We start from the raw sequence: 223,444 nt of genomic DNA on the forward strand, positions 1-223,444 counted from the left end.
TTCGACCTCCGTCGCCATGACGGCGCGCACATCGGCGTCGGACACATCCTTGCCATAGCGGCTGGCAGCCAGTGCATCGGTGACGCGCAACGCCGTCTCGACGCCGAGATCGGCGCGGATCAGCACGTCTTCCAGATCCTGAAGCGTCTCCTCATCCAGCTTGCGCTTGGTGAAGACGCCGGAAATATTGCCCGAAAGTTCGCGCGAGGAGCGGGAAAGCCCCTCCTTCATGCGCTGGAACCATGTTTTCTTCGGTGCCTCTACAGGCGCCGGCACCACTTCGGCCTTTTCCTCGACCTTCTTCGCCACCGTCACCTTGCCGGCAGCAGGCTTCAGCGCAGGCGCGACCTCCGGCCCGATGGCGGGGGCAGCCGTTTCCGGCTCAACCGCCACCACAACCGGCTCTGGCTCTGGCTCTGGCTCTGGCTCTGGCTCTGGCTCTGGCTCTGGCTCTGGCTCTGGCTCTGGCTCTGGCTCTGGCTCTGGCTCTGGCTCTGGCTCTGGCTCTGGCTCTGGCTCTGGCTCTGGCTCTGGCTCTGGCTCTGGCTCCTTGAGCGAAGCCTGTCCCGGACCGGCAGGCAAGTCCTGATTTTCCGGTTCAGAGGCCGGTTCGGCCGAAACTTCCGGCGCGTCTGACGGCGGCGCTTCTTCAGCTTTTGCAGCTTCTACAGCTTCGGCGACCGCAACAGACTCGCCAACCTCTGCCGGTGCCAGTTCGGGCGCAGCCTCCGGTGCGGATACGACATCCGTCTCCGGTGCCGGCGCGGTCTCCGCAGCCTTTTCGGCGACTGCGTCCTTCTTGCCGAAGGAAAAGACTTTCTTGATGAAACCGAATGCCATGCTGTTTCCTGTCTCAGGCCGCGCGCGCGGCGAGCGGCACCGCCTGAAGCTGGGTGCCGTCATGGCCGGTCACCACCGCCTCGACGATCTCGCCGGGCTGGCCGGCATCGATGGCGGCCAGCGTAAAGCCTTCGGTGCGGCCAAGCCCGTCACGCTCAATCAGAATTGACTGAGACGTTCCGGCAAGCGTTTCCAGATGCCGGCGATAGGCGGCCTCGCCCACGGCGCGCAGCCGCGCGGCCCGTTCCTTGACCACTTCGCGGCGCACCTGCGGCATGCGCGCTGCCGGCGTGCCCTCGCGTGGGCTGAACGGAAAGACATGCAGATGCGTGAGGCCGCATTCCTCTACGATGTCGAGCGAGCGCCGGAACATCTCCTCGGTCTCCGTCGGGAAGCCGGCGATGATGTCGGCGCCGAACACGATGTCGGGGCGCAGGCGGCGCACCTCCGCACAGAACCGAATCGAATCGTCGCGCAGATGCCGCCGCTTCATGCGCTTCAGGGTCAGATCGTCGCCCGCCTGAAGGGAAAGATGCAGATGCGGCATCAGCCGCTTTTCCGATGCTACAACTTCGAGCAGCTCATCATCGGCCTCGATGGAATCGATGGAGGACAGACGCAGCCGCTTCACGTCGGGCACCTGCCGCAGGATCGCCTTCACCAACCGCCCGAGCCTGGGCGCGCCCGGCAGGTCCGCGCCGTAGCTGGTCATGTCGACGCCCGACAGCACCACCTCGGCATAGCCGTTGCCGGCCAGACGCTTCACCTGTTCCACCACAGCGCCCATCGGCACGGAGCGGGAATTGCCGCGTCCATAGGGGATGATGCAGAAAGTGCAGCGATGGTCGCAGCCGTTCTGCACCTGCACGAAGGCGCGTGCCCGCCCCTCGATGGCATCGACCATGTGCGAGGCCGTCTCGCGCACCGAGAAGATGTCGTTGACCCGCGCCTTCTCGAACAGGTTGACGCCGAAATCCGGCAGCGCCCGATAGGAATGGCTTTTCAGCTTTTCCTCATTGCCGAGAACGAGATCGACCTCGTCCATGGCCACGAAATCCTGCGGTCCGGTCTGCGCCGCGCAGCCGGTAACGATGATGCGCGCCTCCGGGTTCTCACGCCGGGCCTTGCGTATCGACTGCTTGGCCTGCCGCACCGCTTCCGCCGTCACCGCGCAGGTGTTGAAGATGATCGCACCGCCGGACAGCTCGCCCAGCCCCGCTGCGGAAGCCTCGCGGCGCATGACTTCGGACTCATAGGTGTTCAACCGACAGCCGAAGGTGACGACCTCGATGCCCTTGTCCTGCCGCATGGGTTCGTTGTCGCTCATCAGGCCGCGCTCTCGGCATCCCGCTGCCATGCGCCGGTGGCCGGATCGAAGGTGCCGGAAAACTCCCATTCGGCAGCACCCGTCAGGACGACATGGTCATCCTCGCGCCACTCGACGTGAAGCTGACCTCCGGGAGCGGTCAGCGAAACGCTGCGCCCGGTGCGCCGGGTGCGCGCGGCGGCAACCGCAGCGGCACATGCGGCAGAGCCGCAGGCTCTGGTCAACCCCGCCCCGCGCTCCCATGTGCGGATCGTGAGATGATCCGGCCCGGTCACCTGCGCGATGGTGATGTTGGCGCGCTCGGGAAACAGCGGATGATTCTCAAGCAATGGCCCGAAGCGGTCGAGCGCATAGGACCACACGTCCTCATCGACCCAGAAGATGGCATGCGGATTGCCCATGGAGACGGCGGACGGAGAATGCAGAACCGGCGCGTCGATCGGACCGACCTGCAATTCGATCATGCGCGTGTCGCGGAATTCCTCGGCCAGCGGAATGTCCTGCCAGTCGAAGCGCGGCTTTCCCATGTCGACAGAGATCAGCCCATCCTCATGCTGGCGCGCGTTGAGAATGCCGGCAACCGTCTCGAACGTGAAAGCGTCCTTGCCGGTGTCGGCCGCCAGCGCCTGCACCACGCAGCGCGTGCCGTTGCCGCAGGCCTGCGCGAACGAGCCATCCTGATTGAGGATCTCGATGAAATGGTCCGTACCCGGCGTACGCGCATCGTGAATGGCCATGATCTGGTCGAAATGCGTGGCCGGATCGGCGGCAAGCGCAAGGGCCGCCTGCGGCGATACGCGGTCAGTGCGCCCGCGCATGTCCGCAACGATGATCTCGTTGCCGATACCGTTCATCCTGGCGAAGGGAGCCGGGCCTGACATGTCCATTTCGTTTCCAGCTTGTTCCAGCGCGCTATATGGCGGAAACAGCCGGGAATTACCAGTGCAGTCCGGACTGGCCATCCGCCACGACGAGGCGGCTGCGCCTTCATTATGCGTTGCAAAAACATCACACACGCCAACGCAAACCTTATTTTAACCATATCAAGTTGAAATTCTGCCACCTTCACCGAATTGGTAGGGGGCGAATAGTGAGACGGCGCCGGTCAGGCCCCGCGGAGGTTGCGATGACATTTCTGAGAACGGGCGCGATCGTGGCAATTGGCGCCGCCCTGTTGGCAAGCGGCTGTTCCAGCACGCGGTTTTCCTCCATGGACAACACACGCCCCGAGCCGCTGCAGCCCGCACCGTCGGGTACGATCTCATCCAACCAGCTCCCCCCGCCCACCGGACCCGGCGTTCCGGGCGATCCGTCGCAGTTCCCGGCAGCACCCCAGCAAAACACGCAAGTCGCTTCCCTACCGCCGGATGGCAGCGCGCCTGCAACGGCCGCCGACCTGACGCCCGCCAGCGTCGCCGGTGTGTGGACCGTCAATGTCAGCGGCCAGAGCTGCAAGGTCGCCACGCCGCAAACCAAGTTCGGGCAGGGTTACCGCGCCGGCCCGCTCCGCTGCCCGGCCCCGGTCGACGGCGTGAAGTCCTGGAATGTCGCCGGCAAGCAGCTTACGCTCTACGATCAGGACGGCGGCACGCTGGCCCGCCTCTACTCGTCGGGCGGCGGACGCTTCGATGGCCAGACGTCCAACGGCCAGCCCATAGCGCTGACCCGCTAGATATTCGCAGGACGACATCGACATGCATCTGCGTGACGGCCTCCAGACGCGCGCGACCGTCAGGCAGGACTATCTTCACCGCGTCGAAACCGGCGCAGTGCGCCGCGACGATGCACAGCTCATCATTGCCGACCAGCTCGACAGGCTGATCGGCGAGATCGCCGACAAGCGGCTTTCCAGAAAATCCAGCGCGCTTGGCTGGCTGTTCGGCCGCAAGCGCGAAAAACATGCCGACGTGCGCGGCCTCTACATCTATGGCGGTGTCGGGCGCGGCAAGACCATGCTGATGGACATGTTCTTCGAGCATGTCCCGGCCCGCGCCAAGCGCCGCGCCCATTTCAACGACTTCATGGCCGACGTGCACGACCGCATCCAGAAGCAGCGGCAGGCACGCAAGGACGGCAGGACGAAGGAAGACGATCCCATCCCGCCGGTGGCGCGCGCGCTGGCGGAAGAAGCGTGGGTGCTGTGCTTCGACGAATTCGCCGTCACCGACATCGCCGACGCCATGATCCTGTCACGGCTGTTCTCGGTTCTGTTCGATCACGGCGTCGTGCTGGTGGCGACCTCAAACGTCGCCCCCCGCGACCTCTATCACAACGGCCTCAACCGCCAGCTTTTCCTGCCCTTCATCACCATTCTCGAACGTCATGCCGCAGTGCTCAACCTCGACATCGACACCGACTACAGGCTGGAAAAGCTGAACAGCCTGCCGGTCTACATCACGCCCGCCGATGCGGCCGCCGATGAAGCGCTGGACGAAGCATGGCAGGCAATGACCGAAGGCCACGAAACGCTGCCGGCCAGCATTTCGGTGAAGGGTCGCACCATTCCCGTGCCGCGCGCCGCCGGCGACGCCGCCCGCTTCAGCTTTGCCGATCTCTGCGAGAAGCCGCTCGGTGCCCGCGACTATCTCGCCATCGCCGCCCGCTACTCCACCCTGTTCATCGATCATGTTCCCGTGCTCGATGAAAGCCGCCGCAACGAAGCCAAGCGCTTCATCCTGCTGGTCGATGTCATCTACGATCAGCAGCTTCGCCTGCTCATCAGCGCCGATGCGCCGCCGACCGGGCTCTATGTCGGGCGCACCGGCACCGAAGCCTTCGAATTCGACCGGACCGCCTCGCGCCTCATCGAGATGCAGAGCCGCGACTGGCGCGACACCTGGAACGCCCGCAACCGCGAGGGCAGGCAGAACCCCGCACAGGAAAATGCCGCAGCTCCGCAAGAGAGCTGAGTTCGTCACTTTTTGGAGACAATCTTCTGCTTAGAATTCACGCGCGGTGGAAAAGCGACATTAATTTTGACGCTTACGTAAATTAAACAAGTTCTAAACGATTGAAATTTCAGGGCTTGAAATAATCGATTGAGTTTTTTGGATACCGGGGCTATGGGGTGCGGCGAAAATTCGCGGGCTCTCCATGGCCTGCCTGCCTCACCTCGACGCCATCGCGGCGCCGTCATAGCAAAGGGAAACCATCCTGACATGGCACGCAAGAAGATAGCACTGATTGGCTCCGGCATGATTGGTGGCACGCTCGCTCACCTCATCGGCCTCAAGGAACTGGGCGACGTCGTCCTGTTCGACATCGCCGAAGGCATTCCGCAGGGCAAAGGCCTCGACATCGCTGAATCCTCGCCGGTCGACGGCTTCGATGCGCGCTATGTCGGCGTCAACGACTATGCCGGCATCGAGGGTGCGGATGTGTGCATCGTCACCGCCGGCGTGCCGCGCAAGCCGGGCATGAGCCGCGACGACCTTCTGGGCATCAACCTCAAGGTGATGGAACAGGTTGGCGCCGGCATCGCCAAATATGCGCCGAACGCCTTCGTCATCTGCATCACCAACCCGCTCGACGCCATGGTCTGGGCGCTGCAGAAGTTCTCCGGCCTGCCGAAGAGCCATGTCGTCGGCATGGCCGGCGTGCTGGATTCCGCCCGCTTCCGCTACTTCCTCGCCGAGGAGTTCAAGGTGTCCGTCGAGGACGTGTCGGCCATGACGCTCGGCGGCCACGGTGACGACATGGTGCCGATGGTGCGCTACTCCACCGTTGCCGGCATCCCGCTGCCCGATCTGGTCAAGATGGGCTGGACCTCGAAGGAGAAGCTGGACGCCATCGTCGAGCGCACCCGCAAGGGCGGCGGCGAGATCGTCGGTCTGCTCAAGACCGGCTCCGCCTACTACGCGCCGGCTTCCTCGGCTGTCGCCATGGCCGAGAGCTACCTGAAGGACAAGAAGCGCGTGCTGCCCTGCGCCACGCATCTCAACGGCCAGTATGGCGTCAAGGACACCTATGTCGGCGTTCCGGTGGTGATCGGCGCCGGCGGCGTCGAGCGCATCATCGAGATCGAGTTCAACAAGGAAGAGCAGGCGATGTTCGACAAGTCGCTTGCCGCCGTCCAGAGCCTGACCGAGGCCTGCACGGGCATCGCGCCGCAGCTTGCCCAGAAGTAATCAAGGAAAGGCGTTCACATGAACATCCATGAATATCAGGGCAAGCAGCTCCTGAAAGCCTACGGCGCGCCCGTCGCGGACGGCGTGGCGATCCTGTCGGCCAACGAGGCGGAAGCTGCGGCAAAGACGCTGCCCGGCCCGCTCTATGTGGTGAAGAGCCAGATCCATGCCGGCGGCCGCGGCAAGGGCAAGTTCAAGGAACTGCCCGCCGATGCCAAGGGCGGCGTGCGCCTCGCCAAGTCGATCGAGGAAGTGGTTGCCAACGTCAACGAGATGCTGGGCAACACGCTGGTGACCAAGCAGACCGGCCCCGCCGGCAAGCAGGTCAACCGCCTCTACATCGAGGACGGCGCCGACATCGACCGCGAGCTTTACCTGTCGCTGCTGGTCGACCGCACCGTCGGCCGCGTCGCTTTCGTAGTTTCCACCGAGGGCGGCATGGACATCGAAGCCGTCGCCGAGGCGACGCCGGAGAAGATCATCACCGTCGCCATCGACCCCGAAACCGGCGTCACCGACGCCGATGTCGCGAAGATCAACGACGCGCTGAAGCTCACCGGCGAAGCTGCCGAGGACGGCAAGAAGCTGTTCCCGCTGCTTTACACGGCCTTCTCCGAGAAGGACATGAGCCTGCTTGAGATCAACCCGCTGATCGTCATGACCAATGGCCGCCTGCGCGTTCTCGACGCCAAGGTCTCCTTCGACGGCAACGCGCTCTTCCGCCACGAGGACGTGAAGGAACTGCGCGACATCACCGAGGAAGATTCCAAGGAAATCGAGGCCTCGAAGTGGGACCTCGCCTATGTCGCGCTCGACGGCAACATCGGCTGCATGGTCAACGGCGCGGGCCTTGCCATGGCGACGATGGACATCATCAAGCTCTATGGCGCCGAGCCTGCCAACTTCTGCGACGTCGGCGGCGGCGCCGGCAAGGAGAAGGTCGCTGCGGCATTCAAGATCATCACCGCCGACCCGCGCGTCGAGGGCATCCTCGTCAACATCTTCGGCGGCATCATGAAGTGCGACGTGATCGCCGAGGGCGTTGTCGCAGCCGTCAAGGAAGTGGGTCTCAAGGTGCCGCTGGTGGTGCGCCTCGAAGGCACCAATGTGGAACTGGGCAAGAAGATCATCAACGAGAGCGGCCTCAACGTCATCTCGGCCGATGATCTCGACGACGCCGCCCAGAAGATCGTCAAGGCCGTGAAAGGGAACTGACCTCAGATGTCCATTCTCATCAACAAAGACACCAAGGTCCTCGTTCAGGGTCTGACCGGCAAGACCGGCACGTTCCACACCGAGCAGGCGCTGGCCTATCACGGCACGAAGATGGTCGGCGGTATCCACCCGAAGAAGGGTGGCGAGAACTGGACCGGCTCGAAGGGCGAGACCCTGCCGATCTTCGCATCCGTCGCTGAAGGCAGGGACAAGACCGGCGCCACCGCCTCGGTCGTCTACGTTCCGCCGGCGGGCGCCGCGGCCGCCATCATCGAGGCCATCGAGGCCGAGATGGAGCTGATCGTTTGCATCACCGAGGGCATCCCGGTCATGGACATGGTCAAGGTAAAGGCAAAGCTCGACAAGTCGAAGTCGCGCCTGATCGGCCCGAACTGCCCCGGCATCGTCACCCCCGACGAGTGCAAGATCGGCATCATGCCCGGCAACATCTTCCGCAAGGGCTCGGTCGGCGTTGTTTCGCGCTCGGGAACGCTTACCTATGAGGCAGTGTTCCAGACCACTAACGAAGGCCTCGGCCAGACCACCGCTGTCGGCATCGGCGGCGATCCGGTCAAGGGCACGGAGTTCATCGACGTGCTTGAGATGTTCCTTGCCGATGACGAGACCCAGTCGATCATCATGATCGGCGAGATCGGCGGTTCCGCCGAGGAAGACGCCGCGCAGTTCCTGCGTGACGAAGCAAAGCGTGGACGCTCCAAGCCCATGGCCGGCTTCATCGCAGGCCGCACGGCCCCTCCCGGCCGCACCATGGGCCACGCCGGCGCCGTGATTTCGGGCGGCAAGGGTGGAGCCGAAGACAAAATCGCCGCCATGGAAGCGGCAGGCATCCGGGTGTCTCCATCCCCGGCGCGACTGGGCAAGACGCTCGTCGAAGCCATCAAGGGCTGATCTGACACGCCGGGCAGTTCATCTGCCCGGCGTACTCGGTCAGGAGGGGACACTTTCAACGGATGGCCGCATGGCCATCCCCATCGGCAGAACCGCCGCTAACCGTCAGGAGTTGAAGCAGAAGCTTCAAAAGCGACATGTCGAGACAAGACCAGAAGAACGACCAATTCTCACTCTCCTCCTTCCTCTACGGCGGTAACGCCGATTATATCGAGGCGCTTCACGCCGCATGGCAGGACGACCCCTCGGCGGTCGACACCGAGTGGCAGGAATTCTTCGCCGCGCTGCAGGACGACGCCGCCACGGTGAAGAAGAACGCCGAAGGCGCATCGTGGAAAAAGCCCAACTGGCCGCTGCAGGCTAATGGCGAGCTGATCTCCGCGCTCGACGGCAACTGGGGCCTGATCGAGAAGGTTGTCGGCAAGAAGGTGCAGGAAAAGGCCGCCACGGCCGGAACCCCGCTGTCCAACGCCGACGTGCATCAGGCGACGCGCGATTCCATCCATGCCATCATGATGATCCGCGCCTTCCGCATGCGCGGCCATCTGCATGCCAATCTCGATCCGCTCGGCATCGCCAAGCCGCTTGAGGATTATAACGAGCTATCGCCGCAGAACTACGGCTTCACCGAGGCCGACTACGACCGCCCGATCTTCCTCGACAACGTTCTGGGCCTGGAATTCGGCACCATCCGGCAGATGCTCGATATTCTCACCCGCACCTATTGCTCGACGCTGGGTGTGGAGTTCATGCACATTTCCGATCCTGAGGAAAAGGCATGGATTCAGGAGCGCATTGAAGGCGCCGACAAGGAGATCTCCTTCACCGCCGAAGGCAAGAAGGCCATCCTGTCGAAGCTGATCGAGGCGGAAGGCTTTGAGCAGTTCATCGACGTCAAGTACAAGGGCACCAAGCGCTTCGGCCTCGACGGCGGCGAGTCGCTGATCCCGGCCCTTGAGCAAATCATCAAGCGCGGCGGCGCGCTCGGCATGAAGGAAATCGTGCTCGGCATGGCCCACCGCGGCCGCCTCAACGTTCTTTCGCAGGTGATGGCAAAGCCGCACCGCGCCATTTTCCACGAGTTCAAGGGCGGCTCCTACGCGCCTGACGATGTGGAAGGCTCGGGCGACGTGAAATATCACCTCGGCGCCTCGTCCGACCGCGAATTCGACAACAACAAGGTTCACCTGTCGCTGACGGCAAACCCTTCGCATCTGGAGATCGTCAATCCGGTGGTGATGGGCAAGGCCCGCGCCAAGCAGGACCAGATCTACGGCCGCAGCCGCGAGGAGATCGTGCCGCTTGAAGAGCGCGCCAAGGTTCTTCCACTGCTGATCCATGGCGATGCCGCCTTCGCCGGTCAGGGTGTCATTTCGGAAATCCTCGGGCTTTCCGGCCTGCGCGGCCACCGCGTCGCCGGCACGCTGCACGTGATCATCAACAACCAGATCGGTTTCACCACCAATCCGCGCTTCTCGCGTTCGTCGCCCTATCCGTCCGACGTCGCCAAGATGATCGAGGCGCCGATCTTCCACGTCAACGGCGACGATCCGGAAGCCGTTGTCTACGCCGCCAAGGTCGCGACCGAATTCCGCATGAAGTTCCACAAGCCGGTGGTCGTGGACATGTTCTGCTACCGCCGCTTCGGTCACAACGAAGGCGATGAGCCGGCATTCACCCAGCCGCTGATGTACCGCGCCATCCGCGCCCACAAGACCGTCGTTCAGCTCTATGGCGACCGCCTGATCGCCGAAGGCCTGATCACCCAGGACGAACTCGACCGCATGCGCGCCGAATGGCGCGCCCGTCTGGAAGAGGAATTCGAGGCCGGCCAGACCTACAAGCCCAACAAGGCCGACTGGCTGGACGGCGTGTGGTCGGGCCTGCGCGCCGCTGACCATCAGGACGAGCTGCGCCGTGGCAAGACCGCCGTTCCGGTCAAGACGCTGAAGGAAATCGGCAAGAAGCTGACCGAGGTTCCCGCTGAATTCGAGGCGCACCGCACCATCCAGCGCTTCCTCGACAATCGCCGTCAGGCGATCGAGAGCGGCACCGGGATCGACTGGGCGACGGCCGAGGCTCTGGCCTTCGGCTCGATCCTGCTCGACGGCAATCCGATCCGCCTTTCGGGCCAGGATTCGGAGCGCGGCACCTTCTCGCAGCGCCATTCAGTGCTCTACGACCAGCGCGACGAGAACCGCTACATTCCGCTGAACAACCTGTCGGCGGCACAGGCCGGCTATGAGGTCATCAACTCGATGCTCTCCGAAGAGGCAGTGCTCGGCTTCGAATATGGCTACTCGCTGTCGGCGCCCAAGGCGCTGACCATGTGGGAAGCCCAGTTCGGCGACTTCGCCAACGGCGCTCAGGTGGTGTTCGACCAGTTCATCTCGTCGGGCGAGCGCAAGTGGCTGCGCATGTCGGGTCTGGTGTGCCTGCTGCCGCATGGCTATGAAGGACAGGGGCCGGAACACTCCTCCGCCCGTCTGGAGCGCTTCCTCCAGCTCTGCGCCGAGGACAACATGCAGGTCGCCTACTGCACGACGCCGGCCAACTACTTCCACATCCTGCGCCGGCAGCTGAAGCGCGACTTCCGCAAGCCGCTGATCCTGATGACGCCGAAGTCGCTGCTCCGCCACAAGCGCGCGGTGTCGACGATCGCCGAACTGTCGGGTGAAAGCTCCTTCCATCGCCTGCTGTGGGACGATGCGCAGTATCTGGGCGACCAGCCGATCAAGCTGGTCAAGGACTCGAAGATCCGCCGCGTCGTGCTGTGCACGGGCAAGGTCTATTACGACCTTTACGAGGAGCGCGAGAAGCGCGGCATCAACGACATCTACCTGCTGCGCGTCGAACAGCTCTACCCGTTCCCGGCAAAGGCCCTGATCACCGAACTGTCGCGTTTCCGCAATGCGGAGATGGTGTGGTGTCAGGAGGAGCCCAAGAACATGGGCGCCTGGTCGTTTATCGACCCCTATCTGGAATGGGTCCTGGCCCATATCGACGCCAAACATCAGCGCGTTCGCTACACAGGCCGCCCGGCCGCCGCCTCCCCGGCGACGGGCCTCATGTCGAAGCATCTGGCGCAGCTTGCCGCCTTCCTCGAAGACGCGCTCGGCGAATAACAATTCAAGAAGAAAGAACGGACAGGCATCATGGCTACCGAAATCCGCGTTCCCACTCTGGGTGAATCCGTCAGTGAAGCCACCATCGGCAAGTGGTTCAAGAAGGTTGGCGACGCCATCGCCGTCGACGAGCCGCTGGTCGAACTCGAAACCGACAAGGTGACGGTGGAAGTGCCGGCGCCCTCCGCCGGAACGCTGGTCGAGATCACCGCCAAGGAAGGCGAGACCGTCGGCATCGACGCGCTGCTGGGCACCATCGGCGAAGGCCAAGGTGGCGAAGGAAAGGGCGCAGCACCCTCGCCGAAGCAGGACGTTGCCGTGGCACAGGCTTCCGCCCCGACCGCCGCCTCCACCACAAAGGAAGCCGCGGCCCAGCAGGCCAAGATCGCCGGCGAAAGCCCGATCGAGCCCCGCACCATGCCGCCGGCCCCTTCCGCCGCAAAGCTGCTGGCCGAGAAGAACCTGTCGGCAGATCAGGTTTCAGGCTCGGGCAAGCGCGGTCAGGTGCTGAAGGGCGATGTGCTCGACGCCATCGCCAAAGGCGCGCCTTCGCAGCCGGCCGAGGCTCCGGCCGTGGCCCGCGCACCTTCCGCCGCTGAGGACGAAGTGCGTGAAGAACGCGTGCGCATGACGCGCCTGCGCCAGACCATCGCCCGCCGCCTCAAGGACGCCCAGTCCACCGCCGCCATGCTCACCACCTTCAACGAGGTGGACATGAAGCCGGTGATGGATCTGCGCGCCAAGTACAAGGACCTGTTCGAGAAGAAGCATGGCGTGAAGCTCGGCTTCATGGGCTTCTTCACCAAGGCCGTGACCCACGCGCTGAAGGAAATCCCGGCCGTCAACGCCGAGATCGACGGCACCGACATCATCTACAAGAACTACGCCCATATCGGCGTGGCGGTCGGCACCGACAAGGGTCTCGTGGTTCCGGTGGTGCGCGACGCCGATTCGATGTCGATCTCCGAGATCGAGAAGGAAATCGGACGCCTCGGCATTGCCGCGCGCGATGGCAAGCTGTCGGTTGCAGACATGCAGGGCGGCACCTTCACCATCTCCAACGGCGGTGTTTATGGCTCGCTGATGTCGACGCCGATCCTCAACGCGCCGCAGTCCGGCATCCTCGGCATGCACAAGATCCAGGAGCGCCCGGTCGTGGTCGGCGGCCAGATCGTCGTGCGCCCGATGATGTATCTGGCGCTGTCCTACGATCACCGCATCGTCGACGGCAAGGAAGCGGTGACCTTCCTCGTCCGCGTCAAGGAAACGCTGGAGGACCCGGAGCGTCTGGTTCTGGATCTCTGAGCAGGGAGCGGTCGTCCGTGGTGACGAACCATCTTATCCGGCAGGGTGGCTGGGCGATTTGCCTTGCCGCCCTGCTCATCGCGCAGACGGCGGGTGCGCGTGCCGCCTGCCCGATGCCTCTGGCCGTCTATGAAGATGCGGCCAAAGGCACCGGCATCGACTTCCGCCCGACGGGAGACTCGATGGTGGTCACCAACAGCTTCAGGATGAACCTCGCCACCGGCATCCAGCTCGAAGGCATCGTCATGTGGAGCGAGGAAACCCCGCGCCCCTATGCGTCCCTGTTGCACGATTGTCCCGAAGGGGACGTGACCGGGGATGAGATCGCCGAATGCACCCTGTGGGAAGGGCCGCTCTACGCCGTGGATGACAAGGGCGCCGTCGGTCTTCTCCCCAAAGAAGATGCCTCCGCCCCGCAGGCGTTGATATTCCCCGACCTCGGTCCGACATTGCGGCAGGCGGCCGTTTTCGAATCCGCTGCCGAAGACAAGCTTCCCGGCGACATATTCGCGCTGAGTGGCTGTCAGGAATAGATTTCTCACCCGCGCGCCGCTGGACGGCCGACGCGACCCGATTGAAATGGCCGGATCGGCCAGCAGGAAAGGAATGGACAAATGGCATATGATGTCGTCGTCATCGGCTCTGGTCCGGGCGGCTATGTGTGCGCCATCAAGGCAGCCCAGCTCGGCCTCAAGGTCGCGGTCGTTGAAAAGCGCGAGACCTTCGGCGGTACCTGCCTGAACATCGGCTGCATCCCCTCCAAGGCGCTGCTGCATGCCTCGGAAATGTTTGCCGAAGCAAGCCACTCCTTCGATGCGCTCGGCGTGGAAATTTCCGCTCCGAAGCTGAACCTCGAAAAGATGATGGCCCACAAGGACACGACCGTGTCCGCCAACGTGGCTGGCGTCGCCTTCCTGTTCAAGAAGAACAAGATCGACTCCTTCCGCGGCACCGGCAAGGTCGTCGCCGCTGGCAAGGTGGCCGTCGTCGCCGAGGACGGCAGCACGCAGGAAATCGAGACGAAGAACATCGTCATCGCCACCGGCTCCGACGTGGCCGGCATCCCGGGCGTCGAGGTCGACATCGACGAGAAGGTCATCGTGTCCTCCACCGGCGCGCTGTCGCTGGCAAAGGTGCCTGAGCATCTGGTCGTCGTTGGCGGCGGTGTCATCGGCCTGGAGCTTGGCTCGGTCTGGGCTCGTCTTGGCGCGAAGGTCACGGTGGTCGAGTTCCTCGACACCATCCTCGGCGGCATGGACGGCGAAGTCGCAAAGCAGTTCCAGCGTCTGCTGGGCAAGCAGGGCTTCACCTTCAGGCTGGGATCCAAGGTCACCGGCGTGGCGAAGTCCGGCAAGGGCGCTTCGGTGACGTTCGAGCCGGTGAAGGGCGGCGACGCGGAAACCGTCGAGGCCGATGCCGTGCTGATCGCAACCGGCCGCAAGCCTTACACGGAAGGTCTCGGCCTCAGCGAAGCCGGCGTCGAGCTGGACGAGCGCGGCCGCGTGAAGACCGACGGCCATCTGCGCACCAATGTGCCGGGCATCTATGCCATCGGCGACGTGGTCGCCGGCCCGATGCTCGCCCACAAGGCCGAAGACGAGGGCGTGGCCGTTGCCGAGATCATCGCCGGTCAGGCCGGCCATGTGAACTACGACGTCATTCCGGGCGTCGTCTACACCAGCCCTGAGGTCGCTTCGGTCGGCAAGACCGAGGAAGAGCTGAAGAAGGCCGGCGTCGCCTACAAGTCCGGCAAGTTCCCCTTCACCGCCAATGGCCGTGCGCGCGCCATGCAGCACACCGACGGCTTCGTGAAGGTGCTGGCCGACAAGGAGACCGACCGCGTGCTCGGCGTCCACATCGTCGGCTTCGGTGCCGGCGAGATGATCCACGAGGCGGCGGTCCTGATGGAGTTCGGCGGTTCGTCGGAAGACCTCGCGCGCACCTGCCACGCCCACCCCACCATGTCGGAGGCGGTCAAGGAAGCCGCGCTCGCCACATTCTTCAAGCCGATCCACATCTGATCGGCCCCATAGCTTATCGGCCTGAGCATTGGACCACGGTTTCGCGTGTTCCGCTGCTCTCCCGATAATCCAGATCCCGGAACCAAAAACGGCCCGCCAACCGGCGGGCCGTTTCTTTTTCGGGTCTTGTCCGGTCAGTTCGCCGGCTGCTGTGGCGCAGGCTCGGCCGGAGCCGGCGTGCTGTCGGTGGGAGCCGGTGCAGGCTCTGCCGGTGCAGGAGCCGGTTCGGCCGGCGGCGCAGGCTCTGCCGGAGCAGGTGCAGGTTCCGCAGGTGCGGGTGCAGGAGCAGGTTCGACGGGAGCAGGCACAGGCGCCGGCTCGGTGGCAGCAGGCGGCGGTGCCGCTTCAGGCTCGGTCGCCGGTCGGTTGCCACCGGCAAAAAGGTAATAGGCGCCGAGCGCCAGCACCAGAACGATCAGCGCGATCAGCCAAGTGGTGCCACCACCTCGCGGCGGGGGCGTTGGATCAAGATGCGGATCGGGGTCCGCATGTGGTGGAATGGGATTCAGGGGATCCAGCGGACGGGGATCGTCTGGACCCGGCTTGTGCGGATTGGCCATTCTGTCCTCCAGGAAACGGATCAGGCAACAAGAGGTCAACGCATAAAGCGCCGACAGGTTGCATACGCCCCTGCAAAGCAGTTGCAGTGCTAGTGCACGGCACTCACAGTATAGCCCGCCTTGCGGAACCCTTCCACGAGCCCTTCCGGCCCCGGCAGGTGCAGCGCACCCACCGCGATGAAGGCGTTGCCCTGCGAAAGGAACGCGTCCGCACTGGCAATCATGCCCTTGTTGCGCTTGTTGATCAGCGCTTCCTCGAATGCCGCATAACCGGCCATGTCGCCGCCCTGCTGCGGCATCACCGCGGTGAACATCGGCATGATCATGCCAACCTCGCCCTGCTGGTAGAGCCGGATCATGGTCTCGGTAAGATCGTTGATGCCATCGCCCAGTTGCAGCGTTTCCACCAGCCCCTGAATGTGGAACTCCATCGGCAGGGACGCCATGGCGCGAAGCTGGTCCGCCGCCGTTTCAAGACCGCCCAGCGCCTTGCCGGCGGCGTCGGCATCCTGCGCCAGCTTCACGTCGAGAATGGCTTCTCCCGCCGAGCGGCGGGCAAGCTCGCATTGCGGAACCGCCACGACACCGAGCAGCATCCACGGTTTCATTTTCGCCACGCTGGCCAGCGGGATGCCGCGCGCTTTGAGGCCTTTCTTCAAAGCCTCCGCATCCTCGGCAGAAAGCTGCGAGGTAAGCGTCTGCGATCCCGTGAACATCATCAGTTCAGGCTCTTCTGACATGGCCGCCATCATATGGGACTGATCGAGCACATCCGTGGTTTCGATCACCACTGTCGCAGCCGCGTCATACGCAATCTGCGCCGCTGGCGGCAGCGTGACGACGCGCGGGTCGCTCAGATGAAAGGTTCCGAACAGATAGGAGGGTGCTGTGCCCTGCTTCTCCAGCTTCCACAGAACGCCCTTGCCGTTGAGCACGGCATCGGCCTGTTTGCGCACGTCCGAGTAGGCGTCCGGATCGTCCTTGCGGAGCTTTTCCATGAGGTCGGCGCCCGAGCAGGCAGTTGCATCCGCATGCGCCCTGCCGGTCGCCATCGCCAGAACGGTCAGGAAGGTGATGAAAAACAACAGGTTCAGCCCGGCAAGCAGCTTCATGCAGAACAGGGCGGCGCGATCAGCGAGAGCGAATGTGCGTGTCATGGTTTTCCACTAGCCTTAAATCCCGGCCAAACCGTTAAGGCGGTGCCGTTTCATGCGCGCGGATGCGCCGAATCGTAGATTTCGAGCAGCCGCGCCGTATCGACGCCCGTATAGACCTGCGTGGTCGACAGGCTGGCATGGCCGAGCAGTTCCTGAATGGTGCGCAGGTCACCGCCCCGCCCCAGCAGATGCGTGGCAAAGGAATGGCGCAGCGCATGCGGCGTCGCCGTTTCCGGCAGGTTGAGCGCCGAGCGCAGTTTCGCCATTTCCCGCTGGATGATCGCGGCATTGAGCGGCCCGCCCCGTGCACCCCGAAACAGCGGTTCACCGGCATCGAGGTGATAGGGACACAGGCGGCGATACTCCATCACCGCCTTCACCGTGACCGGCAGCAGCGGCGCAAGCCGTGTCTTGCCGCCCTTGCCCGTCACCCGCAGCACGGTTTCGTCTCCGCTGGCCAGATCGCCGCCGGTCAGGCCAAGCGCTTCGGAAATGCGCAGGCCGCAGCCATAGAGCAGGGTCAGCACCGCAGCATTGCGGGCCGCGATCCAGGGCTCCTCCGCCAGTTGCTCATCCGTTGCCACCACGCGCTTTGCATCGGCTGCCGTCAGCGGCTTGGGCAGCGATTTCGGCTGGCGGGGCGCACGCATGGCTGCGGCTCCGGCCGCATTGACCATGCCCTGCCTTTCAAGATGGCGCAGCAGCGAGCGGATTCCGGCCAGTCCCCGTCCCAGCGTGCGGGCCCCTGCCCCGGCGCTACGCCGTGAAGCAAGATAGGCGCGCAGGTCAGCCGGCCTGAGTGCTTTGATGTCGGCTATTCCGGGTGCGCCGCCGCAATGGCCGGTCAGGAATTGCAGGAACTGGCGCGTGTCACGCTCGTAGGCATCGACGGTCAGTTGAGACAAGCGGCGCTCGCCGCCAAGCGATTGCAGCCACGCCATGCGCGCGGCCTGCAGGTCCGGCTTTGCCGAAAGGAGAAATTGTTCCTGCGTCGTCATACCGGCATGATGCGCGCATACGGTTAGGAAGCGGTGAAGCTTGCTTGAAAAGCAGGCGTCCTGAAACTAGGACAGGCAGATCATTGCAAGGATCAGTTCGATGACCAGGCTCGAAAACCCCGTCCAGATGGCCGTGATCGGCGCCCCGCACGGCATCAAGGGGGAGCTGCGTGTCAAGACCTACACCGGCGATCCCGAGGCGCTGGGCGATTATGGCCCGCTCTACACGCAGGATGGACGCAGCTTCGAGATCCTCAGCATCAGGCCGGCCGGCAATATGGCCGTGGTGCGGTTCGCCGAAGTGAAGGACCGCAACGCGGCCGAAGCGCTGACCGGCACCGAGCTGTTCATCGAACGTTCCATGCTGCCCGAGCCGGAGGAAGATGACGAGTTCTACCATGCGGACCTGATGGGGCTGGCCGTGCGCGACGAGACCGGCGCAACGCTGGGCAAGGTGCTGGCGGTGCAGAATTTCGGCGGCGGCGACATACTCGACCTGATGATCGGCGGCCGCAAAGGCGTGTTGATCCCGTTCACGCAGGCAGCCGTGCCGGAAGTGTCGGTCGCCGGCGGCTTCATCCGCATCGACCCGGTCGCGGCCGGACTGGCCGGCGACGATGATGAGGATGCGCCCAATGGTGAACCCTCCAGCACGGACCGGCCGCCCGGGCCGAAAAGCGCCGGGGGCAACCGGTGAGCTTTTCTGCCTCCGTCCTCACACTTTATCCCGAGATGTTTCCGGGCGCGCTCGGCCTGTCGCTTGCCGGACGGGCGCTTGAAGCCGGCACATGGTCTCTGGAAGCGGTGCAGATCCGCGATTTCGCCACCGACCGCCACCGCACGGTGGACGACACACCGGCAGGCGGCGGCGCCGGCATGGTGATGCGCGCCGACGTGCTGGCCCGAGCCATCGACCACGCGGCCCCGCCATCCGACCCGCGCCCGCGCCTGCTGATGAGCCCACGGGGGCGCCCGCTGACGCAGGCGCGTGTACGCGAACTTTCCGCCGGCCCCGGCGCCGTCATCCTGTGCGGGCGGTTCGAAGGCGTCGACCAGCGGCTGATCGAGAGCCGGCAACTGGAGGAGGTCTCGATCGGCGACTACATCCTCTCAGGCGGCGAACCGGCGGCGCTGGTGCTGCTCGACGCCGTCGTGCGCCTGCTGCCGGGCGTCATGGGCAATGAGCTGTCCGGCGAAGAGGAAAGTTTTGAAGGCGGCCTGCTGGAGCATCCGCACTATACGCGCCCGCAGGAATTCGAGGGCCGCACGATCCCCGAGGTGCTGACCTCGGGCAACCACGCGAAGATCGCCGCATGGCGTCGTGCCGAGGCCGAAAAGCTGACGCGCGAAAGACGGCCTGACCTGCTTTCCGGCAACTGACCGGCCGCTTGCTTTTGAAGGACGCCGCCCTTTCAGGTAGCCCTGTTCAGGCAGCCATGAACTCCGGATTGCGCGCCACCAGCGCCACCTTCAGCTTCTCCATGGCGCGGGCTTCGAGCTGGCGCACGCGCTCCTTGGAGATGCCCAGCACATCGCCAAGTTCGGCAAGCGTTGCGCCGTCATCCTTCAGCCGCCGCTCCTCGATGATGCGCAGCTCCCGCGGATTCAGTGCACCGAGCGCATCCTTGAGCCAGCCGTTACGCCGCTCCACGTCGATAGCCTCGGACGCCACTTCATCCGGCAGCGGAGCGTCGCTGACCAGAAAGTCCATGCGTTCCATGGAATCCGACTCTCCCGAAAGCGGGGCGTTGAGCGAGCTGTCGGGTGCTGACAGGCGTGAATCCATGGTGGCGACGTCGGCGGTCTGCACGCCGAGGGCCGTGGCTATTTCCTCGTAGATCGAGGCGCTGGAAAGCGTGTCGGAGCCAGCCGCAAGCCGCGCACGCAGCCGCCGCAGGTTGAAGAACAAGGCCTTTTGCGCCGAACTGGTGCCACCGCGCACGATCGACCAGTTGCGCAGGATATAATCCTGCATCGAAGCCCTGATCCACCATGTTGCATAGGTGGAAAATCGTACCTCACGTTCCGGCTCGAACCTTGCCGCCGCCTCAAGCAGCCCTACATGGCCTTCCTGAATGAGGTCCCCGATGGGGAGGCCGTAATTGCGGAACTTGCCGGCCATGGAGATGACGAGACGCATATGCGCCATCGTCATGCGGTTCAGCGCTTCCTGATCTCCGTGATCGCGCCAGTTCTGCGCCAGTTCCTGCTCTTCATCGCGCTCCAGATAGGGCGCGGTCATGGCCAGGCGAATGAATTTACGTTCAAGGCTGTTTTGAATCATCACGATATTCCGGCATTCGAACGACCTTTGCCGCATGCCGCATGAAGCTGCGGACATGTACGGAACCGCAGCCTTAACGTGATGTGGGCGGAAATTGTTCCCGCCCTGAAATCAATTGGACTTGACTATCCTATGCTGCGCTCCAGGCCAGCCACCCAGTTCTTCCAGGCGATCTTCTCGACCAGCTCGCGCCCATAGCCCTTTTCGAGCAATGCAGTGATGAGATGCGGAAGTCCCGAAACGTCACCGATGGCGGCGGGGATCGTGGCCCCGTCGAAGTCGGACCCGAAGCCGACGCGGTCCTCTCCCAGTGCCTCTATCAGGGCATCGATGTGGCGAACCATCACCTCAAGGCCGGTGTTGGGGTCCATCCGGCCATCTTCACGCAGGAAGCCGGTGGCGAAATTCAGTCCGACCATGCCGTTGCTGTCGCGAATGGCGCCAAGCTGCCATTCGGTCAGGTTGCGCGCATGGGGACAGAGTGCATGCACGTTGGAATGGGTGGCGACCAGCGGCGCGGTGCTAAGGGAGGCGACGTCGCGAAACCCTTTTTCGTTGAGATGCGACAGATCGATCATGATCCCCAGCTCGTTGCAGGCACGCACCAGCGCCTTGCCGGCATCGGTGAGACCGGGACCGGTGTCCGGCGTCGAGTTCAGGCGGAACGGCACGCCATGGCCAAATGCGTTGGGCCGGCTCCAGACGATGCCGAGCGAGCGCAAGCCTGCCGCATGAAGCACGTCGAGTTCGGCAAGACCGGTATCGATCGCCTCCGCGCCTTCGATATGGAAGACGGTGGCCAGAGAGCCAGCAGCCATCGCGCGCCTGATGTCGGCGGCGCTGCGGCACACGCTCAGCGCACCTGACCGTTCGAGACGCAGCAAAATCGAGGCCATGCCCGTGGTCGACACAATCGCATCGGCGCGGCTAAGTTCGGGCGCCATCGGCTCGTTGGTTGCGGGTGCGGTGGTACGCATCGGCGCGTCCTCCAGCGGCGGCGGAAAGATGGCGAACATGCCGCCTGCAAGCCCGCCCTTGCGGGCACGTGGCAGATCGATATGCCAGCTGGAGGGACTGCCTTTGACGAAAAGCTTCTCCTTGTCCGGCTCGGCGGACTGGTAGAGTTTCATCAGCGTATCATTGTGGCCATCGAAAACCGGGATAAGGTCTGTCACGTCTGTCGCATCCTTGGGAAGGTGATTGTCTGAGAAAAAGCCTATCTGATTCGCCTTTGCGGCCGCTCCGGCAACTGGACCGCCAGCCCCGCCTTGATCCTGTCCATGACCACGAGGGTACGGAAGCGCCTGACATTGTGGTTCTCGAAGAACAGCCGCCGCGTCAGCGCCTCATAGTCAGCCATGGAGGCGACTGTGACAATCAGCACGAAATCCGCTTCGCCGGTCACATAGTAGCACTGTTGCACAGACCGATCGGCGGCGAAGCTGCGCCGGGCCGCATCAAGCAGATCGAGCCGCTCGCTTTCGATCTCGACCTCCACCACGATGGTGATCGGCTGGCCGACGCGTCCCGGATCGACGACGGCGAAATTGCCGGTGATGACCCCGTTCTCATGCATGCGGCGCACCCTGCGATGCACGGCCGCCGCCGACAGGCCGATCCGTTCACCGATGATGCGGTGAGCGGTCGTGTTGTCCCGCTGCAGAATATGGAGGATCGCAAGATCGAAACTGTCGAGGCCATCCCGCTCGGATTCAGGCATCAAAGCCACCAAAATCGAGAGTTTTTTGCATTCTGGCGGTCAAATCGAGGAAAATCCAGTCTTCATCCGCGATAAAATCTCATCACGCAAAGAGAGATGAGACCATGATCACCCTGAACACACTTCCCGGCTATAATGCGGCGCTGGACCCTGCGGATTCCACCACTCTTGGAATGGAAGCCGCCCGGGAGGTGCAGCGCTTCCTGTCCTGTCGCCCCGACTACAGGCAAACGCCGCTGCACCGGCTCGACGGCCTCGCCGGAGAACTCGGGATCGCAGCCATTTTCCTCAAGGATGAAGGCTTCCGGCTCGGCCTCGGCAGCTTCAAGGCACTTGGCGGCTCCTATGCCGTCATCCGGCTGGTGCTGGAGGAGGCGGGCCGCAGGCGAGGCCATCCCCAAGACATCGCGGATCTCAATTCATCGCAGGTGCGCGAGATCGCGCGGCAGATGACCTTCGGTTGCGCGACCGACGGCAACCACGGCAAGTCCGTCGCCATGGGCGCGCGCATGGTGGGCGCCCGCGCCGCGATCTTCGTGCATGCCGGCGTCAGCGACGAGCGGGTGGCAGCAATCGCTGCCTGTGGCGCCGAGATAATACGCGTTGAAGGCACCTATGACGATTCCGTTGCAGAGGCCGCCCGTGTCTGTGAGCAAAACGGCTGGAGCGTTGTCTCCGACACCTCATGGCCGGGCTATGAGCGCATCCCCTCGCTGGTCATGCAGGGTTATACCGCCATGCTCGGCGAAGTGCTGGAAGCATTGCCGCAAAGGCCGACGCATGTTTTCGTACAGGCCGGCGTCGGCGGGCTGGCGGCAGCCCTCGCCGGACATTTCGCCATCGTTTTCGGAGCGGATCGTCCCAGACTCATCGTTGTCGAGCCAGCCCGCGCGGCCTGCATTCATGAAAGTGCGCGCACCGGGCGACTGGTCAAAACCCCGCATGGGGAGCCGACCATCATGGCGATGCTGGAGTGCTACGAGCCGTCGCTGGTGGCGTGGCGGATACTGTCGCGCAAGGCCGACGCCTTCATGACCGTGGACGAGGACAATGCGGCAGCGACCATGCTCCGCCTTGCCCGGCCGACGGCCCCGGATCCCGCCATCGTCGCCGGTGAAAGCGGCTGTGCCGGGCTCGCCGGGCTGATCCGCGCGGCATCGGACCCTGAAGGGAGAAAAATGCTGGGTCTGGACGAGAACGCGCGCGTTCTGGCGATCAACACGGAAACCGCCACCGACAAGGGCCGTTACGAGGCCATTGTCGGCATGGCGCCGGAGGATGTGGCCGAAATCGCCTGAAGATTTCGGGCCGGCATCCGGCAGCGCGGTCTGTCGCTCAGGACAGCGTGTCGAGCTTGCGCTGCATCGCGGCAATCTGCTCCTTCAGATCCTGAAGGTCGCCATCGCGCTCGCCCGTTTCCTTCTGCGGCTCGCCGTCGCCCTGCTTCGGCGCCGCGCCGGCGGGAAACGGCGTGAACATGCGCATCGCGTTCTGGAACATCTCCATGTTGCGTCGCGTCTGCTCTTCCAGCGCCTTCATCGGCAGTGGCATCTTCATCATGTCCATGGGCGATTTCGGCAGCGCATCCTTCATCTGCTCGCGAAACCGTTCCTGCTCCTTGGAGAAGGCCATCATCGACTGTTCGAGAAATGACGGCACGATCATCTGCATCTGATCGCCATAGAAGGCGATGAGCTGGCGCAGAAATGGGATCGGCAGCATGTTCTGCCCGTCCTTGTTTTCCAGCTCGAAGATGATCTGGGTGAGCACGGAATGGGTGATGTCGTCGCCGCTCTTGGCGTCCTGAACTGTAAAATCCTCGCCGCGCTTCACCATGGCGGCGAGATCTTCCAGCGTCACATAGGTGCTGGTTCCCGTATTGTAGAGCCGACGGTTGGCGTATTTCTTGATGATCACACTATCGTCTTTCGCAGCCACCAGCGTCCTCCCCGAACAGCTTTGTCGAATTGGTAAGCATGAACTTACCATTTGCATTGCTTTGCAACAGGATAGGCCCAAAACGGCACCGACTCCAACAGATTTTGTGCAGTGCGGAACGGCAGGCATGTTCCTGTCACCTGCAAAATGCTGCGCAGCATTGCTGAGCCGACTTACCGCAGGTCACTTCGCCGCGACTTTTTCGGATTTGACTCGTCTTTCGGAAAGGGCAACAAAAGTCATGACACCGCCGAGTGCAGTTCTGCAAAGTCCGGAGAAAACAATGTCGTCTTCCAATTCCATCGTCATCGTCAGCGCCGCCCGCACACCGGTCGGCTCCTTCAGCGGATCCTTCGCAAACATGCCGGCGCATGAGCTTGGCGCCATCGTCATCAGGGAATTGCTGGCGCGCGCAGGCGTCGACGCGGCGGAGGTGGACGAGGTCATCCTCGGTCAGGTGCTCACCGCGGCGCAGGGCCAGAACCCCGCCCGTCAGGCATCCATGCTGGCCGGCATTCCCAAAGAAACCTCGGCCTGGGGCATGAACCAGGTTTGCGGCTCGGGCCTGCGCTCGGTTGCGCTCGGCATGCAGCAGATCGCCACGGGCGACGCCCGCGTCGTGATCGCAGGCGGACAGGAATCCATGTCGCTCTCGCCCCACGCCCAGCATCTGCGCAACGGCGTGAAGATGGGCGACTACAAGATGATCGACACTATGATCAAGGACGGCCTGTGGGATGCCTTCAACGGCTACCACATGGGCATCACAGCCGAGAACGTGGCGCGCGAGTTCCAGATTTCCCGTGACGAGCAGGACCAGTTCGCGCTCGCATCGCAGAACAAGGCCGAAGCCGCGCAGAAGGCCGGCAAGTTCAAGGACGAGATCGTTTCGGTAACGGTGAAGGGCCGCAAGGGCGACACCATCGTCGAAGATGACGAATATATCCGCCACGGCGCCACCATCGAGGCCATGCAGAAGCTGAAGCCCGCCTTCGACAAGGAAGGCACCGTGACCGCCGCCAACGCTTCCGGAATCAATGACGGCGCCGCCGGCGTGCTGCTGATGAGCGAAGAAGAGGCTCAGCGCCGCGGCCTCACCCCGATCGCGCGCATCGCTTCCTGGGCAACGGCCGGCGTCGACCCGGCGGTGATGGGCACCGGACCGATCCCGGCTTCCCGGAAAGCGCTGGAAAAGGCCGGCTGGTCCGTCGGCGATCTCGACCTCGTCGAGGCCAACGAAGCCTTCGCCGCGCAGGCCTGTGCCGTCAACAAGTCGCTTGGCTGGAATCCGGAAATCGTCAACGTCAATGGTGGCGCCATCGCCATCGGTCACCCGATCGGCGCTTCGGGTGCCCGCATCCTCAACACCCTTGTTTACGAGATGAAGCGCCGCAATGCGAAGAAGGGTCTGGCCACGCTGTGCATCGGCGGCGGCATGGGCGTTGCCATGTGTCTCGAGGGGCTGAACTAGGCAACAATGGGAGGACAGGGCAGAACGACCGCAAGGGCAAGCTGTTAAGGCACCATAACGCCTCAATCTCCTGCTCGGCTGCGGCGGACTGCCCTGATAATGGAGAATCACCAGCATGAGCAGAACAGCTATTGTCACCGGTGGGACACGGGGCATCGGTGCCGCCATCGCCAGGGCGTTGAAGGATGCGGGCTACAATGTTGCGGCCAACTATGCCGGCAATGATGACGCCGCCCGCATCTTCAACGAGGAAACCGGCATCCCGGTCTACAAATGGTCCGTGGCCGATTACGATGCCTGCGCTGCAGGAATCGCTCAGGTGGAAGCGGATCTCGGCCCCGTCTCGGTTCTGGTCAACAATGCCGGCATCACCCGCGATGCCATGTTCCACAAGATGACGCGCGAGCAGTGGAACGAAGTGATCGGCACCAATCTCAGCGGCGTCTTCAACATGACGCATCCGCTGTGGACGGGAATGCGTGACCGCAAGTTTGGCCGCATCATCACCATCTCCTCGATCAACGGGCAGAAGGGCCAGATGGGGCAGGCCAACTATTCGGCGGCCAAGGCCGGCGATATCGGCTTCACCAAGGCGCTTGCGCAGGAAGGCGCCCGCGCCGGCATCACGGTCAACGCCATCTGCCCCGGCTACATCGCCACCGACATGGTGATGGCCGTGCCGGAGAAGGTGCGCGAGTCCATCATTGCCCAGATCCCGGTCGGACGGCTGGGCGAAGCCGAGGAGATCGCGCGCTGCGTGCTCTTCCTCGCTTCCGACGATGCCGGTTTCATCACCGGCTCGACGCTGACGGCCAATGGCGGGCAGTACCTCGCCTGAGACTGCCTGTCCCGATACGGCACGAAACAGTTAACGGCGCGGCCTTCATGGCCGCGCCGTTTCCGCATCCGGCTGCGACCCCGCTGTGGAAGGCCTGTGGATAAGCTGTGCGGGACACAACATGTAGCGGTGAACGAAACGGGAAAATTCACAGGTCGGCGATTCGTCGCCGTTTCGTTCCGCCTTTGATCGAATCGTTAAGAAAACGGCCATGTGCACGGTTGGAAATTCTTAAGGGAAGTTAATAATTTCCTTATTTTTCAATGAATTGCCTTCTGATACCAGCTACCGCGATGCAAGTGGCCGGCAAACCTTAACGACAGTGAAGAACAGCCGCTGTCTTGTTCCGAAGGCGATTCAGCATGTAGCTCCGGACCGCACCTGAAGGCCTATATGTAGCCGTGAACGAACCATGAATCGGCAAGAGTCAGCGATTCGTCGCCGATTCGTTCCAGACTCGTTCCACCCGTTAACGCGGGCCGCCAGCCGCCTCTGATGCGACGACTGAGGGACGTGCTGAAACTTCCGCCTTTCACCGCGGTGCATAAATGCCTATGTGTCAGACGGGTCGGAGGCGATCCAGCGCTTTCGGGCGTCCCTTGCTGCACTGTGGCCGGAGAGACTTTCCCGCCGATGAACATCCAACCCAAGCCCCAACAACCGCTTATCCTGTCCGGCCGCGACGTGACGGCCGTGCTCGGTCCCACCAACACCGGCAAGACCCATCTGGCCATCGAGCGCATGGTGGCGCACGAAAGCGGCGTCATCGGCCTGCCGCTGCGCCTGCTCGCCCGCGAGGTCTATGCACGGCTGTGCGAGAAGGTGGGGGCGGCGAAAGTGGCGCTGATCACCGGCGAGGAGAAGATCCAGCCTGCAGGCGCCCGCTACTCGGTCTGCACCGTGGAAGCCATGCCCCGCGAGACCGATGCGGCTTTCGTCGCCATCGACGAGGTGCAGCTGGCCGGCGATCTGGAACGCGGCCACATCTTCACCGACCGCATCCTCAATCTGCGCGGGCGGCAGGAAACGCTGCTTCTGGGTGCGGCCACCATGCAGGGCATTCTCCAGAAGCTGTTGCGGGGCATTTCGGTGGTGACGCGCCCGCGCCTGTCGCATCTGGCCTATGCCGGTTCCAAAAAGCTCACCCGCCTGCCCCGGCGCACGGCGATCGTCGCCTTCTCGGCCGATGAGGTCTACGCCATCGCCGAGCTGATCCGCCGCCAGCAGGGCGGCGCGGCCGTGGTGCTTGGCGCACTCTCGCCGCGCACCCGCAACGCGCAGGTGGCGCTCTACCAGAACGGCGATGTCGATTATCTGGTCGCCACCGACGCCATCGGCATGGGGCTCAACCTCGATGTAGACCATGTCGCCTTCGCCCAGAACCGCAAGTTCGACGGCTACCAGTTCCGCCAGCTCACCGCCGCCGAGCTTGGCCAGATCGCCGGCCGCGCCGGCCGCCACATGCGCGACGGCACCTTCGGCGTCACCGGCCGCGTCGATCCTTTCGACGACGATCTGGTCAAAAAGATCGAGAGCCACGATTTCGAGCCGGTTAAGGTGCTGCAATGGCGCACCGCCGCCTTCGACTTCGCCAGCCTCGATGCGCTGCGCCGGTCGATCGAAACCAATGCGCCGGTTGAAGGGCTGACGCGCGCGCTGCCGGCCGTCGATGCGCAGGCGCTGGAATATCTCGCGCGCGACGGCGACATCCGCGCCCTTGCCTCACGCCCGGAGCGGGTGGCGCAGCTGTGGGACGCCTGCGCCCTGCCCGACTACCGGCGCATCTCGCCGGCCCAGCACGCCGACCTGATCGCGTCCATCTACATGGACATCGCCCGGCGTGGGCATGTCGATGAGAATTATATGGCCGAACAGGTGCGCCGCGCCGACACCACCGAGGGCGACATCGACACCCTCTCGGCCCGCATTGCCCAGATCCGCACCTGGACTTTCGTGTCGAACCGGCCCGGATGGCTTGCCGATCCGGCACATTGGCAGGAAAAGACGCGCGAAATCGAGGATAGATTGTCGGATGCGCTGCATGACAGGTTGACGAAACGCTTCGTAGACCGCAGGACTTCCGTGCTTATGCGCCGCCTCAGAGAAAATACCATGTCCGAAGCAGAAATCAGCCCTTCCGGAACAGTCCTCGTCGAAGGGCACCATGTCGGAGAATTGCAGGGGTTCCGCTTTACCGCGGACCAGAGCGCCGGCGGCGAAGCCGCCAAGGCGGTTCGCGCCGCTGCGCAAAAGGCGCTGGCCGCCGAGTTCGAAACCCGCGCAGAGCGTTTCGCCGCCTCCGGCAACAACGACATTGCGCTGGGCGATGACGGTGTGCTGCGCTGGATCGGCGCGCCCATCGCCACGCTCGTCGCCGGCGAGGACGTTCTGCGCCCGCGTCTGGTGCTGCTGGCCGACGAACAGCTGACCGGCCCGGCACGCGACAAGGTTGTCAACCGCGCCGAGCGCTTCGTCACCTTCCACATCGAAACCCTGCTGAAGCCGCTGGTCGACCTGAAGGCCAATGATCAGCTCACCGGCATCGCGCGCGGCATTGCTTTCCAGCTCGTGGAGAATCTTGGGCTTCTCAACCGCCGTGACATTGCCGAGGACATGCGTTCGCTGGAGCAGGATGGCCGCGCGGCCCTGCGTCGTCTCGGCGTGCGCTTCGGCGCATATCATGTCTTCGTCCCGGCCCTGCTGAAGCCGGCCCCTGCCAGACTGGTGACGCTGCTGTGGGCACTTCAGAACGACGGCAAGGACAAGCCGGGCTACGGCGATGTCGTCCTCGCACTGGCCACTGGCCGCACGTCGGTCGTGGTGGACCAGACTTTCGACCGTAATTTCTACCGCCTTGCCGGCTATCGCAGCCTTGGCCGCCGCGCCGTGCGCGTGGACATTCTGGAACGGCTGGCCGACCTGATCCGCCCCGCTATCAACTGGAAGCCAGGCCTCGGGCCCCGCCCCGATGGCGCTTTCGATGGCGGCACCTTCACGGTCACGCCGCCGATGATGTCGATCCTCGGCGCGACCGCCGAGGACATGGAGGAAATCCTCAAGGGCCTCGGCTACCGTGCCGACCCGAAGCCGGCCGAAGAGGTGAAGGCAAAGGTCGAGGCCTTCGATACCGCCGCCCGCGAAGCCGTCGAAGCAAAGGCGGCAGCGGACGCAGCACAGGCAGAAGCCACTGCTGAGACGCAGACCGCAGCTGCGGATACGGAAGCCGTCCCGCAGGACCAGATTGCGGCGACCGATGTGGATGCTTCAGCAGCCGATCAGCCGGCATCCGATGAACAAGCGCCCACCGAGGCCGGTCAGGACCAGCCGGCGCGGGCCGAAGCGCCAGATTCTTCCGCCGAGGCTTCGCAAGAAGCCACAGCCCCCGTTGCCGAAGAAACCGCCGTCACGACGGAAGAAGCCGCTCCGGCACCATCCGAACCTGCATCGCCAGCGGCTCCGGAGCCGGCCGAAGAGCCGAAGCCGGTGCTTATCTGGCGTCAGGGCCGCTTCGATCGCCAGAACCAGCGGCCCGGCGGCCGGCAGGGTCAGCGCGGCCAGCAGGGGCGCGGCCAGCAAGGGAGTGGTGAGCGTCGCGAAGGCGGCGAAGGCAACAAAGGCGACAACCGCCGCTTCGACCGCAACCGCAAGGGCGGCAAGCCGGGAGCGGATCGCCCCGAACGGCAAGGCGAGAGGCCGGACAGCAAATCCGGCGGCAAGCCGAAGTTCGAGCCGCGCAAGCGCGAGGAACGCCCGGTGCGCATCGATCCGGATTCGCCCTTTGCCAAGCTCGCCGCCCTGCGCGAGCAGCTCAAGAAGTAGCTCCGGGACCCGGCGTCGGACGATGGCAGCAGCCGGCCGCCAGCGCCTCGACAAATGGCTGTTCTTTTCGCGCGTCGTGAAATCGCGTTCGCTTGCCGCCAAACTGGCGGTCAGCGGACGCGTTCGCATCAATCGCGACAAAGCATCGCAGGCCTCCGATCTGGTGAAGCCGGGCGACGTTCTCACCATCACGCTGGAGCGTCGCATACTGGTCTGGAAAGTGCTCGACACCGGCACGCGCCGCGGCCCGGCACCTGAAGCCCGAACCCTTTACGAGGACTTGTCTCCGGCCCCGTCACAGGCGGAAATTCCGGATGCGCAGGCTCCCCTGCGGGAGGCCGGAAGCGGTCGTCCCACCAAGAAGGAACGCCGTATCACGAACCGGCTGCTGGGACGGGAATAACATGCTGGCGCGAGAACCGCCGGCGCAAAACCATTCCGCCAGGGGCGCTATGGCGCATGCGCTTCGGCTTGAAAGCGCGGTGCAAAGGCGTTACCTCACCCCTCGATGATGCGACCCGAAATTGGCATGTACGGGACGCCCGGAGCCTCGTATGACTTATGTAGTCACCGACAATTGCATCAAGTGCAAATACACCGACTGTGTCGAAGTGTGTCCGGTCGACTGCTTCTATGAAGGCGAGAACATGCTCGTCATTCATCCCGACGAGTGCATCGACTGCGGCGTGTGCGAACCGGAATGTCCGGCCGATGCCATCCGCCCCGACACGGAACCGGGCCTCGATCAGTGGCTGCAGCTCAATGCCGAATATGCGGAGAAGTGGCCGAACCTGACCACCAAGAAGGATCAGCTTCCCGAAGCCGAGGAATTCGACGGCCAGACCGGCAAGCTGGAGAAGTATTTTTCTCCTGAAGCCGGCAGCGGCGACTAGCACTTTATTTTCTCATCGTGCCTTTGAGAATGGCAGCTATGCTTGCCCTTCATGGCGCTTGCCGTTAGCGTGTGCAGCAAAATCTTGATTCTTGCGACTTTTTGTGTTACACATCGGCCAACATGCCCGTGACACAACGTCGATTTATGGCGCACACGCCCTAATCACTGAAAGGTGAATCTCCCAGTCCGGACCAGAGCGATCTGGGCCATGTGGTCGTTTAGCGTCCCGGCCCTCAGCTTTTCTTCCGGACAATTCACTGTTGCGCGGTATCTGCCGGCTGGTCCGGCCCCACTGTGTACGGTCGGCGTGGCGCCGGCCACAACAAGGAGTCTATGGCGTAATGGCAACCAGCACCCCGCAGAAGAAGTCTGCTCCCACGCGTCACGGTTTCAAAAGCGGCGAGTTCATCGTCTATCCAGCCCATGGCGTCGGCCAGATCGTAACCATCGAGGAGCAGGAAGTCGCAGGGCACAAGCTGGAATTGTTCGTCATCGATTTCCAGAAGGACAAGATGCGGCTGAAGGTTCCGGTGGCCAAGGCCACCTCCATCGGCATGCGCAAGCTTTCGGAAACCGATTATGTCGATCGCGCCCTGAAGGTCGTTCAGGGTCGCGCCCGCGTCAAGCGCACCATGTGGTCGCGCCGCGCGCAGGAATACGATGCCAAGATCAATTCCGGCGACCTGATCTCGATCTCGGAAGTCGTGCGCGACCTCTACCGCGCCGAGAACCAGCCCGAGCAGTCCTACTCCGAGCGTCAGCTCTATGAGGCGGCCCTCGACCGCATGGCCCGCGAGATCGCGGCCGTCAACCGCATGTCGGAAACCGAAGCGGTGCGCCTGATCGAGGTGAACCTCAACAAGGGTCCCAAGCGCGGCACCAAGGCCGACAATGAGGAAGGCGAGCAGGAAGAAGCCGCCTGATCCTGTCCGGCCCCGATCATTTCCGGGCATTGCCGGCTGAAATCTGAAAACCGCGGGTCGCAAGATCCGCGGTTTTTCTTTTGAGTCGCCTTACCGCACCGGTGCGTGGCCGAAGATCGTCTCCAGGAACTCGCCGAGCCAGCGCCTGAGATGCATGTCCCAGATCAGCCGCCCGCCGAGATGGTCGCGGCCAGGCTGAGCGCCCGGAAGCGAGAAACGCTGCGCCCCATGCACCACCCAGCGATGCATCATCGCCTGCGTCAGCTCGCCGTGAAACTGGATGCCATAAGCCTTCTCGCCATAGCGGAAGGCCTGATTGGGATATGTCTCGGCCGTGGCCAGCAGCGTCGCATCGGACGGCAGCGTGAAGCCCTCGCGGTGGAACTGATAGACCATGTCGGGCCAGTGCAGCAGCTGCCGTCCACAGCCGGTCGCCTCGATCGGATACCAGCCGATCTCCACCAGCCCCCGTCCATGTCCCTCGACCTTGCCGCCGAGATGCTTTGCCAGCATCTGCGCGCCGAGGCAGATGCCGAGGAAGGGCTTGTCCTCCTTCAGCGGAACACGCATCCAGTCGGTCTCGCGCCTGACGAACTCATCGGGATCGTTGGCGCTCATCGGCCCGCCGAACACCACCGCTCCGGCATGGCCGTCGAGAGTGTCCGGCAAGGGATCGCCAAGCGGCGGACGTCTGATGTCGAGATCGAAGCCGCGCTCCATGAGCATGTGCCCGACGCGGCCGGGGCTCGATGTCTCCTGATGCAGGACTGTCAGTATTCTCGGTCGGGTTCTGGCAAGCATAGCGGGCAGAATCAGCAGATGATTTGCCGGATTATAGCGACTTCATCAAAAGGGCGAAGCGGAATTGCGTGAAAACAAAGGGTTAGATCGTCAGTGCGGCGCGCAGAGAAAACCAGACGCTTTGTGGCCGGATTCTACTCCTCATCAGGAATTTTAGCCGGATCCGGCAGGCTCGCCGCCACCTTGCGGCGTTCGCTGATACGGTCCTGCCGCTCCACGTCCAGCAGCTCTGCAACGCGCCACACCGTATTGTCCTCCAGCTCGTGCAACTCGCCATCGGCGAAGACGATCTCCCACATCAGCCCGATGAAGGCCTTGCGTCCGTCAGGATCGAGATGGCGCTTGAGCACGCTGGTGAAGGCATAGAAATCAACCGCCTCGCGGTCCGCCTGCTCGCCGGCCTTTGCCAGTTCGTCCAGCTCGGTTCCGGACACGCCGTAATTCTCACCGAGAACGGCCTTGAACCGCTCCCACTCCGCATCCTGCCGCACACCGTCGACATTCATGACGTGGTAGAGCAGTGCTGCGGCGGCCACGCGCGGATCGTCGTCACCCGTGCTGCGACCGGAGCCGCCCGGAATCTCCTTGAGGAAGCTTAGAAAACGCTCGAACATCAAAACAGCTTGAACCTCGTTGCCTGGGGCTCTGGCTCGTCGTCGGGATCGACGCCGGGATCATCGGGAAGGCGGGGCATGAAATCCTGCCGGGACGCGCTTTCGACATCGGGCGGAGGCGGAATCTTGCTCGCACCGGCCCGCCTTGCCGAATCGGATTGCACCGGGGCCTGCGCGGGCTCTTCACTGACCGCCACGGAAGGCTTCGGGGAAGGCGCTTCGGCCGGTTGAGCGGGCGGAGACGCAGCCGGGATCTGACTTGCGGGCGGCACGACGGCCGGAGCCTGCCCGTTGCGGGCGGCGGGTTCGGCCGCAACCACGACAGCCGGCCCAGCCTCGATGATCTCGGCCTCCGCCACCTCGCCCAGCCGTTCCGCGGCGACGGGAGCAGCAATGGCGGGAGCCGGTTTTTCAGCCTTGCCGGGCTCATCGCTCTCGATCATGTGACCGATATGCTCGACCGGCGCACGCCATTCGAAGGCATCCAGCCTGCCGGTGACAGGGGAGACAGGCGCCCAGGTTTCCGCAACCACGCCATCCGCCACCCATGCAGGATCGCGGGGCGCGCGCACGGCCTTTGCCAGCAGCTGACGCACCTTGCCTTCGTCGCCGGTTTCGGCTTCCTCGATGTCGGCAAGCAGCAGGTAGGCGCCCTCGCGGGGGTCGATGCGAATGGCAGCCTCCGCCTCGGCGCGCGCCGAGCGGTAGTCCTTTGCGTCCAGCGCCGCGCGCGCCACCGCCAGCGCCGATTCGGCGTTGTTCTTCTTCATGTCCTGAAGCTTGCGCGCCCGCTTCAGCCGGTCGAGCACGGCATCCCCCGGCCGGGCATGGATATAGAGATCGGCGACCTCTGGATGCGGTGCGGCCCGCCACACATGCTCAAGCATCTTCGAGGCCTTGCGCACATCGTCATTGCGCAGAAGCGCTCTGGCCGCGACCAGCGCGGCCGGCACGAAGTCGGGTTCGAGCTTGTTGGCTTCCAGCGCCGCCGTCTTTGCTGCCGCCGGATCGGTGTCCATCAGCTCCGTCGCCTTGGCCGTCAGCAGCACCGCACGCTGGCGGTTGGCCACGGCCGGCTCGATCCGCTTCGTCGACTTCTGTGCTGCCACCAGTTCCAGCGCGCCGTCCCACTGGCTGCGCGCGGCCAGTTCCTCGATGGTCGCTTCCGTCGCCCAGTTGAGCTGCGGAGCCACGGCCGCCGCACGGCCGGCATAATGGCGCGCCGCATTGCGGTCGCCGAGACGCCCGGCCTCCAGATAGAGCCCGCGCAGGCCAAGCAGCCGCGTCTCGGGATCGTCGAGCATCGCCTCGAATTTCCGCCGCGCCGCATCATGATCGCCTTCCAGCAGGGCCGTCTGGGCTTCCAGCAGATGGATCAGCGGTTCCTGATCGGAGCTGATCAGCTTGGCGGCTTCCTTTCCCTTCTTGCGGGCCAGCACGCCATCGCCCGCTCCCGCTGCGATCATGCCTGTGGACAGCGCCTGATAGCCGCGATCACGCCGCCGCACGCGAAAATGCCGGGCGATGGCGTAGGGACTGTTCCAGATCGACCTGATCAGCCACCAGGAAATCATCGTCGCCGCAACGACGGCGACGACGCCCACCGCGGCCACCATCAGGCTCACCTGATAGCGGTAGCCGCCGAAGGTGACGACCATGTCGCCCGGACGATCCGCCAGCCACGCAAAGCCGAGACCAAGCGCCAGAACGATGAGGAGATAGAACAGGATGCGGATCATGCCTTACCCTTCGCCTCCCGCCATGGTCTCCGCCACCAGCGCATCGACCTGCGCTTCGGCCTCCATGCGAGCCCTGAGCGCGGCGGCGAAATCCGCCCCCGCCGCCTGCACCGGCGCCGGCAGGGCCTCATATTCGGTGAGTGCCTTGCCGTAGTCGCCCTGGCTCACAGCCGCTTCCAGCCGCGCCACCGTCTCCGGCACGCCGGCACCTTCCACGGCACCGATCGGCCGCACCTTGACCAGCTTTTCCGCGCTCGACATCAGGCGCTGGACGAAACCGGCATTGTCATCGACCGGATCGTCGGCCGCCACCATGGCGTCGGCCGCCGCATCCACCTGCCCGGCGATCTCCGAGCGCGTCGCGACGCCCTGTTCGGCATAGCTGCGCAAACCTGCAAGCTGCGGCGCTTCCGGTGCGATCGCGGCAAATGTCTCCAGTTCGGCCTTGAACGGGGCGCCACGCTCCAGCGCCGATTTCAGCGCGGACGCCGCGATCGCCAGCGCGATCTTCGGCTGTCCTGCCTGCTCCTCGACCTTGCCGGTGACGTCCGCCAGCGACTGGTCCAGCACCGCCAGTCGGCTGGCCTGCTGCCGGGCGCCATCGCCGGCGGCGCGGACCTGCTCCTCCAGCGCGGCCAGCCGCTCATTGACAGGGCCGAGATCGACAGCTTCCGGCCTTGCCGCCTCGCCAAGCGCGGCAACCGAGGTTTCCAGTTCGCCGACCTTCTGCGACAGCGCTGCCAGCGCCTCGCCATTGTCGCCGCTGCCTGCGCTCGCCTCCACTGCGCCTTTCAGGGAGGCAAGCTCGCCCTTCAGCTGGTCGAGACCGGTTGAAAGGCTTTCGATACGCTGTGCGGATCCATCATCGCTCCGCGATGCGGCAAGATCGGCAACCTGCGCCTGCAATTCTGCGATCTGCCCGCGGCTGTCGGTCGAAGCATAGCCGCCCGGAGCCCCAAGCACCCCGGCGAACTGCAGGGCGCCAGCACCGGCCAGCGCCACCACGCCGCCAACGAGGCCGGCAGCCAGCAGACCGATGCCACCGCGCCGGGCCGGTTCCGCCAGGGGTGCCGGCTGCGCAGGGGCTGCCTTTTCGGCATCTCCTGTGGTCTCTGCGGCCGGTTTTTCGTCTGCCTTGGACGCAGGCTTTTCCGCGAAGCTGTAGTCGCGCGCATGGTCGCGCGCCGGCGGTTCCGCCGGCCTTGCCTCTGCTGCGGCTCCGACGGTTTCTTCCGCTTTCACCGAAGGTTCGGGCGTGGAAGGCACGGGCTCTGGCGTGGGCGCGGCTGTATCGGCCTTTTCCACCCGCGACACCTGATCGGACTCCAGATCGATCGTCACCGGTTCACGGCTGCTCTTCGAATGGCGCGTTCTTGGCGTCTTGACCATGCCGGCTCCCCACTTCTTCGTGCCGCCCGCGGACACAGGATTTCAACAGAGGTCTAGCACACCTCAAAGCGGTGAAAAGGGGCGGTGTGATGACGCGCCCCCCAACTTACATACCCCGGCGGCGGGACAGAAGCGCCAGCAATGCAGGCTCCGAGGGCTGCGGAGCGCTGTTCACCATGACCGCAGATTCTTCACCCAGACCAGCGGCTATGCGTGGCGAGAGAGCGAAAAAATCCGCTTTCGCAAACAGCGGGCGCAGAGCTTCTCGCCGCAGAAGAGCGCGCATGGCCTGCGCCGCTGTCACCGAATAAAGCAGCACCGCATCGACGCCCTGTCCGCCGAGCCGTTCACGGATATCCGCCTCGTCATAGTCGATCGCCACCGTATCGTAGACCTCCAGCGCCTCGACACGAACGCCCGATGCGGCCAATCGTTCCTCGAAGCCCGAAAACCGCATCCGCCCGCACAGATAGGCGATCTTCCCTGAAAAACCGGCGGCGATCTGCCGGGCGAGCCCGGCGGCATCGCCCGGACCTTCCTCGATATGGGTAAAGCCGGCCTTGCGCGCGGCCTCCGCGGTGTGCGCGCCGACGACATGGCAGACAAGGTGCGACAGCCTGCCGATAAGCTCCGGGGAGGCGTGGCGCAGCGCATTGGCGCTGGTTACGGCCACCGCCCCGGCATCGCCACAAACAGTGGAACGATCGATGGCGATCACTTCGGTGCGCGACAGGGGCAGCACCAACGGCTCGAAGCCCAACCCGGCCAGCCGGGCCGCCGTGCGGGTGGCGCCCGGTTCAGGTCGGGTGACGAGAACCCGCGTCAGAACCAGCCCTCGAAGAATTGCGTTCCGGCCTTCTCGCGCACGTCCGCGCCGGCCTTCGCGCCGATTTCTGCAGCATCTTCCACGCGGCCTTCGGCGCCGATCTCATGCCAGAGCGTGCCGTCCGGCGTGATGATCAGGCCCCGGAAGCGCAAGCTGCCGTTCTCGACCACCGCATGGCCGCCGATCGGCGTGCGGCAGGAGCCGTCCAGTGCCGCGAGGAAGGCGCGCTCGCAGGCCAGCGCCTGTCCCGTCGCCTCGTCATGGATCGGTGCCAGCATGCGCGCGACCTCCGCGTCGTTCCCGCGATGCTCGATGCTGATCGCGCCCTGCCCCGGAGCGGGCGGAAAGCTGTCCACCGGCATGATGTCAGTGGCGATGTGCTCCATCTTCAGCCGCCTCAGACCGGCGAGCGCCAGCATGGTGCCGGAAACGATGCCCTCTTCCAGCTTGCGCAGCCGGCTCTGCACGTTGCCGCGGAACATCACCACATCGATATCCGGGCGCATGCGGCGGATCAGCGCCTGCCGCCGCAGCGACGACGACCCGAACTTTACGCCTTGCGGCAGGTCCATGATCGACGGCGCGGAGAGGCTGATGAAGCTGTCGCGCACATCCTCGCGCGGCAGGAAGGTGGACAGCACCAGACCGGGCGGCAGCAGGGTCGGCATGTCCTTGGAGGAATGCACGGCGATGTCGATGCGCCCGTCGTAAAGCGCGTCTTCCAGTTCCTTGGTGAACAGGCCCTTGCCGCCGGCTTCCGAAAGGGGCCGGTCCTGAATCGCATCGCCGGTGGTGGTGATCGGCACGATCTCGAAGCTTTCCGCACCGAGCCCATGCGCCGCCATCAGCCGGTCGCGCGCCTCATGCGCCTGTGCCATGGCCAGCGGGCTGGCGCGTGTTCCGATCTTCAGCACGGATTGCCCCTTCCTGATAACGGTTTGCATCACACGCGGTCCATGATAACCCGGCGACGATTGTGATCGGCCCTTCTCCTATCGGGGAAAGCGATGAGGGGCAACTTTGAGGTTCGCGGCGACGTGATACGCGTGCTTGGCATCGAAACCAGTTGCGACGAGACGGCGGCAAGCGTCGTCGCGCTCGACGATGCGTCGGCCCCGCCCCGGATCCTGTCCAACGTGATCCTCAGCCAGGTCGAGGAACATGCGGCCTTCGGCGGCGTGGTGCCGGAAATCGCCGCCCGCGCCCATGTCGAGGCGCTGGACGGCATCATCGAGGCAGCGCTGGCGGATGCGGGCGTCACGCTTGCCGAAGTCGATGCGGTTGCCGCCACAGCCGGTCCCGGCCTTGTCGGCGGGCTGATCGTCGGCCTGATGACGGCCAAGGCCATTGCCGCCGCCGCGAACAAGCCCCTTATCGCCGTCAACCATCTGGAAGGTCATGCGCTCACCGCCCGCCTCACCGACGGGCTGGCGTTTCCCTATCTGCTGCTGCTGGTCTCGGGCGGGCACACCCAGATCGTGCGCGTGGCCGGCGTCGGCGACTATCGCCGCTGGGCGACGACCATCGACGATGCGCTGGGCGAAGCCTTCGACAAGGTCGCCAAGATGCTGGCCCTGCCCTATCCCGGCGGCCCCAATGTCGAGAAGGCGGCGGCGAACGGCAATCCGACCCGCTTCGCCTTCCCGCGCCCGATGAAAGGTTCGGCCCAGCCCGATTTTTCCTTCTCCGGCCTCAAGACCGCCGTGCGGCAGGCCGCGACGGCGATTGCGCCCCTGTCCGATCAGGACGTGGCCGACATCTGCGCCTCGTTTCAGACGGCGGTGGCCGATGCGCTGGCCGACCGCGTCGCGCGCGCCCTGCACCGTTTCCGGGCGGACTATCCCGGCAAGGCCGAGCCTGCGCTGGTGGTGGCCGGCGGCGTCGCCGCCAACCGCGCCATTCGCGAAACGCTTGAGCGCCTGTGCGCCGAGAACGGCTTTCGTTTCGTCGCCCCGCCGCACAGTCTGTGCACGGACAATGCCGCGATGATCGCATGGGCGGGCATCGAGCGGCTGAACGCCGGCAAGGCCGACATCGACGCCTTCGATTTCGCCCCGCGTTCGCGCTGGCCGCTGGATGAGGTCTCGGCGCCCGTGGTCGGGTCCGGCAGACGCGGAGCAAAAGCATGAGCCGAAATCCAGCCACGTCGCGAACCACCGTTCTGGGCGGCGGCGCCTGGGGCACGGCGCTGGCGCTTGCCGCCCTTCATGCCGGCCATGAAGTGCGCCTGTGGGCCCGCGATGCGGATATGGCGGCTGCGATCGCGAAAGGCGAAAACCCGCGCTACCTGCCAGGCATCTCCTTCGACACGGGCATCGAAACGACCACGGATCTGCAGGCCGCCCTTGCCGATGCCGATTGCGTGCTTTCGGTCACGCCCGCGCAATCGCTGCGCAGCGTGCTGGAACAGGTGAAACCGCATATGCCGGCCGGCATTCCGTTCGTCCTGTGCGCCAAGGGCATCGAGCGTGAGACCGGTGCGCTTCTGTCCTCGATCGTTGCCGAAATCCTGCCCGACAATCCGGTGGCGATCCTTTCCGGTCCGAGCTTCGCGGCGGATGTGGCGCGCGGCCTGCCGACGGCCGTGGTGGTCGCCGCGCGCGACAATGACCTCGCCATGCAGCTTGCCGCCCGTTTTTCCGCGCAGAACCTGCGCTGCTACGCCAGCGACGACATCACCGGCGTGGAACTGGGTGGCGCGCTGAAGAACGTGTTCGCCATCGCTGCCGGCGCGGTCGTCGGCGCCGAGCTTGGCGCCAGCGCGCAGGCGGCCATGGTCACGCGCGGTTTCGTGGAGCTGCGCCGGCTGGGTGCGGCCTTCGGCGCGCAGCCCGAAACGCTGATGGGCCTTTCCGGCCTCGGCGACCTGATGCTCACCTGCTCCTCCACCCAGTCCCGCAACTTCACCTACGGGCTGGCGCTGGGGCGGGGCGAATCGCTCGAAGGTCGGCCGCTGGCCGAGGGCGTGCCGACAGCCGCCATTGCCGCCCGCCTTGCCGCCGAACATGCCGTGGAGGCGCCGATCATCTCCGCCGTCGCCGCCATCCTGCAAGGCGCCATCACCGTCACCGAAGCCGTGGAAGCGCTGATGACCCGGCCGCTGAAACACGAAAACAAAATCTAGGAGCCAGAGACATGCTTTTCGCACTGATCTGCAAGGACAAGCCCGGCTCGCTGCAACTGCGGCTCGACACAAGGCCCACCCATGCCGCCTATCTGGAAGGGCTCAATGCAGCCGGAAAGCTCGCCTTCGCCGGCCCCTTCCTCGATGCCGACGGCAAGCCGGAGGGCAGCCTCGTCGTGGTCGAGGCCGCGGACAAGGCCGAGGCCGAAGCCATCGCTGCGGCCGACCCTTACGCACTCGCCAGCCTGTTCGACAGCGTCGAGGTGCGGGCCTGGAACTGGGTCTTCAACAAGCCGTCCGCCTGAGGGGAGCGCTTCCGCAATGAATTACTGGCTGTTCAAATCCGAGCCGTTCAAGTTTTCCTTCGACGACCTGAAGAAGAAAGGCGAGAAGGGCGAGGAATGGGATGGCGTGCGCAACTACGCCGCGCGCAACAACATGCGCGCCATGCAGATCGGCGATCTCGGCTTCTTCTACCACTCCAATGAGGGGCTGAATGTCGTCGGCATCGTGGAAGTCTGCGCGCTGGCCCATCCCGACAGCACCACGGACGATCCGCGCTGGGAATGCGTCGACATCCGCTATGTGCGCGACATGCCGCAGCCCGTCAGCCTTGCCGACGTGAAAGCCAATCCGCATCTGTCGGAAATGGCGCTGGTGCGCCTTGGCCGCCTTTCGGTGCAGCCGGTGACGTGCGCGGAATGGGAAGAGGTTTGCCGCATGGGCGGCCTCGTGCCCGCTCCCATGAGGCCCGCTCCATGAAACTGACGGCGCGGACGGCTGAAACCTTCATCCGCGCCAATACGAGCCTCATCAGGCCGCCGCATGTGCCGGAAATTGAGCTCCATCTGGCCGATGAGGCGCATGATCTGTGGCAGCGCACTGAGGAAGAACTGGCGGAGATCGGCCTCCCTCCGCCCTTCTGGGCCTTCGCATGGGCGGGCGGACAGGGCCTTGCCCGCCACATCCTCGATCATCCCGAAATCGTGCGCGGCAAAATCGTGCTGGATTTCGCCTCCGGCTCCGGCCTTGTCGCCATCGCAGCCGCAAAGGCCGGAGCGACCAGCGTGATGGCGTCTGACATCGATCCGTTCTGCGAAACCGCCATTACCCTCAATGCCGCAGCCAACAACGTTTCCATCGCCTTCGACGGTTCCGACCTCGTCGGCACCGATGGCGGCTGGGACGTGATTCTGGCCGGTGACGTGTTCTACGAAAAACCCTTTGCCGAGCGGCTGGTGCCATGGTTTTCAGCCCTGACGGCACGGGGAGCCGACATGCTGGTCGGCGATCCCGGTCGCTCCTACCTGCCGAAATCCGGGCTCGAAAAGCTGGCCGTCTACGAAGTGCCGGTCACACGCGCGCTGGAGGATGCCGAGGTCAAGCGCACCACCGTATGGCGGTTTGACGGCACCGCTATCTGACCACCTTCAGCACCGTGCGCCGGGACAGACGCGGCAGCAGCCGCTCCATGTCGCGGCGGCTGATGGCCACGCAGCCTTCGGTCGGCGCGTAGCCCGGTCTTGCCAGATGAAAGAAGATGGCGCTGCCACGCCCGCGCTTGCGCGGCGCGATGTTCCAGTCGAGCACGAGACAGGCGTCATAGAGATGATCCGCACGCTGCATGGTTTCGTGGCTCGCCTTGGCAGGCAGCCGCACCGGACGGTTGTAATTGCGGTCGCCCGGCGCGTCGCACCAGCCGAGCCCCGCATCCGTCGCCGCCATGGGCAAAAGCGTGCGGCGGGCGCCGGCAAAGCGCTCATTGCGGAAGTAACCGGAGAGGATGCGCATCGCGGCCAGCGGCGTTGCCCCATCGCCTTCACGCTTGTTGGCGGTTATCCCCCCCTTTCCCAGCGCACATGGAATGACCAGCGGTCCGGCCTGCAAAAGCCCCTGCGTGGGCTTGCCCGGACGCGCCCGGACCACCAGAACAGCAAGGCTGCCGGGGAAAGTTTCAGTCGCGGCATTGCGTCCGCGCATTTTCCTGTATGATCTGGCCACGGAACAAATCAGCGTGATCGGAAGTTTGCCGGTCACCTTCCGCAAAAAATCGCCCCGGTCAACCGGAAGCCGGAAGACCAGGCAGAAGAACGGACTGATCCACGATGACCTCACGGACCCTGTTGATTGTCGATGATGACGAGGACTTGCGCGAAACACTGGTGGAGCAATTGTCGCTCTACGAGGAATTCGACGTTTTGCAGGAAGCCAGCGCCGCGCGCGGTATGGCCACTGTGCGCAACGGACTGATCGATTTGCTCGTCATGGACATCGGCCTGCCCGACATGGACGGCCGCGAGGCGGTGAAGATGCTGCGCAAGGGCGGCTTCAAGGCCCCCATCATCATGCTGACCGGCCATGACACCGATTCCGACACCATTCTGGGGCTGGAAGCCGGCGCCAACGACTATGTGACCAAGCCGTTCCGCTTCGCGGTGCTGCTGGCCCGCATCCGTGCCCAGCTTCGCCAGCACGAGCAGAGCGAGGATGCCACCTTCACCGTCGGTCCCTACACCTTCAAGCCCAGCCAGAAGCTGCTGATCGACCAGCGCGGCGGCAAGATCAGGCTCACCGAAAAGGAAGCCGCGATCATCAAATATCTCTACCGGGCAGAGCAGAAAGTCGTCACCCGCGACGTGCTTCTGGAGGAGGTGTGGGGCTACAATTCAGGCGTCACCACCCATACGCTGGAGACCCATGTTTATCGCTTGCGCCAGAAAATCGAACGCGATCCCTCCAATGCGGAGATTCTCGTTACGGAAAGTGGAGGCTACAAGCTGGTTCCTTAAGCAATTTCAGGTGTATTAACCGATAATGATTCGGGGCGCGGGTCGTGGATGGAGGGAACGGCCTGTCGATACGGGGACATAGCTGATGGCGCTGGATGATGACATCCGCATCCTGTCTGGCGTGGAGCTTTTTGCCGACTTCACGAGCGAACAGTTGCGCCTGCTCGCCTTCGGCGCGGAAACGACAAGCCTGCAGGCAGAGCGCAAGCTGTTTCGGGAAGCCGATGAGGCCGACTGCGCCTACATCATCATCAGCGGCCGCATCGCGCTCTATTACGAGGATGACGCGGAAAGAACGCCGATCGCCGTGGCCGGCGCCGGCGAGATTCTGGGCGAGATGGCCCTTATCTCCGACACGCGGCGCATGACCAGCGCCTACGCCCAGACCGACACGCAGGTGCTGCGCCTCAACCGTTCAATGTTCCGGCGCATTCTGGAAGAATATCCGGAGGTCGCCGTGCACCTGCACGGCCGCATCCTGCAACGCTTTCAGGCGCTGGTGGAGCGCATCGAAGGCATGGCGCCCCGCTTCGAGGAATAAGCCGGGGTACGCTTCACAGATCGAAGCTGGCGATCACCGGCACATGGTCCGACGGACGTTCCCATCCGCGTGCCTCGCGCAGGATCTCATACCCGGCAAAATGCGGCACCAGATTGGGCGAGGACCACACATGGTCCAGACGCCGTCCGCGATTCGAAATGTCCCAGTCGCGCGCCCGGTAGCTCCACCACGTATAGATCTTCTGCTCATGGGGAATGTTATGGCGCATCAGGTCCACCCATTCGCCAGCCTCGCGCATCGCCTCGAAATTCGTCGTCTCGACCGGCGTGTGGCTGACCACCTTCAGCAGCTGCTTGTGTGACCACACATCATGTTCCAGCGGCGCGATGTTGAGATCGCCGACCAGAATCGAACCGGACACCTCGTCATGCTCGGCGCGGATCGCGCGCATTTCCTCGATGAAACTCAGCTTGTGGCGGAATTTCGGGTTGATCTCGGGATCCGGCTCGTCGCCGCCGGCCGGCACATAGAAATTATGCAGAAGGATTTTCCGCGATCCCGCATCCAGCGTCACCGACAGATGGCGACTGTCGTCGATCTCGCAGAAACGCCGTTTCTCGACGATCTCCAGCGGCCGGCGCGAGATGGTTGCGACGCCGTGGTAGCCCTTCTGGCCGTGGATGGCGATGTGCTCGTAACCCAGTTTGCGCAAGGGCTTGAACGGAAACAGGTCGTCCGGACACTTGGTCTCCTGCAAACACAGGACATCCGGCTGGTATTGCTGGAGGAAGTGCTCCACCAGCGGCATACGCAGACGAACGGAGTTGATGTTCCAGGTGGCGAGCTTGAAAGACATGGCGCGGAACATGTCAGCGACGGATGCGAAAAACAAGCCGGGGCACGCCTTCCGACGCGCCCCGGCGGGATTTCCACAGATGCCGTGAAGACCTTACGGCCCCTTGCTGTTGAGCACGCGATTGGCGCGATAATCGATGGTGAAGGTGTCGGCAGCGAAACGCACGCCTTCCTGCACGTTGAAGATCATCACCGTCGTGTCCTTGCCCTGTGCGTCGGTGATCGTCCACTGGCGCAGCTCGAAGGTTTTCGGGTCGAACATCATGGTGATCATGGCGTTGCCGAACACCGACTTGTCGGCGAGCTGGATGGTGGTGAGATCGTCTTCCTGCTTCACGCTGCGAACCTTGTCGCCCGACAGGTCGATGCGCTCATCGAGCAGCAGCTTCAAAGGCGTCTTCGACAGAGGATAAAGATCGGAGGTCTGGAGCTTCTGGTTGAGAATGACCACCGATTTTCCATCGGCAATCACGCGGAATTTGGAGGAGCCGTCATAGTTGAAACGAATTTTCCCGGGGCGTTCCAGAAAGAACTTGCCCCCGGTCTGCTCACCCTTGGGGCCGAACTGGACGAACTCGCCGGTCATCGATCTGACTGAGGAAAAATGATCGGCAATGCGCTGCGCGGCGGCAGGAACCGTCTGCGCTGCAGCCGCCGGCGTGAAGCCGGGAGTGATATTCAGCACCGCCGCGCCAACGCAGGCCAGTCCGAGGCCCAATCCGAGGCGAATCAGGCGGCGGCGGGAGAAACCGGTTTCGGCGGCCGTGGCAAAAGTCTGGTTCGTCATTCGTGTCGCTCTCGTCTCGTCTGCCCTTCAAAATGCTTTTGAGCTTTCAGTTGGGCTTAAGTTTGACCGCCCCAGGAAGTTCCATGAGGCCAGAGCAATTCCAGCAAAAGTGCGTAGCCGTTTTGCGTCCGGAATTGCTCTGGTCAGAACTTGTCCTCTTCCGTCGGCACGAGGATTTCGCGCTTGCCGGCGTGGTTGGCAGGCCCAACGATGCCTTCCTGCTCCATGCGCTCGATGATCGAGGCAGCACGGTTGTAGCCGATGCCAAGACGGCGCTGGATGTAGGAGGTCGAGGCCTTGCCGTCGCGCAGCACCACGGCAACCGCCTGATCGTAGGGATCGTCCGAATCCTCGAAATTGCCACCGGAACCGCCCTTTCCGGCAGGCTCATCGCCATCCTCATCATCATCCTCGGTGATGGCATCGAGATATTGCGGCACGCCCTGCAATTTGAGGTGCGCGACCACCTTCTCGACCTCGTCGTCGGAAACGAAGGGGCCGTGAACGCGCTGGATGCGACCGCCGCCGGCCATGTAGAGCATGTCGCCCATGCCCAGAAGCTGCTCGGCGCCCTGCTCGCCCAGAATGGTGCGGCTGTCGATCTTCGAGGTAACCTGGAAGGAGATGCGGGTCGGGAAGTTGGCCTTGATCGTGCCGGTGATGACGTCCACCGACGGCCGCTGCGTCGCCATGATGACATGGATGCCGGCCGCACGCGCCATCTGCGCCAGCCGCTGCACCGCACCTTCGATGTCCTTGCCGGCCACCATCATCAGATCGGCCATTTCGTCGATGATGACGACGATATAGGGCATCGGCTCAAGATCGAGATGTTCGGTTTCGTAGATCGCCTCGCCGGTCTGGCGGTCGAAGCCGGTCTGCACGGTGCGGGTGATCTGCTCACCCTTCTTGTCGGCCGCCGCCACTCGCGCATTGAAGCCGTCGATGTTGCGCACGCCCACCTTGGACATCTTGCGGTAGCGGTCTTCCATTTCCCGCACCGTCCACTTCAACGCCACAACAGCCTTCTTCGGATCGGTAACCACCGGCGTCAGCAGATGCGGAATGCCATCATAAACCGACAGTTCCAGCATCTTCGGATCGATCATGATCAGGCGGCACTGCTCCGGCGTCATCCGATAAAGCAGCGACAGGATCATGGTGTTGATGGCCACCGACTTGCCCGAGCCGGTGGTGCCGGCCACCAGAACGTGCGGCATCTTGGCGATATCGACGATCACCGCCTCGCCATTGATGGTCTTGCCGAGCGCCAGAGCGAGCTTGGCCTTGCTGGTCTCGAAATCCCGGCTGGCGAGAATCTCGCGCAGATAAACGGTTTCGCGCCTTGCATTGGGAAGCTCGATGCCGATGGCGTTGCGGCCGGGAACCACGGCGACGCGCGCGGCGATCGCGCTCATGGAGCGGGCGATGTCGTCGGCAAGGCCGATGACACGGCTCGACTTGATGCCGGGCGCGGGCTCCAGCTCATAGAGGGTGACCACCGGACCGGGGCGCACCTGAATGATCTCGCCCTTGACGCCGAAATCCTCCAGAACCCCTTCCAGCAGGCGGGCGTTCTGCTCCAGCGCATCCGCCGAGAGGCTGGAATCGCGCACCACATTGGGCGGGTTGGACAGGAAGTGCAGCGACGGCATCTCAAAGCTGTGCGCGCCGCTCATGCCCGGATGAATCAGCGAAGTCTGCGCCTCGCGCTGCACCCGGGCACCGGGCGCCGGGCGCGGCGCGGGCGATGCCACGCGCGCTCCGCCTTCGGGAGACCGGAACTTCTGGACATGACCTTGCGGCGCATGGCCGTGCTGATCGTCGAACCAGAGATCGCCTTCGTCCCCATCGTCGAAGACGTCGCGGTCATGCGGATCGAGCGGCGGTGAGGGCTGCCTGACCATTTCCGCAAATAGCTCGGGTTCGACGCGGGCGCTTCCGCCGCGATACATGCGGGCTTCTTCCATTTCCGCCGATTCGACGCGCTCAGCCGCCTGCCGCCAGGCGCTGCGGCGCGACTGGGCCTGCATTTCGGGATAACCATCATCAGCCGCCCGACGGGACGGCACATGCCGGTGCATCCAGCCCCGTGCCGACATCCACCAGTGGCCCAGCATACCCAGCAGCAGGCTGCCACGCCCCTCATCGTCGTCCTCGTCATCTTCATAGAGGACGGAATCCGCATCATCTGCGTCGTCATATTCATCTGCGTCTGTGATGGCGACGCTATTGCCGCGCCGGATCAGGCCCGAACCATAGGCAAACAGCCACAGGCACGGCGCCGCCAGCACGCCGGCAATGACCGCAGCCACCAGTCCGGTCGGATAATCGCCGATGAACATGCCGGGGATTCGCAGCACCATGTCGCCCGACACCCCCCCGAGCCCTGTCGGCAGCGGCCATGTAGGCGGCGGCGTGATGCAGGCGGCCATCGCGGCGGCCAGCAGCGAAAAGCCCAGCCAGCCAAGCGCGCGCCGCGGCAATCGCCCGATCCCGCGCGCTGAAAACAGAAGAAAGCCCCAGATCACCGCCGGCACGAGGCTGGCGACGGCAGCCAGACCGAAGAACTGCATGGCGAGATCCGAGAACACCGCGCCGGCGTAGCCCATGGCGTTGGTGACGATGTTATCGGTGGCATGGCTGAAACTTGGATCGGAGACGTTCCAGGTGGCCAGACTTGCCACGCCGAAGCCCACGAAAGCGAACAGCGCGAAGCCGGTTATCCGCCCGACCTGCCGTCGCGCGAATGCCTGCAGGCCTCCATAGGCCGGTTCTTCCAGCGCAAGCCGTGCTGTCGCCCCTGAACGCATGAATCTGGTCCTCGTCGGTCTTGGTGAGCCGGCGCGAACGCCGGACGGACTCTGAGGCTCAAACTAGCGAAGGGATGGTTAAAACCGCATTAACCATGCGGGAGATGAGCGCTTTTCAACCGCCGCCTGTCCGGAAGCTAAATTCCACGGAATCAGTGAAATGCTTTGAGCCGGACAGAACTTCAAAAGAAAAAAACCCGGCAGTTGCCTGCCGGGTTCTTCTGTTCAGACGGTAAAACCGATCTTAGAACGAACGCTGGAAGCGGAGGTAGCCGCCCCAGCCGTCCTTCTTGCCGCCAACCTTGGCGCCAGTGATGTCACGCTCGTAACCCGAGGCGTACACAACTTCCGGACGGATGTTGAAGCCGGGAACCAGCGCGTAGTCCACGCCAACGGCAGCACCGAAGTTCTCATGGTCGTCATAGGCCAGCTGAACGTCGAGAGAGGCCTTCTGGTTGAACTGGTACTTGCCGCCGCCCCAGACAGCCCAGTCGCCGCCCCAGACGCCGTAGTAGCTGGGCTTGCCGAGCGTGTTGGTAGCAATGTTGCGCAAATCATAGGCACGATCGAAATCGTAGTCCTGATAACCGGCCATCACCCACAGGCTCAGGGCTTCGTTGACGTTGAAGTCAACGCGCAGCTTACCAGCAACTTCACCATAGTTCGAATCGTAGGCGACGACACCGGCGATCTTGCCCCAGCCCTGCGTGAACGAGGCGCCAGCCACGACATGCGGAACGTAGGAGTCGATGGTGTAATCTGCACCCTTACCTTCTTCCACGCCAACCGTGGCGGAGAAGCCGTTGCCGGCATCGAAGGTGTACGCGATCAGGTGGGTCTTGCCCGGGGTGTAGTTGACGCCGATGTCGTCGTTGATGACCGAACCGGCCGAGTCGGTCAGCGTCTCGAACAGCGAGTCGGTGTAAGCGACGGTCAGGCCACCGAGCTGGATGATGGCGTGCTCAAGTTCCCAGTCCTGATTGACGTCGGAATAACCGGCGCCGTTCTCAAAGGAATCGCGCTGGAAATACACCGAGGTGAAAGAACGGAGCGTGCCGTACTCGGTCTCACCACGAGCGTCGAAGGTGAGCTGGGCGCGCATGCGCTTGAAGTACGTGTCGTTCTTGTCGAAGACGCCGTTAAGCGCCTTTTTCTTGTCCCAGCTTTCAATGCCCGTCACATCACCCACGCCGATGTCGTAACGCAGGTAGCCGCCGACCTTCAGGCAGGTCTCGGTGCCCGGGATATAGAAGTAGCCAGCGCCGTAGACGTCGCAGATGCGGACGTATTCAGCGGGTTCCGGCTCGGCCACGACGATAGCGTCGGCAGCACGGGCGCCGGAGACTGCGACGAGGGCCGCAGCGGAGCCGAGAAGAAGGCTCTTGATGTTCATGGTTATCTCCAGTCGAAATTGAAACAACTTGATATCGTGCATGCCGATATCGCTCACGGACGTTTTCAGGAACTGAGTGATTCCCGTTCGCCTCTGTGCACCGATTAGTCGCCAAAGGAGCATGCACTTACAAGCTTGTTTGCCATTTCGGAGCCGGCAAAAAGTGCTGCGGGAGTGTGGGTGTTGCAGTTCTGATACATTTTGGGCTCAACGGTAACGCATTGTTAACCCTGAGAATATTGCGTGCAATTCATACGCAGCCTGATCGCATCAGAAATGCAGACGAAGACACGAGGCTCGTCACCTTCTCCAAGGCAAAAGAAAAAACCCGGCAGTTGCCTGCCGGGTTCTTTTGTTCAGACGGTAAAACCGATCTTAGAACGAACGCTGGAAGCGGAGGTAGCCACCCCAGCCGTCCTGCTTGCCGCCGATCTTGGCGCCAGTGATGTCACGCTTGTAACCCGAGGCGTACACAACTTCCGGACGGATGTTGAAGCCGGGAACCAGCGCGTAGTTCACGCCAACGGCAGCACCGAAGTTCTCATGATCGTCATAGGCCAGCTGAACGTCCAGCGCAGCCTTCTGGTTGAACTTGTACTTGCCGCCACCCCAGACAGCCCAGTCGCCGCCCCAGACGCCGTAGTAGCTGGGCTTACCGAGCGTGTTGGTAGCAACGGTGCGCAAATCATAGGCACGATCGAAATCGTAGTCCTGATAACCGGCCATCACCCACAGGCTCAGGGCTTCGTTGACGTTGAAGTCAACGCGCAGCTTACCAGCAACTTCACCATAGTTCGAATCGTAAGCAACGACACCGGAGATCTTGCCCCAGCCCTGCGTGAACGAGGCGCCAGCCACGACATGCGGAACGTAGGAGTCGATGGTGTAATCTGCACCCTTACCTTCTTCCACGCCAACCGTGGCGGAGAAGCCGTTGCCGGCATCGAAGGTGTACGCGATCAGGTGGGTCTTGCCCGGCGTGTAGTTGACGCCGATGCTGTCGTTGATGACCGAACCGGCCGAGCCAGTCAGCGTCTCGAACAGCGAGTCGGTGTAGGCGACAGTCAGGCCACCGAGCTGGATGATAGCGTGCTCAAGTTCCCAAGCCTGATTGATGTCGGAATAACCGGCGCTGTTCTCAAAGGAATCGCGCTGGAAATACACCGAGGTGAAAGAACGGAGCGTGCCGTACTCGGTCTCACCACGAGCGTCGAAGGTGAGCTGGGCGCGCATGCGCTTGAAGTACGTGTCGTTCTTGTCGAAGACGCCGTTAAGCGCCTTTTTCTTATCCCAGCTTTCACGGCCCGTCACATCACCCACGCCGATGTCGTAACGCAGATAGCCGCCGACCTTGAGGCAGGTCTCGGTGCCCGGGATATAGAAGTAGCCAGCGCCGTAGACGTCGCAGATGCGGACGTATTCAGCGGGTTCCGGCTCGGCCACGACGATAGCGTCGGCAGCACGGGCGCCGGAGACTGCGACGAGTGCCGCAGCGGAGCCGAGAAGAAGGCTCTTGATGTTCATTTTCTGACCTCCAGTCAAAAGTTCAAAAACGGGTTTGGGCTTTGTCTTTACTGAAGGACATTGTTCCCTGCCCCCATCCCCACGATCGAAAAAGAGGCGCACCGCGCTTCTTCTTCGAAATCGACATTACCTATCGCGCTTTCGGGTTCAACAGGGAACACAACTCACTGCAACCCTCGCCGCCGCTATCCGAAAGGTGTGTTGCACAAACGCAACGGTTTTTGCGGCGATGGAAACCTCTTGTTAACCAACGGGTCCCGTAAGGGAAGATTATCCTTCACCAACAAGCACGAATCGCGCCGCAACCAAAAAAAGAAGGCCGGCAAAACCGGCCCCGAGTTGCGTTGAGAATCAGACCTCAACATGTCCACTCTGTTTGCTCCCTTTGCGGGGCGTTCCCCTTTGGTGGTTATTAAGTGATGGGGTGGTTATGAGTGATAGGCGACCTCGCCATGGGAGGTTATGTCCAGCCCCTGCGCTTCCTCTTCAGCCTTGGGCCGCAACCCGACAAGCGCATCGACAAGCTTGTAGAGAATGGCTGAAACGACGCCGCACCAGACGATGGTGATGACGACGGCGAGGAACTGCGTCCACAGCTGCGCGCCCATGGTCACGCCTTCGCCGTAGCCGACACCGCCCAGCGAGGTCGAAGCGAAGATGCCCGTGCCGATGGCGCCGACAATGCCGGCGACACCGTGGATGCCGAACACGTCGAGGGAGTCATCATAACCAAGCCGGATCTTGACGACCGCAACGAAGTAATAGGCCACCACGCTGGCGATGGCGCCGAGAACGATGGCGCCGACCGGGCCAACGAAGCCGGCCGCAGGCGTCACCGCGACGAGGCCAGCGATCACACCGGACGCGCCACCCAGCATCGAGGCCTTGCCCCGCGCCGCCTTTTCCACCAGCGACCACGCGATGACGGCGCCGGCGGTGGCCGTGAAGGTGTTGATCATGGCAAGAGCTGCGGATCCACCGGCCGAAAGCGCCGAACCCGCATTGAAGCCGAACCAGCCCACCCACAGGATGGCAGCGCCCACCAGCGTCAGCGGCAGATTGTGCGGCGCCATGTTTTCCTTGCCATAGCCCGCACGCTTGCCAATCACGATCGCACCGACCAGCGCCGCGATGCCGGCATTGATGTGAACCACCGTGCCGCCGGCGAAGTCCATGGTGCCCCAGCCGAAGAACAGGCCGTTCTCATCCCACGCCATGTGGGCGACGGGGAAGTAGACGAGGCTGACCCACAGAACGATGAACAGGATGACGGCGCCAAACTTCACGCGCTCGGCGAAACCACCCACGATCAGCGCCGGCGTGATGCAGGCGAAGGTCATCTGGAAACAGATGAAGACGAGTTCGGGAATGGTGCCCGAGACGGAGTCCGGCGTCACCCCGGCGAGGAAAAGCTTGCCGAAGCCGCCGAAGAAGGGGCTGTCGCTGCCACCGAAAGCGAAGGAATAGCCCCACAGCACCCACACCACGATGACGGCTGCGGTGATCATGGTACACTGCATCAGCACCGACAGCACATTCCGGGACCGCACGAGGCCGCCATAAAACAGGGCCAGACCCGGCAGGATCATGAACAGCACGAGAATGGTCGAAACCAGCATCCAGGCTGTATCGCCGGAATTGATCGCGGCTACCGCAACCGCTTCCGTCGCGGCTTCCGCCGCTTCCGGGGCAGCTTCCTGCGCCGAGGCGGCGAGCGGGCCGAACAGCGCCAGAGCCGCCGGGCCAAGCAGCCCCGCTCTTGTCAGGGTGGAAGAAAAATTCATTGATCTCTCCATGATAAATCGGGCGCGCCTGATCACAGGGCGTCGGTGTCGGTTTCGCCGGTACGGATGCGCACGGCCTGATCGATGCCGAAGACGAAGATCTTGCCGTCTCCGATCTGGCCTGTGCGGGCGGCGGTGCGGATGGCCTCGACGGCCTTGTCGGCAAGATCGCCGGCGACCGCGACGTCGATCCTTATTTTCGGCAGGAAGCTCACGGCGTATTCGGCGCCGCGGTAGATTTCAGTGTGCCCCTTCTGACGCCCGTAGCCCTTGACCTCGGTAACGGTCAGACCTTCGATGCCGAGCGCCATCAACGCCTCGCGCACCTCGTCGAGCTTGAACGGCTTGATGACAGCCATCACGATTTTCATCAGCTTTCACCCTCTGCTGGTGCGGCATCCCGCACGCTGTCTCACCGACCCGACGCGGACCGGCAGCACAAAGTGACAATCAAGCGCCGTGCCAGTTGCCGTGGCACGCGCTCAACACGCTGATTTCAAAGCGATAAAACTTTCCTGCCGAGACTGGCCATGCGCGCGCCGGCAATCGATGCGATTAATTTTTAGGCAGAAATATCAAGATGCGCAAAATTAAGGCTTCTTGCGCAGGCGGATAAGCCCCTCCTGTGCGACGGAGGCAATCAGCGTTCCGTCACGTGCAAACAGCGCGCCGCGGGTGAAACCCCGCGCCCCTTGGGTCGAAGGGCTGTCCTGCGTGTAGAGGATCCAGTCGTCCAGCGGGTTCTGGCGATGGAACCACATGGCATGATCGAGGCTTGCAGCCTGGATGTCGCGATCGAACACGGCCCGCCCATGCGCGAAGGTGGAGGTGTCGAGCAGGGTCATGTCGGAAAGATAGGCAAGCACCGCGCATTGCAGCGCACGATCGGCCGGAACCGGGCCGGTGGTGCGAATCCAGATGTTCTGCTTCGGCTCCAGCTTTTCGCGGCTCGTATAGTGCTTGAGCATGACCGGCTTCATGTCCACCGGACGCGGCCGCTCCCAGTAGCGGCTTATCCCCTCCGGCACGCTGTCGCCGAAATGGCCGATCAGCTCCTGTTGCGTCATCAGCGAATCGGGTTCGGGAACGTCGAGCGGCATCGCCACCTGATGCTCAAGCCCCTCCTCGTCCCGCTGGAAGGAGGCTTCCAGAGAAAAAATGGCATGACCATGCTGGATCGCCACCACACGGCGCGTGGTGAAGGAACTGCCATCGCGGATGCGGTCGACCTCATAGACGATGGGCAGCTTGGTATCGCCGGGGCGCATGAAATAGCCATGCAGGGAATGCACATGTCGATCCGCGCCCACGGTGCGTTGCGCCGCCACCAGCGCCTGCGCGACGGTCTGGCCGCCGAACACGCGCTGCCAGTCGGTTTCAGGGCTGCGACCACGGAACAGATTGTGCTCCAGCCTTTCGAGGTCGAGAATGGAAAGAAGCTCGTCCATCGCGGTGATCATGAGTGGTCCCCTGCCTTATCGTGTTCTGTGATGTCCGACAGGATGGGCATGGCGTCAAGGCTGCTATATATCCTCAGGCAGCCGGTGAAGAAGGTTGGACGATGACGGTCAAGAGCAAAGCGACGAAAACAGCGGAAAAGCCGGCCGGTGCCGACAAGCTCGACATTCTGATCGCAGGCGCCGGATATGTGGGGCTGGCCAGCGCCGTCGCCATGAAGCATGCCCGCCCGAATCTCAGGGTTGCCGTGGTCGATGCCGCCCCTGCCGACGCCTGGCAGAAGGACAACCGCGCCTCCGCGATCGCCGCCGCCGCTTGCCGGATGCTGGAGCAACTCGATGTCTGGCACCGCGTCGCGCCACAAGCGCAGGCGATCACCGAAATGATCATCACCGATTCGCGCACGGCCGATCCGGTGCGACCGGTGTTCCTCACCTTCGATGGCGAGGTGGGTGAGGGCGAACCCTTTGCCCACATGATCGCCAACCGCGACCTCAACGGCGCATTGCGCGCGCGGGCGGCCGAACTCGGCATCGACATCATTCAGGGCGTGGGCGTGCAGGGGTTCGAAACCGATGGCGGCGGCATCACCGTTCAACTGGCGGATGGCGCTTCGCTGCGCTCCCGGCTGCTGGTCGCCGCCGACGGCGTGCGCTCGAGGCTGCGCGACCTGGCCGGCATCAAGACGGTGCACTGGGATTACGGCCAGTCCGGCATCGTCTGCACGGTGGCCCATGAACGCCCGCATAATGGCCGCGCCGTGGAGCATTTCCTTCCTTCCGGCCCCTTCGCCATTCTGCCCCTGAAAGGCAACCGTTCCTCGCTGGTCTGGGCGGAGCGTACGGAAGAAGCCGAGCGGCTCGTCAATGGCGACGAAATGATCTTCGAGGCGGAACTGGAGCGCCGCTTCGGACTGGAACTCGGTGAAATCCGCGTCGAGAACAAGCCCCGCGCATGGCCGCTCGGGCTCACCCTCTCGCGCAGTTTCGTCGCCCCGCGCGTGGCGCTGGCCGGCGATGCCGCGCACGGCATCCACCCGATTGCCGGACAGGGCCTCAATCTCGGCTTCAGGGATGTGGCAGCACTTGCGGAAGTGATCGTCGAGGCTGACCGCCTGGGTCAGGACATCGGCGCACTCGACGTGCTGGAGCGCTATCAGCAGTGGCGCCGGTTCGACACGGTGCAGATGGGCGTGACCACGGACGTACTGACGCGGCTGTTCTCCAATGACAGCACCCCTCTGCGTTTCGCCCGCGACTTCGGTCTCGGGCTGGTCGAGCGCCTGCCCCGGCTGAAGGACTTCTTCATCCGTCAGGCGGCCGGCCTCTCTCCCAACACGCCAAAACTGCTCCGGGGCGAGTCTATCTGAAGTTTTTTCCTTCATCGCAGTCATTTGAGGAGGTGGCCCATGAGCCTCGAGTCCGTCCGTGCCTGGTTCAGCGAACATGCCCCCGACGTTGAAATCATCGTCACCGGGGAAAGCTCGGCAACGGTTGCGCTTGCCGCGGCGGCGCATGGCGTCGAACCTTCGCAGATTGCCAAGACCATCTGCCTCAGAGCCGCAGACCAGCCGCCCATGCTGATCGTCACCGGCGGCCTCGCCCGTATCGACAACCGAAAGTTCAAGGACAGGTTCAGCGGCAAGGCACGCATGGCAGGCGCCGAGGAAGTGGTTGAACTCACCAGCCACCCGGTCGGTGGCGTATGCCCGTTCGGCCTGCCGGCCCCGCTGCCGATCTACTGCGACGTCTCGCTGCGCGCATTCGCCGAGGTGGTGCCGGCCGCCGGCGCCACCAACGCCGCCGTGCGCATGGAAACCGAACGGCTGGCCGAACTGACCGGCGCCGAATGGGTGGATGTCTGCCAGTAAAAGCATCCCCCAAAGGCGGTTCGGATCCGGAAAACGAGGTAAGGCGAAGGCCTGAAGCAACGGCATCCGGCTGCATCCGGACGGACATGCTTCAGGCAGCCTTGCCTTACAAAGCCGGCCGCGCGCACTATCTCTCCTTCATCAGGCAGGCGCCGCCTGCCGATCTGGCAGAAGGAGAAGATCATGAACCGTCACGCCACCGCCGTCTGGAAAGGCACGCTCACCGACGGAGCCGGCACGCTCGACACCCAGAGCGGAGCTTTCTCAGGACAGCCCTATTCCTTCAAGGGCCGGTTTCAGGATGAAGAAGGCAAGTCAGGCACCAATCCCGAAGAACTGATCGCGGCCGCCCATGCCGGCTGCTTCGCCATGCAGCTTTCGCATTTTCTGGCCGAGAACGGCACCCCGGCCGAAGAACTGAAAGCGGAGGCCGTCGTCACTTACGGCCCGGCAGCAGGTGGCGGATTCGAGATCACCGAAAGCGCGCTCAAGCTGACCGGCAAGGTGCCCGGCATAGACGAAGCGAAGTTCCGGGAACTGGCCGAAAAGGCAAAGAGCGGCTGTCCCGTTTCAAAAGCACTCGGTGCGATCAAGGTATCGCTCGACGCGAAACTCGCCTGAACCACCGTTCCGGCAACACCCGGCACGAACAAAAAAGCCCCGGAAATCCGGGGCTTTTTTCATGAAACAGTCTCAGGCGCCCAACGCGTCCAGACGCTCGGTGAGCTGGCGCACCTGCTCCTCAAGCGCTGAAATGCGCGCTTCAAGCTCTGCATCCCCGGCTACCACCACCGGGCCCGATGCCGCGGAAAGGGCTGCGACATCGACCGGCCCGCAAAGAAGATGCACATAGCGATCCTCACGCTGACCGGGACCACGGCCGATTTCCTGCACCAGCGGCGGACGCTTGCCGATCAGCATGTCGAGTTCGGTGCGCAGATCGTCGGCGGTGGCGAAGCGTGCAAGGCGCTCGGCACGGGCCAGAAGCTCGTGCACCGTTTGCGGGCCGCGCAGCATGAGCAGGCCGAGCAGCGCCGTCTGCGGCACGGTCAGCGAGAATTTCTGCGCCATCAGATGTTCGTAGCGCTCCACCCGCGACGCGAAGATCTGGCGCACGAAACCCTTCTGCTCCAGCATCTTGAGGCCGCGCAGCACGTCCGGCTGGCTCAGCGCCATGACCGGATCGCGCGCAGTCTTCTGGTTCGCCGCCGCCAGAAGCGCATTCGATGTGAGCGGATAGACGTCCGGCGTCAGTTCCTTCTTCTCGATGAGACAGCCCAGAATGCGGGCCTCAAGGGCGCTCAGCTGCGGCAATCCTTCGCTATCCATCGCTTTGAACTCTCCGATCCAGACAAAAAGGCCGCCACCGGGGTTCCGGCAGCGGCCTTGCTATAACCCATCGAAACCGGGGCGCAAACTTTTCGCGCCGGCTTTGAGGAATGCTGCCGTCAGACGCGGCGCTCCACCATCATCTTCTTGATCTCGGCGATCGCCTTGGCCGGGTTGAGGCCCTTCGGGCAGGTCTGCGCGCAGTTCATGATGGTGTGGCAGCGATAAAGCCGGAACGGATCTTCCAGATTGTCGAGGCGCTCGCCCTTGGCTTCGTCTCGGGAATCGATCAGCCAGCGATAGGCCTGCAACAGCACGGCCGGGCCGAGATAGCGGTCGCCGTTCCACCAGTAGCTCGGGCAGGAGGTGGAGCAGCAGGCGCACAGGATGCACTCGTAGAGGCCGTCCAGCTTCTCGCGGTCCTCGTGGCTCTGCAGCCATTCCTTGGCCGGTTCGGGCGAAACGGTCTGCAGCCACGGCTCGATCGAGGCGTGCTGGGCATAGAAGTTGTTGAGGTCGGGAACCAGATCCTTCACCACCTGCATGTGCGGCAGCGGATAGACCTTGATTGGCCCCTTGATCTCCTCAGAGCCCTTGGTGCAGGCCAGCGTGTTGGCGCCGTCGATGTTCATGGCGCAGGAACCGCAGATGCCTTCGCGGCAGGAGCGGCGCAGCGTCAGCGTCGGATCGATCTTGTTCTTGATCCACAACAGGCCGTCGAGAACCATCGGCCCGCAATCGTCCATGTCGACGAAATAGGTGTCGATGCGCGGATTCTCGTCGTCGTCGGGCGACCAGCGATAGATCCGGTACTCGCGCAGATTGGTGGCGCCTTCCGGCTTCGGCCAGGTCTTGCCCTGCCGGATCTGCGAGTTCTTGGGGAGCGTGAGTTCGACCATTTTTCAGATCCTCAATACACGCGCGCCTTGGGCGCGATCTTGGCCGGGTCGATACCGCCATCCTCTGGCTTGATCTGCGGCTCGGTTTTCACCGGGCGGTAGGAGAGCGTGACCTTGCCATCGGGGCTGAGGTGCGAAAGCGTGTGCTTGCGCCAGTTCACGTCATCGCGTGCCGAGAAATCCTCACGCGCATGCGCGCCGCGGCTTTCCTTGCGCGCTTCTGCGCTGACGACCGTGGTGATGGCGTTGGCCATCAGGTTTTCCAGCTCCAGCGTTTCCACCAGATCGGAATTCCAGATCATCGAGTGATCGAAAACCTTGATGTCCTTCAACTCGCCCCAGATCTGGGCGATGCGCCTGCAGCCATTCTCAAGCGATTCCTGGGTGCGGAACACGGCAGCGTCTTCCTGCATGGCGCGCTGCATGCGCTCGCGGATGACGGCAGTCGGCGTCGAGCCGTTGGCGTGGCGCAGGCGGTCGAAGCGCTCCATGATCTTGTCGCAGGCGGCAATGTTCAGGTCCGGCACCGGCGCCTTGGCGTCGACGACCTCGGCGGCGCGGATAGCAGCCGCACGACCGAACACCACAAGATCGATCAGCGAGTTGGAGCCGAGACGGTTGGCGCCGTGCACCGAGGCGCAGCCGGCCTCGCCGACAGCCATCAGACCGGGCGTCACGCGATTGGGATCATCGGCGGTCGGATTGAGCGCCTCGCCCCAGTAGTTGGTCGGCACGCCGCCCATATTGTAGTGCACCGTCGGCAGCACCGGGATCGGCTCCTTGGTGAGGTCGACGCCGGCGAAGATTTTGGCCGACTCGGAGATGCCCGGCAGCCGCTCATGCAGCACGGCCGGATCCAGATGGTCGAGATGCAGGAAGATGTGGTCCTTGTTCTTGCCAACGCCGCGGCCTTCGCGGATTTCCAGCGTCATGCAGCGCGAAACGACGTCACGCGAGGCAAGGTCCTTGGCCGATGGCGCATAGCGCTCCATGAAGCGCTCGCCCTCGGAATTGACCAGATAGCCGCCCTCGCCGCGCGCGCCCTCGGTGATCAGGCAGCCCGCGCCATAGATGCCGGTCGGGTGGAACTGCACGAATTCCATGTCCTGAAGCGGCAGGCCGGCGCGCGCCACCATGCCGCCGCCGTCGCCGGTGCAGGTATGGGCCGAAGTGGCCGAGAAATAGGCGCGGCCATAGCCGCCGGTCGCCAGCACGACCATCTTGGCCGAGAAGCGGTGGATGGTGCCGTCATCGAGGTTCCAGGCCACCACGCCGGTGCAGGTGCCGTCCTGATCCATGATCAGGTCGAGCGCGAAATACTCGATGAAGAACTGCGCATGGTGCTTCAGCGACTGGCCGTAGAGGGTGTGCAGGATGGCGTGGCCGGTACGGTCCGCGGCAGCGCAGGTGCGCTGCACGGGCGGGCCGTCGCCGAAATTCTGCATATGGCCGCCGAACGGGCGCTGATAGATCTTGCCTTCCTCGGTACGCGAGAACGGCACGCCGTAATGCTCAAGCTCGTAGACGGCAGCCGGCGCCTCGCGCGCCAGATATTCCATGGCGTCGGTGTCGCCCAGCCAGTCGGAGCCCTTCACGGTGTCGTAGAGATGCCAGTGCCAGTGATCCGGCCCCATGTTGCGCAGCGAGGCGGCGATGCCGCCCTGTGCCGCGACCGTGTGCGAACGGGTCGGGAAAACCTTGGTGATGCAGGCCGTCTTCAGCCCCTGCTCGGCCATGCCGAGCGTAGCGCGCAGGCCGGCACCGCCGGCACCGACGACGACGACATCGAATTTATGATCGACATAAGTATAGGCGGCCACGGGTCAGCCTCCGAATGCAAGCTTGAGCAGGGCAAAGATCGAAGCAATGCCGACTGCTGCGGTAAAGAAGGTGTTGAGGAGGAGGCACACCAGCTTGATGCCTTCGGCGTGAACGTAGTCCTCGATGATGACCTGCATGCCGAGACGCATGTGATAGAGGCCGGAAACCAGCATGGCGACCATGACCAGCGCCACGGCAGGATGAGCGAGCGCTGCGCGCACCTCATCATAGCCGGCCCCGTTCATTACGATCAGGAAGCCGACGAAAAACAGGAACAGCGGAACGTTGGCCACGGCGGTCAGACGCTGGCGCCAGAAATGCATGGTGCCCTCGCGGGCGGAACCCAGGCCGCGCACCTTGGCCAGCGGCGTGCGCATGTCCTTTTTGGAAGCGCTCATGCCCAGCCTCCCCGAACCATCAGGCCGACAACCCAGACGGCGATCGTCAGCACCACCGAGCCCACCACGGTCGCCCATGCAAGCTTCGAGGCCGTGTGCTTCTCAAGCGCAGCACCCGTATCCCAGATGAAGTGACGGATGCCACCCAGCATATGCAGCATCAGCGCCCATGTGTAGCCGAACAGGATCAGCCTGCCGATGATGGTGCCGAAAAGCCAGTTGACGTAATCGAAGCTTTCTTTCGACCCGGCGGCGGCGATCAGCCAGAACGCGACCAGAACGGTGCCGACATAAAGCGCGCCGCCGGTAATGCGGTGCAGGATCGACGTGGTCATCGTGATCTTCGGCCGGTAGACCGTCAGATGCGGCGATAGCGGCCTTGGTCTCGGCTGCGCGTGGGTGGCTGGTGAACGGCTCATGGCTCCCCCAATTGAGCTCCACCGATACAGGCCGTCGGACGCATATGCGTCATGGCCGGCTCGGAAAGCGACTTTAAGGACAGCGGCGTTCTAGAACTCTTTTTGCACCGCGTCAAAGCCAGAAAACCGTTTCCTATTCATAATTTAGTCTGAACAATTCGATTCGGTGACATTCAACCGGTTAAGAAATTCAAGATCAGCAGCGCGAATACTTAAGTTGACAAAAATAGTCATCTTGTACAGGTGAGTGGAGGATGGCGTCCTTTGACCACCAGTGCCTCGCGCCCGTCCAGCACAACTGCATCTACGCCCTTGCCGTAGCGGCTGCGCTGATTTGCCGGTGCGGCCGGCAGTTCTTCCTCTTCATCCGGTCCCATGACCCGGATGGAGCTGCCGAGATTGCGGATCGTCATCATTGACCCGTCGGCACAATTATATGTGGAGGTAGAGGGTTGCGAGACCTCCTTCTCAGCCGTGATGGTCATCGATGTTTTCTCGCCGTCGAGACCGATCAGCGCCTTGTCTTCAGGCACTTTCGCGCCCTGACCGGACACGCAGGCCGCGCAGGCAACAGGAAGAAGAACGAAAGCCACCCTCGCCATCCGGCACAGTTTCATGCGGTGATACCTCCAAGGGGAACCGAACCGGACTGCCAGAGCAAACATGCCCCGAGGCGGCATCCGGACGCGGATCAATTCGATCGTCTGCATCTGCAAACCGAACCATGCGCCCACGAGCGGTGGCGCCACACGATGTAACCGCGCTCCCCTTTCAGGATCAAGGGCAACGCACGGCTTTCACGAGAAAGCGGTGGAGCACCTTGAAAACAGCCTTTGATATCAGCCACATAGGAAGTGTCTTCAGAAAAGCTGCCGCGCTCTTCTTCTGCCTCTTAACAAAGATTAAGAAATAGTTAATTCTGCATCCTGAATTCTTGCGGGGAAGCCCTCTCCGCAGTCCCGAAGGAGGCAGAAATGCCGCATATTCACCATCTGCTGCGTGCTGCGGGTTTCGGCCTTGCAGCACTGTGCGCCGGGGCTGCCGTTCCCGCCAGCGCCTTTCAGAACAACGACCATGTCTACGCTGATTCGTTCGGCAATCTCGTCGTAGACAGTGCAGCCGGCTACAAGCGCATCGTCGTCGGGCAGGGCCATATGGCACGGCACATGGCTGCGAACACGACGACGGGTGAACCGCGTGTCGTCTATCTGGACGGAGCGGAACAGGATGCGGCATGGTCCGACTGCTACCGGCCACCCGTCTTCGTCAAGGGCCGCAGCTACATGTACGGGCTCGCCGAGGGCGAGATGCCGGAACTGAGCCCCTGCCGCTAGAGCAGCCGGAGCAACCAGAAAGAAAAAGGCCCCGCGCGGATCGCAGGGGCCTTTTTACATATGTGGATGGAACGGCTTACTGCCAGTCGCGAATGTCGACGAAATGGCCGGCAATCGCCGCTGCTGCCGCCATCGCCGGCGACACCAGATGGGTGCGGCCCTTGAAGCCCTGACGGCCCTCGAAATTGCGGTTCGAGGTCGACGCGCAGCGTTCATGCGGCTTCAGCCGGTCGTCATTCATGGCAAGGCACATGGAGCAGCCCGGCTCACGCCAGTCGAACCCGGCCTCGATGAAGATCTTGTCCAGACCCTCGGCCTCGGCCTGCGCCTTCACAAGGCCCGAACCCGGCACGATCATGGCATTGACGCGCGGATTGACCTTTTTGCCCCTGGCGACTGCCGCAACGGCGCGCAGATCCTCAATGCGGCCATTGGTGCAGGAGCCGATGAAGACGCGGTCGATCTCGATGTCGGTGATCTTCGTGCCGGCCGTCAGCCCCATATATTCCAGCGCGCGCTTCTTGGAATTGCGCTTGTTCTCGTCCTCGATCAGCTCCGGATCGGGAACCGTGCCGGTGACGGACACCACGTCTTCCGGGGATGAGCCCCAGGTGACGATCGGCGGCAGCGAGGCAGCGTCCAGCACCACGACCTTGTCGTAATGCGCACCCTCGTCGGTCTTCAGCGTCTTCCAGTAATCGACCGCCATGTCCCACGCCTTGCCTGTCGGCGCGCGGGGCTTATCCTTCACATAGTCGAAGGTGATCTCGTCGGGCGCGATGAGGCCGGCGCGGGCCCCACCTTCGATCGACATGTTGCAGACCGTCATTCGGCCTTCCATGGACAGCGAGCGGATCGCCTCGCCGGCATATTCTATGACATAGCCGGTGCCGCCGGCCGTGCCGATCTCGCCGATGATGGCAAGGATGATGTCCTTGGCGGTGACGCCATCGGGCAATTGCCCGTCAACGCGCACCAGCATGTTCTTCGCCTTCTTCTGGATCAGCGTCTGGGTGGCGAGCACATGCTCAACTTCCGAGGTACCGATGCCATGCGCCAGCGCCCCGAAAGCGCCGTGCGTCGAGGTGTGGCTGTCGCCGCACACGATGGTCATGCCGGGAAGGGTAAAACCCTGCTCGGGACCGATGATGTGGACGATGCCCTGCCGGCGGTCCTTCTCGGAGTAATATTCCACGCCGAAGTCAGCGGCATTGCGGGCCAGAGCCTCGACCTGAATGCGGCTTTCCTCGTTCTTGATGCCGTTGACGCGGTCGGGCGAGGTCGGAACGTTATGATCGACCACGGCCAGCGTGCGCTCGGGATGGCGGACTTTGCGGCCGGCCATGCGCAGCCCTTCGAAGGCCTGCGGGCTGGTCACTTCATGCACGAGATGGCGGTCGATGTAGAGCAGGCAGGTGCCGTCGTCCTGGCGATCGACCACGTGATCGTCGAAAATCTTGTCATAGAGGGTGCGCGGTGCGCTCATTTGCGTAAATCCGTCGATAATGGAAAGGGAGGCCCTCAAGCCGGGCCGATGGCGATCAGGCGCGCTTTAGCGAAGTCGGCTTGTCGCCGAGCCTGAGACCCACGCAAAGAACCGTGCCGGCAGACGCTTCTTGTCCTGCAGCACGAACCCTTTGTAGCACGGGTCTCCAAACAGTTCTTCCATCACCCCTAGATACCAATCTTTTGTCGACACGGCAATTGCCCAAGCACGCGCACCCTGCGGCCAGTGCGCGCGTCGGTTGATGGGGTCCGCAATGACGGCGCTTGCCGCAGATGATCGGGGCGGGCCGCAGACTACACGCCGCGCCCCTTGCGCATGCGCCGCTCCAGCGCCCTCAGCGCCAGCGAAAGGCTCAGCGTCAGCACGAGATAGATATAGGCCACGATCGCATAGGTCTCGAAGAAGCGGAACGAGCCGGTGGCATAGACCTTGCCCATCTGGGTTATATCGGCCACGCCAAGCACCGAGACCAGCGAGGAGTCCTTCACCATGGCGACGAAATCATTGCCGAGCGGCGGCAGGATGGTGCGGATCGCCTGCGGCAGGACGATCAGGCGGAAACGCTGGAAACGGCTCAGCCCGAGCGCCTTTGCCGCCTCGATCTGCCCCGCCTCGACCGACTGGATGCCGGCGCGGAAGACTTCGGCGATGAAAGCCGAATAACCGATGGTCAGCGCCATGATGGCGCGCCACAGCAGCGAAACGTCGCGCACATGCAATGGCTTCAGCAGTCCGGCTTCCTGAAGGGAAGCCGTCAGCGCATTCCACCCTGCGACAAAGGCAGGTGCCCCGACAAACGCGATCCAGAACAAAAGGACGAGGATCGGCACCCCACGGATCACCTCGACATAGAAGCGCGAAATCTGGCGAAGCCAGATCGACCCCGAAAGCCCCATCAGGGCGATCACCAGCCCAAGGGACGAAGCAAGGCTGAAGCCGACCAGCGTCACGAAGACGGTGATGCCAAGGCCCTGTATGACGGTCGAAAAGACCTGCGCATAAAGGTCGTTGGTGGCAACGAAAACCGCAACAGCGACTGCAATCGCAGCAGCGACCGCCAGCCACCAGGGGAAGTCAGCTTTCGTGCGCGAAGCGGTCGGGGGAACCTGCATCTCGAAAATGCGGGAACCGGGCGTCCGGCATCAACCGGACAGCCGGCCCTGCCTGATCCGTTACTGGCCCATCCTGTAGTCGAGGAACCACTTCTTGTTCAGGGCATCGAGAGTGCCATCGGCCTTCATCGCGGCAATCACCGCATTGATGGGTGCAACGAGATCGGACCCTTTCTGGAAAATAAAACCGAATTCTTCATTGCCAAGCGGGCCGCCGATGATCTTCAGCTTGCCCTCCGAAGTATCGACATATCCCTGGGCGGCAACGCCATCGGTCAGCACCAGATCGACGTCGCCGGCCTTGAGGGCCTGCACGGTCGCGCCGAACGTTTCCAGCAGCTTGATGCGCGGATTCTGTTCGTTGCCGTCGAGAATATCATAGACCGATACGAAGAACGGCGTGGTGCCGGGTTGTGCTGCGATCAGCCCGTCCTCGAAGGCGGCGAAGGACTTCTCGTCGGTAAAGCGATCTTCATCGGCCCGCACCAGCATCCGCATTTCCGAATGCATGTAAGGATCGGAGAAGTCCACCTTCTGCTTGCGCTCTTCCTTGATGGTGATGCCGGTCATGCCGATATTGTATTCGCCATCGGACACCGCCTGCATCATCGCGTCCCACGACGTGTTCTGATATTCGACCTTGAAATTCAGGCGCTTCGCCATTTCCGCCATGGCGTCATATTCCCAGCCGATCTTCCCGCCCGTCTTGGGATCCACGAACTGCAGCGGCGGATAGGCATTTTCCGTCACCACCGTGATCGTTCTGCCGCCAAGATCGGGAAGCGACTGCGCCACGGCCGTCAGGGACGAGACAACACAGGCCAGCAAACCCGCCAGTGCGATGGTAAACCTGTTCATGGGGCGCTCCGGTGTGGGAAAATTTTCAGATGAAATGACTGGTATCAGCCAAGATTAGCCAACTGCCGGCCGCTTGCAAGACAAGTCGTTCGCCGAAACGGTCAGCGGGGGAAAAAGCTCCGAAAGCTTCTGCATGGCGGGTACGAAAAAGGCGGCCGAAGCCGCCTTTCCGATATTCTTTGCTGAAAACAGCTTACTCGGCCGAAGCAGCCTCGGCGGCAGCGGCTTCCGCAGCGGCCTTCTCAGCGGCTTCCTGAGCGGCCTTCTCGGCAGCCAGAGCCTGCGCGGCGGCGACCTTCTCGGCCTCGATGCGGGCCTTCTCGGCGTTCAGCGCCTCGCGCTCGGCATCGTTGAGCTTGCGGGCGCGAACGCCCGTGTTCTCCGAGATGCGCGCGGACTTGCCGCGACGGTCACGCAGGTAATAGAGCTTGGCGCGGCGAACCTTGCCGCGACGCACGACGTCGACGCTTTCGACCATCGGCGAGTAGATCGGGAACACACGCTCCACGCCTTCGCCGTAGGAAATCTTGCGGACGGTGAAATTCTCATGCAGGCCCGAGCCCGAACGCGCGATGACGACGCCTTCATAGGCCTGAACGCGGGTACGGCTGCCTTCCGTGATGCGCACATTGACGCGCACGGTATCGCCGGGCTGGAATTCGGGAAGCTTGCGCTTTTCTTCGATCTTTGCGGCCTGCTCGGCCTCAAGCTGACGGATGATATCCATCTTTCAATCCACTTCTTGTTCTTCCGACAGCCAGAGCGCCCTGCACTCGCCGCAGCAGTACCATGACCGCTGGGCTATGCCGCCGACCGTGAAGGCCTTTGGCAGGGGCGGCTACACCGTCCTGTATTGACGGGTGACCCGGACCAGAAGACGCATTTCTCCGATCCGGTCGGGGCGATACACCATTCCGGCCGCTTTGTCACGGGGCAAGGCCCCTAATCTGCACTCAGCGGCCGTGACTGGCTGCCGCAGCCAGAGCCATCAGCCCCAGCGCCAGCACCGCCAGCTTCCAGAAATCCGCGCGTCGCCTCAGGCCGGGCAGGCCGAGCGGCTTGATCAGGTGAAACACCATCATCGCAAGGATCAGGAAGGCGAGGATCTTGGTCATGCCGCTTTTGAGCAGCCCCGGCCCGTTCTGTCAAAGCACTTGCACCTGCGGCAGTCCGTCTCCCCAAACCGGCCATTGGCCCTTAGTCAGATGGACGCCCATCTTCGCAGGGGTTACAAACCTGTCGAGGAGAATTGGGAGGTTCTTGAAACATGGTATCGCGTTATCATCAGGTCTATGCCGACTGGAAGCGGGACCCTGAAGCATTCTGGTCGCAAGCCGCGCGCGCCATCGACTGGTTCACGCCCTTCGATAAAGTGTTCGACGCCGACGCCGGCGTCTATGGAAGCTGGTTTCCCGGCGCCACCTGCAACACCTGCTACAACGCGCTCGACCGGCACGTCGCCAACGGCCGCGCCGACCAGGCAGCGGTGATCCACGACAGTGCCATCACCGGCACGAAGCAGAGTATGACCTATGGCGAACTGCTGCGCGAAGTGGTGGCGCTTTCCGCCGTTCTCGCCAATCATGGCGTGAGCAAGGGCGACCGGGTGATCATCTACATGCCGATGATCACCGAGGCTGTGGTGTCGATGCTGGCCTGCGCCCGTCTCGGCGCCATCCATTCCGTGGTCTTCGGCGGTTTCGCAGCGCGCGAACTGGCCACCCGCATCAACGACGCCCGGCCGAACCTGGTCATCGCCGCCTCCTGCGGACTGGAGCCCAACCGCATCGTCGCCTACAAGCCGCTGCTCGATGAGGCGATCGCGCTTTCGGAACACCGTCCGCAGCACTGCGTCGTGTTCCAGCGCGAGCAGCTTGCCTGCGACCTGATCGAAGGCCGCGACATCGACTACGCTGAAGCCGTGGCGCGGGAAAAGGAAGCCGGCACGCAAGTGCCCTGCGTGCCCGTCGCATCCACCGATCCGCTCTATGTGCTCTACACCTCCGGCACCACCGGCCAGCCCAAGGGCGTGGTGCGTGACAATGGCGGCCACATGGTCATGCTGAAATGGTCCATGGAAAACGAGTTCGGCATCAGGCCGGGCGAAGTGTTCTGGGCCGCTTCCGACGTCGGCTGGGTGGTCGGCCATTCCTATATCGTCTACGCACCGCTGCTGCATGGCTGCACCACCGTCGTCTTCGAAGGCAAGCCGGTCGGCACGCCCGATGCCGGCACCTACTGGCGCGTCATTTCCGATCATGGCGTGGTCGCCCTGTTCACCGCGCCGACCGCCTTCCGGGCCATCAAGGGACAGGATCCGCAGGGCGAATTCATCGGCAAATACGACCTGTCGACCTTCCGCACGCTGTTCCTTGCCGGGGAGCGCGCCGACCCCGAGACCATCAAATGGGCCGAGCAGCGCCTCGGCATTCCCGTCATCGACCACTGGTGGCAGACGGAGACCGGCGCGCCGATCACCCAGAATCCGGTCGGCCTCGGCATGCTGCCGGTCAAATATGGCTCGCCCGGCGTTCCCATGCCCGGCTACGACATCAGGGTGCTGGACGAGGCCGGCCACGAGGTGCCACCCGGAACGCTCGGCAATGTCGTTCTGAAGCTGCCGCTGCCGCCCGGCTGCCTGCCGACGCTGTGGGAGGCGGAAGATCGCTTCCGCAAATCCTATCTCGATGCCTTCCCCGGCTTCTACAACACGGCCGACGCCGGCATCCTCGACGAGGACGACTATCTATTCGTCATGGCGCGCACAGACGACATCATCAACGTCGCCGGCCACCGCCTCTCCACCGGGGCGATGGAGGAAGTTCTGGCCGCCCATCCCGATGTGGCCGAATGCGCGGTGATCGGCATTTCCGACACGCTCAAGGGCCAGTCGCCGCTGGGCTTCGTGGTGCTCAATGCCGGTGTCGCCCGCGACACGGTCGCCATCGAGCAGGAAGTGGTGACACTGGTGCGCGAGCGCATCGGGCCGGTCGCAGCCTTCAAGACGGTGCTGACCATCAAGCGCCTGCCCAAGACGCGCTCGGGCAAGGTGCTGCGCGCCACCATGCAGAAGATCGCCGACCGGCAGGAATGGAAGATGCCCGCCACCATCGACGATCCGGCAGTTCTCGACGAGATCGACGCGGTGCTGAAGTCGCGCGGAATAGGCCATTGAAAGCTGATGCCGCTTGACATGGGCATCGCGGCATAATCTTTCCCTGTTCAGACGGAAAAGCGCCGCCATGCGGCGTTTTTCTTCGCCGATCAGGAAAAATCATGCTGACACTGCCGCAGACCCTGTCATTTGCCGTCATCATCCTGATGATGGCGGCCTTCATATGGGGCCGCCTGCGTTACGATCTGGTCGCGGCCCTGTCGCTGCTGTCCGCCGTGGCGGTCGGCGTTGTGCCGTTCGAAGAGGCGTTTTCCGGCTTCAGCGACGACATCGTCATCATCGTCGGCAGCGCGCTGCTGGTGAGCGCCGGCGTCGCCCGCAGCGGCATCATGGAATTTGCACTGCAGCGCTATGCGCCCGGCGTCACCTCGGTGCGCGCGCAGCTTGCCCTGCTGGTCGTCACCGTCGCCATACTGTCCGCCTTCGTGAAGAACATCGGCGCGCTGGCGATCATGATCCCCATCGCCTTCCAGTTCGCTCGTCGCTCCGGTGTGTCGCCGTCCACCTTCCTGATGCCTATGGCCTTTGCCTCGCTGCTCGGCGGGCTGATGACACAGATCGGAACCTCGCCCAACGTGGTGGTGTCGCGCCTGCGAGAGGAACTGACCGGCACGTCCTTCACCATGTTCGACTTCACCCCGGTCGGGCTGGCGCTGACGGCGGCCGGCTGCGTGTTCCTCACCCTGTTCTATTTCCTCGTGCCGGCGCGCGAGCGCAACGACAATGGCCTGAACGCGGCACTTGCCATCGAGAACTATTCGGCCGAAGCGCGCATCACCGCCACCTCAACGGTGGCCGGCAAACCCCTGTCGGCCCTGCTCAGGATTTCCGCCGGCGAAGCTGCCATAACGGCGATATTGCGGGCTGGCGGATTGCGGATCGCGCCGCTGCCGGACGCCATATTGCACGAAGACGACATCGTGCTGATCGAGGGCGGGCAGGAAGCGCTCGACCGGCTGGTGGCGCAGGCAAAGCTCGAAGTGGGCGCAGGACGCGGCAAGGGCGCCGGGCCCGAAACGATGGCCGTGGAAGCCGTGGTCACCCAGAATTCCAGCCTCATCGGCTGGTCGGCCCAGCATCTGATGCTCTACGACCGCTTCAATGTGAACCTGCTCGCCGTCTCCCGCAAGGGCACGAGGCTCAACCAGCGGCTCGGCAGCATCACCCTCAATTTCGGCGACATCGTCATGCTGCGCGGCGACAGCCAGACCCTGCCGCAGTTCCTCAAGGATTTCGAGCTCCTGCCGCTTGCCGAAAGGCAGGTGCTGCTGGGCTCCGTGCGGCGCGGGCTGGTCCCGGTGTCGATCCTCATCGCCGCCATGGGCGCGACCGCGCTCGGCCTGCTGCCGGTGGCGCTGGCCTTCTTCGCCGCCGCTGTGGCCATGGTGCTGTTTCGCGCCATTCCGCTGCGCGAGGCCTATGATGCGCTGGATGGCCCGATCCTGGTCATGCTCGCCGCCCTCATTCCGGTCAGCGAGTCGCTGCGCACCACCGGCGCAACCGATGTGATCGCCGCCATTCTCGCCGATCTCGGCCACATGCTGCCCGGCTACGGCGCGCTGGCGCTCATGCTGATCGCGGCTATGATGGTGACGCCCTTCCTCAACAATGCCGCCACGGTTCTGGTCATGGCGCCGATCGCCGCCAGCTTCGCCGCCAATCTGGGCTACCGGCCGGAAGCCTTCCTGATGGCTGTGGCGATCGGCGCCGGCTGCGATTTCCTGACTCCCATCGGCCACCAGTGCAACACGCTGGTGATGGGCCCCGGCGGCTACCGCTTCTCGGATTATCCGCGCCTCGGCCTGCCGCTCTCCTTCATGGTCATCATCGTGGCCGTACCAATGCTGATGCTGGTCTGGCCGCTATAGGCGGTTGCCTGCGCTGCTGCTGACAGAGAGCTGTCAGCAGCCCTGTGCGATGATGCTCCCTTCAGATTGCAAGGAGAGCCCCATGACCCGAACCGGCATTTTTTCCGCGCTCGCGCGCTACGTCGCATGGTCGCGCCTCCGTCGCAGACAGGTGCGAACCATACGTCTGCTGGCATCCCTGCCACCAGAGATCCAGGCCGACATTGGCTGGCCCGATCTCTACGTTTCAGAGGCCGGCGTGCTTCACAGCGCCTCCCCCGCCGGACGGCAAGGCGGCTCAGTGGCGCGTTTGCAACCGCGCTCGGCAGGTCACAGGCCGGTGACGCCCCCGTCAAGGCGCGCCGCCTGATCGCGCCGTGTGCAGGGAGCCGGTAGCTGCTGACACCATGCTGTCAGCAGGGTTGTGGCAAAAGCGACAGGGCCAGATAATGCTTGGCACGAGCCGCCCAAAGGGAGATTGTCAGGAACTGGCAGCAAGGGCTCGGGGGACAGACGCCGAGGGAGCGAACAATGCGCAGGGCCGACAGGCTTTTCCAGATCGTGCAGCATCTGCGCGGTGGCCGGCTGGTCACCGCCCGCAAGCTGGCGACCTGGCTGGAAGTGTCCGAACGCACCATCTATCGCGATATAGCCGACCTGCAATCGACCGGCGTGCCGATCGACGGCGAGGCGGGCGTCGGCTATCTGATGCGGGAAGGCTTCGACCTTCCGCCGCTGATGTTCACGCGTGACGAGATCGTGGCGCTGGTCGCCGGAGCGCGCATGGTGCGTGCCTTCGGAGGGGCCGCCATGGCACGGGCCGCCGACGAGGCGCTGGTGAAGATCGGCGCAGTTCTGCCGCAGACCGAGCGCGAGCGCATTGCCCGCACAGAAATCCACACCCCCTTATGGGTGCTCTCCAACAGCGCCCGCGAAGCCATCGACCTCATCGAGCGCGCCGTCGAAAAGCGGCAGGTGCTGACCCTCGACTACAGCGACGAGGCAGGGCGCGCCACGATGCGCGACATCCGCCCGCTCGGCCTCTGGTTCTGGGGCAAGGTGTGGACCCTGATCGCCTGGTGCGAGATGCGCAACGACTTCCGCGCCTTCCGCATCGACCGCATCACCTCACTGGTCAGGGCCGGGCGGGGTTTCCGGCCCGAGCCCGGCAAACAGCTCACCGATTTCTACCGCGCCGTCGAAGACAGCGAGACCTACGGCACCGGGCCGACGGCCCGGGGCATGTAAGCGCCACTAAAGCGGGTCGCGATCTTTCAGATTCGCTCCTTACGCTTTAAGTTCCTGTTCTTACGCATGTCGTTATCCAGAAACCGATTCCTGCTGTCGCGCGACATGCTTCAGGCTTCCGCCGGCTGCTTCAGCCGCTCGGTACGCCGCCTGACCAGCACCGCCACCGCCGCAATCAGCAGGGTGCCGATGATGAACAGGAAGGCGGCAGCGGCAATCGCCGGGCTGATGTTCTCGCGGATCGAGGAAAACATCTGCCGCGCCAGCGTGCGCTGGTTGGGACCGGCGACGAACAGCGTCAGCACCACCTCGTCGAGCGATGTGGCGAAGGCGAACACCGCGCCCGACAATATGCCGGGCAGCGCCAGCGGCAGGGTCACGCGCCGGAACACGGTCAGCGGCCCCGCACCCAGACTGGCAGCGGCCCGCTCGACCCGCCTGTCGATGCCGGCGAGCGAAGCCGTTACCGAAACCACGACAAAGGGCACCGCCACCACCGAATGCGCCGCGATCACTCCGGCATAAGAGTTGGCGAGGCCCAGATGCACGAAGAACACCTGCATGCCGACGCCCAGCACCACCGCCGGCACCACCATCGGCAACAGAAAGGCGGTGCGGAACAGGCCCGGAAGCACCAGCCCCGCATTGCGCAGCCCCAGTGCCGCCAGCGTGCCCAGCGTTCCCGCCAGCAGCGTCGTTCCCGTTCCGATGATGAGGCTGTTGACGATCGACATGCGCCACACATCGGCGCTGGCCAGTTCATCGAACCAGCGCATCGAATAGCCGGGAATGGGATAAGTCAGGAACACGCTTGAGGTGAAGGCAAGCGGCAGGATGGCGAAGAGCGGCGCGATGAGGAAGACCACCGCAGCGATCGCGCACACCAGCCTGACGAGGTTCGACGCACGCATCAGCGGCCTCCCGTACGGTCAGCGGAAAGGCGGCCATACACCGTGTAGAGCGCCAGCGTGGCCACCAGCAGGATGGCGCCCAGCGCGCCCGCCATGCCCCAGTTGGCGGAGCCGATGGCGTAGAAGGCGATGACCGAGGAGATCATCTGGTCCTGCGCCCCGCCGATCAGTGCGGGCGTGATATAGTAGCCGATAGCGGTCATGAAGACGAGCAGCGAGCCCGACACCACGCCGCGCAGCGACAGCGGCAACAGTACCCGCAGAAAGGCCCGCCACGGCGGCGCACCAAGAGAGGCAGCTGCCGGCATCAGGTTGCGCGGGATCGACAAGAGCACCGAATAGATCGGCAGCACCATGAAGGGTAAGAGCACATGGGTCATGGCGATGATCACGCCCAGCCGGTTGAAGATCAGCGGCAAGGGTCCGCTGATGAGGCCAAGCGACATCAGCGTGTCGTTGATCAGCCCCTTCTCCTGCAACAGGATGAACCATGCGGCAGTGCGTACCAGAAGCGAAGTCCACAGCGGCAGAAGCACAGCGCCGAGCAGGAGCTGGCGTTTCCACCCATCGACGGACGCCACCAGCATCGCATAGGGCAGACCGATCAGCGCACAAGCCAGCGTCACGAGCGCACCGATGCCAAGCGTGCGCAAAAGGATTGCGCTGTTGGCGGAAGCTTCCGCCGGCAGGGCCGTGATCTTGCCACTGGCATCGCGCTCATAATCCAGCGCCGCCAGCAGATAGCGGTCGGTATAAGGATTGGTTGAATCGGCCACAGCGCGCCAGAAGCGTATATCGGACCAGCGCTTGTCGATGGCGACCAGATCGACCGGCCCCTGCGGCTGATCTTCCAGCGCCCGCGTGGTGCGGCTCATCAGCGTGCGGAAGCCGTTCTGGGCGCTGTTGAGGCGGCGCACCGCATCGCCCAGCAATTGCTGGTCGTCGATGGCCCGCAGATCATCGACGAAAGCCTGCTTCAGCTCTTCAGGCGGATCGGACTGCCTGTCCCAGTCGCCCGCCACATCGGCGGTGAGCGGAAAGGCGCGCGAACCCACCGGATCGGAAACCGATTCCTTGAGCATCGTGGCCAGCGGCCAGGCGAAGAAGATCGCCAGGAACAGCACCAGAGGCGCGACCAGCGCGAGTGCCGTCAGGCGTCCCTTGAACGAGGTCTCGCTCATGCCGGCAGCATCCAGCAATCGGACGGGGCGAAGGACACGACGACCTTGTCGCCGGGATTGAATTCGGCCGTCTTGCGGTCTGCCTTGGCGATGAAGCCAAAAGCGCCGTCATCAAGCTGGATGCGCAGATGATCGCCATGATAGACGGCGTCGGCAACGGTCGCCGGATAGGCGTTCTGCGAGCCGGCATCCGTGCCGAGCCGGATGCGCTCCGGCCGCACCGACACGAGGATCCGGCCAGCGTCGGCACGAATATCGGAGGGCTGCACGCGGATGGTGCCGCCGCCGTCCAGCTTGACCGTCGCACCGGCATCGCCGGCTTCGGCGAGCGTTCCCTCGACGAGGTTGGTCTCGCCGATGAACTGCGCCACGAAGCGCGACCGCGGCTGATCATAGATTTCGCGCGGGGTCCCGATCTGCTCGATCTTGCCCCGGTTGAACACCGCGATGCGGTCGGACATCGTCAGCGCCTCGGATTGGTCGTGGGTCACGAACACGATGGTGAGGCCGAGCCGCTTGTGCAGGGCGCGGATGTCGAGCTGCATCTGTTCGCGCAACTGCTTGTCGAGCGCGCCGAGCGGCTCGTCCATCAGCACGACGGAAGGCTCGAACACCAGTGCCCGGGCCAGCGCCACGCGCTGCTGCTGGCCGCCGGAGAGCTGCACCGGGCGGCGGTCCTTCATGGCGCCGAGTTGCACCATGTCGAGCGCGCGCGTGACCTTCTCCTCGATCTCGGATCGCGCAACACCGCGCATTTCCAGCGGAAAGGCCACGTTGGCCGCAACACTCATATGCGGAAAGAGCGCATAGTTCTGGAAAACCACGCCCATATTGCGCTTGTGCGGCGGCAGATGGTCGACACGCCGGCCGCCCACCGAGATGGTGCCGCCGCTCGGCGCCTCGAAGCCCGCCAGCATCATCAGGATGGTGGTCTTTCCCGACCCCGAGGGACCGAGCAGGCTGAGGAACTCACCCTGAGCGATGTTCAGGTCGAGATCGTCAACGACGCGCAGCGTGCCATAGGCCTTGCTGACTTTTTCAAAGCGGATGTCCGACTGGCTCAAGGATGATCACCGCCCAGGAAAGCGGCCCTCTGCAAAAAGGGAATGGGACACGGGACCATGGCAGTCCCGTGCCGTCTTTCATCGAAGTGGCCGTTACTGTGCCAGCCAGGCGTTGAAGCGCTGGGTCAGGGCCTCGGCATTGTCGATCCAGAAATCGACATCGATCGCCAGAGCGTCCTTCATGTTTTCAGGCTCGGTCGGCAGGTCGGCCTTGTATTCGTCCGGCACGATCGCCGCCGCATCCTTTGCCGGCAGACCATAGGCCACATATTGCGGCAGCTTGGCCTGGTTTTCCGGCTGGCTGGCGAAGGCGATGAAATCCATGCCGGCTTCCTTGTTCTCGGCATCCTTGAGGATCGCCCAGCTGTCCACGGCATAGATCGAGCCCGGCCACACCACCTTGAACTTGCGGTTTTCCGAACGGTTGATGCCGGTGATGCGGCCATTATAGGCGGAAGCCATCGCCACCTCGCCGGATGCCAGGAACTGCAGCGGCTGGGCGCCGGCTTCCCACCACACGATGTTGGGCTTCAGCTCCTCAAGCTTTTTGAAGGCGCGCTCCACACCCTCGTCGGTGGCGAGCGTGTCGTAGACGTCGGCGGGGGCAACCCCATCGGCCATCAGTGCGAATTCGAGCGTGTATTTGGGTCCCTTGCGCAGCGAGCGCTTGCCCGGGAACTTCTCCACGTTCCAGAAATCCGCCCAGGACTGGGGCCCGTCGGCGATCTTCTCGGAATCATAAGCGATCGCCGTCGACCAGACGATCGCGCCGACGCCGCATTCGTTCACCGCCGAAGGAATGAACTTGTCCTCCCCACCCAGCTTTGCCCAGTCGATCTTTTCGTAAAGGCCGTCGGCGCAACCCAGCGCCAGTTCCTCGACCTCGACCTGCACGACATCCCAGTTCGGGTTGCCCGCCTTGACCTTCGCCTGCAGCACGCCGATACCGCCATCCCACGCCTCGTCCAGAAGCGGCTTGCCGGTCTTTTCCGCATAGGGCTTGAAATAGATTTCGCGCTGCGCGTCCTGATAGGTGCCGCCCCATGACACCACGGTGAGGTCGCGGGCCTGAACCGGCGACATCATGCCCATCGTTGCGGCCATCAGGCCGCTGATTGCCAGAATTCCCGTCAATTTACGCATGCTATCTCCCATTTTGGCCAGGTTGTTGTTTTCGTATGCCTGAAGCCGTCAGCGACAATCCAAAGACCGTCGCGGAAAACTGTCAAGCATTTCGGATCAGATAAGGACGGCCGGATAGGACCCGACCGCTTTTCGCGGTTGCGGAAGAAGGCGCAGCGCCCCCTGGCGCATCACCAGATGAACGGATGCGGCCGGCCCGGACCAAAGCACCGCTCTTCACGAGGCAGACCGTTTGCGACGGCATTTCACCATGCTTTGCAATCAACGCAGTCGTCTCCTCAGCCTGCCTTGCGGGGCCCGGCTCCGGATATGCCGCGATGCAGGCCTCCATTCCTGCCGCGCCCCAGATGCCGCCATATCTGCGACCTTGCCCCTGCGGAATTCCTAACACCGTTCAAAATCTTGCGCAACATACCGCTCAATATATTGAGCGCCATTAGTCAAAGGTAGGGGGGTGTGCAGGCAGAGATGACGATGGTGACGCCCTCCGAGGCATTGCGAAACCGGTGCGGCAGACGGCTGTCGAAGAGATAGGATTCGCCCGCCTTCAGAACCCGCACATCATCGCCGACGGTAAGCTCCAGTTCTCCCTCCACCACATAACCACCCTCGGTGGAGAAATGCGCCAGCATGGCTTCGCCGGTATCGGCGCCGGGCTCATAGATCTCGTGCAGAATCTGGAGGTTGTAGGCGCGCGCATCGCCGATCTGGCGCAGCGTCAGGCGGCCCTCCCCTTTGTCGATAGCCCGCGCCGTGACACGCGAGGTAAGATCCTTGAGATCGTCGGCGCCGAAGAAGGGGCCATGCCGCTGGCGCTGATCGTCCTCGAAAAAGTCCGACATCGACACGTCGAGACCGCCCAGTATCTTGCGCAGCGTAGCGATGGACGGGCTCGACTTGTTTTTCTCGATGATCGAAATCTGGGCATGCGGCACACCCGCGCGCCCCGCCAGTTCGCGCTGCGACAGGCCAGCGGCTGCGCGCAGCGCCTTGAGCCGCGCGCCGATATCGAATTCCTCTGTCATGCCTGTCCCGATCCCGGCAGATTGTTCCACTCCGGTCAAAATATAGAACAGTTCGGGACAGGGAAAAAGAGCAGGCAAGCCATTTTGACAGCACAGGCAGAAGAATGGCCCGGCCCGGTCAGCCCGGCCATCGGGCGGGCGGCAGGCGAGCCGCTCAGTCCGGGATAACAGCCGTCGCCTGTATCTCGACCAGCGCCTCGTCCTCGATCAGGCCCGACACCTCGACCACGGCCATGGCCGGGAAATTGCGTCCCATCGTGGCCTTCCACGCAGCGCCGATTTCCTTCAGCGAAGCCGAATATACCTTCTTGTCGGTGACGTACCACGTCATGGTGGTGATGTGCTCGGGACCCGCGCCGCCTTCGCGCAGGATGGCGAGCACGTTTTCCAGCGTCTGCCTGATCTGGCCCGGCAGATCATGCGCCTCGAACTTCATCTGGCCGTTCCAGCCGATCTGACCGCCGACATAGATGGTGCGTCCGCGCGCCTCGATGCCGTTGGAATAGCCGACCGGCTTGTCCCAGCCTTCCGGGTGCAGAATGCGGTGCGGGGTACGGGGCAAGGTTGCGGGCGGGGCCTGCTCTGCGGGCTTGGTCTCGCTCATGACGACTCCTGTCTCGATAGTTTCACCAGCTCGCGGCCGATGATCAGCTTTTGCACCTCGGTGGCGCCTTCGTAGATTCTGAGCGCCCGGATCTCGCGATAGAGCCGCTCCGTGATGTTGCCGACCTGCACGCCGCGCCCGCCGAACATCTGCACGGCCTGGTCGATCACCCATTGCGCGTTCTCGGTGGCGGTGAGCTTGGCCATGGCGGCTTCCTTCGTCGCAGGCAGTTTCTGCACGTCGCGCCGCCATGCGGTGCGCGCCACCAGAAGTGCTGCCGCGTCGATGGCCGTCGCCATTTCACCCAGCGTGCTCTGTGCCGTCGGCAGATCGGCCAGCGTGGCCCCGAACATGTTTCGCGATCCTGCATGGGTGACGGCTTCCGCAAGCGCCCGGCGCGCGAAACCGAGGGCAGCAGCGGCGACCGACGGCCGGAAGATGTCGAGCGTGCGCATGGCGATCTTAAAACCTTCCCCCGGCGCGCCCAAAAGCCGGCTTGCCGGAACACGGCAGTTCTCGAAGCGAATCAGCGCCAGCGGATGCGGGGCGATGGTCTCGATGCGCTCGGCGATGATGAAACCGGGTGTATCGGCATCGACGACGAAAGCCGAAATGCCGCGCGTGCCGGGTGCCTCGCCGGTCCGGGCAAAGACCGTGTAGACATCGGCGATACCGCCATTGGAGATGAAAATCTTCTCGCCATCGAGCACATAATGGTCACCGTCGCGGCGGGCAGTGCAGCTCATCGCTGCCACGTCCGAGCCGGCGTCTGGCTCTGTCAGCGCGAAAGCCGAAATCAGTTCGCCCTTCGCGATCTTCGGCAGGATCTTCTGTTTCAGTTCCTCGCTACCCGAAAGGCTGATGGCCCCCGTGCCAAGTCCCTGCATGGCGAAGGCGAAATCGGCCAGCCCATCCTCATGGCCAAGCGTCTCACGCAGGATGCACAGGGAGCGGCTGTCGATCTCCGGCGAAATGCCGCCATAAGCCTCAGGCACGCAATGGCGCAGGAAGCCGGCTGCACCAAGCTTCTTCACCAGCGCCTTGCAGGCCGCGTCGGCATCACCATGGTCGATTTCGCCAAGCCCGCCGGCAGCGATGAAGGCGTCTGCCTCCACCGCCAGCGCCCGATGCCCGTCGCCGTAGAAGGGCCAGTCGAGATGGTCGCGCGGAGGCGGCTTGGCCGGGGCTGGGGCCGGAGTTGGTGCCGGGGTCGAGGAATGCGCCATGGCTCAGTTCCCCTTGAAATCGGGCTTCGCCTTGGCCGCGAATGCCTCGAAGGCACGGCGGAAGTCGCCGGTCGCCATGCAGATCGCCTGCGCCTGCGCTTCCGATTCCAGCATTTCCTCGATGCCCATCGACCATTCCTGATCGAGCATCTTCTTGGTCATGGAATGGGCGAACCACGGACCGTCCGCCAGCCTGCGGGCAAAGGCCTGCGCCTGCCCCAGAAGCGCATCGCGTTCGGCAATCTCGTTGTAGAAGCCCCAGTTGTAGCCTTCCGCCGCCGTCATCACGCGGCCGGTGAACAGAAGCTCCGCCGCCCTGCCCTGCCCGATGATGCGCGGAAGAATGCCGCAGGCGCCCATATCGGCCCCGGCCAGCCCGACGCGCGTGAACAGGAACGCGGTTTTCGTCTCCGGCGTGGCAAGGCGATAATCGGACGCCATGGCGAGGATCGCACCCGCACCCGCACAGATGCCGTCCACGGCGGCGATCACCGGCTGCGGGCAGGCGCGGATCTGGCGCACCAGATCGCCGGTCATGCGGGTGAAGGCCAGAAGGTCGGGCATCTTCATGGCCGTCAGCGGCTCGATGATCTCGAACACGTCGCCGCCGGAGCAGAAATTGTTGCCCTCGCCGGTCAGCACCACGCAGCGCACATCGCCGGCGCGCGTCAGCGCCCGGAACAGATCGCCCAGTTCCTCGTAGCTCTCGAAGGTGAGCGGGTTCTTCTTGTCCGGCCGGTTGAGCGTGATCGTTGCCACGCCCCCGTCCTCATCCGTCTCAAAGCGGAAATGCTTCGGCTGGAAATCCCGGAACGGCCTGAGCTTGGCCTGCATGGCATTGGTCATGACAAACTCTCTTCCTCTTGTCCGGCCCGCTCACTCGTTGGCGGAAGGCGGCAGAAAATCCACATCGTGTTCGGCCGAGACCTTCACCACCTCGTCGGTGTCGGTCATGTTGTGCAGCTTCTCGAAAAGCTCCTTCAGCCGACCGGCCGGCGACACCCAGAACAGGGCGCGGGCAGGCTTGTCGGTTTTGTTGAAATAGCCATGCGGGACACCGCGCGGCATGCGCACGAGATCGCCGGCGGAAGCGGTGAACCACTTGCCGTCCAGCTTCACCTGCAACTCGCCCTCCTGAACGAGGATAAACTCATCCTGCGTCCGGTGAATGTGGACCGGAACGAACTGACCGGCCGCGCTGTTGGTCTCGAACGCGAAGCTCGAAGCGCCGACGGATTTGGGGAAATAACGCTGGCCGAGAATGTTCCACTCCACATTCCCGTAGCCGGTGCCGTTCGCGGTGATCCCGCCTTCGACTGCATCTTTTTCTGCCATCATGTCCTCCCGGTTTCAGTTCATCACTTCGCCGCCGGCAACCGCGATCGCCTGCCCGGTGATAGCGCCGGCCCCCTCGCCGGCCAGCCACAGCACGGCATCGGCGACCTCCTGCGGCGTGACCAGCCTGCCCTGCGGGTTTGCCCGCGCCAGTGCTTCGCGCGCCTCATCGGCGCTGCGCCCGGTCTTGCCGGTGATGTTGTCCACCGCCGCATCGAGCAGCGGCGTGTCGGTGAAGCCGGGGCAGACGGCATTGACGGTGATGCCGGTGCGCGCCAGTTCCACCGCCAGCGATCGCGTCAGCCCGACCACGCCATGCTTGGCCGCGCAATAGGCGGACACGTAAGCGTAGCCGGTCATGCCGGCGGTGCTGGCGATGTTGATGATGCGCGCCGAGCCGGCCTTGCGCAGCGACGGCAGCAGCGCCCGCGTGACCAGATAGGTGCCGGTGAGATTGACCGCGACGACGTGGTTCCACAGCGCCAGATCGGTTTTTTCGAAGGGCGCGGACGGCGCTTCGCCGGCACAATTGACCAGCACGGAAACCTCACCCAGAGCTGCAATCGCCTGCGCAGCACCTGTGGTCACGACCTGCTCGTCGGTCACGTCGAAGCCGTCGACTACCAGCGCCTTGCCGCCCAAAGCCACGATTTCGGCGGCCACCGCCTGAAGCGGTCCGGCCCGCCGCCCCGCCAATGAGACGGCAAAGCCCTTGTCCCCCAGCGCCAGCGCGATGGCCCGGCCAATGCCGGTGCCCGCCCCGGTGACGAAGGCGTGTTGAGCGCTCATTTCCGGCCTGCCGCTTCGGCGGCCGCGCGTGCCAGATTGTTTTCATATTGCGAGCGCGCCGACAGATATTGCTTCGGCCATTCCACGCCGAAAAACCCGATCTTCGCCGCCTCATGCAGAACGAAGGATGGATCGGCCAGATGCGGGCGGGCGACCGCGCAAAGGTCGGCACGGCCGGCGGCAATGACGGAATTGGCATGATCGGCCTCGGAAATCGCGCCGACCGCGATGGTCGCAACGCCCACCTCGTTGCGGATCTTGTCCGACATCGGCGTCTGCCACAGCCGCCCGTAAACGGGGCTGTCGTCCGTCACCACCTGCCCGGTCGAGCAGTCGATGAGATCGGCGCCGGCCTGCCTGAACATGCGGGCAAAGATGGCGGCATCCTCCGGCGTGTTGCCGCCCTCGTGCCAGTCAGTCGTCGAGAGGCGCACCGAGATCGGGCGATCCTGCGGCCATGCCGCGCGCACGGCGCGAAACACTTCCAGCGGGAAGCGGGCGCGGTTCTCATGACTGCCACCATATTCGTCGTCGCGCCGGTTGGTCAGCGGCGACAGGAAGGACGACAGCAGATAGCCATGCGCGGCATGGATTTCGAGAATGTCGAAGCCGGCAGCTGCGGCACGTTTCGTGGCCGCGACGAAATCGGCGACGACGCAGTCCATATCGCCCCGTGTCATGGCGCGCGGCACCTGCGACTGCGGCAGATAGGGAATGGCGGAGGCCGAAAGAAGCGGCCAGTTCTCTTCATCAAGCGGCTGGTCCATGCCCTCCCAGCCGCGCTTTGTGGAACCCTTGCGGCCGGCATGGCCAAGCTGGATGCCGATTTTCGCCGGCGTCTGGCCATGCACGAAATCGACGATGCGTTTCAGCGCCGCAGCCTGCTCCTCGTTCCACAGGCCAAGACAGCCCGGCGTGATGCGGGCATCCGGCGAAGTGCAGGTCATCTCGGGAAAGATGAGGGCGGCCCCACCCATGGCGCGCGCGCCGAGATGCACCATGTGAAAGTCGTCGGCCAGCCCGTCCGTGGCGGAATACATGGCCATGGGCGACACGATGATGCGGTTGCGCAGGGTCAGGCCACGCACGGTGTAGGGCGTGAACATGGGCGGCGGCACACTGCCATCCGCCGCCGGCTCCACGCCAGCCCGCTTCGCGAACCAGCGCTCGTAGCCTTCCAGCCATTCAGGATCGCGCAGGCGCAGGTTCTCATGGCTGATGCGCTGCGAGCGGGTCAGCATCGAATACATAAACTGTTCGGGTTCAAGCCGGTCGGCATAGCGATGCCCCACGACCTCGAACCATTCCATGGCGTTGCGGGCCGCGTTCTGGATGCGCGCGACATCAACGCGGCGCACCTCTTCATAGGCGTCCAGCACGGCCGGGATATTTTTCGCATCATGGCCGAAGGCGTTGAACTGGCGGGTCAGCTCGATGGCGTCGTCGATGGCAAGCTTGGTGCCGGAACCGATGGCGAAATGGGCGGTGTGGGCGCTGTCGCCCATCAGCACGACATGGCTTTTGCCGTTGAAATGGCTCCACTTCTCGCAGATCAGCCGCCCGAAATTCAGCCATGCGGAGCCGCGCAGATGGCGCGCATTGCTCATCAGCCGCGAGCCGTCCAGCGTGTCCGTGAACAGCTTTTCGCAGAAAGCGATCGACTGGTCCTGATCCATCTCGCCGATGCCGTGGGCGTTGAACACGTCCTCGGTGGTCTCGACGATGAAAGTCGAGGTGCTGTCGTCGAATTTGTAGATATGCGCCTGGAACCAGCCATGCTCGGTGCGCTGGAAATCGAAGGTGAAGGCATCGAAGGCCTTGTCGGTCCCGAGCCAGATATAGCGGTTGGGCCGCATCAGCATGTCGGGCCGGAACACGTTTTCATAGCGGGCTCGGATGCGCGAATTGACGCCGTCCGAAGCGATGATCAGGTCGGCATCGGCGAATTCCTCGTCGCTCTGCACATCCTGCTCGAACACCAGCTCGACGCCGAGTTCGAGGCAGCGCTCCTGCAAGATGTTGAGCATCTTCTTGCGGCCGATGCCGACGAAGCCGTGACCGGTGGTGCGGATCTTGCGCCCCTTGAACACCAGCTCGATATCGTCCCAGTGATTGAAGGCGTCCTCGATGGTGGCGGCCGTCTGCGGATCCCATTCGCGCATCGACTGCATGGTGGCATCGGAAAACACAACGCCCCAGCCGAACGTGTCGAAGGCCCGGTTGCGCTCGACCACGGTCACCTGATGCGCCGGATTCTGCTTTTTCATCAGCAGGGCGAAATAGAGACCGGCCGGCCCGCCTCCGATGCAGACAATGCGCATGATCGTTCCTCCCGTCATCGGCATGGCGGAGCCTGAACACCACCTTTGCCGCTCCCAAGAAAGAGCATTCCGAAAAAAACTTCAAGCTTAAAGTTTCTTCAGGCGGAGCAAAAATCGCAATGCTCCCGCCGGGCGAACTGGCGGGAACCATGTACCAGCCGGCGAAAAGGGGGTTACGTGCCCGACAGTGCCTGACGGATCGAACCCTTGAGCCGGCCCAGCGCATCCATCAGCAGGGCTTCGTCATTGCGCGACAGATGGCCGAACAATTCGCCGATCCATTCGCCATGGCGGTCCGCCATGGTGCGGAATGCGGCGCGTCCCTCATCGGTCAGGGCGATGATCTGCACGCGACGATCCTTCGGCGAAACGGTGCGGCTGACATAGCCCATCTCCACCAGCCGCTCGACCAGCGCGGTGAGGTTGCCGGCCGAAACCATCATGCGCCGCGAAACCTCGCCCAGCACCATGCCGTTTTCGGCGCGTTCGAGCTGCGCCATCAGGTCGAAGCGCGGCAGGGTGAAGTCGAATTCCTCGCGCAACCGCCGCCGGATCTCGGTCTCAGCCAGCGTCGCGCAGGTCAGGAGCCTGAGCCACAGGCGAATTTCCGCGCCATGGTCGCCCGGCGCCTCCAGCACCTTGGTCTCCCCGTCCAGCCATTCGGCTTGACGCTCGTCGTCCCTGATCTCGTTCATCTCCGGCCCGGTCGTCCTCCAGCAATCCGGCTCTTGTAGAGCCGTTTAGCCGGTCTGGACAAGCCGCAGCTTGCACCGGCCGGGCGTCAGGGCCGGGGAATGCCCCCTGCAAGCACCGTCGCATAGGCGTCCGCATCGATGTTGCCGCCCGAGATCACGCACACCACATTGCCCTTCGCATGGGGGCTGGAAAGTGCCGCCGCCAGCGAAGCAGCACCTGCACCCTCCGCCACCACCTTGGCCCGCGAGAACAGAAGCCGCATGGCAGCCGTCACCTGTTCGAGGCTGACGGTCTCGGCGCCGTCGATCAGTTCGCGCGCCACCGGCCACAGCTGCGGCACCAGCGAAGGGCCGCCGATGCTCTTGATGAAGGACGGTCTCGTTTCGATATCCACGATACGCCCGGCGGCGAGAGCCGCCGTGACCGGCGCGGCGTTCTCGTCCTCGACGGCCAGAATTTTTGTGTCCGGCTTCAGCGCCCGCACAGCGCTGGCGACACCCGTGGTCATCGAGCCGCCGCCATAGGGCGTGAGGACCACATCGACGTCGGGAAGCGCCTCGACGATTTCCCGCCCGATGGTGCCGTTGCCGTCCAGAACGGCCTGATCGGTGACCGGGTTGATCAGCAACTCGTCAAGCTGCGGGCGGTCGGCATCGGTGATGTAGCGCCACCAGTCGTCCATGCCGATGAAACGCACATCGCCGCCAAGCCCCCTCACACCGTCGATCTTGGTCTGCGGCGCGCCTTCATACATGTAAGCGGCCATCTTCACGCCGAGCGCATGGGCCGCCCACGCCATGCCATAGGCCATGTTGCCGGAACTGACCGTGGCGACGCCGCTGGACAGCTCCGCCTGCTTTCGCGACAGCAGCGCATTGAGCGCCGGCCGCAGCTTGAAGGCGCCGATGGGCGAGAGCGTTTCCAGCTTAAGGAAAATACGCCGGTCCGGAAGCCCGAGATCGAGCGGCACCAGCGGAGTCGGCTGCATATAAGCGACGAGGCGTGCTTGCGCAGCCTGCATCGCTGCAAGGGTCGGTCTTTGCGGGGCGTTCATTCCCCAGCGGCCTTTCTGCCCCCGGCCTTGTCCGACCTTTTGCGGCGGCCCGCTTCTTCCCCGGCCTGAATATAGGCATGCAACGTGTAGCCGATATGCTCTTCCATCAGCCGGCGCGCCCGCTCCATGTCGCGGTCGAGCGCCGCCTCCATCAGCGCCGTGTGATGCTCGATCCCCATTGCTTCGCGCAACGCCGTCACCGCTGCCTCATATCCTTCCTGCCGCCCTTCAGCGGCGCGCAGGGTAGGTGCCAGACCAAGAAAGCGGTGATGCCGGCGCAACTGATCGGAGATCGTGGCATGGAAGCGCAGCAGCCAGCTTGAGCGCGCAGCACTCAGCAGCGCATCATGGAAAGCACTGTGCTTTTCATCCCATTCGTCAACCGCAGCTTCTGACGGATCGTCGGGCGCGATCTTGCAGCGCGACAGGCGGAAATGGCTGGTGACGACGGTCGCCTCCCACGCCTCATCACCGTTGGCGATCGATTCCAGCAACAGCGGCAACTCCACCACCATGCGCGCCCGCGCCAGATCCTCCAGCTCGCCCTTCGACACCGGCGCCACGGCGAAACCGCGATTGGAGATGGCGGTGACCAGCTTCTCGGCCTCCAGCCGCGACAGCGCCTCGCGCAGCGGCGTCCAGCCGACGCCATAGGCATCGCGCAACGCGCCCAGTTTCAGCGCCGCCCCCGGTTTCAGCCGGGTGGCCAGGATATCGCGCCGCAGCAGGCTGTAGGCTGCTTCCGTCTTGCTCTGTCGGGTTTCTTCCTGCATCGTGCCATCCGCTTGCATCAGGCCGTCTCCGGCCATGATCGCGTCTCCTCCCCGGCTCCGCGCGAATTATATATGAAATGGCTCCGGAGCCAAATTATATATCATCCGCTGCATTCCTCCGATCTATATATATACGTTTGACAAGACTTCCGAAGCCGGTATGATCACGCCCCAAGGCGAAAATGAAAACGCCGATGGTCGATGTCTCGGGAGGTTACAATGAACATGTCGAAATCCGGCTGGCTGTCCGGAATTGTTGTCGCCGGCGCCATGCTGGCAAGCGCCATGACGGCGGCGGCGGATCCTGTCCGCATCGGCATCGCCAATTTCGGTGAGCACTCGCAGCTCAACATTGCCATTGCAGGCTTCAAGCGCGCCATTTCCGACGCCGGCTACGAAGACGGCAAGGATGTCGTCTACACCGAAAGCCACACCAATTTCGACGCTTCGCTGGTGCCGCAGATGATCGCCAAGCTGCAGGCCGAGCAGCCGAAGCTGATCTACACCGTCACCACCCCGGTTTCGCAGATCGCCCAGAAGGCGCTCGCGGGCTCCGGCATTCCGATCGTCTTCACCGCCGTTACCGATCCGGTCGCCGCCAAGCTGGTGCCGTCCTGGGATGAAGGCGGCGAAGGCATCACCGGCTCTTCCGACCTTCAGGATCTGGCCGCCGTGATGAAGTTCACCAGGGAGCTGATGCCCAACGCCACGCGCTTCGGCATTCCCTACAATCCCGGCGAGGCCAATGACGTGGCGCTGGTCGACAGCGCCCGCGAACTGGCCAAGGATGCCGGTCTGGAGATCGTTGCCGTCGGCGTCGACAACGTCAACGACATCCAGCAGCGCGTTGCCTCCTTCGCCGGCAAGGCCGATGTGATCTACGTGCCGACCTCGAACCTGTTGCAGCCGGCTGTCGCCGCCGTGGCCGCCGCCGCCCGCCAGGCCGGCATCCCGATCGTCAACTCCGACGACGGCGCCGTGCGCGAGGGTGTGGTTCCGGCAAGCTTTGCCGTCAACTACGACAAGGTCGGCGAGAACGCTGGCAAGATCGCCGTGCGCATCCTCAAGGGCGAGGATCCGAAGTCCATCGCCCCCTCCAAGCCTGCTTACGAGGACCACGTCATGGTGATCTCGAAGAAGTCCGCCAAGGAGTTCGGCCTCGAAATCCCGGCCGCCCTCGATGATTGCGGATGCTTCGTCGACTGACGAATATCTCCATCGCCGGAAATGGCGGCGCTCTGAAAGCGCCGCCTTTTTCTTAAGTTCTTTTGGAAACGCGCAGGAGGTGCGGATGCTGGAAGTCCGGTCCGCGCGCAAGGTCTTCTATCGGGGTCAACCCGACGAGAAGGTCGCGCTCGACAATCTCAATCTGACGCTCGCCACCGGCGAATTCGGCGTCGTCATCGGCTCCAACGGCGCCGGCAAGAGCTCCATGCTCAATGCCATCTCGGGCTCGCTGGTGCTCGATTCCGGCAAGATCCTCATCAACGGCGCCGACGTCACCTCGATGCCGGTTCACAAGCGCGCCGCACGGCTGGCGCGCGTGTTTCAGGACCCGATGCGCGGCACCGCCGCCTCGATGACGGTGGCCGAAAACATGCTGCTGGCCGAACTGCGCGCCAAGAGCCGCACGTTCCGGCCCGGCCTGAATGCCGGCCGTCTGGCTGAGTATCGCGAGCGCCTTTCGGTGCTCGGCCTCGGCCTTGAAAACCGCCTCGACACCAAGGTCGAGCTGCTTTCCGGCGGCCAGCGCCAGTCGCTGTCGCTGATCATGGCAGTGAGCGACCGGCCGGATGTGCTGCTGCTCGACGAGCACACCGCGGCGCTCGACCCGCGCACCGCCGACATCGTCATGCAAGCCACCATCCGCACCGTTTCCTCGCTGAAGCTGACGACGCTGATGGTGACCCACAACATGCAGCACGCCGTCGACTTCGGCGACCGCGTCATCATGCTGGATGCCGGCAAGGTGAAGCTGGAAATCGCCGGCGAGGAAAAGAAGAACGTCACGGTGGTGGACCTGATCGGCCACTTCTCCGTCAAGACCGACCGCATGCTGCTGGCGAGCTGACATCATGGGCTTCATCGAAACCACCCTGTCGAGCTTCGTCTCGCTCATTCCCGTCACGCTGGCGCAGAGCCTGATCCTGAGCTTCGTCGTGCTCGGCATCATGATCCCGTTCCGCATGCTGAGCTTTCCCGACCTGACTAGCGAAGGCGCCTTCCCGCTGGGCGGCAGCGTCTGCGGCGTGCTGATGATCGCCGGCGCTTCGCCGGTCGTCGCCATTGCCGGCGCTCTGCTCGCCGGCTTCGTGGCCGGCTGCTGCACGGCCTTCATCCATCTGCGCTTCCGCATCCATACGCTGCTTGCCGGCATTCTGGTCATGACGATGCTCTACAGCGTCAATCTGCGCATCATGGGCCGCTCGAACCTGTCCGTGTTCGGCAACACCACCGTCTTCGACTGGGTGCCGGGCCTGCATGGCGGGTTCCCGGCCTCCAAGATCGTGGTCGCCGGCATCGTGGTTCTGGCGGTGTTTTGCCTGCTCTACTTTTACTTCAAGACCGAGAAGGGCACCGCCATGCGCGCGGTCGGCTCCAATCCGGATATGGCCGAAGCGCAGGGCATCAATGTCTGGGCGGCCACCATCGGCGGCATTGGCCTCGCCGGCGCCTTCTCCGCCACCGGCGGCGCGCTGATGGTGCAGAGCCAGGGCTTTGCCGACGTCAACATGGGCATCGGCGTGCTGATCAACGGTCTGGCCGCGCTGATGATCGGCGAGGCGATCACCGGCAAGCAGACCGTGCTGCGCCAGCTTCTGGCCCCGTTCGTCGGCGCCATCGTCTACTACCAGCTCGTGTCGCTGTGCCTTGCCGCCGGTATGCCGCCGCCCGACCTGAAGCTGGCCACCGGCCTCTTCGTGCTGATCATGCTGGCGCTGCCCAGCATCAAGCGCGGACGCGGCCCTGCCGCCGCCAAGGAAACGTTCCGCGAATAGGGAGTACGCTCCGCAAAAAGCTCCGGCGAAGCCTCAGCGCTTCGCCGGCAGCCCGTAACCCACAAGTAACCGGGCAATGCCTCTGCTCCCACGGCGTGGCCCACCTTAGCAATTCCGGCAAAAGTGCGAAGCGGCTTTGCGTTCGGAATTGCGCCAGAACAAGGGGCTGGAACTTTTCTCCGATGCGGAGAAAAGCAGAAAAAGCCCCCGGAGGTTTGCATGTCCGCTCTTCCCGATCTTTCCGCTATCGAGGCGTTTGATGCGGCCGATCCGCTGCGCGCATTCCGCGAGCGGTTCGTGCTGCCCGAAGGCGTGATCTATCTGGACGGCAATTCGCTGGGCGCCGCCTCGCATGCCGCACTTGCGGAGCTCGAAACGGCTGCCCGGCAGGAATGGAGCCAGGACCTGATCCGCTCATGGAACACGGCCGGCTGGTTCGACATGCCGGTGAAGCTCGGCGACCGCATCGGCCGGCTGGTGGGTGCCGCCGAGGGCCAGATCGTGGTCGGCGACACCACCTCGGTCAACATCTTCAAGGCCCTCCATGCCGCACTCGCCCTGCGTCCCGGCCGCAACACCATCGTCGCCGAAAGCGGCTCCTTCCCGACCGATCTCTATGTCGCCGAAGGCGTCGTCTCGACCCGTCCGGGCACGTCGCTGAAACTGGAAGGTGTCGATGCGCCGGCGATCGAGGATCTCATCGACGAGACCGTGGCCGTGGTGCTGATCAACCACGTCAACTTCAAGAGCGGCACCCTGCGCGACATGGCGGCGCTGACCAAGCGTATCCACGATGCCGGCGCGCTCGCCGTCTGGGACCTGTGCCACAGCGCCGGCGCCCTGCCGGTGGAGCTCGACGCCGCCGGGGCCGACTTCGCCGTTGGCTGCACCTACAAATATCTCAATGGCGGCCCCGGCGCCCCGGCCTTCGTCTACGCGGCCCGCCGGCATCACGACAACATCGTTCAGCCGCTTTCCGGCTGGTGGGGCCATGCCCGCCCCTTCGCCATGGAAACCGGATTTGCGGCGGCTGAAGGCATCCGCCGCTTCCAGTGTGGCACCCAGCCGATCCTGTCGATGCGGGCGCTGAAGGGCGCGCTCGACATCTGGGACGAGGTCGACATGCAGGCGCTGCGGGAGAAGAGCCTCGCCCTGACCGACCTGTTTATCCAACTGGTCGAGTCCCGCTGCGGCCGATATGGCGTTTCGCTGGAAACCACCTGCGCCCGCACCAGCCGCGGCAGTCAGGTGTCCTTCGCGCATGACCATGCCTATGAGGTGATGCAGGCGCTGATCGAGCGCGGCGTGATCGGCGATTTCCGCGCCCCGTCCACACTCCGCTTCGGCTTCACGCCGCTCTACACCAGCTATCGCGATGTCTGGGATGCGGTGGCCGTTCTGGAGGACATTCTGGCGAGCAGCGTGTGGAAAGAGCCACGCTTCGCCGTGCGCGCCGCGGTGACCTGACCTTTCTCAGTCATCCGGCCCATGAACCGGGAAGCCATCGCATGGCGACGGTTTCCCGGATGAGAACGAGGCTCAGGGCTCAAACGCCCAGATAGCGGTCCTGCAGGTCGGACGTCAGTGCCTGTGGCGTGCCGGCAAAGACGGTGACGCCCTTTTCCAGGACGAAGCAGCGGTCGGCGACCGGCAGCAGTTCCGACAGAGTCTTGTCGACCACGAGGATCGACTGACCGGTGGCCTTCAGCTTGCGGATCGCCGCCCAGATGTCCTGCCTGATCACCGGGGCCAGCCCCTCCGTCGCCTCATCGAGGATCAGCAGGCGCGGATTGGTCATCAGCGCCCGGCCGATGGCCAGCATCTGCTGCTCGCCGCCGGACAGGGTGTTGGCATACTGGCTGCGCCGTTCGCCAAGGCGCGGGAACAGATCCGTCACCCGCTCCAGCGTCCATTCGCTGCCGCGCGCCGCGACCAGCAGGTTTTCCTCGACAGTGAGGTTCGGGAAGCAGCGCCGCCCTTCCGGCACGAGGCCGAGCCCCAGCCGCGCGATGCGATGCGGACGCAGGCCCGCCAGTTCGCTGCCGGCGAAGCGGATCGAGCCCGCGCGCGGCCGTACAAGGCCGAGGATGGAATTGATGGTCGTGGTCTTGCCCATGCCGTTGCGGCCCATCAGCGCCACCACCTCGCCATCCTCGATGGCAAGATCGACGCCGAACAGCGCCTGCGAGGCACCATAGAAGCTTTCAACGCCATTGAGGACAAGCAGGCTCATGCCGCATCTCCGAGATAGGCGCGCCGCACCTCCGGGTCGGAGCGGATTTCGGCCACGGTGCCGGTGGCGATGATGCGGCCGTAGACCAGCACCGAGATGCGGTCGGCCAGCGCGAAGACGGCATCCATGTCGTGCTCGACCAGCAGGATCGGCGCTTCATGGCGCAGACCATCGAGGAAGCCGGTCAGCCGTTTCGAGCCTTCCGGCCCAAGCCCCGCCATCGGTTCATCGAACAGGAAGGCTTTCGGCCCCAGCGCCAGTGCAATGGCGATCTCGAGCTGGCGGCGCTCGCCATGCGACAGTTCCGCCGCCGGCACTTTTGCACGCGCCTCAAGCCCGACACGCTCCAGCATAGCCATGGCGGGCCCGGTCAGGCTGCCATCACTCGCCACAGGACGCAGGAAGCGGAAGCTGGACCCCTGCCTTGCCTGCACGGCCAGCATTACGTTGCGCAGAGCGGAAAATTCCGGCGCCAACGAGGAGATCTGGAAACTGCGCCCCAGCCCCTTGCGCACCCGCGCCGCCATATCAAGCCCGGCCATATCCTCGCCGAGGAAGCGGATGGTGCCGCTGTCGGGCCGGATCGACCCACAGATCTGGTGGATCAGCGTGCTCTTGCCGGCCCCGTTGGGACCGATCAGCGCATGGATTTCACCTTGCCGCAGGTCGAGGCTCACGCCGTCGGTGGCCTTGAGCGCGCCGAAGTTCTTCCGCAGATCGGAAAGCTGGAGGACGGGCTCAGCCATGGCGCGCCTTTCCGGCCAGAAGTCCCAGAAGTCCGCCGCGTGCGAACAGCACCACGCCAAGCAGGATCAGCCCGAGGAAGAACTGCCAGCGCTCAGTAATGCCGCCCAGCGCATATTCAAACAGGACATAGACCATGGCCCCGGCCAGCGGACCGAACAGCCGGCCCTTGCCGCCAAGAATGATGAGCACGATCAGTTCGCCCGACATGTGCCAGGACAGCATGGACGGGCTGACGAAGCGGTTGAGATCGGCAAACAGCGCACCGGCCAGACCCGTCACCATGGCCGAGACGGCGAAGGCGGCCAGCCGGATGCCAAAGGGCGCGATGCCGACGGCCGCAAGCCGCGTCGGGTTCTGCCGCGAGGCTTCCAGCGCCGTGCCGAAGCGCGAGCCCTTGATGAGCTGGAACAGCACGAGCCCCGCCATCAGAACGCCGAGGCAAAGCAGGAAGTAAGGCAGCGGCTGCGCCGTATTCAGACCCGGAAAGCTGTTGCGCACATAGATCGACAGCCCGTCCTCGCCGCCATAGCTCGGCCAGGAAACCGCGAAATAATAGATCATCTGCGCGAAGGCCAGCGTGATCATGATGAAATAGACGCCCGAGGTGCGCAGGCTGATCACCCCGATCGGCAGCGCCACAAGTCCGCACAGCGCCATGGCGCTCAGCCAGATCACCGGCATAGAAGTGGTCGCCGCAAAGCCGAACGGCAGCGGCTCGCCATTGAAGGCATGGGTTGCGAAAATGCCGGCGACATAGCCGCCAAGGCCGAAAAAGGCGGCGTGTCCGAACGACACCAGCCCGCCGAGGCCGAGCGCGATGTTCAGCCCCACCGCCGCCAGCGCCAGAATGGCGATGCGGGTGGCAAGCGTGACGTAGAATGGCTCGCCCGCCATCGTCGCCGCCACAGGAATGGCGACCAGCAGCACGAGCAGCAGCCCGCTGACCAGCGTTTCGCGCGACGCGGCCATCATGCCTGCCCCGCAAACAGGCCGCGGGGGCGCAATGCAAGGATCAGCGCCATGACGATGTAAATGAGCATCGAGGCAAGGGCCGCCCCCACCAGATTGGCCTGCGAGGCGGGCATGGTCAGCGCCAGCAGCTTGGGTAGAAGGAAACGGCCCATCGTGTCGACCACGCCGACCAGAATGGCCCCGACCAGCGCGCCCTTGATGGAGCCGATGCCGCCGATGACGATGACCACGAAGGCAAGGATCAGCGCCGGCTCGCCCATGCCCACCTGCACCGACTGCAGCGCGCCAACCAGCGCACCGGCAAGGCCGGCAAGGGCCGCACCCAGCGCGAACACCACCGTGTAGAGGGTGCGGATATCGACGCCGAGTGCGGCGATCATCTCGCGGTCGCTTTCGCCGGCGCGGATGCGCATGCCGAGCCTTGTGCGCGAAATCAGCAGGTAGAGACCCACCGCCACGACGATGCCGACGCCGATGATCGCCAGCCGGTAGAGCTGGTACTGCCCGCCGCCCGGCAGCGGCACGGCGCCCTGCAGCAGCGGCGGAATGTCGAGATAGAGCGGGAAGGAGCCGAACAGCCAGCGCGTGCCTTCCGACAGGATGAGGATCAGCGCGAAGGTCGCCAGAACCTGATCGAGATGGTCACGCTCATAAAGCCGGCGGATGATGGCCACTTCCATCAGTGCCCCGGCGGCGGCGGCGGCGGCAAGGCTCGCCGCCAGCCCCAGCCAGAACGAGCCGGTCGCCGCGGCGACGGACGCACAGGCAAAAGCCCCGATCATGTAGAGCGAGCCATGGGCGAGATTGATCAGCCCCATGACGCCGAAGATCAGCGTCAGCCCGGCCGCGATCAGGAACAGCATGACGCCGAGCTGCAATCCGTTCAGCAGTTGTTCGATGATGAGGGCGATGGACAAAAGCGAAAGCTTCCGGCTGGATTTTCAGATGGATCCACCTGTTGAGGGGTTCAGATCCCCTTTCAGTTTCCCGCCTCACAGGAAGGCGGAAAACCGGCAGCGGAATAAACCCGTTCAGGCAGCGGAAACAAGAAGAGGCTTCATTCTCCCGCAGGAGAGAAAAGGCTACATCTTGCACTGCTCGACATAGGCGTCGCCATGCTTCTCGAAGGCGGTGGCGATGATCTTGTTGGTCAGCACGTCCCCTTCCTTCACCACCTCGCGCACATAGATGTTCTGGATCGGGTGCTGGTTGGTGTTGAAGGTGAACTCGCCGCGCACAGACTTGAAGTCCGCGGCCTTCAGCGCCGCGCGGAAGGCGTCCTTGTCCTTGACGTCGGCCTTGGCGAGCGCCGACAGGATGAGGTTCGCCGTATCCCAGCTCTGCGCCGCATAGATGGACGGCAGCCGGCCATATTCGGCCTGGAAGGCTTCGACGAATTCCTTGTTGGCCTCGTTGTCGAGGTCCTTCGACCAGCTCGCCGAGTTCTTCACGCCGAGTGCTGCATCACCCACGGCCGGCAGCACGTCCTGAGAGAAGGAGAAGCTCGGGCCCAGAACCGGCAGGCCAACGCCCGACTGCGCATATTGCTTCATGAAGGCGATGCCCATGCCGCCGGGCAGGAAGAAGAACACCGAATCCGCGCCCGCAGCGCGGATCTGCGCGATCTCGGCCGCATAGTCGGTCTGACCCACCTGCGTGTAAAGCTCGCCGGCCAGTTCGCCCTTGTAGTAGCGCTTGAAGCCGGTCAGCGAATCCTTGCCGGCCGGATAGTTGGGCGCGAGGATGAAGGTCTTCTTGTAGTCCTGATTGGCGTACTGGCCCATCGCCTCGTGGAAATTGTCGTTCTGATAGGCGACGTTGAAATAATTCTTGTTGCAGTTGGCGCCGGCGAGCGCCGAGGGACCGGCGTTGGGCGAGAGATAGATCACGTCCTGCGCCACCGTGTTCGGCACCACCGCCATGGCGAGGTTCGACCAGATGATGCCGGTCATCAGATCGACCTTGTCGCTCTGGATCATCTTTTCAGCGATCTGCACGGCCAGTTCCGGCTTCTGCGCATCGTCCTCGATGACCAGCTCGACATCCGTGTTGCCGGACTTCTTGAACGCCAGAACGAGCGCATCGCGCGTGTCGACGCCAAGTCCGGCGCCGCCACCCGAAAGCGTGGTGATGACGCCGATCTTGACCGGATCAGCCAGTGCTGCGCCGGCCGCCGTCATTGAAAGTGCGAGCAGGCTCGCCGTCAGAATTCTTTTCATCTCATTCTCCTCCCAGAGTTCCCCGTCCGCAGACGTTTTCTACAGCCGTGTCCGAACTTTCCAGAGTTCCGGAAACAGTTCAACCTCCAGCATCCGTTTCAGGTAGGAAACGCCGCCGGTGCCGCCCGTGCCGCGCTTCAGACCGATCACCCGCTCCACCGTGGTGACGTGGTTGAAGCGCCAGCGGCGGAAATAATCCTCGAAATCGACCAGCTTCTCGGCCAGCTCGTAAAGCTCCCAGTAGCGGTTCGGCTCGTGATAGACCGCCCGCCACGCCTCCAGAACGGCTTCGCTTTCGGTGCGCGTTTCGCGCCAGTCCGTGCGCCGGCCGTCCGCGCCGATGTCGAAGCCGCTGCGCCCAAGCAGCAGGATCGCCTCGTCATAGAGCGAGGGCTGGCCAAGAATTTCCTCAAGCTTCGCCACCACATCGGGGCGATGGTTGTGCGGCCCCAGCATGGCGAGGTTGCGGTTGCCAGCGAGGAACTCGATCGCCCGATACTGCCACGACTGGAAGCCAGAAGACTGGCCGAGCGAATCGCGGAACTCGGTATATTCGCTGGGCGTCATGGTGCGCAGCACGTCCCAGGCGCTGTTGAGCTGCTCGAAGATACGCGCCACGCGCGTCAGCATCTTGAAGCAGGGCCGCACCTCGCCGCGCCGCACGCAGGCGATGGCCGAACGCAGCTCGTGCAGCGCCAGCTTCATCCACAATTCGGAGGTCTGATGCTGGATGATGAACAGCATCTCGTCATGCGCGGCCGAAAGCGGCTCCTGCGCGTCGAGCACCTTGTCCAGCCGCAGATAGTCGCCATAGGACATGCGCCCCCGAAAGGACATCTGCGCACCCTCGGCGGACGGATCGTAGGGCTTGTCGCTCATTGGCGCTCCACTCTGAGCCTGAAGCGCTGAATCTTCCCCGTCTGCGTCTTGGGCAGGGCATCGAGAAAGCGGATCGAGCGCGGATATTTGTAGGGAGCGATAGTCGCCTTGACGTGATCCTGCAAGCGCCTGACCATCTCCGCATCGCCCGCCATGCCGCGCGCCAGCACCACATAGGCCTCCACGATCTGTCCCCGGTCCGTGTCGGGCGCGCCGATCACCGCGCATTCGGCCACATCGTCATGGGCCAGCAGCGCGGCTTCCACTTCCGGCCCGGCAATGTTGTAACCGGCCGAGACGATCATGTCGTCGGACCGGGCGGCGAAATGAAAGAAGCCGTCCTCGTCCTGCACGAAAGTGTCGCCGGTGAGGTTCCAGCCATTGCGGACATAGGCGCGCTGGCGCTCGTCCGCCATGTAGCGGCAGCCGGTCGGGCCGCGCACGGCGAGCCGGCCCACCGTGCCGCGCGGCACTTCGTTCATGTCGTCGTCGACGATCCTCGCCTCATAGCCGCCGACGGGCCTACCGGTTGAAGCGGCGCGCATGTCGCTGAAGCGGTTGGTTATAAAGATGTGCAGCATCTCGGTCGCGCCGATGCCGTCGAGAATGGGCTTGCCGGTCTTGTGCACCCATTCCTCGAAGACGGGCCCCGGCAGCGTCTCGCCGGCCGACACCGCGACGCGCAGCGACGACAGGTCGGCGCCCTCGTCCATCGCCTTCATCATCGCCCGGTAGGCGGTGGGCGCGGTGAAGGAAATGGTCGCCTTGTAGCTTTCGATGATCTCGATCATGTTTGGCGGCGAGGCGTTTTCAAGCAGGGTGGCCGTCGCCCCAAAGCGCAGCGGAAACACCGCCAGCCCGCCAAGCCCGAAGGTGAAGGCCAATGGCGGGGAGCCGACGAACACATCGTCCGGCGTCACGCCCAGAACCTCCTTCGCATAGCCGTCGGCGATGATCAGAAGGTCGCGGTGGAAATGCATGGTCGCCTTGGGCACGCCCGTGGTGCCCGAGGTGAAGCCGAGCAGGGCGACGTCGTCGCGGCCGGTCGTCACCGCCTCGAACCGCACGGATTTGCCGAGCGCGATGCGGTCCAGCTCCGCGTCATGGTTGGCGGTGCCGTCGAAGCCGACCACCTTCTTCAGGAAATGGCTGTCCTTGGCGCAGGCCACCATCTCGTCCATCAGCCGCGTGTCGCACAGCGCCAGCGAGATTTCCGCCTTGTCGACGATCTGCGCCAGTTCCCCTGCCCGCAGCATCGGCATGGTGTTGACCACCACCGCGCCCGCCTTGGTCGCAGCCAGCCAGCAGGCCACCATGGCCGGATTGTTGGCGGAGCGGATCAGCACCCGGTTGCCGGGCTGCAGGCCGTAGTCCTCCACCAGCGCATGGGCGAGGCGGTTGGTCCAGTCCGACAGTTCCTTGTAGGTGCGTCGCCGCCCGTTGCCGATCAGCGCCGTATGGTCGCCAAGACCCTGCTCGACCAGCCGGTCGGTGAGTTCGTGGCCCGCATTGATGAATTCGGGATAGTCGAACCCGTCGAGCAGGAAATCCGGCCACTCTTCCTGCGGGGGAAGATTGTCACGGGTGAAGGTGTCGATATGTGCCGTAGGCCCAAGCATGCGCGTGATGTCCTCCCTGCGACGACTGCCGGGGCCCGCTCAGCATGGAGCGCCGGATCGTTGCCGGCCGGTTCCTCCCCCGGCCCGGCATCCGCGCTTCCCGGAAGGGGCACGCCGGCATCGTCGACAGAAGAAAAAATGACACCGGCCGAAAATTATTTCAAGCCTAAAGTTTCTTCGCTACGATGATTGCGACGGGAATTGACTTCACCGCCCCGCGCAGGGCTTTCTGCACCGATACCGAAAGACCGGAGAACCGACCATGCTGAGCCGCCATATCGAGGACTGGAGCGACGCCTACACCAATGGCGCGCATATACCCGGCGGCGACCGCTGGCCGGCGGCGTGGGTGGAGCCGGCACAGAGCTTCCGCGAGCGACTGGCGGCGCAGGGACGCGCAAAATTGGACCTCGCTTATGGCGATGCCGGCCGCAACCGGCTCGACCTGTTCCTGCCCGAAGTCAGCCCGCGCGGACTGGTGGTCTTCGTGCATGGCGGCTACTGGATGGGGCTCGACAAGAGTTACTGGTCGCATCTGGCGGCCGGGCCGCTTGCTCATGGCTACGCGGTCGCCATGCCCTCCTACACGCTGTGCCCGGACATCCGCATTGCCGGCATCACCCGCGAGATCGCATCCGCTATCGCCTTCGCCGCCGGCGAGATCGAAGGCCCGCTGATGCTCACCGGCCATTCCGCCGGCGGCCATCTCGTTTCGCGCATGGCAAGCACCAGTGCGCCGCTGCCCGACGCGGTACAGGCCCGCATCCGCCATGTCGTGTCGATCTCCGGCGTACACGACCTGCGACCGCTGATGCGCACCGGCATGAACGCAACCCTGCACATCGACGAGGCCGAGGCGCTGGTCGAGAGCCCGGCCCTGCTGCAGCCGCGCGAAGGCATCCGCCTCACCTGCTGGGTCGGCGGCGCGGAGCGGGCGGAATTCCTGCGCCAGAACGCGCTGCTGGCGAACATCTGGACCGGGCTTGGTGCGCGCACCGCCGCTGTCGCCGAACCCGACCGGCATCACTTCAACGTCATCGACGGCCTCGCCGACCCCGATCATCCCCTGACCAGAACCCTGCTCGGCAACTGAAACGCCGCCATATTTTTACGGCCGCCGCCTCTGGCCTTTATTTCTTCAAAATAACGATTGCGTTTTTTTGCAATCATATTTATGCAAATATCAAGATGTGATCGGATGAACCATCCGGCAAGCCAGAGGAAACATCGCATGAGCCAGAAACCGGATGTCACCGCATTCTTCGATCCGCGCACATGGTCGGTGCAATATGTCGTGGCCGACCTGGCCACCGGCAAATGCGCCATCATCGACCCGGTCTATGACTACGATGAAAAGTCCGGGCAGACCGCCTCCACCAATGCCGACCGCATTCTCGATTTCGTGCAGGAAAAGGGCCTCACGGTCGAATGGATTCTCGACACACACCCTCACGCCGACCATTTCTCCGCCGCGCACTATCTGAAGCAGAAGACCGGCGCCCCGACGGCTATCGGCGAAAAGGTGGTCGACGTCCAGAAGCTCTGGAAGGGTTTCTACAACTGGTCCGATTTTCCGGCCGACGGCTCGCAGTGGGACCGGCTGTTTGCCGAACGCGACACCTTCATGGTCGGCTCGATCCCCGCACGCGTGATGTTCTCGCCCGGCCATACGCTCGCCTCCATCACCTATGTCATCGGTGATGCGGCCTTCGTGCATGACACGCTGTTCATGCCCGACAGCGGCACGGCCCGCGCCGATTTCCCCGGAGGCAGCGCTGCGGCCCTGTGGGCGTCGATCCAGGCGATCCTCGCTTTGCCAGACGACACCCGCATCTTCACCGGCCACGATTACCAGCCGGGCGGGCGTGAACCGCTGTGGGAATCGACGGTGGCCGAGCAGAAGGCGAAAAACAGCCACATGTCGAAATATCTGACAGAGGCCGATTATGTCGCTGCCCGCGAGGCGCGCGACGCCACCCTGCCGATGCCGAAGCTGATCCTGCATGCCCTGCAGGTGAACACCAATGGCGGCCGGCTTCCCGAGCCGGAGGCCAACGGCACCCGCTACCTGAAGATCCCGCTCGACCTGCTCAAGGGCGCACCATGGGGGTGAACCGGACATGACCACATCGGAAAAGCTGTCCTGCGAGGCCGCCAATCTTCGCGCCAATGTCGACGAGGCGTCCGCCTTCCTGAAGAAGGTGTCCAACCCGGATCGCCTGATGGTGTGCTGCGCGCTGGTCGATGGCGAGCATTCGGTTCGCGAGCTGGAAGATTTGCTCGGCATCCGTCAGCCGGGCCTGTCGCAGCAGCTCGCCGAATTGCGCGAAGCCGGTCTCGTGGCCAGCCGCAAGGAGGGCAAGCAGGTTTTCTACCGGCTTGCAGACCCCCGCATTGCGACCTTCATCCACACCATGCATGCCCTGTTCTGCAAATAGGGCAGTGACCGCTTCACAGGAGAAAACTCCATGACCGCCAATATCGGAACCCCGGAGCGCATCGTCAGGATCGTCGCCGGTGTGCTGCTCGTTGCCCTGCCCTTCATGTCCGGCTGGGCCTTCTTTGAAAGCACACTGTGGACGTGGCTGTCGGTCATCGTCGGCCTTGTCCTCGTCGTCACCGGCCTCCTGCGCTTCTGTCCCGCCTACTGCATGCTGGGCTGCTCCACCAACGGAAAGGCCTGCAAGCGATGACCGAGTTTACGCCCATCACATCCCTTGCCGGAGGCGCGCTGATCGGTCTGGCCGCCGTGCTGCTCATGGCGCTGCATGGCCGGATCGCCGGAATATCGGGCATCGTCGGCGGCATTCTGCCGCCAGTGGCCACCGACTGGGGCTGGCGCGCTGCCTTCCTTGCCGGTGCGATTGCAGCACCTGCACTCATCATCGCGCTGACCGGATATGACATTGCCTTTGCCAGCACCACGCCGACACTTTGGCTGATCGTCAGCGGCCTGATCGTCGGTGTCGGCGTCACCCTCGGTTCCGGCTGCACCTCGGGTCACGGTGTATGCGGCATGGCGCGCCTGTCCGTGCGCTCCATCGCCGCCACGCTGACCTTCATGGCGACGACAGGCATCACCGTCTATATCGTGCGTCACATCGTGGGAGGGCTGTGATGTCGCGCATGATCACCGCCCTGCTGATCGGCCTCGTCTTCGGAACCGGCATCGCGCTTTCCGGCATGATCAATCCGGCCAAGGTGCTGAATTTCTTCGATGTCGCGGGAACGTGGGACCCCTCGCTCGCCTTCGTCATGGGCGGCGCGCTGATCGTCACGGCAATCGGCTACCGGCTGGTGCTGAAAAACCCGGCGCCGCTTTGCGACACCAGCTTCCACCTGCCGGCCCGCAAAGACATTGACCTGCCGCTTCTGGCAGGCGCCGGCCTGTTCGGCGTCGGCTGGGGCATCGCCGGTTTCTGCCCCGGCGGCTCGATCCCTGCGCTCGGACTGGGCGAACCCACCGCACTGATCTTCGTCGCCTCGATGGTCTGCGGCATTGCCGTCACCCGGCTGATCCGCCGCTGAAACCGCAATAAAAAAGCGCGGGGCGGGCCCGCGCTTTTTGAATATATATGGAGGCGAGGCTTATTCCTCGTCGTCCTCTTCCGGCTCCGCGCCCTTCAGCGCCGAGAGCTTGGCGAACACGGCATCCGCGTCCAGCTCCGCATCTTCGTCGCGCGGTGCATCGGCCTGCGGGTCGAGGCGTTCGGTGAGCGAAGCCGGCAGCAGCGTATCACCGGTGGGCTGAACCTCGCGGTTACGGGAAGCGCGCTGCACCTCGATGTCGAGGTCGATCTGCGAGGTCAGCCCCAGCGTCACCGGATCCATCGGCACCAGATTGGCCGCATTCCAGTGGCTGCGGTTGCGGATCTGCTCGATGGTCGACTTGGTGGTGCCGACCAGACGCGAAATCTGCGCGTCCTTCAGCTCGGGATGGTTGCGCACCAGCCACAGGATCGCATTGGGACGATCCTGACGCTTGGACAGCGGCGTATAGCGCGGGCCCTTGCGCTTGGTCTCGGGCACCCGCACCTTCGGCTCGGAAAGCTTCAGGCGATGGTTCTGGTCCTGCTCGCCGCGCGCGATCTCCTCGCGGCTGAGCTGGCCGGTGATCACCGGATCCATGCCCTTGATGCCCTGCGCCGATTCGCCATCGGCGATCGCCTTCACTTCGAGCGGATGCAGGCCGCAGAACTGGGCGATCTGGTCGAAGGAAAGCGCGGTGTTGTCGACCAGCCAGACGGCGGTCGCCTTCGGCATGAGAAGCGTATTTGCCATCGAATAAAATCCTCTCGTTCGCCCGCGTCCCGTTACGCGGGCGGTGGTTTTACAAGCCACCGAAAAAGGGAAAATCCGCTTTCCTATAACCGCGTTCGAGCCCGAGAGCAAGAAAATCCGGGCCTAAAGAAGCACGCTCCGGAACGTCATGCTTGTGTCGCGAAACCGTCATCGGGCTGAAATACCGATGGCACAAAGGGAATGCGCATTCTTCTCATGAGGGAAAGAGATCCCATGCGCACCCGTTCGTCACTTGTCGCGGCCATGGCCGCACTTGCCGCATCCGTTTCCCTGCCGGCTCACGCCGATCAGGTCTTCAACCGCATCGCCACGTTCCCGGTCGCCTCCAACCTGCCCGAAGGCACCGATCCGGCAACCGCGACATCCTCCGAGATCATCACCGCCACCGAAGACGGCAACACGCTCGTCTATTCCGACAGCCCGCTGGGCGCCGTCGGCTTCATCGACATCACTAACCCGAAAGCGCCGAAGGCCGGCGGCATCGTCAGGATCGACGGTGAGCCCACCTCCGTCGCCGTCATCGGCAACAGGGTTCTGGCCGGCGTCAACACATCGAAGAGCTACACCGAGCCCTCCGGAAACCTGACGGTCATCGACATCGCCTCGAAGAAGATCGAAGCATCCTGCGATCTCGGCGGCCAGCCGGATTCGGTGGCGGTGAGCAAGGACGGCCGCTTCCTCGCCGTCGCCATCGAGAACGAGCGCGACGAGGACCTCAATGAGGGCGAACTTCCGCAGCTTCCCGCCGGCAACCTCAAGATCGTCTCGCTGAAGGACGGCGCGCCCGACTGCGCCACCATCCGCACCGTCGACCTGAACGGGCTTGCCGAAATCGCGCCGGAAGATGCCGAACCTGAATTCGTCGACTTCAACGAGGCCGGCGAGATCGCCGTGACCCTGCAGGAGAACAACCACATCGCCATCGTGAAAGCCGAAACCGGCGAGATCGTCTCGCATTTCTCGGCCGGATCGGTGTCGCTGGAAAACGTCGACACCAAAAAGGACGGCAAGCTCTCCTTCACCGGCAAGATCGAGAACGCCCCGCGCGAGCCGGATGCCGTGCAGTGGCTCGACAACGACCGCCTCGTCATCGCCAATGAAGGCGACTACAAGGGCGGCTCGCGCGGCTTCACCATCTTCTCCAAGACGGGCGAACTGCTCTACGAATCCGGGGCCAGCTTCGAGTACATCGCAGCGCAGCTCGGCCATTATCCAGAGCACCGCAACAAGAAGGGCATCGAGCCCGAAGGCATGGAAGCCGGCGCCTATGGCGATCAGAAGCTGATCTTCGTCGGCGCCGAGCGCGCCTCGCTGGTCGGCGTCTATGAGGACACCGGCGCGGAGCCGAAATTCCTTCAGGCGCTGCCCTCCGGCATCGGCCCGGAAGGCCTGCTGGCCATTCCCGCCCGCAACCTCTTCGTCACCGCCAACGAAACCGATCTGGTCGAAGATGGCGGCGCCCGCTCGCATGTCATGATCTTCGAGCGCGCCGAAGGCCAGCCGGTCTACCCGATGATCCAGTCAGACACCGACGCCAACGGCCTGCCGATCGGCTGGGGTGCGCTGTCGGGCCTCGCCGCCGATCCCGAGGCGCCCGGCAAGCTCTATGCCGTCTCGGATTCGGTCTATGGCGCGGAGCCGGCGATCTTCACCATCGATGCCTCCCAGTCCCCGGCCCGCATCACAAGCAAGACCGTGATCACGCGCGGCGGCAACCCCGCCCAGAAGCTCGACCTCGAAGGCATTGCTTCGGACGGCGAAGGCGGCTTCTGGCTGGCCAATGAAGGCGCCGTCGCCAAGCTCGTTCCGCATGCCATCTTCCGCGTCGACGCCAAGGGCGAAATCAAACAGGAAATCGCCCTGCCAGCCGAGCTGGTCGCGCACCAGACCCGCTACGGTCTCGAAGGCATCACCACCATTGGCGAAGGCGATGAGCTGACGCTGATCGCCGCCGTGCAGCGCGAATGGGGTGACGATCCGAAAGGTGAAGCGAAACTGCTCGCCTACAAGCCGAAGGCAAAGGAATGGTCGGCCGTGCGCTATCCGCTGGAGAAGGCCGAAAGCGGCTGGATCGGCCTGTCGGAAATCACCGCCCATGACGGCAAGCTCTACATCGTCGAGCGCGACAATCTGATCGGCGATGCAGCCAGGGTGAAGCGCATCTACAGCGTGGCGCTCGACGGCTTTAAGCCAGCGGAACTGGGTGGCGACCTGCCGCTGGTGGAAAAGACGCTGGTGCGCGACCTGGTGCCTGACCTCAAGGCCGCCACCAACGGCTATGTGCTCGACAAGGTGGAAGGCTTCACCGTCGACAAGAGCGGCGAAGCCTTCGTCGTCACCGACAATGACGGCGTCGCCGATTCGTCCGGCGAAACTCTGTTCCTGCGGCTCGGCAACGTCGCCGCACTGAACTGACTTCCAGAAAGGCGGGCCGTCAGCAGGGCGGCCCGCCAACCTTCACGCCGGCATAGGCATCGCCAACGATGTCCGTGCACAATTCCGCCCATTCGCACCCCGCACAGGCGGTGCGCGTCAGCCCGGCGGCAAAACCCGACCGCAGCTTTTCCAGCAAGATCGCGTCAAGTGCGATCCGTTCGCCGGCACTGATGCGCCGGCCAAGCAGATCACCGACATCGCGGGCCGCCTGCGCATCCCGTTCCAGAACGCTTGCGTTGAAGCAATGCGCTTCCGGCTCCGACAGCAGAGGGGCACAGACATCGTCCGGCCCCTCCACGATCACGATGTCTTCGCCACGGCTCAGCCGCCCGGCGATCAGGTCATAATTGGCTGTGAAGGCAGGCGTGTACCCCTTGCCGACATAGGTGAGCATGCACAGAAGGTGATGCGCCCTCAGCCTGATGGTCACGAAGCCTGCTGCTCCCTCTTTGCGCGGGGGAACAGCCGCAGCGTGGCGGCAGCGAGCGCCGACTTCAGCACGCCGCCGACGATGAAGGGCGTGACGCCAAGCGCCACCGCCTTTTCAAACCCAACGAGGCCGGCCAGCCACAGCGCGCCGATGACAAGGCACAGACCGTTGCCGATCAGCATGGCCGCGAAAGCCATGAACACGCGATCCCCGTTCCAGCCGCGCTCGACCAGCCAGCCGACAAGGGCGGCGATGATCGGGAACGACACCAGATAGCCGGCTGTCGGACCGACGAAAGGCGCCAGGCCGCCCGAGCCTCCGGCCAGCACCGGCATGCCGATGGCCGCTTCGCCAAGCCATGCCAGAATGGTGAGCGCGCCAAGCCGCCAGCCATAGAGTGCGCCGACCAGCGTGACCGCGAAGGTCTGCATGGTGATCGGCACCGGAATCATCGGCACTTCGATTCGCGACGACAGCGCAAGCAACAGCGTACCGATGGCAATAGCGGCCACCTGCCACAGCAGGGGTCGCTCCTGCAGGCGAAGCGGGCTGAGGGAGGGCGTTACGGCGGGGATTTCTGACTGCGACACTGGCATCCTCCAAATTATAGATAATTTTTGATTCTGATCTATTATCGAATCCATATTTTCAGGCAGGAGGCAAGCGCCTTTTGATCTGGCCAGACAAAAACCGGCTATCCGGCGCTGGAAAAACCCACGCAGAATCTGAAATTTCATTTTGATTTCAATGACCGGTTCAGGGACATCGCCCGCCATGCGCGCACAATGCATCAAAGCGCGGGATCGAAACGGCACCCGCGACACGGGCCGCCGATTCGCCCATTCCCTCGGCTGCAACGTCAGCCGACGATTGTGAAAGCCTCGCGGGTGGCACCGGACTGCATGCGCACCGGGCGCTGGCCGATCCACTGGACATGCCGGGCAAGAATGGAGGCCGCCGTATCCACCTGCCCCTGCCGCAGGGCGCTGAGGATTGCCCGATGATCGTGATCGGTGCGGGTTTCCCACTCCGAACGCCATGCAGCAAACAGGAAGCGGGCGCTGGCGGCATGAAGATCGTCTATGGCAGCCAGCAGGCGGGGCATGCCGCAGGGCGTCAGGATCAGGCGGTGGAAGGTGCGGTTGGCCTCTTCCCATGAGCGCACATCGCGCGAGCGGTCGCCGGCGTGCGTCGCCTCCTCGGCCTTGTCGAGGATCGCGGCCGTCAGATGCGGTGCCGCATGCCTCAGCGCAAGAACCTCAAGGGCGGCACGCATCTCCGCCACCTCTTTCACCTCATCGAGGTCGAAAGCAGCGACCCGCACGCCCCGGCGCGCCTCGCTCACGGCAAGGCCCTGCGCCTCCAGCCGCCGGAACGCCTCGCGCACCGGCACATGGCTGGCACCGAATTCCTCGGCCACATGATCCTGACGCAAACGCGCACCCGGCTCGATCGCACCCGAAATGATGCGCTCGGCCAGAGCCTTTGCGATTCGCACCGCGATTGTGTCGTCCTTGCCCGGTTCCATGGAGGACAGATAAGGGGGAGATACTGCCAATGTCGAGAAGGCCACAGGCCGACAGGCTCGAAATGATCTTATTATGTGCAGTGCAACATAATGCACATCCGGCAGGCACAAAAACAAAACCCGCCGGACAAGGTCCAGCGGGCTCGGAGCCGGAGGCACTTTCTCAAGTGCCAGACATCAGCTCTGCTTGGGCGCTCTCAGACTTAGAGAGCTGCGCGGGCAACCGAAGGAATGTCGGCGCGGTTGATGCCGAGATCCTTGAGCTCGCGGGTGTTCAGGCGGTTCAGCGCACGAACGGTTTCGTTGTAACGGCGCCAGTTCTTGTAAGATTGGATCAGGTTCATGTTTGCCTCCTAAGGGTGTATGAATTCGATGCCCTCTAGATAGGCTGTCCTGCCCAATTATTGAACAGACGCTTTTGCATAGCGGCAATGCGTTTGTGCATTGCAGCATAAATGAAAGGTTAAGCGAACCTTTCACTCATGCGACGTCGAGAACGATCTTGCCGATCGCCTCGCCGCTTTCCAGCCGCTCATGCGCGCGCCAGGCCTCCCGAAGCGGGAAGATCATGTCCATCACCGGCGCGACACGGCGACTGGCAAGAAGCGGCCAGACCTCCGCCTCCAGCGCCTGCGCGATCCTGCCCTTGAACGCGTCGCTGCGCGGCCTGAGCGTGGAGCCGGTATGAACCAGCCGCTTGGCCATCAGCCGGGCGAAATTGGCCGTCGCAGTCATGCCGCCCTGCACGGCGATCTGCACGATGCGGCCATCCTCGGCTGCTGCCATGTAGTTGCGGTCGACATAGTCGCCTCCCACCATGTCCAGAATGACGTTGACGCCCTTGCCGTCCGTTACTTCCCTGACGGCCTTGACGAAATCCTCTTCGCGATAGTTTACCGCGCGCACGGCGCCAAGCTTCACACAGCTCTCGCATTTTTCTGCCGAACCGGCGGTGACGATCACCTGCGATCCCCGTGCGGTGGCAAGCTGGATAGCCGTCGTGCCGATGCCGGAGGTGCCGCCATGCACCAGCAGTGTCTCGCCGGACTGAAGGCCGCCACGCTCGAACACATTATGCCAGACCGTGAAATAGGTCTCCGGCACGGCGGCAGCCTCGGTGAAGGTAAAGCCGTAGGGCACCGGCAAGGCATGGCTGGCGTGGACTTTCACATATTCGGCATAACCGCCGCCCGGCGTCAGCGCGCACACCTGATCACCAACACGCCAGCGCGCGGCACCTTCTCCAAGTGCCGCCACCTCGCCGGCCACCTCCAGCCCCGGCAGGTCGGAAGCGCCCGGAGGCGGCGGATAGGAACCGCTGCGCTGGGCGATGTCGGGCCGGTTGACGCCAGCGGCACGCACGCGGATCAGGATTTCACCCGGCCCCGGCTGCGGCAAAGCACGCCGCTCCGGCTTGAGCACGGCCGGCCCGCCCGGTTCCGAAATGGCGACTGCCGTCATGGTTTCCGGCAAATTTTCGGTCCTCGTCATGCGACGTCTTCCTTTCCCGTCTCTGACAGCCCTGTTTGCACAGGACACCTGCCCTATCTATGCTTCTATCTATTCGGATTGACGGCGCAGGCAAACTGTCGATGCCGTACACAAAAGGATTTCCGGGGAACGACCATGGCGATCTTCGACGACGAACCGGCGAGAAAAAACGCCCCTCATGAAATCGGCCAGGATCTGAGCCGGCTCTCGATTGACGATCTGCGGGCGCGCATCGACATGCTGCGCGGCGAGATCACACGCGTCGAGACAGAGTTGCACAGCAGAGGATCGACACGCTCGGCAGCCGAGGCGCTCTTTCGCCGCAGCTGACAGGCGGCGAAAAGCAGCACATCGCGACGCGGGATGGTCGCCAACCGGGGAGACGGCCACCGAAAAGCCTGAAACAATCTGCCGAGATACCCAGCAGACCTGATTCGACGCCGGACCCGCCAGATGCTTGCAGCCTACAGACCGATCCTGTCCCTCCTGCGTGGCACGGCCTTTCTCCTGGCCGCATCCGGTCTGCATGGTCTTCTTCTGCCCCTGCGCGGTCAGATGGAAGGTTTTTCGACCACCTCGCTCGGCCTGATCGGCACGGCATGGGCGGCCGGCTTCGTGCTTGGCTGCTATTTTGCCCCGCGCATCGTGCGCCGCGCCGGCCATGTGCGCGCCTTCGGGACCTTCGCCGCCTGCGGCGCCATCATCGCCCTGCTCACCGGCCTCGTCATCAACGAGGCAGCTTGGATCACGCTGCGCGCCTTCACCGGCTTCGTCATGGCCGGCGCGTTCATGGTCATCGAGAGCTGGCTGAACGAAAAATCCACCAACGAGAACCGTGGCACCGTCTTCGGCCTCTATATGATGGTCACCTATGCCTCGATCATGGGCGGGCAGATGATCGTCGCCGCGGGCGATGTCGGCTCGGCCTCGCTGTTCATGATCACCGGCATCTTCTTCTGCCTGTCGCTCATTCCCACGGCAGTCTCCACCGCCTCGCACCCGCAGCCTTTGCATGATGTGTCGCTCGACCTGAAGGGGCTTTACGCCAACTCGCCCGTATCGGCGCTGGCCTGTCTTCTGGTCGGCGTGGCCAATGGCGCATGGGGAACGCTCGGCGCCGTCTACGGCGCACGCATCGGCGTTTCCACCGCCGAAATCGCGCTAATGATGAGCCTCGTCGTCATCGCCGGCGCCTTCATGCAGCTTCCAGCCGGCCGCCTCTCCGACCGCACCGACCGCCGTTATGTTCTGGCTGCCGCCTCCCTTGGCGGCACGATCGTGGCCGTGCTGATCTTTCTGGTCCAGCCACGGTCCGGCATTTTCGTGCTGATCATGACCGCCGCCTACGGCGCCTTCGCCTACACGCTCTATTCGATTGCGGTCGCCCACGCCAACGACCACGCAAAGGCCGAGGAATTCGTCAAGGTATCCGGCGGGCTGCTGATTCTCTACGGCTTCGGCACCATGATCGGCCCCATGCTAGCGGCGGGCATGATGGAATGGTGGCGACCGGAGGGTCTGTTCCTCACCACCGCGCTCGCCCACCTACTGATCGCGGGCTACACCATGCTGCGGATCAGGCGCCGGGCTCCGGTCCCGATCGAGGATCGTGAGGCTTTCAACACCCTTCCGGTGGAGCGGTCGATTACGCCGCAGTCCCTGACCCTCGATCCCCGCACAAAAAATGAAACCGACGGTTGAGAATTAAGCAAGTTTGACGCACTACTAGTATCATGATGCTTGCAGATGCATTCATGGCAATTGCCGATCCGAACCGGCGCTATATTCTGGAGGAACTCCGGCGTGGCCCGAAAACCGTTACTGAACTTGCATCGGGGCTTCCCGTCTCGCGGCCAGCCGTTTCCCAGCATCTGAAGGTGCTTCTGGACGCCGGGCTGGTCAGCGCGCAGGCGGAAGGAACCCGTCGCGTCTACAGTGTCAGCAACAATGGCTTCGTCAGCCTGAACCTGTGGCTTGACCAGTTCTGGGCCGTTTGAGGCCTGGACCCGTTTCCCCGCGCGGTAGTGGCGGGTTGCGCACGCGGTGGTGACAGGTTGCAGAAACGAAAAGACCGCCCGGAGGCGGTCTCTTCAAAGCTCCTGCCGATCCTGAAGGATCAGCCTTCCTTCGGCGTCAGAACCTGACGACCGCGATACATGCCGGTCTTCAGGTCGACGTGATGCGGACGACGCATCTCGCCGGAGTTCTTGTCCTCGACATAGGTCGGCGCCTTGATCGCGTCGGCCGAACGGCGCATGCCGCGCTTGGACGGGGAGGTTTTTCGCTTCGGTACGGCCATGGATATGCTCCGCTCATGTTCGACAGCCCGCTTCGCCCTTGATGAAGGGCCGCCTGCAGGGCCAAATTCCAGATGAAAGTGGCGTGCCTATACACGTCCTGCAGCCTTTTGGCCAGCGGGGGGAGCTAAGTTTTTTAGCTGCGCGCCGATTTGAGGCAGCCGACATAGCTGCCCGAGCGGGCCGCGCGCCGCTCTATCAGGTTGGCGAGCCGGCGCAATCCGGGACCAGGCTTTGCCGGATTGCGGGCCTCGGGATTGGGCAGCGTCACGGCCAGAAGCGCCGCCTGCCGGCGCGTCAGCTTGGAGGCGGACACGCCGAAATGGTGCTGCGCAGCCGCCTCGATGCCATAGATGCCCGGCCCCCATTCGGCGATATTGAGATAGATTTCCATGATGCGCCGTTTCGACATCACCAGATCGACATAGACCGCAAGCGGCAGTTCGACGCCCTTGCGCAGCGTGGTGAGCGGCCTGTGCCACAGATAGAGGTTCTTCACCGTCTGCATGGTGATCGTCGAAGCGCCCCGCGCGCCGCCGCCGGACATCGCATCGGTGACAACCGCACGCAATTCGCCCAGATCCACCCCATGATGCGAGCAGAACTGCCCGTCTTCGGACATGATCACAGAATGGGCGAGCACAGGCGCGATGTCGTCCAGCGGCACCCAGCGGCGGTCGTAGCCGGAAAACGTGGCGAGGTCCTTCAGCATCAGCGTGGAAACCGGATGTACGAAGGACGGCAGGTAAAGCAGGGTCAGCACCACCGGAACCAGTGCGGTGATCACCGCAAGCCGCACGAACGAGCGAATCCATCCCCGACGATCGCCTCTCGCCCGGGATCGGGAAGCCGTGCTCCGTTGCCGATGGACCAGCCCCTCGGTCTCCTGCTCTATGATCGGTTCCGACACCCGGCCGCTCCCGCCTTCTCCCTTCCCGCATAAAGGTGGTTGGCTTCTTGCGCAATGTCTGCGCGTCGGCTACCGCTCCCGGCATGGAAAACGATGCCCGAATTCGCTTCGAAACCCTGCTCGATGAACGCGCTCAGGCCGTCGGGACGCTGCTGCGCAGCATTCTCGATCAGAACCCGCTTCCCGGCGAGATCGTGCGCCCGGAACGCCTGATCAATGCCATGCGCCATGGCGCGCTCAACGGCGGCAAGCGCCTGCGGCCATTCCTTGTCATCGAAAGTGCCGCCCTGTTCGGCGCGAAGGCGCGTCAGCCTGAAGCGCTGCGCGTGGCGGCCGCACTCGAATGCGTGCATTGCTATTCGCTGGTTCATGACGATCTGCCGGCGATGGATGACGACGACATGCGCCGGGGGCAGCCGACGGTCCACAAGGCCTTTGACGAGGCGACCGCCATTCTGGCCGGTGACGCGCTGCTGACGCTGGCCTTCGATATCCTCTCCGACGATGCCCATGACCGTGGCCCGGCAGCCGTGCCGCCGGCGGCACGCCTTGCATTGGTGCGCGGCCTTGCCCGCGCCTCGGGCTCCGGCGGCATGGTCGGCGGCCAGATGCTTGATCTTTCCGCCGGGCAGGAAAAACCCGACGAAACCGGTATCATCCGCCTGCAGGCGATGAAGACCGGCGCACTGTTCCGCTATGCCTGCGAGGCAGGCGCCATCGTGGCCGGCGCTGGCGAAGGCGACCGCGAGCGGCTGGCCGAATTCGGCTCCGCCATCGGGCTTGCCTTCCAGCTTGCCGACGATCTGCTCGACCTGACCGCCGACGCCAGCCAGCTTGGCAAGGCGACAGGCAAGGATGCCGCCGCCGGCAAGGCGACGCTTGCCGCGCTGCATGGGCCGGACTGGGCCCGCAGTCAGCTTCACGGCCTTGTCGAACAGGCATCCAGCCTGCTCGAACCCTTTGGCGACAACGCCGCGATCCTCAGGCAGGCAGCCCGTTTCGTGGCCTATCGCGACAGGTGATCCCGCCGGCCCGGCCCGCAACGGAATGTTAATGGTATATGGAGCGTAATCCCGGCCACACGCATGTCGCCCGAAAGTGTGAACCGCTTTCGGGGCAACGACATGCGCAGAACAAGACCTGAAGCGTAAGGCGCGAATTCGAAAGATCGCGACACGCTCTGGAATTGCGTAGATGGGTTGGGGACTGCGCATGCCGGAATATTCGTCGTTCATCCGGTCGGTCCGGATCAGATATCTTTCCGGCCTCACCGTGCTGGCGCTGTCGGTGATCGGCCTCATCGCGGCCCTCAACCATATCAACACCTACCGCAACCGCGTCGACATGCTGAGCACGCTCATTGCCAGCTTCGGCACCAGCCTCGACAATGCGGCGAACTTCGCTGAAAATGCCGCATCCGCATGGCACGTCACGGCGAAGGAAGAATTCACCGGGTCGGCCGGCCTGCATGCCCGCAAGCTGATGCAGGGCATCGAGGAAATCACCGACGATCTGGCTGAACTCACGCCCCGGATGACGCAAAAAACGACCGACGCCCTTGCGGCGGCCTCGGTCAACCGCGATCTCATGTGGTCGGCGCGCGACATGGCCCGCAACCTCGCGCTGATGACGCAGGCAAAAACCCTCGACGACTGGAACCATCGCGACATCCTCAACCAGAACACCTTGTTTGCGCAGCCCCTGCTGATGCGGGCGCGCGTCGCGCTGGACGGCGAGCGCCGGCTGGCCGATGCCCGCTCATCAAACCTGCTCATGTGGGGAACGATCGTCTTCGCGCTGACGCTGGCGGGCGTCACCTTCTGGATCTTCCGGCCGATGGAAAAGGCCATCCGGCGCGCCTTCGCCCGCACGGCGGAATCGCTCAAGCGCGCCGAGGAAGCCGATCGCGCCAAATCCGAGTTCCTGGCCAATATGAGCCATGAGATTCGCACGCCGATGAATGGCGTGCTCGGCATGGCGGAACTGCTGGCCAACACCGACCTGACCCCGCGCCAGAAGACATTTACCGACGTGATCGTGAAATCCGGCCATGCGTTGCTGACCATCATCAACGACATTCTGGACTTCTCCAAGATCAATGCCGGCCAGCTGACGCTGAGCCCCGCGCCCTTCCGGCTGAGCGAAGCCGTGGAGGATGTGGCCACGCTGGTTTCGGCGCGCGTCGCCGAGAAGAACCTCGAACTGATCGTGCGTGTCGATCCCCGCCTGCCGCATTTCATGGTGGGTGATGCCGGTCGCCTGCGCCAGATCATCACCAACCTGCTCGGCAATGCCGTGAAATTCACCGAGAAGGGCCATGTCCTGGTCGATGTCAGCGGCGAGGTTGTGGACGGCATCGCAATGCTGAAGGTCAGCGTCGAGGACACCGGCATCGGCATTCTCGCGGAAAAGCTGGAAAGCGTGTTCGAGAAATTCGCGCAGGTGGACGCCTCCTCGACCCGCCGCCATGAGGGCACCGGCCTCGGCCTCGCCATCGGCGCACGGCTGGTGGAGCTGATGGGCGGCGAGATGGGCGTGAGCAGCGAGCCGGGCCGCGGTTCCATCTTCTGGTTCAGGGTGCCGATGCCTGTCCACGACACCCATGTCGAGGACGAGAACGTCCCCGGAGACGTGACCGGCGCGCGGGTGCTGATCATCGACGACAATCCGGTCAACCGCGACATCTTGCTGGAACAGCTGCGGAGCTGGGGCTTCGATTGCGCGGCTGCCGAAAGTGGTGCCGTCGGCCTCGCCTTCCTCGAACGGGCAAGCCAGCTCGGCGCCTGCGTCGACTGCATCATCCTCGACTACCAGATGCCGGGCATGAACGGTGCAGACGTGGCGCGCGCGCTTGCCGCCGACAGCCGCTTCTCCTCCATACCCGTGGTGCTCCTGACCTCCGTGGATCAGGTGGATTTCGGCCGTCTGGTCATCGATTACGGCATCGCCGCGCACATGACCAAGCCGGCCCGCTCGGTCGTGCTCCTGGGAACCATCATCTCAACCATCCAGAAGGCGCGCATGCAGCCGGGTGCGACACAGTTCGTGCGCGAACCGCCACGGCCTGTACGTTCCGTGCAGAAGATCGAGAAGCCGGTCCTCGTTTCGGTTTCAGGCACTGATGTGGCGGACGGATCGATCGACATCCTGATTGCTGAGGACAATGAGGTGAACCAGCTGGTGTTCAGCCAGATCCTCAATGGGCTCGGCCTCAGCTATCGCATCGCCGGCAACGGCCGCACCGCGATCGACATGCACCGGGCGCTGAACCCGAGGCTGATCCTCATGGATGTCTCGATGCCGGACATGAACGGATATGAGGCAACCCGCGCCATCCGCGCCTCGGAAGCCGCCAGTGGCCGCCGCATCCCGATCATCGGCGTTACGGCACACGCGCTCAAGGGCGACCGCGAGAAATGCCTCGATTGCGGCATGGACGATTACCTGCCCAAGCCCGTATCGCCCGACCGGCTGGCCGCCAAGATCGGTAACTGGCTGGGCGAGACGCTGACTGCCAGAACGGGCTGATCTTCAATCTTCAGTCCTCAGCGGTTGCGCAGCACCACGCAGGAGCCGCCGGAACCGCGCAGCTTCTGGCAGATCGTGTCGGCTTGCGAACGGCTTTCCGCACCGATGCGCACCGCATAGATGCCGCGCCGTCCGCGCGGCGAGCGCACCCGGCTCACCACCGGATCATGCCCTTCGAGCACGCTGGAATGGCGCGCCTGCAAGCGCTGCCACTGCCGGATCACCGCCGCCCGGTTGAAGCCGCCGGCCACCTGCACGCCCCATGGCTGGACCGGCACCGTCGCCATGGCGATGGTCGACGGCGCGGAAACCGGCAGGCGCCGGCAGGCCGGGCCGAAGCCGAGCGTGGCATGCAGCGGCTGCACCTTGCCGGCATAGGTCCTGTCCGAAAACACATCGGCCGGCTCGCCCATGATGTCGAGCACGTAGTTTTCCGTCTCCAGCGGCAGGAAACCGCCGGAGGAGAGCCATCGCGCCACCCGGTTCTCGCCGGCATTGTAGGCAGCGGCGGCCAGTCCCAGATTGCCGAAATTCCGCTTCAGTTCGCCCAGATAGGCGGCCGAGGCCGGAATTGCCTGCTCGATGTCGAAGGGTGCGGCCAGCCCTCGCATTTTCGCGGTGCCCGGCATGAACTGGGCGATGCCTTCCGCGCCCACCGGGCTCACCGCATTGGGATCGAAGCGGCTTTCCTTCCAGATCAGCCGCGCGAAGAAATCACGCGGCAGCCCGGCGCGATCCGAATGAAATTCGATGAGGTCACATACCCGGTCGATCAGCCGCTCCCGCGCCGGCTTCGGCGGATCGGCACAGGCGGCAGTTGCGGCACAGGCGCCGATCAGGACAGCGATCAGCGGCGCGGCCAGACGCATGGCGTCACTCGGCGGCTCTGGCCGTGATCCCCATGCCGAAACGGTTTTCGATATATTCGGAAACCATCTTCTCGAAATCGGCGGCGATGTTGGGTCCGCGCAGCGTCGCTGCCTTCTGGCCGTCGATGAACACCGGTGCGGAGGGCGTCTCCCCGGTGCCGGGCAGGGATATGCCGATATCGGCATGCTTGGATTCGCCCGGTCCGTTGACGATGCAGCCCATGACGGCCACCTTGAGCTGTTCCACGCCCGGATATTTCGTGCGCCACACGGGCATGTTGCGGCGAATGTCCGCCTGGATGTTCTGCGCCAGTTCCTGAAACACGGTCGAGGTCGTGCGTCCGCAGCCCGGACAGGCGGCGACGATCGGCACGAACTGGCGAAAGCCCATGGTCTGGAGCAGTTCCTGCGACACCTGCACCTCGCGCGTGCGGTCGCCGCCGGGCTCAGGCGTCAGCGAGATGCGGATGGTGTCGCCGATGCCCTGCTGGAGCAGGATGCCCATCGACGCCGAGGAGGCGACAATGCCTTTCGACCCCATGCCGGCTTCGGTGAGGCCAAGATGCAGCGCATGGTCGCAGCGCCGCGCCAGCTCGGCATAGACGGCGATCAGGTCCTGCACGCCGCTGACCTTGGCCGAAAGGATGATGCGGTTGCGGCCAAGGCCGATTTCTTCCGCCATATGCGCCGACAGGATCGCCGACTGCACGATCGCCTCGCGCGTCACCTGCTGCGCGGTCATCGGGAAGCCGTTGGCCTGGTTCTCGTCCATCAGCCGCGTCAGCAGTTCCTGATCGAGCGATCCCCAGTTGACGCCGATGCGCACCGGCTTGTCGTAGCGGATCGCCATTTCCACGATATCGGCGAACTGCTTGTCCTTCTTGTCCTTGAAGCCGACATTGCCGGGATTGATGCGGTACTTGGCCAGCGCTTCGGCGCAGGCGGGATGGTCGGCCAGAAGCTTATGGCCGATGTAGTGGAAGTCACCGACCAGCGGCACGTTGATGCCGAGCCGCGCCAGCCTGTCGCGAATCTTCGGCACCGCCGCAGCGCTCTCGTCGCGGTCGACCGTGATGCGCACCAGTTCGGAACCGGCCCGATGCAGGGCGGCCACCTGCGCGACCGTGCCGTCGATGTCGGCCGTGTCGGTATTGGTCATCGACTGCACCACGACAGGCGCATCGCCGCCGACCATGACGCCGCCGACATCGACGCCGACCGAGGCGCGGCGCGGGAACGGAGAGGAAAAATACCCGGTCATACCGGCTGCCTCTGACATTATTCCATGGATTTGTCCGCATCCCGCGGGACGCGTCGCAAACCCTGCTGCAACACATTCTGCATACCGGTCCGGGATAGAGCGACCGGCAGAACAGGCACCGGCACGCGCAGACCAGGCACGCGAAACTCTGCCATGAGGTGGAGGACGCAACCGATCTTGTCAATGCCGCCAATGCACACGGCTGCCATGTGATGGAAAATCACATCAGGCGCGGGCGCCCGCAGACATCGTCGGGATGCGGCTGGCTGTCGATCCGGCAAAACAGCTGCCCAGCCAGCGGCCTGACGCCGCCGACCGGGCCTGCCTTGTTTCCGGCTGTCAGGCCGGCGGAAATTCAGTGAGAGGTTGGTTGGGACTTGAGTTTCTCAATCTCGTCCTTGAGGGCCAGCTTGCGTCGCTTCAGGTTGGCGATTTCGAGAGCATCGATGGATGGATGCAGCATCGCCGCATTGATCTGCCGCTCGATATCGCTGTGCTTCCTGCTGAGTTCGTCAAGATGGGATGCAAGAGACATGATTGGTTCTCCCTTTCATGGTTTCCTCGATTGCGGCCGCCACCGATGTTGCCAGTCCACATTTGTGACGGCTGCATGACACTGTGCCATCAACGGCGGCGGTTGTCGAACGCATAAGGGTTGCATTCCACCCTTGGCCAAAATGTGGTAGTGATTTGCCAGCGAGCGGTTTTTTCGAGCCTCTCCCCCTCCTAATCGGATACCCGTTGCAGCATGCGGCGGGCGTCGAATTTTATATATGGTAGGTAATGTCCGAGCAGGAACAGGCCGAGATTCGACTCGAATTTGCGCGTTTGAAGCAGGACCATGCCGATTTCGACGCCGCGATAAACGCCATGATCGCCACGGGCTGTGATCCGTTGCAGATTCAGCGCATGAAGAAGAAAAAGCTGGCGCTGAAAGACAGGCTGCGCACGCTCGAAGATCGCATCATTCCCGATATCATCGCCTGAGGCAGACGGCATCGCTGACGCGCCTGGAGCATTTTGCAGCCGGATGGAAACATCTGGCCTCGCATAAATGCGGCCAAAACAAAGAGACAGAGCATTTCTGCCATTCAGAGAAAAGCAGAAATGCTTCAGGCAGAAGAATGCCGTGTCGGCATTTACCTGTCGGTAACGATCTTGACCTTGTCTCCGGCTGAAAGCGTCGCGCCCGGAGCCAGCGCATTCAGCACCCGAAACAGGTCGAGCTTACGATCGACGCCCACCATCTGCGCCGCCAGCATACCCATGGTCTGGCCGGGCCTGACGGTCACAACCCGGATGCGAAGCGGCTTGAGGGCATCCTTCTCCGCCTGCGTAAGAACACGGAAGGAACCGCCGACCACCCTGGCCACGCTGTCGAGCGACGTGCTGGCTGCGGGTGCCGCCGTCAAAAGCCGGTAGACCTGACTGCCGGCCCGGATCACGGTGACGTCGAACTGCCAGCCTTCGGCCCGCGCCCGCGCGGTTGCCGCCGGGCTACCGTTGATGGTCGTTTCACGCACACTGTCCGTTTCGAGGCCCGCCACCCAGCCGCTGCGGATATAGTCGGCCAGCGACCGGTTCGGATCGAGCGAGACGCCGTCGAAGCGCACCGCCATGTCGCCCGGACCCGTAGCTGTCACGGCGGCGGCCGAATTGTCGATCATGAAGCCATCCGGCACCGAGAAGGAGATGCCGAGCTTCGGATGCAGGAAATTGTTGCCGCGCACATAGCCTTCATCGGGCGTGTCGCCATAGAGCAGGCCGTCTATGCCGGCCAGATAGCTGTCGCGATCGCGCGTGCCGGTGCCCGGCTGGCCGAACTGGCGCGCGTGGCGCAGGGCCAGTTCGATGCGCTGCGGCGTGTTCGGATGTGTCGCGAGGAAATCAAGGCTGGCGTCCGTCGCCCCGCTGACGGAACGGAAATCCGTATAGGCCGACATGGATTGCAGGAAGCGGCTCGCCGCATAAGGGTCGTAACCCGCCTCGCCCACCGACCGGATGCCGATGACGTCGGCTTCCAGTTCCTGATTGCGCGAGAACTGGGCGAGCCTCAGCTTGCCGCGGATGAGGGCCGCCTTGGCGGTCGGGCTGTCGCCGAGAACATCGGAGACGACCTTGGTGGCCAGTCCTTCTTCCGCTTCCAGCCGCTGCCGCTGCAACCCGTGATTGGCGGTGACGTGGCCCATCTCATGCGCCACCACAGCCGCCAGTTCCGACGAATCATTGGCGAGCGCCAAAAGGCCGCGCGTGATGTAGAGATAGCCGCCCGGCAGCGCGAAGGCGTTGACGTTGGGCGAATTGAGAATGGTGATGCGGTAGTTCTGGGTCGGATTCGCCGAAACCGTGGTCAGGCTGCCGATGACCTTGGCCACCATGCGCTCCAGCTTGGGATCGGAATATTCGCCGCCATAGGTTGCCAGAATTCTGGGATGCTGGGCGCGCGCCAATTCCGCCAGCTTGTTGTTGGCGGTGACGTTGTCCACCGTCACGGGCTTCGCGGATGGCCGGAACGCCGATTCCTGCATGTCCGGTGGCACGATGGCCTGACATGAAGCCAGCGCCAGAGCGACGCCCGCGAGCAGGAAAGCTCGGGCCGGGAACTGCTTGCGTTCGGGCTTGACGACGGACGACAGTTGAACTTCCTTTCCACGGCTGTGGCGCCGGCCGCACCCGCCCGGACCTGATCAGGCACCAAACGGCCACGATTCGGCCAGTCCTGCCATATTCCCTAATGTCGCATTGATGGCAAATTATGTCCGCATGCGGGCAAACCTGCGCGCCAACCCTCAGGAAAGCCCGATATAGCGCCGGAACGCCTCCGGTCCAGCCTCGCCGAAGAAGTCGCCAATCGGGCCGCTCGCCACGGGGTTGCCGGCTTCGATGAAGGTCATGTCGTGCGAAATGCGTCGCGCATCCTCGGGCTGATGGGTCACGAACAGAACCGTCATGTTGCGCTCGGCCTGCAAACCGGCCACCAGATCCAGCATGTCCTCGCGCAGGGCCGGCCCCAGCGAAGCGAAGGGTTCGTCGAGCAGCAGCACCGGTCGCTCGCGCACCAGAACCCGCGCCAGCGCCACCCTCTGCCGCTCGCCGCCAGACAGTTCGCGCGGCAGCCGTCGCCCCTTGCCGGAAAGCCCGGTGCGCTCCAGCGCCTGCGCCACAGCCGCGCGGTCGGCATCGGTGAGGCGCAGCGACGGCGAGCGACCGAGCCCGACATTCTGCTCCACCGAAAGATGCGCGAACAGATTGTTTTCCTGAAACACCATGGAGACGGGTCGGGCCGACGGCGGATCCCCGGTCACGTCGCGTGCGCCGATCAGCACCCGGCCGCTCTGCGGCATCTCGAAACCGGCCACCAGGTTGAGAAGGGTGGATTTGCCCGATCCGCTCGGCCCCATGACCGCGGTGATGGAGCCCCGCCGGAACGTCACATCGAAGGCGAACGCGGTGTCGCCATAGCTGAACGCCACCTTGTCCAGACGGACCTCCACGCCGGATGCAGCCGGTTGGATCATGGCTTCGTCTCCCTTGCCAGCCGGGCGGACAGGAACATCAGGGCAAGGCAGGCGAGCCCGAGAAGCAGCGCCAGCCCCGCCGCGTCCGCCGTGCGGTAGCTGCCCATGCGCGCCAGAAGAAGATAGGGCAGCGTCTGCACCGCATCGGAGCCGAACAGCGCGATGACGCCGAGATCTCCCAGCGACAACGCCATGGCGAAGGCGGCGGCGGTGGCCAGCGGCCGGCGCAGCGAAGGCCAGTCGATCAGCCGGAACCGCGTCCAGCCGCCGATGCCGAGCTGTGCGCACAGCCGCTCGTGACGGGCGCTGGCCGCATCATAGGCCGGGCGCAAAGCCCTCAGCGCAAAGGGCATCGCCATCACCGCATTGACGGTGACGACCAGCACGGGCGCGAAAGCGAACACATCGGCCACATGGCGCAGCAAGATGAACCAGCCCGCCCCGACGACGATGGGCGGCACCACCAGAACGAAACCCGCTCCAGTATCGGTGAGATATTCGAGCAAGGGCCGGCGCGCGCCGGCGCGGCGCAGGGCAAGCGCCTGCCTCGCCATCACCAGCGCCATGGAAAGGGCTGCCGCCAGCAACGCCGATAACAGCGCCAGGACGAGACTGGTCAGCGCGGCACGCTGCACCGCCGCTTCCATGACAAGACGGCCAAGCTCGGCCTGCAGCCCCGCCGCCACGGTGGCCGCCATCGGTCCGGCGACGAACAGAAGGGCGAGCACGATCAACGCACCGTTCAGCGCCGTCTCTCCGCCGCTCACCGAAACGAAACGCCGTGGCGCCACCGAGAGGCTCGCCTCGGCCACGGTGCCGGCCCCGAAACGGCTGAGAACGAAGACGATGGCAAGCGTCAGCCCGATCTGCAAAGCGGTCAGCGCAACGGCGCGCGCGGGATCGAAGTCGAAGCGCAGCGCCTGATAGATCGCCACTTCCAGCGTCGTGGCGCGCGGCCCGCCGCCGAGCGTCAGCACGATGGTGAAGGAGGTCACGCACAGCATGAACACCAGCCCGGCGACACCCGGCAGCGCCTGCCGCAACACCGGCCATTCGATCAGCCGGAATGCGGGGCGCGCGCCCATTCCAAGCTGGCTGGCCAGCCGCCACTGGTCCGCTGGCACGGTCTGCAAGGCCTCGACGAACAGGCGCGTGGCCAGCGGCAGATTGAAGAACACATGCGCCACGAGAATACCGGAAAGCCCGTAGATGCCCGGCCATGTTTCGCCACCCAGCATCGAAAGAAAGCCGGCGAAATAACCGGCCCGGCCATAGAGCGCCAGCACGCCGAGGGCGGCCACCAGAGCCGGCAGCGCCAGCGGCACGGCGAAAAGCTGAAGGATCAGCCCGCGCCCCGGAAAATCCGGATGGCGCACCAGAGCCCGCGCCACGAACAGCGCCGGCACAACCGACAAAAGCGTCGACAGCAGCGCCTGCCACAGCGTGAATCGGGCCACCCTGAACAGGTAGGGATCGAAAGCGGCAATCGCGCCGGAAAGATCGCGCGCGCCCTCGACGATCAGCCCGGCGAAGGCGCCGCCGATTAGCAGCGAGATCGCCGCCAGCGCCATGATGCCGGCGGCGACGCGCGGATCCCTGTATGCAGAGGCGACGCGATCGGCCAAGTTTTCTTACCTGCCCATCACGGACAGCCACTCGTCCACCCATACCTTGCGGTTGTCGGCGACCTCCTGCGGGCTGAATTGCAGGGCCTTTGCCGGGTTCACGAGCTTGTCGAAGGCAGGATCGAGCGGCTTGTCGGTCTTCGCCGCCGGATACATCCACTGCGTTTCCGGCACCGCGTCCTGAAAACCCGGACCGGTCATGAAGGCGAGGAACTTTTCGGCCAGCGGGTTCTTCGCTCCGGTAACGGTGATGCCGGCCACCTCGACCTGGAGATAATGCCCTTCGGCGAAGGCGGCGGCCTGATAACGGTCGCTCTTGTCGGCGATCATGTGATAGGCGGGCGACGTCGTGTAAGAGAGCACCATCGGCGCCTCGCCTTTGGTGAACAGCCCGTAGGCCTCGCTCCAGCCCGGCGTGACCGTCAGCACGCGGCCCTTCAGCTTCTCCCATGCTGCACCAGCCTCGTCACCATAGACCGAGCGCACCCACAGAAGCAGGCCAAGGCCCGGCGTCGAAGTGCGCGGATCCTGAATGACAATTTTCTGCGACGCATCTCCCTCTACCAGTTCCTTGAGGCTGGCCGGCGGGTTGGGCAGCTTTTCCGTATCATAGACCACGGCGAAATAGCCGTAGTCATAGGGCACGAACATGTCATCGTCCCAGCCGCCCGGAACGTTGACCTGCGGCGTCGCGCCATTGGCGACAAACAGGCCTGTGCCCCGCGCCTCTGCGGTGAGATTTGTGTCGAGGCCGAGCACGATGTCGGCCTTGGTCGACGCGCCTTCGAGCTTCACCCGGTTGAGCAGGGCGACCCCATCGGCCACCGAGACGAAATCGACCTCGCAGCCGCATTCGGCCTCGAAATTGGTCTTCACCTGCGGGCCGGGGCCCCATTCGGCAGTGAAGCTGTCATAGGTGTAGATGGTGAGCCTGCCTTCCGCCGAAGCGGGCGCGGCGGCCAGCAGGGCTGCGGCTGACAGAAAGGATAAGAGCATCGTGCGCATCGGCGCCTCCTTGGTTGCGTTTCAGGGGGTCGAGGCGCCGGATCTCCGACAGCTTCTAATCCCTCCGCCGGTACAAACCGGATCAGGTTCAGCGGGTTGGCGTGGTCTCGCCTCTCAGCCGGGCCGCAATGACGCGTCCGGCACCCCGTTAGAGCATCTTCAGAAATAGGCCCGCATGCGGCGGGAAGCAAGAGCGATGCCCCGCTCTTCCGTTCCTCCGGCGGGACTGCTAATGCCCTGATCCCATGAGCCGATACACCATCCTTCTCGGCGGCGAGCTTGTCCGCACACCCGCCCTCGACCGCCAGATCGCCGGCACGCGCGTCATCGCCGCAGATTCCGGCATCCGCCACGCCGAGGCGCTCGGCATCGTTCCCGAACTGTGGGTGGGCGATTTCGATTCCGCGCCGCCGGACCTGCCGGAGCATCTGGCATCAGTGCCGACGCGGAAATTCCCTGCCGACAAGGACAGAACCGACGGCGAACTGGCAGTGGACATCGCCCTTGAACAGGGCGCCACCGCGCTGGTACTGGCCGGTGCTTTCGGCGGCGCGCGCGCCGACCACGCGTTCCTGCACCTTGCGCTGGCGCTGCGGCTGGCAGAGGCGGGAACCGAGGTGTTGCTGACCAGCGGCACGCAGGAAGGCCGCCCGCTTCCCCATGGCAGCACCACAATCTTCGATTATGCGGACGGAACGCTGTTCTCGATCCTCGGCTTTTCGGATCTGACAGGCCTGACGGTTGAGGGCGCGAAATGGCCGCTTGAAGCCGTGCGCGTCCCCTTCGGTTCGTCGCTGACGATGTCGAACGAGGTGCGCGGCCGGCTCGGCGTCGGACTTGAACAGGGCCGCGCCCTGCTCGTCGCCCACCCACCGCTGCAACAGGCATTTTGACTGATGCCGTTTCGTTTCTCCGGCTACCTGTTTAGCCGCATTCCTGCGACGCCAGACGATGCAGTCTGGCTGCAAAATGCTCCAACCCCAAAAGAGGGCTGACATGGCTCCCCCGCTTCTCAATCTCGCCGGCATCCGCCTGACCTTCGGCGGCACGCCGCTGCTCGACGGCGCCGACCTCACCGTCGGCCCCGGCGACCGCATCGCGCTGGTCGGGCGCAACGGTTCGGGCAAGTCGACGCTGCTGAAGATCGCGGCCGGTCTGGCCGAGGCGCAGGACGGCGAGGTGTTCCGCCAGCCCACAGCCACCATCCGCTATCTGGCGCAGGCGCCAGACATGGACGGCTTCGCCACCGTGCGCGCCTATGTCGAGGCGGGTCTCGGCCCCGCCGACGATCCCTACCGCGCCACTTATCTGCTTGAACATCTGGGCCTCACCGGCGATGAAAAACCGGGCGAGCTTTCCGGCGGCGAGGCGCGCCGCGCCGCCCTGGCCCGCGTCATGGCCCCCGAGCCCGACATTCTGCTGCTCGACGAGCCGACCAACCATCTCGACCTCAATGTCATCGAATGGCTGGAGGAAGAACTGATCCGCTCCTCCTCGGCGCTGGTCATCATCTCGCACGACCGCCGCTTTCTCGAGCGCGTGTCGCGCGCCACCGTCTGGCTGGATCGCGGCCAGACAAGGCGACTCGACCGGGGCTTTGCCCATTTCGAGGAATGGCGCGACCAGATCCTCGAAGAGGAAGAGCGCGACCAGCACAAGCTTGGCCGCCAGATCGCGCGCGAGGAACACTGGCTGCGCTATGGCGTCACCGCCCGGCGCAAGCGCAATGTGCGCCGCCTCGGCGAATTGCAGACCCTGCGCCAGCGCCACCGCACCTATCGCGGCGCGGAAGGCGCTGCCACCATGGTGGCAAGCGACGCGGCGGAATCCGGCAAGCTGGTGATTGAGGCGAAGTCGATCTCCAAGAGCTTTGGCGAGCTCACCGTCGTCAGCGATTTCTCCACCCGCATCCAGCGCGGCGACCGCATCGGCCTCGTCGGCCCCAATGGTGCCGGCAAGACCACGCTCTTGAAGATGCTGACCGGCGAGCTGAAGCCGGATTCAGGCAGCGTGCGCCTCGGCGTCAATCTGGAGATCGCAACCCTCGACCAGAAGCGCGAGGCCGCCGACCCGAACGAGACGCTGGCCCACTATCTCACCGACGGGCGCGGAGAGAGCCTGATTGTCAATGGCGAGCAGCGCCATGTCGTCTCCTACATGAAGGATTTCCTGTTCAAGCCCGAACAGGCGCGCACGCCGGTGCGCGAGCTTTCGGGCGGCGAACGCGCCCGCCTGCTTCTGGCGCGCGTGCTGTCGCGTCCGGCCAATCTTCTGGTGCTGGACGAGCCGACCAACGACCTCGACATGGAGACGCTGGAATTGTTGCAGGAGCTCGTCGCCGGCTTTGCCGGCACGGTCATCCTCGTCAGCCATGACCGCGATTTCCTCGACCGCACCGTCACCAGCGTGATCGTCCCCGAAGGGAACGGACGCTGGATCGAATATGCCGGCGGCTATTCCGACATGCTCTCGCAGCGCGGAACCTCGAAGCTCGACGACCGCAAGCTGCGCGCGCGCACCTCAGGCGATGACGACAAGCCCGCCGCCAGATCGCAGGAGACTGCGAAGGCTGCCTCAAAAAAACTGTCCTTCAAGCAGAAGTTCGCGCTCGAAAACCTGCCGAAGAAAATCGAGGCGGCGACCGACACGATCAACCGGCTTGAAGACCAGATCGCCGATCCGGGCTTCTACGACCGCGACCCGACAGGTTTCCAGAAAACCATCGCCGCCCTCGACAAGGAGCGCGCGGCACTCGCCGCCTTCGAGGAGGAGTGGCTGGAACTGGAAATGCTGCGCGAAGAGCTGGAAGGGTAAAGCGCTCAGGCCCCGTCCGCGGGCGGCGGCATTCGCCATCCGGTCAGCGCGCGCCAAAGCCTTCCGTCGATCGCGGCAAGGCCGAGGCCGATCAGCGCCATGCCGGCCAGATGGCGCGGCAGCAGCACTTCATTGAGGAACAGGAAACCCAGCAGAATGGCGCTGACCGGCACGAGGAAAGTGACCAGCGCCAGATTGCTGGCTCCGGCTGATGCCAGCAATCTGAAGAACAGCACATAGGCAAGCGCCGTCGAAAGCACCGCAAGCCCCGCCACGGCGCCGATTGCTGCAATTGACGGCATCGGCAGCGCCCACGGCCTGTCCACCACCAGCATGACCGGCACCAAAAGGATGCTGGCGGTGACCACCTGCCCGGTTGCCGTCACCAGCGGCGCCACGCCCATGGTGCGGAAGCGCCGCCCGTAAATGCTGGCCAGCGCATAGGACACCGTGGCCGACAGACACATCAGCTGCGCCGTGACATGGCTGCCCAGATCCTGCACCGCATCGATGCCGACCATGACGGCAACGCCCAGAAAACCGATGACCACGCCGATGAAACGGTTGCCCGTCATCTTTTCGTCTGCAGTCAGGAAATGTGCGAAGAGCACGGTGAACAGCGGCGTCGCCGCGTTGAGGATGGAGGCGACGCCGGCCGCGATATGCTGCTGGCCGCCGACGATCAGCGAAAAGGGAATGGCGTTGTTGGCAAGGCCGATGACGAAAAAGGCCGGCCATATGCCCCGGCCGGTCGGCAGCTTCTGCCCCGTCGCCCTCAACAGGACAAGCATCAGCACCGCCGCCACCACCACGCGCCCCACCACGACGGTGAACACCGGCAGTTCCCGCACCGCGATGGCATTGAAGAAGAACGACCCGCCCCACAACAGCGACAGGCACAACAAGGTTGCCCATTCCGCCGGGGTCATCGGCCGGTTTGCCGCAACTGGTTTCGTCATGTCTCACCCCGGGCATTTCGCAGCCAGCTGAAAACAGCGGGCGTCGCATGAATGCGGCTAAAACAAACAGACATAGCAGAAATGCCGCGCGCTGGTCCCTGCCACGCGGTCAGGCTGCTGGCGACCCGATTCCTGACGGCCGATCTATTTGCGGTTGTTCCCGGCGAAGGCGGCGCTGACGCCAAGGCCGATGAACAGCACGCCGCTCACATAGCGCTCGAAACGGGCATAGGAGCGGCTTTGACGCAGCCTCTCACCCAGAGCGCCAGCCGCGAAAGCGTAGCATCCGTCGCTGACCACGCCGAGAGCCGTGAACACCAGCCCCAGAAAGGCGATTTGCATGGCCACATGCCCGCGCTCCACCTCGACGAACTGCGGCAGGAAGGCCAGGAAGAACAGAGCCGTCTTGGGATTGAGCAGATTGACGACGAAGCCGTCGCGGAACAGGCGCGGATAGCTGTGCGGCTTCATCTGCATGTCCGCGCCGCCCTCGTCGTCGCGTCCGAAAATCTTGCGCAGGCCGATCCAGATCAGATAGGCGGCACCGGCATATTTGACGATGGAGAAGGCAACGGCCGAGGAGGCGAGCAGCGCCGAAAGGCCAAGCGCGGCGGCAGCGACGTGAACCAGCGTGGCGACATGGATGCCCATGTCGGAAACCAGCCCGGCCTTGCGCCCCTGCGCCACCGAACGCGCCACGATGTAAAGCACGGCCGGCCCCGGAATGATGAGCAGCGCGATGGCGGAGACCACGAACAGGCCGAGACTGGCGGCACTGGGAACAACGATTTCCATGGACGCCCCTCCCGGCAACCCTCGGCGGCTTTAAGCCGTCAGCCCCGCCCGGACATCATTGTCCGGACGCTTTCGCCTGCCATGCCTTGATCGCCTCGTCGAAGACCTTGTCGCCGGGAATGCCCTTTTCCATGGTGAGCAGGGCACGCCGGCCGGACTTGTAGATCACCGGCACGTCGATCCATTCCTGATTGCGCAGCAGCGACAGGTTGGCTTCCTGATCCGCCTTCGTGTCGTTGAGCGCGACGAGGAAATAACCGTCCGCGATCTTGGCCGGGATGCCGATCAGCGGATTGCCCGCTTCCTGCTCGGCCGCCTTCAGCGCGATGCGCAGAACATTGTCGATGCCGCCGCCCTCGAAACCGTCGGGCGTCAGGAAGATCATCTCGATGATGTGGCTGGCGGGAAGGGTGTCGTCGGCATTGCGGCGGATGGTGAAGCGAAGCTGCACCTCCTTACCCGGAACCTGAACCTCGCCACGGATGGCAGGCTCCGGCGGCTCGTCGCCACCCGGCGATTCCTGAACCAGCGACCACACCACATTGCCGGGCTCGGCGGAGCCCTGCGCGACATTGGTGCGCTCTTCGTAATAGATCGCCTTCTGGCCGACCGCCACGCCTGCCTGCCCGGTCTGGCCTTGCTGGGCCTGCGAAGGTGCGGCCGGCTGGCTGGAATCGGGAGCTGCCGAAGGCGGAGGCGTCGTCAGCGCCACGACCGAGGAACCCTCGCCGATGGAACTGCCGCCACCGGCCGGGCCGGGATCGGTTTCCTTGCCGTCGGGCAGCAGGCGCTGGGTGAATTTTTCCGAACCTTCGCCATTGCCGGTCGCTGGAGGGGAAGCAGGAGCCGGCGCGGGCGTTGCCGGCTGCGCATCGGCCGTATTCTCGGCAGGCGGGGGCACCTTAACCGGCTTGACGACAATCGGCTTCGGATCGCCATCGCTGCTTGCGAACATGGTGCCGAAGGCATCCCCAAGGGCGTCCTTGTTGAGCCAGGCCGCATAGCCGCCACCGCCCAGAACCACCAGTGCCAGCAGGCCGATGATCAGCCCCCGGTAGCTTCTGCGCCCGCGTTCTTCCTCGAAGTCGAACGCAAGTTCGGGCTGGCGGTCCACAGGCGGCTCAGGCGGGATGTCGAACAGCTCATCGTCATCATCCTGCGGATATGCGTTGCCGGCAGGGGAATGATCTGGCCTGATATCGGCTTTGCCGTCATCGACTTCAGGCTCGGACCGGAACGGTTCCGCGCGGGAAACCGGCTCTGCACGGTCCGAAAAGGGTTTTGCGCCCATGCCCTCGGCAGGCGCGGGAGCGGGTGGAGGCGGCACCGGCTTTTCCGACGCGAGAGGAGAAGCAGGCGTCTTGGCAGGGAAAGCAGCAGGTGTCGGCGCCGTCGGTTCCGATCGTGCCGGAGCCGGGGCTGGAGCCGACGTCGGTGCGGGCGCAGCCGCGGGGGGCGTGTGGCCAATGACCGGAGCAGACACGGCAGGAGCCGTATGCGTCTGCTGGTTCTTGTTGCGGTCGATGGAGGAGAAGATGTTCTCCAGCTCGGCCAGCGGGTCGATCTCAGGTTCCGGTGGAGGTAGCGGCGGCGCGTAATCGCGCTCGACCGTGGCGATGGCGTCCTCCAGCATCTTCTTCTGGCGTTCGGCCACCGCTTCCGGCGGCTGCGGGTCCAGAGCGGCCAGCTTGGAAGCGATCGTCGCACGGGCCTTGTCATAGACCCTGGCCCGGATCTCGGGCGTGGTTTCGCCCAGACCGCCGAGCGTCTTCTTCAGAACCGCAACGAAATCTGCCATGCTACAGTCGACCTGTCCTTGTCATCGGCGGCGCAGAGCCCACGGCCTGCCCCGCCGAACGGGCATAGTTAATCCTGAAACGGGTCCGTCACAAGTATCGTGTCGTCCCGCTCCGGGCTGGTGGAAAGCAGCGCCACCGGGGCGCCGATCAGTTCCTCGATGTGGCGCACATACTTAACTGCCTGCGCCGGCAGATCGTTCCAGCTGCGCGCGCCGGCGGTCGTTTCCTTCCAGCCTTCCAGCGTCTCGTAGATGGGCTGCACACGCGCCTGCGCGCCCTGGCTGGCCGGCAGATAGTCGATCTTCTCGCCGTCGAGCATATAGCCGGTGCACACCTTGATCTCGTCGAGACCGTCGAGAACGTCGAGCTTGGTCAGCGCGATGCCCTTGATGCCGTTGACGGCCACGGCCTGGCGCACCAGCACGGCATCGAACCAGCCGCAGCGGCGCTTGCGGCCGGTGACGACGCCGAATTCATGGCCGCGCGTGCCGAGGAACTCGCCGATCTCGTTGACCTGCTCGGTCGGGAACGGGCCTTCGCCGACGCGCGTGGTGTAGGCCTTGGTGATGCCGAGCACGTAGCTGAGCGCGCCGGGCCCGATGCCGGAGCCGGCGGCGGCCTGCCCGGCCACCGTGTTGGACGAGGTCACGAAAGGATAGGTGCCGTGATCGATGTCGAGCAGCGTGCCCTGCGCGCCCTCGAACAGGATGCGCTCGCCCGCCTTGCGGCAGTCGTCCAGCACCTTCCACACCCTGTCCATGTAGGGCAGGATCTCGCCGGCCACCGACGTCAGCTCCTGCATGATCGCCTCATGCGCCACCTCGGCGTGGCCCAGCCCCTTGCGCAACGCATTGTGATGCGTCAGCAGGCGGTCCACCTTTGCCGGCAGTGTTTCCAGATCCGCCAGATCCATCACCCTGATGCCACGGCGGCCGACCTTGTCCTCATAGGCAGGACCGATGCCGCGCCGCGTCGTTCCGATCTTCGTTCCGGAATTGGAGGCCGCGTCCTCGCGGAAACCGTCCAGTTCCCTGTGCAGGGAAAGAATAAGCGCGGTGTTTTCGGCGATTTTCAGGTTGTCGGGATTAATTTCCACGCCCTGCCCGCGCAGCTTGGCCACTTCGGCCACGAAGGCGTGCGGATCGAAGACCACGCCATTGCCGATGATGGAGAGCTTGTTGCGCACCACGCCCGAAGGCAGCAGCGACAGCTTGTAGACATTGCCATCGACGACGAGCGTATGCCCGGCATTGTGCCCGCCCTGAAAGCGCACCACCACATCGGCGCGCTCCGACAGCCAGTCCACGATCTTGCCCTTGCCTTCGTCGCCCCATTGCGAGCCGACGACCACCACATTGGCCATGTCTTCTTCCCTTCAATCGGGCCGCAATCCAGCGCGCCCGTAAAAACGACAGGCCTCTATAGCGTCCACAAACGCTGCGCGCGACCTTTGTTTGCCGTTTGGAGGCGCTGGCAGCACAACAATTTTGGCTTAGGCGTGGTTTATCTGGCAAGAAGAGCCATTACAACGTCCCGAACACACTTGCCTTTCGTCCCGGTGGTTTCCATCCCATGAAACAGAACCCTTATCTCCTGCTGGCGGCAGCCACATTGTTCTGGGCGGGAAATTCCGTTGCAGGCAAGATGGCGGTCGGCCATGTGTCGCCGATGTTCCTCAACGCCATCCGCTGGGGCATCGTGCTGGTTGTTCTGGCTGTTGCCGGGCGCCGCGAGATCATGGCGGACTGGCCCGTCATCCGCCAGCACAAATGGTATCTGCTGGCCATGGGCGCCATCGGGTTCACCATTTTCAGCGCGGCGCTCTACAGCGCGCTCCTCTACACCTCCGCCACCAATGCCAGCATCGAGCAGGGCGGCATCCCCCTGCTGGTCTTCATCTTCAGCTACCTCCTCTATGGCACCCGCACCACGCTTGCCCAGTTCGGCGGCTTCGTGCTGTCGTTCGCGGGCATCATCCTCACCGCCACGCATGGCGAACCGGAGCGGATATTGCAGCTCGACGTCAATTTCGGCGACGCCCTCATGATCATCGCCATCCTGACCTACGGCTTCTACACCGCCGCCCTGCGGCGTAAGCCGCAGCTTCACTGGATGAGCCTGATGGCGGCGCTGTGCGCGGGCGCGTTCATCAGCGCCCTGCCCCTGCTCTGGGCGGAAGCGGCCGCCGGAGCGCTGATCCTGCCCGATGCCATGGGCTGGGCGATCATCGCCTATGTGTTGCTGTTTCCATCGCTGCTGTCGCAGATCTTCTACATACGCGGCGTCGAGATCATCGGCGGCAACCGCGCCGGCCTGTTCATCAACCTTTTGCCGGTCTGGGGCGCGCTGCTGGCGGTCGTCATCCTCGGCGAGGAATTTCAGGCCTATCACGCCATTGCGCTGGTCCTGGTGCTGTCGGGGGTGCTCGTTGCCGAATGGGACGGGCGGCGCCGCGCATCCGGCGCCCAAACGTAAACAAGGCCGGGGAACCCGTCCCCGGCCTCGTTCTGAATATGTGAAGCTGTGGTCTACAGACCGTTGACGTCGAACTGCAGGCGCTTGGCCGAATCGATCTTTTCGTGCGCGCGCACCTCGGCCAGAGCATCTTCCGGGAACGGCGCATCGAGATAGAGCAGCGCGATGGCATCGCCGCCGGGGCGGTTGCGGCCCAGCGCGAAGTTGGCGATGTTGACCTCATGTTTGCCGCACAGCGTGCCCAGCAGGCCGATAATGCCGGGCGCATCGGCATTGGTCGTGTAGAGCATGTGCTGGCCGACCTCGGCATCGAGATTGATGCCCTTGATCTGGATGAAGCGCGGCTTGCCGTCGGAGAAGCAGGTTCCGGCGATCGAACGCTCCTGATGCTCGGTCTTGACCGTCAGCCTTATATAGCCGTCGAAGACGCCGGACTTGTCGCGCTTGACCTCGGCGACGATGATGCCGCGCTCCTTCACCATGATCGGTGCCGACACCATGTTCACATCGGCCACCTGCGGGCGGATCAGGCCGGCAAGAGCAGCGCTGATCAGCGCTCTTGTGTTCATGGTCGCGGTCGAACCGTCGAACAGGATCTCGACTTCCTTGATCGGATCTTCCGTGACCTGACCGACGAACGCGCCCAGCACTTCGGCAAGCTTCACGAACGGCTTGAGGCGCGGCGCTTCCTCGGCGGTGATCGAGGGCATGTTGATTGCGTTGGAAACCGCGCCCTTGACCAGATAGTCCGACATCTGCTCGGCCACCTGCAGGGCGACATTCTCCTGCGCTTCCGAGGTCGAAGCACCCAGATGCGGCGTGCAGACCACGTTTTCCATATTGAACAGCTCGTTGTCCGTCGCCGGCTCGACCTCGAACACGTCGATGCCGGCGCCCGCCACCTTGCCGCTCTTCAGCGCGGCGATAAGGTCCGCCTCGACGATCAGGCCGCCGCGGGCGCAATTGATGATGCGCACGCCGTCCTTCATCTTCGCAATGGATTCGGCATTGATGATATTGCGGGTCTTGTCGGTCAGCGGCGTGTGCAGGGTGATGAAGTCGGCGCGGGCCAGCAGCTCGTCGAGCTCCACCTTCTCCACGCCCAGCTCCTCGGCGCGGCTTTCGGAGAGGAACGGGTCGAAGGCCACCACATGCATCTTCAGGCCGACGGCGCGGGTCGCCACGATCGAGCCGATATTGCCGGCGCCGATGATGCCCAGTGTCTTGCCGGTGATCTCGACGCCCATGAAGCGGTTCTTTTCCCACTTGCCGGCATGGGTGGAAGCATTGGCTTCCGGCAACTGGCGGGCTACGGCGAACATCAGCGCAACGGCGTGCTCGGCGGTGGTGATGGAGTTGCCGAACGGCGTGTTCATCACGATGATACCGCGACGCGAGGCGGCAGGAATGTCGACATTGTCGACGCCAATGCCGGCACGACCCACCACCTTCAGATTGGTCGCGGCGGCGATCAGTTTTTCCGTCACCTTGGTGGCCGAGCGGATGGCAAGACCATCATACTGGCCAATGACTTCAAGGAGCTTTTCCTTGTCCTTGCCGAGATCGGGCAGGTAATCGACCTCGACGCCGCGATCCTTGAAAATCTGGACGGCGGTAGGAGAAAGCTTGTCGGAAACGAGTACGCGGGGCGCCATGATGGCCTCCTTCGTCTGAAAATCTGGAAATTCGGGAGAGGAATGGGCCGCCTAACGGCAGGCAGCCCGAAATCGCGATCAGGCAGCGGCCTTCAGCGTCGCCTTCTGCTGGGCGAAGGCCCAGTCGAGCCAGGGCACCAGCGCTTCGAGATCGGAGGCCTCGACGGTTGCGCCGCACCAGATGCGAAGGCCGGGAGGCGCATCGCGGTAGTGGCCGATGTCATAGGCGACGCCCTGCTTGTCGAGCAGTGCAACCAGCCCCTTGGCGAAAGCTGCCTGACCATCCGCGTCGAGCGCTGCAATGTCGGGATCGACGATCGACAGGCATACGGACGTGTTCGAGCGCGTCGCCGGATCAGTGGCGAGATTGGCGAGCCAGCCCGACTTTTCCACGAAGCGGTCGACAACGGCGAAATTGGCGTCGGCGCGGGCGACCAGCGCATCCAGCCCACCGATCTCCTTTGCCCAGCGCAGCGCGTCGAGATAGTCCTCAAGGGCCAGCATGGACGGGGTGTTGATGGTCTCGCCCTTGAAGATGCCCTCGATCAGCTTGCCGCTCTTGGTCATGCGGAAGAGCTTCGGCATCGGCCAGGCAGGAACGTAATTTTCCAGCCGCTCGACAGCGCGGGGCGACAGGATCAGCATGCCGTGCGCGCCTTCGCCGCCCAGCACCTTCTGCCAGGAGAAGGTCACGACATCGAGCTTCGCGAAATCGAGACGCTGTGCGAAAGCCGCCGAAGTGGCGTCGCAGATCGTCAGGCCCTGACGGTCGGCGGGAATGAAATCGCCATTGGCCACGCTCACGCCGGATGTGGTGCCGTTCCATGTGAAGACCACATCGCGGTCGAAATCGATCTGCGTAAGGTCCGGCAGCTCGCCATAGGGCGCCTCGATCCTGCGGATGTCGGGAAGCTTCAGTTGCTTGACCACATCGGTCACCCAGCCGGCGCCGAAAGATTCCCAGGCGACCATGTCGACACCGCGCGGGCCAAGCAGCGACCACAGCGCCATCTCGACGGCGCCGGTATCGGAAGCAGGAACGATGCCGATGCGGTAATCGGCCGGAACCTGCAGAATTTCACGGGTAAGATCGATGGCCTCGGCCAGCTTGTTCTTGCCAAGCTTTGCACGATGCGAGCGCCCGAGCGCGGCATCGGCAAGCGCTTCGAGCGACCAACCGGGACGCTTCGCGCAGGGACCAGAGGAAAAACGGGGATTGGCCGGACGCTTGTCCGGCAGAGGCAGTGCTGTCATCGTGGTCTATCCTTCCAGATAGGTAGCCCCTCGTTGGGGAGGGGTGGCCCACGGACGGCGATATGCCTTCATGCCTCAGGCGTCAAGAGGAAAGTTGATGTCGCGGGCGGAACACATCCGCACGCGCAAAAAGGCCGCACATGCGAAAAGGGCGGACCGGAGCCCGCCCTCGTAAGAATCCGTTCGAGGCCCCGTTCACCACAGGTCGTAGCGCAGGCCGACCTTGATCTGATGGTTGTCGATGCCCTTGTGCTGGGAAAGGCCGGTGGTGCCATCCAGCGAGAAATATTCCGCATCGGGCGAAGACAGATACTGGTAGCCGACATCCAGAACCAGATTGTCCGTCAGCTTGTAGGCTGCGCCGGCAGCAAGCGAATAGGCGAAAGAATATTCGCTCTTCTTCCCCGAAGCGGCAAGTATTCCGGTGGGGTCGGTGTAGCTGTACGACGCGCTGCTGCGCGACTGCATCACCCCGATGCCGGCCCCGACATAGGGGGTGATGCCGACATAGGTGCCGAGATCGACATAGCCGTTGACCATCGCCGTCCAGGCGTTGTTCTTGACCCGCGCCGTCAGGTCGGCGGTGCCGTCGGTGCCCCATGCATCGGTCTTGTTGCCGGGAAGCCAGCCGATGTTCACGTCGCCGCGCAGATAGTCGTTGAAATGGTAACCGAAGCCGAGGCTGGCGAAGACGGGCTTTTCCTTTTCGGAAAAGCTGAAAACCGTGGAATCGAAATTGACGTGCTTGTAGCTTTCTTCGGGAAGATAGGCCACGTCGCCGCGCAGATACCAGCCGGAACCGATTTCGACGGGAACATATTCCGGCGCTTCTTCCACAAAGATCGGCGGATCGTAATCGGCCGCCGATGCGGCAGCCGTCAGAAGAGCAAGCGGGGCCGTTGCCAGCGCCAGCGCGATGCAAGTGTTCAGCTTCATGTCACCAACTCCCGAGGTTGGCGCTGGTCGAAAAAAGGGAAACCCAGCCGCCTGTCATGAAGCATTGTTAACCATACCGGTTAAATCAGCGTTAAGGCTAACCAATCCTTTCAGCACCCACGGCAAAAGAGTTTGCGTTGCCGGGCGAAAAAGCAAAACCGCCCGGCGCATGGCCGGGCGGTGGAAAACAGGCTGTTCTGGAAGCTGACGCTACTTGGTGTAGATCGGCTCCGGCTCGTAGACGACCGTTTGCGGCTCTTCGCAACGACCCGATCCCTCGCCGAAGGTGTAGCGCAGACCGCCACGAACCTCATGGTTGTTCAGGCCCTTGTCGTGCCCGGGACCCGCGCCGATGCCGCCGGCCGGCCCGGCATAGCCGAACATCTTGCCGCCTTCGATGCGGGTGAAGCGATAACCGACATCAAGGTCGAGATTCTTCGTCAGGCAGTAGGATGCGCCGGCGGCAAGCGAATAGGCGAAGCGCCAGCCTTTCTTTCCGCCATGCGTCGTGGTGGAGCAACCCGGATTGTTCGGGTCGTCGCAGATGGTGTTGTCGAGCTTGTCCCATTTCACATGGGCACCGCCGATGCCGCCGCCCACATAGGGCGTGATCCTGTGCCAGGTGCCGAGGTCGACATAGGCATTGGCCAGCAGAAGCAGCGCTGAATAGGAGGTGGTGTCGACAGAGGTGCACTGGCTGGCGCCGCACCAGCCACTTGTGCCGCCGCGGAACTTCGACTTGGCCAGCCAGTCGAGTGTCAGATCGGTGCGGAAACGGTTGTCGAACTGATAACCGGCGCCGATGCCCGCCGACATGGCGCCTTTGAGCTTATGGTGATCGAAGCTGCCTGTGCCCGGATTGGCGCCATAGGTGATGTAATCGGCGCCGCGGAATTTCGACCAGTGGTAGTCCACATCGCCGCGGATGTACCAGCCGCTGTAGCTGCCCTGCTCTTCATAAATCACCGGCGCGGGATCGCGGATCACCAGCGGCTCGTCCGTAATGTCCGCTGCCAGTGAAGGACCGGCGAAACCAGCCACCAGACCCGCTCCGACGCCGGCCAAAACAGCTTTCCTTGCGAAGCTGAACATCCTTGTCTTCCCCTGAATGCCCTGACCCGAAGAGGGTCTGAAAATCATTGCGTTCAGTAAGGACAATGAATGGTAACGGTTAAGGGTGATTTAACCCTGCCTATTAACCACGTGTCTGACGTAAAAAAATCGCACACAGGTTGCGGTCGGCCCATCACCTGAAGGGCCGGACAAAACTTGCCCGGCCGCAAACCCCAGAGAAATCGGGAAAGCTTCAGGCTGCGCTGCGCACCTGAGAGAGAACCTGCACGATGTCGTCGACCACGGATTCCACCAGCTTCGCGTCATCGCCTTCGGCCATGACGCGGATGAGGGGCTCGGTTCCGGATGGCCGGATGACCACGCGACCACCCTCTCCAAGCCGGTTGCGTCCTTCTTCGATGGCTTCCTGAACCTGCTTCTCCTCCAGCGGCGCGCCGCCGGAGATACGCACATTCTTGAGCAACTGCGGCACCGGATCGAACTTCTTCGCCACTTCGCTGACCGGCTTGTTCAGCCGCTTGATGCAGGCCAGAACCTGCAGGGCGGAAACCAGCCCGTCGCCGGTGGTGGAGAAATCGGACAGAACAATATGGCCGGACTGCTCGCCGCCCACATTCAGGCCGTTGGCGCGCATATGCTCGACCACATAGCGGTCGCCGACCTTGGTGCGATGGAGGTCGAGCTTCAGCCCAGTCAGAAAACGCTCCAGACCAAGATTGGACATGATGGTGGAAACCACGCCGTTGCCGGTGAGGCGGCCGCTCTGATGCCAGGATTCAGCGATAAGCGCCATGATCTGGTCGCCATCGACGATCTCGCCCTTTTCATCGACGATTACCACCCGGTCGGCGTCGCCATCGAGCGCGATGCCGATATCGGCGCGCACTTCGTGGACCTTGTTTTGCAGGCCCGCCGGATGCGTCGAGCCACATTCCTTGTTGATGTTGAAACCGTTCGGGTCGTCATTGATCGAGATGACGTCGGCGCCCAGTTCCCACAGCGCGGCCGGGGCGACCTTGTAGGCAGCGCCATTGGCGCAGTCAATGACGATGCGCAGGCCCGACAGGGACATGGAGCGCGGCAGGGTGCGCTTGGCAAATTCGATGTAGCGGTCATGGACACCGTCGACACGCTTGGCCCGGCCAAGGGCCTCCGGGTCGGCGAGCGCCATGTCGACACCATTGTCGAGCAGCGATTCGATGCGCCCCTCGATCTTGTCGGAAAGCTTGTAGCCGTCAGGCCCGAACAGCTTGATGCCGTTGTCCTGAAAGGGATTGTGCGATGCCGAGATCATGACGCCCATGTCGGCGCGCAGGGATCGCACCAGCATGGCGACGGCCGGTGTCGGAATGGGGCCGAGCAGGAAGACATCCATGCCGGCCGCACACAGACCGGCCACCATGGCGTTTTCGATCATGTAGCCGGAAAGGCGCGTGTCCTTGCCGAGCACGACGCGATGGCGATGGCTGCCGCGCTGGAACGACAGGCCCGCCGCCATGCCCACACGCATGGCAATCTCCGCCGTCATCGGAAATTTGTTGGCCTGCCCGCGAATACCGTCGGTGCCGAAGTAACGTGCCATGAAAAGCTTCCCCTTACCGATCGCACAGTGGCGTCTATTGCCACACCCAGACCCGCACCCGATATCAAATTATATGATTGAAAGTCATCATTCCAAGGTAAACGGTGAACGGAATCTGGAAAGTATCTCGCCCAAATCATAAGATTTCCTGACGAAAGGCTCTTTTCCTCCCCGAAAAAGCCGTCTCGCACACCCCTTCAAAAGACAACGCCGCGCTGAGCGCGGCGTTTTCCTTGTGTCGGCGCGGTCACCGGAGAACTCAGTTCTGAGGCTGGGGCTCCATGCCGCCTTCCGGCTCCGGACCCTTCTTCTTGCCTTTCGCGGTGCCGCCGGCCTTGGGCACGGCCGAGCCTCGGCTGGTCGGCGTATCGTCGCCCAGATCACGCGAAGGCTTGTTTCCGGCCAGCAGGTCTCTGATCTCGTCGCCGGAAAGCGTCTCGTATTCGAGCAGCCCTTCCGCCAGCGCGATCCAGTCCTTCTTCTTCTTGGTCAGGACGTTCATCGCGGTGGTGTAGGCTTCCTCGATCAGGCGGCGAACTTCGGCGTCGATGATCTGCGCCGTCTCTTCCGAGATGTTCTGGGTGCGCGCGACCGAATGGCCGAGGAACACCTCTTCCTGATTGTCGCCATAGGCAACATGGCCGAGCTTGTCGGAGAAGCCCCAGCGGGTGACCATGGCGCGGGCGAGCTTGGTCGCCTGCTCGATGTCCGAAGATGCGCCGGAGGTAATGTTCTCCTTGCCGAACTTGAGTTCTTCCGCCACGCGGCCACCCATCATGATCGCCAGTCGCGAGATCATGTATTTGTAGCTCATCGAATAGCGGTCGCCCTCGGGCAGCTGCATGACCATGCCGAGCGCACGGCCGCGCGGAATGATGGTCGCCTTGTGCAGCGGGTCGGCGGACGGAACGTTGAGCGCCAGAATGGCGTGGCCGGCCTCGTGATAGGCGGTCAGCTCCTTCTCGGCCTGCGTCATGGCCGAGGAGCGGCGCTCCGCGCCCATCATGATCTTGTCCTTGGCGTCCTCGAACTCGGCCATGGTGACGAGGCGCTTGTTGCGCCGCGCCGCCATCAGCGCCGCTTCGTTGACGAGGTTCATCAGGTCCGCGCCGGAGAAGCCGGGCGTGCCGCGTGCCAGCACCTTGAGATCGACATTCGGCGCCAGCGGCACGTTGCGCACATGCACCTTGAGGATCTTCTCGCGGCCGACGATGTCCGGGTTCGGCACCACGACCTGCCGGTCGAAACGGCCGGGACGCAGCAGGGCCGGATCGAGCACGTCGGGACGGTTGGTGGCGGCGATCAGGATGATCGATTCGTTGGACTCAAAACCGTCCATCTCGACCAGAAGCTGGTTCAGCGTCTGCTCGCGCTCGTCATTGCCGCCGCCGAGGCCGGCGCCGCGATGACGACCCACCGCATCGATTTCGTCGATGAAGATGATGCAGGGCGAGTTCTTCTTGGCCTGGTCGAACATGTCACGCACGCGGCTGGCGCCGACACCCACGAACATTTCAACGAAATCCGAGCCGGAAATGGTGAAGAACGGCACATTGGCTTCACCCGCGACCGAGCGCGCCAGCAGCGTCTTGCCGGTGCCGGGAGGGCCGACGAGCAGTACGCCGCGCGGAATCTTGCCGCCAAGGCGCTGGAACTTCTGCGGATCGCGCAGGAACTCGACGATCTCTTCCAGATCCTGCTTGGCTTCGTCCACGCCCGCAACATCGGCGAAGGTAATACGGCCATGCGCCTCGGTCAGAAGCTTGGCCTTGGATTTGCCGAAGCCCATGGCGCGGCCGGAACCGGACTGCATCTGGCGCATGAAGAAAATCCACACGCCGAGGATCAGGATCATCGGCAGCCACGACAGCAGATAGCCGAACAGCGTATTGGAACCGTCGGTCTCCGGGCGCGCATTGATGGTGACGCCCTTGGCCTCAAGCTTCGAAACCAGCGACGGATCGCCTGGCGAATAGGTCTGGAAACCGGAAGCGCTGTCGCCGTAGGAACCGCTGATGCGGTCGCCGGCGATGGTCACGGTCTTGACGCGGCCCGACTGAACATCCTGCAGGAACTGCGAATAGGGAATGTCGGTCGCGGCTCCGCGCGTCTGCGGCGTCTGGAACAGATTGAAGAGAGCGATAAGCAGAACCGCTATGATCGCCCAGAGCGCAAGGTTGCGGTAGTTCGGATTCATCGATTGTCCCGTTGGCGGCCGTCAGGCACGCGTCGTTGAAAGGAGCCTTCGCCTAACATAGGCAGCCCATACTCCATTGCCAAGCAAAAGCACGACAATCGGTTAAGGCGGCGCATCGTCCCTGCCCGGCTTTCTAAACCGATGCGTTCGGCAAAGGCAGCGGAGGAAGCGGCGATGCCATTGCAAGTTCTGTCAGAATCCCAGCCGACTGAACATCGAAACCCGGCAAAAAACGGGCGAAAGGCGCAATCACCGGGATGAGTGCGACATTTTCTCCGGTGCAATCCACCTCAGGCTCAGCGGCGAGGGCCGCACGCACGAGGCTCTCCGGCACATCGGGGAGCGGACATGGGTCGGGCAGAGTTCCGGCGACGGGTTCCCCCCTGCGAAAGACCGCACCCGTGCGAATGACCGGAGCAGCGGCCGTTTTCCGCATGCTAACCCTGAAGCGTCCATCCCAGAGCATTCCGTCCACTGCGCGCATGGGCGCCGGCAGGCCGCGCGCCTCGCGCAGGAGGAAAATGCCGGTCCGTCTCGCATCGACCAGAACCCGCGCCAGCGTCGCACGATGCTTGCCGTCCTTCCCCAGCGTCTCCAGCAAAGAGGTCACAGCCGCCTCGTCCGGCAGCATGGGAAGACCGCCGATGGTCGACAGCAACAGACGCAACGCATGGATAGCGGCACCGCGATCTTCTTCTTCGGCGAAAACCGGATTTAGCCGGAACAGCCCCGGCGCGAGGCGGGAGGCATGGCGGCGGATCAGACTGGCCGCGCGCGCGTCGAGATCGCCTCGGTTCCTGCCCGCCGCCTCTGCCACCTTCAGGGCTGCAGCGATGCCGGGCTCGTCGAGGGCAGCACGCACGCGGGGCCGCTCATAGCTGTGGTCCTCATTGGTGGGATCGTCCATCCAGCCGGCACCTCTTGTCCGCAACATGGCGCGCAGAGCCTCGCGGCGCATGCCAAGCAAAGGCCGCACGATCCAGACATCCCCGTCAAACAGGGTGAAAGAGGCCATACCGGCAAGGCCGCGCTCCGTTGCGTCAACGACGTCGCGGCGCTCCTGTCGCATGGTCACGGTCTCGGCCTGATCGTTGGCCGTGTGGCCTGTCAGCACCATCGGGATGCCTTCGTCACGGGCAACCCCGGCCAGCAGGCGGTAGCGGGCGTCACGCGCGGCGGCGAGAAGGCCCGCCTTGGGCTTCTGGCCCTCCCACACGCGAATTCGATGTTCGATGCCGAGCGAAGCACACAGAGCGCCGACCTTCAGCGCCTCGTCATGTGAGGCGGGGCGCAGGGCATGGTCGACCGTTACCGCGACGAGCTTTGCGTGCGGCCGGTGCCTGCGGCAGAAATCGTTGAGAAGAAAGAGAAGTGCGGTGGAATCGCTGCCGCCCGAAATTGCCACGACCGCACCGCGTGACAGATCGAGATCAAAAAAAAGGCGGGCTTCGTGGTCCGGTTCTGCTTCCAGCGTCAGCACGACGCGAGCGCCCGTTCCTGTTTTACGCGTTCCTTCAGAGCACCCGATGCGTTGGGGTAGCGCTTGCCGATCTCGCCGAACGTGGCGCAGGCCACATCGCGCTGCTTGAGACCCACCAGCGAAACGCCGAGCTTGAGCAGCATGTCGGGGGCTTTTTTTGCCTTGGGATAGCTCTTGCTGGCGGCAAGGAAGACTTCGGCGGCATCACGGTATTTCTGCTGTCCAAGCAGGGATTCGCCCAGCCAGTAATGCGCGTCGGCAGCGTTCGCATCCTTGGGAAAACGATCGATATGCTCGCGGAAGCCAGCCTCGGCAGTGCTGTAATCACCTGAAAGCACGAACTGATAGGAGTTCCGGTAGAGCTCCTGCGGGTTATCGGTGCGCGGCAGGGCTGCAACCACCGTATTCCCGCTATCGGCCGGCGGTGTCGCCGAAGCACCGGGATCGGTGACTGTTACCGAGCGCGTGCCGGCGCCGGCGTCGATGACATTGCCGTCCTTGTCGACGGTGATGGTGCCGAAATTGCCGGGAGGCGTGCCGGGAATGACCTTGCCGGGCTCACCATCGCCGGAATCGACGATGATGTCTTCCACAGTGGACCCTCCGGCGACATCGCCGGAGGTTGTTGGGCCGGAGGTTGCGGGGTCGGAATTTGTCGCGCCAGGGGCAGCGGCAATGGAACTGCCTGAACCGCCCGCATCCGATTTTTTCTGCCCGCCCTGTGACCCTTCTTCCAGCTGCTGGAGGCGAAACTCATTGTCCTCCTGCTGCTTGCGGATCTGCTCCTGCATTTGCAGGATCTGGAAGTTGAGTTCCTCGACCTTGCCGTTGAGAGAGCGGATCTGCTCTTCCAGCGCCGTCATGCCGCCGCTCTGGGCCAGCTGCACGGTGCCTTCATCCTTTTTGGCGCCGAACAGGTCGGGCAGTTCCACGCCCGGCAGCTTGAAGGAAAAGCCGCCGCGCTCGGCAGCCGCAGGTCCGGCTTCGCTCGCCATGGCGGCCGCGCCGGTCAGAAGCAGCACAGCCAGCGTGCCGCTCAGGATTGATCTTAGATGCATGAGCCTCTCGCCATTACAGTGAAACCCGGTTTCGCGTCCTGCTCTCCCTTCGAGGGCAGGAACAGCACCGTTTCTAGCAGGGCGCGAGACTTCGGCCAAATTTTGTTTGAAGCTTATTTCAATGAAAAAGGCGGCTCCGGGAGCCGCCTTTTTGGCACTTTGAAAGCCCGTGCTTCCCTATCAGGAGCCGGCGCCACCCAGCGTGGTGACGGCGCGGCGGTTCTGCGACCAGCAGGAGATGTCGTCGCAGACGGCGACCGGACGTTCCTTGCCGTAGGAAATGGTCTTGATGCGGTTGGCGGCAACGCCCTGCGACGAGAGATAGTCGCGGGTCGCGGCAGCGCGGCGGGCGCCGAGCGCAAGGTTGTACTCGCGGGTGCCGCGTTCGTCGGCATGGCCTTCGACAACGATCGAATACTGGCGATAACGGTTGAGCCACTGAGCCTGACGGGCCAGCGTCTGCTGGGCATCAGCACGGATGGACGAGGAGTCCAGATCGAAGAAGATGCGGTCGCCGACGTTCACGGTGAAGTCCTGCGCCGAGCCGGGCGTCGCCGCGCTGCCGCCGAGGCCGAGATCAGCTGCGTTGTTGGGGGTCTTCTTGGATGCGCAGCCGGCAAGCGCCAACGAGGCTACGAGCGCGACCATCACGGGGTTTGCTGCTAGTTTTGCGATACGGCGCATACCGCCTCTCCTTCGCATTCGAGTGACTTCGTTGATCTGCCAGTAACCACATCTCGGTTAACCGGCACTCAAAAAACACGGTTAAAATTCGGTTCACGCATCCGGCGAGCCCCCTGAATGCGCATCCCTCTCACTGGCATGCAGCCAGATGACGACAAAGAGGCGAAATCTTGTCCGCCTCCCTGCCGCAGGCTATTTTAAGCCCGTATCCGGCCGAAAAAGCCGCGAATGGAGCGCAATTGCCACGCTCCATCCTTCATCAGCTTCAGTCGAGCAACGGCGACCAGGCCGGATCGGACCCGAAATTCGGGGTTGGTATCTGCTGCTCGTTACGCCCGGTCAGATCGACCGAATAGAGCTTCGGTCCGCCGGCACCCGGCGTTTCCTTCAGATACATGATCACCCGCCCGTTGGGGGCCCATGTCGGGCCTTCCTGGAGGAAGCCGGAGGTCAGGATGCGTTCACCCGAACCGTCCGTGCGCATCACGCCGATCTGGAACTGGCCGCCCGACTGCTTGGTGAAGGCCACCAGATCTCCGCGCGGCGACCACACCGGCGTGGAATAGGTACCCTCACCGAAAGAGATGCGCGTCTGGCCCGAACCGTCGGCTCCCATCACATAGATGTGAGGGCGACCACCCCGGTCGGAGGTGAAGACGATCTTCGAGCCGTCCGGCGAATAGGAGGGCGAGGTATCGATGGCGTTGGAATTGGTGAGGCGCGTGGTGTTCCTGCTCCTCAGATCCATGGAATAGATGTTGGAGTTACCATCGTCGCGCATCAGGCTCATGATCACCCGCTGACCGTCCGGCGAGAAGCGCGGCGCGAAGGTCATGCCGGGGAAATTGCCGACGAGTTCGCGCTGCCCGGTCTCAAGCTGCAGCAGATAGACGCGCGGCTGTCCGCTCTCATAGGACATGTAGGTGATTTCCTGCCGGTTCGGCGAGAAACGCGGCGTCATCACGATGGAGCGTCCATCGGAGAGGAAGCGGGCATTGGCGCCGTCCTGATCCATGATCGCCAGCCGCTTCTTGCGCGCATTCTTGGCGCCCGATTCATCGATGAACACGACACGGGTGTCGAAATAGCCCTTCTCGCCTGTCAGCCGCTCATAGATCGCGTCGGCGATGATATGGGCGACGCGGCGGGTATTGGCGCCGTTGGCGAAGAACTGTTCGCCTGAAAGCTGCTGTCCGGCAAAGGTGTCCCACAGCCGGTATTCGGCGCGGATGCGGCCATCGCCTTCCTTGCTGACGCGGCCCGTGACCAGCGCCTGCGCATTGATCACCTTCCAGTCGTCGAAGCGCGGCGTCTGGTCGGGATTGGCGATCTTCTCGATGAAGGCGGCCTTGTCGATCGGCGCGAACAGGCCCGAGCGCTTCAGGTCGGCCTGAACGATGGAGGAAATCTCCGCGCCGAGTGCGCCACCCGCGAAATCGGTGATGGCGACGGGCAGCGGTTCGATCGTTCCCTTGTTGACGTCAATCTCCACCAGCGCGCTGGCGGGGCCGATGGCAAGCCCTGTGGCCGCACCGGCAAGGGCAGCGACCATCATGAGCGTCTTGAGCAGTGTCTTCATGCTTTCAGCCTCATTTGTTCCAGTCCGGCGATCAGAACATGTCGCTCGGGTCGAAATTGACCACCACTTCCGACCAGCTGTCATATTTGTCGGCAGGCAGGTTGAAGGGCGCGCATTTCTGGACCGCGCGCACCGCGGATTCGGCCGCCGTGCGGCCGGGCCCGGAGGCAGCGCCCCCGGCAATTATTTCCGGACGGCCTTCCAGAACGCCGGAGCGGTCGAGCCGGAATCGCACCGAAACCTTCAGCATGCCCGCATCATCGACACCGGCCGGAATGCTCCAGCAGCCGCCGAGCTTCTGGCGCAGGGCATCCATCTCGTTCTGTGACAGGCGATTGCCGCTGGTTGTCTTCCTGCCGCCCAGCGAAGCCTGCTCCGTCGAGCGCTTGGCGCCCCCGCCCGAAGGCTTGCGCTTGTCGAGCAGCGCGGCGATCTCATCGGCGTTGAAGTCCTTTTCGTCGGACTTCTGTGCTGCCGAGCTGTCCTTCGTCGGCTTCTCGGACGGCTTGCTCTCCGAAGCTTTCGCCGTCTGCGTCTCGGCTGGCTTCGGCCGCGCCTGCGGAGCGGGTGCCCTGTCGGGCAGCGCGGACTGTTCCGTCGGCTTGTCTTCCGCCGCGATCGCTTCGGCAACGGCATCGGGCGTAACCGGCTCCGGCTTGGCCTCGGCGGGCTTCGGCTCCGCCGGCTTTGGCGCGGGCTCCGGCTCCTTCACCGGCTCGGGCTTGGGATCCGGCTTAGGCTGCTCGACAGGTTTGGGCGGCTTGACGGGCTCGGGCTTCGGCTGCTCCACAGGCTTGGGCGGCTCGGCCGGAACCGGCTTCTCGTTCGGCGTCGGAGCAGGTGGGGGTGCGGAGGCATTGTCGACCGGGGTCGGCTTGGGGTCGGGCGTGACAGGCTTGTCGGTATCGACCATGTTCTCGCCGACCTCGCGGGCATCGGCGACGATATCCGGCCGCTTGGTGGGCATCGGCGCCGGCTTCTCGTTCATCGGCGCCTTTTTGTCGCCCTGCTGGATCTGCGTCAGCTCCTCCAGCGGCACGATGTCGACGGGCAGCGATTCCACTTCGCTCACTTCGAAGGCGGCAGGCGCCGACAACGACACCAGCCCGAAAGCCAGCATCGCCGCATGCAGAGCCAACGATGTGGTGAGGCTCGCCTTCAAGATTACCGATCCTGTTCCTGAAGCGTGACGAGGCCGAGATTCTTGTATCCGGCGGCCGAAATGCGCGCCATGACCTGCATCACCGTGCCATAGTCGGCGGTCTTGTCGCCGCGCACATAGATGCGTTCCTCATAGCCCGTCTTGGCGATGGCTTCGAGCCGCGGCACCACCTCGTCGACCGCGATCTCGGTTTCCTGCAGATAGACCTGCCCCTTGTCGTTCACCGAAACGGTGATCGGCTGGGTGTCGGAATTCATCGGCCTGGCCTGCGTTTCCGGCAGGTCGATCGGCACGCCCACGGTGAGCAGGGGGGCTGCGACCATGAAGATGATCAGCAGCACCAGCATCACGTCCACGAAGGGCGTGACGTTGATTTCCGACATCAGCGTGTTGCGGCGCCCGCGCCTTCCGCGTCCACCTCTGGCCCCGCCGCCCGTACCTACTGACATTCCCATTTAAAAAAACCTCAGACTGCCCTGTTGCGCGATCAGATCTCACCGGTCAGGACCGGGCGACCTTCTCATCGATTTGGCGCGAGAGTATGGCGGAGAACTCGTCGGCGAAGCCTTCCATGCGCCCGGCAAGCTTGCCCGCGTCCGATGAAAGCTTGTTGTAGGCAATGACGGCGGGAATGGCCGCCATCAGGCCGATGGCGGTTGCCAGCAGCGCTTCCGCGATACCCGGCGCGACAACGGCAAGGCTGGTCGATTTGGAGCCGGCGATTGCCTGGAACGAGGTCATGATGCCGATGACCGTCCCGAACAGGCCGATGAAGGGCGCGGCGGAACCGATGGTGGCGAGGAAGCCGAGATTGCCCTCAAGCCGTTCCATCTCACGGGTCAGGGCAAGGTCCATGGCCTTGTCGATGCGCATCTGCAGGCCGTGCGGCGACTTGGCGCCCTTCTCGAAGCTCTTCTTCCATTCGCGCATGGCGGCGACGAAGATCGAGCCCATGCCGCTGGTCTTGCGGTCCGACAGAGTGCGATAGAGTTCTTCCAGCGACTGGCCGGACCAGAATATCTGCTCGAAACGATTGAGCGCCGAGCGCATGCGGCCATAGGAGACGATCTTTTCGAAGATGATCGCCCATGTCCACACCGATGCGCCGAGCAGGCCGATCATGACCAGCTTGACCACCCAGTTGGCCTGCATGAACAGGGCCCAGATCGACAGATTCGCCGCCGGTTCGGCAAGAGCGATATTTTCCATCCAAACGTTCCTTAAAACTTCACGGGCGCTGGGCGTCCGCCGGCCCACGACGCTTTAACCCTTCATGGTCCAGCGCGCCGAACCCCGCCGCAAATGCCTGCGATCAGCGCCGTTTGCGGCCTTGTCGCGGCAAATGTTGGTAAAAGGAAGGCGCGCCGATTCCTTCGATTTTCATCGAAACCTTCATGAACCGTTATGGTTAAGGATGCGTTAGAACAACGCCGTTTCCGGCACGACAGGATCTCTTTTTCTCATGCCGGGTTTCCGGCACGATCTTGCCTGAAATGGCGGCCGGTTTTCGGAATGTTGTTCTCAGCCGCAAGATGCGCCGCGCAGATCAGCCGATATTTTCTGTGGTGCCGGCGGAACACTCCTGCCCTCCGGCCGCGGAATTTTCAGGATTTCGGCATGAAAGCAGCGATCCAGTCCTTTGGAAACCTCCGCGGACGGCCGTTCTCGCCGATGATGGCCGCCTCCACCCGCGCCTCCACCAGCAGTTCCTCGCCCCGCCGGAGCTGCTGGGCCATGGTGATGCGCGCGCCCGACACGTCCACCGTGCGGGTCTCCACCGTCAGCATGTCGTCGATGCGGGCGGGCGCGCGGAAATCGATCTCCATGCGGCGCACGATCCAGACTATCTTTTCCCCGCTTTCACCGGCGGCAAGCCCGGCAGCAAGCGCCGTATGATGAACGCCGACCAGACGCAGGAAGTCCGAACGCCCACGCTCGAAAAACTCCAGATAACGCGCATGATAGACCACGCCGGAGAAATCGGTATCGGCATAGTAGACGCGCGCCAGCAGCCGGTGGCCGAATTCCGTGAGTTCTCCGGACAGGGCTGCTTCCTGTGCCGCAAGTGACGGTCTTTGGCTGGTCATTGCCCTACCTTTCTGTCGGTTCATCCGTACCACACCAGATGCTGCGTCGCAGAAAATGGCTCGCAGAGCCTTTCCTGCAGGAAGACAGGCAGCAGCGGCAGGCCTGCCAGAACAGTCCGGCTCAGTTCCACCCAGCGAAATTCCAGCATTGTGCCGCCATCTTCGACACGGTGCACGATCTCCGCGCAGGAGAAGGGAAACGCCTCCGGCAGATCCATGGCGTAATAAAAGGCAAGTTCATGACATTCCTTGCCTGACAGCCCGAAGAAATTCTCCACTGTCCACAACACCGCGCCGATGGCCGGCTCGACCCCAAGCTCCTCGCGCATTTCGCGCGCCAGCGCGGCCGCCGTCGTCTCGCCGATCTCCACCCGGCCGCCCGGCAGGACCCAGAAATCGTCCGCCTCGGCGCGGTGGACAAGCAGATGCCCGTCGCGGAGCGCAACGCCCGCAACCCTGAAGTTGAACCGCCGGGCGCCGTGGTCCAGCGTCACCATCCTGCGCGGGGCGGTTGTCATTCGTCTTCGAACAGGCCGATCTGCTGCTGGGCAATGTCGCGCGGCGCTTCCAGCCCCAGATGCCGCCAGGCATTGGCCGTCAGCACGCGCCCGCGCGGCGTGCGCTGGATGAAGCCCTGCTGGATCAGATAGGGCTCGATAATGTCCTCGATGGCGTCGCGCGGCTCCGAAAGGGCTGCCGCGATGGTTTCGATGCCGACCGGGCCGCCGCCGAAATTGCCGGCGATCATGGTGAGGTAGCGGCGGTCGAGCGCATCGAGACCGAGGCTGTCGACCTCCAGCCGCAGCAGGGCCTCGTCGGCAATCTTGCGGTTGACCGTTTCCGCGCCGGCCACGGTCGCGAAATCGCGCACCCGTCGCAGAAGCCGCCCGGCGATACGCGGGGTGCCCCGCGCCCGGCGCGCGATCTCGACAGCGCCATCGTCGCTCATCGGCAGGTTGAGCAGGCGCGCGCCACGCCGCACGATCAGCTCAAGTTCGTCGACCGTGTAGAAATTGAGCCGCACCGGAATGCCGAAACGGTCGCGCAGCGGATTGGTGAGCAGGCCGAGCCGCGTCGTCGCCGCCACCAGCGTGAACCGGGCGAGGTCGATCTTGACCGAGCGCGCCGCCGGTCCCTCGCCGATGATCAGGTCGAGCTGGAAATCCTCCATCGCCGGATAGAGGATTTCCTCCACCGCCGGGCTGAGGCGATGGATCTCGTCGATGAACAGCACGTCTCGGTCTTCGAGATTGGTGAGCAGCGCCGCCAGATCGCCGGCCTTGGCGATCACCGGGCCGGAGGTGGAGCGGAAATTGACGCCCATCTCGCGCGCCATGATCTGGGCGAGCGTGGTCTTGCCCAGCCCCGGCGGGCCGACGAACAGCACATGGTCGAGCGCGTCGCCACGCCCCCGCGCCGCCTCGATGAACACTTTCAGGTTGGCGCGCGCCGCCGCCTGCCCGACGAAATCGTCGAGCGTTTGCGGCCGCAGCGTCTGCTCGGCATCCTCGCCCCGCTTTTCGGAGGAGATCAGGCGATCATCGGAACTCATGGTGCCGTCCTGCCATGACGCGATGTCGGGAACAAGTCAGCGATCACCGCGCCAGTTCCTTCAGGCCAAGACGGATGAGCTTTGCCGAATCGGCGTCTTCGCCGGCGGATTTCAGCGCGGCGGCCACCGCATTGGCGGCAATGTCGCGCCCGTAGCCGAGATTGACCAGCGCCGAAACGGCGTCGGCAATCGGCGCAGGCGCCACGCCCTCGCCCAGTTCCTGCTTGAGTCCGATGGTGCCGGTGGCCTCTCCGGCAAAGGCCGGCGCCTTGTTCTTCAGTTCGGTGACGATACGTTCCGCCACCTTCTTGCCGACGCCGGGGGCGCGGCTGACCATGGCGATGTCGCGCAGTGCGATGGCATTGGCCAGATCCGAAGGGCTGAGCGTCGACAGGACCGACATCGCCACCTTGGCGCCGACGCCGGGCACATGCGTGGAGAGAAGCCGGAACCAGTCGCGCTCCAGCGCCGAGCTGAACCCGAACAGGCGGATCATGTCCTCGCGCACCACCGTTTCGATGAACAGCACGACCGCCTCGCCCGGTCCGGACATAGAGGCCAGCGTGCGCGCCGAGCAGAAGGCGACATAGCCGACGCCATGCACATCGACGACGCAATGATCCTCGCCGATCTCGTCCAGCGTGCCCTTCAGCTTGCCGATCATGATCCCCGCCCGTCCCTGCTATGCAATCTGCTTCAGCCTGTATGCCACGCTTTGCCGGTGATGGGCATGGCAGATGGCAATGGCGAGCGCATCGGCCGCATCATGAGTGTCGAACACCGCCTTGGGCATCAGCACCTTGACCATCATGTGGATCTGCTTCTTGTCGCCATGGCCGACGCCGATCACCGCCTTCTTGACCGCATTGGGCGCATATTCGGCCACCGGCAGGCCGGCCAGCGCCGGCACCAGCATGGCAATGCCGCGCGCCTGTCCGAGCTTCAGCGTCGCCGTCGCGTCCTTGTTGACGAAGGTCTGCTCCACCGCCGCCTCATGCGGCATGGCCTCATGCAGCACCTTCGACAGTCCGTCATGAAGCTGGCACAGACGCGACGCGAGCGTCGCCTTGTCGTCCGAGCACACGGAACCGGAGGCGACGAAGCGCAACGAATTGCCGAGGCTTTCGACAATGCCCCAGCCGGTGCGCCGCAGCCCCGGGTCGATGCCGATGATCCGAATCGTTTCCGCCATGATTGTCCACTCTATTCACCGGCGGCAGACTTGCCAGCGAAATGTGAACAAACCAGAAACGAAAAGCGCGTCAGCCGCGCGCGAAGGCCGTGTTGAGCAGCGAGATCTGGTCGAACACCGGGCTGCCGCGTTCCAGCCCCTGCGGCAGCGCATCGCCATAGACTTCCTCGTCCATGCGCCGCACCAGCGATTGCAGGCGCAGCGAACGGCGCACCAGATCGACGAATTCGACCGGCAGCTCGCTCCAGCCTTCCGCATCCTCATGCGCCGAGACGGTATCGAGACGCACCTTGGCCTTTTCGGCGGCCACCTGATCGCGCGTCATCTCACCCGAATTGGCGGCGCGCTGAAGCAGCAGCCAGGAGGCGATCTGCATGAGGCGCGTCGTCAGCCGCATCGATTCGGCCGCATAAAGGGTCGCGGCCAGCCGAGTCAGCTTCTTCGCCTCGGTGCGCCCGCGCGAATCCAGATATTCGGCGGCCTGTTCAACCAGCCCCATGCCTTCATTGTAGAGCGGCTGGAAGGATTGCGAGAAAATGCGGCGCTCGGCCAGCCTGATCGTGTTCCCGCTTTCCTGTGAAGATCGATTCATGATGCACCCTGGTCACCTGCAGAAGCGATTCGCCCCTGCAGCATGACTGCCACCCTATAAGACTTCCGAGCCGGAAAATGCGCTTCAGAGCTTCGCAAGGCAAGCTTATACTTAATAAAGGGTTAATATGAACAGGCTGCGTGCCAAAATCGGCACACCGGCCATTCCCTGGCCTGAGAAGAAAAAAAGAGCCGCGGGTAAGGCGGCTCTCAGAAGTTAACAGGGAGGCGTCAAACAAAGTGGCTCCAACCACTCGGTAAGAATCCAGATCACTGGATGCACATAGTAAACAGCTGTAAAGCTTAATGCCCGGTTAACGAGGCCCGATTTCTGCTCGAAAAACCCTTCCGCAGCGGCATAGCAGGCTTGTATTTCAGCGTCTTCGCTATGCATTGCCTCAGGCTGCGACCTGTTCAAGACAGCTGCTTTGCTCTATGCCCCATTGCCACCAATTTCGCCCTGCATAGGGCAGATCGAAACCGGAAACGCCATGAACACCCAATCGCCTCCCGAACGCTGCCGTCTTGTCCTGATCGCCATGCCCGGCACCGATACCGGACGGCTTCAGGCCGCACTTGAAGGCGGCGATGTGGCGTCGGTGATCTTCGTGCAGGGAACGCTCGACGATTCCGCATTTCAGCGCGTCGCCGCAGACCTCGTGCCAGTCGCCCAGAATGCAGGTGCGGCCGCCGTCATCGCCGGCGACAGCCGCGTGGCCGACCGGGTCAGAGCGGATGGCGTCCATGTCGAAGCAGCTCCTGCGGAACTCGCCGACACGATCGAACGCCTGCAGGAGCGCATGATGGTCGGCACCGGCGGGGTCAAGACGCGCGATGCCGCGCTGGAGCTTGGCGAGGCTGGCCCCGATTACATGTTCTTCGGCCGTTTCGGCTATGACAATGACCCGGTGCCTCATCCGCGCAATCTGGGCCTTGGCGCATGGTGGGCGGAGATGGTGGAAATTCCCTGCATCGTGATGGGCGGTTCCGAAATCGCCTCGGTGACGGAAGTGGCCGCGACCGGCGCCGAATTCGTGGCGCTGTCCGCCGCCATCTTCGCCGAAGGCGCTGATCCGCGTGCGGCTGTCGCAGAAATCAACGCATTGCTCGACGCCAACGCGCCGCGCTTTGGGGAATGAACCATGGCAAGGCGTGTGGCACTGGCTGTGATGATCTTCTGCGCAGGCCACGTCGCCGCGCATGCGGCCGAGACGCCGGCCGACGCCGCTTCCACCCGTGAAACCACCAGCAAGGTGGATGAAACAGCCAAAGGCGACCGCCAGCTGCCGCAACCTGCCGACGACAAGGCCGTCTTGCCGGCTCTCGATCCGGCCCGCTTCGGCAAGCTGACCGATGATGCCTATGGCGCCTATCAGCGCGGCCTCTACCAGACCGCCTACAACCTCGCCCTGCCCCGGGCGCAGAATGGCGACCCGGCCGCCCAGACGCTGGTGGCGGAACTGCTGGCACGCGGAATGGGCGTTCCCCTCAACGCGAAGGAAGCCGCTAAATGGTATGCGGCCGCAGCCGAGCGCGGCATCCCGGAGGCGCAGTTCCAGTATGCGCTGATGCTGCTCGACGGCGATTTCGTTCCGAAGGATGAAAAGCAGGCCCATGCGCTGATGCAGGCGGCGGCCGAGGCCGGCAATGCGCTCGCCCAGTTCAATTTCGCCCAGCTTCTGGTCAAGGAAAATCCGGGCGATCTCTCCCGCGCGGTGACCTATTACGAGCGTGCCGCGGAAGCCGGCCTTGCCGATGCCCAATATGCGCTGGCGCAGGCCTATGCGAACGGTGTGGGCGGCAAGGCGCATGACGATGCGAAAGCCCGCAGCTTCCTCGAAAAGGCCGCGCGTCAGAATTTCGACACCGCCCAGCTCGACCTTGCGCAATGGCTGATCGACGGTCGCGGCGGCGAGCGCGACTACAAGGAAGGTTTTGGCTGGATGCAGGTGGCCGCGCGTGGCGGCAATGTCGCCGCCCAGAACCGGCTGGCCAAGCTCTATGTCGCCGCCCTCGGCACCGATCCCGACCCGATCCTCGCCACTGGCTGGTACATCGTTGCACGCCGCGCCGGGCTCATCGACCGCGAGATGGAAGACTATCTCGAAGGCCTGACCGACGAGCAGATGAAGGAAGCGGTGCAAAAGGCCAACCGCCTGCCCTGATGCCCGCCATTCGGCCCTGATGCGGGCGACGCACCCGCTGCGACGGCCTTTCTCTTGCTTCGGAACGCGATTTGTGGTCTTGGAAACGCCAACCGCACGCCCCTTTGCCGGCGCCCATTCCACAGATCCGGAGACCTCACAGACATGGCCCGCTCCGCCATATTAAACGTCATGGTTCAGGCTGCCATGAAGGCCGGCCGCTCGCTTTCGCGCGATTTCGGCGAGGTGCAGAACCTGCAGGTCTCGCTCAAGGGACCCGGTGACTATGTCAGCCAGGCCGACCGCAAGGCCGAAGACATCATCTACACCGAGCTTGCCAAGGCCCGCCCCGGCTACGGCTTCCTGATGGAAGAACGCGGCGCGGTGGCCGGTGACGACGACCAGCACCGCTGGATCGTCGATCCGCTCGATGGCACCACCAACTTCCTCCACGGCATCCCGATCTTCTCCATCTCGATCGCGCTGGAGCGTCAGGGCCAGCTGGTCGCCGCCGTCATCTACAACCCGGCCATGGATGAGCTCTACACCGCCGAGCGCGGCGGCGGGGCCTTCATGAACGACCGCCGGCTGCGCGTCGCCGCCCGCACGAAGCTCTCGGATGCCGTGGTCGGCTGCGGCATTCCGCATCTCGGCCGCGGCCATCACGGCAACTTCCTTGTCGAGCTGCGAAACGTCATGAACGAAGTGGCGGGCGTGCGCCGTATGGGCTCCGCTGCCCTCGACCTTGCCTATGTGGCGGCGGGACGCATGGACGGCTACTGGGAAACCGGCCTTTCGGCATGGGACATCGCTGCCGGCCTTTTGCTGGTGCGCGAGGCGGGCGGCTTCGCCTCCGAACCGGATGGCGGTCAGGACATGCTCGACAGCGGCAATGTCGTCGCCGGCAACGAGACCATCCACCGCGCGCTGGTCAAAACGCTTTCAAGGCCCGTCTCGTCACGCTGACACCATCCGGCTCCATGCGGCCTGCGGCGGACTGAACAGCCGCCGCATCGGCCCGTCTGCCGGCGCGGTCGCCAGCGCCACCAGCACCGACAGCGTTGCCAGCACCGGCAGGAGCAGAACCTGCGGGATGAATGCCGGCGCGCCGGAAGCCACGAACGCCATCACCACCAGCCCGTGGAGCAGATAGATGGCCAGCGAGCGCTCGCCAAGCCAGCCGAGCATCGCTGCCCGCGCCGGCACGAGCGCCGCGAAACCCACAGCCGCAGCACCGCCCAGCGCCATCAGGCCAAGACGCGCGATCGCCGGATAATCGGCATCGGCCGCACCGCTGGCATAGGCGCGGCTGCCGGTGAGCGCACCGGCATTGAGACCCAGCTTCCACCAGAAAAGCACGGCTCCCACGCAGCCGATAAACATCAGCGCGAAGGCAGCCGGATGCCGCCGCGCGGCAGCGACGAGCTGGGCGCCATAAAGATGGCCGAGCACGAAGAAGGGCAGGAAATAGAGCGTGCGGGAGAGGCTCAGCGTATAGCCGATGCCATCGTCATATCCGGCCGCCACCGCCACCACCACGGTAGCCATCAGCCCCGCAGGCGAGGCGAACAGGGGCAGCACAAGACGCCAGATGACCATGCTGGCGATGAACCACAGCAGCCAGTAAGGCGTGAGCAGCGAATATTCATACCAGCCCGTCAGCCGGCTGGCACCGATATAGACAAGCTGGAAGACGGCCAGCGGCAGGATCAGTGTCCACACGATCTTGCGATAGTCGCGCCCTTCAAGCCTGTCACGGGCAAACATGCCGGACAGAAAAACGAAAAGCGGCATATGAAAACTGTAGATGCCGACATAGATCGCCTGCAGCAATTCAGAGCCTGAAGAAGGCCGCTCGATCATATGTCCGAAGACGACAAGAAGTATTCCGGCACCCCTGAGGGCATCGATATGGCTGTTTCTGTATGTATTTACTGGCTTCATGAGTGGCGGCACGCATCCGTGTCTTTTCTCTCGAAAGCCCCTCCCGCCATCACCGATTCGACTGCTTCAGCATAATTTGGAGATGGGCGAGAGTGTGGCACGGTCGCATAATCCTCTCTTCTCGACGGTGCGGCTTCCAATTTCGCCGCAAATCCGATTAGATCGCCGTGCGTCCATCCGGACGCACAAAGGACGATCTAAATTATTGATGGAGCATCGGAATAACCGAAAACCGGATTCCACTTTTCGGTCCGATGCTCTAGAGTTGCCGCCAGCGCGCAGAAACGAAATGGAAGACGGATGGCCCTGCTCAGATCGTTCGGCATAGGCGGCGGCTCGGATGTGCTGAGCTATGATCCCCACAAGCTTTCCAGCCCGCAGGTGTTCCTGCTCACCATGGTCATCTTTCTGGGGCTGGTCGGCTTCATCGCCATCATTCTGTCCCGCCAGATCCACTCGGCCTTTTCCACCAATCCCGGTCTGAACGGCCTGATCCTCGGCGTGCTCATCGTCGGCATATTGCTCGCTTTCGCGCAGGTCGGCCGCCTGTTTCGCGAGGTTCGGTGGGTGAACTCCTTCCGCGCCGGCGTGGAAGCCACCGACCCCGTCCTGCTGGCGCCGATGAAGGCGATGCTTGGCCGCTCATCGGCGATCGCCGTTTCCACCAGCTCCATGCGCACCATGCTGGATTCGATCGCCACCCGCCTCGACGAAACCCGCGACACCTCGCGCTACCTCGTGGGCCTGCTGGTGTTTCTCGGCCTGCTCGGCACCTTCTGGGGCCTTCTGGAAACCATCGGCTCGATCAGCGACACCATCCAGTCGCTCGATCCCGGCACCGGCGACTCGGCCTCGGTTCTGGAAGCACTGAAGCAGGGGCTTTCCGCGCCGCTGTCCGGCATGGGCACAGCCTTTTCCTCTTCGCTGTTCGGTCTTTCCGGCTCGCTGGTTCTGGGCTTCCTTGACCTTCAGGCTGGCCGCGCGCAGAACCGCTTCTACACCGAGCTGGAAAACTGGCTGTCCTCGGTCACGGACCTCTCCTCCGACCTCGCCGGCCCCGAAAACGGACGCAGCGCCGGCACCACCGACGAGCTTCGCTCCCTGTCGGAGCGGCTTCGCTCCCTGCAGGAAAGCAACGGCTCCAATCCGCGCACGGCAGCCGCCATGGCCAATCTGGCCGACGGCATTGCCGGGCTGGTCAAGAACATGCGCTCCGAACAGCAGATCATGCGCGACTGGGTGGAAGCCCAGTCCGACGAGCAGCGCGCCATGCGCGAAACGCTGGAGAAGATCGCCTCCGCCCTCGACAGCCAGAAGGGAGTGAAGTGAGGTGGCTCTGGGGCGCGGACGCCGCAGCTATCGCCATATCGACTACTGGCCGGGCTTCGTCGATGCGCTGTCGACGCTGCTGCTCGCCATCATGTTCCTGCTTTCGGTGTTCGTGCTGGCGCAGTTCCTGCTGAGCCGCGAGATTTCCGGCAAGGACGAAGCGCTCAACCGCCTCAATGCTCAGATCAACGAGCTGACCCAGTTGCTCGCGCTGGAAAAGGGCAACACGCAGGACGCGCAGGATGCGCTGGCCAACCTGCAGGCTTCCCTGTCCGCGGCGGAGGCCGAAAAGAGCCGGCTTGAGCAATTGCTGGCCGCCGGTACAGGAGCCGGAAGCGCCGCCACCGCCCGCGCTGACAAGCTGGAGGGCGAACTCGACAGCGAGCGCCAGATCAGCCAGCGCGCGCTGTCGCAGGTGGAATTGCTCAACCAGCAGATTTCGGCCCTGCGCCGCCAGATCGCCGCCCTTGAACAGGCGCTCGACGCATCGGAAGCGCGCGACCGCGAATCCAACACCAAGATCGCCGATCTCGGCCGGCGGCTGAACGTGGCGCTCGCCCAGCGCGTGCAGGAGCTGAACCGCTACCGTTCCGATTTCTTCGGCCGCCTGCGCGAGATCCTCGCCGACCGCGAGAATATCCGCATCGTCGGCGACCGCTTCGTGTTCCAGTCGGAAGTGCTGTTCCCGCTGGGCTCCGACCAGATCAACGAGGCCGGTCAGGGCGAGATGAAGAAGCTCGCCGATGCCATCATCGAGTTGCAGAAGGAGATCCCGCCCGAGATCAACTGGGTGCTGCGCGTCGACGGCCACACCGACGACCGGCCGCTCTCCGGCACCGGCCGCTTCCGCGACAACTGGGAGCTTTCCGCCTCGCGCGCCATCTCCGTGGTCAAGTTCCTGATCGCCAACGGCGTGCCCGCCAACCGGTTGGTCGCCGCAGGCTTCGGAGAATACCAGCCGCTCGACGAAGGCGCCACGCAGGAAGCGCGCGACCGCAACCGTCGCATAGAACTGAAGCTGACCGAGCGATGAGATCGACGCCGGTCAGTCAGCGCTGCCGGGCGGTCTGATCGCCAGCGTTGCGGCAAGACGCTCCCATGTCGCGGCCTCGAACTCTGCCGGCCATTCCACGCCCCACAATCGTGCGAGCCTGCGAGCGCGTGGCAGATAGGCTGCTGCATAAAGAAGATGCGCGTCTATCAGCGCCTGCCTTTCGGGCGCCGGCAGCGGCAACGAGATCAGCACCTGCTTCTGTTCCCCGGTGATCAGCCGGTTGAGATGCAGAACCCCGCCCTTGTGTGGCGCGCCGGTCTCCGCGATCATCAGGTCGACGAGCAGGTTGCGCAGCAGGAACACGCCCAGCACGCCGTTGAGATATTCCTCCCGCCCGAGCGCAAGCGGCAGCAGGCCGAGAATGCGGATGAACTCCTCGAACTGGTAGCGTGCGCGTTTCGGATCAGGGCCTGTTGGTGGCGACGATTCGGGCAATGTCGCGAATATCCCGTCATGATCGAACAGAACTTTGAGGCTGTCCTTCGCATGGCCGGCCATCTGGTCCGGTTTCAGAATCACCACATCGGTTCGCAGCCAGTCCCGCGTGATCGCGTTGATCAGCGATGGCCTGACCTGCCGGTCCCACCACAGCACGATCTTTCCAGTGCGACCCACCGCCTTCTTCCCCAAGGCGGCGATATCGTCCGAAGAGCCGTCCGACGACACCATGACGAAATCGATATCGCTGTAGGCGTCTTCGAGGCCGGCACCGTAGCTGCCGCCAAGGAACAAGGCCCTTATCGACGGCTCGCTCCGCAACTCCCGGACGATCGCATCGATTGCAGCGGCGGGTTCCATGTCAGCGATTGTATGCCGGAAAGAGCGGTGAGGAAACTGTCCCTCTCGTTGGTTGCTCTGTCGGATATCACACCCGGATCAGCCACCATCTCCCTGATCCGCGCGCCCATCGCGGGCATGCAGGACATGGTCGATCAGGCCCCATTCCAGTCCTTCCTCCGCCGTCATGAAATGATCGCGGTCGAGCGCCTGCTCCACTTCCGCGTAGCGGCGTCCGCAATGTTCGGCGTAAAGCTGCGTCATGCGCCGCTTGGTCCGCTGGATTTCCTCGGCATGGATGAAGATGTCGGAGGCCTGGCCCTGAAAGCCGCCGGACGGCTGGTGGACGAGCAGGCTGGCATTGGGCAGCGCCGCGCGATGGCCGGGCGCCCCCGCCATCAGCAGGAACGAACCCATAGAGCGGGCCGTGCCCATGCACAGCGTGTGCACCGGGGCGCGGATGTAGCGCATGGTGTCGTACATGGCGAGGCCACTGGTCACCACGCCGCCCGGCGAATTGATGTAGAGATGGATCGGCTTCTTCGGGTTCTCCGATTCCAGGAACAGCATCTGCGCGCAGACCAGAGCCGAAACCGTATCGTTGACCTCGCCATTGAGGAAGATGATCCGTTCCCGTAGCAGGCGCGAGAAAATGTCGAACGACCGTTCTCCGCGGCTCGACTGCTCTATGACCATAGGGACGAGTTGCATCGTTTCGCGCATCGGCGAACTCCGTCTTTCAGTGGTTGGGAGACGATCTGGAAAACGTCAGGCGGCGCGCATGACGGGCATTCCGTTGCTGTTGGCCGCCTGCGTCCGACTGGCCGGCTGCGCTTCGGCAAGCCGGTGGATGACGCGCAGGCTGGTGCCGCCGTCTGCATTGGCGGCAATGCGGAACGTCACCGTGCTTTCAAGGAAGGGCGGCGCGGAGTCGCGCATGCGGTAGCGCACTTCCGCGCCCGGCGTGACGGTTTCGGCCTGCGGATCGGCCAGATCCGTGCCCGGCATCCATTGCTCGCGGAACTGCGGCAGGCTGATCGCCCGCCAGACCTTTTGCGGCGGGGCATCCAGCTCGTAAGTCTGGTCGATGCCGGCGTCCTGCTCGTCGATCGGTGCGTCGCTCATTGATCCATATCCTTCAGGAGGTCGCGCAGACTGTCGATGCGCGCCGGCCAGTAATTGCGGTACTTCGCCATCCAGCGCGCGATCGCCATCAGCCCTTCGGGATCGACCTCATAATTGACGTAGCGCCCCTGCCTCTCTTCGCGCACCAGCCGGGCGCCACGCAGCACGCCGAGATGTTGCGACATCGCCGGCTGGCTGATCGCCATGCCTTCGCGCAGCGCGCTGGCGTTCATGCTGCCGCCCGCCAGCTTCTCGAAGATCGCGCGGCGGGTGGGATCGGCCAGCGCGCGGAATATCTCGTTCTCGTTCATGCCATCACATAAGCACACACTTATTTGATTCGCAAGCACCCATAACGGCCCGCATGCCGGCTCCTCTTGCCAGACGCGCCGCATTCCTGTCCCCTGCCCTTCGTTACAGAATCAGGACTGCAGAATGTCGTTTCAGAAGCTCGATGATCTTTGCCGCCGGCTCGAAGCGCTCGAACATGCGCTGGCCATACTGGGCGCCGACGAGGCCACGCACATGGCGGTGGGCGGCGGCGAAAAGCGCGCCGAGGCCATGGCCACCCTTTCAGGCCTGTATCACCGACAGGCGACCGCACCCGAAATCGGCGACTGGATCGCCGCTGCCGAGACCGAGGCGCTGAACGAGGACCAGACGGCGGCGCTGCGCGAATTCAGGCGCCACCACACCAACCTCACCTGTCTGCCGGCCGAATTCGTCGAACGCCAGACGGCGGCGCGCCTGCGCTGCGAGCAATTGTGGCGCGACCTGCGCGCAAAAGCCGACTGGGCGAGCTTCCAGCCGGCACTTGAGGGAGTGGTCGCGCTGGCGCGCGAGGAAGCCGCCATGCGCGCCGAGGTGCTGGGCCTTTCCCCCTATGATGCGCTGATGGAGCAATATGATCCCGGCAACCGCGCCGCCGACATCACCCCCGTGTTCACCGACCTCAAGGCGTTCCTGAAGGACTTCGTGCCGCAGGCGCTCGATGTGCAGGCGCAGCGACGTGCAAAGCGCCCATTGAAACCGCTCTCCAGCACCTATGCGATCGAGAAGCAGCGCGCGCTCGGCCTCGCCATGATGGAGGCTGTCGGCTTCGACCTGACGCGCGGCAGCCTGTCGGTCTCGCATCACCCGTTCTGCGGCGGCGTGCCTAGCGACGTGCGCATCACCACGCGCTACCGCACCACCGAGTTCCTGTCGGCGCTGATGGGCATATTGCACGAGACCGGCCATGCGCTCTACGAGCAGAACCTGCCGCGGGACTGGTCGCACTGGCCGCTCGGCAAGGCGCGCGGCATGGCCATCCATGAAAGCCAGAGCCTGTTCGTGGAAAAGCAGATCGGCCGCAACCCCGCCTTCTGGCGCTGGGCGCTGCCGGTGGTGGACAGCCACCTCGGCGAAAGCTGGTCGCTGGACGACATCCTGCCTCACGTCCATCAGGTCGGGTGCGGGCTGATCCGCGTCGATGCCGACGAGGTGACCTATCCGCTGCATGTCATCCTGCGCTACGAGCTGGAGCAGGAGCTGATTTCCGGCAAACTCGACGTCGCCGACATTCCGCAGGCATGGGATGCGCGCATGCGCGATTATCTCGGTCTTTCGACCATCGACAATCCGGGTGACGGACCGATGCAGGACGTTCACTGGCCGGGCGGCGCCTTCGGCTATTTCCCTTCCTATACGCTGGGCGCGATGATGGCGGCGCAGCAATGGGCGGCACTTGTGCGCGAACATCCCGACACGGATGAGGCCATCGCCAAAGGTGATTTCTCGGCCGTCAACGAATGGCGCCGCACCCGCATCTGGTCACAGGGGTCGCGCTGGTCGACGCCGGACCTGATGCAGCGCGCCACCGGCGAGAAGCTCGACGCGCGCCACTTCATCGCCCATCTGCAAAAGCGCTATGGCGGCCAGGGAGAGCCTTAATGGACCTTACCAATCAGGACATCGAAGACCTCGTCGGCTTCCGCCGCGAGCTGCACCGTTTTCCTGAAATTTCCAACGAGGAGAAGGAGACCGCGCGGCGCGTGATTGCCTTTCTCGCCGACACTGGCGCCGACGAGATGCTGACCGGACTGGGCGGCCATGGCGTCGCCCTCGTCTATGACAGCGGCAACCCCGGCCTCACACTTCTCTTCCGCGCCGAACTGGACGCCCTGCCCATCGCCGAGATTTCGGACATTGCGCATCGCTCGACCATCGAGGGCAAGGGCCATATGTGCGGTCATGACGGCCATATGGCGATCCTCGCAGCTCTTGGCCGCCTGTTCGGACGGCAGCGGCCGGCCAGCGGCCGCGTGGTGCTGATGTTCCAGCCCGCCGAGGAAACCGGCGACGGCGCGGCCGGCGTGACCGCCGATCCGCGCTATGCGCTGATCCGGCCCGATTTCGCCTTCTCACTGCACAATCTGCCCGGCACTCCGCTTGGGCACGTCCGCCTGCGCGAGGGCGTCGTCAACTGCGCCTCGCGCGGCTTGCGCATCACGCTGGAAGGCAGGACCGCCCATTCCTCGATGCCGGAAAGCGGCGTTTCGCCGATGCTTGCTGTAAGCCGGCTGATGCCACGGCTCGCAGCACTCGGCGGCGGCTCCTTCGACAGCGACGACTTCTCGATGGCCACCGTCACCCATCTGCGCATGGGCGAGCCCGTCTTCGGCGTCGCCCCCGGCCATGCGGAGATCCGCGTGACCCTGCGCACGAGGCAGGATGCACGCATGGAAGGCCTGTGCGCTGCGGCCGAGACGATGGTGCGCGAGGAGGCAAAGGCCGAAGGGCTGCAATGCAGCTTCGACTATCACGAGATCTTCGTCGCCAGCCTGAACGAGCCTGAAGCGGCAGCACTTCTGGCGGCCGCGCTCGATGCCGAAAACGTGCCCCATGACGAGGCTGAGCTGCCGATGCGCGCATCCGAGGATTTCGGCATTTTCGGCCACACATCGAAATCGGCGATGCTCTATCTCGGCTCCGGCGTCGACCGGCCGAACCTGCACAATCCCGACTACGATTTTCCCGACGAGCTGATCGCCATCGGCGCGCGGATTTTCATGCGCACCGCGCGCACGCTTCTGGGATAAGCGGCCGCGCTACTCCGCCGCCCCTTCCAGAATGCCCGCCCCGGCGTCGAACTGGAGACGGGCAAGCTCGGCATAGAGGCCGCCTTTGATGACAAGGCTGCGGTGCGTACCCTCTTCCACGATGCGGCCCTCATCCATGACGAGGATGCGGTCGGCTTCCAGCACTGTCGCCAGACGATGGGCGATGACCAGCGTGGTGCGCGCGCGCATCAGCATCGACAGCGCCTCCTGCACCAGCGTCTCGCTGGCGGCGTCGAGCGCCGAGGTCGCCTCGTCGAGGAGCAGGATCGGCGCATCGCGCAATATGGCCCGCGCGATGGCGATGCGCTGGCGCTGGCCGCCGGACAGCGTCACGCCGCGTTCGCCCACCTGCGTATCATAGCCCTGCTCCAGCCTGAGGATGAATTCCTCCGCCTGCGCCGCCCGTGCCGCAGCCTCGATCTCGGCGTCGCTGGCATCGGGCCGCCCGAAGGCGATGTTGTCGCGCACGCTGGCGGCGAAGATCGTCACCTCCTGCGGCACGATGGCCATGCGCGCGCGCAGCGCCTGCGGGTCCGCGTCGCGCACATCGATCCCGTCGACCGCGATCGCGCCGCCGGCGACATCATAAAAACGCTGGATCAGCGAGAACACCGTGCTCTTGCCGGCACCCGAAGGGCCGACGATCGCCACCGTCTCGCCCGGACGCACGGCGAAGCTGAGATCGTGCAGCGCAGAGCGATTGGGGCTGGCCGGATAGGCGAAGGAAACATGTTCGAAGGCGATTTCACCGCGTGCTGGAACCGGCAACGGCTTTGGATGGGCCGGGGCCTTGATCCCCGGCTCTTCCTCCAGAAGCTCGGTCAGCCGCTCGGCAGCGCCCGCGGCTTGAGAAAGCTCGCCCCAGACCTCCGACAGCGCGCCAAGCGCGCCGGCGGCAAACACCGAATAGAGCAGGAACTGGCCGAGCGTGCCGGGCGTCATCGCACCGGTCAGCACATCGCGCGAGCCGAACCAAAGCACTGCCACCACGGACGCGAAGATGATGAAGATCGCCACGAAGGTGAGCATGGCGCGCGCCAGTATGGAGGCGCGGGCGGCGTTGAAGGCGGCCTCCACCGCCGCGCGGAAGCGGGACGTGACCAGCCCTTCATTGGTGAAGGATTGCAGCGTGCGCACCGCGCCGATCTGCTCGCCGGCATAGGCATTGGCGGCAGCCAGCATGTCCTGCGCGGCGCGCGAGCGCCCGCGCACGGAGCGGCCGAAGGCGACCAGCGGCACGATCACCAGCGGAATGGCGGCGATGACGAGACCGGACAGCTTGGGGCTCGTCACCACCATCATGGCAAGCGCACCGAACCCCAGAATGATGTTGCGCAGCGCCACCGAGGCGGTCGCCCCGACGGCCGACTTGATCTGCGTGGTGTCGGCGGCCAGCCGCGAGACGATCTCGCCGGACTGCACCCGGTCGAAGAAGGAGGGCGACAGCGTCGTCAGATGCGAAAACACGTCGCGGCGCAGATCTGAAACCACCCGCTCGCCCAGCGTGATGACGAAATAATAGCGACCGGCCGAGGCAAGCGCGAGCATCGCCGCCATGGCCAGAAGCATGGTGAAATAGTTGGACACCAGCGTCGTGTCGGAATGGGAAAAGCCGTGGTCGATCATGCGCCGCACCGCCAGCGGCAGCGCCAGCGTCGTCACGGCGGCCAGAATCAGGGAGACCATGGCGCCCAGAACGAGGCCGCGATAGCTGCCGATGTAAGGGAAGACCCGCCTCAGCGGCCTGAGAGAACGCCTGCGCTGTTCCGCGCTTTCCGGTTGCGCCATGTCTGCGGTGGTCCTCCCTGCCCTTCGGCCACCGCCATTATGCTACGGCACGACCTTGTGATTCAATTTCGGTTGATGTATAGGCACGCCGACCGTTTTAGAGGCCGCGGCTTTTGAATAGCTGCGGCTTCGAGTTTTAAAAAGGGGCGCATCGCCGCAGGGCCGCCGTCCCCCCAAGCCAGGACGAGAGCGATGAAGGCAGATATCCATCCCGACTACCACTCCATCAAGGTCGTGATGACCGATGGCACCGAGTACATGACCCGTTCGACCTGGGGCAAGGAAGGTGACACGATGAACCTCGACATCGACCCGACCACGCACCCGGCCTGGACCGGCGGCCAGCAGACCCTGCTCGACCGCGGTGGCCGTCTGTCGAAGTTCAAGAACAAGTTCGCCAATCTCGGCATCTGAGCCGGATCGCCGGACAGGAACGAAAAAACCCGCCTTCGAGGCGGGTTTTTTATTGGCCGATCGGCGGGACAAGCTTTTGGGTCAGTCGTGCGGCTTGCGGTCGGAATGGCCGAGGCTGCGTTCGGGGTCGATGACGTCGCGCACGAGCTGCTTGAGCCGCGCGGCATCGGGAAAGCCGCCGTCGCGCTTGCGCTCCCATATCAGGGTGTCGCCGCAGGTGATCGAAAAGACGCCGCCGGTGCCGGGCACCAGCGCCACTTCGCCAAGATCGGGCCCGAAGGTGGACAGCAGCTCCTGCGCCATCCACCCCGCACGCAGCAGCCACTGGCACTGCGTGCAGTAGGTTATGACGATGCGGGGGCCGCGATCCGCCTGCATCAGGCGCTGAGCCTGGCCATGGTCTCGTCGTCGACCTCGAAATTGGCGTAGACGTTCTGGACGTCGTCGTCATCTTCAAGGACGCCAACCAGCTTCATCAGCGAGCGGGCACGGTCCTCATCGACCGGAATGGTGTTCTGGGGCTTCCAGATCGCCTTGACGGAGCTGGCTTCACCAAGGGCGCTTTCGAGCGTTTTGGAAACCTCACCCATATCGCCGAACGCACAATAGATGGTGTGGGTCTCCTCGTCGGACTCCACATCCTCCGCGCCAGCCTCGATGGCGGCCTCCATCACCGCATCGGCAGAACCGGCGGAGGCCGGATAGACGATTTCGCCCACGCGATCCCACATGAACGAAACCGATCCGGTTTCGCCCAGAGCGCCGCCGGCCTTGGTGAAGGCCGCGCGCACGTTGGACGCAGCGCGGTTGCGGTTGTCGGTCAGCGCCTCCACGATCACGGCAACGCCACCGGGGCCATAGCCCTCGTAGCGGACCTCCTCGTAATTGTCGCCATCGCCGCCGGACGCCTTGTTGATGGCGCGCTGGATATTGTCCTTCGGCATGGATTCAGCCTTGGCGTTCTGAATCGCAAGACGCAGGCGCGGGTTCATCGCCGGGTCGGGCATGCCCTGCTTGGCGGCGACGGTGATTTCGCGCGCCAGCTTGGAAAACAGCTTCGAGCGCATCGCGTCCTGACGGCCCTTGCGATGCATGATGTTCTTGAACTGTGAATGGCCGGCCATGGGACTCCTTGATGCTCGGGTATCCGGATCGCGGCGGGCCTGTGTACCCGGGGATCGGACCTGATTGTGTGATAAAGCATCGGGTGGTCCGCAAGCCTGATTCCGCCTGGGGAACCGATGCTCGGAATGGCCGGCTTATAAAGAAATCAACGCAATCCGTCCAGACGAACCGCCTTGTCCGGTCGCGAAAACGTGACTGGCGGTCATGGCGCGGGCAATCGTAGTTTGTGTCGCCCTGCAAGGAGAGGCCCATCCGGAAAGGGGCCAGTCCGGTGGGGGTCCAACCCGGAGGGAGCAATGTCGGTTCCGCGCCTGCTGCTCATCTGCCTCAGCCTCTTCTGGCTCATGGCTTCCCCCGTCATGGCGCAGGAGCAGGCCGCGCCCTCGCGCTGCCTGGCAATCGCGCAGACATTGCCGCATGTCAGCTTTGCCAGTTTCATGCCTTCCAGTCCCACGCAGGCCAGTTCCACGCAGGTCCGCCCGACGCAGGCCAGTTTCATCCCGGCGCAGGCCGGGGCGAAGGACGAGGTCCGCATCACCTATGCCGGCCACTCGACCTATGTCGTCGAGACGCCCGGCGGCGTGCGCATCGCCACCGACTACAACGGCGCCTATGGCTCCGATCCGCTGCCGGACGTGGTCACCATGAACAAGGCGCACCGCACCCACTACACCGAAACGCCCGATCCGGGCATCGCCCATGTGCTGCGCGGCTGGAATCCGGCGGGCGGACCGGCAAGTCATGCGCTCGGCATCGACGACGTCTATGTCCGCAACGTGCCCACCGACATCCGCACATGGGGCGGCGATCTGGAGCGCGACGCCAATTCCATCTTCATCTTCGAGGTGGCGGGCCTGTGCATCGGCCATCTCGGCCATCTGCACATCCGGCTGACCGACGCCCACTATGCGGCGATCGGCCGGCTCGACGTGGTGATGGTCCCCATAGACGGCGGCATGACGCTCTCCCTCGACGGCATGAGCGAGATCGCCGGACGGCTGAGTTCGTCCATCGTCCTGCCCATGCACCGGCACTCCACGCCGATCGGCGCCTTCACCGGCCGCATGGGAGAAGGCTTCGCCGTCGAGTTCCGCGACAGCCCCTCGCTCACCGTGTCGCTGCGCACCCTGCCGCGCCAGCGCAGCATCATCGTGCTGAAAGGCGTCTGAAACCGATCAGCCGTCGAGATCGCTCTTGAGACGGTCGAGAATGCTCATGGCGTGGCCGGCATATTCGCTGATCCAGCGGTCGTGGATGCGCCTGATCGGCAGCGCATCGAGATGGTTCCAGCGCTCGCGCCCCTCGCGCCGCGCGACCACCAGCCCGGCCTCTTCCAACACCTTGAGATGCTGCATGACGGTGCAGCGGTCCATGTCGTCGAACGTGTCGCACAACGCGCCTGTGGTCTTCGGCCCCGCCTTGAGCGCGTCCAGCATGGAACGCCGGCGCGGATGCGCCAAAGCCTTGAAAACACGGTCGTCTTCCGCTTCGTTTGACATGTTATGTTTTTATAACATATTATGCCTGTCTGCAAGGGAAGGAGGTGTGGATATGGCTATCGGATTTCGCGTTTCGGGGCGCATCGGCAAGCCGGTCGCCGAAGTGTTCGACGCCGTGGTCAATCCGGACAAGCTGTCCGGCTATTTCACCACGCTGGGCGGGGCGAGCGCCCCGCTGGTGGCCGGCACCACGGTGACCTGGTGGAAGACGGTTCCGGTCGAGGTCGACGAGGTGGTGCCGGACAAGCGCATCGTGCTGCGCTGGGATGCCGAGGTGGAAGACGGCAAGCCGGCCTACAAGACCCGCATCGAGATGGGCTTCGAGCCGCTGGAGGACGGCGGCACCTTCGTCACCATCGCCGAATCCGGCTGGCGCGAGGACGAACGCGGCCGCAAGGCCTCCTACGGCAATTGCGAGGGCTGGTCGCAGATGCTGTCCTGCATGAAGGCCTATGTCGAATACGGCATCAATCTGCGTGAGGGCTTCTACCCCAGCGAGATGCGCGGCGAACTGCCGACCCCGGACGGCAGGTGACGTTTCAGGTGGCGGCGGCCTCAGTGCCCGCCGCCGCTCCTGACCTTTGACTTTCGCCGCCTTGCCAGCATGTTGAGCACCTCCACGAGAGCCGAGAAGCCCATCGCGGTGTAAATGTAGCCCTTGGGCACATGGAAGCCCATGCCATCCGCGATCAGCGTCATGCCGATCATCAGAAGGAAGCCCAGCGCCAGCATGACGATGGTGGGGTTCTTTTCGATGAAGGCGGAGAGCGGGTTCACCGCCAGCAACATCACGACCACCGCTGTGATGACCGCGATGTACATGATCGCGATCTCATCAGTCATGCCCACGGCGGTGATGATGGAGTCGATCGAAAACACCAGATCGAGCAGCAAAATCTGAAAAATCGCCGCACCCAGCGAAAGCTGTACCGTGCGTCGGATCATTTCGCTCTTGTCCGTTTCGGGATCGACGGTGTGGTGAATTTCCCGCGTTGCCTTCCAGACAAGGAACAACCCGCCCGTAATCAGGATGATGTCGCGCCAGGAATAAGGTTCATCGAACAGGGTGAACAGCGGGGTGGTGAGCTTGACGATGTAGGAAATCGTCGCCAGCAAAACCAGACGCATCACCAGCGCGGCTCCTATGCCCAGCACACGGGCCTTTGCGCGTTGTTCCGGCGGAAGCTTGTTGGTAAGGATGGAGATGAAAATCAGGTTGTCGATGCCGAGAACGATCTCAAGGACGACAAGGGTAAGAAGCGCTACCCACGCGGTTGGATTGCTCAACCAGTCGAAATGGTCGGCGATGAGGTCTAACATTGTAGACTAAGGTCTCCAGATAAGGTGGAGACGGAAATTAGGGTACAAAGGTACGGCCTTCAATGCCGGACCATCTTTTTCTTCTTTCAGGCCCAGAAGGAAGGAACCGTTTCTTCCAGGCGCGGCCCACGCCGGAATGGCGCAACGCGCTCGGCGAGCCCGGTGCAATCCGAAATATCGACACCGACGCCACACAGCGTCGCCGGCCCGTTCGCGGCCTCGAAGCGCCCCTTCGGCACCTTAGAAAGAAAGCGGTTGAGCGGCTCTTCCTTGTCCATCCCCAGCGAGGAATCATAGTCTCCGCACATGCCGGCGTCCGAGATATAGGCGGTTCCGCCATTGAGGATCTGGTGATCGGCGGTCGGCTGGTGGGTGTGGGTGCCGACGACAAGCGAGGCGCGCCCGTCGACGAAATGGGCGAAGCACATTTTTTCGCTGGTCGCTTCGGCGTGGAAGTCGATGACCACCGCATCGGCCTGCTCGCCGAGCGGACAGGCGGCCAGCTCCTGCTCGCCGGCCTGGAAGGGATCGTCAAGCTCGGGATGCATGAACACCCGGCCCATGATATTGGCGACCATGACGCGCGCGCCGTTGCGGGCGATGTAGAGCCCCGCGCCCTTACCGGGCGTGCCTTTGGGAAAATTGGCGGGACGCAGGAAGCGGTCCTCGCGCGGGGCGAAATTCAGCGCGTCGCGCTGGTCCCAGACATGGTTTCCGGTGGTCACCACATCGGCGCCCGCCTCGATGGTGGCATGAAAGATCTGCTCGGTAATGCCGAAGCCGCCGGCCGCGTTCTCGCCATTGACGATGACGAAATCGAGCCGGTAATCCGAAATCAGGCCGGGAAGCTGCTCCCAGACCGCCGTGCGGCCTGCTTTTCCAACCATGTCGCCAAGAAAAAGAAGTCTCATGGGAAGGCTACTTAGAGCATTTTGAAGGCAAGTGGAATCACCTGACGTCGCACAAATGCAGCTAAACCAAACTCATGGAGCGGTGGCCGGGGTTTGTTCGCATACCAAACGCTCAGGCCGGCGCGAGATCGGGATTGTCGGCCTTGCGGAAATGCCTCAGCCCAAGCTCCGTCAGGATTTCGTCAAGCGCGACGTCGTGGTTTTCCTCCGGCACACGCTCCACCTTCTGGCATTCAAAGGCCGTACCGATGAGGCGCGGCTTCAGGCCTCTTTCATGCATACGCGCGATGGCACGGTCATAGTAACCGGCACCATAGCCCAGCCGATGCCCGCGCTGATCGAAGGCGGCAAGAGGCATGAGCATGACAGAGGGATCGAGAACGGCGGCATCAGGCCCCGGCCCCACGGTGCCGAAACCGCTCTCGATCAGTTCCGCGCGCCGGTCCAGCTCGCGGAAGACGATGGTTTGCTTGTCGAGAACCACAGGCACGCAGATCCGCGCCCCCTTTTCGCGCAGGGCCGTCATCAGGGGCCGCAGGTCGATTTCAGAGCGGATCGGCAAAAATCCGGCAACGACCGTACCCGGCTCGATGTCGATCCCCGGCGCGCCAAGCTCGGCAATGCGCAGGGACATCTCGATACGCCATGTCTGGTCCAGCGCATCGCGGCGCGCCAGTGCTTCACGGCGAACGGAATTCTTCTGCTCCTTCAGAGAAATCATGCTCGGTCTGTTCCGGAAAAACGAAGCGGGTCTTCATCAGTTGCGAAGACCGGTGGCGGGGACACACAGTTCGAAACACGGACACGGCACAGCCCGAAAAGGGCACGGGTGACGATCCACACGACCGGTGAAGAAGTCGATCCCGGGAACCTACAAAGTAGGTGGGCGCCATATGTCCGGACCCACGGGTCCGGTCAGGGACAGCTCCCTTCGAGATCGATAAGGCCCCGGGGATATGTCTCTCCTGCCGGGAAGCGCAGACCGTCGACCCCAATATAGGCCGAACCGCGCCGCCGCGCCAGCACCGGCATGCGCCTGATCACCGAAACCGGCAAAGTTTCCGCCGGGAACTTCCCCAAAGCACCTTCCCTTGGCAGGCGAATGCGGATTGGCTACACAACTGCACGACCCGGACGGGGGCACCACGTCGATCCGGCACGACCACAACGGGAAGGAAGAGCATGCGCTTCGAAGGAACTTCGGCCTATATCGCCGACAAGGATCTGATGGTGGCGGTCAACGCGGCTATTGCTCTGGAGCGTCCTCTTCTGGTGAAAGGGGAACCCGGCACCGGTAAGACGGAACTCGCCCGGCAGGTTGCCGAAGCGCTTGGCCTCGACCTGATCGAATGGAACGTGAAGTCGACCACCAGGGCCCAGCAGGGACTTTACGAATATGACGCCGTCTCCCGCCTGCGCGACAGCCAGCTCGGCGACGACCGCTTCAACGACATCGCCAACTACATCCGCCGCGGCAAGCTGTGGGAGGCCTTCGCCTCGGACAGGAAGGTCGTGCTGCTCATCGACGAGATCGACAAGGCCGACATCGAGTTTCCCAACGACCTGTTGCAGGAGCTCGATCGCATGGAGTTCTTCGTCTACGAGACCGGCGAGACGATCCGCGCCGTGCAGCGCCCGATCGTTATCATCACCTCCAACAACGAGAAGGAACTGCCGGACGCTTTCCTGCGCCGCTGCTTCTTCCACTACATCCGCTTCCCCGATGTGGACACGCTGTCGCGTATCGTCGAGGTACATTATCCGGGCATCAAGAAAAGGCTGGTCGAGGCCGCCCTTACGCAATTCTTCGAGATCCGCGAAACGCCCGGACTGAAGAAGAAGCCTTCGACTTCGGAAGCGCTCGACTGGATCCGCCTGCTGGTCTCCGACGACGTTTCGCCCGAAGACCTGCGCGGCGACGCCAAGACGGCCCTGCCGCGCCTCCACGGCGCGCTCCTGAAGAACGAGCAGGACGTGCATCTGTTCGAGCGCCTTGCCTTCATGGCCCGGCGCAGCAACTGATCCGCCAGAGCGTTTCCAAGGAAACGCGACAAACCAAAGGCTTTGAGCCGTTCCGCCATTCCGTGAAACAAGGAAGGGCTCTAGGCAGCCGCGACCCGGCTCCAGCGCAGCACCATCAGCCGGTAGGGGATGAGGGCGAACACGGCGATGGCGAGCTTCACCGTGAAGTCGCCCGCCGCCCATGACAGCCAGCGCACCACATCGGTGGAGAAGACGCCCATCAGCGGCGCCTGCTCCAGCGCGAAGGGCTCGTTCGGGCCGAGAAAGGCGAAAGCCGGCGCAAAGGCCACCGAGAAGAACACCAGCGTATCGAGCACCGAACCGGCCAGCGTGCCGAAGATCGGCGCGCGCCACCAGCTTTGCCGGCGCAGCCGGTTGAACACGGCGACATCGAGAAGCTGGGCGGCAAGGAAGGCAGCACCCGAGGCGCAGGCAATCCGCACCAGCCTTCCGGCGGCGGTGTCGAATTCGATCAGGCCAAGCCTGTATAGAAGCGGCGGGCTGACGATGGAGCACAGCACGGCGGCCATGAACCCCACGAACACGATGCGCCGGGCCACGGAAGGTCCGTAGCGGCGGTTGGCGAGATCGGTGACGAGGAAGGCGAAGGGATAGGTGAACGCGCCCCATGTGAGCACGTCGGCCAGCGAGAAATCGCCGATGGCAAGCTGCAGCGGGAACTGCACAAGCACGTTCGACGCCACGACGACGAACGCCATGGCGGCCACGAAAGGCAAATAGCGAAACAGGAAGTTCATTTTTTTAACCTGGGTGATGGAACCAGAGCAGCGCCGGCCATGCGGCGGCGCTGCGCAAAAAAATCAGGCTCAGGCGGCGGCCTGTTCAGCCGTCTTCTTGGCGATCTGCTTCTTCAGCAGGCGGGCGCGCTGCGACAGCTCAGCCTCGTCGGCCTTGGCCAGAAACGCATCGAGACCGCCGCGATGCTCGACCGAGCGCAGGGCAGCTGCGGAAACGCGCAGACGCACATTCTGGTTCAGCGCCTCGGAAATGAGCGTGACATTGACCAGATTAGGCAGAAAGCGGCGACGGGTCTTGTTGTTGGCGTGGCTGACATTATTGCCAGTCTGGACGCCTTTGCCGGTAAGTTCGCAAGCGCGGGACATGATGCACCCTTCAATTCTTGTTCCGGCCAAACCCATGTGCCCGCGCAATACGGCGCGCGGTCTCCAGCGGGCGGCCTAAAGGAAAGTCGGCGTTCCATAGTGTCATTTGGCCAAGGCGTCAAGCGCAAGCTCGCAAAACCCGGCAAAACGTCACGCGGCCGAAGCTTCACACAAAGGCCGGAATCCGCCCTATATACAACCGCAAAGGGACATGATGCCACTTTTTTGTTGGCGCACCAGCATCAGGAACGATCCAACCATGCCTTTTCCGATTGCGATCCGGCTTGCCGCAACTGCCCTTGTCCTGTCGGCTTCCGGCGTGCTTACGGCCGCATCTCCGGCTCAGGCCGCTTCACCACAAACCTTCCATGGCGATTATACGATCTCCTATCTCGGCCTGCCGGTGGCCCGCGCCTCGTTCCAGAGCCGCTATGACGGCGATGACTACAGCATCGACGGCAGCGTCACGAGCGCCGGGCTTGCCCGCATCTTTGATGACACCAAGGGCACGTTGCGCGCTGTGGGACAGTTTAGCGGTGACAGTCTCGCTCCAAGCTCTTTCCGGGCCGACTATGTTTCGGCAAAAAAGCCGTCGCTGGTCGATATCCGGTTCGCCAATGGAACTGTCGCCTCGACGCAGGTGAAGCCTGCGCCAAAAAAGCGCGGCAGCGACTGGATCGGCCTCGATGCAGCCCATCTGCGCCAGGCCGTGGACCCGATCGCCGCAACGCTGGTGCGCGCCGACAGCCCCGACAAGGTCTGCGGACGCACGGTGAAGATGTATGACGGCGAATTGCGGGCCGACCTTAGGCTCAGCTTCGCATCCAGCGGCGCAACCTCGGTCAAGGGCTACAAGGGCCCCACCGTGACCTGCCGTATGAATTTCCAGCCGGTGGCCGGGTATCGCAAGGGCAAGAAGGCGCTGGACTATCTGAAAAACCGCAGCCGCATCATGGTTACGTTTGCCCCGGTTGGCGAGACGGGTGTATATGCGCCCATCTATGCGACGGTAGGAACCCAGATCGGAACCATAACCGTCAGCGCGCACCGCTTCGAAGCCGCCAGATAGCGGACCGCGGTGGTTCTGCCTGTTCCACATCGGACTGTGGCAGGCGGGCGCAACGGGAAAGGGAGGCGAATGGGACGCGCGACACTGATCGGCTTTTCAGCGGTTGCCATGTGGGCGCTGCTGGCGCTTCTGACGGATGCTTCCGGCGCGGTGCCGCCGTTCCTGTTGTCGGCCATCACCTTCGCCATCGGCACCTGCGTCGGCCTTGTCGCCCGCATCTTCATGCCATCGCCGCAACAGAAGGTCCGCATCCCGCCGCTCGTGTGGGTGATCGGCATCGCCGGCCTGTTCGGCTACCACTTCTTCTACTTCACCGCGCTGCGCAACGCGCCGGCGGTAGAGGCCAGCCTCATCGCCTATCTGTGGCCGCTGCTGATCGTCGTCGGCTCGGCGCTGATGCCGGGCGAACGCCTCGCCTGGAACCACGTCGCCGGCGCTCTGCTCGGCCTTGCCGGCACGTTCCTGATCGTCACCCGTGGCGGAGGGCTGTCCTTCGATGCGAACTATGCCTTCGGCTACGCCATGGCCGGTGTCTGCGCGCTGGTATGGTCGGCCTATTCGCTGCTGTCGCGGCGCTTTCCGGAGGTGCCGACCACGATCGTCACATGGTTCTGCGCGGCGACGTCCGTGCTGTCGCTTGCCTGCCACCTGATGCTTGAGGAAACGGTTCTGCCCGCCAATGCCGGCCAGTGGCTGGCCGTGCTCGGCCTCGGGTTGATGCCGGTGGGTGCGGCCTTCTATGCATGGGACATCGGCGTGAAGCGCGGCAACATCCAGGTGCTGGGCGCCGCCAGCTATGCCGCGCCGCTGTTGTCGACGCTGGTGCTGATCGTCACCGGCTTCGCGGAACCCGGCTGGCGCATCCTTGCCGCCTGCGTTCTGATCACCGGCGGGGCGGTGCTGGCCGCCAAATCACTGCTGTTCAGCAGAAGAAAGGTCGCTGCCCGCGCCTGAGGCGTATCGCGCGTCCCTTTCGGACGGTCTGGATCAGGCGTTGTCCTTGCGGCGGCGGATTTCCGCGAACACCTCGACATCGCCGGCATCTTCCATGCCCAGATGCCTGCGGATCGCCGGATCGGCCCAGCGCAGGAACGGATTGGTGGCAAGCTCGGTGCCAATGGTGGTCGGCAGCGTGGCTTTGCCATCAGCACGCAGCGCCTCGATTTCCTTCACCCGCGCCTGCAGAGCGGCGTTGTCGGGATCGATGGTCAGCGCAAAACGGGCATTGGCGAGCGTATATTCGTGACCGCAATGAACCTGGGTGTCGGCTGGCAGCGCCGCCAGCTTGTTCAGCGATTCGAACATCACCGGCGGCGGGCACTCGAACAGGCGCCCGCAGCCCAGCGCGAACAGCGTGTCGGCGGTGAATGCGATCTTCTCTCGTGGCAGATGGTAGGTGACGTGGCCGGCGGTGTGGCCCGGCGTGGAGATCACCTCGATGGTCGTACCGCCGAACAGGATCTGCGATCCCTCCCCGACGGTCTCGTCGATGCCGGGAATTTTCGCCTTTTCCGCGTCCGGCCCCACGATGCGCAGCCCGAAGCGCTCCTTCAGCGCCAGATTGGCCTCGACATGGTCGCCATGGTGATGGGTGATCACGAGAAGCGAGGGCACCCAGCCGGTCCGCTCGATGGCGGCAAGGATCGGCGCTTCCTCCGGCGCATCGACCAGCGCGACCGTGCCTGTTTCCGCATCGCGCATCAGCACGCCGAAATTATCCTGACGGCACATGAACTGTTCGACTGAGATGGCCATGCAAAATCTCCTCTGAGCCCCAGAGATAGGAGTTACACCCGCGCCTGTCACCCCTTCGACCCGGAGCATCGGACCGAAAAGCGGAATCCGGTTTTCGGTCCGATGCTCTGTCAATAATTCAGATCGCCTTGCGTCCGAGTGGACGCAAGGCGATCTGGCAGAGGCTTCGTTGAACTCAGCCCCGGCAAGGGCTACCTTTGGACCTGACCTCGCGAAACAGGCTTTTCATGCATTCCGACATCGTCGACCTGCGCTCGTTCTACGCCTCGCCGCTCGGCCGCCTTGCCGAGCGCTCGATTGCCATGGCGCTGTCGTCGATCTGGGCGCCGGTGCCGAACGAGCGGCTGGTGGGGCTCGGTTATGCGCTGCCATGGCTGGAACGCTTCGGCACCGATGCCGAGCGTGTCTTTGCCTTCATGCCGGCCACGCAAGGGGCCGTGGTGTGGCCCGCGCAGGGCAAGGCCGCCACGGCGCTGGTGTTCGAGGAAGAGCTGCCGCTGATGGAGTCCTCGGTGGACCGCATGCTTTTGGTACACTCGCTGGAGCATGTCGAAAACCCGCGCGAAACGCTGAACGAGATCTGGCGGGTGCTGTCGCCAGCCGGCCGGGTCGTCATCGTGGTGCCGAACCGGCGCGGCGTATGGGCACGCTTCGAGCACACCCCGTTCGGCACCGGCCGGCCCTATTCGCGAAGCCAGCTTGGCGAATTGCTCAGGGAAACCAACTTCACGCCCGCCGCCTGGTCGGATGCGCTGTTTTTTCCGCCCTCACGACGCAAATTCGTGATGCAGCTCAACAGCGTGCTGGAGCGCAGCGGACGCATATTGTGGCCGATCTTTTCAGGTGTCATCGCCGTGGAAGCGCAAAAACGCCTCTATCAGGGCATCCCGGTCGCCCAGCGCGCCTCGCGGCGCGTCTTCGTGCCGGTGCTGTCGCCACAGGGCGCGCCGAGCCTCGGCATGCGCTTTGCCGGATCATCCCGTTTCGGCGACGCCGAAACGGGCATTGTCCAGCCGGACGGCGGCAGCGCGGCGACCTGAGGCCGCTTTCTGCCGCCACACGTGTTCAGGGTGCGCTCGCCGTATCCAGCCTTTTCATGTCAGCAACGGAAAGGTGCAGGGATGCGGCACCTGTCAGGCTGTCGAGCTGATCCAGGGACGTGGCCGAAGCGATCGGCGCGGTGATTCCGGGCCGGGCCATGATCCAGGCCAGCGCCACCTGCGCCTGAGTGACGCCGTGAGCTGCCGACACCTCGTCAAGGGCTGCGAGGATGCGCATGCCGCGCTCGTTCAGATAGGAAGCGACGCTGCTGCCGCGCGTGCTTTTGCCGAGATCGGCCTTGCTGCGGTATTTTCCCGACAGGAAGCCCTTGGCCAGCCCGTAATAGCTGATGACGCCGATGCCCCTTGCCATGCACAGGTCGCGTAGCGGACCGTCGAATTCGCTGCGGTCATAGAGATTGTAGGCCGGCTGCAGCGCCTCGTATCTGGGAAGACCGTGATGGTCGGCGGCATCGAGGGCGGCCTTGAGCTGGCCGGCGTCGAGGTTGGAAGCGCCGATATGGCGGACCTTTCCCTTCTCGATCAGCCGTTTATAGGCCCCCAGCGTCTCGGCGTGCGGCACCGTCGGGTCGGGCCAGTGCGACAGATAGAGATCGATGACGTCGGTCTGCAGGCGCTTCAGGGACGCCTCCACCGCCTTCTCGATATGCAGAGGCGACAGGTCCACCCGTCCCTGTCCGATGTCGGAGCCAACCTTGGTGATGAGGACCACCTTGTCGCGGTTGCCTCGGGCTTTCAACCAGTTGCCGATGATGGTTTCGGATTCGCCGCCCGAGTTGCCGGGAACCCAGCGGGAATAGACATCGGCCGTGTCGATGGCGTTGAAGCCCGCATCGACGAAACGGTCGAGCAGGTCGAAGGAGGTTTTTTCGTCGGCCGTCCAGCCGAAGACGTTGCCGCCGAAAACCAGCGGGGCAATTTCAAGACCGGTGCGGCCCAATGTTCTCTTCTGCAAGTCGGTCTCCCTTCAGGAATCGCCCGCAGCATAAGCCGGCGCCGCGCCGAAGATAGGGCAGGGATGCAAATTGCCAATGACTATGGGTTCCATATTCGTCCTTGTGGGCATCATGACACCGTCGCTGCAAAAACCGGGCTTACAAATTGTTGCAGGTTCTGGGATTTATACGTCGGGGCAGCCAGCGGAAATTGAACCTTAGCAGGACGGACCATGTGCATAAGGCAGGCCAGTATCGATGACCATGAAGCCCTTTGCGCCGTCGATTCCGTGGCCGGAGCAAGCGTGGAGCGACGCAACCAGATCCGCAACTGGCTTGTATCGGCGAGCTGTTGTGTTGCCGAGGCAGATGGCCGGGTGGCGGGGTATGGCGTGCTGACGCACCATTTCTACGGCCAGCCGTTCATCGAGATGGTGATGGTGGCCCCGGAGTTTCGTCGTCAGGGGCTGGGCGAGGCGATCATCAGACACTTCCGGTCGACACTCACCCAACCGAAATTGTTCAGCTCCACGAACATGTCCAACAAACCCATGCAGGAATTGTTTGCCAAGCTTGGGTTCCGGTGGAGCGGCTACATCGAAAACCTTGATGAAGGCGATCCGGAGATCATTTTCTACCGCCCTGCCGTTTAGGGGCTGGTTTCCCATTCACTCTGCTGAGAAATTTTTGGGTTTCGCAACAGCAAACGGATGCGCTGATTGTCCGGAAAACGCCTTCGGAGAAGCAGCGGCCAGCCGGGGCTGTTACTGTGCCTGCAGCCCGATGCGCCGCTCCACATCTTCCAGCCAGTGATCGCGAATGCCGAGCGCCTGCAGATGGCGCACCGTATTCGCCACATAATCCTCGTTCGGGCCCGACTGGCCGGCAGCCCCGCACACCATGGCAGCGGCGGCCGTCTCGTCCAGCGCGCCCGCATACTGGCTGTGGCTGCGATCCGCCACATAGGCGATCGCGGCGGCACGCTCGCCATTGTCGAGCCGCACCGGAAGGCTGCGCTCGATATAGACGTTGTTGACCTGCTCGCGCTCGCGCAGATAGGCGATCACGGCCTCGCGCGATGCCGCCTCCACCCTGAAGGCCATGCCCACGCACGAACCGCCCCTGTCGAGCCCCAGAACGAGGCCCGGCCGTTCAGGCGTGCCACGATGGACGAAGGAGTAGATGCACAGCGCCCGGCGATAGCCATAGAGATGTGCCCTGCGCGCCTCTGCATAATCGAAGCCGGGCTTCCAGATCAGAGAGCCATAGCCAAAAACCCAAAAATCGCCCATATCGCAAGACCAGAGTCGGGCACGGCAAAAAATCGCGCCGGGCAGCATGGTGAAGGTCCATTCCCTCACACCAACGGGTTAACGAGAGCGGCAGCATGACGTCAAGACATCAGGCGCAACCACGAAAGCGACGCGGTCTTTTATGGCTGTTTCTTTTCTTCGCCGTGCTGTTCGGGCTCTACAGCGCCGGCTGGTTCTATGCAGCCGACCGCATCAGGGATGAGAGCCGGCAGGCCATCGCCGATCTTTCAAGGAAGGGTATCCGCTCCGATTGCGCAAGACTTCGGGTCGAAGGCTATCCGCTGCGGCTCGCCGTCCTGTGCAATGGCATCGCCTATCAGGACGACGCCAAAGGCATTGCCGCGACCACCGGTGCCCTGGAAGCCAGCACCAGCGTCTTCCGGCCATTGGTGGCGGATGTGAACCTGCGCGGTCCGGTGAGGACACTGGCGCCGGGACTGGCGCCGCTGTGGCTCGACTGGGACAGCCTCGATGTCAGCACCAAGCTGTTCTGGCCCCTGCCCCGGCAGGTGACGCTGACCGCGAACGGCGTTTCGGGCCAGACCGACCCGGAGGACGACGAGCCCACACAGCTTTTCAATCTGAGCGACATCGCGCTCGACTTCTGGCCCGAAGGCGAAGACATCCTCTATCGCGGCAGCTTTGCCGAGCTGGACATCACCGCCGACGCGCTTCAGGGCCGCAACGTGCCATCGCTCGACGGTTTTGGCGAAGCCCGGCTGAAGAACGGCGTCGCGGTCGTGCAGTCGAAGCCGAAAAGCCTGCGCGGGCAGGCGCTCGACATCACCAATCTGGAACTGTCCTCCGGCGAAGCCCGCATTTCCGTATCCGGGCCTGTCTCCGTCGATGAAGCGGGGCTGGTGGACGCGGACCTGATGATCCGCCTGACCAATCCGCAGGCCGTGGCCGAGGTTCTGGCGACTGCCGTTCCCGAAGAGGCGAAGAAGATAAGGCAGGGCTTCGGTGCGCTCGCCATGATGGGCAAACAGCCGGCGATGCCGCTGAAGATCGTCAAGGGCAATGCCATGATGGGCTTCATCCCGCTCGGCGCCATCAAGCCGCTTCCCTGAGACGCCTGTCCAAAGCACAGAACGGCAAAGCGGCCGGAACCCGAGGTTCCGGCCGCTTTTTCTTGTCTGGTTTTTCCGCTGCGCGGCCGCTTGAAGCGCGTCGCGATCTTTCAGATTCGCGCCTTACGCTTTAAGTTCCTGTTCTTATGCATGTCGTTATCCCGATACCGGTTCCCACGTTCGGGCGACATGCGTCAAGGCTTGGCGGGCTGCTCCGCGACCTGACGGCCGAAGTTCGGTGCGTCGATATCCTGCCCCGCCTCGATGATCGAGCGGCGGATGGCGCGGGTGCGGGTGAACAGGTCGAACAGCTTTTCCCCGTCGCCCCAGCGGATCGCCCTTTGCAGCGAGGCGAGATCTTCCGAAAACCGCGCCAGCATTTCGAGGATGGCGTCCTTGTTGTGCAGGCACACGTCCCGCCACATGGTGGGGTCCGACGCCGCCAGACGGGTGAAGTCACGGAAACCGGAAGCCGAATATTTGATCACTTCCTGCTTCGTCACCGTCTGCAGATCATCGGCCGTGCCGACAATGTTGTAGGCGATGATATGCGGCAGGTGCGAGACGATGGCCAGCGTGCGGTCATGATGGTCGGCGTCCATCGTGTCGATATTGGCCCCGCAGCGCCGCCAGAACTCCGACAGCCTCTCCAGCGCCTCCGGATCGGTTCCCGGCAGCGGGGTGAAGATACACCATCGGTTGCGAAACAGGTCCGCAAAACCGGAGTCCGGACCGGAATCCTCGGTTCCCGCCAAGGGGTGGCCCGGGATGAAATGGACGCCGGCCGGCACATGCGGCTGCATCTGGGCGATGACGGAGAGCTTGGTAGAGCCGACATCGGTGAGGATGGCGCCGGGCTTCAGAGCCGGCGCGATCTGCTTCGCCACGGCTTCCGAAGCACCCACCGGCACGGAAACGATGACCAGATCGGCATCGCGCACGGCTTGCGCCGCATCGGTGGTGTAGCTGTCGCCGAGGCCGAGCTGTTCGGCGCGCTTCAGCGTCTCGGGACTGCGGGTGGAAATGGCCACATGGCCGGCGAGATGGTTCTGCCTGATCGCGCGGGCCAGCGACGAGCCTATGAGGCCGATGCCGACAAGGGCGACCTTCTCAAACATGGGTTCGGACATTTTCTCAACTTTTCAGGAATTCGGTCAGTGCGGCGACGACGCCGCGATTGGCTTCTTCGGTTCCGACTGTCATCCGCAGCGCGTTGGGAAAACCGTAGCCTGCAACGCGCCGCAGGATATACCCTCGCGCGGTCAGATACTCGTCGGCGGCCGAAGCCGAATGCCTGCCGTTCTCCGGAAAGTGGAAGAGAACGAAGTTGGTGACGCTGGGCGTTACCCTGAGTCCGAGCGCCGTCAGTTCACTGGTCAGCCAGGGCAGCCAGGTTTCATTGTGAGCAATGGACGTGTCGACATGCGCGCGGTCGCGCACCGCAGCCGTACCGGCCGCGATCGCCGTGGCGGTCACGTTGAAGGCATCGCGAATGCGCTCGACGGCCTCTATGATGTGCGTGGGCGCATACATCCAGCCGATGCGCGCGCCGCCGAGGCCGTAAGCCTTGGAGAAGGTGCGGGTCATGACCACGTTCTCCGCACCCGCCACCAGCTCGACGCCCGCCTCGTAATCATTGCGGCGCACATATTCGGCATAGGCCGCGTCGAGGATCAGCATGACATTCTTCGGCAGGCCGGCATGCAGGCGCCGCACCTCCTCGAAGGGAATGTAGGTGCCGGTCGGATTGGCGGGATTGGCGAGGAACACCATGCGCGTGTTCTCGGTGACGCCGGCAAGGATGGCATCGACATCGACACGCTCGTTGGTTTCAGGCGCGATGATCGGCGTTGCTCCCGCCGCCATGATGGCGATGCGGTAGGCGAGGAAGCCATATTGCGGATAGATCGCCTCGTCGCCCGGAGCCAGATAGACACGCGACAACAGCGCCAGCGCCTCATCGGAGCCGTTGAAGCACATGATGTTGGCCATGTTCAGGCCATGCGCCTCGGCGATCGCCTCACGCAGCCGCGTTGACGAACCGTCGGGGTAGAATTCCAGCCGGCCGGCCACTTCACGCGCGGCTTCGATCGCCTTTGGCGAGGCTCCCAGCGGGTTCTCATTGGCGGAAAGCTTGTGCAGCTTCACACCGGCAGGAGCAGCGCTTTTACCCGGCACATAAGCCTCGATGTCCAGAATACCGGCGCGGGGCTGGGGACGAGAGTTTTCATGTGCCGTGGTCATGATCAGAATCCGTTGAACGCCGGAACATTCCGGCAAGATGCTCGGAAATAACCGCCATGAAGAGCAATGTCGAGGGTGAAGGCTTGGCACAGGGCATCTCTGGCTTCGTCCGTCTCTGGCCCCTTACACCCTGTGGCCCCATGCACCTTGGCATTGACGCAGGCACAAGCCGGCCATAGATAGAAAACCGTTCCGTGGTGATTTGGCCGGTCGGCTTGCAGCCACGTTAAAGAAGTCGCTAAAAAGGCCGAGGCTGACGAGCACGTCGGGACCGGCCGCGATTTCGCCGCCGGTCTTTTTGTTTGGAGCTTGTGCAATGCCGATCAAGATTCCCGATCAGCTACCTGCCCGCGAAGTCCTCGTGCGCGAGGGTGTATCCGTTATGGACGAACGCACCGCGATGCGTCAGGACATTCGCCCGCTCCAGATCGGCCTGCTCAACCTGATGCCGAACAAGATCCGTACCGAAACGCAGTTCGCGCGCCTGATGGGCGCCACGCCCCTTCAGGTGGAACTGACGCTGGTGCGCGTCGGCAATCACAAGGCCAAGAACACGTCGGAAGAACATCTGATCTCCTTCTACCAGACATGGGACGAAGTGCGGCACCGGAAGTTCGACGGCTTCATCATCACCGGCGCGCCGATCGAGCTCCTGCCCTTCGAGGAGGTCAACTACTGGAAGGAGCTGGAGCAGATACTCAACTGGACGACCACCAACGTCCATTCGTCCTTCTTCATCTGCTGGGGCGCCATGGCCGCCGCCTGGCACTTCCACCGCATCCCGAAATACACGCTGGAGAAGAAGGCCTTCGGCGTCTACCGGCACCGCAACAATGCGCCGACCTCGCCCTATCTCGCCGGGTTTTCGGACGACTTCGCAGTGCCCGTGTCGCGCTGGACGGAAGTGCGCAGCGCCGACATTGCGCCATCCAGCGGGCTCGATCTTTTGATGGAATCGGACGTGACGGGTCCTTGTCTTCTGTCGGAACCGAAGGGCAACCGGCTCTATATGTTCAACCATATTGAATATGATTCGACGTCGTTGAAGGAGGAATACGACCGCGATGTCGCCGCCGGCACGGCAATCGATGTGCCGCATAACTACTATCCGGAAAACGATCCGGCGCGGCCGCCGCTCAACCGCTGGCGCTCCCATGCCCATCTGCTGTTCGGAAACTGGCTGAATCAGGTCTACCAGTCGACCTCCTTCGACCTCGACAAGATCGGCACGAGCTGAGGCCTGCTTGAACGGGAGCTACAGGTTCGCAGGGAAAGCATGGAATTCTGCCTCCCTGCCCGCTCATCTTCATTGGGCGCGCACATTGGTTGCGTACTGGCCCAAAACTCGTTCACGGTTGCGATTGGACGTGCAATATAAAACGATTTAAAAGGCGCTGACCACATCGTTGCAGGCAGCTACAATGACTGATCAGGGCCACAAGGACATCGCCGTGCGCGGCCGCTGGGCGGTTGCCGCCATGTTCTTCGTCAACGGCTTCATCACCGGAAGCTGGGCCCCGCAGATCCCCACGCTGCTCGTGCGTCTGGAGATCAGCAAATTCACCCTCGGCCTGCTGATCCTGCTGTTCGGCGCGGGTGCCGTGGTTGCCATGTCATGGTGCGGCCATTTCATTGCCCGGTACGGATCCGGCGTCACGCTTAAGCGCATTTCAGTCGGCACGAGCTTCGGCCTGCTTCTGGTTGCCGTGGCGCCGGACGTAACCCTTGCCGCCGTCGCCATGGTGATCTTTGGCGGCCTGATCGGGGCGATGGACGTGGCCATGAACACCAATGCCGTGGTGGTCGAGCGCCGGCTCGGCCGCGCCATTATGTCGTCCTCGCATGGTTTCTGGAGCCTTGGCGGCTTCGTGGGCGGCGGCCTTGGCGGCATGGGTATCCTGACCTTCGGCCATCTCGCCCATGCGGTCATCATCACGATCGTGGCGCTTGCGGGCGTTTCGCTGGCCATGCGTCACGTCGTTACCGAAAACAGGCCGGCAGCCGCGCAGGAGCGCCCACGCTTCACCCTGCCACGCAATCCCCTCATCTATCTGATCGGCGTGATGGCGCTGTTTTCCATGACCCCGGAGGGCGCCGTGCTCGACTGGGCAGCCATTTATCTTCAGCAGGAGCTTGGCGCCGATCTCGCCACGGCCAGCCTCGCATTCGCCGCCTTTTCCGGCGTCATGGCCTGCATGCGCTTTGCCGGCGATACGGTTCGCAATCGTTTCGGCGCGGTGACCACGCTGCGCGCCTGCGCGCTGCTGGCCTGCGCCGGGATGCTGGGTGCCGGGCTCTCGCCCCTGCCCTGGATAGCCATCGCCTGCTTCGCCCTGTGCGGAGTGGGCATCGCCAACATGGTGCCGATCGCCTTTTCCGCCGCCGGCAACCAGCAGGGAATTCCCTCCGGTATCGGCATGAGCGTTGTGACTACCATGGGCTATTGCGGCATTCTGGTCGCGCCCTCCGCCATCGGCTTCATTGCCGAGCATATCGGCTTCGGCCCGGTTTTTATCGGGCTGTCGGCCTTGCTGTTCATCGTCTTCCTGATGTCGGGACTGGCCCACCGTGCGGACTACACGACAGACCATCCCGGCGAATAAACGGGGTCAGCGCTGGGCGGGATCAGACCCGGCCCAGCAGCACCAGTATCAGCAGGATGACGAGCACGACGCCGACAATGCCCGACGGGCCATAACCCCAGTTGCGCGAATGAGGCCAGCTGGGAATGGCGCCGATCAGGATCAGCACCAGAACGATGATGAGAAGGGTCGTAAGAGGCATGGTCGGAACTCTCCCGCCTTGTGATTGTCTCATTTCACAATGCGCGAGCCGCCGCCGTGTTCCCTTGTTTCCGAAACGACGAGCCCTGTAACGAAAAACCCCTCGGTCCCGGCTGGTGCCGCGAACCGAGGGGTTGCAATTCCCTGAAGGCCGCTCTCACGCAGCCTTTTTGCCCTGAAAGGCCGATGTCAGCCGGCGCGATACTGCGCCACGATGGCATCGCCCATTTCGGCGGTGCTGACCTTCTTCATGCCTTCCGACATGATGTCGCCGGTGCGGTAGCCTGCGTCCAGAACCGCCGAGATCGCCTTCTCCAGACGGTCGGCTTCCGCGACCATGTTGAAGGAGTAGCGCAGGCACATGGCGAAGGAGGCGATCATGGCGATCGGATTGGCGATGCCCTTTCCGGCGATGTCAGGCGCCGAACCGTGCACCGGCTCGTAGAGCGCCTTGCGCTTGCCGGTCTTCGCGTCCGGCGCGCCGAGCGAGGCGGAGGGCAGCATGCCGAGCGAGCCGGTCAGCATTGCGGCCACGTCCGAGAGCATGTCGCCGAACAGGTTGTCAGTGACGATGACGTCGAACTGCTTTGGCCAGCGCACGAGCTGCATGCCGCCGGCGTCGGCCAGCATGTGGTCGAGCTTCACGTCGCTGAACTTCGCCTTGTGCGTGGCGGTGACGACCTCGTTCCACAGCACGCCAGACTTCATGACGTTGCGCTTTTCCATCGAGGTTACGTGGTGGTTGCGGGTGCGGGCCAGCTCGAAGGCGACGCCTGCGATGCGCTCGATCTCGAAGGTGTCGTAGATCTGCGTGTCGATGCCGCGCTTCTGGCCGTTGCCGAGATCGATGATCTGCTTGGGCTCGCCGAAATAGACGCCGCCGGTCAGCTCGCGCACGATGAGGATGTCGAGGCCTTCGACCACATCCTGCTTGAGCGAGGAGGAAGCAGCCAGCGCCGGATAGCAGATGGCCGGGCGCAGATTGGCGAACAGTTCGAGGTCCTTGCGCAGGCGCAGCAGGCCGGCCTCGGGGCGCACCTCGTAAGGCACGTCATCCCACTTCGGACCGCCGACCGCGCCGAACAGAACGGCATCAGCGGCCAGCGCCTTTTCCATGTCGGCCTCGGAAATCGCCTGTCCGTGCGCGTCGTAGGCCGAGCCGCCAACCAGACCTTCTTCGGTCTCGAAACCGGCGCCGTTCTCGTTCATGACGGCGATGAGTTTCTTCACCTCCGTCATCGCCTCGGGACCGATGCCGTCACCTGGGAGGAGGAAGAGTTTTTTCGAAGCCATGCGTATTTCCCCGGGGAATTTTTGAACCGCAGCTTTGCTAGCCGCGCCGGCGCGCTTGCGCAAGACGAAAGCGGCAAAGCACGGCGCCCGGAATGCCAGTTACAGGTGCGAGAGAATGTTGACCAGCCTGCCGAAGGGGTCTCGCACGTAGAAACGGCGCACGCCCCACGGCTCGTCGGCGGGACCGTATTCGATCGCAAATCCCGCTGCCTTCATGCCAACGAGCGCTGCTTCGACATCATCCACCTCGATGGAGAGATCGGGCACCGGCGTGCCGGAGCCGCCCTCTGCGGCAAAGGAAATCTGCACCGGCATCTGTTCGGTCGAACCCCATGTGGCGATCCAGCCATGATCCATGAGAAGGTCGAGACCGAGCACATCGCCATAAAAGCGCTTCGCCGCCGCAAGGTCTGCGGCGGCAATGTTGGCGATGATGCGCCTGACCTTCATGGCTATTCGCTCTTTGCCAGCGCCTTTTCCATGGTCTGGCGCAGATCGGCCGGCCACGTCCCCGCTTCCGGCCATGTTTCCGGAGACTTGCCGTCGGTCTGGCGAGCCAGATAGAGCTTCTGGCTGGCAGCATCGACGGCCATGAAACCATCGTAGGTGCCGCAGGCATGCGGAATGCAGCCATCGCCGTAGACCAGGCCCGAGGCGGTCTTTTCCGGCTCCGCGCTGACCATGAGGCTAGTTGCAACTTCTTCAAGCCTGTCGCCCAGAAGCTCCTTTGCCTGCGCATAGACGGCCTCGTTCTGGAATGCCTCGAGCATGCTGCCGAGTCTTTCCGGATTGAAATCTTTCCACGTCGTTCCGGCTTCGGGCGCATAGACGAGTTCGCCTGCGGTCGTAAAACCATCCTGCGGGGTCCAGCGCTTGACCACGCCGGAAGTGCCCGGCATCAGCCATGGAACGAAATAGATCCAGTCACTGGCGACTGCCGTCACCGGCGCGCCGCAATCCTCCTCGCCGATGCTGGCGCGCTGAATGGCGTCGTTGTCGCCCTTCCACACCAGGACCTTGGCCGGGCCACAGGCATTGCCGCCGTCGCCGACATCGAACAGCGCGACCTCGGTGTCTCCAAGCCTGGCGATCTGGTCGAAATAGATCACATAGGCGCTGGCCAGCCCCTTGTCGCCGAAGGACAGGGTCTTTTCGCCATACTCTTCCTTCTGGGTGATGGTGAGAGCGCCGCCTGCGAAGGCAATGGATTGCGGCTTCTCCGTCTCGGCGAATGCACTTGCGCAAAGGCCAAGACCGAGGAGAGCCGCGAGCGACGGACGGAATATCAGTTTCATGATTGCGAAACTCCGGTTGCGCACTGGACGCTGCCTGATCGGAACGACCGAATCGGGGTGGCAGGAGCATGCAAAACTAGAGCATTTTGCAGTCAAGTGGAATCACTTGACGTCGCATAAATGCGGCTAAAACAAATAGATAGAGCGACAGCCCGGATTTATCCGGGCATCCGTCGCTCCAGGAAGCTGGCGCCGCAGTGTCCACATCACCGGGCGGCGAATTTCAATCCCCTGACAAAAACGGGATGCAAACCTTGCGGCGCGCATCCCGTCGACTGGCCGGATTGGCCCAGACTGTCAGGCCCAGGGGCGTGTTTCGGCGTTCTTCTGCTCGAAGGTGCTGATGGAGCTTGCCTTCTCCATCGTCAGGCCGATGTCGTCGAGGCCATTGAGCATGCAATGACGCCGGAAATCGTCGAGATCGAAGCTGATCACGCCACCGTCCGGCCCGCGGATTTCCTTGGTTTCGAGATCGATCGACAGCGTGGCATTGGCACCGCGCGAGGCGTCGTCCATCAGCTTGTCGAGATCTTCCTGGCTGACCGTGATCGGCAGAACGCCGTTCTTGAAGCAGTTGTTGTAGAAAATATCGGCGAACGAGGTGGAGATGACGCAGCGGATGCCGAAGTCGAGCAGAGCCCACGGCGCGTGCTCGCGGCTCGATCCACAGCCGAAATTGTCGCCGGCGACAAGGATCTGGGCGTTGCGGTAGGCCGGCTTGTTGAGCACGAAATCGGGGTTTTCCGAACCGTCCTCATTGTAGCGCATCTCGGCGAACAGCCCGGTGCCGAGACCGGTGCGCTTGATCGTCTTCAGATAATCCTTGGGGATGATCATGTCGGTGTCGACATTGACGATCGGCAGGGGCGCTGCAACGCCGGTGAGCTGAGTGAATTTGTCCATGGCTTGTGCCCGTAGTGTCGTTGCGGGAGTTGCTGGCCTTCGCTTTACACAAAGCCGGCGCATAAGGAAAGGCGCGGGCTCTCCATGGCGCAGGCGACAGCCCGCTCCTGCACCATGGCACGGACCCTCCCGCCCCTTTAGGCTGGCCCGGCAAAGGGAGAAGAGCATGAGCGACATCACCATCAGGCCGCTGCAGCAGGGCGACCACGACGACTGGCGCCGGCTGTGGCGCGCCTATCTGGAATTCTACGAGACCGAGCTGCCGCAGGAGGTCTATGCGGCCACATGGGAGCGGCTGTTTTCGCCCGGCATGTATGAGCCGAAAGGTTTTCTCGCGCTGGCAGATGGCAAGGCGGTGGGCCTCACCCACTACATGTATCACCGGTCGGGCTGGTCTCTGGCCGACAAATGCTATCTGCAGGACCTGTTCGTCGATCCGGCCGTGCGCGGCGGCGGGGTGGGTGCTGCGCTGATCGAAGCGGTGCGCAGGGCCGCCGAAGAAGCACAGGCAGGCGAGGTCTACTGGCTGACCCATGAGAGCAACGCCACGGCCCGCCGGCTCTATGACCAGGTGGCGACAAACACGGGTTTCCTCAAATACCGGCTGTAAGAGGCATGCCTTGCCGCCATTTTACAATGCGGTGAAAAGCGCTACAAAGCCGGCATGTTCATTCCCTTCTTCCTCGAACTGAAGGCCGCAAAAATTCCCGTCTCGCTCCGGGAATATCTGTCGCTTCTGGAAGGCATGGACGCGGGACTGGTCGACTACGATGTCGAGGGTTTTTACTATCTGGCACGCGCCGCGCTGGTGAAGGACGAGCGCCACATCGACCGCTTCGATCAGGTGTTTTCGCATGTCTTCCGCGGCGTCGAGACGGTTTCCGGCGAAGGCGGCATCGATGTTGCCGATCTGCCGGAGGAATGGCTGCGGCGCCTGGCCGAAAAGCATCTCTCCGAAGAAGAAAAGCGGCTTGTGGAAGCACTCGGCGGCTTCGAGAAGCTGATGGAGACGCTGAGAGAGCGGCTGGAAGAGCAGAAGGGCCGCCATCAGGGCGGCTCGAAATGGATCGGCACCGCCGGCACCTCGCCCTTCGGCGCCTATGGCTACAATCCCGAAGGCATCCGCATCGGCCAGCACGAAAGCCGCCACCGGCGCGCCGTGAAGGTCTGGGACAAGCGCGAATTCCGCAATCTCGACGATTCGGTGGAACTGGGCACCCGCAACATCAAGGTCGCGCTGAAGCGCCTGCGCCGCTGGGTGCGCGACGGAGCGGCCGAGGAGCTCGACCTGCCGGGCACCATCCACTCCACCGCCGAGCATGGCTATCTCGACGTGAAAACCCGGCCGGAGCGTCGCAACGCGGTGAAGCTTCTGATGTTCTTCGACGTCGGCGGCTCGATGGACGACCACATCAAAGTGGTCGAGGAACTGTTTTCGGCCGCACGCACCGAGTTCAGGCAGCTCGAATATTTCTACTTCCACAACTGCCTCTACGAAGGCGTGTGGAAGGACAATCGCCGCCGCCATGCCGAGGTGATCCCGACCTTCGACGTGCTCCACAAATACGGTTCCGACTACAAGGCGATCTTTGTCGGCGACGCTGCGATGAGCCCTTACGAGATCAGCCATCCGGGCGGCTCGGTCGAGCACTGGAACCCGGAGGCGGGCGCCGTATGGCTGCAGCGCGCGCTTGCCCAGTGGCCGAACGCCGTGTGGCTGAATCCCACCGCCGAAAAGCACTGGGGCTACACCTATTCGATCGGCCTTATCCAGGAGTTGTTCGGGCAGCGCATGTACCCGCTCACGCTGGCCGGGCTGGAAGCGGCGACAAAGCAGCTTGGCCGCGCCGTGCACTGATGCGGCTGGTCAGACCGGCCACGCGGTCCTATCTTTAAGAGAAATTCCAGCAGAAGTGCAAAGCGATTTGCGTTCGGAATTGCGTCAGGACAAGCGCGCTGATCGATGAAGCGAACCGCGACGGCAGGAGATTTTCATGGAAACCACCACCTACCCCGTCACCCGCAGCGATGCCGAATGGCGCGCGCTGCTTTCGCCGGAACAATATGCGGTCATGCGCCAGCACGCCACGGAGCGGCCGGGAAGCTGCGCGCTGCTGCATGAGCACCGTGCCGGCGCGTTCCATTGCGCGGGCTGCGATGCAAAGCTGTTCGAGGCCAACCTGAAATTCGAGAGCGGCACGGGCTGGCCGAGCTTCAACGATCCGGTTCCGGGCTCGGTCGGCACCACCACCGACCGCAGCCACGGCATGCTGCGCACCGAAGTGCACTGCGCCACCTGCGGCAGCCATCTCGGCCACGTCTTCCCGGACGGCCCGCCGCCAACCGGCCTGCGCTACTGCATCAACGGCATAGCGCTGAACTTCAAGTCGGCCGACTGACCGCCAACGACGCCGCGAATGAAAATGCCCGGCTGAGACCGGGCATTTCAACAGTCCTGTTTCCCGTGAATCAGGCCGCGTAGCGCTGAGGTCCCAGCGCGCTGGCGTCGATATCGGGCTTGCGGCCGGACATGATGTCGGCCAGCACCCGGGCCGAGCCGCAGGCCATGGTCCAGCCGAGCGTTCCGTGGCCGGTGTTGAGGTAGAGATTGGAATATTTGGAGGCACCGATGATCGGCGGTCCATCCGGGGTCATCGGCCGCTGCCCGGTCCAGAAAGTCGCCTGGCTGATGTCGCCCGCACCGGGGAACAGGTCGGTCACCGAATGCACCAGCGTATCGCGGCGGGCATCGCTCAGATTGAGATTGTAGCCGGAAATCTCCGCCGTACCGCCGACGCGGATGCGGTCGCCGAGACGGGTGATGGCGATCTTGTAGGTCTCGTCCATCACGGTCGATTCCGGTGCGCGTGACGCATCAACGATCGGCACGGTGATCGAATAGCCCTTGACCGGATAGACCGGGATCGGCTGGCCAAGCTTGCGCATCCAGATCGGCGAATACGAGCCCAGCGCCATGACATAGCTGTCGGCGCTGCGCTTCCCGGCGCTGGTGTCGACGCCGGTGATCTTCCCGCCGGACGTCTCGATGCCGGTGATGGAAACGCCATATTCGAACTTCACGCCGGCTGCGGTCGCGATTTCCGCCAGCCTTTCGGTGAACATCTGGCAGTCGCCGGTCTCGTCGCCGGGCAGGCGCAGGCCGCCGACGAACTTGCCGCGCACATTGCCGAGGCCGGGCTCGACGGCGATGCAGCCTTCGGGGTCGAGCACCTCGAAGGGAACGCCGGTCTGCTTCAGCACCTCGACATCGCCACCGATGCCGTCGAGCTGCTTCTGGGTGCGGAACAGCTGGAGCGTGCCCTGCATGCGTTCATCATAGGCGATGTTGGTGCGCGAGCGCAGATCCTTCAAAACATCGCGGCTGTACTCTGCGATCGGCACCATGCGCGACTTGTTGAGTGCGTAGCGCGCATCGGTGCAATTGCGCAGCATCTTCATCATCCAGGCATACATGTGCCAGTCGAGCGTCGGCTTCAGCACCAGCGGCCCATGCTTCATGGTCAGCCATTTCAGCGCCTTGACCGGCACGCTCGGCCCTGCCCATGGCGACGAATAGCCGGGCGAAACCTCGCCCGCATTGGCGAAGGAGGTCTCCAGCGCCGGACCGCTCTGACGGTCGATGACCGTCACGTCATGGCCGGCCTCACTGAGGAAATACGCTGTGGTAACGCCGATGACGCCGCTGCCGAGGACCAGTACTTTCATGCTCTACTCCCGAAAAATCTGTGGCCCGGCTGGATCACGCGCCGACATAAATGCGATGGAAACGGTGGCCGAGGCTGGTGAGCACCTCGTAGGCGATGGTGCCGTAGGAACCTGCCACATCGTCGATGGTCTGGTCGGCATCGATCATGTCCACCAGATCACCGGGCTGCAGCGCGCCTTCCGGCAGGGTGGAAATGTCGAGGATGATCGAGTCCATGGACACTCGCCCGATAAAAGGCAGTTCGATACCGTTGAAGCGGGCGGCGGATGCCGCGCAGCGGTGCCAGCCATCGGCATAGCCGAGCGAAATCGTGGCGAGGCACTGCACGCCAGCGGCGGTTGCCGTGTGGCCGTAGCCGATCCCGGCCCCCTGCTCCACCGTGCGCGTCTGGATCACCTTGGACTGAAGCCGGATCACCGGCAGCATCGGATTTTCCGCACCCGGCGTCGGGTTGATGCCGTAGAGAGCCGCACCCGGCCGCGCGATCTGGTGATGATAGCCTTCGCCAAGGAAAATCCCGGACGAATTGGCAAGCGAGGCAGGCGCGTCCGGCAGCATGGCGCGCAGGCGGTCGAATTCCCGGCGCTGCGCCTCGTTGGCCGGATGATGCGGCTCGTCGGCGCAGGCGAGATGGCTCATCACCAGCCTGAGGTCGATGCCCTCCAGCGCCTTTGGATCGGCGGCAACCGCCTCGACTTCCCGTGGCGACATGCCAAGCCGCGACATGCCGCTGTCGACCTGAAGAGCCGCCGGCAGGGAATGTCCTGCGGCTTTGGCGGCTTCACGCCATGCGCTAAGCTGTTCGGTGCTATTGAGCACGGCGATCAGGCCTGCGGCAACCGCATCGGTTTCCGCCCCGGGAGGCAGCCCGTTCAGCACATAGATGGCGGGGCCAGTGCCGATGGCGGCGCGCAATGCAATGCCTTCGCCGACATGGGCCACGAAGAAGGTATCGCAGCCTTCCTGCATCAGGGCGCGGGCGACAGGTTCCGCGCCAAGCCCATAGCCGTCAGCCTTGACGACGCCGGCACATTTCGTGTTGCCGAGCCGCGCCTTCAGGCAGCGATAATTCTCACGGATTGCGCCGAGATCAATGGTCAGGACGGAGCCGGCATCGGCCGCCGGATCGGTCGCGACAGCCTTGTATCCACGCGGAACCTGATTCATGTCTTCCACCCGGTATTCTTTCGCAAATACACGCCAACAGCGCACTTAAATGCTTGTAACACCGATCATGCGCACATTCCTTGCTAATATACGTCATTCATTGGTGGATCATTCGATTAGAAAGGCCGTGCAGCATCGATTCCGCACGGAAATGCTGCATTCACGAAAAAGGCCGAAAACCTGTCGGTTTCCGGCCTTCATCCGAGATGCGGGAATGATTATCCGGCCAGGCAAAACAAACTGGACCAGCGGGGCTGCGTTCGTCAGAACGCCCGCTGCTCCAGATGGCGGAAGGCGCTCACCACATCCTCATAGACCCTGCGCTTGAAGGGCACGATCAGCTCGGGCAGCCTGACCATGGGAAGCCAGTCCCAGCGGTCGAATTCGGCCGTGTTTCCTGCCGGCGGCGGATTGATGCGAATCTCGCTTTCATCGCCCTCGAAGCGGAAGGCGAACCAGCGCTGCATCTGCCCGCGATAGCGCCCCTTGAAGGCGAGCCCCACCAGTTCGGGCGGCAGGTCGTAGCGGAACCAGTCCGGAGCCTCGGCCAGCAGCGAGACGCTCTTCATGCCGGTTTCCTCGAACAGTTCGCGGTGCGCCGCCGCCAGCGGCTCCTCGCCCTTGTCAATGCCGCCCTGCGGCATCTGCCACAGCATGTCGGAGCCGCTGGTTTCGTCATCGGGCTCAGGGAGCCGGTGCCCGGCCCACACCAGACCCCGGCTGTTGAGCACCATGACGCCCACGCAGGGGCGGTAGGGCAGGGTTTCGGGATCGACGAGCTTTTTCTTCGGCATGGTGCGGCCTTTCTCCGGGCTTAAAGCGTGTCGCGATCTTTCAGATTCGCTCCCTGCGCTTCAAATTCCTTTTTTACGCATGTCGTTGGCTCGAAACCGGTTCCCACTTTCGGGCGACATGCTCAGCGTTTCTCCGGATCGTTGGCGACGGCGGAAACCGGCACGATCTCGATGCCGCGCATCTTCGCTTCATCGACCCATGCGGCCACGGCGTCAACCGTCAGGTCGAAGGCCGAGCCGATGCCGATGGCGCTGCCCTTGGCCCGGGCGGTGGCCTCCAGCTCGTCGAGCTTCTTCAGGATCGCGGTGCGGTCCTGCACGGCATCGATCTGGGTGTCGGCAATTGCGAGCGGCATGCGTTCCTGCGCGGCAAGCTCCGGCGCACGGCTGCGGGCGGAAGAGCCGTCGTCCAGATAGCCGAGACCACGCGCGGCCAGTTCGCGCATGACGGGGCCAAGCGCCTGCTCGTCGGCGGTAAAGCGTGCGCCCATATAGTTCATCACCGTGGTGTAATTGGTCGTGCGCGACAGCACGCGGCGCATGGCCTGCAGATTGTCGTCTGGGGCGGCATCCACGGTCAGCGTGTTGCGGCCCGGATCGACATTGGGATAGTCGAACGGCTCCATCGGCAACTGCAGGACGATTTCGTGCCCCTTGCGGCGTCCTTCCTGCATCCAGCGGCCGACCGAGTTGCCGCCCGATGCGAAAGCCAGCGTCACCTCCGCCGGCAGCTTTGCGATGGCTGTCTGCGTGCCGGTCTGCGAGACGGCGAGACCGCCGATGACGATGGCGACACGCGCGCCCCGTGCGCCGGACCACGGCCGCGCATAGACGTCGAAAGGCCGCCTGCCGTCCGCCGCGCGTTGCGGCAGCGGGCCGGTTTCGCTGTCCTCGATCAGCGCCCGGTCGGGAAGATGAGCGACGCGCAGATCCTGTTGCAGGGCCGAAGGATCGCGCACGACGATGCCGCCGCCTTCGTCGTCCTGCGCGTCAGGCTGCACGCGGATGATCTGCGCCCCGCCCGGCTGCCGCGTGACCTGTGCTTCGGCGCGGGGCGGCGGCGCGTTCGGAACCGGATTTTCGGGCACGGCGACCACTTCGGGCTGGCGGAAGGGCTGCTCGCGCAATGCGATCATGGCCGAGGCGCCCACCACCACCAGTGCCGCCAGCCCGACCAGCACGCGGCCCGCCGGAATACGGAACCGGCCAGCGCCTCGGAAATCGTCGCCGGCACGCGGTTTCTGCCCCTGCCCGAGCGGCCGGTCGATATCCTTCTGATCTGGCAAGCGGCATCCCCCCCGAATCAAACCCTGATCAAACCTGAATCAAAACTGCCGGAACCTCGCGGTTCCGGCAGGATGACATTGCATGGCGCGGATGAACAGGTCCGCGAAGCCGCCCGGGCCTGCTGCCGGCGATCCTACTGGTTGAGAACGGCCTTGTCGGGGTTCGGCGGGAAGGCCGGATCGGTCTTCTTGCCCCGCAGCAGGTCCAGCGCGTAGTTGAGCTGGATGTCGTCCTTGGCTTCCGGCGGCACATAGGCGACGGAGCCTGAACCGGCATCCTCTTCATCGGCGCCCTTGATATGGCCCTTAAGGTCGGATTCGCCACGGGTCAGGTCGCGGCCCTGCAATTCCGGCGGCAGCGGCTGGTCGACCTTGATGTCGGGCGCGATGCCCTTGCCCTGGATCGACTTGCCGGACGGCGTGTAATAGAGCGCCGTCGTAAGCCGCAGCGCGCCATTCTCGCCGAGCGGAATGATGGTCTGCACCGATCCCTTGCCGAAGGACTGGGTGCCGACGACCGTGGCGCGGCGCAGATCCTGAAGCGCGCCGGCGACGATTTCCGAGGCGCTGGCCGAACCGCCATTGATGAGCACCACGACCGGCTTGCCGTCGATCGAATCGCCGGGCTTGGCGTCGAAGCGGGTCACGTCCTTGGGATCGCGGCCACGGGTCGAAACGATCTCGCCACGGTCGAGGAAGGCGTCGGAAACGCTCACCGCCTGATCGAGCAGGCCGCCCGGATTGAGGCGCAGGTCGAGCACATAGCCCTTGAGCTTGTCCTTCGGAATGTCCTTCTTGATCGAGGCAATGGCAGCCTCGAGGTCGTCATAGGTCTTCTCGGTGAAGGAGGTGATCTTGATGTAGCCGACATCGTCCTCGGTGCGGAACTTCACCGCCTGCACCTTGATGATGTCGCGCACGATCTTGATCTCGAGCGGCTTGTCGGCGCCCTCGCGCAGGATCGTCAGCGTGATCGGGGTTGAGACCGGCCCGCGCATCTTCTGCACGGCATCGTTGAGGGTCAGGCCGCGCACTTCCTCGCCGTCGATCTTGGCGATGAAGTCGCCGGCCAGCACGCCGGCCTTGGCGGCGGGCGTGTCGTCCATCGGGCTGATGACCTTGACGAGGTCGTTTTCCATGGTGACCTCGATGCCGAGACCGCCGAACTCACCCTTGGTCTGCACGCGCATGTCCTGCGCGGCTTCCGCGTTCATGAAGGAGGAATGCGGGTCGAGCGAGGTGAGCATGCCGTTGATGGCGTTCTCGACCAGCGCCTTGTCGTCGGGCGGCGTCACATACTGGGCGCGCACGCGCTCGAAGATATCGCCGAAGATGGCGAGTTGCTTGTAGGTCTCCGCGCCGGCGGCATTCGCCGCCGTTCCAGGAACGCCATAGACAAGGCTCATGGCGGAAGCGCCCATCAGCGCACCGGCAAACAGGAGCGAGAGTTTCCGCATCATTTCACGTCCTTCCAGAAACACGGTCCGCCCACCAGGGGGTCGGGTCAACGGGTTTACCATCCTTGCGGAACTCGACATAGAGCTCCGGCGTGGCTTTCGCATCCTGTGTCGCAGAGGTGCTTGCCACCCTTGCTTCACCCATCGCGCCAATCGGCTCGCCCGCGAGAACGGACTGGCCCGACGCGACGGTCAGTCTGTTCATCCCCGCCAGAACGACATGATAGCCGCCGCCGGCATCGAGGATCAAGAGTTGTCCATATGTACGGAACGGCCCCGCATACAGTATTTCCCCGTCGACCGGGGCCGTGACGATGGCGCCCGATTGTGTCGCAACCATGTCGCCCTGCATCACTGAGCCGTTACCGTCATTGGCGCCGAAGCGGCGCTTCACCTGACCTGTCACCGGCAGCGCGATCTGGCCCTGAAGCGAGCGGAACGGGATGCGCTCCAGCAGGCGATTGGCGTCGGGAACCGGCAAAGCAGCGATGCGCGCCTCCTCCTCGGCCTTGCGTTTCGCCTGCCTGTCGAGCGATTCGACCAACTCCTTCAGGCTGCGGGCCTTTGCCGCCAGTTCCTGCGCGTTCTGCTGCTCGGCCTCAATCGCGGCCTGCGTTTCGGCCTGGAATTTCCGGCGCGCTTCGAGAAGCATGTTCAGCCGCTGCTTTTCGGCCAATTGCTCGGTCACGGAGGCCGTCAGCCGCGCCCGCTCGGCCTCGATGGAGGCGGTGACGCGCGAATGCTCCTTCAGGTCCGCCATCAGCTTTTCGGTCTCGTGGCGCAATTCGGGAACCACGGCGCCCAGAAGAATGGCGCTGCGCACCGAGGCCAGCGCATCTTCCGGCCGGACCAGTATGGCCGGCGGCGGATTGATGCCCATGCGCTGCAGGGCGCCAAGCACCTCGGCCAGCACATCGGCCCGCTCGGCCAGCGAAGCGCGGATGCGCGCATCCTGCATCTTCAGGTCTTCCAGCTTGGTGCCGATATCCTCGATATCCTGGCCCAGCTTCTGCTCGGTCTTGGCCGACTGGATGAGCGCCGCGGTGATCGAGGCGTAATCCTTGCGCACGGAGGCGATGTCGGCGGCGAGCTTTGCCAGCCGCTCGGAAGAGAGGCTGATTTCCTTCGTCACCTGTTCGTATTCGCTGCGTTTCGCATCGATTTCAGGCGCTTCCTGCGCGGCATCCTCCGGCGCGGCGTGGCCAAAAGCGCACGATGCCAGCAGCGTCAGCGCTGCCAGCAGATGGCGGGCACCATGCGGCCCCAGTTGCGGTCTCAAGCGCTCATCCATGCGGGAGCGACAGTAGCGGCGGCATCGTTAACGAATCATCAACCATGTTTGCGGGTTTCGCAGCCCGGCCTGCGCCCGGCTCTGCTGGTGACGGCAGAATGGGGCGAAAATCCGGGCGAAGCCGCCTCATCTGCCGTGATTCTCAGGAGCGATGATAGGGGTGTCCGGCAAGGATGGTGGCTATACGGTAGAGCTGTTCGCCCAGCATGACGCGCACCAGCTGATGCGGCCATGTCAGCGCGCCGAAGGAGACGATCAGTTCCGCCTCGTTGCGCAACGCCTCGCTGTGGCCGTCCGGGCCGCCGATCGCGACGACCAGCGCCTTGCGGCCATTGTCGCGCATGGCACCGATACGGCGGGCGAGTTCTTCCGACGAAAAGCTTTTCCCTCGCTCGTCGAGCAGCAACAGGGCGGCGCCCGCCTGCCCTCCCGCCTGGCCTCCCAGCTGTCTGGCATGGGCAAGCAGCTTCTGGCCTTCCTCGCGCTGGCGCTCGTCCACGGTCTGGCCGCGCCCTTCGGGAATTTCGGTGATGCCGCCAAATTCGAGGCCGACGGCAGGGCCGCTGCGGGCGAACCGCTCGTAATAGCGGTCGCCAAGCTCCTTCTCGGGGCCGGACTTCATACGGCCCACGGCGTGTACGATGAGTTTCATGCCCGCCCTAAAGCGGGACGCGCCCTGTCAGTGGAGCGTCCCGTCCTCCAGATCCGGCGCCTGCCACATCTTCTCCAGATTGTAGAACTCACGAACTTCCGGACGGAAAATGTGGACGATGACATCACCCGAATCGATCAGCACCCAGTCGGCGCCGGACAATCCTTCCACGCGCGCATTGCCGAAGCCGGCATCCTTGAGCGCGGTGAGCAGGTGATCGGCAACCGCCGCGACATGACGGTGCGATCGGCCCGATGCGATGACCATGTGGTCGCCGAGGCTCGATTTGCCCTGAATGTCGATGGGGATGATGTTTTCGGCCTTGGAGTCTTCCAGACTGGCAAGGACGATGTCGAGGGCGCGGGGCTGGCTGACGCCTATCCCGGCCGGCGAAGGCGCGATGTCGGCCTTCTTCCGAAGTGCTGTTCTCAGTGTCTTTCCTTTCGCAACAAGAACAACCATGCCGCCTGCACATCAGGCGACAGGTGAAAGATAGGCAGAGTCGCATTGCAGTTTCAAGACGACCCGGCGCTGCGCGCGCAGAAGTGATCGGGCTGAAGCGTGTCGCGATCTTTCAGATTCGCTTCCGACGCTTCAGGTTCCTGTTTTACGCATGTCGTTACCCCGAAACCGGTTTCCACTTTCGGGCGACATTCTTTATCGGTTTCTGATGGTGAAACGCCCGACCAGCCTTTGTTCGGCAATGTCGTAGACGAACAGCACGCGTTCGCCGCCGGCCAGTTCTGCATCCAGCGAAATGCGATTGCCGGAAATCGACTGCGACACGATCCGCGCGCCGACCGGAAGCACGATGTCGCCTTCCGCGGCCTGCCCGGCGGGCGCCTGTATGTCGCCGGCTGGCGCTGCGACCTGCGGTGCCGATGTCCGGGATTTGTAGACAAGGGCCGCGATCACCACCATAAGGGCGAGAAACAGAATGCTGAGATTGATGCCCATGAAGCGGACCATCTTGCGGCGCACCTTCTCGATGGAAGGGTCCAGCGGCTTGTCGTCGTCTTCTTCGGCTTCGGGCCGGGTCATGGCAGGGTCCGCAACTGTTTCTCTGGATCGGGCGGTCATAACGAAGTGGATGCGGGATTGATAGAGGGTGAGCGGGCACGGTTCGTCGCGGATGCCGACGCAAGCGGCCAGAGGCTCGACCAGTGGCTGGCCGCCCGGCTGGCGCCGAACCTCTCACGCAGCCGCGTGCAGGCCCTCATCAGACAGGGCGCGGTTCTCATCGACGGCGTGGCAGCGGGCGAACCGAAACGCAAGCTGGCGGCCGGCGAACAGGTCGAGATCGCCATGCCGGAGCCCGAACCCGCCACCCCGCAGGGCGAGGCCATCCCTCTCGACATTCTTTATGAGGACGACGAGCTGATCGTCGTCAACAAGCCGGCCGGACTGGTTGTGCATCCGGGGGCCGGCAACTGGACCGGCACGCTGGTCAACGCGCTGATCCACCATTGCGGCGACAGTCTTTCCGGCATCGGCGGCGTGAAGCGGCCGGGCATCGTCCACCGCCTTGACAAGGACACCTCCGGCGTTCTCGTGGTGGCCAAGACCGACCGTGCCCACAAGGCGCTGTCGGAAGCCTTTGCCGACCATGGCCGCGATGGCGATCTCGAGCGCGCCTATGTCGCACTGGTCTGGGGCATTCCCGAACGCCTGTCCGGCACCGTCGATGCTCCGCTCGGCCGTGCCGCCGACCGGGTGCGCCGCGCCGTGGTGCCGCAAACCCGCGACGATGCCCGTCATGCCATCACCCATTACAGGGTCGAGGAACGGTTTTGCGAAGGCCAGACGAACTATGCGCCGGCAAGTCTCATCGAATGCCGTCTGGAAACCGGGCGCACCCACCAGATCAGGGTGCATATGGCCCATATCGGTCACCCCGTGGTGGGAGACCCGGACTACGGGCAGGCCTTCCGCACCAAGGCAAACCGCCTTCCCGATGCGCTGAAGGCGGCGGTTCTGGCTTTTCCGCGGCAGGCGCTGCATGCGCGCCTGCTTGCATTCCGCCACCCCGCCACCCATATGATGATGACGTTCGAGGCACCGCTGCCCGCGGATATGGCCGCTCTGGTGAGCGGCTTTCGCCAACTCTGAACCTGCCATCAAAAAACCTGACTCGCCTTGTTCACTTCATCGTGACAATCTGTTTCGCATTGAACAAATGCGTGCGTTTCTGGTTTTGTTCCTGTATAGATTGTCCCTGTGGATGTGCGCATTCCGGCATCCGCGCCACATGCCCGCCGCGTTTCGGGGGCATCGCTCTAGAGAGGAGGGTGCTTTATGGCCCAGTCACTACCCAGTATCGTTTCCGGCGAAGGCGGCCTGACCCGCTATCTGGAAGAAATCCGCCGCTTCCCCATGCTCCAGCCGCAGGAAGAGTACATGCTCGCCAGGCGCTACAATGAGCATGGCGACACCGAGGCTGCCCACAAGCTCGTCACCAGCCATCTGCGGCTCGTTGCCAAGATCGCCATGGGCTATCGCGGCTACGGCCTGCCGATCGGCGAGGTCATCTCCGAGGGCAATGTCGGCCTGATGCAGGCGGTCAAGAAATTCGAGCCGGAGCGCGGCTTCCGGCTGGCCACCTATGCCATGTGGTGGATCAAGGCTTCGATCCAGGAATACATCCTGCGTTCGTGGAGCCTCGTGAAGATGGGCACCACCGCCAACCAGAAGCGCCTGTTCTTCAACCTGCGCAAGGTGAAGGGCAAGATCCAGGCGCTGGACGACGGCGACCTGAAGCCCGAGCAGATCGCGGAGATCGCCACGCGTCTCAACGTCTCCGAAGAGGAGGTGGTTTCGATGAACCGCCGCCTGTCGGGCGACGCCTCGCTCAACGCGCCGATCCGCGCCACCGAAGGCGAGAGCGGCGAATGGCAGGACTGGCTGGTCGACGACAGCGAAAGCCAGGAAGAGATGCTGATCGAGCAGGACGAGCTGGAGAACCGCCGCAAGATGCTGGCGGGCGCCATGTCCGTGCTGAACGACCGCGAGCGGCGCATCTTCGAGGCGCGCCGCCTTGCCGAGGAACCGCTGACGCTGGAAGAGCTGTCCGGCGAGTTCGACATCAGTCGCGAGCGCGTACGCCAGATCGAAGTGCGTGCCTTCGAAAAGGTGCAGGACGCGGTCAAGGCCGAGGCCAAGCGCCAGTTGCAGGCCCTGCGCACCATCGAGGCGCAGCCTGCGGCCTAACGGCCCGAATTCGGAAGAAGCAGACGGCGCTCCCCGGAGCGCCGTTTTTGTTTGCGCAAAAGCCTGTCCGGTGTCTCCGGTCAGGGCACCTTGAAGGCCATGCCAAGGGATCTTGGCGCAGTTTCGCGAAACCCGAACTGCTCGTAGAGCCTGTTTGCCGGGACGTCGGCAATCAGGCTGACATAGGCCGATGAGGGAAGTGCTGCCTTCACATGCTCCATGAGCGCCGCCATGATGGCTTTGCCGAGCCCATGCCCCTGATGCTCAGGCTCCACCACGATGTCGACGATCTGAAAAAAGCATCCCCCATCGCCGATCAGCCGTCCCATGCCGACGACCGCGTCGCCCTTCATGACCAGAACGGCGAAACGGGTGCCTTCCAGCCCGGCACCGGCAGCTTCACGGGAAAAGGCGCTCAGGCCCCCGGCGGCGCGCAGGCGCATGTAATCTTCGACGGAAGGGGTGCGGGCAACGACCCGATAGCCGGCGGAAGCCATATTGATCTGCCTTTGATTTGCGTGTGCGTGAATGGCGGATTTGACACGAAACCTGTCATGAACGCCGGTCCGTCACAAGACAACACCAATGTTCCGATGCGGAAGGACCGGCCTGAAAAGTCAGGCCGTCACCTTCACCCTTCCCTTCTGGCAAGCCAGATGGTCGCGCCACCGCAGGCCGGATCATTCCCGACATGCCTCAGAAGGGTAAACCCGTTGCGGGCCAGCAGCGCCCGATATTCGTCCGCATCGAGGCTGGCGTGATAAAGCGGACTGCCTGCAAAGCTGCCAATTGCCTCGCCATGGGTCGTGCCGCTGGTGAACATCAGTGCCGCCCCCGGCGCCGAGAGCCGGCAAAAATGCCCGAACATCGCCGGCTGATCTTCCGCCGGAAGGTGAAAGAAGCTGTGCCAGGCAATCAGTCCATGGAATTTGTCCGTCAACGAAAGGGTGCGCATATCCTCGACGATCCAGCGGTGATCGGGGAAAGCCGATCTCGCCCGGTCGATCAGCGCCGCCGCTCCATCCACGCCGGTCACCCGGCACCCCTGCCCGATCAGCCAGCGCGCGACGGGGACGCCGGAGCCGCAGCCAATGTCCAGCACTTCCTTGCCAGCCGCTGGCATTGCTGCCAGAAAAGCCGAAAGCCACGGCTGCTCCGTCAGGGTCGTGCCGCGCAGGCTTTCCCATTCCGCAGCATTGCGGTCGTAAAGGTCGATGACATTGCGGGAAGATGGGTCAGTCATGCGCCTGACCGCCCGCCGCGCGCCATTTCCGCAGGCGCGCATGCGCATTGGCGTAGGGCGAGGACGTATTGAACTGGATCATCCGTCCCATGGTCCATTTGCCATACCAGGCGCGTCCGTAAAGCTCGGCGTCATCCCGGAATTCGACCGCGTGAACGATTTCCTCTTTGACGGTTTTCAGCCGCTCCAGAAGCTGCGGATAGGGAATGCCTTCATAATCGGCGTAGAATTTTCCGGCGAGCCGGCCAAGCTCGTTCCATTTGAAACCTGTTTCCGGGAAATCGACGGGCAGGCCGGCTGCATCCCGCTCCAGCCATTTCAGGACCAGTTGGTTCCATCCGATGAGATAGGCCACGAGGTCGCAGACGCTCATCAGCGTGTCCCGCACATGGCCCTCCATGGTGCGTTCTGCGGCTTTTGCCGGATCTACACGCTCCAGATCGGCAAAAAGCCGGTCGAATCGCGAATTGATCGCCTTCAGCAATTCGCCCTTGTTGAGCGGAATACCCATTATTCCATGTCCCTGCATCCGGATGCCCGGTACGCATAGCACGTCTGCTTGCGGGCCCGCTTGATCCGGAACAAAAAACGCCGCGAGGCCGGTCAGGCTTCGCGGCGTTTGAGAATGAGCCGAACCGGTCAGGCGGCCGGCTGCTTCGTCTTGCGGATATAGGGCAGGATCGTCTCGTAGGAGCCGAAACGCCTGACCGCGTCCTCATTGGAGACGGCCGCGGTGATGATGACGTCGTCACCCTGCTTCCAGTCGGCCGGCGTCGCCACCTGATGCTTTGCAGTGAGCTGGATGGAATCGATGGCGCGCAGGATTTCCTGGAAATTGCGGCCGGTCGACATCGGATAGGTAAGGATCAGCTTGATCTTCTTGTCCGGCCCGATGACGAACACCGAACGCACCGTGGCGTTGTCGGCGGGCGTGCGCCCCTCGCAGCTGTCGCCGGCCTCGGCTGGCAGCATGTCGTAGAGCTTGGCCACCTTGAGATCGGTGTCGCCGATCAGCGGATAGTTCACCGCATGACCGGTCACCGTGCGGATATCATCCTTCCAGCGCTCATGGCTTTCCACCGGATCGACCGAGATGCCGACGATCTTCGCATTCCGCTTTGCAAACTCGTCCTCAAGCCCGGCCATGGTACCGAGTTCGGTGGTACAGACCGGCGTGAAATCCTTCGGATGGGAAAACAGCACGGCATAGCCGTCGCCGATCCACTCATGAAAACGGATTGCGCCCTGCGTTGTATCGGCCGTGAAATCAGGCGCGGTGTCGTTGATACGAAGGCTCATGACCTTGTCCCTGCCTTGTTGTCTGAAAATAGGATGGACGAAGTCTAACGCGCGATGGCCCGCTTCAGAAAGAAAGCCGATGCCGAGCAGTTATGATTTCTGAAAAATCACACTCAAAAAATGTCGATTTAAGGTAGAAACTTCCAAATAGAGGGGAGCTGGAAATTTCAGACCTCTTCCTTGCGTGTGTTCAGCGTGGCGGCCAGCATTTCCATGCGCCCGGCGAGCGTGCCCAGCGCACCGGTAAGGGCTGCGTCGTTCTTGTCGGCCTTGTTGAGGGCGTCATCGCGCGTCTTGCGCAATGTCACGATCTCGCTTTCCATGCCCTTGAGGCGCTTCTGCAATTCCGACAGCTCGTCCATCACCATGATTCCGGCCATCACCGTCAGCCGCTGATCGCCGATTTCGCCGAAGGATTCCTTGAGATGGAGGACATAGCGGTCGAAACGCTCGGCGAGGCCGATCAGGTGTTCTTCCTGACCCTCGTCGCAAGCCATTCGGTATTGCTTGCCGTCGATCGAAACCGTCACCTGGGCCATTGCGACACTCCCGAACTACCTGTCCAGCACCGCGCGTATGGTTTCCATAGCGGTCACCAGACGCCGCGACACTTCCTTGTTGGCTTCTTCGAGCCGCTCGGCGCGGGCTTCCGAATTGTCGAGTTCCTGCGCCAGCCGCGAACGGTCCGCGTTCATCCGCTGTACCTCGGCTTCCGCCTCGGCATAGTCGCGTTCATTTTCGAGCCGGGCTGCGACCGCGTTCTCGAGGCTTTCCATGGCCTTGCCCAGACGGGCGATGACCTCCTTGAGCGTGGTGTCCCCGGTCATGGCTCATATCCCATTATGCGCATCACCGAATCGTACGCGTTCAGAACGCGTTATCTCCGAAACATTAAGCTCCGGGTGAACCATGCGTCAACAAAGCTCTCATCCTGTCCCCCGCTAACGCTGCGCGGGACTGCGTCCAATCGGCCGAAACGCCATGAAAACGCACCGATTTGTTGACTTCAAGGCGTCGCCTGCTATGTGTCGCCCCACCCCTTTTCCCTGCCCAGATCCTGCTGGAGGAACCATGCCCTCGCGCGAACAACACGACCGGATGGCGAATGCGATCCGCTTTCTTTCCATGGATGCGATCGAGAAGGCCAATTCCGGCCATCCGGGGCTTCCGATGGGCTGCGCCGACATCGCCACGGTGCTTTTTACCCGCTACCTGAAGTTCGATGCGAAAAAGCCGCACTGGGCCGACCGCGACCGCTTCATCCTGTCGGCCGGTCACGGCTCGATGCTCCTCTACTCGCTGCTCTATCTGACCGGCTATGAGGATATCACCCTCGACGAGATCAAAAATTTCCGCCAGCTCGGTTCGCGCACGGCCGGCCACCCCGAATACGGCCATGCCGCCGGCATAGAGACGACCACCGGTCCGCTCGGCCAGGGTATCGCCAATTCGGTCGGCTTCGCGCTCGGCGAGCGCATCATGAATGCGGCCTTCGGCAACGATCTGGTCGACCACTACACCTATGTGCTGGCCGGTGACGGCTGCCTGATGGAAGGCATCAGCCAGGAAGCGATCTCGCTGGCCGGGCACCTGAAGCTCAACAAGCTGATCGTCTTCTGGGACGACAACAACATCTCCATCGACGGCCCGGTGACGCTGTCCGACAACACCGATCAGGCGGCCCGCTTCGCCGCTTCCGGCTGGAACACGCTGAAGATCGACGGCCATGATCCGGAAGCGATTGCTGCCGCCATCGAAGCGGCGCGGAAATCCGACCGCCCGACGCTGATCGCCGCCAAGACCACCATCGGCTTCGGCGCCCCGACCAAGGCAGGCACCAACAAGGTGCACGGCTCGCCGCTCGGCGCCGACGAGATCGCCGCCACCCGCAAGGCGCTCGGCTGGTCCTATGAGCCGTTCGAGGTTCCGGCCGACGTGCTGGATGCCTGGCGCGCCGCCGGCGCGCGCGGTGCCCAGACACGTGCTGCATGGGAAGAGCGCCTTGGCAAGGTTGATGCCGGCCAGCGCGCCGAATTCGAGCGTCGCATGGCAGGCGCGCTGCCGGCCGGTCTCGACAAGGCCATCGCCGACTACAAGAAGAAGCTGGCCGAGGACAAGCCGAAGGTCGCCACCCGCAAATCGTCGGAAATGGCGCTGGAAGTCATCAACGGCGTGCTGCCGGAAACCATCGGCGGCTCGGCCGACCTGACCGGCTCTAACAACACCAAGACCAGCCAGACCAAGGCGATCACGCCCGACAACTACGGCGAGCGCTATATCCACTACGGCATTCGCGAGCTTGGCATGGCGGCTGCCATGAATGGCCTGGCCCTGCATGGCGGCGTCATTCCCTATGGCGGCACCTTCATGTGCTTCTCCGACTATGCGCGCCCGGCAATGCGTCTGGCCTCGCTGATGGGCATCCGCTCCATCTTCGTCATGACCCATGACTCCATCGGTCTTGGCGAAGACGGCCCCACCCACCAGCCGGTCGAGCATCTGGCCGCCCTGCGCGCCATTCCCAACCACAATGTGTTCCGTCCGGCCGATGCGACCGAGTCGGCCGAGTGCTGGCAGATCGCTCTGGAAACGGAAAAGACCCCGTCGACGCTGGCGCTGACCCGCCAGAACCTGCCGGCAGTGCGCACCACCTATGTGGAAGAGAACCTCTCCGCACGCGGCGCCTACGAGCTGGCCGCCGCCGAAGGCGGTGAGGCTGCGGTGACCATCTTCGCCACCGGCTCCGAGGTCGAGATCGCCCTCAAGGCCCGCGACCTGTTGCAGGGCCACGGCCATCCGACCCGCGTCGTCTCGGCCCCCTGCCTCGACATCTTCTGGCAGCAGGACGAGGCTTACCGCGCCGCCACGATCGGCACGGCAAAGGTGAAGGTCGCGGTCGAGGCCGGCATCCGTCAGGGCTGGGACGCCGTGATCGGCACCGACGGCCTCTTCGTCGGCATGACCGGTTTTGGCGCCAGCGGCACCATCGAGCAGCTCTACGCGCATTTCGGCATCACCGCCGAGGCTGTGGCAAAGGCTGCGGAAGGCCGGCTGCACGGCTGATCTTCGCGCAATCGGGAGTCAGGCGCTGGTAAGTTGTGGACCAGAGCCTGGCTAATCGATTTGAAGCAGATGGCGGGCAATGGATTCCGGAGCCCGCCTCCCTTATGAACGGCAGGGATTTTCCCGCTTCAGGAGACGGACATGACTTTGAAGGTTGCCATCAACGGATTTGGCCGCATCGGCCGCAATATCGTGCGCGCCATTTATGAGAGCGGCCGCAAGGATATCGACGTTGTCGCCATCAACGACCTCGGCCCGGTCGAAACCAATGCGCATCTGCTGCGCTACGATTCCGTGCATGGCCGCTTCCCGAGCGAAGTGAAGGTCAATGGCGACACCATTTCGGTCGGCTCCGACTCCTTCAAGGTGTTCGCCGAGCGCGATCCGTCGAAGCTGCCGTGGGGCAAACTTGGCGTCGACATCGTGCTGGAGTGCACCGGCATCTTCACCTCGAAGGAAAAAGCCTCGGCTCACCTCGCCGGCGGCGCCAAGCGCGTCATCGTCTCGGCCCCGGCCGATGGCGCTGACCTCACCGTCGTCTACGGCGTCAACCACGACAAGCTGACGAAGGACCACGTCGTCATCTCCAACGCCTCGTGCACTACCAACTGCCTGGCCCCGGTCGCCAAGGTGCTCAATGACGCCTTCGGCATCGAGAAGGGCTTCATGACCACCGTGCACGCCTATACGGGCGACCAGCCGACGCTGGACACCATGCACAAGGATCTCTACCGCGCCCGCGCCGCTGCCGTCTCCATGATCCCGACCTCGACGGGTGCCGCCAAGGCCGTCGGCCTCGTGCTGCCGGAACTGAAGGGCAAGCTGGACGGGGTGTCGATCCGCGTGCCGACCCCGAACGTCTCGGTCATCGACTTCAAGTTCGTGCCGAAGCGCAACGTAACCGTCGAAGAGGTCAACGCGGCTCTGGTCGCTGCCGCCGATGGCCCGCTGAAAGGCATTCTTGCCTATACCGACGAGCCGCTGGTCTCCATCGACCTCAACCACAACCCGGCGTCCTCGACCTTCGCGCTTGACCAGACCAAGGTCATCGAAGGCAATCTGGTGCGCGTCATGTCGTGGTACGACAACGAATGGGGCTTCTCCAACCGCATGGCCGACACGGCCGTCGCGCTGGGCAAGACCATCGCCTGAACGGCATTAACGTAATGAAACGCCCGGCTTTGCCGGGCGTTTTGCTTTGTGTCATAAGCCTTGCATGGCAATGCCGGCCTATGGGCTCCGGCGCATTTCTTGAGAGGGTGATTTTCACATGACAGCTGGCTTCAAGACGCTGGATGACATCGGCTCCATAGCCGGCAAACGGGTGCTTGTGCGCGTCGATCTCAATGTGCCCATGGCGGATGGCAAGGTTACCGACGCCACCCGCATCGAACGCGTCGGCCCGACCATTGCCGAACTGTCCGGCAAGGGCGCGAAGGTCATCCTGCTTGCCCATTTCGGCCGCCCCAGGGGTGAGGCAAACGCCGAATTCTCGCTGGATCCGGTGGCGAAGGCCACGGCCGAAGTGCTCGGCCGCGCCGTTGGCTTCGCCGGCGACTGCATTGGCGAAAAGGCTGCGGGCGCAATTGCAGCCATGAAGGACGGCGACGTGCTGCTTCTGGAAAACACCCGCTTCCATAAGGGCGAAGAAAAGAACGATCCTGATTTCGTGAAGGCGCTGGCCGAAAACGGCGACATCTATGTCAACGACGCCTTTTCCGCCGCCCACCGCGCGCATGCCTCCACCGAGGGGCTGGCGCATATATTACCGGCCTATGCGGGCCGCACCATGCAGGTGGAGCTGGAAGCGCTGGAAAAGGGCCTTGGCAACCCGGTAAAGCCGGTGGTCGCCATCGTTGGCGGCGCCAAGGTTTCCACCAAGATCGACCTGCTCATGAACCTCGTGAAGAAGGTCGATGCGCTGGTCATCGGCGGCGGCATGGCCAACACCTTCCTTGCCGCGCGCGGCACTGAGGTCGGCAAGTCGCTGGCCGAGCATGATCTGGCCAAAACGGCAAAGCAGATCATGATCGAGGCGGCCGAGGCCGGCTGCGCGGTCATCCTGCCCGCCGACGGCGTCGTGGCCCGTGAGTTCAAAGCAAATGCCCCGAACGAAACCGTCGCCATCGATGCCGTACCCGCCGACGCCATGATCCTCGACGCAGGCGCGAAGAGCATCGAGGTGATCAATCAGTGGATCGACCGTGCAGCAACGCTGGTCTGGAACGGCCCGCTCGGCGCCTTCGAGATCGAGCCCTTCGACCGCGCCACGGTCGAGGCCGCGCGCCATGCCGCAGGCCGCACCCGCGAGGGCAGGCTGGTCTCGGTCGCCGGTGGCGGCGACACGGTGGCCGCGCTCAACCATGCGGGGGCCGCCGACGATTTCACCTATGTCTCCACCGCGGGCGGCGCCTTCCTGGAGTGGATGGAAGGCAAGCCGCTGCCGGGCGTCGAGGTTCTGAAGCGCTGATACCCACAGCTTTCGCCCAAAAGGCGGAAACGGTGAACTTTCAATCGATTAGGACTTTGGCGCGGCATTCCTTTGCCGGGCCGGGTCTGCTATGCGGCCGGCATGCTTTCCAGCCCGCACCTTTTTGAGGAGTGATACATGAGCGAACGTCTTGAGGATATCGCGGCGGCCATGGTGGCCGACGGCAAGGGCATTCTTGCAGCCGATGAAAGTTCCGGAACGATCAAGAAGCGTTTCGACGCAATCAATGTCGAATCCACGGAGAACAATCGCCGCGACTATCGCGAGCTGATGTTCCGCTCGGAAGAAGCGATGACGAAGTACATCTCCGGCGTCATCCTCTTCGACGAAACGATCCGCCAGAAGACCGCCGACGGCACGCCGCTGGTCGATGTCATCCGCGCCGCCGGTTCCATCCCCGGCATCAAGGTCGACGCCGGCGCCAAGCCGCTGGCCGGCTTCCCGGGCGACACCATCACCGAAGGCCTCGACGGCCTGCGCGAGCGTCTGGCCGAGTATTACAAGCTCGGCGCCCGCTTCGCCAAGTGGCGCGCGGTCATCGACATCAACGATGAAGAGGCCGTTCCCTCCGGCTACGCCATCGACGCCAACTGCCATGCGCTGGCCCGCTATGCGGCGCTGTGCCAGGAAGCCGGCATCGTGCCGATCGTCGAGCCGGAAGTGCTGATGGACGGCTCGCATGACATCGACACCTGCTATGACGTCACCAAGGTCACGCTGCTCCAGCTCTATGCCGAGCTGAACGCTGCCGACGTGGTTCTGGAAGGCACGATCCTCAAGCCGAACATGGTCATCGCCGGCAAGAAGTCGGGCACCAAAAACTCGCCCGAGGAAGTGGCCGAAAAGACCATCAAGCTGTTCCGCGAGACGGTTCCGGTTGCCGTTCCGGGCATCGCCTTCCTGTCGGGCGGCCAGTCGGACGAGGAGGCCACCGCCAACCTCAACGCCATCAACGCCATTGGTCCGCATCCGTGGAAGCTGACCTTCTCCTACGGCCGCGCCCTTCAGGCCGCGCCGCAGAAGGCATGGTCCGGCAAGGTGGAAAACGTCGCCGCCGCGCAGGCTGCCTTCACCCACCGCGCCCGCATGAACTCGCTTGCAGCGCTGGGCAAGTGGGAAGCCAGCCTCGAAAAGGCCGGCTGAGCGCCCCGCGCATAAGCAGGCAGCCTTTGTGCGAACAAAAAAGCCCCGGTCATGCCGGGGCTTTTTTCTTCACGGGCGCAGCGCCCGTCATGATAGCTGACGGGCAAACTGAAGGCGCTGATGCCTCAATCGGATTTCGGCCGCTTCGGCTTCTTTGCCGGCTTTGCAGCGGCGCCCTTCTCGAATTTCGGCTTGGCCGGCTTCTTGCCGCCCCATGGCTTGTCAGCTCCCGGCTTATCGCCCGCCACCTTGTCCGACCACGGCTTGCCACCGGCCTCAGCGAATTTCTTCTTCGCAGGACGCTCGTCATTGCCTTTGTCGTATCCGCCCTTGCCGCGGTGCGGCTTCTTTTCCGTCCGCTGCGGACGATAGGCGCTGCGCGCAAAATCCGGCTCGCCATCCACTGCCTCGACGCGGATGTTGCCCTGAATGGTCATATGCGGCCCCAGCGCTTCGACGAAGGCATCGGCGCTGTCGGCGGAAATCTGGACGAAGGTTTCCTCCGGCTGCATGCGGATGGCCCCGATCTCGCGCTTAGTGAGATTGGCGGTGCGGCACAACATCGGGATCAGCCAGCGCGGCTCGGCATTCTGCTTGCGGCCGACCGACAGCGAGAACCAGACGCTGTCGCCGAAATCGTCCCGCGATTTCGACGGCGTTCCGGCATGGCCACCAGCCTTGCCGGCGGCCGGCAGTGGCCCGCTTTCCGACAGATATTCCGGCGCGGAGCGTCCGGAGCGGCTGAGGCGCAGATAGGCCGCCGCCATCTGCTCTGGACCGAAGCGGTCGAGCAGGGTGGTAACGAAATCGCGCTCACCTTCGCTGACCGGCTCCGACAGAGCCGGATCGACCAGCATGCGCTCATTGTCACGCGCGACAACCTCGTCGGCGGACGGCGGCCGCGCCCATTCGGCCTCGATACGCGCAGCCTGCAGCACACGCTCGCAGCGCCGGCGCGCCGGGTGCGGCACGATCAGCGCGCTGATGCCCTTGCGCCCTGCCCGGCCCGTACGGCCGCTGCGATGCAGCAGCGTGTCGGGATTGGAGGGCAGGTCGGCATGGATCACCAGTTCAAGGCCTGGAAGATCGATGCCGCGCGCCGCCACATCGGTGGCGATGCACACCCGCGCCCGCCCGTCGCGCATGGCCTGCAAGGCATGGGTGCGCTCGTTCTGGCTGAGTTCGCCCGACATGGCGACGACGGAGAAATTGCGGTTGTTCAGCCGGGCGGTGAGATGGTTCACCGCCGCGCGCGTGTTGCAGAACACGATGGCGTTGCGCGCCTCGTAATAACGCAGCACATTGACGATGGCGTTGTCGCGGTCGGCAGGCGTTACCACCAGCGCACGATATTCGATGTCGTGATGCTGCTTGTCTTCACCTGCCGCGGCGATGCGCACGGCATCGCGCTGGTATTCCTTCGCCAGTGTCGCGATGGCACGCGGCACGGTGGCCGAGAACATCAGCGTGCGGCGCTCGACCGGCGACGAACCGAGGATGAATTCCAGATCCTCGCGGAAGCCGAGGTCGAGCATCTCGTCGGCCTCGTCCAGCACCACGGCTGCGAGGCCGGAAATGTCGAGCGCGCCACGGGTGATGTGATCGCGCAGACGGCCGGGCGTGCCGACGACGATATGGGCGCCGCGTTCCAGCGCCCGCCGCTCGGTGCGCATATCCATGCCGCCGACGCAGGTGGCGATCGAAGCGCCCGCGAATTCGTAGAGCCAGACAAGTTCGCGGGCCACCTGCAGGGCAAGCTCGCGGGTCGGAGCGACCACCAGTCCAAGCGGTGCACCCGCCGCCCCGAAGCGCTCGGCCCCGCCAAGCAAGGTCGGAGCCAGCGCCAGCCCGAAGGCCACCGTCTTGCCAGAGCCGGTCTGCGCGGAAACCAGCGCGTCGGACTGCCCCAGTGCCGGATCGAGCACGGCCTTCTGCACGGGCGTCAGTTCGGAATAACCGCGCTTTTCCAGCGCTTCGGCCAGCGCGGGCGCGATACCATCAACCATCATCGTCGTCTTTCGGAATACAGGGCCTGTCGCGGCCTTCACTAAGTGCAAAGCCGGCCTCCTGGGGGCAAACGCCCGCACGGCCGGAAACGAAACTGCGCTGCTCCTACTGCGCAACGCGGCCATTGTACAGAGCGCGCGCAATTGACTCTTGACGCAAAACGCGTAAAAGCGCCACCGAACAGGACGTTTCCACCATGCGCGGCCTTACCATGGCTCTTCTCGCACGCGGTCTTTTCAGCCGCGAGACCCCGGCTCCCGCCGGGCGCATGATCGCGTCGCTGCTTTCGACCAAAACCTCGGCCAAAAAAACGACCGCCACCACGGTCTGACCTCCCTTGGCCTGCTCGCCCTCTCCCCGGGTCCGGCCCGAGGGAGGCGGGACCCGCGAATGGCCGGCGGGTTTCTCCAAGCAAAACAAGCGGAGAGCGACAGGAGATAGATTTCGATGGGCTTCAAGGTTGCGGTTGTCGGCGCCACGGGCAATGTGGGTCGCGAAATGCTCAACATTCTGGAAGAGCGCGGTTTTCCGGTCAGCGAAGTCGTGGCGCTTGCCTCGCGCCGCAGCCAGGGCACCGAAGTGTCCTTCGGCGACAGGACGCTGAAGGTGAAGGCGCTCGAAACCTACGATTTTTCCGACACCGACATCGCCCTGATGTCCGCCGGCGGCAACGTCTCCAAGGAATGGTCGCCGAAGATCGGCAAGCAGGGCTGCGTCGTCATCGATAATTCCTCCGCTTTCCGCACCGATCCGGACGTGCCGCTGATCGTGCCGGAAGTGAACCCCGACGCCATCGAGGGCTTCACGAAGAAGAACATCATCGCCAACCCCAACTGCTCGACGGCTCAGATGCTGGTGGCGCTGAAGCCGCTGCATGATGCAGCGACCATCAGGCGCGTCGTTGTCTCGACCTACCAGTCCGTGTCGGGCGCCGGCAAGGAAGGCATGGACGAACTGTTCACGCAGACCCGCGCCGTGTTCGTGGCCGATCCGGTTGAGGCCAAGAAGTTCACCAAGCGCATTGCTTTCAACGTCATCCCGCACATCGACGTGTTCATGGAAGACGGCACCACCAAGGAAGAATGGAAGATGGTGGCCGAAACCAAGAAGATGCTCGACCCGAAGATCAAGGTCACCGCCACCTGCGTGCGCGTGCCGGTGTTCATCGGCCATTCGGAAGCCGTAAACCTCGAATTCGAAAAGCCGATCACCGCCGACGAGGCCCGCGACATCCTGCGCGAGGCGCCGGGCTGCCTGGTCATCGACAAGCATGAGGACGGCGGCTACATCACGCCGATCGAGAGTGCTGGCGAGGATGCCACCTACATCTCCCGCATCCGCGAGGACTCCACCATCGACAACGGCCTGAACCTGTGGATCGTGTCGGACAATCTGCGCAAGGGCGCGGCCCTCAACACCGTGCAGATCGCCGAACTGCTGGTGGCGCGCGGGCTCATCCAGCCGAAGAAGCAGGCTGCCTAAGCAAGGATACCCTTCAAAAAGAAATCGCCCCGAAGTGCTGCTTCGGGGCGATTTTCTTTTGGGAAGCGGCGGGTTCCGATCACACCATGCCGAGAGCGGCCTTGTAGAGGTCGAGGATCGATTCCTCCTCCTCGCGCTCGGCCTGATCCTTCTTGCGCAGGCGGATGATGGTGCGCATCGCCTTGGTGTCGAAGCCGGTGCCCTTGGCCTCGGCGAACACTTCCTTGATATCGTCGGCGATGGTCTTCTTCTCCTCCTCAAGACGCTCGATGCGCTCGATGAAGGCCCGCAGCTGGCCGGCGGCCACGGTATTGCTGGTTTCGGTGATCTCGTCGGCCATGATGTTCTCCGTATCTTTTCCGGTTGGTGGCGGCGACTCGCAAGCCCGGCCGCAAATTCAGCCCGGTTCGATGCCCGACAGGCTCGGACGGGTCAAGCAGTTTGTGGGGCCCCTCAGGCCCCGCAAACGATCTGCTGACACTCACTCGAAAACGATGAGCAGGTCCTTGGCGTCGATCTGGTCGCCGGGCCGCACCAGAAGCTCGGCCACGGTGCCGTCGCGCTCGGCATGCAGCGCCGTCTCCATCTTCATCGCCTCGATGGATACGAGCACGTCGCCGGCCCTGACGCTCTGCCCGGCCGTCACCGAGACCGTGGAGACCACGCCGGGCATCGGAGCGGCCACATGCGCCTCGTTGCCGGGTTCGGCCTTGCGCCGCGCCCTGGCGGCCGAAGCGCCATGGGCGCGGTCCGGCACCTTCACGCGGCGCGGCTGGCCATTGAGTTCGAAGAACACCGTGACCATGCCGTTTTCATCGACATCACCGACGGCAAGGCAGCGGATCACCAGCGTCTTTCCCTTCTCGATGTCGACGAAAATCTCGTCCTCCGGCTTCATGCCGTAGAAATAGTTCGGCGTCGGCAGCACCGAGACGGGCCCATAGGTTTCCTGTGCGGCGGCGAAGTCGGAGAATACCTTCGGATACATCAGCCACGAGGCGAATTCGGGTTCCGACAGCGTGCGCCCGATCTTCTCCTCGGCCTCCTTCCTGCCAGCAGACAGATCGGCCGCGTCCAGCAGCGAGCCCGGCCGCACGGTGATCGGCCTTGCACCCTTCAGCGCCTTCTTCTGCAGCGCCTGTGGCCAGCCGCCCGGCGACTGGCCGAGATCACCGCGCAGCATCGACACCACGGAATCCGGGAAGGCGATGTCGCGATCCGGGTTCTCGACATCGGCGACGGTCAGATCCTGGCTGACCATCATCAGCGCCATGTCGCCCACCACCTTGGAGGACGGCGTGACCTTGACGATGTCGCCGAACATCAGGTTGACGTCGTGATAGGCCTGCGCCACCTCGTGCCAGCGGGTTTCAAGGCCGAGCGAACGGGCCTGCTCCTTGAGGTTGGTGAACTGGCCGCCCGGCATCTCATGCAGGTAGACTTCCGAGGCAGGTCCCTTGAGGTCGCTCTCGAAGGCCGCATACTGGTTGCGCACGGCCTCCCAGTAGAAGGAGATCTTGCGAATCCACTCCGAATCCAGCCCTGGGTCGCGCTCGCTGCCCTTCAGCGCCTCGACGATGGAGCCGAGGCAGGGCTGCGAGGTGTTGCCGGAAAACGCGTCCATCGCCGCCTCGACGGCATCGACGCCCGCCTCCACCGCCGCCAGCACGGTCGCGGCCGACAGGCCGGATGTGTCGTGCGTGTGGAAATGGATGGGCAGGTCCGTCTCCTCGCGCAGCGCCCTGAACAGAACACGCGCCGCGGCCGGCTTCAGAAGGCCGGCCATGTCCTTGACCGCGATGATGTGCGCGCCCGCCGCCTCAAGCTCCTTGGCGAGCGACACATAATATTTCAGGTCGTATTTGGCGCGGGACGGATCGAGAATGTCGCCCGTGTAGCACATGGCCGCTTCGCACAGCTTGCCCTCTGCGATCACGGCATCCATGGCGACGCGCATGTTCTCGACCCAGTTCAGGCAGTCGAAGACACGGAACAGGTCGACGCCGCCTTGGGCCGCTTGGCTCACGAAATGCTGGACGACATTGTCGGGATAATTGGTGTAGCCGACGCCGTTGGCGCCGCGCAGCAGCATCTGCAGAAGGATGTTGGGGGCCGCCTCGCGGACCAGCGCCAGCCGCTCCCACGGGTCTTCGGTGAGGAAGCGCATGGCGACGTCGAAGGTGGCGCCGCCCCAGCATTCCAGCGACAGGAGCTGCGGCAGGGCGCGCGCATAGGTGCCGGCGATGCGGGCGATGTCATGGGTGCGCACGCGCGTCGCCAGCAGCGACTGGTGGCCGTCGCGCATGGTTGTGTCGGTGATCAGGACCTCTTTCCGGTCACGCATCCATTTCGCAAAGCCTTCCGGCCCGAGCGCATCCAGCCTTTGCCTGGTGCCGTCCGGGATCGGGCCGGTGAACCACGGCACCAGCGGAGCTGCGGCATCCTGCTTCGGCGCCGGCCGGCCGCGCGTCTCGGGATGACCGTTGACGCTGACATCGGCCAGATAGGTGAGCAGCTTGGAAGCGCGGTCCTGCCGCCGCACCTGCGTGAACAGTTCCGGCGTCGTGTCGATGAACCTGGTGGTGTAGGAATTGTCCCGGAATTTCGGATGCGTGATGATGGCTTCGAGGAAGGTGAGATTGGTGGCAACGCCGCGGATGCGGAACTCGCGCAACGCGCGGTGCATGCGGCTCAGCGCCTCCTCAGGCGTGCGTCCAGAGGCCGTGACCTTGACCAGAAGCGGATCGTAGAAGCGGGTGATGATGGCGCCCGAATAAGCCGTGCCGCCATCGAGACGGATGCCGAAGCCGGCGGCCGAGCGATAGCCGGTGATGCGGCCATAGTCAGGAATGAAGTGCTGCTCGGGGTCTTCCGTGGTGATGCGGCACTGAAGGGCGTGGCCCTGCAGGCGGATGTCCTGCTGGGCCGGCACGCCCGATTCCGGCGTGCCGATGGCATGACCGTCGAGAATGTGGATCTGCGCCTTGACGATGTCGATGCCGGTGACCTCTTCCGTCACCGTGTGCTCGACCTGAATGCGCGGATTGACCTCGATGAAGTAGAATTTTCCGGTGTCCGCATCCTGCAGGAACTCGACGGTGCCGGCGCCGATATAGTCGGTCTCATGCGCGATCTTCAGTGCATGGCCGCACAGCTCCTGCCGCAGCTCGTCGCTGAGATAGGGGGCGGGCGCACGTTCCACGACCTTCTGATTGCGGCGCTGGATCGAGCAGTCGCGCTCGAACAGATGTACCGCATTGCCATGGGTGTCGCCCAGAATCTGCACCTCGACATGGCGTGCGCGTTCGATCAGCTTTTCGAGATAGACCTCATCCTTGCCGAAGGCGGCCCTGGCCTCGCGCTTGCCTTCCATGACCTCGCGGGCCAGATCGGCCTCCGAGCGGATGACGCGCATGCCGCGCCCGCCGCCGCCCCATGAGGCCTTGAGCATCAGCGGGTAGCCGATCTCGGCGGCAAGCTTCTTCACCGCCTCGATGTCGTCGGGCAGCGGTTCGGTGGCCGGGATGACCGGCACGCCGACCTCGATGGCGAGGTTGCGCGCATCGACCTTGTTGCCAAGACGGCGCATTGTAGCCGGCTTCGGGCCGATGAAGGTGATGCCGGCCGCCTCGCAGGCTTCGACGAATTCCGGGCTTTCAGAAAGCAGGCCGTAGCCCGGATGGATGGCGTCGGCGCCCGAAAGCTTCGCGACGCGCAGCACTTCTTCGATCGACAGATAGCTTTCAATGGGCCCCAGATCGCGCGCAAGATGCGGTCCGCGCCCGACCTGATAGCTCTCGTCCGCCTTGAACCGGTGCAGGGCATATTTGTCTTCTTCCGCCCAGATGGCCACGGTTTTAAGGCCCAGCTCATTGGCCGCGCGGAACACGCGGATGGCGATTTCAGACCGGTTGGCGACGAGAATCTTCGTGATGGCCAATGGGATACTCCGCTGTCTGGAAGAAGGCGCGCGAATGATTAGCGTGAAAATGCTGCGGCGCAACCGGGAATGACGCGGCGTGAGGCGCTAAATGCCCGAAACAGGCAAAAAGGCCCGGCGCAGGACGCCGGGCCTTTGTTCGTCAGGCGACAAGCCCGCTCCGGTCGCATTTACGCCAGCCGGACGATGCCGTCCGGCTGGCGAAATGCCTTAGTCGAGCTGGAAGTAGTTGTACTTGCCGTCGTCCGCCTTGCGCCATTCGTAGACGACATAGTCGGCGTCGGTGCGGTCGCCCTTTTCGTTGAAGGAGAGTTCGCCCAGAACGGTCTTGAACGGACCCTTTTCCTTGATCGCCTTGGCGACTTCCTGAGGATCGTTCGAGCCGGCAGCCGCAGCAGCCTGCGCGATGATCTGGGTCGAGGCATAGGCATAGAGCGTGTAGGCTTCCGGCTCGAAGCCGGCGGCACGGAACTTCTCCACCACTTCCGCGGCGGCGGGGTTCTTGCGCGGGTCGGGGCCGAAGGTGTTCAGGGTGCCCTGCACCGCGTCGCCGGCAATCGAGGCCAGCTCGTTGGAAACGATACCGTCGCCGGAGAACAGCGGCACCTTCAGGCCCTGATCTGCGGCCTGACGGATGATCAGGCCGGCCTCGGTGTGCAGCCCGCCCCAGTAGATGAGGGTTACGCCGGCTTCCTTCATCTTGGCGATGAGGGCCGAGAAGTCCTTGTCGCCGGCATTGACGCCTTCATAGAGCACCTCAGTCAGGCCGGCTCCGTTGAGTGCTTTCTTGGTCTCGTCGGCAAGGCCCTGTCCGTAAGGGGTCTTGTCGTGGATGACGGCAACCTTGGCGTCCTTGTAGTGCTCCGCGATATAGGCACCGGCAACCTCGCCCTGCTGGTCGTCACGGCCGCAGACGCGGATCGTGTTCCACAGGCCGCGCTCGGTGAAGACCGGATTGGTCGCTGCCGGCGTGACTTCGAGGATGCCGTTTTCGGCATAGACTTCCGACGCCGGGATAGCGACGCCCGAGTTGAAGTGGCCGACGACGAATTTCACGCCATCGGCAACGAACTTGTTGGCAACCGAAATGCCCTGCTTGGGATCGGAGACGTCGTCGCCGATCGACACCTTGATCTGCTCGCCATTGATGCCGCCGGCGGCGTTGATGTCAGCTACCGCCTGCTCGGTACCCCTTTGAATCTGAGCGCCGAAAGCAGCATTCGGACCGGTGATCGGCGCGCCGATGCCCAGCAGCACGTCAGCCCAGGCGGAACCGCTGAACACCAGCAGCGCACCAAGCGATACTGCGGACAAGAGTGACTTCTTCATTTAAACGCTCCCATTTTTTCAGAGTGGGCGACAGTTATACTTTCGTGCGATACCCACCCATCTCGCAGAAAGCCAACCTTGCCTATTTCAAGGCAGTTGTCACGTTGATTCATCTTGCAACGACTTGTCGCCGGAACAATGAAGACAGACGGCCAGCGACAGACATCCTGCATGCTCCGGCCCGGTGCCCTGAAGCGCCGCTTTGCCGGAACCTGCATGGATCTTTGCTGCATCCGCCCGTCCTGTTCGCCTATTGGGCCTGGTCTTTCGAGCGCCAGCTCAGCGGCGATGCCTTTTCATAGAGCCAGCCATATTGCGTCACCATCTGGTTGGTTCGCGTATAGCGATAACCAAGAAAGCCCAGCACCATCAATATGATGGTGTCGACGCCATAATATTGCAGGCTGAACATCGTGCCGTTGAACAGCGCATGATGGATGAAGCGAACGGCAAGCCCCAGCCCAAGCAGATAGAAGAACAGCGCCAGTTGCGGCCGCCAAGTCTGCGCGCAGGCGCGCCCGGTCATCCAGGCCGCCCAGCCACCCAGCAGACAGGTGACGAAGAAGAACTGCCAGATTGAGGGTTCCTCGTAGAGAATGCCCTGCATGATCATGTCTCCGCACTCTGCCGGAGCCCCGCCGGCTCCGGTCGCAGTTCAAACTTCCGGTTTCCGCAGAATGCCGGAGCTCCGGCATTCCGATCCCGGCTCGGAGCATTTCTGATACTCGCAGAAACGCTCCACCCCTTGTTTCTCTCAATTCCGGACCGCAAAACGCTGCGCGCTTCTGCCGGAATTGCCTTAAAGCGCATCGCGATCCAGCAGATCCGCTCCTTACGCTTTAAGTCCCTGTTTTCACGCATGTCTTTGTCCCGAAACCGGTTCCCGCTTTCGGACGACATGCTTTAGTGGCGCCCGCCCTCCAGATAGGCGGCGCGCACCTCCGGATCGGCCAGCAGATCCTTGCCGCTGCCGCTCATCGTCACCTTTCCGTTGACCAGCACGTAACCGCGATGGGCGAGCTTGAGCGCGGCGAAGGCGTTTTGCTCGACCAGAAACACCGTCAGGCCCTCGGTCCGGTTGAGTTCGCGGATCGCATCGAAAATCTGCTTCACGATCAGCGGCGCAAGGCCAAGGGAAGGCTCATCCAGCAGCAGGAGCTTCGGCCGCGCCATCAGTGCGCGCCCGATCGACAGCATCTGCTGTTCGCCACCCGACAGAGTGCCGCCACGCTGAGCGATACGCTCCTTCAGGCGCGGGAACAGGGTAAAGACCTTTTCCACGTCCTCATCGAAATATTTGAGGTTATCGAGGCTGGCACCCATCTGAAGATTTTCCAGCACCGTCATGCGCGGGAAAATGCGGCGGCCTTCCGGCGACTGCGCAATACGCAGCCGTGCGATCTCATGCGTGGGGAGGCGCGTGATATCGGTGCCCGCGAAGATGATGCTGCCCGAACTTGCCCGCGGCGTGCCGAAAATAGTCATCATCAGGGTCGACTTGCCGGCACCATTGGCGCCGATGAGCGCAACGATCTCACCCTGCTGAACGCTGACGTCGACGCCGCCGAGCGCCTGAATATTGCCGTAGAAGGTCTCGACATTCCTGACATCGAGAAGCGGTGCTGTGGACATTATTTGCGCCCTCCGCGCCTGGTTGCCGGTGCGGATGCAGCCTTGCGTGCGAGAACCTTCGCCTGACTGATCCAGTCTTCGCGGGCGATGCGCCCGTCGAAGGCCAGATAGGCTTCAGCGGCGGCGATGTCGGCCTTCTTCCAGGCTGCGATCTGATCGAAATGATAGATGCCGTGGGCGTTGAGCTTCTTCTCGTTGACCGGTCCGATCCCCTTGATCAGCTGGAGATCGTCCGCCTTGCCGCCGCGCGCTGCCGGAAGGCGGTTTGAGATGCCTGCCTCCTTGCCTTTATCGGCAGCCGGGGTCGGCTTTTCACTGGCGGGAGCGGCCTTTGAGGCGGGGCTTGCCTTCGCGGCTTTTGCCGCGCCTGCCGGCTTTGCAGGCGTTGCGGCCTTCGGGGCCGGTTCGGCTTTCGCTTTCGCCGCCTTCGCGGCCGGCTTGCGCGCGGCAGGGCTGCTGACAGCCTGCTGCGGCTTCACCTGAGCGGCCTTGCCGGCGCCCTTCTCGACCGTGACCCGCTCGCCATTGCCATGCACCACGGTATCGTTCACCGGGCCGGCCAGCATGGAGGACGACGCCTCCGGGCCGTGATCGGCATCGGGGCCGGTATCGAGCTGCTCGATGACGTCCTCGTCACCGACCTCGATCAGCACCTCCTCGACCTCCTCGTCGTCAACGCCGAGATAGGCTGCGATGACGCGCGGATCCGTGCGCACCTCTTCCGGCGTGCCGTCGGAAATCTTGCGGCCATATTCCAGCACGACGATATGGTCTGAAATCTCCATGACCACCGACATGTCGTGCTCGATCAGCAGGATCGAGGTGCCGGTATTGGCCTTGATGTCGTTGAGAAGGGCGTTGAGCGCCAGCGACTCCTTCGGGTTGAGGCCTGCAGCCGGCTCGTCGAGGCACAGCAGCTCCGGATCGGTGCACATGGCCCGCGCGATCTCCAGCCGGCGCTGCGCGCCATAGGGCAGGTCGCCGGCAGGATCGTCGGCCCGATCGGTCAGGTCGGCCTTCTCAAGCCAGTGCTTCGCCTTCTCGATCGATTCGGCGGCGGCCTTTGGATAGCCGCCGATGCCCAGCAGCCCCAGAATGGTGTAGCCGGAGGCCTTCATCAGCTTGTTGTGCTGGGCCACGAGCAGATTTTCCAGAACCGTCATGCCCGAGAACAGGCGGATGTTCTGGAAGGTGCGGGCCACCTTGGCCTTCGCCGTGATCTGGAAATCCGGCA

At 63.6% G+C, this 223,444-nt stretch carries 222 protein-coding genes, 1 other RNA gene and 2 riboswitches (2 of these 225 only partly in view); of the genes, 81 read left to right on the forward strand and 142 right to left on the reverse strand.

What is annotated here, in order from left to right; translation table 11 throughout:
- The 3 genes in view from ftsY to dapF are tightly spaced (at most 13 nt apart) and all read right to left on the reverse strand, a layout consistent with a single transcriptional unit that may run on beyond the window.
- On the reverse strand, positions 1-840 hold the 5' portion of the coding sequence (gene ftsY / locus AC5XE7_RS06010) for a signal recognition particle-docking protein FtsY (protein WP_495365264.1). It extends 666 nt beyond the left edge of the window; 840 of the gene's 1,506 nt are visible here — the first part of the coding sequence; its start codon is at positions 838-840; the stop codon falls past the left edge of the window.
- Positions 841-853: 13 nt separating this feature from the next.
- On the reverse strand, positions 854-2,167 hold the full coding sequence (gene mtaB / locus AC5XE7_RS06015) for a tRNA (N(6)-L-threonylcarbamoyladenosine(37)-C(2))-methylthiotransferase MtaB (protein ID WP_495365266.1): 1,314 nt from the start codon (positions 2,165-2,167) through the stop codon (positions 854-856).
- Positions 2,167-3,048: a diaminopimelate epimerase gene (gene dapF, locus AC5XE7_RS06020; RefSeq protein WP_495365521.1), complete on the reverse strand. Its 882-nt coding sequence runs from the start codon at positions 3,046-3,048 to the stop codon at positions 2,167-2,169. Before dapF ends, mtaB begins: the two co-directional genes overlap by 1 nt.
- Positions 3,049-3,293: 245 nt before the next feature.
- Between dapF and AC5XE7_RS06025 the strand changes: the two genes are divergently transcribed.
- The 9 genes from AC5XE7_RS06025 (at position 3,294) to lpdA (ending at position 14,869) form a co-directional block, all read left to right on the forward strand.
- Positions 3,294-3,839: a protease inhibitor Inh/omp19 family protein gene (locus AC5XE7_RS06025; RefSeq protein ID WP_239799811.1), complete on the forward strand. Its 546-nt coding sequence runs from the start codon at positions 3,294-3,296 to the stop codon at positions 3,837-3,839.
- Positions 3,840-3,861: 22 nt separating this feature from the next.
- The gene (zapE, locus tag AC5XE7_RS06030) at positions 3,862-5,076 is read left to right on the forward strand and encodes a cell division protein ZapE (protein ID WP_495365268.1); all 1,215 of its coding nucleotides are present in this window, start codon (positions 3,862-3,864) and stop codon (positions 5,074-5,076) included.
- 249 nt (positions 5,077-5,325) lie between these two features.
- Positions 5,326-6,294, forward strand: coding sequence for a malate dehydrogenase (mdh, locus tag AC5XE7_RS06035; protein ID WP_183824903.1), 969 nt, complete (start codon positions 5,326-5,328; stop codon positions 6,292-6,294).
- 18 nt (positions 6,295-6,312) lie between these two features.
- The gene (sucC, locus tag AC5XE7_RS06040) at positions 6,313-7,509 is read left to right on the forward strand and encodes an ADP-forming succinate--CoA ligase subunit beta (RefSeq protein ID WP_239799813.1); all 1,197 of its coding nucleotides are present in this window, start codon (positions 6,313-6,315) and stop codon (positions 7,507-7,509) included.
- Between the two features lie 6 nt (positions 7,510-7,515).
- Positions 7,516-8,418, forward strand: a complete 903-nt coding sequence (gene sucD, locus AC5XE7_RS06045) for a succinate--CoA ligase subunit alpha (RefSeq protein ID WP_183824909.1) — start codon at positions 7,516-7,518, stop codon at positions 8,416-8,418.
- A gap of 137 nt (positions 8,419-8,555) precedes the next feature.
- Positions 8,556-11,543 carry a 2-oxoglutarate dehydrogenase E1 component gene (locus AC5XE7_RS06050; protein ID WP_495365271.1) on the forward strand — a complete coding sequence of 996 codons (2,988 nt, stop codon included), beginning with the start codon at positions 8,556-8,558 and terminating at the stop codon, positions 11,541-11,543.
- Positions 11,544-11,573: 30 nt separating this feature from the next.
- A complete protein-coding gene (gene odhB / locus AC5XE7_RS06055) occupies positions 11,574-12,848 on the forward strand; it encodes a 2-oxoglutarate dehydrogenase complex dihydrolipoyllysine-residue succinyltransferase (RefSeq protein ID WP_495365273.1) in 1,275 nt (424 codons plus the stop codon).
- Positions 12,849-12,868: 20 nt separating this feature from the next.
- Positions 12,869-13,381, forward strand: coding sequence for a hypothetical protein (locus tag AC5XE7_RS06060; protein WP_495365275.1), 513 nt, complete (start codon positions 12,869-12,871; stop codon positions 13,379-13,381).
- Between the two features lie 81 nt (positions 13,382-13,462).
- Positions 13,463-14,869, forward strand: coding sequence for a dihydrolipoyl dehydrogenase (lpdA, locus tag AC5XE7_RS06065; protein WP_495365277.1), 1,407 nt, complete (start codon positions 13,463-13,465; stop codon positions 14,867-14,869).
- Between the two features lie 134 nt (positions 14,870-15,003).
- On the opposite strand, the gene AC5XE7_RS06070 is transcribed toward lpdA, so the two are convergent.
- From AC5XE7_RS06070 to AC5XE7_RS06080, 3 genes are all read right to left on the reverse strand, one after another.
- Positions 15,004-15,429, reverse strand: coding sequence for a hypothetical protein (locus AC5XE7_RS06070; RefSeq protein ID WP_495365279.1), 426 nt, complete (start codon positions 15,427-15,429; stop codon positions 15,004-15,006).
- An 89-nt stretch (positions 15,430-15,518) separates the two neighbouring features.
- Complete coding sequence (locus AC5XE7_RS06075) at positions 15,519-16,586, reverse strand: TraB/GumN family protein (RefSeq protein ID WP_495365281.1); 1,068 nt, start codon at positions 16,584-16,586, stop codon at positions 15,519-15,521.
- A gap of 50 nt (positions 16,587-16,636) precedes the next feature.
- A complete protein-coding gene (locus AC5XE7_RS06080) occupies positions 16,637-17,584 on the reverse strand; it encodes a tyrosine recombinase XerC (RefSeq protein WP_495365282.1) in 948 nt (315 codons plus the stop codon).
- 100 nt (positions 17,585-17,684) lie between these two features.
- On the opposite strand from AC5XE7_RS06080, the gene rimM reads away from it, so the two are divergent.
- Together rimM and trmD are read left to right on the forward strand one after the other, a co-directional pair.
- Positions 17,685-18,281, forward strand: coding sequence for a ribosome maturation factor RimM (rimM, locus tag AC5XE7_RS06085; protein ID WP_495365284.1), 597 nt, complete (start codon positions 17,685-17,687; stop codon positions 18,279-18,281).
- Positions 18,278-18,964, forward strand: a complete 687-nt coding sequence (gene trmD / locus AC5XE7_RS06090) for a tRNA (guanosine(37)-N1)-methyltransferase TrmD (RefSeq protein ID WP_495365286.1) — start codon at positions 18,278-18,280, stop codon at positions 18,962-18,964. Before rimM ends, trmD begins: the two co-directional genes overlap by 4 nt.
- Positions 18,965-19,010: 46 nt before the next feature.
- Here the strand turns inward: trmD and AC5XE7_RS06095 are convergent, their stop codons facing one another.
- The 3 genes from AC5XE7_RS06095 to AC5XE7_RS06105 form a co-directional block, all read right to left on the reverse strand.
- Entirely contained in the window at positions 19,011-19,868 is an 858-nt protein-coding gene (locus AC5XE7_RS06095; protein ID WP_183824955.1) for an RNA polymerase factor sigma-32, read from the reverse strand.
- 125 nt (positions 19,869-19,993) lie between these two features.
- A complete protein-coding gene (locus AC5XE7_RS06100; RefSeq protein ID WP_495365289.1) occupies positions 19,994-21,043 on the reverse strand; it encodes a dipeptidase in 1,050 nt (349 codons plus the stop codon).
- A 41-nt stretch (positions 21,044-21,084) separates the two neighbouring features.
- A complete protein-coding gene (locus tag AC5XE7_RS06105) occupies positions 21,085-21,588 on the reverse strand; it encodes an Lrp/AsnC family transcriptional regulator (RefSeq protein WP_495365290.1) in 504 nt (167 codons plus the stop codon).
- Positions 21,589-21,692: 104 nt separating this feature from the next.
- Here AC5XE7_RS06105 and AC5XE7_RS06110 point away from each other — a divergent pair, with 104 nt between their 5' ends.
- Complete coding sequence (locus AC5XE7_RS06110) at positions 21,693-22,886, forward strand: diaminopropionate ammonia-lyase (RefSeq protein ID WP_495365292.1); 1,194 nt, start codon at positions 21,693-21,695, stop codon at positions 22,884-22,886.
- Between the two features lie 37 nt (positions 22,887-22,923).
- Here AC5XE7_RS06110 and phaR read toward each other — a convergent pair whose 3' ends face one another.
- Positions 22,924-23,526, reverse strand: coding sequence for a polyhydroxyalkanoate synthesis repressor PhaR (gene phaR / locus AC5XE7_RS06115; protein WP_495365293.1), 603 nt, complete (start codon positions 23,524-23,526; stop codon positions 22,924-22,926).
- A gap of 283 nt (positions 23,527-23,809) precedes the next feature.
- On the opposite strand from phaR, the gene AC5XE7_RS06120 reads away from it, so the two are divergent.
- The 6 genes from AC5XE7_RS06120 (at position 23,810) to AC5XE7_RS06145 (ending at position 31,472) form a co-directional block, all read left to right on the forward strand.
- The gene (locus AC5XE7_RS06120) at positions 23,810-24,997 is read left to right on the forward strand and encodes an acetyl-CoA C-acetyltransferase (RefSeq protein WP_183824970.1); all 1,188 of its coding nucleotides are present in this window, start codon (positions 23,810-23,812) and stop codon (positions 24,995-24,997) included.
- A 115-nt stretch (positions 24,998-25,112) separates the two neighbouring features.
- Positions 25,113-25,835, forward strand: a complete 723-nt coding sequence (gene phbB, locus AC5XE7_RS06125) for an acetoacetyl-CoA reductase (protein WP_495365295.1) — start codon at positions 25,113-25,115, stop codon at positions 25,833-25,835.
- Between the two features lie 633 nt (positions 25,836-26,468).
- Positions 26,469-29,654, forward strand: a complete 3,186-nt coding sequence (locus AC5XE7_RS06130) for a helicase-related protein (RefSeq protein WP_495365296.1) — start codon at positions 26,469-26,471, stop codon at positions 29,652-29,654.
- Positions 29,655-29,676: 22 nt separating this feature from the next.
- Entirely contained in the window at positions 29,677-30,057 is a 381-nt protein-coding gene (locus AC5XE7_RS06135; RefSeq protein WP_495365297.1) for an RNA-binding S4 domain-containing protein, read from the forward strand.
- Positions 30,058-30,208: 151 nt separating this feature from the next.
- Positions 30,209-30,547, forward strand: coding sequence for a ferredoxin FdxA (gene fdxA / locus AC5XE7_RS06140; RefSeq protein ID WP_183824982.1), 339 nt, complete (start codon positions 30,209-30,211; stop codon positions 30,545-30,547).
- 343 nt (positions 30,548-30,890) lie between these two features.
- Complete coding sequence (locus tag AC5XE7_RS06145) at positions 30,891-31,472, forward strand: CarD family transcriptional regulator (protein WP_183824985.1); 582 nt, start codon at positions 30,891-30,893, stop codon at positions 31,470-31,472.
- Between the two features lie 90 nt (positions 31,473-31,562).
- Here the strand turns inward: AC5XE7_RS06145 and AC5XE7_RS06150 are convergent, their stop codons facing one another.
- The 6 genes from AC5XE7_RS06150 to hemC all read right to left on the reverse strand — a co-directional run bounded on the left by AC5XE7_RS06150 (position 31,563) and on the right by hemC (position 37,785).
- Positions 31,563-32,273: a glutamine amidotransferase gene (locus AC5XE7_RS06150; RefSeq protein WP_495365298.1), complete on the reverse strand. Its 711-nt coding sequence runs from the start codon at positions 32,271-32,273 to the stop codon at positions 31,563-31,565.
- Positions 32,274-32,407: 134 nt separating this feature from the next.
- Positions 32,408-32,887: a tellurite resistance TerB family protein gene (locus AC5XE7_RS06155; RefSeq protein ID WP_183824990.1), complete on the reverse strand. Its 480-nt coding sequence runs from the start codon at positions 32,885-32,887 to the stop codon at positions 32,408-32,410.
- On the reverse strand, positions 32,887-34,626 hold the full coding sequence (locus tag AC5XE7_RS06160; RefSeq protein WP_495365299.1) for a heme biosynthesis protein HemY: 1,740 nt from the start codon (positions 34,624-34,626) through the stop codon (positions 32,887-32,889). The genes AC5XE7_RS06155 and AC5XE7_RS06160 overlap by 1 nt, the downstream gene beginning before the upstream one ends.
- A 3-nt stretch (positions 34,627-34,629) precedes the next feature.
- A complete protein-coding gene (locus AC5XE7_RS06165; RefSeq protein WP_495365300.1) occupies positions 34,630-36,015 on the reverse strand; it encodes a COG4223 family protein in 1,386 nt (461 codons plus the stop codon).
- A gap of 106 nt (positions 36,016-36,121) precedes the next feature.
- Positions 36,122-36,859 carry a uroporphyrinogen-III synthase gene (locus tag AC5XE7_RS06170; RefSeq protein WP_495365522.1) on the reverse strand — a complete coding sequence of 246 codons (738 nt, stop codon included), beginning with the start codon at positions 36,857-36,859 and terminating at the stop codon, positions 36,122-36,124.
- Positions 36,838-37,785, reverse strand: coding sequence for a hydroxymethylbilane synthase (hemC, locus tag AC5XE7_RS06175; RefSeq protein WP_495365301.1), 948 nt, complete (start codon positions 37,783-37,785; stop codon positions 36,838-36,840). Before hemC ends, AC5XE7_RS06170 begins: the two co-directional genes overlap by 22 nt.
- 96 nt (positions 37,786-37,881) lie before the next feature.
- Here hemC and tsaD point away from each other — a divergent pair, with 96 nt between their 5' ends.
- Genes tsaD through AC5XE7_RS06200 form a run of 5 tightly spaced genes read left to right on the forward strand, consistent with a single transcriptional unit; the run spans position 37,882 to position 41,389 of the window.
- Positions 37,882-38,970, forward strand: coding sequence for a tRNA (adenosine(37)-N6)-threonylcarbamoyltransferase complex transferase subunit TsaD (gene tsaD, locus AC5XE7_RS06180; RefSeq protein ID WP_495365523.1), 1,089 nt, complete (start codon positions 37,882-37,884; stop codon positions 38,968-38,970).
- Positions 38,967-39,965, forward strand: coding sequence for an NAD(P)H-dependent glycerol-3-phosphate dehydrogenase (locus AC5XE7_RS06185; RefSeq protein ID WP_495365302.1), 999 nt, complete (start codon positions 38,967-38,969; stop codon positions 39,963-39,965). Before tsaD ends, AC5XE7_RS06185 begins: the two co-directional genes overlap by 4 nt.
- A gap of 11 nt (positions 39,966-39,976) precedes the next feature.
- Positions 39,977-40,270, forward strand: coding sequence for a YciI-like protein (locus AC5XE7_RS06190; RefSeq protein ID WP_183825005.1), 294 nt, complete (start codon positions 39,977-39,979; stop codon positions 40,268-40,270).
- 16 nt (positions 40,271-40,286) lie between these two features.
- Positions 40,287-40,727, forward strand: a complete 441-nt coding sequence (locus AC5XE7_RS06195) for an EVE domain-containing protein (RefSeq protein ID WP_495365303.1) — start codon at positions 40,287-40,289, stop codon at positions 40,725-40,727.
- Positions 40,667-41,389 carry a class I SAM-dependent methyltransferase gene (locus AC5XE7_RS06200; RefSeq protein WP_495365304.1) on the forward strand — a complete coding sequence of 241 codons (723 nt, stop codon included), beginning with the start codon at positions 40,667-40,669 and terminating at the stop codon, positions 41,387-41,389. The genes AC5XE7_RS06195 and AC5XE7_RS06200 overlap by 61 nt, the downstream gene beginning before the upstream one ends.
- On the opposite strand, the gene AC5XE7_RS06205 is transcribed toward AC5XE7_RS06200, so the two are convergent.
- Complete coding sequence (locus AC5XE7_RS06205; RefSeq protein ID WP_495365524.1) at positions 41,382-41,945, reverse strand: L,D-transpeptidase family protein; 564 nt, start codon at positions 41,943-41,945, stop codon at positions 41,382-41,384. The genes AC5XE7_RS06200 and AC5XE7_RS06205 overlap by 8 nt on opposite strands.
- Before the next feature lie 125 nt (positions 41,946-42,070).
- Between AC5XE7_RS06205 and AC5XE7_RS06210 the strand changes: the two genes are divergently transcribed.
- Positions 42,071-42,754 (forward strand): response regulator transcription factor, encoded by a 684-nt coding sequence (locus AC5XE7_RS06210; protein ID WP_239799836.1) that lies wholly within the window; start codon positions 42,071-42,073, stop codon positions 42,752-42,754.
- 85 nt (positions 42,755-42,839) lie between these two features.
- On the forward strand, positions 42,840-43,295 hold the full coding sequence (locus AC5XE7_RS06215) for a Crp/Fnr family transcriptional regulator (RefSeq protein WP_495365305.1): 456 nt from the start codon (positions 42,840-42,842) through the stop codon (positions 43,293-43,295).
- A 13-nt stretch (positions 43,296-43,308) separates the two neighbouring features.
- Here the strand turns inward: AC5XE7_RS06215 and AC5XE7_RS06220 are convergent, their stop codons facing one another.
- The 8 genes from AC5XE7_RS06220 to AC5XE7_RS06255 all read right to left on the reverse strand — a co-directional run bounded on the left by AC5XE7_RS06220 (position 43,309) and on the right by AC5XE7_RS06255 (position 53,872).
- Positions 43,309-44,112 (reverse strand): exodeoxyribonuclease III, encoded by an 804-nt coding sequence (locus AC5XE7_RS06220; protein WP_495365525.1) that lies wholly within the window; start codon positions 44,110-44,112, stop codon positions 43,309-43,311.
- Positions 44,113-44,205: 93 nt separating this feature from the next.
- Positions 44,206-44,898, reverse strand: coding sequence for an outer membrane lipoprotein carrier protein LolA (locus AC5XE7_RS06225; RefSeq protein ID WP_280198597.1), 693 nt, complete (start codon positions 44,896-44,898; stop codon positions 44,206-44,208).
- A 143-nt stretch (positions 44,899-45,041) separates the two neighbouring features.
- A complete protein-coding gene (locus AC5XE7_RS06230; RefSeq protein WP_495365306.1) occupies positions 45,042-47,711 on the reverse strand; it encodes a DNA translocase FtsK in 2,670 nt (889 codons plus the stop codon).
- A 244-nt stretch (positions 47,712-47,955) separates the two neighbouring features.
- Positions 47,956-49,131, reverse strand: a complete 1,176-nt coding sequence (locus AC5XE7_RS06235) for a porin (protein ID WP_495365307.1) — start codon at positions 49,129-49,131, stop codon at positions 47,956-47,958.
- Between the two features lie 348 nt (positions 49,132-49,479).
- On the reverse strand, positions 49,480-50,628 hold the full coding sequence (locus tag AC5XE7_RS06240) for a porin (RefSeq protein WP_495365308.1): 1,149 nt from the start codon (positions 50,626-50,628) through the stop codon (positions 49,480-49,482).
- A 428-nt stretch (positions 50,629-51,056) separates the two neighbouring features.
- Complete coding sequence (locus AC5XE7_RS06245) at positions 51,057-52,412, reverse strand: ammonium transporter (protein WP_495365309.1); 1,356 nt, start codon at positions 52,410-52,412, stop codon at positions 51,057-51,059.
- A gap of 32 nt (positions 52,413-52,444) precedes the next feature.
- Positions 52,445-52,783, reverse strand: a complete 339-nt coding sequence (locus AC5XE7_RS06250; protein WP_183825039.1) for a P-II family nitrogen regulator — start codon at positions 52,781-52,783, stop codon at positions 52,445-52,447.
- 219 nt (positions 52,784-53,002) lie between these two features.
- Entirely contained in the window at positions 53,003-53,872 is an 870-nt protein-coding gene (locus tag AC5XE7_RS06255) for an acyl-CoA thioesterase (protein ID WP_495365310.1), read from the reverse strand.
- Positions 53,873-53,973: 101 nt separating this feature from the next.
- On the opposite strand from AC5XE7_RS06255, the gene AC5XE7_RS06260 reads away from it, so the two are divergent.
- From AC5XE7_RS06260 to AC5XE7_RS06270, 3 genes are all read left to right on the forward strand, one after another.
- On the forward strand, positions 53,974-55,239 hold the full coding sequence (locus tag AC5XE7_RS06260) for a ubiquinone biosynthesis hydroxylase (protein WP_495365311.1): 1,266 nt from the start codon (positions 53,974-53,976) through the stop codon (positions 55,237-55,239).
- 39 nt (positions 55,240-55,278) lie between these two features.
- Positions 55,279-55,740, forward strand: coding sequence for a YbaK/EbsC family protein (locus tag AC5XE7_RS06265; protein WP_495365312.1), 462 nt, complete (start codon positions 55,279-55,281; stop codon positions 55,738-55,740).
- Between the two features lie 183 nt (positions 55,741-55,923).
- Positions 55,924-56,361 (forward strand): OsmC family protein, encoded by a 438-nt coding sequence (locus AC5XE7_RS06270; RefSeq protein WP_280198612.1) that lies wholly within the window; start codon positions 55,924-55,926, stop codon positions 56,359-56,361.
- 72 nt (positions 56,362-56,433) lie between these two features.
- Here AC5XE7_RS06270 and AC5XE7_RS06275 read toward each other — a convergent pair whose 3' ends face one another.
- From AC5XE7_RS06275 to AC5XE7_RS06300, 6 genes are all read right to left on the reverse strand, one after another.
- The gene (locus AC5XE7_RS06275; protein ID WP_495365313.1) at positions 56,434-57,069 is read right to left on the reverse strand and encodes a YceH family protein; all 636 of its coding nucleotides are present in this window, start codon (positions 57,067-57,069) and stop codon (positions 56,434-56,436) included.
- 119 nt (positions 57,070-57,188) lie between these two features.
- Positions 57,189-57,968, reverse strand: a complete 780-nt coding sequence (locus tag AC5XE7_RS06280) for a succinate dehydrogenase iron-sulfur subunit (protein ID WP_183825058.1) — start codon at positions 57,966-57,968, stop codon at positions 57,189-57,191.
- An 11-nt stretch (positions 57,969-57,979) separates the two neighbouring features.
- Positions 57,980-59,788: a succinate dehydrogenase flavoprotein subunit gene (sdhA, locus tag AC5XE7_RS06285; protein WP_239799846.1), complete on the reverse strand. Its 1,809-nt coding sequence runs from the start codon at positions 59,786-59,788 to the stop codon at positions 57,980-57,982.
- Between the two features lie 3 nt (positions 59,789-59,791).
- Complete coding sequence (gene sdhD / locus AC5XE7_RS06290) at positions 59,792-60,187, reverse strand: succinate dehydrogenase, hydrophobic membrane anchor protein (protein WP_495365314.1); 396 nt, start codon at positions 60,185-60,187, stop codon at positions 59,792-59,794.
- On the reverse strand, positions 60,184-60,606 hold the full coding sequence (sdhC, locus tag AC5XE7_RS06295; protein ID WP_183825068.1) for a succinate dehydrogenase, cytochrome b556 subunit: 423 nt from the start codon (positions 60,604-60,606) through the stop codon (positions 60,184-60,186). The genes sdhD and sdhC overlap by 4 nt, the downstream gene beginning before the upstream one ends.
- A 230-nt stretch (positions 60,607-60,836) precedes the next feature.
- The gene (locus AC5XE7_RS06300; RefSeq protein ID WP_495365526.1) at positions 60,837-61,208 is read right to left on the reverse strand and encodes a hypothetical protein; all 372 of its coding nucleotides are present in this window, start codon (positions 61,206-61,208) and stop codon (positions 60,837-60,839) included.
- 372 nt (positions 61,209-61,580) lie between these two features.
- On the opposite strand from AC5XE7_RS06300, the gene AC5XE7_RS06305 reads away from it, so the two are divergent.
- The gene (locus AC5XE7_RS06305; RefSeq protein WP_495365315.1) at positions 61,581-61,940 is read left to right on the forward strand and encodes a hypothetical protein; all 360 of its coding nucleotides are present in this window, start codon (positions 61,581-61,583) and stop codon (positions 61,938-61,940) included.
- A 76-nt stretch (positions 61,941-62,016) separates the two neighbouring features.
- On the opposite strand, the gene leuC is transcribed toward AC5XE7_RS06305, so the two are convergent.
- The 5 genes from leuC to AC5XE7_RS06330 form a co-directional block, all read right to left on the reverse strand.
- Complete coding sequence (gene leuC, locus AC5XE7_RS06310) at positions 62,017-63,426, reverse strand: 3-isopropylmalate dehydratase large subunit (RefSeq protein WP_183825074.1); 1,410 nt, start codon at positions 63,424-63,426, stop codon at positions 62,017-62,019.
- Between the two features lie 314 nt (positions 63,427-63,740).
- Positions 63,741-64,559, reverse strand: coding sequence for an amino acid ABC transporter permease (locus AC5XE7_RS06315; RefSeq protein ID WP_495365316.1), 819 nt, complete (start codon positions 64,557-64,559; stop codon positions 63,741-63,743).
- A gap of 60 nt (positions 64,560-64,619) precedes the next feature.
- On the reverse strand, positions 64,620-65,417 hold the full coding sequence (locus AC5XE7_RS06320; RefSeq protein ID WP_495365317.1) for a transporter substrate-binding domain-containing protein: 798 nt from the start codon (positions 65,415-65,417) through the stop codon (positions 64,620-64,622).
- 193 nt (positions 65,418-65,610) lie between these two features.
- On the reverse strand, positions 65,611-66,144 hold the full coding sequence (gene rplS, locus AC5XE7_RS06325) for a 50S ribosomal protein L19 (RefSeq protein ID WP_239799852.1): 534 nt from the start codon (positions 66,142-66,144) through the stop codon (positions 65,611-65,613).
- 226 nt (positions 66,145-66,370) lie between these two features.
- The gene (locus tag AC5XE7_RS06330; protein WP_183825087.1) at positions 66,371-66,532 is read right to left on the reverse strand and encodes a hypothetical protein; all 162 of its coding nucleotides are present in this window, start codon (positions 66,530-66,532) and stop codon (positions 66,371-66,373) included.
- Positions 66,533-66,684: 152 nt separating this feature from the next.
- On the opposite strand from AC5XE7_RS06330, the gene AC5XE7_RS06335 reads away from it, so the two are divergent.
- The 3 genes from AC5XE7_RS06335 (at position 66,685) to AC5XE7_RS06345 (ending at position 71,687) form a co-directional block, all read left to right on the forward strand.
- Positions 66,685-68,592 (forward strand): propionyl-CoA synthetase, encoded by a 1,908-nt coding sequence (locus tag AC5XE7_RS06335; RefSeq protein ID WP_495365318.1) that lies wholly within the window; start codon positions 66,685-66,687, stop codon positions 68,590-68,592.
- Between the two features lie 104 nt (positions 68,593-68,696).
- On the forward strand, positions 68,697-70,460 hold the full coding sequence (locus AC5XE7_RS06340; protein ID WP_495365527.1) for an SLC13 family permease: 1,764 nt from the start codon (positions 68,697-68,699) through the stop codon (positions 70,458-70,460).
- Between the two features lie 510 nt (positions 70,461-70,970).
- A complete protein-coding gene (locus tag AC5XE7_RS06345; RefSeq protein WP_495365319.1) occupies positions 70,971-71,687 on the forward strand; it encodes a helix-turn-helix transcriptional regulator in 717 nt (238 codons plus the stop codon).
- Positions 71,688-71,797: 110 nt separating this feature from the next.
- On the opposite strand, the gene AC5XE7_RS06350 is transcribed toward AC5XE7_RS06345, so the two are convergent.
- From AC5XE7_RS06350 to AC5XE7_RS06415, 14 genes are all read right to left on the reverse strand, one after another.
- A complete protein-coding gene (locus AC5XE7_RS06350; RefSeq protein ID WP_495365320.1) occupies positions 71,798-72,598 on the reverse strand; it encodes an ABC transporter permease in 801 nt (266 codons plus the stop codon).
- The gene (locus AC5XE7_RS06355) at positions 72,598-73,779 is read right to left on the reverse strand and encodes an ABC transporter permease (RefSeq protein WP_495365321.1); all 1,182 of its coding nucleotides are present in this window, start codon (positions 73,777-73,779) and stop codon (positions 72,598-72,600) included. The genes AC5XE7_RS06350 and AC5XE7_RS06355 overlap by 1 nt, the downstream gene beginning before the upstream one ends.
- Positions 73,776-74,843, reverse strand: a complete 1,068-nt coding sequence (locus AC5XE7_RS06360; protein ID WP_495365322.1) for an ABC transporter ATP-binding protein — start codon at positions 74,841-74,843, stop codon at positions 73,776-73,778. Before AC5XE7_RS06360 ends, AC5XE7_RS06355 begins: the two co-directional genes overlap by 4 nt.
- A 93-nt stretch (positions 74,844-74,936) precedes the next feature.
- Positions 74,937-75,947: an ABC transporter substrate-binding protein gene (locus AC5XE7_RS06365; protein WP_239801086.1), complete on the reverse strand. Its 1,011-nt coding sequence runs from the start codon at positions 75,945-75,947 to the stop codon at positions 74,937-74,939.
- Between the two features lie 479 nt (positions 75,948-76,426).
- The gene (locus AC5XE7_RS06370) at positions 76,427-77,011 is read right to left on the reverse strand and encodes a cupin domain-containing protein (protein WP_280198646.1); all 585 of its coding nucleotides are present in this window, start codon (positions 77,009-77,011) and stop codon (positions 76,427-76,429) included.
- Between the two features lie 154 nt (positions 77,012-77,165).
- Positions 77,166-77,615 (reverse strand): RidA family protein, encoded by a 450-nt coding sequence (locus tag AC5XE7_RS06375; RefSeq protein ID WP_239799858.1) that lies wholly within the window; start codon positions 77,613-77,615, stop codon positions 77,166-77,168.
- Positions 77,612-78,841: an acyl-CoA dehydrogenase family protein gene (locus AC5XE7_RS06380; protein ID WP_495365323.1), complete on the reverse strand. Its 1,230-nt coding sequence runs from the start codon at positions 78,839-78,841 to the stop codon at positions 77,612-77,614. Before AC5XE7_RS06380 ends, AC5XE7_RS06375 begins: the two co-directional genes overlap by 4 nt.
- A gap of 3 nt (positions 78,842-78,844) precedes the next feature.
- Entirely contained in the window at positions 78,845-79,687 is an 843-nt protein-coding gene (locus tag AC5XE7_RS06385; protein WP_495365324.1) for an enoyl-CoA hydratase family protein, read from the reverse strand.
- A gap of 30 nt (positions 79,688-79,717) precedes the next feature.
- Positions 79,718-80,176: a cupin domain-containing protein gene (locus AC5XE7_RS06390; RefSeq protein WP_495365528.1), complete on the reverse strand. Its 459-nt coding sequence runs from the start codon at positions 80,174-80,176 to the stop codon at positions 79,718-79,720.
- A gap of 15 nt (positions 80,177-80,191) precedes the next feature.
- The gene (locus AC5XE7_RS06395) at positions 80,192-80,965 is read right to left on the reverse strand and encodes an SDR family NAD(P)-dependent oxidoreductase (protein WP_495365325.1); all 774 of its coding nucleotides are present in this window, start codon (positions 80,963-80,965) and stop codon (positions 80,192-80,194) included.
- Positions 80,962-83,286, reverse strand: a complete 2,325-nt coding sequence (locus tag AC5XE7_RS06400) for a bifunctional salicylyl-CoA 5-hydroxylase/oxidoreductase (RefSeq protein WP_495365326.1) — start codon at positions 83,284-83,286, stop codon at positions 80,962-80,964. The genes AC5XE7_RS06395 and AC5XE7_RS06400 overlap by 4 nt, the downstream gene beginning before the upstream one ends.
- A 173-nt stretch (positions 83,287-83,459) precedes the next feature.
- The gene (locus AC5XE7_RS06405; RefSeq protein WP_239799863.1) at positions 83,460-83,981 is read right to left on the reverse strand and encodes a MarR family winged helix-turn-helix transcriptional regulator; all 522 of its coding nucleotides are present in this window, start codon (positions 83,979-83,981) and stop codon (positions 83,460-83,462) included.
- Positions 83,982-84,067: 86 nt separating this feature from the next.
- Positions 84,068-85,036, reverse strand: coding sequence for a pyridoxal-phosphate dependent enzyme (locus tag AC5XE7_RS06410; protein WP_495365327.1), 969 nt, complete (start codon positions 85,034-85,036; stop codon positions 84,068-84,070).
- The gene (locus AC5XE7_RS06415) at positions 85,033-85,809 is read right to left on the reverse strand and encodes a GntR family transcriptional regulator (RefSeq protein WP_495365529.1); all 777 of its coding nucleotides are present in this window, start codon (positions 85,807-85,809) and stop codon (positions 85,033-85,035) included. The genes AC5XE7_RS06410 and AC5XE7_RS06415 overlap by 4 nt, the downstream gene beginning before the upstream one ends.
- A 219-nt stretch (positions 85,810-86,028) precedes the next feature.
- Between AC5XE7_RS06415 and AC5XE7_RS06420 the strand changes: the two genes are divergently transcribed.
- The 4 genes from AC5XE7_RS06420 (at position 86,029) to kynU (ending at position 90,275) form a co-directional block, all read left to right on the forward strand.
- On the forward strand, positions 86,029-87,015 hold the full coding sequence (locus AC5XE7_RS06420; RefSeq protein WP_183825139.1) for an ABC transporter substrate-binding protein: 987 nt from the start codon (positions 86,029-86,031) through the stop codon (positions 87,013-87,015).
- Between the two features lie 85 nt (positions 87,016-87,100).
- A complete protein-coding gene (locus AC5XE7_RS06425) occupies positions 87,101-87,880 on the forward strand; it encodes an ABC transporter ATP-binding protein (protein WP_183825142.1) in 780 nt (259 codons plus the stop codon).
- Between the two features lie 4 nt (positions 87,881-87,884).
- Positions 87,885-88,808: an ABC transporter permease gene (locus AC5XE7_RS06430; protein WP_495365328.1), complete on the forward strand. Its 924-nt coding sequence runs from the start codon at positions 87,885-87,887 to the stop codon at positions 88,806-88,808.
- A gap of 219 nt (positions 88,809-89,027) precedes the next feature.
- Complete coding sequence (gene kynU, locus AC5XE7_RS06435) at positions 89,028-90,275, forward strand: kynureninase (RefSeq protein ID WP_495365329.1); 1,248 nt, start codon at positions 89,028-89,030, stop codon at positions 90,273-90,275.
- Between the two features lie 79 nt (positions 90,276-90,354).
- Here the strand turns inward: kynU and AC5XE7_RS06440 are convergent, their stop codons facing one another.
- The 7 genes from AC5XE7_RS06440 to AC5XE7_RS06470 all read right to left on the reverse strand — a co-directional run bounded on the left by AC5XE7_RS06440 (position 90,355) and on the right by AC5XE7_RS06470 (position 97,477).
- On the reverse strand, positions 90,355-91,041 hold the full coding sequence (locus AC5XE7_RS06440; protein WP_495365330.1) for an ABC transporter ATP-binding protein: 687 nt from the start codon (positions 91,039-91,041) through the stop codon (positions 90,355-90,357).
- Positions 91,038-91,787, reverse strand: a complete 750-nt coding sequence (locus AC5XE7_RS06445) for an ABC transporter ATP-binding protein (RefSeq protein WP_495365331.1) — start codon at positions 91,785-91,787, stop codon at positions 91,038-91,040. The genes AC5XE7_RS06440 and AC5XE7_RS06445 overlap by 4 nt, the downstream gene beginning before the upstream one ends.
- The gene (locus AC5XE7_RS06450; RefSeq protein WP_495365332.1) at positions 91,780-92,760 is read right to left on the reverse strand and encodes a branched-chain amino acid ABC transporter permease; all 981 of its coding nucleotides are present in this window, start codon (positions 92,758-92,760) and stop codon (positions 91,780-91,782) included. Before AC5XE7_RS06450 ends, AC5XE7_RS06445 begins: the two co-directional genes overlap by 8 nt.
- Complete coding sequence (locus AC5XE7_RS06455; protein ID WP_495365333.1) at positions 92,757-93,677, reverse strand: branched-chain amino acid ABC transporter permease; 921 nt, start codon at positions 93,675-93,677, stop codon at positions 92,757-92,759. Before AC5XE7_RS06455 ends, AC5XE7_RS06450 begins: the two co-directional genes overlap by 4 nt.
- A 165-nt stretch (positions 93,678-93,842) precedes the next feature.
- Positions 93,843-94,979, reverse strand: a complete 1,137-nt coding sequence (locus AC5XE7_RS06460) for an ABC transporter substrate-binding protein (protein ID WP_495365334.1) — start codon at positions 94,977-94,979, stop codon at positions 93,843-93,845.
- A 39-nt stretch (positions 94,980-95,018) separates the two neighbouring features.
- The gene (gene kynA, locus AC5XE7_RS06465) at positions 95,019-95,858 is read right to left on the reverse strand and encodes a tryptophan 2,3-dioxygenase (protein WP_495365335.1); all 840 of its coding nucleotides are present in this window, start codon (positions 95,856-95,858) and stop codon (positions 95,019-95,021) included.
- Positions 95,855-97,477: an AMP-binding protein gene (locus tag AC5XE7_RS06470; protein ID WP_495365336.1), complete on the reverse strand. Its 1,623-nt coding sequence runs from the start codon at positions 97,475-97,477 to the stop codon at positions 95,855-95,857. Before AC5XE7_RS06470 ends, kynA begins: the two co-directional genes overlap by 4 nt.
- A 262-nt stretch (positions 97,478-97,739) precedes the next feature.
- On the opposite strand from AC5XE7_RS06470, the gene AC5XE7_RS06475 reads away from it, so the two are divergent.
- The 6 genes from AC5XE7_RS06475 to AC5XE7_RS06500 all read left to right on the forward strand — a co-directional run bounded on the left by AC5XE7_RS06475 (position 97,740) and on the right by AC5XE7_RS06500 (position 101,005).
- On the forward strand, positions 97,740-98,570 hold the full coding sequence (locus tag AC5XE7_RS06475; RefSeq protein WP_495365337.1) for a hormone-sensitive lipase: 831 nt from the start codon (positions 97,740-97,742) through the stop codon (positions 98,568-98,570).
- A 138-nt stretch (positions 98,571-98,708) separates the two neighbouring features.
- Positions 98,709-99,590 carry an MBL fold metallo-hydrolase gene (locus AC5XE7_RS06480; protein ID WP_495365338.1) on the forward strand — a complete coding sequence of 294 codons (882 nt, stop codon included), beginning with the start codon at positions 98,709-98,711 and terminating at the stop codon, positions 99,588-99,590.
- A gap of 7 nt (positions 99,591-99,597) precedes the next feature.
- Positions 99,598-99,915 carry an ArsR/SmtB family transcription factor gene (locus tag AC5XE7_RS06485; RefSeq protein ID WP_183825176.1) on the forward strand — a complete coding sequence of 106 codons (318 nt, stop codon included), beginning with the start codon at positions 99,598-99,600 and terminating at the stop codon, positions 99,913-99,915.
- Between the two features lie 30 nt (positions 99,916-99,945).
- On the forward strand, positions 99,946-100,170 hold the full coding sequence (locus tag AC5XE7_RS06490; protein WP_495365339.1) for a YgaP family membrane protein: 225 nt from the start codon (positions 99,946-99,948) through the stop codon (positions 100,168-100,170).
- On the forward strand, positions 100,167-100,595 hold the full coding sequence (locus AC5XE7_RS06495; protein WP_495365340.1) for a YeeE/YedE family protein: 429 nt from the start codon (positions 100,167-100,169) through the stop codon (positions 100,593-100,595). Before AC5XE7_RS06490 ends, AC5XE7_RS06495 begins: the two co-directional genes overlap by 4 nt.
- Entirely contained in the window at positions 100,595-101,005 is a 411-nt protein-coding gene (locus AC5XE7_RS06500) for a DUF6691 family protein (protein WP_495365341.1), read from the forward strand. Before AC5XE7_RS06495 ends, AC5XE7_RS06500 begins: the two co-directional genes overlap by 1 nt.
- 60 nt (positions 101,006-101,065) lie before the next feature.
- Here AC5XE7_RS06500 and AC5XE7_RS06505 read toward each other — a convergent pair whose 3' ends face one another.
- A complete protein-coding gene (locus AC5XE7_RS06505) occupies positions 101,066-101,758 on the reverse strand; it encodes a DUF1013 domain-containing protein (protein ID WP_280198672.1) in 693 nt (230 codons plus the stop codon).
- A gap of 234 nt (positions 101,759-101,992) precedes the next feature.
- On the opposite strand from AC5XE7_RS06505, the gene AC5XE7_RS06510 reads away from it, so the two are divergent.
- Positions 101,993-104,194 carry an esterase-like activity of phytase family protein gene (locus AC5XE7_RS06510; protein ID WP_495365342.1) on the forward strand — a complete coding sequence of 734 codons (2,202 nt, stop codon included), beginning with the start codon at positions 101,993-101,995 and terminating at the stop codon, positions 104,192-104,194.
- 19 nt (positions 104,195-104,213) lie between these two features.
- Here AC5XE7_RS06510 and AC5XE7_RS06515 read toward each other — a convergent pair whose 3' ends face one another.
- The 5 genes from AC5XE7_RS06515 to AC5XE7_RS06535 form a co-directional block, all read right to left on the reverse strand.
- Complete coding sequence (locus tag AC5XE7_RS06515; RefSeq protein ID WP_495365343.1) at positions 104,214-104,645, reverse strand: DUF1284 domain-containing protein; 432 nt, start codon at positions 104,643-104,645, stop codon at positions 104,214-104,216.
- The gene (locus AC5XE7_RS06520; protein ID WP_495365344.1) at positions 104,642-105,235 is read right to left on the reverse strand and encodes a biotin transporter BioY; all 594 of its coding nucleotides are present in this window, start codon (positions 105,233-105,235) and stop codon (positions 104,642-104,644) included. The genes AC5XE7_RS06515 and AC5XE7_RS06520 overlap by 4 nt, the downstream gene beginning before the upstream one ends.
- 269 nt (positions 105,236-105,504) lie before the next feature.
- Positions 105,505-106,173 carry a GntR family transcriptional regulator gene (locus AC5XE7_RS06525; protein ID WP_495365530.1) on the reverse strand — a complete coding sequence of 223 codons (669 nt, stop codon included), beginning with the start codon at positions 106,171-106,173 and terminating at the stop codon, positions 105,505-105,507.
- 203 nt (positions 106,174-106,376) lie between these two features.
- Positions 106,377-106,517 (reverse strand): DUF1127 domain-containing protein, encoded by a 141-nt coding sequence (locus tag AC5XE7_RS06530; protein ID WP_183825203.1) that lies wholly within the window; start codon positions 106,515-106,517, stop codon positions 106,377-106,379.
- 136 nt (positions 106,518-106,653) lie between these two features.
- Entirely contained in the window at positions 106,654-107,664 is a 1,011-nt protein-coding gene (locus AC5XE7_RS06535) for an NAD(P)H-quinone oxidoreductase (protein WP_495365345.1), read from the reverse strand.
- 135 nt (positions 107,665-107,799) lie between these two features.
- Between AC5XE7_RS06535 and AC5XE7_RS06540 the strand changes: the two genes are divergently transcribed.
- The 3 genes from AC5XE7_RS06540 (at position 107,800) to AC5XE7_RS06550 (ending at position 109,661) form a co-directional block, all read left to right on the forward strand.
- Positions 107,800-107,994, forward strand: coding sequence for a DUF1192 domain-containing protein (locus AC5XE7_RS06540; protein ID WP_280198679.1), 195 nt, complete (start codon positions 107,800-107,802; stop codon positions 107,992-107,994).
- Between the two features lie 123 nt (positions 107,995-108,117).
- Positions 108,118-109,365, forward strand: coding sequence for an MFS transporter (locus tag AC5XE7_RS06545; protein ID WP_495365346.1), 1,248 nt, complete (start codon positions 108,118-108,120; stop codon positions 109,363-109,365).
- 32 nt (positions 109,366-109,397) lie between these two features.
- Positions 109,398-109,661, forward strand: coding sequence for an ArsR/SmtB family transcription factor (locus AC5XE7_RS06550; protein ID WP_183825215.1), 264 nt, complete (start codon positions 109,398-109,400; stop codon positions 109,659-109,661).
- A 119-nt stretch (positions 109,662-109,780) separates the two neighbouring features.
- On the opposite strand, the gene rpmF is transcribed toward AC5XE7_RS06550, so the two are convergent.
- Together rpmF and mtgA are read right to left on the reverse strand one after the other, a co-directional pair.
- Positions 109,781-109,963 carry a 50S ribosomal protein L32 gene (rpmF, locus tag AC5XE7_RS06555; protein WP_183825218.1) on the reverse strand — a complete coding sequence of 61 codons (183 nt, stop codon included), beginning with the start codon at positions 109,961-109,963 and terminating at the stop codon, positions 109,781-109,783.
- A gap of 134 nt (positions 109,964-110,097) precedes the next feature.
- Positions 110,098-110,871 carry a monofunctional biosynthetic peptidoglycan transglycosylase gene (gene mtgA, locus AC5XE7_RS06560; RefSeq protein ID WP_495365347.1) on the reverse strand — a complete coding sequence of 258 codons (774 nt, stop codon included), beginning with the start codon at positions 110,869-110,871 and terminating at the stop codon, positions 110,098-110,100.
- Between the two features lie 83 nt (positions 110,872-110,954).
- Here mtgA and AC5XE7_RS06565 point away from each other — a divergent pair, with 83 nt between their 5' ends.
- A complete protein-coding gene (locus AC5XE7_RS06565) occupies positions 110,955-111,893 on the forward strand; it encodes a polyprenyl synthetase family protein (RefSeq protein WP_495365531.1) in 939 nt (312 codons plus the stop codon).
- Positions 111,894-112,083: 190 nt separating this feature from the next.
- Positions 112,084-114,399, forward strand: a complete 2,316-nt coding sequence (locus AC5XE7_RS06570; protein WP_495365532.1) for a response regulator — start codon at positions 112,084-112,086, stop codon at positions 114,397-114,399.
- Between the two features lie 17 nt (positions 114,400-114,416).
- Here AC5XE7_RS06570 and AC5XE7_RS06575 read toward each other — a convergent pair whose 3' ends face one another.
- The 3 genes from AC5XE7_RS06575 to AC5XE7_RS06585 all read right to left on the reverse strand — a co-directional run bounded on the left by AC5XE7_RS06575 (position 114,417) and on the right by AC5XE7_RS06585 (position 117,064).
- A complete protein-coding gene (locus AC5XE7_RS06575; RefSeq protein WP_495365348.1) occupies positions 114,417-115,268 on the reverse strand; it encodes a lytic transglycosylase domain-containing protein in 852 nt (283 codons plus the stop codon).
- A 4-nt stretch (positions 115,269-115,272) separates the two neighbouring features.
- Complete coding sequence (gene ispG / locus AC5XE7_RS06580; protein ID WP_183825228.1) at positions 115,273-116,529, reverse strand: flavodoxin-dependent (E)-4-hydroxy-3-methylbut-2-enyl-diphosphate synthase; 1,257 nt, start codon at positions 116,527-116,529, stop codon at positions 115,273-115,275.
- Positions 116,530-116,884: 355 nt separating this feature from the next.
- Positions 116,885-117,064 (reverse strand): YdcH family protein, encoded by a 180-nt coding sequence (locus AC5XE7_RS06585; protein WP_183825231.1) that lies wholly within the window; start codon positions 117,062-117,064, stop codon positions 116,885-116,887.
- A 248-nt stretch (positions 117,065-117,312) separates the two neighbouring features.
- On the opposite strand from AC5XE7_RS06585, the gene AC5XE7_RS06590 reads away from it, so the two are divergent.
- Positions 117,313-117,516 carry a YdcH family protein gene (locus AC5XE7_RS06590; RefSeq protein ID WP_183825234.1) on the forward strand — a complete coding sequence of 68 codons (204 nt, stop codon included), beginning with the start codon at positions 117,313-117,315 and terminating at the stop codon, positions 117,514-117,516.
- A gap of 152 nt (positions 117,517-117,668) precedes the next feature.
- On the opposite strand, the gene AC5XE7_RS06595 is transcribed toward AC5XE7_RS06590, so the two are convergent.
- From AC5XE7_RS06595 to thiB, 4 genes are all read right to left on the reverse strand, one after another.
- Complete coding sequence (locus AC5XE7_RS06595) at positions 117,669-119,057, reverse strand: M48 family metalloprotease (protein WP_495365349.1); 1,389 nt, start codon at positions 119,055-119,057, stop codon at positions 117,669-117,671.
- Positions 119,058-119,318: 261 nt separating this feature from the next.
- Positions 119,319-120,047, reverse strand: coding sequence for a thiamine ABC transporter ATP-binding protein (gene thiQ, locus AC5XE7_RS06600; RefSeq protein WP_495365350.1), 729 nt, complete (start codon positions 120,045-120,047; stop codon positions 119,319-119,321).
- On the reverse strand, positions 120,044-121,672 hold the full coding sequence (thiP, locus tag AC5XE7_RS06605) for a thiamine/thiamine pyrophosphate ABC transporter permease (protein WP_495365351.1): 1,629 nt from the start codon (positions 121,670-121,672) through the stop codon (positions 120,044-120,046). Before thiP ends, thiQ begins: the two co-directional genes overlap by 4 nt.
- A gap of 6 nt (positions 121,673-121,678) precedes the next feature.
- Positions 121,679-122,677 carry a thiamine ABC transporter substrate binding subunit gene (gene thiB, locus AC5XE7_RS06610; RefSeq protein ID WP_495365352.1) on the reverse strand — a complete coding sequence of 333 codons (999 nt, stop codon included), beginning with the start codon at positions 122,675-122,677 and terminating at the stop codon, positions 121,679-121,681.
- A 42-nt stretch (positions 122,678-122,719) separates the two neighbouring features.
- Positions 122,720-122,835: riboswitch (TPP riboswitch) on the reverse strand.
- An 87-nt stretch (positions 122,836-122,922) separates the two neighbouring features.
- Between thiB and AC5XE7_RS06615 the strand changes: the two genes are divergently transcribed.
- Positions 122,923-123,570, forward strand: a complete 648-nt coding sequence (locus tag AC5XE7_RS06615; RefSeq protein ID WP_495365353.1) for a thiamine diphosphokinase — start codon at positions 122,923-122,925, stop codon at positions 123,568-123,570.
- A gap of 103 nt (positions 123,571-123,673) precedes the next feature.
- Positions 123,674-125,491 (forward strand): ABC-F family ATP-binding cassette domain-containing protein, encoded by a 1,818-nt coding sequence (locus AC5XE7_RS06620; protein WP_495365354.1) that lies wholly within the window; start codon positions 123,674-123,676, stop codon positions 125,489-125,491.
- 5 nt (positions 125,492-125,496) lie between these two features.
- On the opposite strand, the gene AC5XE7_RS06625 is transcribed toward AC5XE7_RS06620, so the two are convergent.
- From AC5XE7_RS06625 to AC5XE7_RS06640, 4 genes are all read right to left on the reverse strand, one after another.
- The gene (locus AC5XE7_RS06625; protein ID WP_495365355.1) at positions 125,497-126,450 is read right to left on the reverse strand and encodes a DMT family transporter; all 954 of its coding nucleotides are present in this window, start codon (positions 126,448-126,450) and stop codon (positions 125,497-125,499) included.
- Positions 126,451-126,594: 144 nt separating this feature from the next.
- The gene (locus AC5XE7_RS06630) at positions 126,595-127,245 is read right to left on the reverse strand and encodes a LysE family translocator (protein ID WP_495365356.1); all 651 of its coding nucleotides are present in this window, start codon (positions 127,243-127,245) and stop codon (positions 126,595-126,597) included.
- A gap of 55 nt (positions 127,246-127,300) precedes the next feature.
- Positions 127,301-129,043, reverse strand: a complete 1,743-nt coding sequence (locus AC5XE7_RS06635) for a hypothetical protein (protein ID WP_495365357.1) — start codon at positions 129,041-129,043, stop codon at positions 127,301-127,303.
- Between the two features lie 68 nt (positions 129,044-129,111).
- Complete coding sequence (locus AC5XE7_RS06640) at positions 129,112-130,407, reverse strand: adenylosuccinate synthase (RefSeq protein ID WP_183825260.1); 1,296 nt, start codon at positions 130,405-130,407, stop codon at positions 129,112-129,114.
- Between the two features lie 209 nt (positions 130,408-130,616).
- Between AC5XE7_RS06640 and AC5XE7_RS06645 the strand changes: the two genes are divergently transcribed.
- The gene (locus tag AC5XE7_RS06645) at positions 130,617-131,519 is read left to right on the forward strand and encodes a DMT family transporter (RefSeq protein WP_495365358.1); all 903 of its coding nucleotides are present in this window, start codon (positions 130,617-130,619) and stop codon (positions 131,517-131,519) included.
- Between the two features lie 53 nt (positions 131,520-131,572).
- Here the strand turns inward: AC5XE7_RS06645 and serA are convergent, their stop codons facing one another.
- The 19 genes from serA to rcdA all read right to left on the reverse strand — a co-directional run bounded on the left by serA (position 131,573) and on the right by rcdA (position 151,603).
- Positions 131,573-133,174, reverse strand: a complete 1,602-nt coding sequence (serA, locus tag AC5XE7_RS06650; RefSeq protein WP_239799898.1) for a phosphoglycerate dehydrogenase — start codon at positions 133,172-133,174, stop codon at positions 131,573-131,575.
- A gap of 78 nt (positions 133,175-133,252) precedes the next feature.
- Entirely contained in the window at positions 133,253-134,428 is a 1,176-nt protein-coding gene (locus AC5XE7_RS06655; RefSeq protein WP_495365359.1) for a phosphoserine transaminase, read from the reverse strand.
- 195 nt (positions 134,429-134,623) lie between these two features.
- Positions 134,624-135,364: an outer membrane protein gene (locus tag AC5XE7_RS06660; protein WP_495365360.1), complete on the reverse strand. Its 741-nt coding sequence runs from the start codon at positions 135,362-135,364 to the stop codon at positions 134,624-134,626.
- 210 nt (positions 135,365-135,574) lie between these two features.
- A complete protein-coding gene (locus AC5XE7_RS06665) occupies positions 135,575-136,456 on the reverse strand; it encodes an outer membrane protein (protein WP_495365361.1) in 882 nt (293 codons plus the stop codon).
- Between the two features lie 214 nt (positions 136,457-136,670).
- On the reverse strand, positions 136,671-138,020 hold the full coding sequence (gene glmM / locus AC5XE7_RS06670) for a phosphoglucosamine mutase (protein ID WP_495365362.1): 1,350 nt from the start codon (positions 138,018-138,020) through the stop codon (positions 136,671-136,673).
- 259 nt (positions 138,021-138,279) lie between these two features.
- The gene (gene ftsH, locus AC5XE7_RS06675; protein WP_495365363.1) at positions 138,280-140,217 is read right to left on the reverse strand and encodes an ATP-dependent zinc metalloprotease FtsH; all 1,938 of its coding nucleotides are present in this window, start codon (positions 140,215-140,217) and stop codon (positions 138,280-138,282) included.
- 133 nt (positions 140,218-140,350) lie between these two features.
- The gene (gene tilS, locus AC5XE7_RS06680) at positions 140,351-141,697 is read right to left on the reverse strand and encodes a tRNA lysidine(34) synthetase TilS (protein WP_495365364.1); all 1,347 of its coding nucleotides are present in this window, start codon (positions 141,695-141,697) and stop codon (positions 140,351-140,353) included.
- Positions 141,691-142,755 carry a tol-pal system protein YbgF gene (gene ybgF / locus AC5XE7_RS06685; RefSeq protein WP_495365365.1) on the reverse strand — a complete coding sequence of 355 codons (1,065 nt, stop codon included), beginning with the start codon at positions 142,753-142,755 and terminating at the stop codon, positions 141,691-141,693. Before ybgF ends, tilS begins: the two co-directional genes overlap by 7 nt.
- Before the next feature lie 180 nt (positions 142,756-142,935).
- On the reverse strand, positions 142,936-143,439 hold the full coding sequence (gene pal, locus AC5XE7_RS06690; protein ID WP_183825286.1) for a peptidoglycan-associated lipoprotein Pal: 504 nt from the start codon (positions 143,437-143,439) through the stop codon (positions 142,936-142,938).
- A gap of 265 nt (positions 143,440-143,704) precedes the next feature.
- Positions 143,705-145,018: a Tol-Pal system beta propeller repeat protein TolB gene (gene tolB / locus AC5XE7_RS06695; RefSeq protein ID WP_183825288.1), complete on the reverse strand. Its 1,314-nt coding sequence runs from the start codon at positions 145,016-145,018 to the stop codon at positions 143,705-143,707.
- Between the two features lie 31 nt (positions 145,019-145,049).
- Positions 145,050-146,180 (reverse strand): cell envelope integrity protein TolA, encoded by a 1,131-nt coding sequence (gene tolA, locus AC5XE7_RS06700; RefSeq protein ID WP_495365366.1) that lies wholly within the window; start codon positions 146,178-146,180, stop codon positions 145,050-145,052.
- Positions 146,181-146,182: 2 nt separating this feature from the next.
- A complete protein-coding gene (gene tolR, locus AC5XE7_RS06705; protein ID WP_183825294.1) occupies positions 146,183-146,635 on the reverse strand; it encodes a protein TolR in 453 nt (150 codons plus the stop codon).
- 46 nt (positions 146,636-146,681) lie between these two features.
- A complete protein-coding gene (gene tolQ / locus AC5XE7_RS06710; RefSeq protein WP_183825297.1) occupies positions 146,682-147,389 on the reverse strand; it encodes a protein TolQ in 708 nt (235 codons plus the stop codon).
- Between the two features lie 395 nt (positions 147,390-147,784).
- The gene (gene ybgC / locus AC5XE7_RS06715) at positions 147,785-148,267 is read right to left on the reverse strand and encodes a tol-pal system-associated acyl-CoA thioesterase (RefSeq protein WP_280198702.1); all 483 of its coding nucleotides are present in this window, start codon (positions 148,265-148,267) and stop codon (positions 147,785-147,787) included.
- Positions 148,268-148,287: 20 nt separating this feature from the next.
- On the reverse strand, positions 148,288-148,785 hold the full coding sequence (locus tag AC5XE7_RS06720; protein ID WP_495365367.1) for an NUDIX hydrolase: 498 nt from the start codon (positions 148,783-148,785) through the stop codon (positions 148,288-148,290).
- Positions 148,782-149,819: a Holliday junction branch migration DNA helicase RuvB gene (gene ruvB / locus AC5XE7_RS06725; RefSeq protein WP_495365368.1), complete on the reverse strand. Its 1,038-nt coding sequence runs from the start codon at positions 149,817-149,819 to the stop codon at positions 148,782-148,784. The genes AC5XE7_RS06720 and ruvB overlap by 4 nt, the downstream gene beginning before the upstream one ends.
- 43 nt (positions 149,820-149,862) lie before the next feature.
- Positions 149,863-150,483 carry a Holliday junction branch migration protein RuvA gene (ruvA, locus tag AC5XE7_RS06730; RefSeq protein ID WP_495365369.1) on the reverse strand — a complete coding sequence of 207 codons (621 nt, stop codon included), beginning with the start codon at positions 150,481-150,483 and terminating at the stop codon, positions 149,863-149,865.
- 18 nt (positions 150,484-150,501) lie between these two features.
- The gene (ruvC, locus tag AC5XE7_RS06735; protein ID WP_239799909.1) at positions 150,502-151,011 is read right to left on the reverse strand and encodes a crossover junction endodeoxyribonuclease RuvC; all 510 of its coding nucleotides are present in this window, start codon (positions 151,009-151,011) and stop codon (positions 150,502-150,504) included.
- A 70-nt stretch (positions 151,012-151,081) separates the two neighbouring features.
- Positions 151,082-151,603 (reverse strand): protease adaptor protein RcdA, encoded by a 522-nt coding sequence (gene rcdA, locus AC5XE7_RS06740; RefSeq protein ID WP_183825315.1) that lies wholly within the window; start codon positions 151,601-151,603, stop codon positions 151,082-151,084.
- 490 nt (positions 151,604-152,093) lie between these two features.
- Between rcdA and AC5XE7_RS06745 the strand changes: the two genes are divergently transcribed.
- The 3 genes from AC5XE7_RS06745 (at position 152,094) to AC5XE7_RS06755 (ending at position 154,712) form a co-directional block, all read left to right on the forward strand.
- The gene (locus tag AC5XE7_RS06745; RefSeq protein ID WP_495365370.1) at positions 152,094-152,741 is read left to right on the forward strand and encodes a thiamine phosphate synthase; all 648 of its coding nucleotides are present in this window, start codon (positions 152,094-152,096) and stop codon (positions 152,739-152,741) included.
- A gap of 3 nt (positions 152,742-152,744) precedes the next feature.
- Complete coding sequence (locus AC5XE7_RS06750; RefSeq protein WP_495365371.1) at positions 152,745-153,767, forward strand: tetratricopeptide repeat protein; 1,023 nt, start codon at positions 152,745-152,747, stop codon at positions 153,765-153,767.
- A 144-nt stretch (positions 153,768-153,911) separates the two neighbouring features.
- Positions 153,912-154,712, forward strand: a complete 801-nt coding sequence (locus AC5XE7_RS06755; protein ID WP_183825321.1) for an inositol monophosphatase family protein — start codon at positions 153,912-153,914, stop codon at positions 154,710-154,712.
- Here the strand turns inward: AC5XE7_RS06755 and AC5XE7_RS06760 are convergent.
- Positions 154,704-155,690 carry an acyltransferase family protein gene (locus AC5XE7_RS06760; RefSeq protein WP_495365372.1) on the reverse strand — a complete coding sequence of 329 codons (987 nt, stop codon included), beginning with the start codon at positions 155,688-155,690 and terminating at the stop codon, positions 154,704-154,706. The genes AC5XE7_RS06755 and AC5XE7_RS06760 overlap by 9 nt on opposite strands.
- A gap of 300 nt (positions 155,691-155,990) precedes the next feature.
- Between AC5XE7_RS06760 and AC5XE7_RS06765 the strand changes: the two genes are divergently transcribed.
- Positions 155,991-157,019: a MotA/TolQ/ExbB proton channel family protein gene (locus AC5XE7_RS06765; protein WP_495365373.1), complete on the forward strand. Its 1,029-nt coding sequence runs from the start codon at positions 155,991-155,993 to the stop codon at positions 157,017-157,019.
- A gap of 1 nt (position 157,020) precedes the next feature.
- Complete coding sequence (locus tag AC5XE7_RS06770) at positions 157,021-158,052, forward strand: peptidoglycan -binding protein (protein WP_287942959.1); 1,032 nt, start codon at positions 157,021-157,023, stop codon at positions 158,050-158,052.
- 12 nt (positions 158,053-158,064) lie between these two features.
- On the opposite strand, the gene AC5XE7_RS06775 is transcribed toward AC5XE7_RS06770, so the two are convergent.
- From AC5XE7_RS06775 to AC5XE7_RS06790, 4 genes are all read right to left on the reverse strand, one after another.
- The gene (locus AC5XE7_RS06775; protein WP_495365374.1) at positions 158,065-158,871 is read right to left on the reverse strand and encodes a nucleotidyltransferase domain-containing protein; all 807 of its coding nucleotides are present in this window, start codon (positions 158,869-158,871) and stop codon (positions 158,065-158,067) included.
- Between the two features lie 78 nt (positions 158,872-158,949).
- Positions 158,950-159,573: an ATP-dependent Clp protease proteolytic subunit gene (locus AC5XE7_RS06780; protein WP_495365375.1), complete on the reverse strand. Its 624-nt coding sequence runs from the start codon at positions 159,571-159,573 to the stop codon at positions 158,950-158,952.
- Positions 159,574-159,618: 45 nt separating this feature from the next.
- The gene (locus tag AC5XE7_RS06785) at positions 159,619-159,975 is read right to left on the reverse strand and encodes an SRPBCC family protein (protein ID WP_495365376.1); all 357 of its coding nucleotides are present in this window, start codon (positions 159,973-159,975) and stop codon (positions 159,619-159,621) included.
- Complete coding sequence (locus AC5XE7_RS06790; RefSeq protein WP_495365533.1) at positions 159,972-160,304, reverse strand: ArsR/SmtB family transcription factor; 333 nt, start codon at positions 160,302-160,304, stop codon at positions 159,972-159,974. The genes AC5XE7_RS06785 and AC5XE7_RS06790 overlap by 4 nt, the downstream gene beginning before the upstream one ends.
- A gap of 106 nt (positions 160,305-160,410) precedes the next feature.
- Between AC5XE7_RS06790 and AC5XE7_RS06795 the strand changes: the two genes are divergently transcribed.
- On the forward strand, positions 160,411-161,907 hold the full coding sequence (locus AC5XE7_RS06795) for a carboxypeptidase M32 (RefSeq protein ID WP_495365377.1): 1,497 nt from the start codon (positions 160,411-160,413) through the stop codon (positions 161,905-161,907).
- Positions 161,907-163,055 (forward strand): amidohydrolase, encoded by a 1,149-nt coding sequence (locus AC5XE7_RS06800; protein WP_495365378.1) that lies wholly within the window; start codon positions 161,907-161,909, stop codon positions 163,053-163,055. Before AC5XE7_RS06795 ends, AC5XE7_RS06800 begins: the two co-directional genes overlap by 1 nt.
- A 9-nt stretch (positions 163,056-163,064) precedes the next feature.
- Here AC5XE7_RS06800 and AC5XE7_RS06805 read toward each other — a convergent pair whose 3' ends face one another.
- On the reverse strand, positions 163,065-164,864 hold the full coding sequence (locus tag AC5XE7_RS06805; RefSeq protein WP_495365379.1) for an ABC transporter transmembrane domain-containing protein: 1,800 nt from the start codon (positions 164,862-164,864) through the stop codon (positions 163,065-163,067).
- A gap of 192 nt (positions 164,865-165,056) precedes the next feature.
- Here AC5XE7_RS06805 and rpmE point away from each other — a divergent pair, with 192 nt between their 5' ends.
- Positions 165,057-165,278, forward strand: a complete 222-nt coding sequence (gene rpmE, locus AC5XE7_RS06810; protein ID WP_183825350.1) for a 50S ribosomal protein L31 — start codon at positions 165,057-165,059, stop codon at positions 165,276-165,278.
- Positions 165,279-165,359: 81 nt separating this feature from the next.
- Here the strand turns inward: rpmE and AC5XE7_RS06815 are convergent, their stop codons facing one another.
- Together AC5XE7_RS06815 and AC5XE7_RS06820 are read right to left on the reverse strand one after the other, a co-directional pair.
- Positions 165,360-165,656, reverse strand: a complete 297-nt coding sequence (locus AC5XE7_RS06815; RefSeq protein WP_495365380.1) for an Rdx family protein — start codon at positions 165,654-165,656, stop codon at positions 165,360-165,362.
- A complete protein-coding gene (locus tag AC5XE7_RS06820; protein ID WP_239799924.1) occupies positions 165,656-166,402 on the reverse strand; it encodes a YebC/PmpR family DNA-binding transcriptional regulator in 747 nt (248 codons plus the stop codon). The genes AC5XE7_RS06815 and AC5XE7_RS06820 overlap by 1 nt, the downstream gene beginning before the upstream one ends.
- 297 nt (positions 166,403-166,699) lie before the next feature.
- Between AC5XE7_RS06820 and AC5XE7_RS06825 the strand changes: the two genes are divergently transcribed.
- A complete protein-coding gene (locus AC5XE7_RS06825; RefSeq protein WP_495365381.1) occupies positions 166,700-167,572 on the forward strand; it encodes an MBL fold metallo-hydrolase in 873 nt (290 codons plus the stop codon).
- A gap of 6 nt (positions 167,573-167,578) precedes the next feature.
- Here the strand turns inward: AC5XE7_RS06825 and AC5XE7_RS06830 are convergent, their stop codons facing one another.
- Entirely contained in the window at positions 167,579-167,902 is a 324-nt protein-coding gene (locus tag AC5XE7_RS06830; protein WP_495365382.1) for an ArsR/SmtB family transcription factor, read from the reverse strand.
- A 52-nt stretch (positions 167,903-167,954) separates the two neighbouring features.
- Between AC5XE7_RS06830 and AC5XE7_RS06835 the strand changes: the two genes are divergently transcribed.
- Complete coding sequence (locus AC5XE7_RS06835; RefSeq protein ID WP_495365383.1) at positions 167,955-168,437, forward strand: SRPBCC domain-containing protein; 483 nt, start codon at positions 167,955-167,957, stop codon at positions 168,435-168,437.
- A 20-nt stretch (positions 168,438-168,457) separates the two neighbouring features.
- Here AC5XE7_RS06835 and AC5XE7_RS06840 read toward each other — a convergent pair whose 3' ends face one another.
- From AC5XE7_RS06840 to ssrS, 4 genes are all read right to left on the reverse strand, one after another.
- A complete protein-coding gene (locus AC5XE7_RS06840; protein ID WP_495365384.1) occupies positions 168,458-169,222 on the reverse strand; it encodes a TerC family protein in 765 nt (254 codons plus the stop codon).
- An 86-nt stretch (positions 169,223-169,308) separates the two neighbouring features.
- A complete protein-coding gene (locus tag AC5XE7_RS06845) occupies positions 169,309-170,133 on the reverse strand; it encodes a TIGR00282 family metallophosphoesterase (RefSeq protein WP_495365385.1) in 825 nt (274 codons plus the stop codon).
- Between the two features lie 112 nt (positions 170,134-170,245).
- A complete protein-coding gene (locus AC5XE7_RS06850; RefSeq protein ID WP_495365386.1) occupies positions 170,246-170,854 on the reverse strand; it encodes a 5-formyltetrahydrofolate cyclo-ligase in 609 nt (202 codons plus the stop codon).
- A gap of 109 nt (positions 170,855-170,963) precedes the next feature.
- A non-coding RNA gene (gene ssrS / locus AC5XE7_RS06855) (6S RNA) lies at positions 170,964-171,120 on the reverse strand.
- Positions 171,121-171,315: 195 nt separating this feature from the next.
- On the opposite strand from ssrS, the gene AC5XE7_RS06860 reads away from it, so the two are divergent.
- The gene (locus AC5XE7_RS06860) at positions 171,316-172,155 is read left to right on the forward strand and encodes an AAA family ATPase (RefSeq protein ID WP_495365387.1); all 840 of its coding nucleotides are present in this window, start codon (positions 171,316-171,318) and stop codon (positions 172,153-172,155) included.
- Positions 172,156-172,235: 80 nt separating this feature from the next.
- Here AC5XE7_RS06860 and AC5XE7_RS06865 read toward each other — a convergent pair whose 3' ends face one another.
- A complete protein-coding gene (locus AC5XE7_RS06865; RefSeq protein WP_495365388.1) occupies positions 172,236-172,913 on the reverse strand; it encodes a queuosine precursor transporter in 678 nt (225 codons plus the stop codon).
- A 69-nt stretch (positions 172,914-172,982) separates the two neighbouring features.
- Positions 172,983-173,279 (reverse strand): 50S ribosomal protein L28, encoded by a 297-nt coding sequence (gene rpmB, locus AC5XE7_RS06870; RefSeq protein WP_183825376.1) that lies wholly within the window; start codon positions 173,277-173,279, stop codon positions 172,983-172,985.
- Between the two features lie 259 nt (positions 173,280-173,538).
- Between rpmB and AC5XE7_RS06875 the strand changes: the two genes are divergently transcribed.
- Together AC5XE7_RS06875 and yddG are read left to right on the forward strand one after the other, a co-directional pair.
- Positions 173,539-174,348 carry a DUF3108 domain-containing protein gene (locus AC5XE7_RS06875; RefSeq protein ID WP_495365389.1) on the forward strand — a complete coding sequence of 270 codons (810 nt, stop codon included), beginning with the start codon at positions 173,539-173,541 and terminating at the stop codon, positions 174,346-174,348.
- A 69-nt stretch (positions 174,349-174,417) separates the two neighbouring features.
- On the forward strand, positions 174,418-175,302 hold the full coding sequence (yddG, locus tag AC5XE7_RS06880) for an aromatic amino acid exporter YddG (RefSeq protein WP_495365390.1): 885 nt from the start codon (positions 174,418-174,420) through the stop codon (positions 175,300-175,302).
- A gap of 33 nt (positions 175,303-175,335) precedes the next feature.
- Here the strand turns inward: yddG and gloB are convergent, their stop codons facing one another.
- Complete coding sequence (gene gloB / locus AC5XE7_RS06885) at positions 175,336-176,103, reverse strand: hydroxyacylglutathione hydrolase (RefSeq protein ID WP_495365391.1); 768 nt, start codon at positions 176,101-176,103, stop codon at positions 175,336-175,338.
- Between the two features lie 227 nt (positions 176,104-176,330).
- On the opposite strand from gloB, the gene AC5XE7_RS06890 reads away from it, so the two are divergent.
- A complete protein-coding gene (locus tag AC5XE7_RS06890) occupies positions 176,331-177,143 on the forward strand; it encodes a class I SAM-dependent methyltransferase (RefSeq protein WP_495365392.1) in 813 nt (270 codons plus the stop codon).
- A gap of 25 nt (positions 177,144-177,168) precedes the next feature.
- On the opposite strand, the gene AC5XE7_RS06895 is transcribed toward AC5XE7_RS06890, so the two are convergent.
- Positions 177,169-178,119 (reverse strand): aldo/keto reductase, encoded by a 951-nt coding sequence (locus tag AC5XE7_RS06895; RefSeq protein WP_495365393.1) that lies wholly within the window; start codon positions 178,117-178,119, stop codon positions 177,169-177,171.
- A 213-nt stretch (positions 178,120-178,332) separates the two neighbouring features.
- Here AC5XE7_RS06895 and AC5XE7_RS06900 point away from each other — a divergent pair, with 213 nt between their 5' ends.
- Positions 178,333-178,752 (forward strand): GNAT family N-acetyltransferase, encoded by a 420-nt coding sequence (locus tag AC5XE7_RS06900; protein ID WP_495365394.1) that lies wholly within the window; start codon positions 178,333-178,335, stop codon positions 178,750-178,752.
- 111 nt (positions 178,753-178,863) lie between these two features.
- Here the strand turns inward: AC5XE7_RS06900 and AC5XE7_RS06905 are convergent, their stop codons facing one another.
- The gene (locus AC5XE7_RS06905) at positions 178,864-179,391 is read right to left on the reverse strand and encodes a gamma-glutamylcyclotransferase (RefSeq protein WP_495365395.1); all 528 of its coding nucleotides are present in this window, start codon (positions 179,389-179,391) and stop codon (positions 178,864-178,866) included.
- A gap of 95 nt (positions 179,392-179,486) precedes the next feature.
- Here AC5XE7_RS06905 and AC5XE7_RS06910 point away from each other — a divergent pair, with 95 nt between their 5' ends.
- On the forward strand, positions 179,487-180,482 hold the full coding sequence (locus AC5XE7_RS06910) for a DUF2125 domain-containing protein (protein WP_495365396.1): 996 nt from the start codon (positions 179,487-179,489) through the stop codon (positions 180,480-180,482).
- Positions 180,483-180,676: 194 nt separating this feature from the next.
- On the opposite strand, the gene AC5XE7_RS06915 is transcribed toward AC5XE7_RS06910, so the two are convergent.
- Complete coding sequence (locus AC5XE7_RS06915) at positions 180,677-181,612, reverse strand: prephenate/arogenate dehydrogenase family protein (RefSeq protein WP_495365397.1); 936 nt, start codon at positions 181,610-181,612, stop codon at positions 180,677-180,679.
- Between the two features lie 4 nt (positions 181,613-181,616).
- The gene (locus tag AC5XE7_RS06920; protein WP_495365398.1) at positions 181,617-182,726 is read right to left on the reverse strand and encodes a pyridoxal phosphate-dependent aminotransferase; all 1,110 of its coding nucleotides are present in this window, start codon (positions 182,724-182,726) and stop codon (positions 181,617-181,619) included.
- A gap of 184 nt (positions 182,727-182,910) precedes the next feature.
- Positions 182,911-182,989, forward strand: a riboswitch (SAM riboswitch).
- Between the two features lie 53 nt (positions 182,990-183,042).
- Between AC5XE7_RS06920 and metA the strand changes: the two genes are divergently transcribed.
- Together metA and AC5XE7_RS06930 are read left to right on the forward strand one after the other, a co-directional pair.
- The gene (gene metA / locus AC5XE7_RS06925) at positions 183,043-183,963 is read left to right on the forward strand and encodes a homoserine O-acetyltransferase MetA (protein WP_495365399.1); all 921 of its coding nucleotides are present in this window, start codon (positions 183,043-183,045) and stop codon (positions 183,961-183,963) included.
- Between the two features lie 184 nt (positions 183,964-184,147).
- A complete protein-coding gene (locus AC5XE7_RS06930; protein ID WP_495365400.1) occupies positions 184,148-185,329 on the forward strand; it encodes an MFS transporter in 1,182 nt (393 codons plus the stop codon).
- A gap of 22 nt (positions 185,330-185,351) precedes the next feature.
- Here AC5XE7_RS06930 and AC5XE7_RS06935 read toward each other — a convergent pair whose 3' ends face one another.
- The 5 genes from AC5XE7_RS06935 to leuD all read right to left on the reverse strand — a co-directional run bounded on the left by AC5XE7_RS06935 (position 185,352) and on the right by leuD (position 189,000).
- Positions 185,352-185,510: a DUF3309 family protein gene (locus AC5XE7_RS06935; protein ID WP_183825410.1), complete on the reverse strand. Its 159-nt coding sequence runs from the start codon at positions 185,508-185,510 to the stop codon at positions 185,352-185,354.
- A gap of 188 nt (positions 185,511-185,698) precedes the next feature.
- Positions 185,699-186,802, reverse strand: coding sequence for a 3-isopropylmalate dehydrogenase (gene leuB, locus AC5XE7_RS06940; protein WP_495365401.1), 1,104 nt, complete (start codon positions 186,800-186,802; stop codon positions 185,699-185,701).
- Positions 186,803-186,901: 99 nt separating this feature from the next.
- Positions 186,902-187,252, reverse strand: a complete 351-nt coding sequence (locus AC5XE7_RS06945; RefSeq protein ID WP_495365402.1) for a VOC family protein — start codon at positions 187,250-187,252, stop codon at positions 186,902-186,904.
- Between the two features lie 2 nt (positions 187,253-187,254).
- Positions 187,255-188,097, reverse strand: coding sequence for an Ivy family c-type lysozyme inhibitor (locus tag AC5XE7_RS06950; RefSeq protein ID WP_495365403.1), 843 nt, complete (start codon positions 188,095-188,097; stop codon positions 187,255-187,257).
- Positions 188,098-188,394: 297 nt separating this feature from the next.
- On the reverse strand, positions 188,395-189,000 hold the full coding sequence (gene leuD / locus AC5XE7_RS06955; RefSeq protein ID WP_495365404.1) for a 3-isopropylmalate dehydratase small subunit: 606 nt from the start codon (positions 188,998-189,000) through the stop codon (positions 188,395-188,397).
- A 166-nt stretch (positions 189,001-189,166) separates the two neighbouring features.
- Here leuD and AC5XE7_RS06960 point away from each other — a divergent pair, with 166 nt between their 5' ends.
- The 3 genes from AC5XE7_RS06960 to msrB all read left to right on the forward strand — a co-directional run bounded on the left by AC5XE7_RS06960 (position 189,167) and on the right by msrB (position 191,399).
- Positions 189,167-189,610, forward strand: a complete 444-nt coding sequence (locus tag AC5XE7_RS06960) for a GNAT family N-acetyltransferase (protein ID WP_495365405.1) — start codon at positions 189,167-189,169, stop codon at positions 189,608-189,610.
- 54 nt (positions 189,611-189,664) lie between these two features.
- Positions 189,665-190,858, forward strand: a complete 1,194-nt coding sequence (locus AC5XE7_RS06965) for a vWA domain-containing protein (protein ID WP_495365406.1) — start codon at positions 189,665-189,667, stop codon at positions 190,856-190,858.
- A 136-nt stretch (positions 190,859-190,994) separates the two neighbouring features.
- Positions 190,995-191,399, forward strand: a complete 405-nt coding sequence (msrB, locus tag AC5XE7_RS06970; protein WP_183825430.1) for a peptide-methionine (R)-S-oxide reductase MsrB — start codon at positions 190,995-190,997, stop codon at positions 191,397-191,399.
- Positions 191,400-191,469: 70 nt separating this feature from the next.
- On the opposite strand, the gene AC5XE7_RS06975 is transcribed toward msrB, so the two are convergent.
- From AC5XE7_RS06975 to AC5XE7_RS07015, 9 genes are all read right to left on the reverse strand, one after another.
- A complete protein-coding gene (locus AC5XE7_RS06975; RefSeq protein WP_280198752.1) occupies positions 191,470-192,726 on the reverse strand; it encodes a D-amino acid dehydrogenase in 1,257 nt (418 codons plus the stop codon).
- A gap of 34 nt (positions 192,727-192,760) precedes the next feature.
- Positions 192,761-193,894 carry an alanine racemase gene (gene alr, locus AC5XE7_RS06980; RefSeq protein WP_495365407.1) on the reverse strand — a complete coding sequence of 378 codons (1,134 nt, stop codon included), beginning with the start codon at positions 193,892-193,894 and terminating at the stop codon, positions 192,761-192,763.
- A gap of 263 nt (positions 193,895-194,157) precedes the next feature.
- On the reverse strand, positions 194,158-194,688 hold the full coding sequence (locus AC5XE7_RS06985; protein WP_495365408.1) for an RNA pyrophosphohydrolase: 531 nt from the start codon (positions 194,686-194,688) through the stop codon (positions 194,158-194,160).
- A gap of 122 nt (positions 194,689-194,810) precedes the next feature.
- Positions 194,811-195,974, reverse strand: coding sequence for a divergent polysaccharide deacetylase family protein (locus AC5XE7_RS06990; RefSeq protein ID WP_495365409.1), 1,164 nt, complete (start codon positions 195,972-195,974; stop codon positions 194,811-194,813).
- A gap of 134 nt (positions 195,975-196,108) precedes the next feature.
- Positions 196,109-197,434, reverse strand: a complete 1,326-nt coding sequence (locus AC5XE7_RS06995) for a S41 family peptidase (protein ID WP_495365410.1) — start codon at positions 197,432-197,434, stop codon at positions 196,109-196,111.
- Between the two features lies 1 nt (position 197,435).
- Entirely contained in the window at positions 197,436-198,722 is a 1,287-nt protein-coding gene (locus AC5XE7_RS07000; protein ID WP_495365411.1) for a murein hydrolase activator EnvC family protein, read from the reverse strand.
- Positions 198,723-198,864: 142 nt separating this feature from the next.
- Positions 198,865-199,374 (reverse strand): 23S rRNA (pseudouridine(1915)-N(3))-methyltransferase RlmH, encoded by a 510-nt coding sequence (gene rlmH / locus AC5XE7_RS07005; protein ID WP_183825450.1) that lies wholly within the window; start codon positions 199,372-199,374, stop codon positions 198,865-198,867.
- A gap of 27 nt (positions 199,375-199,401) precedes the next feature.
- Entirely contained in the window at positions 199,402-199,836 is a 435-nt protein-coding gene (rsfS, locus tag AC5XE7_RS07010; RefSeq protein WP_183825453.1) for a ribosome silencing factor, read from the reverse strand.
- Positions 199,837-200,031: 195 nt separating this feature from the next.
- On the reverse strand, positions 200,032-200,415 hold the full coding sequence (locus AC5XE7_RS07015; RefSeq protein ID WP_183825456.1) for a fimbrial protein: 384 nt from the start codon (positions 200,413-200,415) through the stop codon (positions 200,032-200,034).
- Positions 200,416-200,472: 57 nt separating this feature from the next.
- Here AC5XE7_RS07015 and AC5XE7_RS07020 point away from each other — a divergent pair, with 57 nt between their 5' ends.
- Positions 200,473-201,483 (forward strand): RluA family pseudouridine synthase, encoded by a 1,011-nt coding sequence (locus AC5XE7_RS07020; RefSeq protein WP_495365412.1) that lies wholly within the window; start codon positions 200,473-200,475, stop codon positions 201,481-201,483.
- A gap of 186 nt (positions 201,484-201,669) precedes the next feature.
- Positions 201,670-202,581 carry an RNA polymerase sigma factor RpoH gene (rpoH, locus tag AC5XE7_RS07025; protein WP_495365413.1) on the forward strand — a complete coding sequence of 304 codons (912 nt, stop codon included), beginning with the start codon at positions 201,670-201,672 and terminating at the stop codon, positions 202,579-202,581.
- Between the two features lie 80 nt (positions 202,582-202,661).
- Here rpoH and AC5XE7_RS07030 read toward each other — a convergent pair whose 3' ends face one another.
- From AC5XE7_RS07030 to AC5XE7_RS07055, 6 genes are all read right to left on the reverse strand, one after another.
- Complete coding sequence (locus tag AC5XE7_RS07030) at positions 202,662-203,078, reverse strand: GNAT family N-acetyltransferase (protein ID WP_495365414.1); 417 nt, start codon at positions 203,076-203,078, stop codon at positions 202,662-202,664.
- 134 nt (positions 203,079-203,212) lie between these two features.
- On the reverse strand, positions 203,213-203,824 hold the full coding sequence (locus AC5XE7_RS07035; RefSeq protein ID WP_495365415.1) for a class I SAM-dependent DNA methyltransferase: 612 nt from the start codon (positions 203,822-203,824) through the stop codon (positions 203,213-203,215).
- Entirely contained in the window at positions 203,817-204,335 is a 519-nt protein-coding gene (locus AC5XE7_RS07040; protein ID WP_495365416.1) for a ClbS/DfsB family four-helix bundle protein, read from the reverse strand. The genes AC5XE7_RS07035 and AC5XE7_RS07040 overlap by 8 nt, the downstream gene beginning before the upstream one ends.
- Before the next feature lie 128 nt (positions 204,336-204,463).
- Positions 204,464-205,123 (reverse strand): peroxiredoxin, encoded by a 660-nt coding sequence (locus tag AC5XE7_RS07045; RefSeq protein WP_183825472.1) that lies wholly within the window; start codon positions 205,121-205,123, stop codon positions 204,464-204,466.
- Positions 205,124-205,290: 167 nt separating this feature from the next.
- The gene (locus AC5XE7_RS07050; RefSeq protein WP_183825475.1) at positions 205,291-205,662 is read right to left on the reverse strand and encodes a cell division protein ZapA; all 372 of its coding nucleotides are present in this window, start codon (positions 205,660-205,662) and stop codon (positions 205,291-205,293) included.
- 15 nt (positions 205,663-205,677) lie between these two features.
- Positions 205,678-205,950 (reverse strand): DUF4164 domain-containing protein, encoded by a 273-nt coding sequence (locus AC5XE7_RS07055; protein WP_183825478.1) that lies wholly within the window; start codon positions 205,948-205,950, stop codon positions 205,678-205,680.
- Between the two features lie 244 nt (positions 205,951-206,194).
- Between AC5XE7_RS07055 and tkt the strand changes: the two genes are divergently transcribed.
- The 4 genes from tkt to AC5XE7_RS07075 all read left to right on the forward strand — a co-directional run bounded on the left by tkt (position 206,195) and on the right by AC5XE7_RS07075 (position 211,820).
- Positions 206,195-208,186 (forward strand): transketolase, encoded by a 1,992-nt coding sequence (gene tkt, locus AC5XE7_RS07060; protein WP_495365417.1) that lies wholly within the window; start codon positions 206,195-206,197, stop codon positions 208,184-208,186.
- 141 nt (positions 208,187-208,327) lie between these two features.
- Positions 208,328-209,338: a type I glyceraldehyde-3-phosphate dehydrogenase gene (gene gap / locus AC5XE7_RS07065; RefSeq protein ID WP_495365418.1), complete on the forward strand. Its 1,011-nt coding sequence runs from the start codon at positions 208,328-208,330 to the stop codon at positions 209,336-209,338.
- 118 nt (positions 209,339-209,456) lie between these two features.
- Positions 209,457-210,656, forward strand: coding sequence for a phosphoglycerate kinase (locus AC5XE7_RS07070; protein WP_495365419.1), 1,200 nt, complete (start codon positions 209,457-209,459; stop codon positions 210,654-210,656).
- A gap of 138 nt (positions 210,657-210,794) precedes the next feature.
- Positions 210,795-211,820, forward strand: coding sequence for a class I fructose-bisphosphate aldolase (locus tag AC5XE7_RS07075; protein WP_495365420.1), 1,026 nt, complete (start codon positions 210,795-210,797; stop codon positions 211,818-211,820).
- Between the two features lie 125 nt (positions 211,821-211,945).
- Here the strand turns inward: AC5XE7_RS07075 and AC5XE7_RS07080 are convergent, their stop codons facing one another.
- Complete coding sequence (locus AC5XE7_RS07080; protein WP_495365421.1) at positions 211,946-213,829, reverse strand: DEAD/DEAH box helicase; 1,884 nt, start codon at positions 213,827-213,829, stop codon at positions 211,946-211,948.
- 194 nt (positions 213,830-214,023) lie between these two features.
- Between AC5XE7_RS07080 and AC5XE7_RS07085 the strand changes: the two genes are divergently transcribed.
- Both AC5XE7_RS07085 and AC5XE7_RS07090 read left to right on the forward strand, forming a co-directional pair.
- The gene (locus AC5XE7_RS07085; RefSeq protein WP_495365422.1) at positions 214,024-214,158 is read left to right on the forward strand and encodes a hypothetical protein; all 135 of its coding nucleotides are present in this window, start codon (positions 214,024-214,026) and stop codon (positions 214,156-214,158) included.
- A gap of 116 nt (positions 214,159-214,274) precedes the next feature.
- Positions 214,275-215,309, forward strand: coding sequence for an aspartate-semialdehyde dehydrogenase (locus AC5XE7_RS07090; protein WP_495365423.1), 1,035 nt, complete (start codon positions 214,275-214,277; stop codon positions 215,307-215,309).
- Between the two features lie 79 nt (positions 215,310-215,388).
- On the opposite strand, the gene AC5XE7_RS07095 is transcribed toward AC5XE7_RS07090, so the two are convergent.
- The 6 genes from AC5XE7_RS07095 to AC5XE7_RS07120 all read right to left on the reverse strand — a co-directional run.
- Entirely contained in the window at positions 215,389-215,649 is a 261-nt protein-coding gene (locus AC5XE7_RS07095) for a DUF2312 domain-containing protein (protein ID WP_183825499.1), read from the reverse strand.
- Positions 215,650-215,790: 141 nt separating this feature from the next.
- Positions 215,791-219,249: a pyruvate carboxylase gene (pyc, locus tag AC5XE7_RS07100; RefSeq protein WP_495365424.1), complete on the reverse strand. Its 3,459-nt coding sequence runs from the start codon at positions 219,247-219,249 to the stop codon at positions 215,791-215,793.
- Between the two features lie 210 nt (positions 219,250-219,459).
- Positions 219,460-220,578: a branched-chain amino acid ABC transporter substrate-binding protein gene (locus AC5XE7_RS07105; protein WP_239799972.1), complete on the reverse strand. Its 1,119-nt coding sequence runs from the start codon at positions 220,576-220,578 to the stop codon at positions 219,460-219,462.
- 250 nt (positions 220,579-220,828) lie between these two features.
- Complete coding sequence (locus tag AC5XE7_RS07110; protein WP_183825507.1) at positions 220,829-221,185, reverse strand: DUF6867 family protein; 357 nt, start codon at positions 221,183-221,185, stop codon at positions 220,829-220,831.
- 296 nt (positions 221,186-221,481) lie between these two features.
- Entirely contained in the window at positions 221,482-222,210 is a 729-nt protein-coding gene (locus AC5XE7_RS07115; RefSeq protein WP_183825510.1) for an ABC transporter ATP-binding protein, read from the reverse strand.
- Positions 222,210-223,444, reverse strand: partial view of an ATP-binding cassette domain-containing protein gene (locus tag AC5XE7_RS07120; protein WP_495365425.1) — the 3' portion only. 247 nt of this gene lie beyond the right edge of the window; only the last 1,235 of its 1,482 coding nucleotides appear in the window; its start codon lies off the right edge, out of view; the stop codon is at positions 222,210-222,212. Before AC5XE7_RS07120 ends, AC5XE7_RS07115 begins: the two co-directional genes overlap by 1 nt.

This window comes from Aquamicrobium sp. YD-1-mutant5 (assembly GCF_059509755.1).

Excerpts from the sequence above, each read along its gene's own strand:
- mtaB (WP_495365266.1), bottom strand. The coding sequence starts at position 2,167 with ATGAGCGACAACGAACCCATGCGGCAGGACAAGGGCATCGAGGTCGTC.
- dapF (WP_495365521.1), bottom strand. The coding sequence starts at position 3,048 with ATGTCAGGCCCGGCTCCCTTCGCCAGGATGAACGGTATCGGCAACGAG.
- AC5XE7_RS06025 (WP_239799811.1), top strand. The coding sequence starts at position 3,294 with ATGACATTTCTGAGAACGGGCGCGATCGTGGCAATTGGCGCCGCCCTG.
- zapE (WP_495365268.1), top strand. The coding sequence starts at position 3,862 with ATGCATCTGCGTGACGGCCTCCAGACGCGCGCGACCGTCAGGCAGGAC.
- mdh (WP_183824903.1), top strand. The coding sequence starts at position 5,326 with ATGGCACGCAAGAAGATAGCACTGATTGGCTCCGGCATGATTGGTGGC.
- sucC (WP_239799813.1), top strand. The coding sequence starts at position 6,313 with ATGAACATCCATGAATATCAGGGCAAGCAGCTCCTGAAAGCCTACGGC.
- sucD (WP_183824909.1), top strand. The coding sequence starts at position 7,516 with ATGTCCATTCTCATCAACAAAGACACCAAGGTCCTCGTTCAGGGTCTG.
- AC5XE7_RS06050 (WP_495365271.1), top strand. The coding sequence starts at position 8,556 with ATGTCGAGACAAGACCAGAAGAACGACCAATTCTCACTCTCCTCCTTC.
- odhB (WP_495365273.1), top strand. The coding sequence starts at position 11,574 with ATGGCTACCGAAATCCGCGTTCCCACTCTGGGTGAATCCGTCAGTGAA.
- lpdA (WP_495365277.1), top strand. The coding sequence starts at position 13,463 with ATGGCATATGATGTCGTCGTCATCGGCTCTGGTCCGGGCGGCTATGTG.
- AC5XE7_RS06070 (WP_495365279.1), bottom strand. The coding sequence starts at position 15,429 with ATGGCCAATCCGCACAAGCCGGGTCCAGACGATCCCCGTCCGCTGGAT.
- AC5XE7_RS06075 (WP_495365281.1), bottom strand. The coding sequence starts at position 16,586 with ATGACACGCACATTCGCTCTCGCTGATCGCGCCGCCCTGTTCTGCATG.
- AC5XE7_RS06080 (WP_495365282.1), bottom strand. The coding sequence starts at position 17,584 with ATGACGACGCAGGAACAATTTCTCCTTTCGGCAAAGCCGGACCTGCAG.
- rimM (WP_495365284.1), top strand. The coding sequence starts at position 17,685 with ATGACCAGGCTCGAAAACCCCGTCCAGATGGCCGTGATCGGCGCCCCG.
- AC5XE7_RS06095 (WP_183824955.1), bottom strand. The coding sequence starts at position 19,868 with ATGATTCAAAACAGCCTTGAACGTAAATTCATTCGCCTGGCCATGACC.
- AC5XE7_RS06105 (WP_495365290.1), bottom strand. The coding sequence starts at position 21,588 with ATGCCTGAATCCGAGCGGGATGGCCTCGACAGTTTCGATCTTGCGATC.
- AC5XE7_RS06110 (WP_495365292.1), top strand. The coding sequence starts at position 21,693 with ATGATCACCCTGAACACACTTCCCGGCTATAATGCGGCGCTGGACCCT.
- AC5XE7_RS06120 (WP_183824970.1), top strand. The coding sequence starts at position 23,810 with ATGTCGTCTTCCAATTCCATCGTCATCGTCAGCGCCGCCCGCACACCG.
- phbB (WP_495365295.1), top strand. The coding sequence starts at position 25,113 with ATGAGCAGAACAGCTATTGTCACCGGTGGGACACGGGGCATCGGTGCC.
- AC5XE7_RS06130 (WP_495365296.1), top strand. The coding sequence starts at position 26,469 with ATGAACATCCAACCCAAGCCCCAACAACCGCTTATCCTGTCCGGCCGC.
- AC5XE7_RS06135 (WP_495365297.1), top strand. The coding sequence starts at position 29,677 with ATGGCAGCAGCCGGCCGCCAGCGCCTCGACAAATGGCTGTTCTTTTCG.
- fdxA (WP_183824982.1), top strand. The coding sequence starts at position 30,209 with ATGACTTATGTAGTCACCGACAATTGCATCAAGTGCAAATACACCGAC.
- AC5XE7_RS06145 (WP_183824985.1), top strand. The coding sequence starts at position 30,891 with ATGGCAACCAGCACCCCGCAGAAGAAGTCTGCTCCCACGCGTCACGGT.
- AC5XE7_RS06150 (WP_495365298.1), bottom strand. The coding sequence starts at position 32,273 with ATGCTTGCCAGAACCCGACCGAGAATACTGACAGTCCTGCATCAGGAG.
- AC5XE7_RS06155 (WP_183824990.1), bottom strand. The coding sequence starts at position 32,887 with ATGTTCGAGCGTTTTCTAAGCTTCCTCAAGGAGATTCCGGGCGGCTCC.
- AC5XE7_RS06160 (WP_495365299.1), bottom strand. The coding sequence starts at position 34,626 with ATGATCCGCATCCTGTTCTATCTCCTCATCGTTCTGGCGCTTGGTCTC.
- AC5XE7_RS06165 (WP_495365300.1), bottom strand. The coding sequence starts at position 36,015 with ATGGTCAAGACGCCAAGAACGCGCCATTCGAAGAGCAGCCGTGAACCG.
- hemC (WP_495365301.1), bottom strand. The coding sequence starts at position 37,785 with ATGCAAACCGTTATCAGGAAGGGGCAATCCGTGCTGAAGATCGGAACA.
- AC5XE7_RS06185 (WP_495365302.1), top strand. The coding sequence starts at position 38,967 with ATGAGCCGAAATCCAGCCACGTCGCGAACCACCGTTCTGGGCGGCGGC.
- AC5XE7_RS06190 (WP_183825005.1), top strand. The coding sequence starts at position 39,977 with ATGCTTTTCGCACTGATCTGCAAGGACAAGCCCGGCTCGCTGCAACTG.
- AC5XE7_RS06195 (WP_495365303.1), top strand. The coding sequence starts at position 40,287 with ATGAATTACTGGCTGTTCAAATCCGAGCCGTTCAAGTTTTCCTTCGAC.
- AC5XE7_RS06200 (WP_495365304.1), top strand. The coding sequence starts at position 40,667 with ATGGGAAGAGGTTTGCCGCATGGGCGGCCTCGTGCCCGCTCCCATGAG.
- AC5XE7_RS06205 (WP_495365524.1), bottom strand. The coding sequence starts at position 41,945 with ATGCGCGGACGCAATGCCGCGACTGAAACTTTCCCCGGCAGCCTTGCT.
- AC5XE7_RS06210 (WP_239799836.1), top strand. The coding sequence starts at position 42,071 with ATGACCTCACGGACCCTGTTGATTGTCGATGATGACGAGGACTTGCGC.
- AC5XE7_RS06215 (WP_495365305.1), top strand. The coding sequence starts at position 42,840 with ATGGCGCTGGATGATGACATCCGCATCCTGTCTGGCGTGGAGCTTTTT.
- AC5XE7_RS06220 (WP_495365525.1), bottom strand. The coding sequence starts at position 44,112 with ATGTCTTTCAAGCTCGCCACCTGGAACATCAACTCCGTTCGTCTGCGT.
- AC5XE7_RS06225 (WP_280198597.1), bottom strand. The coding sequence starts at position 44,898 with ATGACGAACCAGACTTTTGCCACGGCCGCCGAAACCGGTTTCTCCCGC.
- AC5XE7_RS06230 (WP_495365306.1), bottom strand. The coding sequence starts at position 47,711 with ATGCGTTCAGGGGCGACAGCACGGCTTGCGCTGGAAGAACCGGCCTAT.
- AC5XE7_RS06240 (WP_495365308.1), bottom strand. The coding sequence starts at position 50,628 with ATGAACATCAAGAGCCTTCTTCTCGGCTCCGCTGCGGCACTCGTCGCA.
- AC5XE7_RS06245 (WP_495365309.1), bottom strand. The coding sequence starts at position 52,412 with ATGAATTTTTCTTCCACCCTGACAAGAGCGGGGCTGCTTGGCCCGGCG.
- AC5XE7_RS06250 (WP_183825039.1), bottom strand. The coding sequence starts at position 52,783 with ATGAAAATCGTGATGGCTGTCATCAAGCCGTTCAAGCTCGACGAGGTG.
- AC5XE7_RS06255 (WP_495365310.1), bottom strand. The coding sequence starts at position 53,872 with ATGATCACCGCGATGGACGAGCTTCTTTCCATTCTCGACCTCGAAAGG.
- AC5XE7_RS06260 (WP_495365311.1), top strand. The coding sequence starts at position 53,974 with ATGACGGTCAAGAGCAAAGCGACGAAAACAGCGGAAAAGCCGGCCGGT.
- AC5XE7_RS06265 (WP_495365312.1), top strand. The coding sequence starts at position 55,279 with ATGAGCCTCGAGTCCGTCCGTGCCTGGTTCAGCGAACATGCCCCCGAC.
- AC5XE7_RS06270 (WP_280198612.1), top strand. The coding sequence starts at position 55,924 with ATGAACCGTCACGCCACCGCCGTCTGGAAAGGCACGCTCACCGACGGA.
- AC5XE7_RS06275 (WP_495365313.1), bottom strand. The coding sequence starts at position 57,069 with ATGGATAGCGAAGGATTGCCGCAGCTGAGCGCCCTTGAGGCCCGCATT.
- AC5XE7_RS06280 (WP_183825058.1), bottom strand. The coding sequence starts at position 57,968 with ATGGTCGAACTCACGCTCCCCAAGAACTCGCAGATCCGGCAGGGCAAG.
- sdhD (WP_495365314.1), bottom strand. The coding sequence starts at position 60,187 with ATGAGCGCTTCCAAAAAGGACATGCGCACGCCGCTGGCCAAGGTGCGC.
- sdhC (WP_183825068.1), bottom strand. The coding sequence starts at position 60,606 with ATGAGCCGTTCACCAGCCACCCACGCGCAGCCGAGACCAAGGCCGCTA.
- AC5XE7_RS06300 (WP_495365526.1), bottom strand. The coding sequence starts at position 61,208 with ATGGCGAGGGTGGCTTTCGTTCTTCTTCCTGTTGCCTGCGCGGCCTGC.
- AC5XE7_RS06305 (WP_495365315.1), top strand. The coding sequence starts at position 61,581 with ATGCCGCATATTCACCATCTGCTGCGTGCTGCGGGTTTCGGCCTTGCA.
- leuC (WP_183825074.1), bottom strand. The coding sequence starts at position 63,426 with ATGAGCGCACCGCGCACCCTCTATGACAAGATTTTCGACGATCACGTG.
- AC5XE7_RS06315 (WP_495365316.1), bottom strand. The coding sequence starts at position 64,559 with ATGCAGGTTCCCCCGACCGCTTCGCGCACGAAAGCTGACTTCCCCTGG.
- AC5XE7_RS06320 (WP_495365317.1), bottom strand. The coding sequence starts at position 65,417 with ATGAACAGGTTTACCATCGCACTGGCGGGTTTGCTGGCCTGTGTTGTC.
- rplS (WP_239799852.1), bottom strand. The coding sequence starts at position 66,144 with ATGGATATCATCCGTCAGCTTGAGGCCGAGCAGGCCGCAAAGATCGAA.
- AC5XE7_RS06330 (WP_183825087.1), bottom strand. The coding sequence starts at position 66,532 with ATGACCAAGATCCTCGCCTTCCTGATCCTTGCGATGATGGTGTTTCAC.
- AC5XE7_RS06335 (WP_495365318.1), top strand. The coding sequence starts at position 66,685 with ATGGTATCGCGTTATCATCAGGTCTATGCCGACTGGAAGCGGGACCCT.
- AC5XE7_RS06345 (WP_495365319.1), top strand. The coding sequence starts at position 70,971 with ATGCGCAGGGCCGACAGGCTTTTCCAGATCGTGCAGCATCTGCGCGGT.
- AC5XE7_RS06350 (WP_495365320.1), bottom strand. The coding sequence starts at position 72,598 with ATGCGTGCGTCGAACCTCGTCAGGCTGGTGTGCGCGATCGCTGCGGTG.
- AC5XE7_RS06355 (WP_495365321.1), bottom strand. The coding sequence starts at position 73,779 with ATGAGCGAGACCTCGTTCAAGGGACGCCTGACGGCACTCGCGCTGGTC.
- AC5XE7_RS06365 (WP_239801086.1), bottom strand. The coding sequence starts at position 75,947 with ATGGCCGCAACGATGGGCATGATGTCGCCGGTTCAGGCCCGCGACCTC.
- AC5XE7_RS06370 (WP_280198646.1), bottom strand. The coding sequence starts at position 77,011 with ATGACAGAGGAATTCGATATCGGCGCGCGGCTCAAGGCGCTGCGCGCA.
- AC5XE7_RS06375 (WP_239799858.1), bottom strand. The coding sequence starts at position 77,615 with ATGAGCGAGACCAAGCCCGCAGAGCAGGCCCCGCCCGCAACCTTGCCC.
- AC5XE7_RS06380 (WP_495365323.1), bottom strand. The coding sequence starts at position 78,841 with ATGGCGCATTCCTCGACCCCGGCACCAACTCCGGCCCCAGCCCCGGCC.
- AC5XE7_RS06385 (WP_495365324.1), bottom strand. The coding sequence starts at position 79,687 with ATGACCAATGCCATGCAGGCCAAGCTCAGGCCGTTCCGGGATTTCCAG.
- AC5XE7_RS06390 (WP_495365528.1), bottom strand. The coding sequence starts at position 80,176 with ATGGCAGAAAAAGATGCAGTCGAAGGCGGGATCACCGCGAACGGCACC.
- AC5XE7_RS06395 (WP_495365325.1), bottom strand. The coding sequence starts at position 80,965 with ATGAGCGCTCAACACGCCTTCGTCACCGGGGCGGGCACCGGCATTGGC.
- AC5XE7_RS06400 (WP_495365326.1), bottom strand. The coding sequence starts at position 83,286 with ATGCGCATTGTCTGCATCGGAGGCGGGCCGGCCGGTCTCTATTTCGCC.
- AC5XE7_RS06405 (WP_239799863.1), bottom strand. The coding sequence starts at position 83,981 with ATGAACGAGATCAGGGACGACGAGCGTCAAGCCGAATGGCTGGACGGG.
- AC5XE7_RS06410 (WP_495365327.1), bottom strand. The coding sequence starts at position 85,036 with ATGAACGCCCCGCAAAGACCGACCCTTGCAGCGATGCAGGCTGCGCAA.
- AC5XE7_RS06415 (WP_495365529.1), bottom strand. The coding sequence starts at position 85,809 with ATGCAGGAAGAAACCCGACAGAGCAAGACGGAAGCAGCCTACAGCCTG.
- AC5XE7_RS06420 (WP_183825139.1), top strand. The coding sequence starts at position 86,029 with ATGAACATGTCGAAATCCGGCTGGCTGTCCGGAATTGTTGTCGCCGGC.
- AC5XE7_RS06425 (WP_183825142.1), top strand. The coding sequence starts at position 87,101 with ATGCTGGAAGTCCGGTCCGCGCGCAAGGTCTTCTATCGGGGTCAACCC.
- AC5XE7_RS06430 (WP_495365328.1), top strand. The coding sequence starts at position 87,885 with ATGGGCTTCATCGAAACCACCCTGTCGAGCTTCGTCTCGCTCATTCCC.
- kynU (WP_495365329.1), top strand. The coding sequence starts at position 89,028 with ATGTCCGCTCTTCCCGATCTTTCCGCTATCGAGGCGTTTGATGCGGCC.
- AC5XE7_RS06440 (WP_495365330.1), bottom strand. The coding sequence starts at position 91,041 with ATGAGCCTGCTTGTCCTCAATGGCGTTGAAAGCTTCTATGGTGCCTCG.
- AC5XE7_RS06445 (WP_495365331.1), bottom strand. The coding sequence starts at position 91,787 with ATGGCTGAGCCCGTCCTCCAGCTTTCCGATCTGCGGAAGAACTTCGGC.
- AC5XE7_RS06450 (WP_495365332.1), bottom strand. The coding sequence starts at position 92,760 with ATGATGGCCGCGTCGCGCGAAACGCTGGTCAGCGGGCTGCTGCTCGTG.
- AC5XE7_RS06460 (WP_495365334.1), bottom strand. The coding sequence starts at position 94,979 with ATGAAAAGAATTCTGACGGCGAGCCTGCTCGCACTTTCAATGACGGCG.
- kynA (WP_495365335.1), bottom strand. The coding sequence starts at position 95,858 with ATGAGCGACAAGCCCTACGATCCGTCCGCCGAGGGTGCGCAGATGTCC.
- AC5XE7_RS06470 (WP_495365336.1), bottom strand. The coding sequence starts at position 97,477 with ATGCTTGGGCCTACGGCACATATCGACACCTTCACCCGTGACAATCTT.
- AC5XE7_RS06475 (WP_495365337.1), top strand. The coding sequence starts at position 97,740 with ATGCTGAGCCGCCATATCGAGGACTGGAGCGACGCCTACACCAATGGC.
- AC5XE7_RS06480 (WP_495365338.1), top strand. The coding sequence starts at position 98,709 with ATGAGCCAGAAACCGGATGTCACCGCATTCTTCGATCCGCGCACATGG.
- AC5XE7_RS06485 (WP_183825176.1), top strand. The coding sequence starts at position 99,598 with ATGACCACATCGGAAAAGCTGTCCTGCGAGGCCGCCAATCTTCGCGCC.
- AC5XE7_RS06490 (WP_495365339.1), top strand. The coding sequence starts at position 99,946 with ATGACCGCCAATATCGGAACCCCGGAGCGCATCGTCAGGATCGTCGCC.
- AC5XE7_RS06495 (WP_495365340.1), top strand. The coding sequence starts at position 100,167 with ATGACCGAGTTTACGCCCATCACATCCCTTGCCGGAGGCGCGCTGATC.
- AC5XE7_RS06500 (WP_495365341.1), top strand. The coding sequence starts at position 100,595 with ATGTCGCGCATGATCACCGCCCTGCTGATCGGCCTCGTCTTCGGAACC.
- AC5XE7_RS06505 (WP_280198672.1), bottom strand. The coding sequence starts at position 101,758 with ATGGCAAATACGCTTCTCATGCCGAAGGCGACCGCCGTCTGGCTGGTC.
- AC5XE7_RS06510 (WP_495365342.1), top strand. The coding sequence starts at position 101,993 with ATGCGCACCCGTTCGTCACTTGTCGCGGCCATGGCCGCACTTGCCGCA.
- AC5XE7_RS06525 (WP_495365530.1), bottom strand. The coding sequence starts at position 106,173 with ATGGAACCGGGCAAGGACGACACAATCGCGGTGCGAATCGCAAAGGCT.
- AC5XE7_RS06530 (WP_183825203.1), bottom strand. The coding sequence starts at position 106,517 with ATGAACCTGATCCAATCTTACAAGAACTGGCGCCGTTACAACGAAACC.
- AC5XE7_RS06535 (WP_495365345.1), bottom strand. The coding sequence starts at position 107,664 with ATGACGAGGACCGAAAATTTGCCGGAAACCATGACGGCAGTCGCCATT.
- AC5XE7_RS06540 (WP_280198679.1), top strand. The coding sequence starts at position 107,800 with ATGGCGATCTTCGACGACGAACCGGCGAGAAAAAACGCCCCTCATGAA.
- AC5XE7_RS06545 (WP_495365346.1), top strand. The coding sequence starts at position 108,118 with ATGCTTGCAGCCTACAGACCGATCCTGTCCCTCCTGCGTGGCACGGCC.
- AC5XE7_RS06550 (WP_183825215.1), top strand. The coding sequence starts at position 109,398 with ATGATGCTTGCAGATGCATTCATGGCAATTGCCGATCCGAACCGGCGC.
- rpmF (WP_183825218.1), bottom strand. The coding sequence starts at position 109,963 with ATGGCCGTACCGAAGCGAAAAACCTCCCCGTCCAAGCGCGGCATGCGC.
- AC5XE7_RS06565 (WP_495365531.1), top strand. The coding sequence starts at position 110,955 with ATGGAAAACGATGCCCGAATTCGCTTCGAAACCCTGCTCGATGAACGC.
- AC5XE7_RS06570 (WP_495365532.1), top strand. The coding sequence starts at position 112,084 with ATGCCGGAATATTCGTCGTTCATCCGGTCGGTCCGGATCAGATATCTT.
- AC5XE7_RS06575 (WP_495365348.1), bottom strand. The coding sequence starts at position 115,268 with ATGCGTCTGGCCGCGCCGCTGATCGCTGTCCTGATCGGCGCCTGTGCC.
- ispG (WP_183825228.1), bottom strand. The coding sequence starts at position 116,529 with ATGACCGGGTATTTTTCCTCTCCGTTCCCGCGCCGCGCCTCGGTCGGC.
- AC5XE7_RS06585 (WP_183825231.1), bottom strand. The coding sequence starts at position 117,064 with ATGTCTCTTGCATCCCATCTTGACGAACTCAGCAGGAAGCACAGCGAT.
- AC5XE7_RS06590 (WP_183825234.1), top strand. The coding sequence starts at position 117,313 with ATGTCCGAGCAGGAACAGGCCGAGATTCGACTCGAATTTGCGCGTTTG.
- AC5XE7_RS06595 (WP_495365349.1), bottom strand. The coding sequence starts at position 119,057 with ATGCAGGAATCGGCGTTCCGGCCATCCGCGAAGCCCGTGACGGTGGAC.
- thiQ (WP_495365350.1), bottom strand. The coding sequence starts at position 120,047 with ATGATCCAACCGGCTGCATCCGGCGTGGAGGTCCGTCTGGACAAGGTG.
- thiB (WP_495365352.1), bottom strand. The coding sequence starts at position 122,677 with ATGCGCACGATGCTCTTATCCTTTCTGTCAGCCGCAGCCCTGCTGGCC.
- AC5XE7_RS06615 (WP_495365353.1), top strand. The coding sequence starts at position 122,923 with ATGAGCCGATACACCATCCTTCTCGGCGGCGAGCTTGTCCGCACACCC.
- AC5XE7_RS06620 (WP_495365354.1), top strand. The coding sequence starts at position 123,674 with ATGGCTCCCCCGCTTCTCAATCTCGCCGGCATCCGCCTGACCTTCGGC.
- AC5XE7_RS06625 (WP_495365355.1), bottom strand. The coding sequence starts at position 126,450 with ATGACGAAACCAGTTGCGGCAAACCGGCCGATGACCCCGGCGGAATGG.
- AC5XE7_RS06630 (WP_495365356.1), bottom strand. The coding sequence starts at position 127,245 with ATGGAAATCGTTGTTCCCAGTGCCGCCAGTCTCGGCCTGTTCGTGGTC.
- AC5XE7_RS06635 (WP_495365357.1), bottom strand. The coding sequence starts at position 129,043 with ATGGCAGATTTCGTTGCGGTTCTGAAGAAGACGCTCGGCGGTCTGGGC.
- AC5XE7_RS06640 (WP_183825260.1), bottom strand. The coding sequence starts at position 130,407 with ATGGCCAATGTGGTGGTCGTCGGCTCGCAATGGGGCGACGAAGGCAAG.
- AC5XE7_RS06645 (WP_495365358.1), top strand. The coding sequence starts at position 130,617 with ATGAAACAGAACCCTTATCTCCTGCTGGCGGCAGCCACATTGTTCTGG.
- serA (WP_239799898.1), bottom strand. The coding sequence starts at position 133,174 with ATGGCGCCCCGCGTACTCGTTTCCGACAAGCTTTCTCCTACCGCCGTC.
- AC5XE7_RS06655 (WP_495365359.1), bottom strand. The coding sequence starts at position 134,428 with ATGACAGCACTGCCTCTGCCGGACAAGCGTCCGGCCAATCCCCGTTTT.
- AC5XE7_RS06660 (WP_495365360.1), bottom strand. The coding sequence starts at position 135,364 with ATGAAGCTGAACACTTGCATCGCGCTGGCGCTGGCAACGGCCCCGCTT.
- AC5XE7_RS06665 (WP_495365361.1), bottom strand. The coding sequence starts at position 136,456 with ATGTTCAGCTTCGCAAGGAAAGCTGTTTTGGCCGGCGTCGGAGCGGGT.
- glmM (WP_495365362.1), bottom strand. The coding sequence starts at position 138,020 with ATGGCACGTTACTTCGGCACCGACGGTATTCGCGGGCAGGCCAACAAA.
- ftsH (WP_495365363.1), bottom strand. The coding sequence starts at position 140,217 with ATGAATCCGAACTACCGCAACCTTGCGCTCTGGGCGATCATAGCGGTT.
- ybgF (WP_495365365.1), bottom strand. The coding sequence starts at position 142,755 with ATGCATCTAAGATCAATCCTGAGCGGCACGCTGGCTGTGCTGCTTCTG.
- pal (WP_183825286.1), bottom strand. The coding sequence starts at position 143,439 with ATGCGCCGTATCGCAAAACTAGCAGCAAACCCCGTGATGGTCGCGCTC.
- tolB (WP_183825288.1), bottom strand. The coding sequence starts at position 145,018 with ATGAAGACACTGCTCAAGACGCTCATGATGGTCGCTGCCCTTGCCGGT.
- tolR (WP_183825294.1), bottom strand. The coding sequence starts at position 146,635 with ATGGGAATGTCAGTAGGTACGGGCGGCGGGGCCAGAGGTGGACGCGGA.
- tolQ (WP_183825297.1), bottom strand. The coding sequence starts at position 147,389 with ATGGAAAATATCGCTCTTGCCGAACCGGCGGCGAATCTGTCGATCTGG.
- ybgC (WP_280198702.1), bottom strand. The coding sequence starts at position 148,267 with ATGACCAGCCAAAGACCGTCACTTGCGGCACAGGAAGCAGCCCTGTCC.
- AC5XE7_RS06720 (WP_495365367.1), bottom strand. The coding sequence starts at position 148,785 with ATGACAACCGCCCCGCGCAGGATGGTGACGCTGGACCACGGCGCCCGG.
- ruvB (WP_495365368.1), bottom strand. The coding sequence starts at position 149,819 with ATGAGTTCCGATGATCGCCTGATCTCCTCCGAAAAGCGGGGCGAGGAT.
- ruvA (WP_495365369.1), bottom strand. The coding sequence starts at position 150,483 with ATGATCGGCAAGCTGAAGGGCACGCTGGACGAGATCGGCGAGGATCAT.
- ruvC (WP_239799909.1), bottom strand. The coding sequence starts at position 151,011 with ATGGCGGAAACGATTCGGATCATCGGCATCGACCCGGGGCTGCGGCGC.
- rcdA (WP_183825315.1), bottom strand. The coding sequence starts at position 151,603 with ATGAATCGATCTTCACAGGAAAGCGGGAACACGATCAGGCTGGCCGAG.
- AC5XE7_RS06745 (WP_495365370.1), top strand. The coding sequence starts at position 152,094 with ATGAACACCCAATCGCCTCCCGAACGCTGCCGTCTTGTCCTGATCGCC.
- AC5XE7_RS06750 (WP_495365371.1), top strand. The coding sequence starts at position 152,745 with ATGGCAAGGCGTGTGGCACTGGCTGTGATGATCTTCTGCGCAGGCCAC.
- AC5XE7_RS06755 (WP_183825321.1), top strand. The coding sequence starts at position 153,912 with ATGGCCCGCTCCGCCATATTAAACGTCATGGTTCAGGCTGCCATGAAG.
- AC5XE7_RS06760 (WP_495365372.1), bottom strand. The coding sequence starts at position 155,690 with ATGAAGCCAGTAAATACATACAGAAACAGCCATATCGATGCCCTCAGG.
- AC5XE7_RS06765 (WP_495365373.1), top strand. The coding sequence starts at position 155,991 with ATGGCCCTGCTCAGATCGTTCGGCATAGGCGGCGGCTCGGATGTGCTG.
- AC5XE7_RS06775 (WP_495365374.1), bottom strand. The coding sequence starts at position 158,871 with ATGGAACCCGCCGCTGCAATCGATGCGATCGTCCGGGAGTTGCGGAGC.
- AC5XE7_RS06780 (WP_495365375.1), bottom strand. The coding sequence starts at position 159,573 with ATGCGCGAAACGATGCAACTCGTCCCTATGGTCATAGAGCAGTCGAGC.
- AC5XE7_RS06785 (WP_495365376.1), bottom strand. The coding sequence starts at position 159,975 with ATGAGCGACGCACCGATCGACGAGCAGGACGCCGGCATCGACCAGACT.
- AC5XE7_RS06795 (WP_495365377.1), top strand. The coding sequence starts at position 160,411 with ATGTCGTTTCAGAAGCTCGATGATCTTTGCCGCCGGCTCGAAGCGCTC.
- AC5XE7_RS06800 (WP_495365378.1), top strand. The coding sequence starts at position 161,907 with ATGGACCTTACCAATCAGGACATCGAAGACCTCGTCGGCTTCCGCCGC.
- AC5XE7_RS06805 (WP_495365379.1), bottom strand. The coding sequence starts at position 164,864 with ATGGCGCAACCGGAAAGCGCGGAACAGCGCAGGCGTTCTCTCAGGCCG.
- rpmE (WP_183825350.1), top strand. The coding sequence starts at position 165,057 with ATGAAGGCAGATATCCATCCCGACTACCACTCCATCAAGGTCGTGATG.
- AC5XE7_RS06815 (WP_495365380.1), bottom strand. The coding sequence starts at position 165,656 with ATGCAGGCGGATCGCGGCCCCCGCATCGTCATAACCTACTGCACGCAG.
- AC5XE7_RS06820 (WP_239799924.1), bottom strand. The coding sequence starts at position 166,402 with ATGGCCGGCCATTCACAGTTCAAGAACATCATGCATCGCAAGGGCCGT.
- AC5XE7_RS06825 (WP_495365381.1), top strand. The coding sequence starts at position 166,700 with ATGTCGGTTCCGCGCCTGCTGCTCATCTGCCTCAGCCTCTTCTGGCTC.
- AC5XE7_RS06830 (WP_495365382.1), bottom strand. The coding sequence starts at position 167,902 with ATGTCAAACGAAGCGGAAGACGACCGTGTTTTCAAGGCTTTGGCGCAT.
- AC5XE7_RS06835 (WP_495365383.1), top strand. The coding sequence starts at position 167,955 with ATGGCTATCGGATTTCGCGTTTCGGGGCGCATCGGCAAGCCGGTCGCC.
- AC5XE7_RS06840 (WP_495365384.1), bottom strand. The coding sequence starts at position 169,222 with ATGTTAGACCTCATCGCCGACCATTTCGACTGGTTGAGCAATCCAACC.
- AC5XE7_RS06845 (WP_495365385.1), bottom strand. The coding sequence starts at position 170,133 with ATGAGACTTCTTTTTCTTGGCGACATGGTTGGAAAAGCAGGCCGCACG.
- AC5XE7_RS06850 (WP_495365386.1), bottom strand. The coding sequence starts at position 170,854 with ATGATTTCTCTGAAGGAGCAGAAGAATTCCGTTCGCCGTGAAGCACTG.
- AC5XE7_RS06860 (WP_495365387.1), top strand. The coding sequence starts at position 171,316 with ATGCGCTTCGAAGGAACTTCGGCCTATATCGCCGACAAGGATCTGATG.
- AC5XE7_RS06865 (WP_495365388.1), bottom strand. The coding sequence starts at position 172,913 with ATGAACTTCCTGTTTCGCTATTTGCCTTTCGTGGCCGCCATGGCGTTC.
- rpmB (WP_183825376.1), bottom strand. The coding sequence starts at position 173,279 with ATGTCCCGCGCTTGCGAACTTACCGGCAAAGGCGTCCAGACTGGCAAT.
- AC5XE7_RS06875 (WP_495365389.1), top strand. The coding sequence starts at position 173,539 with ATGCCTTTTCCGATTGCGATCCGGCTTGCCGCAACTGCCCTTGTCCTG.
- yddG (WP_495365390.1), top strand. The coding sequence starts at position 174,418 with ATGGGACGCGCGACACTGATCGGCTTTTCAGCGGTTGCCATGTGGGCG.
- gloB (WP_495365391.1), bottom strand. The coding sequence starts at position 176,103 with ATGGCCATCTCAGTCGAACAGTTCATGTGCCGTCAGGATAATTTCGGC.
- AC5XE7_RS06890 (WP_495365392.1), top strand. The coding sequence starts at position 176,331 with ATGCATTCCGACATCGTCGACCTGCGCTCGTTCTACGCCTCGCCGCTC.
- AC5XE7_RS06900 (WP_495365394.1), top strand. The coding sequence starts at position 178,333 with ATGTGCATAAGGCAGGCCAGTATCGATGACCATGAAGCCCTTTGCGCC.
- AC5XE7_RS06905 (WP_495365395.1), bottom strand. The coding sequence starts at position 179,391 with ATGGGCGATTTTTGGGTTTTTGGCTATGGCTCTCTGATCTGGAAGCCC.
- AC5XE7_RS06910 (WP_495365396.1), top strand. The coding sequence starts at position 179,487 with ATGACGTCAAGACATCAGGCGCAACCACGAAAGCGACGCGGTCTTTTA.
- AC5XE7_RS06915 (WP_495365397.1), bottom strand. The coding sequence starts at position 181,612 with ATGTCCGAACCCATGTTTGAGAAGGTCGCCCTTGTCGGCATCGGCCTC.
- AC5XE7_RS06920 (WP_495365398.1), bottom strand. The coding sequence starts at position 182,726 with ATGACCACGGCACATGAAAACTCTCGTCCCCAGCCCCGCGCCGGTATT.
- metA (WP_495365399.1), top strand. The coding sequence starts at position 183,043 with ATGCCGATCAAGATTCCCGATCAGCTACCTGCCCGCGAAGTCCTCGTG.
- AC5XE7_RS06930 (WP_495365400.1), top strand. The coding sequence starts at position 184,148 with ATGACTGATCAGGGCCACAAGGACATCGCCGTGCGCGGCCGCTGGGCG.
- AC5XE7_RS06935 (WP_183825410.1), bottom strand. The coding sequence starts at position 185,510 with ATGCCTCTTACGACCCTTCTCATCATCGTTCTGGTGCTGATCCTGATC.
- leuB (WP_495365401.1), bottom strand. The coding sequence starts at position 186,802 with ATGGCTTCGAAAAAACTCTTCCTCCTCCCAGGTGACGGCATCGGTCCC.
- AC5XE7_RS06945 (WP_495365402.1), bottom strand. The coding sequence starts at position 187,252 with ATGAAGGTCAGGCGCATCATCGCCAACATTGCCGCCGCAGACCTTGCG.
- AC5XE7_RS06950 (WP_495365403.1), bottom strand. The coding sequence starts at position 188,097 with ATGAAACTGATATTCCGTCCGTCGCTCGCGGCTCTCCTCGGTCTTGGC.
- leuD (WP_495365404.1), bottom strand. The coding sequence starts at position 189,000 with ATGGACAAATTCACTCAGCTCACCGGCGTTGCAGCGCCCCTGCCGATC.
- AC5XE7_RS06960 (WP_495365405.1), top strand. The coding sequence starts at position 189,167 with ATGAGCGACATCACCATCAGGCCGCTGCAGCAGGGCGACCACGACGAC.
- AC5XE7_RS06965 (WP_495365406.1), top strand. The coding sequence starts at position 189,665 with ATGTTCATTCCCTTCTTCCTCGAACTGAAGGCCGCAAAAATTCCCGTC.
- msrB (WP_183825430.1), top strand. The coding sequence starts at position 190,995 with ATGGAAACCACCACCTACCCCGTCACCCGCAGCGATGCCGAATGGCGC.
- AC5XE7_RS06975 (WP_280198752.1), bottom strand. The coding sequence starts at position 192,726 with ATGAAAGTACTGGTCCTCGGCAGCGGCGTCATCGGCGTTACCACAGCG.
- alr (WP_495365407.1), bottom strand. The coding sequence starts at position 193,894 with ATGAATCAGGTTCCGCGTGGATACAAGGCTGTCGCGACCGATCCGGCG.
- AC5XE7_RS06985 (WP_495365408.1), bottom strand. The coding sequence starts at position 194,688 with ATGCCGAAGAAAAAGCTCGTCGATCCCGAAACCCTGCCCTACCGCCCC.
- AC5XE7_RS06995 (WP_495365410.1), bottom strand. The coding sequence starts at position 197,434 with ATGATGCGGAAACTCTCGCTCCTGTTTGCCGGTGCGCTGATGGGCGCT.
- AC5XE7_RS07000 (WP_495365411.1), bottom strand. The coding sequence starts at position 198,722 with ATGGATGAGCGCTTGAGACCGCAACTGGGGCCGCATGGTGCCCGCCAT.
- rlmH (WP_183825450.1), bottom strand. The coding sequence starts at position 199,374 with ATGAAACTCATCGTACACGCCGTGGGCCGTATGAAGTCCGGCCCCGAG.
- rsfS (WP_183825453.1), bottom strand. The coding sequence starts at position 199,836 with ATGGTTGTTCTTGTTGCGAAAGGAAAGACACTGAGAACAGCACTTCGG.
- AC5XE7_RS07015 (WP_183825456.1), bottom strand. The coding sequence starts at position 200,415 with ATGACCCGGCCCGAAGCCGAAGAAGACGACGACAAGCCGCTGGACCCT.
- rpoH (WP_495365413.1), top strand. The coding sequence starts at position 201,670 with ATGGCCCAGTCACTACCCAGTATCGTTTCCGGCGAAGGCGGCCTGACC.
- AC5XE7_RS07030 (WP_495365414.1), bottom strand. The coding sequence starts at position 203,078 with ATGGCTTCCGCCGGCTATCGGGTCGTTGCCCGCACCCCTTCCGTCGAA.
- AC5XE7_RS07035 (WP_495365415.1), bottom strand. The coding sequence starts at position 203,824 with ATGACTGACCCATCTTCCCGCAATGTCATCGACCTTTACGACCGCAAT.
- AC5XE7_RS07040 (WP_495365416.1), bottom strand. The coding sequence starts at position 204,335 with ATGGGTATTCCGCTCAACAAGGGCGAATTGCTGAAGGCGATCAATTCG.
- AC5XE7_RS07045 (WP_183825472.1), bottom strand. The coding sequence starts at position 205,123 with ATGAGCCTTCGTATCAACGACACCGCGCCTGATTTCACGGCCGATACA.
- AC5XE7_RS07050 (WP_183825475.1), bottom strand. The coding sequence starts at position 205,662 with ATGGCCCAGGTGACGGTTTCGATCGACGGCAAGCAATACCGAATGGCT.
- AC5XE7_RS07055 (WP_183825478.1), bottom strand. The coding sequence starts at position 205,950 with ATGACCGGGGACACCACGCTCAAGGAGGTCATCGCCCGTCTGGGCAAG.
- tkt (WP_495365417.1), top strand. The coding sequence starts at position 206,195 with ATGCCCTCGCGCGAACAACACGACCGGATGGCGAATGCGATCCGCTTT.
- gap (WP_495365418.1), top strand. The coding sequence starts at position 208,328 with ATGACTTTGAAGGTTGCCATCAACGGATTTGGCCGCATCGGCCGCAAT.
- AC5XE7_RS07070 (WP_495365419.1), top strand. The coding sequence starts at position 209,457 with ATGACAGCTGGCTTCAAGACGCTGGATGACATCGGCTCCATAGCCGGC.
- AC5XE7_RS07075 (WP_495365420.1), top strand. The coding sequence starts at position 210,795 with ATGAGCGAACGTCTTGAGGATATCGCGGCGGCCATGGTGGCCGACGGC.
- AC5XE7_RS07080 (WP_495365421.1), bottom strand. The coding sequence starts at position 213,829 with ATGATGGTTGATGGTATCGCGCCCGCGCTGGCCGAAGCGCTGGAAAAG.
- AC5XE7_RS07085 (WP_495365422.1), top strand. The coding sequence starts at position 214,024 with ATGCGCGGCCTTACCATGGCTCTTCTCGCACGCGGTCTTTTCAGCCGC.
- AC5XE7_RS07090 (WP_495365423.1), top strand. The coding sequence starts at position 214,275 with ATGGGCTTCAAGGTTGCGGTTGTCGGCGCCACGGGCAATGTGGGTCGC.
- AC5XE7_RS07095 (WP_183825499.1), bottom strand. The coding sequence starts at position 215,649 with ATGGCCGACGAGATCACCGAAACCAGCAATACCGTGGCCGCCGGCCAG.
- AC5XE7_RS07105 (WP_239799972.1), bottom strand. The coding sequence starts at position 220,578 with ATGAAGAAGTCACTCTTGTCCGCAGTATCGCTTGGTGCGCTGCTGGTG.
- AC5XE7_RS07110 (WP_183825507.1), bottom strand. The coding sequence starts at position 221,185 with ATGCAGGGCATTCTCTACGAGGAACCCTCAATCTGGCAGTTCTTCTTC.
- AC5XE7_RS07115 (WP_183825510.1), bottom strand. The coding sequence starts at position 222,210 with ATGTCCACAGCACCGCTTCTCGATGTCAGGAATGTCGAGACCTTCTAC.